The organism is Francisella marina, from assembly GCF_008369785.1.
GTDB classification, from domain to species: Bacteria; Pseudomonadota; Gammaproteobacteria; order Francisellales; family Francisellaceae; genus Francisella; species Francisella salimarina.
The window spans coordinates 1,611,894-1,842,579 of the sequence record NZ_CP043552.1 but is presented as its reverse complement, the minus strand read 5'-3'; the positions used below and the strand labels follow the sequence as shown (position 1 = coordinate 1,842,579).

Genomic DNA, 230,686 nt, shown 5'->3' with positions numbered 1-230,686 from the left:
TTCTGTAATCTTATTAGATGAGGTTGAAAAAGCTCACGCAGATGTATTTAACATCTTGCTACAAGTATTAGATGATGGGCGACTAACTGATGGTCAAGGTAGAACAGTAGACTTCAAAAATACTGTAATAGTTATGACATCTAACCTTGGTTCGCATAGAATCCAAGAAATGCAAGGTCAAGACTATGACACAGTCAAAGATGCTGTAATGGAAATGGTACTTAGCCACTTCAGACCAGAATTTGTAAATAGAGTTGATGATGCTATTGTATTTGAACCACTGAACAAAGAGATGATAACTGAAATCGCTAAGATACAAATCAAGCGTTTAGAAAAGCGCTTAACTGATTTAGAGATTGCTCTAGAGGTGTCACCAAAAGCTATGGATAAGTTAGCAGATGCTGGTTTTGATCCTGTATTTGGTGCTAGACCATTAAAACGAGCTATACAAAATAACTTAGAAAATCCTCTTGCTCTTAAGTTACTCGATGGAGAATTTAAAGCTGAAGATAAAATAGTTGTTGATACCGACGCTGACAACAATATTACTTTTTCTAAGTAAATTCTACTGTATATTCCTTTAATTTTCTCTTTTTAGTTGGTAAAAATTGATAAATAGTTATTAATTTTTACCAATTTATTATTCTTTGGTTAAATTATATAATAGTAACCTATTTTTATATAAAATTTAAAAGACCATATTTGGAGAAATTATATGAATCTAAAATATAAAAAACTCTTACTCAGTTCATTGTTGGCAACATATGGAGCTACAGGTTATGCTTCAGCTGTAGACTATAAAGCTGGGACCAGCTACTCTAAAGGTCAAGAAGTTAATAATGCAGAATCTTGCTATGTATGTAACATCCCTGGATGGTGCTCTTCTTCAGCTGCTTGGGCTTATGAGCCAGGCAAAGGTACTGCTTGGCAAGAAGCTTGGACAGAAGGATGCAAAGATCCTGGTCCATCTCCAGAACCAACTGCAGAGAAAACGGTTTCCGTTAAAATATCAGGAGATAGTTTACCTAGTGATGCAAAAATTGAATTCTCAGCAAACAATACATCTTATACAGTTGTAAATAATCAGGTAACTTTACCATACTCTGATAGTCAGCCTACCCATTACATAATTAGTGTAAGCAGTGGCTCAATTTCTCCTGACTTCTTTGATATGACTAAAGACTCCACTAATGTGCCATTAAAATACAAGAAAGCAACACCTCCATCTCCAGGTAAATGTGATGCTATACCAAGTAATGTACAAGAATATACTCCTGCAGCATCAGGCTACTCTGCCAAAGCTTTCGTTAGATTTGAAGGAAGTATTTATGAAAATATGAAATGGTGGACTGATCAGTCACCCAAAGAAGCTCCTGATTTTTGGACATTATGTGGAGACATAATTCAAGCTCAAGTAAATGTCAAAACAACAGGTATACCTCAAACTATAGATAAAATCGAGGTTAAAATTGATTCTCAAACATATACTATAAACCCTAACGACCCAACTCCTATAACAGTAGCGAAGGGTTCTCATAATGTTTCAGTTAGTAATGTCTTAAGCTCTGATGGCTCAACGAACTACGTTGCTAAAACTATTACACCTAACCCTATTGAAGTTAATGAAGAAAGTAAAAATATAAATTTAAATATAGCATTTGAAGCAGAAGATGTTAAACCTGCTAATGTTAGCTTCAATGTCAAGTTCCCTGAAGATGCTACACCAACTAAGACTGTGAATGCACAGAGAATATCTTCTACTGGAGATGTATATGGTGACTCTATAAACTTAGACAATGGTTCAAATACAACAAGCATCCCATCAAGAGGAGAGTTTATTATTAAACCTGGCACATTTAAATCAGGAGGTACTACTTATCAAGCAAATAGTATAACTATCGTAGATGGTCAAATTAAAGGTAATGACACAATTAATTACGAAGCTGCAGGTGCTTGGCCAGAGAAATCTATGGTTGGATACTGGGGTACTTGGACTTGGGGTCAAAGTCCAGAATTGGTAGAAAAATTAAGTGATTTTGCCGATTACTACAATGTAATAATCCCCGGGTTTTTGAAAGTCTCTGGGACTGATGTGCAAGGATTCTATGATCCTGTGAACCCTGAGTATCTCAGTCAAGCGATAGCAAAAGTTCATGCTAAAGGTGCTCTATTTATAGCATCTACGGGTGGACTAACAAACACATGGAATCCAACACTATCTAACGATAATACGGTATTAGCAGAGAATATTGTAAACTACCTTGCAGAAAACAACATGGATGGTTTTGATTTTGATCTTGAAGGATCTTCTATAAAAGGTACTACTACATGGCAAAATCAAATCAAAGATGTAATATCAAAAATGCGTGAGTATGCAGAAAGTGATAAAATGAAAGACAAATTCCCAAGAGGCTTCTACATCACAGCAGCTCCTCAAACATATATAGATACAGGAGTTCCTGCAAACATATACTGGACAGCAACAGGTGGCGCTTACAATATTTTCAAAGATATGCTTCCTACTGATGCTTGCGGTGGTAATGTCTGTTTTGATGCTCTTCTAATTCAAAACTACAATAATAAAGCCCCAGACTGGACAAATGAAGCACCAACGCTATCAATGAAAATAGCATCAGACTCACTGAAGACTGCTAACAATACAAAAACAAAAATAGTTATAGGTGATGACTTTGCTCCTAGTGAACATAGCTACGCTACACCAGAAGAGTTAAAGGCAGCATATACTACAGGAGATAGCGAAGGTTCTGCTCTTAATAGTTATGATAACTTCTCTGGATTTATGGTTTGGTCTTTAGGACAGAACCCTTCAACAATTGACCCTCTAGACTTTGGTAAACAGATTACTGAGTTCTATCCTCTAGCAAAGAAGTAGTCTTTTCTAAAAAAACAAAACTGTACTTATCTCTTAGCTTTTATTAGTTAGCAACTTCGACATTTTTAAATTACTTAGTTGTTAATATTTGCGATATTCGATATATTTTTAAATATAATTTGTAAGCAAATCACTAGTGAAATAAAAATCTGTTATCAAAACGATAAAATAGCCATAGTTTACTCTAACAAATACCTCATATATAATTTAAGAAACTTAAGCGTAATCATCAACACATGAGCAACTTCCAAGAAATTATTAGATCATATAGAGAGTACAAAGGCTTAAGTATAACTACTGTTGCTGATGCGATTAACATACCTGAAGAAACTATAATAATTATAGAACAAGGAGATAGTTATAAAATCACTCAACAGCCCTCAACCATATTAAAAGATAGAATAAAGCGATACTGTGAGTATCTTAACATCCCAAAAAACCATATAACTTATATATTAAACAGTATAGATATACTGTACTATAAGAGAGCCAAGTATGGGAAAATGAGGCTTTTTGACTACTTTAATCGCATAGCTATTATTAGCATATCTTTACTAATAATATACTTATCATCTAACATTATTGAGAAAAAAATAGCTAATTCCCACTCACCAAATACCCAATCAAACGATAAAAGTCTAAATACATTAGCAACAACAAACTATGAAAGCTTTATTCAAAAAAGTCAGCCACTGCTCTACAGTAGAGCAACTGATAAGCTTCCAATAACTCAAAAAAATACAGTTTCAAAGCAAGCAATTGATAATAACATAAGAGAGTCAGATAGTAACTCAGAGATTATAAAACCTCAAATAGAAAAATCTCCTGATATTACAACAAAGTCAGAGAAGCAAGATAATGAGCATAATAAAACAGTACTAGAGAGTCAGCCGTCAACAATTTTAGAGCAAAAAAACCAAGATCAAAGTAAGAATATAGAGTCTAAGAATCTATCTCCTCAAGCACAGGTAAATAATAAAACATATATAATAAAATCTGGTGACTCATTATATAAAATTGCACAGATGGTTTTAGATAAAATTGATAGTAACGATGATTATAGTAATTATGATTTAATTCTCTCAATCAAAGGGTTAAATCTAAAAGATGATCCGGATATTATTAACGATACTATCTTTGCCGGTGAAGAGCTAAATATCCCTACAACTGATGAGCAAATTAAAAACGGTATAAAGATATACAAACAGTATAGTAATAATTAAGTCCTTAAAATTAACTTCATCGTTATAATTTTTTATATAATTCTAGATATATAGTATTATTTAAATATTATTTTTATAAGAATAACTGATTATGTATAGCAAAACACCAAAGATTAAAATCATGCTACTTGGCTCAGGTGAGCTGGGTAAAGAATTTATCATAGCAGCTCAGAGACTAGGTATACATACCATAGCAGTAGATCGTTATGAAAATGCCCCTGCTATGCAAGTAGCACATGAGAGTTTCGTTATAGATATGCTGAATGCTGATGCTCTTGAACAACTAATATTAGCAAAAAAACCAACATATATAGTTCCTGAAATTGAAGCTATAAATACTGATATATTAGTAAAACTAGAGGCTTATAACTTCAATATTGTCCCATGTGCCAAAGCTACAAAGCTCACTATGGATCGCCAAGGTATAAGATCTTTAGCAGCTAATGAACTTGATCTAGCGACATCTAAATTTGCTTTTGCAAATAGTGAAAAAGAATATCTTGATGCTGTTGAGACTATAGGACTACCATTTGTAATTAAGCCAGTAATGAGCTCATCAGGTAAAGGACAATCTATAGTCAAGGAACATAACGAAGTTCAAAAAGCATGGAATTATGCCCAAAGTGGCTCTCGAGGTCATGCTAAAGGTGTAATTGTAGAGCAATTTATAGATTTTGATTATGAGATTACACTTCTAACTGTTAGACATAAAGATGGTACTTCATTTTGTGATCCTATCGGACATATCCAGAAAGATGGTGACTATAGATTCTCTTGGCAACCTCATGCAATGTCGGATATAGCTCTAACGAAGTCTCAAAAGATAGCCAAAGAGATCACAGATGCGCTAGGGGGATATGGGGTTTTTGGTGTTGAGTTATTTATAAAGGGTGATGAAGTATTTTTTAATGAAGTCTCTCCTCGTCCTCACGATACAGGCATGGTAACACTCATATCACAAAACATTAATGAGTTTGAATTACATCTGCGTGCAATATTAGGGTTACCAATACCGCAAATACAAACTCTTCAACCCTCATCATCTGCTGCTATATTACTTGAAGGAGAATCTACAGATCCAAGTATATTAGGGATTGATGAAGCTCTAGCTGACCCAAGTATAGATATTAGAATTTTTGGCAAAAAAGAAATTCATGGTAAGCGTCGCATGGGAGTAGTTTTAGCTAAGGGTCAATCAACACAACAAGCTTTGGACGTGTCTAAAAAAGCCCTAAGCAAAATTTATCTAGATTGAATTTGAAAATCTCAGACAAGTAGTCTTATTTAGACAGATAAGATCTATTCAATTTTAGTAATAGAAAATGTCCAGAACCAGAAAATAAGAGCATAAACACCCCACCATTCAACAATATTGTGATTAACTGTTGTCTGATCCATAAATACTGACCATATCGAAAAAGCTGCCGTTATGAAAATCGCAAATCTACGCAAGATAAGTGGTACTTTATTAAGTCGATCTGAATACTTATATTCGATAATTGTATACCAAACCTGACAGATACTCATTAGCACAAAAAACACAGCAACGCCCTTTAGGTGAACTTTCATGAGAGTCTGCTGACCATCAATTACTGAAGTCCCAATGATTAAGCCAATACAACCAACAGATGCTAAGAAAAGCATTATCTTACCTTGCTTAATTATTGATTTTTTATTATCACTTATTTGAACAAGTAACTGTGTGATAAAAAAGAAAATCACTGCCATAAGCGTAGCCGTCGGTATTAGTATAGCCTTAAGCATATACTTCTCATACGATGTAAACCCAGCATGAGTAATATCAGAACAGCCAGAAATAAATGGATTACATAAGGTGTTATTACCATCAGCAATAGATACAAGATATGTTACAAAAAATAAAACCGCTACAGATATCGTTGTCGCAGCGATTAATTTTCTTGGGTCAAGTTCAGCTTTCATTTTTAACCAAAACATTATTATAAATATTATGCTAATACTATCACTTGTTAATGAATATTTCTAATTTTAGCTATTTTATTTTATGCTTTAGCACCATACGAAATATTAGCTCTGGGAGAGATAATCTGCCAAAATAGATTAATATTTACCTTTTTCATATCTATGCTATAATTTGTGGGTTTCTTTTAACAAAAGTAAAATAACGAAAGGATTTAATAAAATGCCATTTGTAGTTACTGAAAATTGTATCAAATGTAAATATGGTGACTGTGTAGAAGTATGTCCTGTTGACTGTTTCTATGAAGGTCCTAATATGTTGGTAATAAACCCAGATGAGTGTATCGACTGTGCTTTATGTGAGCCTGAGTGTCCTGTTGATGCTATCAAATCTAGCGATGACCTTACAGAGAGCCAAGAGCAAATGCTTGATCTAAACAGAGAGCTTGCTGGTATTTGGCCAAATATCGTAGAGAAATGCGACCCTTGTGAGGACGCTGACAACTGGGCATCTGTTCCAGATAAGTTAAAATATTTAGAAAAATAATCTTTCATTTTTATCTAAGAATCTTATCTTATTTTCTTCATAGGCTTATTTTTTTGTCGGCAGCTATTTATAAAAAGTGTATAATGATACCAATGATTTTAAGCTTTAGTACAAACTGATAGTTAAATAAACCTACTAAAAATTTATGGAGAGTTTTTGATGAAATCTTTTTTAAAAAAGATTTGGAATATACTGATGTGGGCCAGGATGACTGCGTTCCAACTCTATTCGTTTGCTGTTATTGGTGGTAGTAGCATACTTATAAATATATTTACTTTTTTTAACCTTCCCATTTCTTGGAGAATGGCGGTTTGTAAAGTTTGGACTTATCTTTATTGGATAGGTATGCTTGTTTTTTTACAAGTATACATCCGTGTAACAGGTCGTATAAACATCGACAAAGATTATCCTTGCATATACGTGTCTAAGCATCAATCAATGTTAGAAACATTTATGTTTTATGGTTTGATTGGTAAGTGTCACTTTATCATGAAAAAAGAGCTTTTTGATGCTCCAATCTTTGGTACAGCAATGAAAAACTTAGGCAGTATCGCTATAGATAGAGACAAGCCTAGAGAGTCACTAAAAAAAGTAGTCACTGATGGTAAACAAAGCTTAGCTGATGGCATAAGTGTTGTAATTTTTCCAGAGGGTACAAGAGTTGAAGTTGGAGAGTATCCAGAGTTTCAGCGCTCTGCAATGAAGCTAGCAGCTGATGCTAACACCTATATTATTCCTGTAGCTCACAACTTTGGGAGATTTTTCCCTAAGAAGTGGGGGCAAGTTATCAAACCAGGTATTGCTAGAATGGATTTTGGTAAACGCATTGATCCTAGAGATTTTGACTCAAAGACTCTGACTACTCACTGCCATAAGGTAATAACAGAAAAAACAAAAGAGTTTAAAGGTTAAGAAGAGGTCTATCAGATGAAAAAAATTATTCATCTACTATTATTAGCAAGAATGCAGGTTTTCAAAGTTTACGGCTATATAGTATTATTATTTTCTTGTTTACTTATGAATACTGTTGGCGTATTAGGAGCATCATTAAAAGTTAGATTATTTGTTTGCTGGATATGGTCTTGTCTATATCGCTTAGGAACTCTAGTCATACTACAAATATATGTAAAAATTGAAGGTAAAGAAAATATTCCAGACTATCCCTGTATTTATGTTTCTAAACACCAGTCAATGTTAGAGACTTTTGTATTTTATGGTCTTGTTCATGATTGTTGCTTTGTGATGAAGCAAGAGTTACTAGAAAAACCAATTTTTGGTAAGACAAACATATTTGCTGAAGCTATTGGTGTAGATAGATCAAAAGGTCTTTCTGCAATCAAAAAAGTTTTAGAGGATGGCAAAGATAGAATAGAAAATAAAAATTTAAGCATTATAATCTTCCCAGAGGGTACAAGAGTGCCCGTTGGTGAATATCCGAAATTTCATCGCTCTGCAATGAAACTGGCTAAAGTATCAAATATTCCTATAATCCCTGTGGCTCATAACTTTGGAGTATATTTTGGACGTAAAAAAGGTGACTTTGTGAAGCCTGGTATCGCTAGAATGTCTTTTGGAAAACCTATTGATCCAAAAGATTACTCTGTCGCTGAGTTGACTGATCTTTGCTATGATATCATCAACGATAAAACTAAGTCTTATGGTGGTTAATCAAATATTTATTTGATACAAAACTCTGCAATAATCGGATTATGATCCGATATTTTTTTGCAATCTAAAACAGATGCTTTTTCAAGGTTTAGACCTCTATATAATACAAAATCTAAATGATTGCTCTGAAAAGATTTGACTAATTGAGGCTCATCTATAAAAGCTACTTTAAAACTAAATTCTCTACAGAAATCTTTGATTAACTTTACTCGTCTTCTATTCCAAGTATTAAAATCCCCTGCGATTATAATAGGATGCTTATACTTCTCTGGAGAGATATATTCTTTTATTTTCTCAAATTCATACTCATAAACTTTATTACTTTTGAAATTGATTGCATGAATATTCACGACAACAACTTTTGTGCCCTCTATATTTAAATGTGTAATCAAAGAAGCTTTGTGAGTATTTATTACAGACTCTCGATGAGTTGTAAGTATTTTGACGTTTTTTATCACTGGGAAATGACTAACTGTAGCTACCCCATAGTTATGTGAACGTAATACAATATTAGATGCAAAGTTTATATCAAATTTGTCGATAGGAAATTTAGTATCATGCTGATGTACTGCTTCTTGTAGACAAAAGATATCAATATTGTGATTAAAGTATGTATGTCTGATATAAGCTTTGAATGCTTCTGTATCTTTATAGTCAATTTTGTATGAGTTCCAACTCATTAAGCAGAATTTTGTAGATTGATTTTGTTGTGAGTTTCTTTCAAACATTTAATCAACTAGAGTTGAATCATCATAATTTCATTATATATTAAAAATACTTATACAGTTATATTAGTGAGGTTTTCTAGCTATAAACCTTAGAACTATATAACCACAAACTCCTGAGAGTAAAGAACCTACTATCACACCTACTTTGATTGCATTAAGAGTATGATTATCATCAAAAGCGAGAGTTCCAATAAATAAACTCATGGTAAAACCTATACCGCATAAAAGGCTTATACCATATATCTGAGAACTCGAAAAAGACTCTCCTAACTTAAATAGTTTCAGCTTCTTTGAAATAGCCAATATGGAGAAAATACCCAACTGCTTACCGACAAATAATCCCAATATAATACCTAATGTAATTGGCTCAAATATTATAGAAATACTCATCCCTGAGAAATTGATACCAGCATTAGCAAATGCAAATATAGGTAGTATAAAATAGATAACCCAAGGATGAAGAGACTCTTCCATAAAATTAGCTGGAGAATCTTTGTCATTCTCTATAAAAGGAATACACAGCGCTGTTGTAAAACCTGCCAAAGTTGCATGAACTCCAGACTTAATCGTACAAAACCAAGCAAAAAAACCAAGAACCACATATACAGAACTTCTATTAACTTTAAACACTCTATTACAAATAATCATCGCCAATATAAAAAGAGTCCCTAAAGATAGCGAAAGTAAAGACAGTGACTTGGTATAAAATATCGCAATAATTACTATTGCAGCTATATCATCAAAAATAGCGATTGTAATAACCAATAGCTTTAGCTTTGCTGGGATTCTTGAACCAAGTAGAGCTAATATACCTAGAGTAAATGCTATATCTGTCGCAGAAGGTATTGCCCAACCTGTGATATTAGCATCATAGTTAATTGATAAATATATCAAGCTTGGAACTGCCAGTCCTGCAAGAGCTGCTACGGCAGGTATTATAATATTAGAGGGCTTTGATAATGCCCCTGAGATTATCTCTCTTTTGATTTCTAAACCAATATATAAAAAATATATGGCCATCAAACCATCATTAATCCAGTGCATCAAGTTTTTGTCGATAACGAGATTTTCAATTCCTAGTTTGACATTGATTGTCTCAAGCATTCCATAGTAGATAGATAATGGTGAGTTATTTATAAGTATTGCAACAAAAGCTGCAGCAAAGAGAATTAACCCTCCGACTATCTCTTGATTATTTTGGTTTGCACTCATATTTATAGTATCTAAAAGATTTCAATAGTATTAATTATCTAATAGCTTGAGGTATAATTCTACTCATGCAAAAACTAATTTTTGTGCTCAATGATAAATAACATTCCCAAAGCTTGGTACGCTATAGCTCATATCAAAGAAATCAAATCTAAACCTATCAAGCTAGAGAGACTCGGTAAAAATCTTGTTTTATGGAAAGATGCTAAGAAAATAATAGCTATGGAAAATCGCTGTCCTCATCGTGGTGCAGAATTAAGTTTAGGCAAAGTATGTGATGGAGCTATAGCCTGTCCTTTTCATGGTTTTAGGTTTGACACACAAGGCAACTGTATATACACACCAGAGACTCAAGGCGCTATCCCAAAACTACAAGTTAAAAGCTATCCAACAAAAATTGTCGCTGACATGATTTGGATAAATGTTTTTGATGAAGAACTAGATAATAGCTACGCTTTTGAATTTGCACAAAACCTATATAATGATTTTGCTGGTAAGTACTCTCTTTTGACTGACACATGGGATAACAACATCCGCCACTGTATAGAGAACCAACTTGATTATACTCACTTAGCTACTGTGCATAAGAGATCTATCGGCAGAGGATACAAAATCCCTCAAGATATAAAGCTAAATATAAGTAATGAATATATAGAAGCACTAAAAAACCAACGTTTAATGCTAAAGTACATCTTTCCTAACTTTTGGTTACTCAATAATGCTGATAAACTTAAAATTTGTGTTTATTTTGTACCTATTAATGAGCATCAAACTGAGCTATATTTAGTAAACTACCGTAAATTTTTGACTGGAAAAATCATCAAACCTATCGCAGACATAGTATTTAGTATCACTAATAAAATCATTCTTAATGAAGACAAAAGAGTTGTTAAAACCCAGAAATATGATGAAAAATACGATACTGATGATTTTCTATTACGTCATGATCAAATCATCAAAGAATTTAGAAAGATTTGGCATACTCCAGATTAAAATATTTCTCAAAAGTTTGTAAATACTATACAATCAAAAAACACTCTATTAACTTATCTATGATTATGAAATATAGTCTACCTGTTAGGGTTCTACATAGCTTATTGGCTTTTTTGATAATAGCTCAACTTATTTTGGGCTTCGGTTATGCTTATGACTTATTTGATTCAAGATGGATTATGACCTTGCATAAATCTTTTGGTTTAGTAATTTTCTTTGTGATACCTCTTTTGGTTGTTGCTAGGTTTTTTAGTATCAAACCACCGTATAACCCACCACTACCATTACTACAATTAATCATAGCTAAAACTGTGCACCTTGGTTTATATATTTCAGCATTTGGTATGGCTTTTTCGGGAGTGGTTGGCTCGATGCTAATGGGTTATCCATGGAAGATATTCTTTGTGATACCATTTCCAGAGATCATAACTCCAAACTTTGAATTAGGTAGCAAAATCTTTAGTTATCACTATATCTTTGCCTCAGTTTTATTAGTGCTAGTGGTACTACATATAGCTGCTGCTCTACACCACCAGTTAATAGTAAAAGATAATATCTTAGCTAGAATGAAGTAATTAATATACAGAGGATCTAATAATAAATATGTTACAAAAAAATCAACGTAAAGCACTATTACTATCAAGTTTAGGCGGTATGCTTGAGTTTTATGATTTTATTATCTACGCTTTACTCGCTAGTTACATTTCTAAGCTTTTCTTTCCTATTCAATCAGCGATTACATCTTTATTAATCGCATTCAGTGCTTATGCTGTTGGCTATCTTGCTAGACCTTTTGGTGGTATTATCTTTGGTCATTTTGGTGATAAATATGGCAGGAAAAAAACTTTTACAATCTCTATTTTGATTATGGCATTATCAACATTTTTGATTGGTATATTGCCTACTTATAGTAGTATTGGGATTATGGCACCTATATTGTTAGTAATATGTAGAATAGCTCAAGGAATATCTGTCGGTGGCGAGATACCCGGTGCTATCACTTATGTTGGCGAAGCTGTCCCTGAGAAGCGTGGTTTTATGACTGCGGTGATTTTTGGATTCTTGATACTTGGTGTTGCTATAGGATTTATAGTTGAGAGTTTGCTATTGGAGTTCTTCACAAGCCAGAGCATGCTTGCCTATGGTTGGCGCATACCTTTTATATTAGGTGGTCTGTTTGGGCTTGTTGCATACTATCTTAGACGTCAGCTTATTGATATCAAAGAGTTTAATCCTTTTGTGAATGAAGAGTTTTCTCTACCGATTACAAAGATGCTTCTAACTCATCGCTGGAACTTGATCTATTCAACAATTATTGTGTCATTTGGAGCTCTTTGTTTTGTGACACTATTTTTGTTACTACCGGCATATTTTAGTACTATTCTAAATCTTCACTTAGATAACTTCACATGGATTAATAGTCTTGGTGTGATTATTATTTCTATCCTTTGTGTAGCTGTTGGTCTATTTGCTGATAAAGTTAGTAGAAATTTGATTTTGTTAATTAGCATAGTAGCCACATGTGCTTTTAGCTTTGTCATTTATACCACATACACATCACATCAAAATTTCTATTTTATCGCTATAGTTCTTAGTGCTATTTTGGTAGCTCTTTGTTGGGGCAATATACCTGCGATGTTGATTGATTTGTTTAAGCAAGATGTTCGCTATACTGGCATAGGTTTTGCTTACAATCTAGGATTTGCTGTCTTTGGTGGTCTGACACCTATGATTGTAATCAGCACTATCAGATTCTCAAATAATAATTTAGCTCCGGCATATATACTAACAGCTGGTGCGATAATCACTCTTATAGCTATGATTGCAAACCTTATTATCTCCAAAAGATAATATGATCCATATACACTTACATTGCTGATTACTCCCTTAATAACTACTTTAACCATCTTTAACGTATATACTAAAATTATTGATAAACTAGATTTTTCAAGCAATACTTAAGTTATTAACTTTTTAAAGTGACTTTATTTTTATGATTAGAATCTTTATAACATTAACTCTTTTACTGATTATTTCAAAAGTTAGTTTTGCTATTGGTCAGATAAATTATGATGAAACTAAAGTTGGAACATATAAGCTTCCTGATGCTTTAATCATGAATGACGGTAAAAAAGTCACTACAAAAGAACAATGGCAAGAGCGAAGAGCTCAAATAATAGATTTATTTAAACAAAATGTTTACGGTGATATCCCAAGAGATAATTTAGAACTTAGATATAAAGTTATTCAAGAAAATGATAATGCCTTAAATGGTAAAGCTATAGAAAAGCAAGCTGTCTTGTATATTGGTAAAACCAAAGTAAATCTACTAATATACATTCCAAATCAACAGAAAAAAAATTATCCAATATTTTTGGGATATAACTTCTGTGGTAACCAAAGCGTAACTAATGACCCTAATATCCTAATCAATAAGAACTGGGGAAATCCAGTGACCTGTCTTAAGCCTACAGATCCTAAAGGAGCCTTGATTGATAATCATTTTACAGCTCAGTCAAGAGGTTATAGATCTAGTAGGTTTGACTTGGAAGATATCATTAATAATGGTTACGGTCTAGTTACTGCTTATTATGGAGACATTGCACCGGATAATGCACAGAAACTTTATGATAATGTGTCTCAAAGTCTTAAAAACTATAAAGATTACTTGGCAATTAGCCTTTGGGCATGGGGTTTAATTAATATCTCTAATGGATTAAAAAACGAGCCTTTAATCAATCAAAATAAAATTATTGTTTTTGGACACTCAAGGCTTGGTAAAACAGCTCTTTGGGCAGCAGCACTAGATCAAAATTTTGCAATGGTAATATCTAATGACTCAGGTACCGGAGGCGCAAGTTTATCAAAACGAAACTATGGAGAAACTTTATACTCAATAAATACAGAGTTTCCATATTGGTTTTCTAAAAACTTCAAAAAATATAATAACAACACACAAGCTCTGCCAGTAGATCAACATATGTTACTCGATCTAATTGCTCCTAGACCACTATATGTTGCCAGTGCAGAAGATGATCAATGGGCTGATCCTAATGGTGCATTTCTTGCTGCTAAAGCCACATCCCCAGTATATAAGCTCTTTGGAGAAGCGCTAAATCTACCTAAAAATCAGCCAGCCGTTAATAAACCAGTAATAGGTATAGTTAGTTATCATATAAGATCCGGTGGTCACGACCTAACAACCTATGACTGGCAACAATATATAAAAGCAGCAAACTTATTTGTTAACTTTTAATTATTAAAATACGAAATGACTCAAAACTATACCAAAACAGTATAATTTATAATTCAACAAAAATTAATCCTCCTTAAGTCAGCAGATACTTACAGCTTATATTTTGGTATAATATAGGTATAGTCATGTAGTTTTGGATTTGTCCTAATGCACGAGTTTTCATTATGTCAAAGTGTCATAAATATCGTTAAGAAAGCAGCTGAAAATAACTCTAAAAAAGTATCTAAAGTGGTTGTCAAAATCGGTAATTTAGCTGGTGTGGATGTCGAATCTTTTGAGTTTTGGTTCCCAGTAGCTGCAAAAGATAGTGTATTAGAACAAGCAAAGCTAGAAATAGTACATGAACAAGCTATAGCAAAATGTAAAGCTTGTGAGCATGAATTTGAATTAACCAGACTATATGAGCAATGCCCAAATTGTGGCAGTTTTGAGAAAGATATTCTCAAAGGTAAAGATATGCTCGTAGAATCTATAGTTTTTAATTAAGGAGTAAATTATGTGTACAACTTGCGGATGTGGAACAGATAGCAATCATCATCACCATCATCATGGTCATGAAGGCGACGCTGTAAAGTTAGAAAAAGCAATCTTAGAGGCAAATGATCAATATGCTGAGCAAAATAGAGATGTATTAGCTAAGGGTAACAATATTGCCCTAAACTTTGTCTCAAGTCCTGGTTCTGGTAAGACATCTCTACTTGAGAGAACGATCAAAGAGCTTGGTGATAGCCATCCTATCGTAGTTGTTGAAGGTGATCAGCATACAGATCTTGATGCTGAGAGAATCCGTAAAGCAGGTGCAAAAGCTTATCAGATAAATACTGGTAAAGCTTGCCATCTAGATGCTCACATGGTTGGTCATGCTTTTGAACATCTAGGTGATATTAAAGATGGTTTTGTGATGATTGAAAATGTTGGTAACTTGATATGTCCAGCAATGTTTGATCTTGGTGAGAAGCATCGTGTAGCTGTTATCTCAACGACTGAGGGAGCTGATAAGCCACTTAAATATCCTGATATGTTTTATTATGCTGATGTGGTTGTTATCAATAAAATTGATCTATCGCCTTACGTAGATTTTGATATCCAAGAATGTATCGCAAATATTAAAAAGATTCGTTCAGATGTGAAAATATTTGAGCTATCCGTAAAAACTGGCGCTGGCTTTGATAGCTGGTTGGATTGGTTGAAGGGTTTGAAATAAGGTAAATTATGGATAATAAGGAAGTTACCAAACATCAAATAAAATTCACGGATGAAATTGACAACCTTAAGTCGAATAAACTAGATGCTAGCGTATCTATTTTTAAAATGTTATCTAGTTTTTGTCCTGGTCTAAGTAATGTTTCAGAAGGTATTGGATTTTTAATCAAAAATCAAAGACTTGATAGAGTATGTAACTTTATAGAAAAAATGGCTTTGCGTATAGATGAGTTATCTCTTTCATATGAGTTTATGAATAAGATAATTAATGATGAAAAGTATGAATATATCTTTAGTGAATTAATTTCCGAAGCTTCTAAACCCGCTAACTATAATAAAAAGAAGTACATTCAAAACATTATTATTAAAGGTTTAGATGATAACTTTAAAGATCAAATTTATGACTATATGTTTGATCAAATATTATCAGATTTAAACGAAAGAGAAATATTATATCTAGCTACATTTCTACACTATCCTCACTCCATAACAACGTATGCAACAAAAGAAGAAGTATTTCAAGATTTCGATTCTGAGCATGATTTTTGGTATATTGAGGATTTACAAAAAATATATACAAATAATCTTATAAATAAAGGATTATTGCATGTTGAAAAACCTAATATTTCTTCATATTTTGAAGGACATGTACAGCTAGATCACAATAACCCAGAGATTAGTAAATTTGGAGAGTTGTTTATCAAATATATTTGGGATGACTCAATAGCAAAAGATATATAAAAACAAGATAAGAAGGAAAACCAATGAAAACACTAGAACAAGGACAATTAGCTCCAAACATCAAACTAGAAAATCAAAATAATGAAGAAGTATCATTGAGTGATTTTAAAGGTAAAAAGAATGTCTTAATTTACTTCTACCCAAAAGCAATGACTCCAGGTTGTACTACTCAATCTATCGGTCTAAGTAGCATTAGTGACAAACTAGCTAAGCTTGATACTGTAGTTCTTGGTATTAGTCTAGATGCACCAAAACGCCTCAAGAAATTTGAAGAAAGAGATAACCTAACAATACAACTTCTAAGTGATGAAGATCACAAAGTCGCTGAACAATTTGGTGTCTGGGGCGAGAAGAAGTTTATGGGTAAAGTATATGATGGCATCCATAGAATTAGCTTCTTTATAGACAAAGACGGCAAGATCAATCATGTCTTTAATAAGTTTAAAACTAAAGATCACCACGAAGTTGTATTAGAGTATATTGAGAATTATAAAAATTCATAATTTTAATTCCCCTTTGGTACGAAGGGGTGGCAGTCGCAAACTGATGGGGTAGTTTTAAAAACATATTGAATACTACAGTCGTACTTCGAACTCACTTTGTGACCGAAAAGATGACAAAAAGTAAAGATTGTCATTCTATGGCTTGACCATAGAATCCAAAAACGATGAAGAAAATTTATAGTTTGACAATGGATACTACGGTCGGAGCCGTAGTATGACTAACGATTTTGGTAAACACCCACCACAAGAGGAAAAAATGCAACAAACCATAATAAAAATTCTCGTCAATGGTATAGTTCAAGGGGTTGGATTTCGCCCTTTTATCTATTGCCTTGCAAAAGATTTAGATTTGTGTGGCTCGGTGCAAAATACTCCTAATGGTGTTGAAATCCTTCTGCAATGTGATGAATCTACTACCGATAGTTTTATAACTAATATGCAAGCAAAACTGCCTCCGCTAGCTAGTATAGAAAATATTGAAAAGACAACTTACCAAACTAAAACTAAATTTACAGATTTCAGCATTCTAGAAACTCTACAAGGTAGCTCTACGACCAAAATTCCTGCTGACACAGCTATTTGTAACTTGTGCTTAGATGATATTTTCAACCCACAAAGTCGCTACTATCTATATCCATATACTAGCTGTACGCATTGTGGTCCTCGTTTTAGCACGATACAAAGCCTACCTTATGATAGAGATAAAACTACATATAAAGATTTTCCACTCTGTGATGGCTGTCACGATAGCTACACAAACCCATTAGATAGACATTATCATGCTCAAACCGTTGCATGCTCTAAATGTGGCCCAAAATTATCACACTCTTTTGCAGAGATATCCCAAGCTATCAAAGCTGGTGAAATTATCGCAATTAAAAGTCAAAATGGTTTTAAGTTAGTTGTAGATGCTACAAATACCAAAGCAGTCGAAGAACTCCGTAGAAGAAAACATCGCCCAAATAAACCATTTGCTTTAATGGCTTTAAATACCCAAAGCATACAAGAGCATTTTGCAGAAGTTACTACACAGCAAGACGAGCTTCTAAACACGACTATCAGACCTATCGTTTTACTTAAAAGACATTCTACTAGCAATATCAGCCCATCTATTGCACCACGCATAAATCAGCTTGGTTTTATGCTACCCTCAACAGGGACTGATTATATCCTTTTTTATCATCTACTAGACCAGCCTACTGGCTCTAGCTGGCTTAAAGAATCTCACAATTTAGCTTTGATAGTTACTAGTGCAAATATCTCTGGTGAAAGCATCATTGCTAATAATAATGAAGCTCACGAAAAGCTCAAAGATATAGCTGATCTTATAGTTACAGATAATCGTGATATTGCAATAAAAAGTGATGATAGTGTTTTTCATACTGTGATAGATAAAAATCTACCTATTAGAAGATCTCGAGGACTTGTACCGCAATCAATCCAACTATCAGAAACCCTACCAAATATACTAGCGACTGGTACATTTTTAAAGAATACTTTCTGTTTTATCAAAGATAATCAAGCCTTTGTATCACAACATATAGGCGATATGGATAGCCAAGCTAATATAAAGTTTTTTGAGCAGTCTCTAGAGCATTTCCAAAAAATGTTTGGACTTAAATTTGATGGTATTGCTTGTGATTTACATCCTGATATTTATACTACGCATTTTGCGCAAAACTTTAATCTACCAATTTATCAGATTCAGCATCACCAGGCCCACCTAGCAGCTGTAATAGCTGAGCATAATTTACAAGGTCACGCTATAGGTTTGGTACTAGATGGTTTTGGTTTAGGTGAGGATGGTTTAGCTAGAGGTGGCGAACTTTATGATTGTGATATTGATAATTTAGAGTTTAACCGAATTGGTGAGCTTGATCCTATCGAATATATCGGTGGTGATAAAGTTGCAAAAGAACCTTGGCGAATGGCTCTTGCAGTATGCCATAAATACGATCTTGAGATACCAAATCATCTCAAAAAATTTCCGCAAGCTGAAAGTCTAATCAAGCTTTTACAAAATGACTCTTTACCTAAAGGTAAAACTACTAGTATGGGTAGACTCTTTGATGCTGTTTCTAGCTTATTAAATATTTGCCACATCAACACTTACGAGGCTCAAGCAGCTATAGAATTAGAGTCTTTAGCTGATATTCCAAACATTCAATATGATACCAAATCAGTATCATTTAAAACTAATTTAAATTTAAAAAAACTACTAAAAAGCATAATAAAATGCGATAATATAAGTGTTGCTAGTAACTTATGGCACGGCACTTTGGCTTATGCTCTAGCGCAGTGGATTAGTAACTCAGCCCAACCTCGAAATATTAAGAATATAATACTAAGTGGCGGTTGTTTCCAAAATAAGCTACTACTAACAGAGACTTACCGTCAACTTAAAGAAATGGATTTCAATATTTATATGTCAGAGAAAGTTACTCTAAATGATGGTGGTGTAAGCCTTGGACAAGCTTGGCTTGGTGCCAAAAAATATAAAAAAGGTGAGTAAAATGTGCTTAGCAATACCCGCAGAAATTGTAGAAATCAGAGAAAATAATCAAGCAATTGTTAATGTTGGCGGTGTAAAAAAAAATATCTCTCTAGCACTACTAAGGGATGAAGTTCTTATAGGTGATTTTGTCATAATCCATGTTGGTTTTGCATTGAGTAAACTAGACAAAGAAATGGCTCATCAGACTCTAGAGGATCTAAAAAGTATAGTATAAAAGGGGTAATGTAATGGATTACATACAAGAATTTAGGGCCCCGAAAGTTGCAAAAAGTCTTTTACAACAAATCGCTAAAGAAGTTGACCCTAATAGACAATATAACCTAATGGAATTTTGTGGTGGGCATACACATGCACTACATCGTTATGGGATTCCTAGTCTTTTGCCTAACAATGTCAAAATGATACATGGTCCAGGGTGTCCAGTTTGTGTACTACCAATCAAGAGAGTCGATCAGGCAATATTTTTGGCATCACAAAAAGATGTCATATTCTGTAGCTATGCAGATATGATTCGCGTACCAGGATCTCATCAAGATAGTCTAATCAAAGCTAAAGCACGCGGTGCTGATGTACGGATGATCTACTCAGTAGAAGATGCTCTAAAACTTGCTGAAGAAAATCCTAATAAAAAGGTTATATTCTTTGCTATCGGGTTTGAGACAACTACTCCCCCAACTGCTGTGGCTATACAACTAGCTATTGCTAAGAAATTAAATAATTTTCTAGTATTTTGTAACCATGTACTTACACCTGTAGCTATGCAAGCAATATTATCTGAGGATGTTAAGATTGATGGCTTTTTAGGTCCATCTCATGTCAGTGTAATCATTGGTAGTAACGCTTATGATAAAGTAACCAAAGAATATCAAAAACCAATGGTTGTAGCAGGTTTCGAGCCTTTGGATGTACTACAATCTACACTAATGCTTATCAAGATGATTAACGCTGACAAAATAGGCGTAGAAAATCAATATACAAGGGCTGTAGTACCTGATGGCAACCAACTAGCACAAGATTTAATCTCTCAATATCTTACTATCAGAGATACCTTTGAATGGCGTGGACTTGGATATATCCCAAATAGTGCTTTAGAAATAAAAGATGAATATGCAAAGTTTGATGCTGAAAAGCATTATCAAATACCCGAAGTGCAAGGGCTAGAGCATAAGCAATGTGCTTGTCCTGATATTCTAAGAGGCTTAAAAGAGCCAAAAGACTGTAAATTATTTGGTGTAGTTTGTACTCCTGAGCAACCGATGGGAGCATGTATGGTTTCATCAGAAGGTGCTTGCGCTGCACATTATCAATACGGAGACTAGAGATGGCTGTGAAATTAAATATCAAAAATGGTGTTGTCGATCTAGCAATGGGAGCTGGTGGTAAGGCTATGCACCATTTAATCGAGCAGATGATTAAAAAAAGCTTTGATAGTCAATATCTAGCTCAAGCAGAAGACCAGGCTGTATTACCACAAATAAATGGCAAAATTGCCATGACTACAGATAGTTATGTTATTACTCCTTATTTCTTTAGAGGTGGTAATATCGGCAGTCTTGCAATTCATGGTACAGTTAATGATCTAGTAGTTGGTGGGGCTAAACCATTATATATATCTGTAGGACTTATTTTGGAAGAGGGTCTACCTCTTAGAGATTTAAAAATAATCCTCGACTCCATGGCAGAAGCTGCCAAAAAAGCTAATGTCCAAATCGTAACAGGCGATACTAAAGTTGTCGAGAAAGGTAAAGGTGATGGCATCTTTATCAATACAACTGGAGTTGGTGTAATTCGTAATGATTTTGTCACTAGAGATGCTCTTGAAGATGGTGATGAGATTATCATCAATGGCACTCTTGGAGATCATGGTGTAGCTGTAATGTCACAACGAGCAGGTCTAGATTTTGAATGTCAAATAGTGAGTGATGCAACATCTCTAGATGGTTTGGTACAGTCAATTTATGACAATAAATGTCAAATAAAAACAATGCGTGATCCTACTCGAGGCGGAGTTGGTGCAACCCTAAATGAATGGGCTAACCAATACAATATAGCTATCGAGATAGATGAGGCAAATCTTCCTGTCTCTAGAGAAGTTCAATCAGCATGTGAGCTTTTAGGTTTGGATCCATTATATATCGCCAATGAAGGCAAAATTTTAATCGCTTGTAAGCCTAGTCAGACTCAGAAGGTTTTCGACTGCTTAAGGGGTCATCCATTAGGAGAAAATGCCCAAGTGATAGCAACCGTAAGAAAAAGTGAGCAATCTCAAGTCTTTATGAAAACCACATTTGGTGGCAAAAGACGCGTAGATTGGTTAAGTGGTGAGCAATTACCAAGAATATGTTAAGGAGAGTAATATGAGTCAGTTTTATTTCTTAAAACATGATGATCTAGATAGAATGATTTCTTACTTCTCAGGGCAAGGCTATGAAGTTATGGCACCAGCAGTTAGAGATAAATCAATTGTTTATGACAATATAAACAATGCAAGTGAGCTTCCATGGGGTTATGTAGATATACAAGAGCCGGCAAAATATGAAGTCATCAAAACAGATGCCAAAAAAGCTTTTGGTTGGAGTGTACCAGTTCAGTCTGTTAAACCGATGCTTTTTGAGGAGAAAGAAACTCTCTGGAAAGTCTCTCGTGATGAGAGTGGCAAACTAACATTCAATCAAAGTTTAAATAATAAACAATATGCTGTACTAGGTGTTAGACCTTGCGATCTAAGAGCTATCGAGATTCAAGATAGAGTTTTTGTCGAAAACGCATATCAAGATGTCCGTTATAAGGCGCGTAGAGAAGCTATGTTTATCGTAGCCGCTAATTGTACTACAGCCCACAGTAACTGTTTTTGTATAGCTCTAGGTGATAAGCCTGAGGCTGATAAAGGTTTTGATCTAGCAATGACAGAGATTGATCATGGTTTTGTAATCGAGACAGGTAGTGACAAAGGTAGACAAACAATATTAGCTCTACAACTAGATCCTGCAACAGGTGCACAAACATACCAAGCTGAGCAAAAAGTAAAAGCTGTATATGCTATGCAAGAGAAAACTCTACCACCGATAGCTCAAGTAGAAAAAGCTCTAACAAGCTCTTATGACCATCCGCAATGGGATGATGTTGCAGCTCGTTGCCTATCTTGTGGTAGCTGTACTCAATCATGTCCTACCTGTTTCTGCCATACAGAAAAAGAAGAGCCAAGCTTAGACGGCAAAGAAAGTGAACATACTCGTGAATGGGATTCATGTTTTGGATTAGATCATAGTTATACTCATGGTGAGCTATACCGTGAAGAACCAAAACATAGATACCGCCAATGGCTAACACACAAGTTTGGTACTTGGAGAGAGCAGTTCAAAACTAAAGGTTGTGTTGGTTGTGGTCGTTGTATCACATGGTGCCCTGTAAAAATTGATGTTACAGAAGAAATTAACGCTATTTGTGAGGAGAAATAATTATGATATACCCACAAGATGCTTATTTACCGCATGAAGCAGAGATAGTTGAATTTATCAAAGATGCTGATGATATTTTTACCCTGCGTTTACGCTTTGTAGATGAAGAGTTACGTAAAAATTATAAATTCCATCCAGGTCAGTTTAATATGCTGTACTTATATGGTGTTGGTGAAGTTGCAATATCTATTGTTAATGATAGAAATTTTGCCGATGATATCTTTGAGCATACAATCCAAGTAGTTGGTCGTATAACTAAGGGCATGGACAAACTAAAAACTGGTGAAACTATAGGTGTTAGAGGTCCGTTTGGTAGCTCTTGGCCTGTAGAACAAGCTAAAGGTAAAGATGTTGTAATTATGACTGGCGGTCTTGGAAATGCTCCTCTAGTTGCTGCAACAGAAGAAATCCTAAAAGATAGAGATGCTTATGGCAAAGTCTATGTAGTACAAGGTATTCGCGATACTTCTGGACTTATCTATCAAGATAAATACACTCGTTGGAACAACCAACCAAATACACAAGTACTTTTAGCAGCTACAGCTGGTGAGCCTCATGGTCCATGGAAATGGTATGATGGTTTTGTAACTGCAGCAATTCCGGATCTTGATATTGATCACAAAAATACTGTGGTTATGACTGTTGGTCCTGAGATCATGATGAAAAATGTTGCTAAAGAGTTTGCTAAGGTTGGCGTACCAGAAGAGCAGATTTTTGTCAGCTTAGAGCGTAGCATGAAGTGTGCTATCGGACACTGCGGTCATTGCCAAATGGGCAAAGAGTTTGTCTGTAAAGATGGTGCCGTATATGCTTATCCAGCTGTTAAAAAACTATTAGAAATAAAAGGAGTATAGTTATGTCAGCTCAAGATAAATTAAAAAATTTAGCTCCTAGACCAAAAATTGCTGTGCATAAGTTCAGCTCATGTGATGGTTGCCAACTAGCTCTAATCAATGATGCTGTATCATTACTTACATTAGCTGAAATGGTTGATATTGTTCACTTTGCAGAAGCTGGTCCTCTAGATGAGTTTGCTGATGTTGATATTGCATTTATCGAAGGTAGTGTAAACACTCATCATGATATTCCACGCTTACAAAAAATTAGAGAAAAAGCAAAGTATGTAGTGGCTATCGGTGCTTGTGCCGTGGCTGGTGGTATTCAAGCTCTAAGAAACTATACAAATGCTGCCGAGCTCCTAGAATGGCAAAAAGCTGTATATCCTCAAGATACAGATGTGATTATCAAAGAAGATTTATCTACAGCAAAAGCTATCAAAGAGTATGTAAATGTAGATTTTGAAATCTCTGGTTGTCCTATAACTACGGAGCAAATACTCAAAGCTATCCGCCAGCTACTATTTGGTGTAGAGCCTGAGAAAGTTGTTGATCCAGTTTGTACAAGCTGTAAGCATGCTGGTGTTACTTGTGTAATGGTGGCAAAAGATGAGCCATGCTTGGGGCCTGTAACAGCAGATGGTTGCGGTGCAATCTGTCCAAAACTTGGGCGTGGTTGTTATGGTTGCTTTGGTGCATCAAAATATGCCAATCTAGATGCAATGACAACTAGATTAAAAGAACTTGGTTTATCAGACAAACAAATCCAAGATAAATATAGATTTATCAGTAGCCAAGATGAAGTATTTAAAAAGGCTGGAGTATAATTATGAGTAGAGAAACAGTTATTGAAGTGCCTATTTTAGCCCGTGTTGAAGGTGAAGGTGCTTTAGATTTAAGAATTAAAGATGGAAAAATAGATAAGTGTGAGCTAAGAATCTATGAGCCACCTCGTTATTTTGAAAAATTCCTCGAAGGTAGAGAACCAAATGCAATTATCGATGCTGTAGCTCGTATCTGCGGTATCTGCCCTCTAGCATATCAAGCAGGCTTCTCTAGAGCTTATGAGACTGCATTTAATATCACTAGAACTCAATGGATAGATGATATGCGTCTATTGATGTTTTTGGGTGAATGGATTGAGTCACATTATTTACATGTACATTTATTAGCGGCACCTGACTTCTTAGGTTATAGATCAGCTATCGAGATGGCAAAAGATTACCCTAAAGAAGTTGTCCGAGGTGTTAAATTACAGCACTTGGGTAATGATATACTTAAACTACTAGGCGGTAGATCTGTTCATCCTAATGGTATGAAAGTTGGAGGCTTCTACAAAGCTCCATTGGTAAAAGAAGTACATGCACTGATTCCTAAGCTAAAAGATGCCCTAAAAGAAGCTAAAGATGTGGTTGAGTGGGTATCTACACTATCATTCCCAGATACTACTATTCCGTTTAAGATGGTTAGCTTATCACATCCTACTGAATATCCTGTATTTGGTGATGATGTGATTACTAGTGATGGTGAGAAATTCCATATTAGTGAGTATGATGATCATTTCAGAGAGTTCCATGCTCCACAGTCTACAGCGCTACACTCTACAACTGTTGATGGTCAGCCAATACTTTTAGGTCCTCTGCCAAGAATCAACCTAAACTTTGATAAGCTACCTAAGCATATCCAAGAAATGGCACATGCTACTGGTGTTAAATGGCCAAGTAAAAACATGTTCCATTCTGTAGTTGCTAGAGCTATCGAAGGCTACTGGGCGATAGAAAGAGCGTTACAAGTATGTGAAAACTACTCATATACAGATACTCCATGTGTTGACTATACTGTCAAAGCTGCCGATGCTTGGGGTGCTGTAGAAGCTCCTCGTGGTATTCAGATAGATCATATCAAGGTTAATGATCAAGGTTTAGCTGAGAAAATAAGAATATCAGCACCTACATCACAAAACTTACCTTGTATTGAGGCTGATCTGCGTATAGCTTTAGAAAACTTTGGTTTAGATAAGCCAGAAGATGAGCTAAGACTACATGCTGAGATGGTTATTCGTAACTATGATCCTTGTATATCTTGTTCTGCACATTTCTTAACATTGAATATTGATAGAGATTAAACACAATCAATCATCCTATGACACATATTTTTTTAATTTAGCTATAAATTTCTAATTTAAGAAACAAAATTAGTTAAAATAAGTAGCGAAATATTAACTATGTTCATAATTTAAGGAACTAATATGAGAAAAAATATAACTATTTTCTCTGTACTAATCTTAGCGTTACTATTATTCCTAGCAACCCAAGATCTCAAAATGCTTAGCATGATTGGCATTGCCTTTATGCTAGGTCTTAGACATGGCTTTGATGCTGATCATATTGTAGCTATAGATAATGTAACTAGACAACTAATAACTCAAAATAGAGCGAGTTTCAAAACTGGTTTATTTTTTGCTTTAGGTCACTCTACAATAGTTTTTCTACTTACTCTACTTATAGTTATCGGCTTTAGTTTTGCAAGTATCGAGAAAACTAGTGCTTTGGATATTGGTGCATTTTTTGGAACTATTGTATCAGCTGTATTTTTGTTACTAACAGGGACTATGAGTCTTCTCTCTCTAAAGAAAATGCTCAAAAATAAAACTAGTATGGCTCACGATCATACATCAAATTCTGTATTGGCAAAACTTTTTAGACCTATAATCAAAGTTATAGATAGACCATATAAAATGTATTTTGTAGGCTTTCTATTTGGTTTAGGCTTTGATACCGCGACTGAGATAGCTCTATTGGGCATGGCTGCTGCTAATGTACTAGATGGTTTATCTATTTGGTATATTATGTTGCTACCTATCTCATTTGCTCTAGGGATGATTATAGTTGACTCTATAGATGCTGGATTAATGTCAAAAGTTCTAAGCTTTAACTCAAAAGAGCAGAGATTTTATCGTTATAACATTATAATACTATGTATTGTGATAGTAGCTGCTTATATCGTTGCTTTAGTTGAATTGTTAGGCTTATTAAATACAAATATAGCTACAATTAATCTAGTTACAGACTTTGTTGATGATTATTCATCTACTATTGGCTTAAGCTTAGTAGCTATTTTCTCTGTATTTTTTGTATTTAAGTTTGTAAATATATACTCAAAAAGAAAAATAAAATAATACCTTACCGGACAGCACAGCGTGCTATCCCTACAGAATTTTATTTATCATAAAAGGTAAAAAATGAAGCAAAAAACTCTAATTCTTGGTATAGGATCACCTTTTGCAGATGATCAATTTGGTTGGTTCGTAGCCGATAAACTAGCTGAAGTTGTAAGAGAAAAAAATATTCAAAATATCACTGTAGAAAGTGCTGATAGACCAGGTTTAAATCTACTAACATTTCTAGATAAAGGATATGTCAAAATTATCCTAATAGATGCCGTATATGCAAAAGTTACACCAGGTACAGAGTTTTATTTCAAAGCAAAAGACATACTTAGCTTTGGTGGTTTTCTATCCTCACATAGCGTTGGAGTCGCGCCATCTTTAGCATTAGCTGATGCTATAGGGATGGATATTAGCAATGTTGAGTTTTATGGTGTAGAGGGTCAAAGAATCTTTGAAAAAGATGAAATACTCTCTGATGTTGTAAAAGGTGCTATAGAGTCAATGTCTAAAAATATTATAAGTAAACTAGATCTATAGTTTAGTAAACTTATAACTAAGAGCTAATATAAATTCATATAATTACTTCTGTAATAGCTTCTCAGCAACATAAGGTGCAAAATACGTAAATATCCCACATGCACCAGCACGCTTAAACACTAGCAGAGACTCTAAAATAACTTTCTCATCTAACTCACCACAATCAACAGATTTTTTAAGCATATTATATTCGCCACTTACCTGATAAACAAAAGTTGGAAGTCTAAACTCTGACGATACTCTATAAACTATATCTAGATATGGCATACCAGGCTTGACCATAACACTATCAGCGCCTTCTGATATATCCATAGCCACTTCTCTAAGTGCTTCATCAGAGTTTGCTGGATCCATTTGATAGCCACGCTTATCGCGAAATTTTAATATTTTATCATTACCTGTTAGGTTAGTAGTACCTATAGCATCCCTAAATGGTCCATAAAATCCTGAAGCATACTTAGCTGCGTATGACATAATCTGCGTATCAACTAACCCCTCGTCTTCTAATGCTTGACGAATCATTCCAATACGCCCATCCATCATATCAGAAGGCGCAACGATATCACATCCTGCCTGCGCTTGAACTAGTGCTTGCTGTACTAGTACATCTACAGTCTGGTCATTCAATACCCTATGTTTATCGTCTAAAATCCCATCATGTCCGTGATCTGTGAAAGGATCTAAAGCTACATCACATATAATTCCGATATTCTTATTTTCATCTTTTGCAGCTTTTATAGCTCGACAAACAATATTTGATGGATTTACAGCCTCTGATGCTTGAGAGTCTTTCTTATGACTACTTATATTTGGAAAAAGTGCTATTGCTGGGATTCCTAACTCAGTTGCTTTTCTGACAATAGCTGGAACACTTTTTAGGCTATAACGAAATACTCCTGGCATAGACTCAATAGGAATATCTCCTTCATCATCACGGTCATGTATAAATACCGGCCAAATTAAATCACTTGGCGAAAGAGTATTTTCTGCAATTAACTTTCTTGACCATTCAGCCTGTCTAGTTCGACGAAGTCTGGTTTTTGGATAACTCTCAAATGACATATTATAATAATCCCTTAAGGTTTTTAACTTTAAATATTTATCTGAGCAAATTCTAACTTGTGTTAACAACACGTTATATGAAATAGATTATCAAACTTTTGATAAAAAAGAGTTTAGATAAATATTGTCAGAATAAACTCTGAGGTGATTATAATTTATTTTTTATAAAATTGTTATCTTTGATACAAAAATACATCAGGACTCTGTAGTAGCTGATAACAAAGAATCAAATAACTTTTGTATTGCCTCAGCAGGAATATTACGAGTTATAAAAACTAATCTAGTACGATGATCATTATCTGGCCATTCATCGAGCCATCTAACAGGATGAAAAAGATGTTGTACTCCGTGTATAACCACAGGCACCTCCTCTCCCACTATATTTATAATACCCTTAACTCGAAGCAAGTTTGGTCCTGATATAGCTGAAACTAGCTCTAGAAACAAATTAAATGCCATCAAACTAATAGGAGTATCACTAGTCATTGAAAAAGCTTGTATTTCACTACTATGGCGATTTATATTATGATGGTCGTGGTCATGGTCATGGTCGTGGTCGTGGTCGTGGTCGTGGTCGTGGTCGTGGTCGTGGTCGTGGTCGTGGTCGTGGTCGTGGTCGTGGTCGTGGTTATGATGCTGATCAAACTCTTCGATTGCAAGCCACTTTAAAATTTCTTCAGATTTACTATCTGAATCATAAGTATTTAAACCTATTATTGCTGATATTACAGCACCTTTATCTGCACCATCTATTATTTGAGTTGATGGATTTATTGACCTTAATACACTTATTAGATTTTCTTGTGTTTTTTTGTCAGCTATATCTGTCTTAGAAATAACAATTCGTTCAGCCATTGCGGCTTGTTTAAGAGCTTCTTGATGTATATCTAAAGTTGAAACCCCATTAACCGCATCAACAATAGTAATCACCCCTGCTAACTTATAATTTTGATGAAGCTCGAATGATCTCATTAATGTATGGATTATAGGTGCTGGATCTGCCAAACCTGTAGTTTCTATTACAACTCTATCGAACTCTTTCGTATCTTTGTTTGACAGTTTATTTGCTAAATTAAGTAATGTTTGAGTCAAATCTGCTCTAATAGTACAGCAGATACAGCCATTTTGGAGTTCAACGATATCTTCATCACTATGTTCAACTAAAGCATGATCTAGTCCAACTTCACCAAACTCATTAATTATTATAGCTGTTCTTGACATTCCTTCTTGTCTAAGAAGCTTAGATAAGAAAGTAGTCTTTCCACTACCTAGAAAACCTGTGATTACGATCACAGGAATAAGTTTTTGAGGAGCCATATCTTGCATTACTAATACCTAACCTTTATTGATTTTGTATCTAGACAATATAAATCTTATCAAATACTATTAAATGTTATAATATAACATATTAAGAGTTTTAAGTTAAATCTTCTTGTGTACTGAAGCTATGGTAAAATCTATTGGAAAAAACAGATCTCAATCAAAAGATAAATTAGTACTATCAGATATATACGATGATAATATTAATATCTCTATATGGCAGAGAAATATTAGTGAAAACTTAGCTATAGCTGCTAAAAATTACATTAGAGAAAGTAGCAGTACTCATACTCTACCTATAATAGTCAAACCCTTAGATGTCAAAGAACAACTAACTAAGCAGCTACCAAACTTTCCTCTGCGAAATTATTTAATTGAAGATATAACAGAGATCATCGATATGTTTTGTTATCTTTTTGATTTAGAACAAGCCGGTCTAAGATTAGCTATTATTGATAAAGCTATGTGCCCTCGTTTTCATATTGATCATGTACCATGTAGACTTGTAACAACTTATTCAGGTACAGGAAGCGAATGGTTATATAATGAAGAAGTTGATAGAAACTTACTAGGTAAGGTCGATAATCCTTTCTTGAATAAAAATACAAATATTCAAAAACTTAATACTGGAGATATTGCATTACTTAAAGGGGAATCTTGGATAGGCAACTCAGGCTCAGGTATAGTTCATAGATCACCAAATATTGTAGATGGAGAAAGAAGGTTACTATTAACTTTAGACTTTGCCTAAAGTAATTTGGAAACTATAGCCCCCAACTATAAGTTTTAAATATACTCCTTTTTAGTAATCTAACTTTTCACCACTTATCAGATCAGTAGGTAGTTTGACAGTCATATAAATTGCTCCACCTAATGCAAAGCCTATTGCTGCAAATGGAGCTACAAAAGCATTAACTATATCGTTATCACCTGAATGATATTCTCCATTATAGAGAATATCTTGTGTCTTTGAAGCCCCTTTGAATAAACCAAAAAAAGAACCAATTGGTGCAGTTGCCAATAAGGCTACATCTGTAACTGGTGTAACTACAAATTCATCCAAAAAACCTTTACTCTCTGCTTTTGAAGGATTAGAAGGAGCATTTATCGGATCATTACTAATACCAGTATCAGCAAAACTATAGTTTAGTAGGAAGAGAAAAAAGCATATACAAAGTAATATTTTTTTTATCATAAACCTCTCCAGCGAAGCTATTTATTAAAGAAAAATAATTAAGATTTTACTTTAATATCATTTAGATAAATAGCTGATTAGATAAATATTAATCAACCGAAATTCGTTTATATTTAATCTTAGTAATAGCATCATATTTATCGCCAAGACGGCGTTTTTTGTCTTCGATATAAGCATCGTAGTTACCTTCAAACCAAACTACTTCACTATTACCCTCAAAAGCAAGCATATGAGTCGCAATACGGTTTAGGAACCATCTATCATGCGAGATAACCATAATACAACCCGGGAAGGCTAGTATAGCTTCCTCAAGTGCTCTTAAAGTCTCGACATCAAGATCATTTGTCGGTTCATCTAGTAGAATAACATTGCCACCACTTCTAAGTAGCTTCGCAAGATGGACACGGTTTCTCTCTCCACCTGATAGCTGAGAAATATATTTCTGCTGATCTGCACCTTTGAAGTTAAATCTACCTACATATTGGCGTGATGGAATAGTGAATTTACCAACTGTAATTACATCTAGACCATCTGCAATTTCTTCCCAAACAGTTTTGTTATCATCTAGAGCATCACGAGACTGATCTACATAAGCTAAATTTACAGTTTCACCGATATTTATCTCACCAGAATCAGGAGTTTCTTTACCAGTTAGCATCTTAAAGAATGTAGATTTACCAGCACCATTGGCTCCAATAATACCAACAATCGAACCTGGATACACATCCATTTCAAGACCATCTACAAGAAGCTTATCATCAAATGATTTAACAAGATCTTTGACTTTGATGACATTGTTACCTAGTCTTTCTCCAGGTGGAATATATAGCTCTTGAGTTTCATTACGCTTTTGGAACTCTTGTGAGCTTAACTCATCGAATTTTGCTAATCTAGCTTTTGATTTAGCTTGGCGACCTTTGGCATTTTGACGTACCCACTCTAACTCTTCTTTAAGCGCTTTTTGATGTGAAGATTCACGTTTCTCTTCCATCTCTAGACGTTTTTGCTTTTGCTCAAGCCATTGTGAATAGTTACCTTTAAATGGTATACCTTCTCCTCTATCAAGCTCAAGAATCCACTCAGCAACATTATCTAAGAAATATCTATCATGAGTAATAGCTACAACTGTACCTTTATATTCTGCCAAGAATTTCTCTAACCATGCTACAGATTCAGCATCTAAATGGTTAGTAGGCTCATCTAGAAGTAGGATATCAGGAGCAGATAATAGAAGTTTACATAAAGCAACACGACGAGCTTCACCACCAGATAGCTTAGTAACATCAGCATCCCAAGGTGGAAGGCGAAGAGCTTCTGCAGCAACCTCTAGCTTACGATCAATCTCCCAAGCTCCAGCGGCATCTATAGCATTTTGTAAATTACCTTGCTCTTCTAGAAGTTTAGCCATTTCATCATCTGACATTGGCTCACAAAACTTCATACTAATTTCATCAAACCTAGTAATCATATCTTTTAAATGACTTAATGCTTCTTCAACATTACCTCTTACATCTTTTGTTTCATCAAGCTTCGGTTCTTGTGGTAGATAACCAATTTTGACACCTTTACGTGGAGCTGCTTCACCAACAATCTCAGTATCAAGACCAGCCATAATTCTAAGTAGTGTTGATTTACCAGAACCATTAAGACCTAATACACCAATCTTTGCGCCATCAAAGAATGATAGTGAAATATCTTTAAGGATATATTTGTTAGGTGGCACAACTTTGCCGACCCTATGCATTGAGTATATATATTTTTCAGCCATGCAAATTATTTTTGAAAATTTTAGATAAACAGATTATAGCAGATGATTAAAATAGTTTCTTTTATAAAGCAAAAATGACTTATTTTTTTGTTTTTTACAAAACCATATTCACTATAGTTTAGTTATTTTCATGATATTATCTTACGAACAATTTGATCTAATTATTGCATATTAGGTTCCTTTTTTAAAACTTTGAAATTAGAGATAAAAAATGAAAGACTTACAACTAAAAACTATTTTTCTTTGTTCTTTAGGCATGGTTCTAGAATATTTTGATTTTATAATATATCTGAGCTTTTCTGAAGTGATTGGAGCTCATTTACTTCATAGTTCTAACTCCCAAATTATCATACTTTTAATATTTGCTTTAGGTTTTGTTACAAGACCTATTGGCGGTATTATTTTTGGACAAATTGGTGATAGAGTTGGACGCAAAAAAGTATTGGTAGCTGCTGTACTTTTGATGACAATTGGCACATTAGGTATTGGTCTTATTCCTGATGCTTCAGTCATAGGAATATATGCTGGTTTACTATTACTTACTTTTCGTATTATGCAAGGTCTTTCTGCTGGTGGAGAGGTCAATAGTGCATTTACATACCTAAACGAAACTATCATTACTGACAAAATATATCCTATCGCAGCAATAATGATCTCTGCAGCTATAGGTGTAATGCTTGCTAAGCTACTAACGATAATACTTAATTTTATTTTCCCTGAAAACTATGCATGGAGAATTGCTTTTATACTTGGTTCCACACTAGGAATTGTTACTTTCTATATAAGAAAAGAGCTACATGAAAGTCCTCTTTTTACCCAATTATTACAAACTAATCAACTGACAAAAAATCCAATTATTGAGCTATTCAAACATTACAAAATGCCGTTATTAGGTTGTTTTTTGATGACTGCTAATGTTATGTCTTGTATTACATTGTTCTATTATGCTTTACCAAGCTATTTAACAAATCTATCTAGTTATAGCTCTAACAGTATGCTCAAGATTAGCATTATAGGCTTACTGATGATGTGTTTATTTGGCTTACTATCAGCATTACTAATAAAGAAAGATCGCATTCCAAAATTGGATAATTGGTTCTTACTTTTCTCTTCAATATTATCTATCTGGTTATGCTATGCTTTTATTCATAGCTCACATTATATGGTTGCGTATTTAGTCTATAGTATTTTATTTAGTGCTTATATTATGATTGCTCAATTTAGATGTATTAATGCACTACCTGTCAAAGTAAGATTAGTTGGTATGGGAATTGGTTATGGTTTAGGTTCTGCTGTTTTTGTTGGATTTATGCCTCTTATAACACAATCTCTTATTCTAGAGTACCACTCACTTTATGTACCTGCTTTTATTGCTATTATTACAGCAGTATTATCTTTAGTAGGTTCTCTTATTCTAAATAAAAATAGCTAAATTTTATATTCTTCTTTATTTTTCATATCCAATATATTCGACTGAATTATTAGCTACTTCAAACTTAAATATTACTAGTCTAAACCTAAACAGAAACATGCCCTCAGTGATATTATCTTCTTTGACTCTTCTAATAATCTCTTCTTCTAGAGATTCATTTGTGTATCTACATAAATCAAAAATACTTGTAAAATCAGTATATAATTTTTCAAAGTTTATAGTTTTCATTATTCTTTGTAATGTAAAATAAATCTATACAACCAAATATACATTACGGTAAAAGTTATCTCTATTAATAATTCTACTAAAAATAGTTTTTCTAATCCCCCAGGTAGCCCCATGCGCAAAGGAGGAAGTAGAGATTTTTTAAGATTTATTTTTTCTTCTATGTTTAAAAAGCATAAAGAAAGTTTTCCTAAAGACCATGTTTTAGAAAAACAACAAGCTTTAGAGCTGTTAGATAAATCAAATGATTATAGTATTACTTGGTTAGGGCATGCTGCTTTTTTGATTAAGCTTAATGAATATTTTATTGTTACAGATCCTTTTTTAAGTAAAAATGCTGGGCCTGGATTTTTAGGACCAAAACGAGAAATATTTTCTCCTTTAGATTTAAGTGAGCTTCCAAAAATTGATATGCTTATTATTAGTCATAATCATTATGATCATTTAGACTCAAAAGTTATAAAGAACTTTCCAAATAAAGAAAATATCAAAGTAATAGTACCACTAGGGCTTAGTAGTTTCTTTATCAAAAGAGGGTTTAAAAATGTAACAGAAATGAACTGGTGGCAAGAGATTAATATAAATAATATTACTATAGGCTGTTTACCATGCGTTCATTTTTCTGGGAGGGGTTTATTTGATAGAAATAAAACTCTATGGGCCAGTTTCTCAATCAAAGATAAATACAAGAAAATATGGTTCTCAGGTGATACTGCTTATGGCGATGTATTTAAAGAAATTGGTAAAAAAGAAAAGTATTTTGATCTAGCTTTGATAGGTATAGGAGCATATGAACCTCGTGATTTTATGTGTTCTGTACATGCTACTCCGGAAGAAGCAATTCAAATAGCCAAAGATATCAAAGCGACCAAAACCATAGGCATGCACTGGGGAACTATCAGACTTACACCAGAGCCTTTTTTTGAGCCACCTAAAAGATTCAAACAAGCAGCTATAAATCAAAAATATGGCGATGATAATGCTTTGATTTTAAAAATTGGTGAAACTATAAATTTAGAAATCTAATAGAGTTGATTAGAAACTAATTAGCATTCGAGTACAACTAATCGCAATAATAAACATAAGAATCCCCCTAACTCGTTCTACCCACTGCCAAACAACTAATTTTTGGATAAATTTTCTTAGTAAAAGCCAATTACAACAAATCAATGATTATTTTGATATATAAAACATATTGTATATTACGCTGATTGAATACTATTACTCCTAATTTTAAATAGATTATTTCTTTTATAAAAAATCCTAAGTCCCATGATAAAACTAATAACTGATAATACACTTATAATACTTAGCATAAAACCAATCGATGGATTCATACTTGATGCAATAATACTTATCAAGAAAATCCCACACATTTGCATAGATCCATAAAAAGCACTAGCTACTCCTTTCATATTATCAAATAAACTCAAAAGATTTGCTGCTGAAATTGGTATTACTATTCCACAAGCTAAGAAAAAAATAGCAAGAATAAATAAAAGATCAAATAGTCCTAATAGATTTAATAAATCTAAAATTATCAATATATTAGATGATAAGAACATGAGAAATAATCCAAACAGTATAACCCTATTTTTATCCATATACTTAAGCAATATCATTGATGTCAAAAAACGTGAAACAATTATCATCATTAATAAAAGTGTTGAGATCATACCAAAAGCTACTGATGTTAAATGATAATCCTTGATTAATATAAATGATCCTATTACATCAAACGAAATTCCTCCTGATAAACCAGTAATAATAAAAAGTAGATAAATCCAAAATTTCTTATTTTTTGCAACAATTAGATAGTTATTGACTAAATGACTAATATTCATTGCTTTAGGATTTTTATCTTTATTAGTTTCTGGTAATAAAAAAAGTACAGCAATAAATAAACTAACTGCAAAAATAAACATAAAAATAAAATTGCTCTGCCAACCAAAATGAAACTGTAAAAAACCTCCAATAACTGGAGAAATAGCTGGGGCTACGGCAAAAAATATACTCATCCAAGATACTGCTTTTAAAAAGTGTTCTTTTCTAAAAGAGTCCTGAACCAGTGTTCTAGCCAAAGTGATTAAAGCTCCTGCACCGAGACCCTGTATAGCTCTACTAAAAATTAGAAATATAATAGAATGAGATAGAATACATAATATTGAACCTAAAGCAAAGATTATAGATCCTATTAAGATTAAAGGTTTCCTACCGTATTTATCTGATGCTGGTCCATAGATAAGCTGAGATATAGCCATTGTTACAAAAAAACTTGAAACTGTCATTCTAGATAATGATGAACTTGTATCAAAATAATCTGTAATTGCTGGAAGAGAAGGTGTAAACATCATCGCACCAAAGAAATAACCACAACCTAAAGCTATTGTAAAAATTGTTAGCATTACAACACCTAAAGGTTTTTTTCTGACTAAAATCATAGGAAGAGTCTCTTTTCTTAAATTATTGAACACTTGATCAATAATATTATCACCTAATGATCGATCGTTCAATAGAATTTAAAACATACTATCTGCTATAATTTCTAAAAACTTATGAAACTCTTAAAATTAATGGAATCTAAAACTCATAAAACTGCTAAAAAAATTATTAAATCTGCAAAAGTGTTATTTCTTGAAAATGGTTTTAATGGCACATCTATTAGAGATATTGCTAAAAAAGCTAATGTACAAAGCTCTCTTATATATCATTATTTTTCTAATAAGACTGACTTATGGAAAGCTGTTAAAGAATCTTTAATAAATTCTGAAACATTTTCTGATATCAAAGACTGTATAAAGGAAGATACATTTGAAGAGTTCTTAAAAAAGCTAGTCAAAGCAAGGTTTAATATTCATACAAAAAATCCTGATATACTAAAAATGTTAGACTGGCAGCGCTTAGAAAAAAACTCTTCTTTATCAGGTATCAAAAATCAACAAAAATTCGCATCATTTGATCAACTTGAAGAAAAAATAAAAGATTTTCAAAATAATGGACAACTATCCAAAGATTTTTCTGCTAAATATGTCCTTCTATTTATATCATCTGCAACATTAACTCCATTTATACGCTCTTATGAGTTAGATAAAGATATATTAGAAGAAAATGACTTTATTAAAACAACCACTACGCTTTTATTAAAAGCATTCAAATAATTATAAAACTAAATATTTCTCGCAAAAACAATAAGTGTTAATCCCAAAATATAAGTTATAAACATTAGTACTATCAACTTATTTGTGCCTTTTGGTGCTTTGGCAAATTCTTTCCAAATAAATACACCCCAGAATGCCGCTATCATTGTTGCACCTTGACCCAAACCATACGAGATAGAAGGTCCAGCAATACCAGAAGCTATAAAGTTAAGACAAGATCCAATCCCCCAAATCACACCTCCTAATATACCAATAGTATGCAACCATGGCGTACCTTGAGAGAAATAGTCTTTAAACTTAAGTTTCTTGCCTGAAATAGGAAATTTAATCATCCAACCATTGATTACAAAGTTAGATACAAATATCCCTACAGCAAATATAAAACTTGCTGTATATGGTGTCATTAAGCCAGCTTGAGGAGTTACAAAATCATTTGAGATTGATTTAATAACCAATGGATAGAAAAAGCCCATTAAAATACCTGAAATAATAGAAACTATAAATCCTTTAAGCATATTTTTGCTTTTATTATCAGAAATACGCTTATATATGACAGCATCAATAATAATTGCTGCAAGTACGCTCAAAACTCCTAAAAACAAGACTACAGGCTGACCTAAAGGTGTTGCTATATAGTTTGTAATCACACCTATGACTAAAGCCAAACCAATAGCTAAAGGAAAAGCTACAGACATCCCCGCAATATCAATAGCAGCTACAAGTAGTATATTAGCTAAGTTAAAAACCACACCGCCCATAAAAGCATAAATAAAACTCTCAGATGACGCTTGAGAAATATCACTAAAGAATGATCTACCTTCTGTACCAAAACTTCCCATAGTTATAGCTAAGACAAAAGATACTATCAAAATCCCTAAAGCATAATCCCAATAATACTGTTGAAAAGGCCACTCTTTTGTCGAGAGCTTTTGTGTATTTGCCCAAGAACCCCAACATAGCATCGTAATTATGCAAAAAAATACCGCAACACCGTACGAGTGTAGTACAACCATTTTAAATCTCCATATATTATATTTTTTGTTCTAAATAAGTATTCAATTTCTCTAAAGTAGGTGCTGAATCTTCTGCTCCCTCTATAGTTACTGCTAGAGCTGCTGCTGTATTAGCTATCTCGATTGATTGTTCTATAGATAATCCTTTGTCTAGACAAAATGCCAAAACACCATTAAAAGTATCTCCTGCAGCTGTAGTGTCTACCACATCTACTTTTTTGGTAGCAAATAATTTTTGTTCTTGGCCATTATTTTTTGATAATAAAGCGCCTTGTTCGCCCAAAGTTATTATAACTGTATATACACCCTTATTATGCAGCTCTTTTGCTGCCTGCTTAGCTGTATTTACGTCTTTGACCTCTATACCTGACAAAATAGATGCCTCAGTCTCATTTGGCGTTAAAATATCTACCTTTTTGAGTAGCTCTTGAGGTAGCTCTCTAGCTGGGGCAGGGTTTAATATAAAAGTTTGTTTATCAGAGATCTTGTCTGCTAAATACTCAATAGTTTCCAAAGGAATTTCTAGTTGGGTTAATATGATTTTTGCTTGTTGGATTTTTTGGTTATGTTTATCCAAAATTTGCTGATCTAACTTGGCATTAGCACCCATTACTACATTAATAATATTTTGACCTTGGTTATCAACACAAATAAAAGCTAAACCTGTATTACTACCAGAATCTTGATTAATAGTTGAACTGTCTAAACCTTCTTTTTTATAAAACTCTAAAAGCCTATCACCAAAACTATCTTTACCAAGATTTGTGATAAAAGTTACATTTTCTCCAAGCCTTCTTGCAGCTACAGCTTGATTAGCTCCTTTACCACCACAAAACTCTTCATAATTTTGACTTATTATCGTTTGACCTTTTTGTGCAAGTTGGTCAACTTTTACAACTAAATCCCTGTTAGCACTTCCTATAACAACTACTGACATATTGATTTCTATATTTTTTATGAGTAAGTTATTATAAGGCTTTATCGATTATAGCTCTATAAAATACACGGTAATAATTATTATAGATCTGAAATACTTAGATAAATATAAAGAAAACTACAACTCTAAGCTCTTACTAACGATTTCAAAGACATTTTTACTAGGATTAGAAGCTTTGATTTTCTCAAGAGCGTCTTTCATCATAGCTTGTCTATCAGAATCATAGCGCTTCCAGCTCATCAGATTACGAGCCATTCTTGCCGCAACTTGATGATTAAATTTATCAAGCTCTAGCACAGTATCAGCCATAAAAGCATATCCTAAACCATCTTTACGATGATATTGTGAGAAATTAGCTCCAAAGCCACCAATTAGCGAATAAACTTTGTTAGGGTTTTTTGCATTATATGCAGGATGATTAACTAAGCCTTTAACTATATCTAAAGCTGACCCATCAGATATTTGAGCTTGGGATACTAGCCATTTATTTACAACTAAATCCTCATGCTTCCAATGGTTATAGAACTCATTGATAGCATTATCACGAATTTGCTTATCATTAGACTTTAACAATGCTGAAAATGCAGTTTGCTGATCTGTCATATTATCAGCATTATCAAATAGTTGTTGTGCTAGCTTTGTACCTTGACTTTGATCACTAGCATTCATCAGATAACTCAAGCAGACACCTTTTAGTTTTCTTTTAGCAATTTGCTCAGCTGATAGGCTATATAGCTTATTATCATTACATTGTTGATATACGGCCAACCAATCATCTTTTAGCTTATCTGCTAGCTGATTCATAACTTTTTTGCGAGAGTTGACAATATCATCAACCATAATTGTCGGCATTGCCTCAGCAATTGTAGACTCTGTTGGTATCATTAGAGCATCACTAATTAAGGCTTTATCTAAATCTTTATCATGTAAAATTGATTTAAAAGCATTTAAAAACTCCGTATCTACATCAGCATTGTTTAATATCATTTTAGTAGCTAATTGCTGTAAAGAGTCCCAACGATTAAAAGCATTATTATCATACCTAACGATATGTAATAGCTCTGATTCAGCACGCTCATGCTCAACCTTCACAGGTGCCGAAAAATCTCTAAATAAAGAAGCTACTGGCTTTGCAGTAATATTCTCAAAAGTATAGGTTTGCTTTTGCTCTGTTAGCTCAATAACTTGCTCGGCGATATTTTCACCTTCTGGAGTGATAAGCCCCATACTAACTGGTATATGAAGAGCTTGTTTTTCTTTTTGATCTGATGTTGGCGGAGTAGTTTGCTCTAGTGTTAGACTATAAATTTGATTTTCTGCATCGTAGTTTTCTGTAACTTTAATGCTTGGTGTACCTGATTGAGCATACCATCTTTTAAATAAGCTAAAATCACGATTATTAGCATCTGCCATAGCATTTACAAAATCATCACAAGTAACAGCTTGTCCATCATGTCTTTCAAAGTATAGTTTCATACCTTTTTGGAAGCCTTGTTCACCTAATAGGGTATGAATCATACGAATTATCTCAGCTCCTTTATGATAAACCGTTACAGTGTAGAAATTATTCATCTCAATGTACGACTCTGGGCGGATAGGGTGAGACATCGGACTAGCATCTTCAGCAAATTGAGCACTTCTAATAATACGTACATCATCAATTCTTTTAACATCTCTAGAGTTTAAATCAGAAGTAAATTCTTGATCTCTAAATACAGTCAAGCCTTCTTTTAAGCTAAGCTGGAACCAGTCTCTACAAGTAACTCTATCGCCTGTCCAATTATGAAAATACTCATGTCCCACTACACTTTGTACCAACTCAAAATCTTTATCTGTAGCTGTTTTATCACTAGCCATAATATATTTGGTATTAAAGATATTTAGACCCTTATTTTCCATTGCACCAGCATTAAAATCAGGCACAGCTACAATCATAAAAGTATCTAAATCATATTCTAAACCAAACCTATCTTCATCCCATTTCATAGAGTCTTTGACAGCTTGCATTGCATAATGACATTTATCGATATCTTGTTTGAAAGAATATATTTCTAAACTAATTTTACGCTGAGATTTTGTAATATAAGTATCTTTGATACTTGCTAAATCTCCTGCTACTAGAGCAAATAGATAACAAGGTTTTTTAAATGGATCTTTCCATACTGCAAAATGCTGAGTATCTGAAATATCTCCAGACTCAACTTTATCGCCATTTGATAAAATTACTGGATATTTTTGCTTGTCTGCTATTATTTTGACTGTATAAGAAGACATCACATCTGGTCTATCTAGATAGTAAGTAATTTTTCTAAATCCAGTTGCCTCACATTGGGTGCAAAACACCTCTCCAGATTTGTATAAACCTTCCAAAGAAGTATTAGCCTCAGGATTAATCTCTACCACTGTTTCTAATACAAACTTTTCTGGAGCATCATCTATGATTAATTGGTTTTCATTAACTATAAAATCTGTATTTGATAGCTCTTTATTATCTATTTTTATAGATAATAGTTTTAGATTATTACCATCTAAAACCAGTGTGTTATTTTCACGATTTGCTGGATTAGCTACTATATGTAAATTTGCTGTTACTCTAGTTTTTGACTCATTAAGTTCAAATTTTAGATGTGTTTCATTTATAAGATAATTACTTGGTTTGTAGTCTTTTAAATATTTAATTTCTGGTTGATTCATAGTTAGGGTGATATTAGATATTTTTATTTAGAATAGCAGTAGCTAAATATTGTTGCAATTATATACACTAACTATGAATTACTTTTAATACTTATAAGTTAAAATAAAGTGTGAAATAAGATGCTAGTAGTCTCTTATAACCTCAAAAACTTCTTTTAATTTCTGCTGATCTTTTTGTCCCGGCTCAGATTCTACACCAGAATTAATATCATAAGCAGAACATCTTAGCTCTATTGCTTTTGCTATATTTTTAGGATTCAGACCACCAGCAAGTATTATATTCTTCCTATCTTTAATAAGACTCCAATCAAAAGCTTTACCAGTACCACCTGATTTACCATCTACTTGAGCATCCAATAAGTGATAATCTACATTAGCAAAAAACTCTGGGACAGTTTTGTCAATTCCATAAGCTTTCCATATCTGACAGTTTTTATGTAGTTTTGATTTTAGTGCATCTATATATTCTTGATTTTCGTCACCATGTAACTGCACTGCACTAAGTTTCAAACCATAAGCAGTATTTACAACATCTTCAATACTAGCATTAGCAAATACACCTACATAATTTAATCTAACTTTTTTAGTTATTTGTTTTGCCATGGCAAAATCTACACAGCGAGGAGATTTCTCTACAAATATAAATCCTCCATACACCGCTCCTGCATTATATGCTTTTTGCGCATTTTCTACAGAGGTAAGACCACAAACCTTATTAAAACCATATACAAGCTTTCTAACTGCAAGTTCTAGATTGCGTTCACTCATAATAGAACTACCTATCAAAAAGCCATTAACATAATTTCTTAAATCACGGATTTCTTGATTTTTATAAATTCCTGATTCTGAAATAATAATTGTTCCTTTAGGTATTTTTGGAGCCAAAAGACGCGTAGTATTTAGATCAATAGAAAGATCTCTTAGATTACGATTGTTAATACCTATAACTTTTGCTTTGAGTTTGATAGCTCTTTGAAGTTCTTCTTCATTACTAACTTCAGTTAAGATACCCATGCCAAGACGATTAGCTACTTTTGCTAGTTTCTTATACTCATTATCATTTAATACCGAAAGCATCAGTAACACTGCATCAGCTTGATAGTATCTAGCTAATAATATTTGATACTCATCTATAATAAAATCTTTACAAAGTATAGGTTGAGTCACTTGCTTTCTAACAATCTCTAGATTTGCAAAACTACCCATAAAAAATTCTTCATCTGTAAGTACAGATATTACATTTGCATAATTTTTATATACTGCTGCTATTTCATTTAGATCAAATTTTTTACGGATAACTCCTTTAGAAGGAGATCCTTTTTTGCACTCTAGAATAAATACTGCTTTGTCTGATTCTAAAGCCTGATAAAAATCTCTATCTGTTTTGATAACTTCTTTTTTGAATACATCTAGTGGAAATAATCTTTTTTTTGCAAAAAGCCAATTTCTTTTTGCTTCAACTATCTTAGCTAATATAGTTTCCATAATACTTATTATTTATATAATTTTATGAAGTATTTTAAACGAAAAAAGAATAAAAGTTGAATTTTTCTGTACTTTGTTGATCTGAAGCTTATTTATTTTAAATATTCGACATTAACTTCAGCATAATCTTTAATAGGATTATATCTATCAAAATCTGCTTTATAAGCTCTCTTTTTAGAATTATCTGCCCAAATTTGTTGCCATTTATCAATGATAGCATCAGGTAGCTCGCCTTCAACACGGTACGTTTGATGGTTAAGCTCAATTTGCACAGAATTTAACCCTGTTGGTACCTCAAAAGACTCAGCCACCTCATAACCTATCAAAAGAGTATATGGAGCCGTATGATCGCCTTCATAGCCATAATAAACAGATATTATATCCTGAGATATATTTTGACCATTAAGATACTCTAATACCTCACTATTAAAGAAAAGCTCCCAAGCTTCTTCAAGCAAATCTTCCCTATCATTAGAAACTTTTGATGCTACACCTACTACTTTCATTTTACTATCTTGTTAAACATTCAGCATAGCTAGATGGTATATTAAAAGGTGTTATATTACTATATTTCCAATCTATATTTTGCCAAACTTTATTTACTGTTACATCACGACCACATCCTGTACGATAATAACAATATCTTTTAGGGTTTTTATGATGATAATCTTGATGATAACTTTCGGCTTTATAAAAATGTGTAGATGGTAAAATTTGGGTATATACAGGTTGATTATGCTTTTTAAATTCTGCTTTTAATTTTTTAGTAACATCTTCAGCAACCTGTTTTTGTTTATCATCGCTGTAATATATAGCTGATTGATACTGCTCGCCTTTATCACAAAACTGTCCTTTAGAATCTGTAGGATCTATACGACGATAAAAATATTCTACTAAATCTTGATAACTAATTTTAGTAGGATCATATACAACCTCTACTGATTCTTTGTAGTTTGTAATACCTGCAGATACTGTTTTGTAAGTAGGATCTTTTTGCAAACCACCATCATAACCAGAAATAATCTTTATAATACCATCATGGCTTAAATCTTGATGTTTTTGCATATATTCAAAATCTGATTCTAAACACCAAAAGCAACCACCTGCAAATACAGCTTTTTGATATTTAGTATCACTATCAGCTGAGAAACCTAAACTACAAGATAATATCGATAAACTATATATTATTTTTTTCATGGTTATTGTCCATTATAATTTTGATACATCTTATGATATTTATAATAAAATTCATCTTTATCAATAATAATATCATTATTTTTATGTTCTTCCCAAAAGCATTTATTTAGTTTTATAGTAGCTCTATTGTACGGTTGTGCTGGAGAAGTAATTTCAACAAATATATATGGAACTTCTCTTCCTGTGGTATTATCTTTAATAAAACTAACAACATATTTTGCTCTACTACTTTCTCTAGAAACAGCCATATTAGATGACATAGTATAGCCATCTAAATCATATTTACTTGGATTATATATATCATTTAAGAACATAATAGCTAACTCTCTAGAGTATCCATTTTTATCATTAACCAATTTTGATATTTGCTCTGAATTTTTGAGCAAAGTATCTAAAGAGTCATAACGAGATATAGATTCTGGGGGAACAAAATATGTATGTTTTTGTAAATCTAGAGAGGTTATAGAGTTAGTTTCAATTAGATAATCATTCGATTTTTTAATTTTATAATCGAGTTTTAAGTTATTATATGCTGTCAATTTAGCAACTTGATCTGCAAAGTAATAACTTGCCAAATTTGAATAATTATTTTTAAAGCTTGTTCTTCCAATATAACTACAGATAAATTGATTAGACATAAATACTTTATTATAAATACCTACCATGTCTTTATTAAATCCTTTACCGTACATATTATTCAAAATACTTATGCACTTCTTATTTTCCTGAAAATCTTGATAACCACTTATTTTTAATGATTTAAAGTATGTTTTTTTTACAGTATTAGGGTTTGATATTACAATCTCTACAACCTCATAAATATCTTTTTTATTTTTATTATGTTGCGCAAATGATAATAACATAGGAACAGCAAAAGGCTCTTGTTCAGTACTTTTATTATTAAAATTATAAATAGCTTGTTTAATTATTTTATTTACATCATTTAATGTAGCAGCGTTACTAATTAAATATCTATTAAACTTATCAGCCATATTTATAATAGAAGGAGTATATTCAGATAAATTGTCGCCTGTACTTCCTAACTGTGAACTATCATAGTTATAACTCATAGACAAATTTTTTTCATTTGTTCCTGTAGAGAAAATATTTGGATCTGGTTGAGATTGGCTATATTGTAAAGAAATATATTTATAACCTTTTTTTGGTACATGAAAAACTACATTTTCTTGCCTTAAGAAATAATATGTTGAATCGTATCTATTAAAAGTTACGTCTCTACTTTTAGCAAAAACATAATTATTTTTGCCATTATTTTTAATAAAAACTGTACATGTATATCCGGAGCTCATCATTAATACTCCTAATATACAAATTCCTATTATTTTGATTTTATTTATCATAATTTATAACTTGTTGTAATGTATCAAAACATTTGCCTGATTTTATAAGCTCTAATACTTCTTGAGTATTTTGTTTTAAATCATCCTTATCATAAAGCTTCATAAGCATAGCTACATTTACAGCAACCGCAGCATTATGCGCTTGTTTACCCTTACCTTGAAGTATTTGCTTTATAATCTCTCTATTTTGCTCTGGTAATCCACCTTCAAGATCTTTGATTGCATATGTATCTATACCAAAATCTACAGGAGAAACTTTATATTCCGTTATCTGATTATTTTGTATTTCAGCGACATAAGTATCATCATGTATTGCTACTTCATCTAAGCCACTACCGTATACTACAACTGCTCTATCTATCCCAAGATTAATTAGAGTTTTTGCCATTGGCAAAATTAAATCTTTTGAGTAAACTCCTATCACAACCTTATTTGGTCTAGCTGGGTTTATCAAAGGTCCTAAAATATTAAAAATAGTCCTTGCTTTTAAGATAGTTCTAGCCTCTTTTATGTGTCTAAAGCCCTCACTATAAAATGGCGCAAATAAAAATCCAAGATTATATAGTTCTAAACATTCTTTTGTTTGCTCCGGTGATAACTCAATATTGACACCAAAAGATTCTAAAAGATCAAAAGAACCTGATTTACTTGATACACTGCGACCACCATGTTTAGCAACCTTATAACCAGCTGCCGCTGCAACAATCGCAGCTGTTGTAGAAATATTAATAGTATTAAACCCATCTCCACCAGTACCAACTATTCCAGCTAAATCTCCATTTATTTTTGGGAACTCTTTTGTATTATCAAGTAGAGCTTCTACTGCGGCTGCTATTTCTATCGAAGTTTCTTGTTTTAGTTTAAGAGCTATTAATATACTAGTTTGTAAAGGTAACTCTATTTGACCTTTAATAAAATAATCAAAAAGCTGATAACTTTCTTCATAATTAAGATTTTCTGAATTAAATAATTTTTTGGCAATATCTCTTAAACTAATCATTGCTGTACCCATCTAACTATATTATCTAAGAGTTTAGAACCATGTATAGTCATTATTGATTCAGGATGAAATTGTAAACCACAGACCTTATTTTTATTATCTACTACAGCCATTACCAAATCATTAACTTCTGCCACAGTTTCTAGGCCAGTTGGTACCTTAATAGCTACTAAAGAATGATATCTAGCCACACTCAATGGTGATTCCAAACCCTCAAAAATACCATGCTTTATAAATTTAACTTTAGCAGTTTTACCATGAACAATTTCGTTAGCATGAGATACTATACCACCATAAGCTTCAACTATAGCTTGATGACCTAAACATATTCCTATAATTGGTACCTTACCTTTAATAACTGATATAAGATCAACTATACATCCTGCACTTGCAGGATTACCAGGACCAGGCGATATCACAACTATAGGATTATCAGTTGAATTAATTTTATCCAAAAGAACTTCTAGATATAAGTTATTTCTAAATACTTCGACATTATTTCCTAGAACTCTAAACTCATCTACTAAGTTATAAGAAAATGAATCAAAATTATCTATAAATATAATATTAGCCATTAACTACACTCCATGTACATTTTTAATAGCTGATATTACAGCTTGTGCTTTTGTTCTAGTTTCATCAGCTTCTGCTATAGGTATAGAATCTAACACTACACCCGCACCTGCTTGAACCTCTGCCACTTCATCTTCAACATATGCAGAACGTATAACTATGCAACTATCTAAATCACCATACCCATTAAAATAACCAATAGCTCCGCCATATCCACCTCTAGTCTGTTTTTCGACTTCTGATATTAACTGCATTGCTTTTATCTTTGGTGCACCTGTTAATGTACCCATATTCATAGAAGCCTGATAAGCATGCAAAGCATCCAAATCATCAGCAAGTTGACCTACTACTCTAGAGACCAAATGCATAACATGACTATATCTATCAACCTTTAAAAGATCAGCAACATAGCGAGTACCAGTTTTAGATATCCTTGCAACATCATTACGTGCTAAATCTACCAACATCATATGCTCTGCATTTTCTTTAGCATCTAATCTAAGCTCTAGCTCAATCCTACTATCTAAATCTGCATTAATACTACCATCTGGATTTTTTGCTCTTCTACGTGTGCCTGCTATAGGATATATTTCTACTTGATTCGTAGATTTTTGATATTTTAAGGCACTTTCTGGCGATGCTCCAAAAATAATAAAATCTTCATCTTGCATATAAAACATATACGGGCTAGGATTTGTACGTTTAAGCTCTTTATAAACTTCCAAAGAATTTTGACATGGCAAAAAGAAACTTCTTGAAGGTACAACTTGGAATATATCACCATTTATAATATGTGATTTTAGTTTATCTACTACACCACAAAAATCTCTATCACTTATTGATTCTTTAGGTTCTAAATTGCTAAATTTTTCAACTTTTAACTCTATATCATTATTTATATTTTGCTTAATTACAGCAACGCTATCCTCTAGTTCTGATATTGTTTGATGTCCAAAGCTATTAACTTGTATAAATGTATTTTTTTCTTGATGATCACTTACAAGTATTGTATCAGCTAAATAAAATACATAGTCTGGACATTTATTCTTACGTTTTACTTGACCTATTTCTTCAAAACTACCAACAACATCATAAGCAAATAAACCAGCCAAAAAAATACTAAATTCATTATCTATTTCAAAACTATCTTTTATAATTCTTAGAGCATCAAAAACTGACTGTTTTTTTAATTTTTGATGTTCATTAAATTGATAATCTTTTATTGATTTAAAAGTTAATATTAATTGTTTGTTATCATATTTATATTCAATATCATCTTTGATGTTTTTTTGTATCTCTTTTAGTGCATATTCACCATTTTTGGACAATGGTTTCATAAAAACTTTGTTTTCAATACAAGCTATACGTAAGGCACTATTTAGTACCAAAATACTTTTGAGTTTATCTTTTGTATCTATTTCTGCTGATTCTAACAATATAGTATTTTTTTTGTTAGTACATAAATTAGCAAAACATCTATTTAAATCTTCTTGATAATCTAAATTATAGATATGTGATGCTAAAAATTTTTCTGGCTTTTTAATTGACATTTAATCACCTTTTATATTATCAGAGAATATTTCTTTTACTCTTTTAGAACAATCTTTTAGAGCGTTAGAACATCTTGTAACTGTACAAATACTTATACCTACTTCCTTAGATATTTCTCTTTGTGATTTTTCTTTTTTTAATAACTCTTTTGTCAAAAGAACTCTTTTATTTAATTGCTCTTTTTCTTCTTTAGTTAATAAAAAATCACAAATAATATCAATATCTTTGGAATCTGAAGTTTCAGATAAGATATTTACTAATTGTTGCCATCCTTTATTTGAATTCATAAAAAAATATCTTTAATGTAATTGTGTAATGGTACATCATTACATTAAACATAACAACTTATATTTATATACAAATAAAAAGTAATATAGATTTTATCGAAATATTTTTTTAGATATTTAATAGTTAAAATTTATTGAGTTTTTAAGAAAATATAAAAAATTAAGGTCTAGATCAAGATATCAGAAGTAAAAAGGGGAAAACTGAGTTTTAAGAACTAGACCTTAATGAGAATATGGCGGAATGGACGGGACTCGAACCCGCGACCCCCTGCGTGACAGGCAGGTATTCTAACCAAACTGAACTACCACTCCGTATTTATGGTGCCGACTGCCGGAATCGAACTGGCGACCTACTGATTACAAGTCAGTTGCTCTACCTATTGAGCTAAGTCGGCGACTATGAGTAAGTATTATAGCTCTTTTTATTAAGCTGTCAATAATGTTTTGTATTTTTTTTTAATTTAATGGAATTATATCGTATTGATTGTATATATGACTACTTTCAGCTTTTAGATGAATGTTTTTATCGATTTCAAGTTCCAGTTCTGCTAACCATATAGATTCTTCTTTTTCTATATAGTCAATAATCTTTTTTGAAGACATAAGTAAGAAATTATTATAATTTGGATAATTTTTTGATTCTGATTTAATTTCTCTGAATATATCATAACAAATTGTCTGTAATGTTTTGACGCTTCCTTTACCTCTACAGTGATCACATGGCTGGCATAGTGTCCTTAATAAACTCTCATGTACCCTTTTACGCGTCATCTCGACCAATCCTAGCTCTGAAATATCACTGACACTAGTCTTGGCCTTATCAAGCTCTAATTCTTTCTTCAGAGCCTCTAAAACTTGATTTTTATGTGACTCATCCATCATATCAATGAAATCTATAATTATGATACCACCTAAATTTCTTAGCCTTAGCTGTCTAGCTATTTCTTTTGTAGCTTCTAAATTTGTCTTAAATATAGTTTCTTCTAGATTTTTTGTTCCTATAAAACCACCTGTATTTATATCGATAGTTATCATTGCTTCAGTCTGTTCGATAACCAGATATCCTCCTGATTTGAGATATACTGTTTTATCTAAAGCTTTATTTATTTCTGTATCAATATCATATTCTTCAAAAATATTATGTTTTTGATAAAGCTCTATTTTATCTCTTAATCCAGGAATGTATTTATCAGCAAATTGACAAATTTCTTTGTATGAATCTATATTATCAACATGAATTTTATCAGGATTGTCATTAGCAAAAATATTAATTGTTTTAATTATTAAACTAAAATCCTCATAAACAACACCTGGTTTAATTATAGTACTTGAAATATCCAAAATATCTTGCCATAGGTTATTTAAAAACTTGATGTCATTTTCTAGCTCTTCATAACTAGCACCTTCTGCAGCAGTTCTTAATATGTAACCTCTAGGATTTTCACTTTGAGTTATTTTTTTAATAGAATCTAATAATCTTTGTTTTTCTTCTTCTTTATTTATCTTAAGAGATATGCCTATATGATCTAAATCAGGCAAGAAAACTAAAAATCTTGATGATACAGATAAATGTGAAGTTAGTTTTACACCTTTATTACCTATACTTTCTTTTACAACTTGAACTAATACTTCTTGGCCTTCTCGTAACCATTTATTTATATCTTCAGTATTTAGTTTGTTTAATTTAAAATTTTCATCAGATTCTTCATCATCTTTTTCTAGAGGTATAACTTCTGATAAATGTAAGAAACCTGCTTTTTCTAATCCTATATCTACAAATGCTGCTTGCATACCAGGAAGTACTCTTATTATTTTACCCTTATAAATATTTCCTACTATTCTTTTTTGGTTATCTCTTTCAATTAAAATTTCTTTAAGAATATTATTTTCTTTTATAGCTATTCTTTGTTCATATTTATTTATGTTTAAAAATATTTCAGTATTTAATGACATTAGAAAAAGTTTTTTATCTTATTAACATCAATTATAAAGAAAAAATTTTTTTTTATATTTTTGATCATTTTTCTTTTACTTATTTATATATAACTTAATTTCTTTTTCTTTATATTATTATTTATTATGTGGATATTTTCTTGTTGATAACTCTTTAAAACATAAATGTATCAATAGATTTGGGTATTTTACAAAAGATGTATAAGTATGTAAAAAAGTGGATGAAAGAGCCTGAATAAAAATGTGGATAATTAATCATCAAATTTATCAACAAAATTATTAACATATTTGTGAATAAGTTATTTAACAACTGTTTTGACAAAAAATAAACAAATTAATTAACATAATTATCCACAGGTCTGAGTAATTATGTTTGCTTATTTTTTTTTATTGCAATAAAATCTAACACATTCAATTAATCTATTATGCCTACTATTGGTTATCCTTTATAAATTAAAGGTTATTGGGACATTTTTTTGTTATGACTACATGGAATAAGTGTTTAAAAAAAATAAAAAAAAACCTTTCTACGTTTGAATACAAAACGTGGATTAAACCTATTCATGTAGAGCAAAATAGTAACTTATTCACAATTTATTGTAATAATGAATATTTTAAAAAACATATAAAATCTAAGTATGGAGCACTTATTTTATCAACAATAGAAGAGTTCCATAGTAGTGATTTGCTTATAGAATATTCTAATAAAAAATTTTCTGGTGAAAATTCTTCTGGAGTTACTTCAGTAGGCCCTCAAGCTAATTTTTTCAATCAAAAAAGTGTTGAAATAAAAGATGATTCTGAAGAAGTTAGTTCAAACCAAGAGCTTAAGAAGAATCAAAAGAAATTATCTTCTAAAAAATCTGCCTCTCAAGAACTATTTGGTTTTGATGAAGCTATGCTTATCACAGATAAAGATGATCAAGAATATTCTTTTGGTTTACCATTAAAAGAAAAATATGTTTTTGATAGTTTTGTCGTTGGTGATGCAAACAAAATAGCTAGAGCAGCAGCTATGCAAGTATCTATTAATCCTGGTAAATTGCATAACCCATTATTTATATATGGCGGTAGTGGACTTGGTAAAACTCACTTGATGCAGGCTATTGGTAATCATGCTAGAGAGGTTAATCCAAACGCACGAATCATATATACAAACTCTGAACAATTTATTAAAGATTATGTAAATTCAATTAGATTACAAGATCAAGATGAATTTCAGCGAGTATATAGATCTGCAGATATTCTTCTTATAGATGATATTCAGTTCATAGCAGGTAAGGAAGGTACAGCACAAGAGTTTTTCCATACTTTTAATGCATTATATGAGAGTGGCAAACAGATTATTTTGACTAGTGATAAGTATCCAAATGAAATAGAAGGTTTAGAAGAAAGATTAGTTTCACGTTTTGGATATGGTCTAACAGTTTCTGTAGATATGCCAGATTTAGAAACTAGAATAGCTATTTTGCTTAAAAAAGCACATGATTTAGGTCAAAAACTACCTAATGAAACAGCAGCATTTATTGCTGAGAATGTACGTACGAATGTTAGAGAGTTAGAAGGTGCTTTAAATAGAGTGCTTACGACTTCTAAATTTAATCATAAAGATCCTACTATAGAAGTGGCACAAGCTTGCTTAAGAGATGTTATAAAAATACAAGAAAAGAAAGTAAAAATAGATAATATCCAAAAAGTGGTGGCTGATTTTTATAGAATAAGGGTAAAAGACTTAACTTCTAATCAAAGAAGTAGAAATATAGCTAGACCAAGACAAATAGCAATGAGTTTAGCACGTGAACTAACATCTCATAGTTTACCAGAAATTGGTAATGCTTTTGGAGGTAGAGATCACACTACTGTTATGCACGCTGTCAAAGCTATAACTAAATTAAGACAAAGCAATACTTCAATATCTGATGATTATGAGTTGCTTTTAGACAAGATTTCTCGTTAAATAAAAATAGGAACTATTATCAAAGGGGTTTTTAAAAATGAATTTTGTACTAAATAGAGATGACTTACTAAAGCCTTTACAGTCAATGTTATCAGTGGCTAATAGTAAAAGTACAATGCCTTTATTATCATGCATATTGTTTGATATAGATAACAATAATCTTAAAATTACTGCTTCAGATCTTGATACAGAAATATCATGTAATATAGCTGTTAGTTGTAATACAAACATAAAATTAGCGTTAAATGCTGACAAAATATACAATATTGTTAGAAGTTTAAATGATAACTCTATGATCGACTTTAGAATAGATGATAATAAAGTTACAATTATTTCTAATAATAGTACATTTAACCTTATATCACTAAATGCTGATAATTATCCTTTAATTGACAGTAATATTAATGAGCAAGCAAGCTTTGATCTTTCTCAACAAGACTTTCATCATATTATCTCAAAAGTAGATTTTTCTATGGCTAATGATGACACTAGATATTTCTTAAATGGGATGTTTTGGGAAATTAACTCAAATCTATTAAGAGCAGTGTCTACAGATGGACACAGAATGTCTATTACAGAGTCTATAATAGATAGTAAAGTTTTAGATAGTGACTCTCAATCGATAATTCCTAAAAAGGCTATTTTAGAGCTTAAAAAGATAGTTGGCAAAACAGAAGAAAATATCAAAATATGTTTAGGTAAGAACTATCTTAAAGCAGAATTTGGTAATTATGCATTTATATCAAAACTTATAGATGGTCGTTATCCAGATTATCAAAAAGTAATTCCTAAAAATAACACTAAGCTTCTTGCTGTAGATAAGCAAGTTTTGAAAAATTCATTGTTAAGAACATCTATCTTAGCTAATGATAAATACAAAGGTGTACGTTTGAATATATCTCAAGGACAAGTGCTTTTATCTGCAAATAACCCTGATAATGAAAAAGCAGAAGATAAAGTAGAAGTTCAATATAATGATAATGATATGGAAATATGCTTTAACTATAAGTATCTTCTAGATATTATAAATGTTCTAAGTGAAGAAACTATGACTATTTATCTTGATAATCCAAATATGAGTGCTTTGGTTAAGGATGAAAAAGATAATAGCTTGTTCATCATAATGCCAATGAAAATCTAGATTTTACTAACCTTCTTAATTTTTTAGTATCGTATCATCACTGAATAATTTTATTGATTAAAATCTATTTATTAAGAATAATATATTTGTTTTTGGATACAAATCTTAAAAAATAGGTGAAATAAAATTATGAAAAATACAAAAAAACCTAGCTTATTTACTGCTATAGCATTAAGCGTTGGTACTATGCTTGGTAGTGGATGGCTATATGCTTCTTATTATGCATCACAAGCAGCTGGAGCAGCATCAATTTTCTCATGGATTATCGGAGCTTTTGTAGTTCTTTTAATGGCTTTCTTATTATCAGAACTAGCTGTTAAATATCCTACAAATGGATTATTTACGCGATTAGTAACCATATCGCATAATCAGCATTTTGGCTTTGTAACAGGATTATCAAACTGGATGCTAGGGCTTATAATTGTACCGTCAGAAGCTATGGCTACAACACAATATATTTCTTCTATATATGAGCCTATTACTCCTTATGTATTTAGCAATGGTGAACTTACTTTTGTAGGTGTTTTGGTAGTTGCAGTATTTATGCTATTGTATACATTGATAAATTATTGGGGTATCAAATCTCTATCAAAAATCAATAACTCACTGACATCTCTAAAGATAATCATACCCATAGCTACATCGGTGATAATAATGATAGCAGCATTTCATTCAAGTAATTTTGGTGGTGAAAATGTTAAATTTATGCCAGATGGAGTTAGTGGTATTTTTAATGCTATTGTTACTTGTGGTATATTTTATTCATTTTTTGGATTTCAGATGGCAGCTAGTTTCTCAGCAGAGCTAGATAATCCTAGAAAAAATATTCCAATAGCATTAGTTAGTAGTGTATTGATAGTATTATTCATATATTTATTATTACAAATATCATTTATTGGTGGCGTACCTGAAAAAATGCTAGAGAATGGTTGGGGTGGCTTAAATTTTGAATCTCCTTTAGCTCAATTAACAGGAATATTAGGTTTAAATGCTTTAGCTTTGGTACTTTATGCAGATGCTCTGCTTAGCCCATCAGGAACAGGCATTATCTATCTAGGTGCTAGTACTCGTATGTTAAATGAAATGTCAAAAGCAAAACAAATGCCTGGTTATTTTGCTAGAGTAACTGAGGGTGTAAATGTTTCGCGTACTTCGTTAATTTTTTCATTTATCTGCTCGATTATTTTAATATTTTTCTTTAGAAACTGGCAGATGATAGCTTCTTTAACAACGACTTTTATACTAGTATCATGTATAGCTCTACCTATTGCATACGCAAAACTCAAAGCTAACAAAGCTGATCCTTTACCTTTGAGTTATCTACCTTTTTCTAGAACTATAGCTTTTTTAGTATATATGTTTTTGACATATTTATTGATGATTGCAGGAGTGCTTAATTTAGCGGTTGCTCTAGTTCTACATATAGTATTTTTTATAATATATGCATATATAGATAGCAAAGGAGATTTTTCTAAAATCTTAAAAGCATTTGCTTCATCATGGGTTATTTTTGCATACTTAGTATCTGAATTAGTATTTGGGTATATATATGAAAATATATCTTCTTATAACTTATTTACGCTAGTATTTGTAGTTATATCTGCTGCTTTATATGTTTTATTGATAAATCAAAAAAGTTATACGAATGTTACAAATTAAGGCTTTATAATTTTTATATTAAACTCTTTTCTAATTTCTGAAAGAGGTATATTTAGATATTCATCATAATTATACCAATCCCATTTTTTTGACATTTTAGAAGCTCTAAAAACAGTTAATAAACATATAGGAATATACCTAAGCATTACCAAATAGACAATAAGTTTATATTTATATTTTTTGAGATAACTATCTATAACAGTTTTATAATCAACAAAATTAAAAAATTTTTTGTAACCCTTGAGTGTGACATTACTACCTAATAAAGTCCAAGTATCATTTATAGCTTCACCTCTAATTTCAAAGGGAACAGTTCCAAATAAAATATGGGTGATATCATGATTTCTAAACCATTTGTTAGCTTCATCATGTCCATTGTTTGAGTTTAGAAAAGAATAATTTTTATTATATTCTTCTAGACTCTCGTGTAATGTTAATTTACAGTTTTATTCTAAATATTGCATTGAGAAATTTTAGAAAAAAGAATTTTAATATATAGATATTATAAGACATAAATATAGTAATTAGTTATGAAAAATAGATGTCCGAAGATTTATTCAGCAGAGTTTTCCTTATTTGAATCACAACATTTACTAGCTTGATTTTTGTTACAAGGACAGTCACATTTAGGACCACAGCCACAGTGGCCTTTTTTATGGTATTTAGCGGCAAATAGTACTAAAACGATAGATATAACTACAAGCCATGTATTTTCGTGCACAGAACCAGGAAATATACATAAAATCAGCGTTATAATTTTCAATGCGACAGCAACTCCCAATACCGTTAAAAAGACAGCTAACGCACAAAACCAAAACTGCTTACAGCAAGAATCATTTTCTTTAAATGGACATTTCATTTGTATTCTCCTAAGATTTTTAATGACATTTATATTTTATCAAAGAAGTAGTGATCTGGCATAGAAAATAATAAATCATAAATAATGATTAGTGTTTAGTTATATAGTTAAGGCTAACAGCAGATAGGATGATAATTAAAGATATCCAAACAGTTATGTTAGAAGGATCATGGTTGATTAATATACCAAAGATAACTCCAAACAAAGGTACTAAGTAGTTAGTAAAAGAGGTAAAAACTGGACCTGCAACCTTTATTAAAGAAGCATAAAGAAAATATACAATACCAGCACAAAATATACCTAGATATACTAAAGAAGACAGTGCAAAAGTAGAAGAATGAATACTAGCATAACTTGGCTTAAATATAATCAGTAAAATAGATAACTGTAAAGTTGAAGCAATAAGAATATTTCTTGAAACAATAATGGGATTATCGTGGAAACAAGATTTACTTAAAAGCAATAAAGCTAGCGCAAAGGATGTAGTTGCTAATAGTATTGCTAATATCCCATATATATTTATTGAATGATTGTCAGCTACTAAATTTGGATAAAATAATACTAATAAACCAATAAATCCGACTGAAATACTTAAAATATTAGCAAAAGTTATTCTAGAATTAACTACTAATGGTCCAAGTAAAACAACAAAAAAAGGCACTGTTCCAGTCAGAATAGCAGTAATGGATGGACTAGTAAATTTTTGTCCCCATGGTATTAGCATAAAAGGCATTGTAGCTTCAAGAAAAGCTATTAAGGAGTAAATAGCAAAATCTTTTTTGAATGATTTAGATTTTAAACCTAAAAAATAACAAACAATACAAAGAATCAAACAACCAATAAATGATCTAGCAAAAGCAATCAAAATTGGTGGAAAATGTTCGATAGCTTCTTTTTGAAAGATAAATTGTGAGCCCCAAATAAGTCCTATGGCAAATAGTAAAGAATATTTTTTAATCATTTTTATAAATATCTTAAATTAATAATTGATGATTATTCTATAAAATATTTTCACAAAGCATAAACTTTTTATTGTAAAAAATATCAGTTGCATGTTTATAGCTTCTTAGTTAGAGTTGTTAATTATAGTTTTATTAGAAAGGAAGAGTTATGAAAAAGTTTTTACTCGGTCTTGCAGTTGTATTATTATTTAATTCGATATACGCAAAAAACTTAGAGCTTATGCAACAAAATATCCAAAACGCAAATCAAAATACTAACCAAAATAATAATGAAAATAAGCAACAAGTATCCAAGCAATCACAACAGCTTTTTAATGCTTATAAAGACCAAAATTAATAAATATTATATTCAGAAAAGTTAAAGAAGTCTTTATTGCCTTGGGTTTTATTTGTAAGTAATGATTTGTATTGTCTTTGAACAAGAGGTGTTGTGCTAGAAGTTACATCTCCGCGATTCATTAAGGTACAGCTACTTAAGAACACAATTATAAGAGTAGTGATTAGTGTTTTTTTCATGATATATCTATACCTAAATATCTATAGCTAAATGATAACTATTTAAAAGTTATTATTCAAAAAATTTTTGAATGCAAATGGTGGAGGCGGCGGGACTTGAACCCGCGTCCACAAACTCTCCATCTTTGGATCTACATGCTTAGGCTAATCTATTTGAGTTTAGCTTAGCTATTCCCCAACTAGCCGGGGTAATAGTTAGCGAGTCTGTTAAATACAGCCTTAACTCCCAGACAAAAAGCAAAGACCGTCTTATGCGGAATATGAACGGATGTAAAGATAGTGTCATAAGAAAGACTATCATATCCGTGCGTCTCTAGGTTATTAAGCTAGACTAGGCAGCTTTAGCAACAGCAGCAAAGTTGCTGTCGTTAGCCGCTACGCGGTTTGCTTTTTTGTTGCCAGTTATTATTGGCATTTGTACTGTTATTAACGAGGTTACGGTACTTCCTCGACATGCACCTTAGATTTTGACATTCATGTCGAAACCATATTCGCCCCCATTTGGGTGGATACAATTTATACTTTATTATGATAAATGTCAAATGTTAAGCATGACTCTAAAATAAAACATAGATAGCTGACGATAGTGCAACAATACCAACAAAAAGTATGAAACCATCAGCTAGTAGATTTTTATATTGCTTTAAATATTTGATTTTATAGATACTATAGATAGGCATAATAAATAGTATTACAGCCAAAACAAGACCACCAATACTAGATATCATATCTAATATATTTGGATTTAAGTAAGCAACTAACCAACATGATAAAAATACCACTGATAAGGTAATGGGTTTTATAGCTTTTTGACTAATTGAGTTTTTTGAAATTTTGCAAACTATACCATCTATACCTTCTTTTGACCCTAAGTAATGTCCAAAAAAAGATTTACTCATAGCAACTAGAGCAACCAGAGGAGCTATATAGTCCAAAGAATAATTATCAAAATGACTTGCTAGATAAGATAATATAGAAACATTCTCTTCTTTGGCAGCCATTAAATCATCTGGAGACAGAGTTAGCATTGAGCTAAATACAAATATGACTACTGTAACAATCATTAATATATTACTAAAAGCAATAATTCTCGATGCTTTTTCATCTGCATTTTGCTTATATTTACTTTTCGTATAAACAGCTAAAGATGAAATAATTGGTGAGTGGTTAAATGAAAATATAAGTATTGGCATAATTATCCAAATAGCTAATAAAACACCAGAAAAAGTATGATTATATTCAAAGCTATTATGTAGTATATTTATGTCCCAGTATGGAATCATCCATAGTGAAAGCACTAATAATGCTATGATGAATGGGAAAACCAAAAAGCTCATCACGCGAATAATTAGTTTCTGACCAAAATTGATGATAAATACTAATGAAAGTATGGTAAAGAAGCTCAAAAGAAATCTATTATGTATGTCATAGTGAAGCTGATATTTGAAAAAACTAGCTAGAGTATTTGTAATACCAACACTATAAACCAACAGTATCGGTAATATTGCAAATAAATACAGAATATTAAAAATAATACCACCGAATTTACCAAAGTAGTCATCTGCTACGGCAGTAATATCAGAGTCAGTATTTGGGTTAGATATTACAAACCTACACAATGCACGATGAGACAAAAACACCATTGGAAAAATAAAAACTAATACTACAAGTATTGGTATAATTCCTGAAATTCCAGTTTGAATTGGTAAAAAAAGTATGCCAGCCCCAATAGCCGTACCAAACAGGCTAAGAGACCACATAAAGTCTTCATTTCTTTTCATAGTAAATATATATCTAGTTAAAAATAAAAATACTTACAGAAAGCTAATAATCAGCAATCGATAAGCCAGGTTCAAAATTAGTTAATAAAATTTAATGTAAAAAGAAGAGATTGTCAAAAAAACAAAGCTATAAATATCTAATTAAATTTAGTTTTGTGATTTTAGAAGTAATGATAGCAGAGACATTCTAATAGGAACACTATATTTGATTTGATCAAAATATTTTGCACACTCAAGCTCATCTATAGATCTATCCATCTCATCAACTCTAGGAAGAGGATGAAGGATTATGAAGTTACTAGTAGCGGAAATATGTTTTCTATCTAAGTAGCATAAATCTTTATTCTCTAAATAACTCTCTTCATTTGGAAATCTCTCTCTTTGAACACGAGTTACATATAGTACATCTAAATCTTTCAGAGCTTCAGCACTTACTTCTTCTAGTTCACTAAAAGAATTACCATTTTTCTCAACAAAATCTCTAAGTTTCTCAGGGATTTGCAGTTCTTTTGAAGATATAAATTTAAATGTAGCATTATATTTAGCTAAGATATTAGTTAATGAATGAACTGTACGACCATATTTTAGATCTCCTAAGAAACCAACTTTTAGGTTATCAAGAGAGCCTTTCTCAGAATAGATAGTATATAAATCAACCAATGATTGAGTAGGGTGTTCATTCTCACCGTCACCAGCATTTATCACAGGTGAGTAAACATATTTTGAGAACTCTTCAACACTATGTGGCTTAGGATGACGCATAACTATTATGTCAGCATATTGATCCATCATTCTACCTGTGTCATCAAGGGTTTCGCCTTTTTGAGTAGAGCTAGAAGCACCGTTTTCTAGTGATATAACCTTACCACCAAGTCTATTCATAGCAGATTCAAAAGAGAATCTTGTTCTAGTACTTGGTTCAAAGAAAAGAGATGCTAGTATTTTGCCTTCTAAATCTTTGATGGGTTCTGAATTAGCTAGTTTATTTTTATAAATATCAGCTTGATGAAATAGTTTATATAAGTCATCTCTAGTAATTTGATCGCCTCGTAGAAGCTTTTGAAATGATAGCATTTTTATACTCCAGAAGATTGTTCCCCTTTGGAACGAAGGGGCGGTAGTCGAAGACACCACACCCAGCCTATCGGCACCCCTCTCAAGAGGGGAATAGGGTATTTTTTTAAAAAAGTAATGGATCCTATGGTTTTAAGCCATAGGAAGACACACTTTAACTATTAATCCACTCTTTAACAGTTTTAACATCAAAATCATTATTGATTTTGCGCATATCTTTAGCTGCAATAACAAAAGCCTCAAAAGCACCTGCCGTCGTCACATATGGTACTCTACTCATAATAGCAGCTCTTCTAAGAGCTAAGCTGATATTTAACTCTTGTCTAATTGATGTATTAACAAGTAGATCAACTTCGCCGGCTTCGATAGCATTAACTGTACTATGAACCTGATTGTTACCAATATTGTCCGAAGCTTTATCAAATAGCTTACAAGCAATACCATGTTCTTTTAAGAAGCTCTCTGTACCCTTAGTAGCAAATATATTAAAACCTAGTTCTATCAGCTCTTTAACAGGCTCTATTATCTTAGGCTTATCAGCATTACTTACAGATATTAAAATATTTCCTTTTAGAGGTAGTTTATTAAAAGACATCTCTTGAGCCTTATAAAAAGCTACGCCAAAAGATCTATCCATACCCATTGCTTCACCTGTAGATTTCATCTCAGGGCCTAAATAGCAGTCTACATCAGCAAATCTTCCAAATGGGAATACCGCTTCTTTGACAGAGAAATGTCTAGGTATAGGGTTATTTAAGATAAACTCAGATAGCTTTTTACCAAGCATAAGTTTAGTAGCAATATTTGCGATACTATTACCAGTAGCTTTTGCTACAAATGGTACAGTTCTTGAAGCTCTTGGGTTTACCTCGATTACATATAATTGATCCTTTTGATATGCAAATTGGATATTCATTAGACCAATAACATTTAACTCTCTAGCTAGTCTGATAGTTGCTTGTTTAACCTCTTCGATTTGCTCATCAGATAGCGAACGAGTTGGTATAGAGCAAGCCGAGTCACCAGAGTGAATACCTGCTTCCTCGATATGTTCCATAATACCTGCGACAAATACACGATCACCACCATCAGCTAGAGCATCAACGTCTAGTTCTATCGCATCTTCTAGGAATTTATCAATTAGAATAGGACCTTCCAGAATACATTTAGCATTTGTTTCAATATATGTATCTAATTCTTCTTTTGAGTGAACTATTTCCATAGCTCTGCCACCTAGCACATTAGATGGCCTTACAACAACAGGGTAGCCGACATTAACAATCTTTTTCTTAAGTTCATTAATGGTATATGCAATAGTATTTAATGGTTGTTTTAACCCTACCTTATCTAATAGTTCTTTGAATCTTTCTCTATCTTCTGCTAGATCAATCTTATCAGGATCTGTACCTAGTATAGGAATATTATTCTCATGCAGGGCAGATACAAGTTTCAAAGGTGTCTGACCACCAAACTGTACAATTACTCCTAGTACTTCACCTTTACGCATTTCGTTTTTGATAATATCAAGAACATTCTCAGCGCAAAGAGGTTCAAAGTATAATTTATCAGAAGTGTCGTAATCCGTAGAAACTGTCTCAGGGTTACAGTTAATCATGATAGTTTCGATACCTTCCTCTTTGAGAGATTTAGCAGCGTGAACACAAGCATAATCAAACTCAATACCTTGACCAATTCGGTTAGGCCCACCACCTAAAATTATAACTTTTTTCTTATCAGATATTTCTGATTCACAGTCACGTACGATTTCTTCATAGCTATAGTGCTCATAAGTCGAGTATAGATAAGATGATTTAGACTCAAATTCAGCAGCACAAGTATCTACTCTCTTAAAAGTAGGGTAGATCTCTTTACCGAAACGGAAGTTTCTAATATATCTTTCAGTTCTACCAACAAGCTCAGCAATTTTCGCATCAGAAAATCCTAGATTCTTATAAATAGAGAACTCTTCTTTGCTATTTGGCAAACCTGTTTTTTTAAGCTTTTCTTCAGCATCTATTATGATAGCAATCTGCTCAATAAACCAAGGATCTATTTTACAAGCATTATGAATATCTTCTTCAGATATACCAAATCTGAGCGCTTGAGCTACTCTTAGAATTCTCATAGGAGATAGCTCTTCTAATGATTTTAGAATAGCTACTTTATTTTCTTCTGTTGAGTTTGACTCACTAACACCTGGTATTTCAACTTGATCAAGACCCTTTAAATCTGTTTCAAGTGATACTAGAGCTTTTTGTAAACTTTCTGTAAAAGATCTACCAATCGCCATAGCTTCGCCAACTGATTTCATTTGTGAAGATAAGTTTGACGGTGTAGTAGGGAATTTCTCAAATGTAAATCTAGGAATTTTAGTAACTATATAATCAATAGTTGGTTCAAATGATGCTGGAGTAACTTTTGTTATGTCATTATCAATCTCATCAAGAGTATAGCCAACAGCTAGTCTAGCAGCAACTTTTGCAATAGGGTAGCCAGTAGCTTTTGATGCTAGTGCTGATGAGCGAGATACTCTTGGATTCATCTCGATCACTACAAGCTTTCCAGTCTCTGGGTTTACTGCAAATTGTACATTTGATCCACCAGTCTCTACGCCTATCTCTCTAAGTACAGCAATCGAAGCATCACGCATGATTTGATATTCTTTGTCTGTAAGAGTTAGTGCTGGAGCTACTGTGATACTATCGCCTGTATGGATACCCATAGGATCGATATTCTCAATTGAGCATATAATAATAGAGTTATCAGCCTTATCACGGATAACCTCCATTTCATACTCTTTCCAGCCTAGGATAGACTCATCAATTAACACTTCATTTGTTGGTGATAGGCTTAGACCATTTTTGACAATTGATTCAAACTCTTCTTTTGTATAAGCGATACCACCACCACTTCCACCAAGTGTAAATGATGGTCTAACAATAGCTGGCAAACCAATATCTTCTAGTGCTTTGTGAGCTTCCTCCATAGATTGCACTACGACATTTCTTGGCACATCAAGACCAATTTTTGCCATAGCTTTGTTAAAACGCTCTCTATTCTCTGCTTTGTCGATAGAGTCAGCTTTTGCTCCTAGCATTTCAACGCTATACTTCTCTAGTATACCAGCAGCATCTAGCTCTAACGCACAGTTAAGAGCAGTTTGACCACCTACTGTAGGTAAGATTGCATCTGGTTTTTCTCTAGCAATAATTTTGCCAACACTCTCAACTGTAATTGGCTCAATGAAGATCTTATCTGCTGTTGTAGGGTCTGTCATGATAGTTGCTGGGTTTGAGTTTACAAGATAGACTGTGTAGCCATCTTCTTTCAAAACCTTACATGCTTGAGTTCCTGAGTAGTCAAACTCACATGCTTGACCGATAACAATTGGACCAGCACCTAATACTAAAATACTTTTTATATCTGTTCTTTTTGGCATCTTCTTAGTTCCCTTTCTTACTTTCTGCTATCATCTCAGCAAATTCATTAAATAAATACTTACAGTCATGTGGGCCAGGCGAGCTCTCTGGGTGATATTGTACTGCAAAAGCTGGTCTATCTTTGAATCTCAAGCCTTCAACAGTACCATCAAAAAGTGAGCTCATATGAATCTCGATATTATCTGGAACTACATCATCACATACTACAAAACCATGGTTTTGGCTTGTAATGAGAACTTTTTTAGTATCAGCATCTAGTACAGGTTGGTTTACACCACGATGACCTTGGTGCATTTTTTTAGTTTTTAAGCCAGCTGCTAGCGCTAATAGCTGGTTACCTAGACAGATACCAAATATTGGCATTTTGATTTCTAGAAGTTTTTTGATGACTGGCATAGTGTAGTCTGAAGTAGCGAATGGATCTCCAGGACCATTTGATAAGAATACTCCATCAGGATTATGCTTCATAATATCTTCATAAGTACTATCAGCTGGTACTACAGTTACTTTAAACCCTGCATCTACAAGATTTCTTAAGATGTTATATTTAACACCATAGTCGATGACTACAACATTATATTTGTATTCTTGTTGGTGGCGATATGATTGTTGTCCCAGTTCAAAGGTATGCTCATCCCACTCATATTCTCTATTAGTAGTTACACTTATTGCTAAATCTCTACCACTTAGGTTAGATTTGTTTTTGATACGTGATCTTACATAATTGGCATCTAGAAACTCACCAGGCTTCACAGATAGTATAGCAACCCTTACAGCACCTTCTTTGCGAATCTTACGCACAATTGCACGCGTGTCCACACCACATATACCAACGATATTTCTGTTTTTTAACCATGTATCTATATGTTTTTTTGATCTGAAATTTGATGGGCTAGTTAGGTTTTCTCTAACAATTAGACCTTTGGCAAATACACCAAGTGATTCATTATCTTCGTTATTGATACCGACATTACCAATATGTGGAAATGTAAATGTGATAATTTGACCAGCATAAGAAGGATCTGTTAATGTTTCTTGGTAACCAGTCATTGAAGTGTTGAAACAAATTTCGCCGTCTGTCCAACCACGAACTCCTATTGATCTACCAAGATAGTATGTACCATCTGGGAAAACCAATATAGCATTAGTCATATCGTTAGCTAATATCATAATAAAACAACCTTTTTGTGATAAATTGAATTGGAAGAAAAAAAGAGTTTGAAAGTTTTTTCTGTCATTACTTTTTACAAAGTTAATAGGCAAATTGAAAGTATTGTAGGCATTCGAGACCTATATGTAAAGACTGTTTTCCTAAGTTTTGACTAAAGTTGATTTTGGTCTAGTTTTAAAGCTATTTTTATACTACAATTAACTTTTATCTCTTCAAAAAAAAATCCATTTTTTTCTACAAAATTAATATTTAATCTTTCATGATTTATCTATGATGATATTGGTTTTAGATAAGGTATTAAATATAAGTAGAGATAAGTTTTTGGTGTATAGTATGCTGATTATGCTAATTGCATAACGGGAGGTGGAAAAGAGTTAGAACTTGTACCACCTACTTGATATAAACTAAATCCAAAATTTAGAGTTGCTAAACTAATTGTGATTACTAATATTGCTTTTTTCATTTTGACTACCTTTTTTATTATGTTCTGTATCGAGATGTGAGTATTATTGCAGAGATTGCTTATAAATAAAAATATGTTATTTTTATTTTGTATATAAGTTTCATTGATATGTGTTAGAGATTAGTGAGCATAGTAGTAATATAAGGTTATAAAATTATAGTTTTCATTTTTTAAAATGATAATATATGTGAATTATTTAGTAATATTGCTAAATCAAGTTATGAAAAAAATTATTGCGACATTTACATTACTATTTTTGCTGATACCGCTAGGATATTCTGAAGGTAAGTTAGTTTTTGTATCTATGATTACACGCCATGGCGATAGAGCACCATTTGCAAATATCAAAAATGCTGACTATGACTGGGGAACAGAATTATCTGAGCTTACTCCTATAGGTATGCATCAAGAATTTATACTAGGAAGTAAATTAAGACAAAGATATATCAAAAACTTTAAGTTACTTTCATGTAAATATAAGAATCAGAGTATTTTTGTACTATCTAGTCATACTAATCGTACTGTAGAGAGTGCACAGAGTTTATTAATGGGGCTATATCCAGCAGGTACGGGACCTGTTTTGGCTAATGGACAGCGCGCCATCAATGGAGGCTTCCAACCAATTCCTATTATGACTCTGTCAGCAGATTCTAAGCTCATACAGTTTCCTTATGAGCAGTATTTGGCTGTGTTGAGAGAATATATCTATAACTCTAAAATATGGCAAGATAAGACTAAAGAAGCAGAGCCTAACTTTGCAAAATGGCAGCAAATATTAGGTAATAAAATATCAGGGTTAAATGATGTGATCACTGTAGGCGATGTTTTGATAGTTGCTAAGGCACATGGTAAGCCTCTACCAAAAGGGCTATCTCAAGAAGATGCTGATCAGATAATAGCTCTTACAGATTGGGGCTTAGCACAACAATTCAAATCACAAAAAGTTGCCTATATTATGGGTGGCGAACTTACTAATAGAATAATCGAAGATTTAAATAATGCTGCTGAAGGTAAATCCAAATATAAAATGACTTATTACTCAGGTCATGATTTGACTCTTTTGGAAGTAATGGGGACATTAGGAGTACCTCTAGCTGAAGCACCAGGCTATGCAAGTAATATACAATTTGAGCTTTTCAAAGATATCGATACTTATAAGGTTAAGCTTAGGTATGATGGGAAGTATGTCAAATTACCAATTATGGATGATGATGACAGCTGTACACTAGATGCTCTAAATAAATATATGCAGGGTATTAATAAAAAATTTCAAAAATAAGTTCTAATTATTTTCTTAGATAAGTGGTGTAATATTGCTCAGTCATTCCCTCAGCCTTTCGGTAGTCTGGAATATTTTCTCTTTGCTTACTATCAATTAGTTCAAACTCAATATTTGGAGAGAAGTTCTTTATCAGCTCAGCTTGAGTAACACTATATGGAGGAGTCTGAGATTTTTTGTCATGCTCCATAACGAGTAGTAGTATTTGAGTATTATTAGAGCATACTTGTAGCATCATCTTTGCATATCTAGCTCTTATATCTTCTGGCAAAGCAATATAAGCTCCTCTATCATACCAAATATCAAAAGCGGGTAGGTTTTTGGCTATTTTAGGTAAGTTAAAAATATCTGTTACATATATCTCGATGTCATCGCCTTTATAGAGCCTATAGTTATTGCCATCTACAACCTCATATTTGATATTATTTTGGCTAAAAAATGATAAAACAGCTTTTTCTGAAAGCTCCACACCGACTACCTTAACGCCGTTAGATAAAAAGTACAGCATATCTATACTACTTCCACACATTGGCACTAAACATACTGAAGAGCTATTTATATTTAATTTAGAAAAGTGCTTAACTAGAAATTCATTTGGCGACTCTTGACAGAAATCGACATCATTGTTTTGCCATCTATCTAACCAATATTGGTTATGGTTTATCTCGACTTTGCTCATATTATCTTTAATTGGTAATTTATTTAATCTATTAAGAAATATTAACATGAGTGATTAGATAAATATTACTTTTAAATATGGCGATTTATATAATGGTTCTTTATAATTTCGATAGATTATAAAGGAGGAAAAAATGCAAAATCAAAGTTTACTTATCAAAAATGCTACAGTTGTAAATGAAGGTAAAACATTTAAATCTGATGTTTTGGTTGAAAATGGCAAGATTGCACAGGTTGCTGCAAATATAGACAAACCAGCAGATAAGGTCATAGATGCTACAGGGCTACACCTACTACCAGGTATGATTGATGATCAGGTGCATTTCAGAGAACCAGGTCTTATGCACAAGGGCGAAATCGAAACAGAATCAAAAGCCGCTGTAATGGGTGGTATTACCTCATATATGGAGATGCCAAATGTAAACCCAGCGACTACAGTTGTAGAGCGTTTAGCTGAGAAAAAAGAACGCGCTGCTGCTAGATCTCATGCTAACTATGCTTTTTATCTGGGAGCGACAAATGATAATGTTGAAGAGCTAAAGCGCCTGAAACCAAATGATGCTTGTGCTATCAAAATCTTTATGGGAGCATCGACTGGTAATATGCTAGTGAACAATCCTGAGACTTTAGAAGGTTTCTTTAGAGATAGTCCACTTCTTATCGTAACTCATTGCGAAGATACTCCTATGATTACAGAGCTTGAGAACAAGGCTCGTGAGAAATATGGCGAAGATGTACCATTTGACCTGCATCCAGAGATTCGCTCGCGTGAAGCTTGTTTTAAATCATCAGAGCTTGCAGTAGGTCTTGCTAAGAAGTACAACTCAAGGTTACATGTACTTCATCTGACTACGGCAGAAGAGATGGTACATTTTGATAATTCTATTCCATTAGAAGAGAAGCGAATTACAGCTGAGGTGTGTGCTCATCATTTATTCTTCTCACGCAAGGATTATGCAGAGAAAGGTGCTTTGATTAAGTGTAACCCAGCTATCAAAGAAGAATCAGATCGCTTGAAGTTGCTAGAATGTGTTGCAAATGACACTATTGATGTAATTGCTACAGATCATGCTCCACATACTTGGGAAGAAAAACAAGGCACTTACTTCAAAGCTCCAGCAGGTCTACCTCTAGTTGAAGAGGCTCTTATATCTGTGCTAGAGCATTATCACAATGGTTTCTTGACTCTAGAGCAAGTTGTCCAAAAAACTGCTCATGCTCCAGCTATAGTATATAAGGTAAAAGATCGTGGCTTCATCCGCGAAGGTTATGCTGCTGACTTAGTACTTGTAAATCTAAACGATCCACATACTCGTACTGATGAGTGCTCTCATTATAAATGTGGTTGGACTCCGTTTGCTGGTCGTACTTTTAAATCAAAAGTTCAAACAACTATTATCAATGGTGTAGTTAAGTATCACAAAGGTAAAGTAGTAAGCGATCAAAGAGGGCAATGCTTAGAGTTTAATCATGAGTTTTAAACTTAATAAAAGTAAATAAAAGGTTTTATTAGATGCTATTGATCTCAATATTTATTTTCTTAATATTATTGTTGATAGGGTCCTTTTTGTTAGCGTTTCTGTTGTATTACATCTCAAATGTGAAACGTTTTATAAGATGGATAGTTATAAGAGAATATAGGAATGAGTTGGAAGGTAGTAAAGATGATAAGGTAGATAAAATTTGTATAAAAAGGAGTTTGCATAAAAAAAGGAAAAAATTTCTTTTTTTATTAAAACCCTCATTTGTATGTAGGCTATTTTTCTACTTTGTTTCTCTTTTTAAAGAACTTATCGCTGAACATAATAATTTAGAAATAAAAATTTTTGCTGGGATAAATATTCTTATTTTATACATTGGATTTATCTACAGTTTTCTTTATCAGAGCTTATACAATGTATCAGAGTTTATTAGTTTGAATCTTTTTGATATGTATAAATTTGGGCTTGTGGCTTTTTTTCAAGTAAATATTTATAGTGATCACATATACGCATTTGTTCTATTTTTATATCTTTTGATTTTCATCTCATTAGAGATATTTGTCAGAATTTTTACTTTAGAAAGAAAAAGTAGTTTAATAATACTTCCAAAAATATATTATTTAGGTATAGTAACGACTATTTTCTTATTCTCAATCATTCTAATTAAAGCTTATTTATTAAGCAGAGAGTCTAATAGAATATACCAAATGATGTTAAATAGTAATATCACAACTGTATTTTCAGATAGTAAATATAATTATGTATCTGAGCCTAAGAAAGCATATACATATCTAGTACCATTAAATAAGAATATTCAAAATAGCAGTAATGTTGAAAAATATGGAGTTCTTAATATTAGCTATAGCGAAGCTTTAGTAAAAAGAGTGATTATTAAAATTAAAACTAATAAAAAAGAGTTAGAAAGTAAGGTAGGCGAAAAAGAATATAAGCAAATATTAAAAGCATATCAGGATGCTAATTAATAAAAAGGGTTGCTTTTCTATTAGTAAAAATGATACAAAATGCTTAGAACTACTAATCGCTAATATGCATATTCCCCTTCAAATATTGAAGGGGTGGCTTGCGCGCAAGACGGGGTAGTTTTTAGTCATCTTATGGTTTGACCATAGGATCCATTGAGAATTTAAATTGAAGTTTAAAGAATAGGTTCTACGATCGAGTCGTAGAATGACATAACAGATTACTTTATATACTTATCAAACCAAGCAATTTGCTTAGCTAATATCTTCTGTAGAGGCTCACCTTCATAACATTCATAGTGACTAATTCCTTCTAGAACCATTAGCTCTTTTGGCTCATTAGCTTTTTCATACAATATATGTGACTCTTCGACTGGGTTTACAGAGTCAGTATCAGAAGCGACTATTAGTACAGGGATTTTCAGATCGCTAATATAATTCTCAGGCTTATGCGACATAGTTTCATTAACTGTAAGAAATGGAATTTTAATATCAAAAGCATCATATTCTTTACTATATCTTTCATAGAAGCCTTTTGATTGCTCATCTGTTAGTACCTTATGTAATGGCACCATCATTTCTTTGCCAGTTTTTTCTTTTTTCGCTAACATTTTTTCAATCATGCAAAGGAATTTCTCTTTTTCTTCATCTGACATGTCGCCTGTGATTACTCTCTCACCATTAGCAAAAGTTAGCTGAACTGATAGACATTTTACAAGATCATTTTGTGCAGCTGCTGTGATAGCGTTAGCACCACCATAAGAAGTGCCCCAAAGTCCAATCTTATTAGAATCAACAAAGTCTAGACTAGCTACATAGTCAATTGCAGAGTGAATATCTTCGATTTGTAGTTTTGGCACTAGTCGGCCTCTTTCACCTTCGCTTTCGCCAAAGCCTCTATAGTCAAAGTTAAGTACAACATACCCAGCCTTTGCAAAAGCTTCAGCATATGCAGGTAGTAATACTTCCTTGAAACCGGCAAAACCATGACATAAAACTATCGCAGGATATTTGTTATTTTGATCAAAGTTTTCAGGTTTATATAGCTGTGCTGATATATTATCTCCATGAGATGTGAAGTTTACTTTTTCCATATTTCTTCTAGTTGTTAGTTTATATACTTGTGTAACTTTATTTTAGCAGAAATTAAGAGTGGTAACTTGTAGAAGAGATTTTTATATATAAACTTATTATGACAAAAGAGTATACTTGGTGTAAGTAAATCTTATTATAGACATTGAACATGGATAAACAGCAAATAATTACTGCTACACAAAACTGGGTCAAGACATTTGTTGTCGAAATGAATCTTTGTCCATTCGCTAAACGTGAAGTTGTTAAAAATAGAGTTCGTTATTTTGTCTCACAAGCAATAAATACAGAGCAATTATTAGCAGAAGTACAAGCAGAACTTGAGCTATTAGAGAGTGACATGAATATTGAGACAACTCTAGTTATTCATCCGTATATTTTACAAGACTTCTACGACTACAATGACTTTCTGTATGATACAGATAATCTTTTGATAGATCTGTCATTAGAAGGAGTTTATCAGATAGCAAGTTTTCATCCTGATTATCAGTTTGAAGGGGTAGACTTAGATGATGTTGAGAATTATACAAATCGTTCGCCTTATCCGATGTTGCACTTGATTCGAGAAGAGTCTCTTGAGAGAGCAATAGCAAACTATCCAAATCCTGATGATATTCCTCAAAGGAATATCGACTTAATGAATAAGCTTGGAATAGATAAAGTTAAAGCTTTGTTGAAATCATGTTTTGATATCTGAGGCGAAAAGTCTGCTGGCTAATTAACTTATAGTTACTGATTTTTATACCAATATTTGTCTAATAATATAATCGCCCAGTGACTCAGATATTATGTTAAGAACTCTTTCTCCAACTTCAATCAACAATAGTATAAATAGTGCGATAAAGATTCCTAAAGCTCTATATGCACCATCAGAGAAACTAAAAAACTCAAGTTTTGTTGGGAAACAGACTATCATAAATGCTCTATTTGCTTGCTCATAAGCATATCCATACAATGGATGTTGTAATGCAAAGTACGTAAAGATTGTTGAGAAAAGTATAAATAATGGAAATATAACAATTGGTAAATAGCTTGATATTACAATACAAGCAATACCGCATGATACTCCTAGTAAACATCCAAAGAATCTTCGATGAAATACAAGGACAGTTTTATTTATTTCAACTCCGGATATAATTACGATAGTTATAATCATATTGATTGAGCCACCGGGGACATTTACAAACATCCAAAACAGCACAGCCAAACTCATTGCAATAAATATTCTAGTAGTATTTAATAGAGCGTCTTGATCTGATAATGGGGTTGCTGGTGAGAAGCTTTTTCCTTTTTTAATGGGTAATATAAGTACAAATATTAAGGCGCATAAAACACCAACAATATTGGTGAGTATTCTATACTCTGTCAAATAAAAAGCATTGGTAGGCTCTACGATACAACCAGCCCCGATAAAAGATATATGTAAACCAATGAACAGTAGAAAATAGCCCTCTTGAGGATAGATTTTTGAAAAAAATAAGAATATAGCTCCTATTAGAAAAATAATAAGTATGCCTACAAATGAAAATTCAACAAAAAGTATACTTAAGTATAAACCTATAATAGAGCCAATAATTGTAGCAACAACTCTTCTCCACGACTTATAGATAGTAAGAGAGGATCCTGTTGAGAATATTACGATGGCAGCTGTAGCAGCCCAAAAAGGATAATCAAAATTTAGAGCATCATTAATGATAATTGCTACTACACCACATATAGAAATTACTATAGATATTAGCAGTATTTCTAGAGATTCTTCTTTTTTGATATCATAGAATTTAGAACCATACATGGACATCTCCACCAAGTCTAAACTCTTTTGTATCTTTAGATAAAACTTCTATGAGTACAGGAAATCTATAATCCAATCTAACCCAGTCTATATTTCTTTCAATATGGTAGAGAGCTGAGAAATTGTCATATTCCGGTCTTGTGATTCCTTTTTCGATATCAACTATTCTACCTGTATATTTCTTAAATCCTGTTAGGCTTGTAGTCATACTGACAGTCTGGCCAACAGATAAGTATCTAATATTACTTTCTTTGACGTTTGCCACAACATACCATTTATGAGTATCAACGATAGAAAATAAATCTTCCCCTTTATTAATGAAATCGCCTTTTTGTAATATAAAGTTTGAAATATATCCATTTGTTGTAGCTTTGATAGAACATCTACTCAAAGAGTACTTTTTTTGATCAATCTTTGATTGAGTTATTTTCTCATCAGATAGAAGATCATTTTGTCTGATTTTTAGGTTATCTACATTCTGACACGCTTTGACAAATTGAGACTCACTAGATATTAAGTTCTTTTCAGCTAAGTCTTTTTGCTGATCAGATACGGCACCGTCTCTTATTAGACGTTTATATCTCTCAAAATTTCTTTTCTCAACAACTAGGCTTTCTCTGGCTAAATCTCTTTGCTTTTCAGCAAGTTTTATTTTTATAACAACATCTTTAAGTTCTAGAGTTATTTTCTTTTCTTGTGATTGTAGTATATTGAGCTCTTTTGTTATGTATCTACAGTCTAGCTCAAATAATGTATCACCTTTATTTACATATGATCCTTTTTTGATGTATATCTTCTGAACCTGTCCATTTTCTACACTATTTACTCTGGTAAAATTGGCATATAAATAAGCATCTCTCTCGAAGCTAGCATCAAAGTATAGAAAAATACATATAAGAAAAATAATAATAAATAATATTATTACAGCAGCCATTAGTTTAGATATTTTCATCGTAAAACTCTTTTACTTAATTTTGATTGAATTACAGCAGCTTGAAGTGCAAATCTTATGAAGAATTATTATTTGTTATACGGCTAACCCTTCTTTAAGAGTATTTAGCAGAGCTGAAGATCTAATAGAGTCTCCGTTACTATCATATTTGATCATAATCTTTGTGACATTTTTTGAGATTCTGTAGATAATTATTTTTAGTCGATCACTAGGGTCATTATTATCTATAGCTACTATAGTTGCTTTGTCATTAGTTTGGCTATTTTCTACTAAATGGTAAGGATGACCATTCTCATTATAAGTAATACCTGTCTTGATACTATTGATTGTCATCTGATAGACTTTGTCAAAATTATAATTAAGTTCTGTAATGTAGTATCCATTTTCATACTCAGTATCATCAATCGAGACACAGCTTGTATTCATGACAGTTATGAGTATTATTAGAGTTATTCTTAGGAATGATTTGGAGTAGTTCTTCATAATGTAATTTCCTATATATCGCAGATTTTTATAAAAAATTTCTAATATATATTTTCACACTAAAATTATCTTTGAAAAACATATAAAATAATAATTATGTATTTCCAAATTGGAAATAGTGTGGATAGGTTTGATTGCATGAAAAGTTTCATTCTAGTAGCTAAGAATCGTAGTTTTACGGTAGCAGCTAGAAAACAAGGTTTTGGATTGGCAAAAGTTAGTAAACAGATTAATTTTCTTGAAGAATGGTTATCATCATCACTTTTTATACGTACTACAAGAAAAGTAGAGTTAACAGCCAAAGGAGAAGCATTTCTTGACTACGCACAAGATATTGTAAAGCGTGTCGAAGATGCACAAAATGATATTGAGAATAGAAATATACAGCCAAGAGGTGAGATAGCAGTCTCAATAACAGCAGGACTTAATGTGGCTTTTTTTATTGAGCATTTTGCTAATTTTTTATCAAAATATGATCAAGTAAAGCTCAATATACATAATATTAATTCCCCACTTACAGTATTAGAAGGTACATGTGATGTCTCCATAAGTTCTATAGATGTTGCTGACCCTAGACTGGTTAAATATGTTTTTTGTTCGTTTAAGCGTAAATTGTATGCATCACCTAGATATCTTGAGAAAAAAGGAATCCCTAGATCTTTATCAGACCTGTCTCATCATAATACTTTAATAAATACCCTCACTCACCCCAAAGGTTGGCAGTTTGGTAAATCAGCTGTAAATCTGAACTATGATTATTTATCTAGCTCAACAGATGAGTTAAAAAATGCAGCCAAGCACGGACTGGGAATTATTTGGTCAATTGATCCTTTAGTTAGACAAGAGGTTAATTCTGGAGAGCTGATAGAAATTAAGATGGATGAGGCTCAAGAAGATGTTAAGTTGTATTGTTATTTTTTACAAACATCAAAACAAGATAAGAGACGTATTCTTGCAGAATATTTGCTTGAGAATGTAGATATTTTCTAAGCTTAGTATTATTTTATCGGTATCATAACTTCATTAGTACGTAAGAATGGTATTGTCCATGGCGGATTATACCCAGCTGCCTCAGGTTGACCGTCTATCTCGTAGCTGTTGGCTTTTATCCATGTTTTAAGTTTAGTCGTATTGCTATCTATAGAGTCTTTGTCTAGGAAACCACTAAATGTAACTACCGCCATTTTAGTTTCAGGTTTCTCAACCAATTTGATTTTATCACTAGTTGGTTTTGGAGCATTTTGTAGAGTATATTGAGCCGGTAGTACAAAAGCTATAGTCCATGATTTATCGTCTCCAGCTATCATTACTGGAGCTGTCATCTGAATTTTTTGTGAAGATTGTTCTATTTTGACAGGAGCAGTCATTTGTATATCTTGTTTAGCAATGTTTGCACCAGTTATGTATCTAAACAAGTAGCCAAAACCTTTGTTGACAGCAGACTTATAGTCAGAGTCTTCGACAGTTACTTGAGCTTCAGTAAGAGGAGCATAAACTCTAACAGAGAAATTATCATCTGTCTTAATATTTGTATATTCAGCTTGAGGAGTATTATTAATTCCAACTATGCTACAAGATGATAATGCTAAAGCGGATAGTACCGATAAAGATTTTTTTAACATATCTTACACTCCTTAGAATTTGCTGTAAAAGATATCTATACTCATCATTATAAATCACAATATGGTTATTTAAGAGTTAAAGTTTTGTAAGGTTAAGTTGCTATAATTGTGCAAAACTTAAATAAAATAAGGTTTAAATATGACTAAATTACTCAAAATAATAGCGCTCCTTGCTGTTATGGTAGGAGCCTCTTACGCTTCGGTTGAAAAGCCTCTTAATCTTTTGCTCGAAAGAGCTTCTTTGATGCAAGGTGTCGGAATATGTAAGCATAAGCTTAATAGTCCTTTATATGATGCAGATCAAGAGCTTAGAGTACTACAAAATGCTCAAGCTTTAGCAAAAAAGAATCATTTAGAATCTAACTCATTTCTGATCTTTATCCAATTACAAATGGATTTATCTAAGCAAATAGAAGATTATTATGCAAAAAATGCAACTCAGCAACAGCTTGAGCAACAAAGCTCAGATTGTTTGTCTATATATCGAGATAAGATTAAAAAAGTTGATGAACAACTCTATCCGGCAATAAGTCAAAACATCAGCGAAATTAATAAAGATAAAGACTTAACTACAAAGCTTAGTGAGCTTGTGAAAAAACAAAATATTAAAGGTATCCCTCAAGATCCAAGCTATCTAGAACTATTAGCAAATGGTTTGCAAAGTATTAAAGTAGTTCAATAAGTTGACTTGAATAATTTAAAAGAAAAAACTTTAAGATATTAGTTATTTTTTATCCATTTTTGTCTTAAGTCTAAAGTAAATGGATATTCTTTGTTTTTAGGCATTTTATGGTAGTTAAACTGTTTAGAACTACCTTTTTTATCTACAATAACTCTATTGGTTTCATTATTATAGGTAGTATTGCCAGTAGCTGATACAACAGGATCATTTTCAACAAGATCGCCTTGAGAATGATTGAAATCCCAGTATCTGTTAATTCTACGTGATTCCGCTTCGTATGAGTTAACAGGGAATGTCTCATAACTTCTGCCACCCGGATGGGAAACAAAGTAGTTAAAGCCACCTATAGATCTATTATTCCATTTATCAACGATATCAAAAGTTAATGGAGTATCAACACCAATAGTTGGATGTAATGCTGACCACGGCTGCCATGCTTTGTATCGAACACCACTAACATATTCGCCTTCAATATTTGTTTTTGATAATGGGATTTGTACACCATTACATGTTACAGCATATCTTTCATCGTTAAAGTTTTGGATTTTCAGCTGTAATCTCTCTACAGAAGAGTCAACATATCTTGCAGTTCCTTGAGAGCTAGATTCTTCACCTAATACATGCCATGGTTCTATCGCAGCTCTTATCTCGCAGTGCATATTATTGATAGTAGTCATGCCATATAGAGGGAATCTAAACTCAAAGAATGGATCAAACCACTCAAGTTTGAACTCATAGCCTTCATCATTTAGGAACTGTACAACTTCTCTAATATCTTCTTTTACATAATGCTCTAATAAGAACTTATCATGTAGTCTTGTCCCCCAGCGTACTAAGTCGTGTTTATATGGTTTTTTCCAAAAACAAGATACCAATGCTCTTACCAATAGCATTTGTAATAGTGCCATCTGAGAGTGAGGAGGCATATCAAAGGCTCTAAGCTCTAAAATACCTAATCTGCCAGAGCTACTATCTGGCGAGTAAAGTTTGTCGATACAAAACTCACTTCTGTGTGTGTTACCAGTAATATCAGTCAGCATATGTCTAAACAATCTATCGACTAACCAGAATGGTACATTTGAGTCATCATCAGGTATCTGTGAGAAGGCTATTTCTAATTCGTATAGATTTTCTAATCTGCCTTCATCAACTCTTGGTGCTTGAGAAGTAGGACCAATAAAAGCACCACTAAATAAGTATGATAAACCGGGGTGATGTTGCCAAAATGTTATCAAACTTCTAAGCAAATTAGGTCTTCTTAAAAGTGGTGAATCACTTGGCTTAGCAGCTCCTAGAGTGACATGGTTACCACCACCAGTACCAGTGTGTTTGCCATCAATTGCAAATTTCTCAGTGCCAAGTCTACACTGTCTAGCATCTTCATATAAGCTAAGTATATTATCACTTAGCTCTTTCCATGAGTGTGCTGGTTGGATGTTTACTTCTATTACACCTGGATCTGGAGTTACTTTTATTCTATCTGTTCTATTATCTTGAGGTGGCTCATAACCCTCTATAATAACTGCCATATTTAGTTTCTTAGCAGTTGCTTCTATAGAGGCTATCAGATCTAAGAATGCTTCAGTATCATTTATCGGTGGTAAGAATATACATAGCTTATTATTTCTAATTTCTGTAGAAATAGCAGTTCTTACAAATGCACTATAAGTGTTATGAGGTGTCGTATTTGAATTAATCTCTTTTGCTCTTTGCTCAACTGGCGTTATATAGTCGCCAAGGTTAGGGTATGATGCAAATAAATCTGTTTCGACAGATTTTTCAATCTCGACATGTGGCTTAAGAATTAATGAGTCTAAAGGAAGTCTAAAGCCAAGCGGAGAATTACCTGCTAATAAAAACATATTTCCTCTTCTAAACTCCCATTTGGAGCTTATCCATTTTGTTTTACCAAAATCTAAGGGTAAGGCATAACCAACTTCTTCATCTAATCCAAAACTCAACTTCTCAGCTATAGTACGTCTTTCTAAAGGATCTTTGAGATTATATTTCATTGGGTCGACATCTACAGGAAGCTCAGCTTCTTTCATTATGTAGTAGATAGGATCTTCATAAGCAGCTATGATATTTTGATCGCTAACTCCCAAAATCAAAGATAGTGTAGATAGAAATTTTTTAGCATCAGCAGTTTTATATGGATATGATTTGCTCATATCTGCCAATAGTTCAGGATTTTTCCATACTGGATTGCCATCTTTTCGCCAATAAACAGTAGTTTGCCATCTTGGAAGAGGTTCTCCTGGGTACCATTTACCTTGAGCATGATGTAATAATCCACCGTTGGTTGTAGATGATAATAGTTTTCTAGATAGTTTATTCGCCAGCTCTCTTTTGTGTGGGCCATCCGCTTCTGTATTCCATTGCGCTGATTCCATATCATCTATAGATACGAAAGTTGGCTCACCTCCCATTGTTAATCGCACATCATTTTCAACCAGGTCCCTATCAACTTTGAAGCCTAAATTGTAAATATCTTGCCATTGGCTTTCTGTATATGGTTTGGTAACCCTTGGAGACTCAAATATTCTTGTGACCTTGTTCTCGTAGAAGAACTCTGTTTCACAGACATCAGTTGCCCCCTCGATAGCGTGAGCACTATTGTAGTGAGGTGTACAAGCTAGAGGGATATGGCCTTCTCCAGCAAAAAGCCCACTAGTAGAGTCTAGACCAATCCAGCCTGCTCCAGGTACATAAACTTCAGTCCAAGCATGTAAGTCTGTAAAATCTTCTTCTGGGCCATTAGGTCCATCTAATGAATCAACATCAGCTTTTAGTTGTACTAAATAGCCAGATACAAATCTTGCTGCAAGTCCAAGATGCCTTAGAACTTGTACAAATAACCAAGAGAAGTCTCGACAGCTACCTAGCTTCTTATCAAGTGTTTCTTTGGGTGTTTGTACACCTGGCTCAAGGCGGATAGTATAATCAAGAGTGTCGTATATTTTTTGATTTATTTCCACTAAGAAGTCTATTATAGGTTTCTTAGACTTATCTACTGATGCAACAAAGTCTCTTAATTCTTTTGAATCATCTTCTAACTCTAGATATGGTGCTAACTCTTTTTTCAAATCTTTTTTGTACTGGAAAGGGTAGTCCTTTGCTCCTTCTTCAACAAAGAAATCAAAAGGATTAATGGTAATCATGTCAGCAATAATCTCAACATCAATACTAAATTCATCAGTTCGTTCAGGAAAGACTAATCTTGCTAGATAGTTTCCAAAAGGGTCTTGTTGCCAATTAATAAAATGGCTATTTGGCTTAATTTTAAGCGAGTAAGATTCTATCGGTGTTCTGCTATGCGGAGCTGGTCTTAATCTTATTATATGAGGAGATAATGAAATTTTCTTATCGTACTTATATTGAGTTTTATGAGAAATAACTACTTTTAAAGCCATAATAAACCTACCTTTTATGCTTCTGTAATGAGATACATAGATAAAAATAATCATCTATATAATCTAATAATACATAATTTTAAGGATTTTATGAAAAGTAAGTTGATTTCTAGAGATAAAAAAAATAGATAGTATCAAAATAAAAAATATGAAAACCTAATTTACTATAAGCTTTCATATTCAATTGTCATGATTGGATATATGTTGAAATAACAAAGTTAAAATATGGTTTACTATCACCGTAAATTAAACTAATATATAGTTTCAACATCGATTAATCATTTGAGAAACTTAATGAAAATAATGTTCTCAGCAGATGGTATCTCTAAATCAGATTTAGAGAAAACAGCCTCTGTTTCAAAGTATGTTGACTGTGTTAAAATTGGTCATATTTTATGTTCAACTCTATCATTTAAAGAAATTCATCAATTAGTTGGCGATAAAGATATCTTTTTGGATTTTAAATTACACGATATTCCTAATACAGTTAAAACCGCAATAGAAAACTACTCAAAAGCTATCCCAAATTTTAAATACTTCACATTTCACGGTACTGCTAGTGATGAAATGGTCAAGGCAGCACTTACAGCAGATACTCAAGCAATACCATTAGCTGTGATTACTCTTAGTAGTGATGCTAATTTTGATAAGGCAGATAGTCTAGCAAAATTTCAGAGATGTGTGGATTTAGGTGTGGAAAACTTTATATGTCATCCACATTTAGTTGCAGATGTTAGAGCAAAATTTGGGGATAAAATCAAATTGTATGTACCAGGTGTGAGACTTGAAAGTGACTTAAGTGATGATCACTTTAATGCTTTGACACCTAAAAAAGCTAAAGAGCTAGGTGTTGACTACATTATCGTAGGTAGACCTCTTCTACGTGCAGATGATATTGTTGAGAAGCTAAAAGAATTTGAGTGTTAAGATGCAAAATCAAGATCTTAAAAGAATAATAATCTCGCCACCATTTGGTAAATATCTTAAATTTACCGAAACCTCTAATGTTTATGGTTCTTTTACAGTTAATAGACGCTGGGGACTTATTAAACAAGCTCTCAAAACTATCCGTAAAATAGATAAAAATGCTTGGCGTAATAAGATTGGTTTGCGTAATCCTGGGTTGGCAAATGCAAAGCCACCGAAAAGGTCGCAAGATATTATATCTTTGGCGGCATTAGAGATGTCAGACTGGCATAGTTTTGCAGAGACTTTAAAGTTACCAAAGTTTGCCAATCATAAGAATATTGAGATAAATATAGGTTGTCCTAATGCTAGTATTGTTGATTTTCCAGCTGAACTAGCTCCGATCTTTGCTGGTAGAAATATCAGTATCAAAATGCCACCAACTGTAGATCATAATGCTAAGATTAGAGAGTATCTTGCCGTAGGTATTACAACTTTTCATTTGTGTAATACTATCCCTACAGCTAAGGGTGGAGTTTCAGGTTATCCATTACATGAGTATAGTTTGCCTGCTATCAAAAAAGCTAGAGAAGAATTTGGTGATAGTATTACTATAATTGGTGGAGGCGGTATTTATACTCTTGAAGATGCTAAAAAATATATAGATGCAGGGGCAGATCACTTATCTCTAAGCTCTATAATGTTTAATCCTATTAAGGGTAAAAAATTAGTTAAAGAGATTAATAACCTTTCTTTTTAAGTAATAGTTTATCTGTATTCTTATATGATTGTGGAGCGAAATCTCCCATCCATTCTTTAACTGCTTTGAAGTTTTCGATAAATGTTTGTTTATCACCATCAGATACTTTCTCAGCATTAGAGTTTACAAATTCAGCAAATTCAGTGATAGTTTGTTGTCTTTGCTTATCTGACATAATAATATCAGCATATAATCCTCGACCTTGACTAAATAGTCTACCAACAATATTAAGTTCCATCTTATATACAGGGCTAGCTAGTTTTAACATTTTTTGAATATCAACATTTTTGTGCTTAAGAAATAGACCTAGGCAGTAGACACTAAAATGCTCAATACCTTGGATAAAAGTCATAGCTTCATCATGCTCTTCGGCAGTCATGTTCTCTATACTAAAGCCAATTCTCGCTAGATCATCGATAAAGTATTGATACTTATCTTGCTGTTTACCATCACAGACTACAATTACCTGATTGTCGGGAGAGCTAATTGTTGGACCAAAAATAGGGTGAAGCCCTACAACTGGCCCATCATAGTTGGCTAACATGCTATCTAAAGGTTCTTTTTTGATACTAGTATAGTCAGCTAATATAGTGCCTTCAGAAAGATAGGGTATTGTTTTTTTGATAATTTCATCAGTTAAATATATTGGTACAGATAATATAACAATGTCTTGATTAGCAAGTTTTTGCTTGGGGGTTTGCCAATCACTTTCATCAAAAATAGTTAGTGCATACTCAGGTAGGAATTTACTAAAGATATTTTGAGTCATTTGACCCATTTCACCATTACCACCAATTATACAAATTCTTTTTTGCATTTTAAGGTTCCTTAATCTTAATTTTTTCGCTGCTTACTCTGTAAGCTATAGCGACATACTTTTTTCATAGCAGAAAAAGTATGCAAAACTGCCTAGCACTACGCTAACGTAATTTAAAACAAACAGGAAATAAAAAACTCACATTGTTCAAGCAATTTTATTTCCTAGCTATTTGTTTTTGAAATCACTAATCCCTAATGTGCATTTATTTTCTATAATAAATGTCATATATTTTTACTAATTACTAAATCTTGAAACTAAAAGTTACAGGACCATCATTTGTCAAAGACACTTTCATATCAGCACCAAATATTCCTGTTTGGACTTTATCATATTTATTCTTGAATATATCTACAAACTCTTTGAATTTTTCTTTTGCTATTTCAGGAGGACAACCACTACTAAAGCTTGGTCTATTACCTTTCTTTGTATCAGCAGCAAGTGTAAATTGTGGTACAAGAATTATCTCTCCATTAATATCTGCTAGAGATAAGTTCATCTTGCCTGCATCATCTTCAAATATACGATACTTGATGATTTTATCAGTCATTTTTTCGAAGTTTTGGTGGGTGTCTTCTTTCTCAACACAGACTAGTGCTAAGATACCTTTATCTATATCAGCAACTTTTTGACCATCAACTACTACATTTGCGCAGTTTACTCTTTGTATGATACTAAGCATATCAATATATTGTTTTTGTTAAATCAATCCTTAAATTGTATCAAAAACATCTGTATACTCTTACAAAAATATTTGTTAAATAAAATCTCTAAATGAAAAAAATATTTCCTCTGGTTCTTTTTGTCGTTTTGTATCTTTTGATATGGGATGGGCTAACTCTCTTGATTCATTCTCCTTATAGTATTTCTCCGGATACTGCAGAAAATATTATGTGGGGTATGCATCCAAGTTTAATGTATGATAAGCATCCGTGGTTAGGAGCACTATTCCTTAGACCATTTGTATTACTTTTTTCGCCATTATTAGCGAATCTATTGGCAACATCTATTTGTATAGTCGTTACTTGGCTCTATGTATACAAGATAATGAGGCTATATTTTGAGCATAAAGAAGCTATTTTTGTTACGCTATTATCATTATTAAGCTTTTTTTATATGGGAGAGTTTTTTCTTCAATATAATCAAAATATAATATTGTTGCCATTTTGGACAGCAAGTGCTTATTACTTTATAAAAGCTGTAAATTCTAATAGAGCTATCTATTGGCTCTTAACAGCTTTAATAGTTGCTTTAGCAGTTTATGCTAAGTTTCAAATAGCGATAGTAGCAATCGCAATGCTGATGTATTTAATATTTAATTACAAGATTCATTATACTAAGAATATCTTGTTATCAGCTATATTTGGTTTTGTATTACTAATACCAGGTATGGTTTCTTTGTATGAGCTTAACTTTATCACTATACATTATGCCGCAGCTAGAGTTGCGGAACCTGATTCAGGTATGCTTTTTAATATATTTAATGGCTTATTTGATAGTATATTTCAGCTACTTAATTTTGCTGTTGCTATAGTTATCCTTGTATATTTAGCTTTTAGAAAGAATTTAGTGAGAGGTGACTCTAAATTAACCAATAACCAAAAGGCTATAGTTTATATAGGAGTTGTTCCATATATAATTTTTTGTTTATTAGAAATGTTTAATGGAACATTACCAACAGAGTGGTTAGTGTGTGCTACAGCACTATTTATTCCAGCAATATATGTGTTATTAAGGCTGAAAGTTTCTAATATTTCTATATATAAAATAGTAATGTTTGGTTTGATTGTGAATCTGATTTATTTTATTGTGTTTAATATAAATACTTTCACAAATAATAGGATAGAGCATAATAACATTGGCAATGGTATTGCCGTAGTAGCCGATAATTTAATTAAAGATAATCATTTAGCTTACCCAGAGTATGCATCAGGAAGCTGGGATTATGGACTTTATCTGACAGCATTTATGAGTAAGCATCCTAACTTTGTAAGAGAGTGGTACAAATTAAGCTCTAAAGGCTCTATGGTTATGGTTTTCCCCGGCTGTGGTGGTGAATATGGTTATATAGATAATGATATCAAAACACTCGGCTATAAGGTTATATATAAGAAGTGCCAAAATGTGCAATTAGTAGATAAAATAAAACCTCAAGAGAAACCTTTTACGTTCTATTTTGTTGAGAAGTAAGCTTTCTTATATGCACCATAAAAATTATAACTATAATAATCACACATAAAATTGGTCCAAGTATAATAGGAACCTGTTTGTCTATATGTTGACCTAAGAATCCAGAAATAAATAAGCAGATTGAAGCGCCGATTGAGCCAGACATTATCAAGAAAGAAGACACTTTAGGACTTGAGTAATTAGCATTATTTATACCATAGCCTAGAAGTGTAGGAAACATCGCCGCACATCCAAATCCTAACACTACACCACCTAATATAAATCCATAAGGACTATCAGCAATCAAGAATATTATAAATCCTATCAAAGTAATAAATGAACTTATCATAATATAAACAGCAGGCTTAATTCTTGTAAGTATGAATAGTCCTACAATCAGTCTTGAAATAGCAATAATACCCCAAAATAAGCCGATAATAAGACCGACATCGGTGACTTTAAGATGCTTAGCTTCTTGTAAATATGGCGAGAACCAATATGAAACAATATATTCGATATATACATAAATCATTATCGCTAATGCAATCAGCACTACACTAAGATTTAGAAGTTTTGGTTTAGATGATTCGAGCTTGTTATCTACGTTATCAATTTTGATAGAACTTTTATCTTCAAATTTAGTCAAAAATATAATTACTAATAACACTAAGTATAAGCATCCCATGCCTATAAATACTGCACGCCATGAGAAGTGTTCAACTATATGACCACCAATAAAGGGTACTAATGCAGATCCTGCGCCAAAGAAGAAATTTAGAACATTTAGGCGCGATTCACTTTTGCCACTTTTAGAGTATGCTGCATGAATAGTCTGACTAACAGCAGGAACTAAAAAGCCTACACAAGTACCATTTAAAAGAGCGCACAAAGCATAGATATATAAAGGAAATCCAGCTGCTATAGTAAATTGAGCGATAAGGCCTATTATCAAGGCAATTAATAAGGTATTTCTGCAACCTAAAGAGCTCATTGTTTTTGAGCTTAAGGCGTTACCTATCAAGAGACCTAATATATTCAACACATCAATATAGACAATATGTGATACATTTACATGATAATGACTAGAAATTTGAGGTGATACTAGTCCTAATATAGCTCCAAAACCACCTGTAATAAAAGCAGCTATGAAACAAATACTTACGGCTTTTATTTTTAAGTTTTCTGGGACTATAAAAGTTGATAATTGATTACTTGTATTAATTGATGCCATTACTATACTCTCTGTTTTTTTATTCCCATATTGAACTAAGCTCATGTAGCTTGACAGTTATATCATTTTTATTAGCTACACTTATCTGTAATGTATTTTCTATTATATTAGAAGGGTCAAATCGCATCGTAATAGACTCTTCACCTTTATTAACAAAAAGCTCTATACTAGTTGTATCTAAGAAAATATCTACACTTACATTTTGAGATGATATATCTACTACAGAAGCTTCTGTCATAATCTCCGAGAAGTTGTTTTTTACAGTTAATTGATTATTTTGATAGCTAATATTAAAGACATAATTTTGATCAGTTTTTAAAAGATTTAGTTGCCATTGCTCTTTAGAGCTAAAATCTAAATTTAGTTCTATTAGATTTGAAGGCAGAGTAATATCTTGATTGAAGTTTCTGATTTCTATAGTTTTATTTCTAAGGTTTTTATAATTATCTATAGGATAAGATAAAAGTTTATCTTTGTTTATTCTAAGCTGTCTCATTAAGCTCATAGCACCTGCAGAATCTTCTTTTGCTCGATTTTTAAAATCTTCCCAACAGTTCATCCAGCCTATGGTATATCTATTACCATTAGCTTCGAAAGTTTGTGGAGCATAAAATTCCTTCGCTGAGTCTATATATCTAAGAGGAGTCTTGGGTATAAAATGTTTGCCATCAAAATCACCAATATAGTAATACGATTGATAATTAAAATCTTTTTTATCTTTAGTTTCAAATATTGACAAAATAAGAACATATTTACCATCAAGGTAAAATAGATCTGGACACTCTAATGTTCTACCTGAGAGAGCTCTCTCTTGAAATAAGATACTATGATAAACCCAGCTCTCAGCATCATCAGATCTATACAGTACAACGCTTGGATATCCTTTTGCATAGGTGCCAATAATTAGGTAGTAACAGTCAAATTTTTCATCAAACCACACTTTAGTATCTCTAAAATCATAAGAACAAAAATCTGGCTTATGATTTATTACTGTTTTGGGTTTTGAGAAGTGAATAGCATCTTTGCTTTTGATGAGATTTTGTTTTTCTATAAAGACATTTGGAGTGTTGTCTAAATCCTCAAAGTGCTCTGTATAAGTCAGAAAAAGCTCATTATTGATAACTGTAGCACTTCCTGAGAAAGCACCACCAATATATCTATCATCAAGATCGTTTTGTGGGTAAATAGCAATAGGTAGATGTTGCCAATGTACCATATCTTCAGATACTGCATGTCCCCAGTGTAGCATTGGTGTATGCTTACCATAAGGATAATGTTGGTAAAACATATGATATTTACCATTGAAGTAAACTAGGCCATTTGGATCATTTAACCAAGCTTCTTTTGCAGTGAAGTGATATTGTAGACGTTCAGTATTTCTTATATTTGAATTATCATGAGAATGACATGACTGCCATTTACCATGTTTTAGGCTAAAGCAGATACCTCCCTGCTCAAGCAAAGAATCATCATACAGCCAACCGTTCTCTATACTTATATTTTGAGTATCACAAACAATTTTTAGGATATATTTCTTACTAGCTTCTAGTAACCACTCAATATGATAATACTTAGTTTTTAATGTGGTTGTTTGGATTGGATGACATTCTACAACTGTATCATTGTGATAGAGCTTAAATTGCCCATGCTGATTGGTATTATAGTCAAAAGATATTACACAGTTAGTTTTGACATTTAGGCTAAAAGAATTTTCATCGAGTTTTGTTATAAGCATTTTCAAAACAATAAAGAAGTATATAAGAAAAGTTTAAGTGACTAAATATCTATAGTCAATTTATAATCATTAAAACAAAATTAGGCTTACTATTTTGCACAATGTGTTATAGATTATATTGTTATAAATTTAGTAAAGAGAATTGATTTTGATAAAAGATATAAAGGTAAGGCAGTTTTCGGTATTGTGGTTTATAGAGTTATGGGAGAGATATGCTTTTTATAGCTTCCAAGCTTTATTTATGCTTTTTATAACAGCTAGTCATATTAGTGAGTCACAAGGGTATCTAATTTTTGGGATATTTGCTTCATTAATTTATATTACGCCAACCATAGGTGGATATATATCTGATAAAGTTATCGGCATAAAAAATGCTTTGGTTACTGGTGCAATTCTACTGTTATTAGGTTATGTTGTATTAGCAATGTCTAATGATCTTAAGCATATTAGCTTGGCGTTATCATTAATTATTGTTGGTAATGGTTTATTTAAGCCTGCTCCAACAGCATTAATTTCAAAGATTTTTAATGACAATCCTGCACAGTCACATTCAGCATTTACACTTTATTATATGGGTGTAAATATAGGGAGTTTTTTAGCAATAGCATTTACTCCTATTATTGCAAAATATACTAGTTATTCATATGCTTTTATAATTTGTGTTATTGGTATGATTTTAGCACTATCAAATTATGCTTGGCGTGCAAGATTATTAAAAGATATTGAACCAGAGAATAAAAAAATAACCAATAAAACTAAAGCTCTAGTCTCATTGGTATGTTTATTACAAATAGCTATTTGTTATGCTTTATTTCAGATGACAGATATATCTCTGTATTTAATAATAGTTGTCTGTTTATTAACTTTTTTGTACATGCTGAATGATGCAAAAAATACTTCGAGTAAAAAAGAAAAAATACTACAGATAATCGGTGTGATTTTAGTAATTGAAGCAGTTATCTATTTTATTATTTATAACCAAATGTTTTCTACATTAGTTTTGTTTGCTGACCATAATGTAAATCTTAATTTGATTGGGTTTAATGTTTCTCCAGCAACTTATGCAGCACTAGACTCTTTTTGGTTAGTGGTTCTAAGTCCTATTTTGGCAATACTGTATAAGAAGAGTGTAAGTCACTTATCAATCCCTTATAAATACTCTATAGGTACAGTGATAGCTGGGTTAGCCCCATTAACATTATACTTAGTCATTATGTTAACGCAGAAAAATGGCTTTATTGATGGTAATTGGATGATTATCTACTTCTTCTTTGGAGCATTAGCAGAATTGTTGGTTGCTGCTTTAGGTTTTTCTTTGATAGCGATTTATTTTAGAAAAGAGATAGTTACGCTAGGCATGGGCTTTTTTATGCTTGCATTAGCTTTTGGCGGCGCATTATCTGGTAAACTAGGTCAGCTTGTAGCTATGCCAGAAGGTAAGATTGATCCTATTATGAGTTTAAATATCTATCAAAATTACTTTTTATGGCTAGGTGTAATAACTATCATTTTAGGTATCGTATATGCTTTGGTAGCTAGACTAGCTACTAGTATAGCCAAGAAGAATAACATTTCTTTAGGATAAAAGAGTTTTATAGTCTATTTATAATCTCATCGGTAAACTCTATTGTTGAGGCTAGTTTAGTTCCTTGAGTGTATATATCTGAAGTTCTAAAGCCATCTTCAAGAGTCTTATTGATAGCACTTGCAATGGCTTCTGCCTCTGTTACTAAGCCAAATGAATAAGAAAGCATTAATGAAGCAGATAATATCTGCGCAATTGGGTTTGCTTTGCCCTGACCTTTGATATCATAAGCAGAACCACCAGAAGGCTCATATAACCCAAAACCATCTTTATTTAAACTTATTGATGGTACTAAGCCAATAGAACCAGGTAATACAGATGCTAAATCAGAAATAATATCACCAAAAAGGTTACCAGTAACCATTACATCAAATTGACTAGGATTAAGTACCATTTGCATTGCACAATTATCAACATACATATGATTAACATTTACATTTGGATAATTTTTAGCCACTTCATTGACAATATTTCTCCATAGCCTTGATGTATCTAAGACATTAGCCTTATCTACAGATGTAAGTCTATTTGAGCGTTGAGTGGCTCTTTCAAATGCTTGTACGACAATATTTCTAATCGTATGTTCATCATACTCAGCAATATCAGTTGCACATCTTACACCACATTCATCTGTAAAAGTTCTATGCTCACCAAAGTAGATATCTCTAGATAATTCTCTAAAGATTTCAATATCTGCACCATTTGCAATACGACTATCCTTTAGTGGACAAGCTTCTTTGAGTGCTGGAAAAATCTGGCTAGGACGGATGTTTATATTAAAACCAAAGTGTTTTCTAAGAGCTAGGATACTATTAGCCTCACAGCCTTGCCATTTTTCTTCATTTTGAGCTTCAACAGGTCCGCCAACAGAGCCAAAAAGTATTGCATCAGAGTTTTTACATATCTCTAATGTTTCTTCTGGACAGTGGCTTTTATATTTATCATAAGCAGCACCACCAACAAGAGCTTCTATATAGTTAAATTTATGATTATATTTTTTAGCAATAGAATCAAGAACTTTGATTGCTGATTCCATTACTTCAGGTCCGATTCCATCACCTGCTAATATAGCAATATTTTTTTCCATTTTAGCCTCTTTGTGATTGTTCAAATTGTTTGATTATATCTAGATGTTCAATAAGATAAGTCATGTCATCAAGTCCTCTAATCAGGCAATCTTTACGGAAAGGGTCATAATCAAAATTATAAGTATCACCATCTGCACTAACCGTTTGCTCTTGTAAGTCAATAGTTATACTAAATTTTGGATCTTCAGCCTTATCACATAATTCTTTGACAATATCTTTGTCTAATGAGATTAACAATAAGCCATTTTTTGCAGCATTATTGAAAAATATGTCAGAAAATGATGGTGCAATTATAACTTTGATACCCGCTTGAGTTAATGCCCAAACAGCATGCTCTCTTGATGAACCACAGCCAAAATTATCTCCAGCAATCAATATTTCAGAATTAGAGTAGTCAGGGTTATTAAAAACAAAACCGCTATCTTTTTCCTTTAAGTTATGAAATAAACTTTTACCATAACCATCTTTTGTTGTTTGAGTTAGAAAGTTTGCAGGAATAATCATATCTGTATCAATATCACTTAGCCATAAAGGAATTGCGCTAGATGTTAGTTTTTTAAAAGCTTGCATTCTTATAGCTCCTTATCTAATTTATCAACACTACAAATCTTACCCATAACAGCACTAGCAGCAACTGTTTGTGGTGAAGCAAGATGAGTTATACTTCCTTTACCTTGACGGCCTATAAAGTTTCTATTTGAGGTACTAATACATCTTTGACCTTCTGGAACCTTATCATCATTCATTGCTAAACACATTGAGCAACCAGGCATTCTAAATTCAGCACCAGCATCCGCAAAGATCTTATCTAAACCTTCTGCTATTGCAATATTTCGTACTTGCTCTGACCCAGGAACTATATACATAGTTACATTTTTAGCAACCTGTTTGCCTTTTAAAACATTAGCCACAGCGCGCATATCTTCTATACGACCATTAGTACAGCTACCAACAAATGCCCACTGTATTTCTTTACCAAAGATATCTTCATCGGCATTAAATTTAGTATAGTCATAAGCTTGTTGAGCCAGTTTGTGTTGATGAGTAGGTATATCCTTCAAGCTTGGAATCTTAGCTGAGATACTGATAGCATGTTGAGGGTTTATTCCCCATGTAACCATTGGCTCAAGTCCTTCAATATCGACTTTGATAGTTTTGTCATAGTGAGCGTTTTCATCACTGATAAAGCTATTCCAATATTCTACAGATTTGTCAAAATCCTTACCTTGAGGCGCATATTTTTTACCTTTTAGATAACTAAAAGTTTTCTCATCAGGAGAAACCAAACCCGCTCTTGCACCACATTCTATCGACATATTACATAACGTCATACGCTCTTCCATAGTCATATCTTTGATTGCTTGGCCAACATACTCGATGACATAACCACCAGCACCACCAATACCAATATTAGCGATTAGCTTCATGATAATATCTTTAGCAGTAGCTGACTTTGACGGCTTACCAACAAACTCTACTCTCATTGTCTTTGGTCTATATTGCAAAATACAGTTAGTAGCAAGTACATGTCCAACTTCAGATGTTCCAACACCAAATGCTAAAGCTCCAAATGCACCATGAGTTGAAGTATGAGAGTCACCACATACAAGAGTTATACCTGGTAATGTAAAGCCAAGCTCTGGACCTATGACATGGACAATCCCTTGGTGTTGGCTTTCAAAATCATAAAAATCAATACCAAATTCTTTAACATTGCTTCGTAATTTCTCAACTTGAGCTTGAGCAGTTTTATCTTTCATCTCTAATCTATTGATTGGTGATGTTGATATACTATGATCTACAGTCGCAATAATCGATTTCGGATTATTGATAGGTATATTTAACTCTCTAATTTTATCAAAAGCTTGAGCAGATGTTACTTCATGCATTAGCATTCTATCTATATATAAAATATCAGGAAAGTCAGGTATATGTTTTACAACGTGAGCATCCCAGATTTTATCAATAATATTTTTTGCCATTTTATTTCCTATAGTTTGTTTCTATATATAGCTTATTAGTCGCTGTTATTAATGCTTTAAGTGAGGATATCTCAATATCTTGATCTACAGCAATCCCTTCAACGACCGGACTATTTTCACCAGTTTTGATTATAATGGTGGTTTCAGATTTGGAATTAATCCCAGCATCTTTTAATGACCTAGAGAAGTAATCTGAAATATTTATCTCTGGTATATGCTCCTGTATACCTTTTAATAGTGCTGAAAGAGCTGAGTTATCGCCATTATCAGTAATTTTATAGTCTATATTTCCAAAGAATTTTCCTTTAAGCTCAACATAGGTTTCACCATTAGATTTACCGTAGTCTATAGCTGATACATTAATAGGAGATTTAATCTGTTTATAAGCCTGTATTAGCTCTTCATCTGTGATACCTTTTCTACGCTCATGATAAATATCTTTTATTTGCTGAGCTATAGCTGCTTTTTCTTTATCATCACAAATATAACCATTTTCTTCGATAATTTTCTTAGCATGGTTACCACCTGATAATGGACCAAAAATAAAGCTAATTTCATTACCGACAGATTCTGGGTGGAATGGCTGATATGCTAGAGGATTATTCAATATAGCATTTGTATGTCCACCAGAAGTGTGTCGTGCTGAGTTTAGACCTGTGATAGGGTGGTGAGGTTGTCTTGATAACATTCTCTTGCCAATAAAATCTGAAATAGTTTTAAAATTAGCAATATTAATATCATTATAATAATGACAATCTTTTTGTTTGCCAAAAAGGTTTATAAACATCACACATTGTTCTAATGATGCGTTACCAGCTCTTTCACCAACACCATTGATACAGCCCTCTACTTGTGTTGCAGGACCATCAAATACAGCGTTCATAGAGTTCTCTAATGCTAATCCCAAATCATTATGACAATGTGCTGACCAGATTATATTTTTATCAGGGAATTCTTTTTTGATGATTTCAGCATGTTTAGTCATATTTTTGACAAAGTAGTTATCATTTTCACGCTCACAAGCTCCACCAATAGTGTCAGGACAGTTGATAACTGTAACACCAGCAGATACTGCAGCCCTAAAAACATCAGTAACATAGTCAAAAGTATCACCTAGTCTTGAATATCCTTCTGCGCTAAACTCGACTTCAAAGCCTTGATCACTAGCTAGCTTAATTAACTCATAAACATTTTTGATATTCTGCTCGTTATCATTTTTGCTACCAAGACTAGCTTGAGCTAGATTTGGATCTACAGGCAAATACATATGAACTCTAGCTTTACCTATTGCTAATGATGGACGTAATGCATCCATTGTGATCTCTACTTGGTTTTTTCTTAACTGACATAGTCCAGCAATAACCATATTAGAGTTTTTCTCAGCCATTCTTTTTGAGATAGTATTTACTATTTCAAAATCTGTATTACTTGCTGAAGGGAAGCCTGCTTCTAGGACATCGATATTTAGCTTATCTGCAAGATCTGCATACGCAATATTATCTTCAAAAGACATCCCAGCTCCAGGAGACTGTTGTCCATCTCTAAGAGTTGTATCAAAAATATAAATTTTCTTTTTATCCATTTCACTGGCTCCTATACATAAGTTAAAGCATCTTTATAAGCTTCGCCTTTTTTAAGTTTTTCAAAGACTTCTTTTATTTGATTGGTTATTGTGTGGTCATTACTTTTTAACTTATTATCATCTATACTTGCCATAGGAGTGATTTCAGCAGCAGTTCCACAGAAGAAAGCCTCATCTGCATTTATTAGCTCATCAACTTTAAACAATCGTTCTGTAACTTTATAGCCCAAATCTTTAGCAATTTGGATTATAAGCTTACGAGTTATCCCATCTAGTATAGTTCCTAATGGAGTTGTTATAACTTCATTATCTTTGACAAAAAAGACATTCATTGCAGCACCTTCAGCCACATTGCCATCAGCATCTAGAAGCAGAGATTCATGGTAATGCGTACCAAGAGTCTCTCTAGAAGCTAGTATACTGTTGACATAGTGCCCACCAATCTTAGCATCACAGACAGTAGAGCGAGGGTGAATTCTTATATATTTACTAACTTTGATGTCTACTTTATCAGCAGCCATATATTTACCCATATCTATGCAATAGATAGTGATATCAACAGGGTGATCTTTCGCAGGTAATACACTAACTCCTCCTTCAGCAAAATATGCTAAAGGTCTTATATAGCAAGATTTTTTGCCACTAGCTCTGATAGTATCTAATACAGCTTGGCATAGTTCATCAAGGGTATATTTACACGTCATGCCTAGGACACTCATCGAGTACATAAATCTTTGCATATGCTCTTTTAGTTTTAAAACACCTACACCATTAGGAGTATCATAGGCTCTTATACCTTCAAATACAGATGACCCGTAATGCAAAGAGTGAGTATCTATACCAACTTTTGCCTTTTCATAGGAGATTATCTCGCCATTTTTCCAAATTTTATCTATCATATTGACCCTCGATATTTTGTAATTATTTAAAATATATTTTTATGCAACAATGTCTAAAATTATAGACAGAGGAGTTTTGTGCTGAGGGAGAGGAGTGCTTGAGAAGAGTTACTTTGAGATTTGATTTTTTGAGAAAACATAGCAGTGGCTGTTTTACCACTACCAACTGCTTCGACTATAGAGAAATTACTCCCTTTTTGTCTTCGTATCTGCATACATGAATCTACTTTTTTATGCATTTTCCCTTAGCTTTTGATTAAAGGATATTTTATTTAAAATACCACTATATAAAACTCAATATAGTTATTGTAGCCATATAATATTTTAGAGTAAACCTTGATTTAGCTTAACTAGTGAAATTTTTTGAAAGGGAAGAATTTAAAAGATAGTTAATTATCTGCGATCAGCATAAATTTTTGCTTGAGCAGCTGATAATCTTGCTATAGGAACTCTAAAAGGAGAGCAAGATACATAGTCAAGATCCAAATCATGACAGAAACCAACAGAGTATGGCTCACCACCATGCTCGCCACATATACCCATTTTAGCATTTGGGTTAACAGCTTTGACACCTTCTTTAGCTATTTCCATCAGTTTACCTACACCTTTAGGATCTAGTCTAGCAAATGGATCGAAGCTTAAAATACCCTTTTCAAGGTAGTCTTTAATGAATTTATTAGCATCGTCTCTGCTAAAGCCAAAAGTCATCTGAGTTAAGTCATTTGTACCGAATGAGAAGAACTCACTGCCAGCTTCAGCAAGCAGACCTGCACCAATAGCTCCACGAGGAGTTTCTAGCATTACACCAACTTTATAGTCGATATCTATTTTTTCACGTTTAAGAATTGTGTTAGCAACTTCTCTAACTATACCGCTTAGTAATTTGAACTCTCCAAGAGTACTAACTAATGGAATCATAAGCTCAGGTTTAACTTCAATTCCCATACGTTTGCTTGAAATTGCCGCATAGATGATAGCTTTAGTTTGCATCTCGATGATTTCTGGATATGTCACAGCGAGTCTACAGCCTCTATGACCCATCATAGGATTCATTTCATTTAAAGCTTCTATACGAGCTTCTAACTCACTGTAGCTAATATTAAATTCGCGGGCTAGATCATCAATCTCATCAACTTCATGAGGTAAAAATTCATGTAGAGGAGGATCTATAAATCTGATAGTTACAGCTAGATTATCCATAGCCTCAAAAAGCTCTTCAAAGTCTTGTTGCTGTACTGGAAGCAACTTATCCAAAGCCTTTTGTCTTTCTTTTTTATCTTTAGCTAAGATCATTTGTCTAACATAAGATATGCGATCTTCTTCAAAAAACATGTGTTCTGTACGGCATAGTCCGATACCTTCAGCACCATACGCTCTAGCAACAGAGGCATCTTTGAATGTATCAGCATTACATCTAACACGAAGCTTACGAACATTGTCAACAAATTTCATAAACTCTTCAAAGTCTTGAGTAACTTCAGGATCAACAGTTTTGATAATACCTCTGTATACAGTACCTTTTGTACCGTCAAGAGATAAATAATCACCCTCAGAGAAAACTTGACCTCTCTCAAAAGTAATAGTTTTTTTATCTTCATCGATTCTAGCTGCTTCTAATCCAGATACGCAACATTTACCCATTCCACGAGCTACTACAGCAGCGTGAGATGTCATACCACCACGTAGAGTTAAGATACCATTACAAGCATTCATACCTGCTATATCTTCAGGAGAAGTTTCAATTCTAACTAGGATAGTTTTTTCCTCACCACGAGCTTTAGCTGCTAGCAAAGATTCAACATCAAAATATATTCTACCACTTGCAGCACCCGGTGAAGCACCTAATGCAGAACCAAGAGGGCGCTTAGAAGCAAGAGCTTTTTCATCAAATTTAGGATGTAGTAGTTGCTCTAGCAAGTGAGGTTCAACCATCATCACAGCCTCTTCGTTTGTGATTAGGCCTTCTTTAGCCATATCAACAGCTATTTTCAAAGCTGCTTTTGCAGTTCTTTTACCATTTCTTGTTTGCAGCATGAAAAGCTTACCATCTTCGATAGTAAACTCCATATCTTGCATATCTTTGTAGACATTTTCTAAATTTTTAGCAATTTTTACAAAGTCATTAAACACTTCTGGCATTTTGTCTTTCAAAGTTGAAATATGTGCAGGAGTTCTGGTACCTGCAACTACATCTTCACCTTGAGCATTGATCAAATACTCACCAAAAAGTTCATTCTCACCAGTGGAAGGGTTTCTTGTAAAAGCAACACCTGTACCAGAGTTATTTCCAGAGTTACCATAGACCATTTCTTGGACGTTAACAGCCGTACCCCAGTTATTCGAGATATTATTGATTTCTCTATATATGATTGCTCTTTCAGCATTCCATGATCTAAATACAGCCTCTACAGCTGCTAGAAGTTGTTCAACAGGATCTGTAGGAAATTCTTTGCCAACTAGATCTTTGTAGACTTTCTTATATTCTGCAACAATATCTTTATAGTCTTGAGCACTTAGATCGCAATCATTTTTGACATTTCTCTTTTCTTTTTTATCATCAAGTATTTTATCGAAAGGTTTTTTCTCACAGTCCATAACAACATCTGCAAACATCATTATGAATCTTCTGTAGCTGTCATAAACAAACTGCTCGTTATTTGTCTTTGCTACCATAGCTCTTGCAACTTCATCATTTAGACCAAGGTTTAGAACTGTGTCCATCATACCTGGCATAGAAACTCTAGCACCAGAGCGCACGGATACAAGTAGTGGATTACTTCCTCCACCAAAAGTTTTGCCTGTTCTTTTTTCTAAATCTGCAACATTTGCAAAAATTTGTTCTTTAACCTGATCATTCAGTTTTTGACGGTCATCATAGTATTTTAGGCATGCTTCTGTAGTTACTGTAAAGCCATCTGGTACAGGCAATCCACTATTAAGCATCTCACTAAGATTAGCTCCTTTACCACCTAACAAATCACGCATAGACTTATTACCTTCGCTAAAGGCATAGACAAATTTCGACATAAAAACTCCTCTCAAGTTTTTCATAAAATTAATTTGAAACTAAGCATACTCTCAAGTATACCCAGTTGTGATCTTAGCATAATTAATAAAAATTATGGATAATAAATTTTAAAAAATATGAAAATAAATTTACTAATACAGGCAGAATATTTATTTTTGATGGATGTTGATCTTCAATATATTAGCAAACATTGGAGATTACGTTACAATAATCATTATCATCATATTAGTTCTGGAGATGATGAAGAGTTTTTGCTAAATAATGCATTTGTTATTTTTGGTAACCCAACCCTTTCCCCCTTTTTTATGACAGCAAATTGCCAGATTAGCGTTTCCACCAATCTATTGTGTCTAGTAGCGCCTCATCAAAACTCATTGATGGCTGCCAACCTAACTCATCATTTAGTCTCTTAGTATTTGCAAGTAGTAATTTAGGGTCATTTGGATTACTAGGTAAAGCTCCTAATTTAATAAGCTCAGGAGGGGTGTTAAGAAGACTAGTAATCCTAGCTAAAACATTTTTGATCATTATACCTTGGCCAGAAGCAATATTTATTGAACCTTGAAGATTTGAATCAAGTAAAGCTATAAAGGCTGAAGCAACGTCATTAACATGCATAAAATCACGGATTTGATTACCAGAAGAGCAAGGAATATCTTTCCTACTTAGTAAAGCTTTTATTACAGATGAAAATAATCTTGAAGGATGTTCTTTAGGACCAAAAAGAAAAAAAACTCTTCCCCATGCGCTACTTAATGCATTCTGTTCACTAAAAGAAGTCAGCATTGACTGCAAGGAGTTTTTACATACACCGTAAACTGTATTAGGAACCAAAGGTGTTAAATACTCTGTACATAAGCCATACTCCCAGCTATATTCAGCACAGCTTCCAGCCATAACAACACGCTCACCACCGAATTCGTAGAATGATTGAAGCATTGTTGTACTAGCACTGACCCATTTGAAATTATTATTAGAAGTCCAGTACTTCCCCGGTTCTGTATACCATGCTAAATGTAATAAATGGCTAGGACGAATTTTAGAGATTAGATAATTCATGGCATGTTGATCAAAAATATCCACCTGATGCCAAATAATATTCCTATAACTTTTTTTATAATTCCTTGATATAGCATGAACTTCAACATCCATATCGATCAACTGATCTAGGCAAGCTTGCCCTATAAAGCCATTAGCTCCTGTTAAAAGTATTTTTTTCATTAAAGTCTTAAACCTATCTGTAAAATATTATTAATTTTAAAATATTTTAAGCTCTGGTATTGCGGTAACAAACTTACATCCCCATTCTCTCACATATGATAACTGAGCAATAATTTCTTCCTTTATATTCCATGGAAATATCACAATATAATCTGGTTTCAATGCTTTTAAGCGTTCAGGGTGGACTATAGGAATCCTGCTACCCGGAGCAAATTTGTTTTGTTTAAAATGATTAAGATCGGCAATAAATGGAATAAGATCAGGCCTAACTCCTGCATAATTAAGTAAAGTGTTACCTTTTGCTGCAGCACCATATCCACAAACTAATTTATTATTTTTTTCAGCTTCTATCAAGAATAGTAAAAAATTATTTTTAAGATCATCTACTCTTTTTTGAAATTTAGTATAACTATTGAGATTTTTAACCCCGTGCTTCAGCTCCACTTCAAGCATATTTAATACATTATTCGTAGTTTTATATAACCCAGCATCATAGCGCTGAACAAATACACGTAAACTACCTCCGTGTGTTGAAATTTTTTCAACATCGAATATATTTAAACCATTAGCTTCAAAAATGTTTTTTGCAACAGTTAATGAAAGGTAAGAAAAATGCTCATGATAAATTGTGTCAAACTGATTTTCATCAATAAGATTCATTAAATGAGGAAATTCAAAAGTTGCGACACCATTGGGTTTTAGTAACTTAGTAAAGCCAGAAACAAAGTCATTAATATCTGGTACATGAGCTAAGACATTATTTGCCACTATCAAATCTGCTTGTTTATTTTCTTCAGCTAAAGATTCTGCTAGTTTCTTTGTAAAAAAGTTTTCAATGATATCAATACCTTTTTTACGAGCTTCTGAAGCAGTACTAGATGTAGGCTCAATTCCTGTACAATTTATATTTGCTTTCTTTACAAACTGTAATAAGTACCCATCATTAGCAGCAACTTCAATCACATGACTATTTTCATTTAAATCAAAACGATCAATCATATCATTTACATACTTCTCAGCATGTTTTAACCAGTTGCTTGAAAAGCTACTAAAATAAGCATAGTCGGCATTGAAAAACTCTTCAGGCTTTGCAAAATCTTGTGTCTGTACAAGCTTACAATTTTCACATACCAATACCTTTAGAGGAAACCACTTTTCTGATGCATCCATTATTTTAGTATTTAAGTATGAATTTGATGGGGGAGCGCTACCCAAATCTGCAAAAGTTAACTTAAGTTCGTTATTACAAAATCTACATTTCATATTTTTATTCCTTTAAAATTATTTTTTATAAAAGGGTGGTTTGAATCTCTAGTAGATAAAAGAGAAATCTCATGCGGCCATTTAATAGCCAATTTTGGATCTAGCGGATGAAGAGCCCCTTCAGAATTAGAGTTATATATTTCAGTATGTAAATAAATCAATTCACAGTCATCTGTTAAGGTTTGAAAACCATGAGCAAAACCTTCTGGAATAATTAATGACCTATGATTCTCTGCACTAAGTAGTTCTCCATGCCATTTTAAAAAGCTAGGAGAGCCAAAGCGCAAATCAATAGCCACATCATATACTATACCTTTAAGACATGAGATAACTTTAGTTTCTCCAAAAGGAGGGTGTTGAAAATGCATCCCTCTAACACTATGCTTCTTCTTCGTTAATGTATGATTTATTTGTCTGATTCCCTTTTCAGAGGTAAGTTTTTTAAAATAATCATCACAATACAAACGTTCTAAATAGCCTCTATCATCTTCTACAAGATTACGCTGCAATACATAGAGGTCTGAAATGCTAGTGTTGATTATCTCAAATTTATTTTTCATACCGATGTCTCATAATCACTTATTTGTTTTAAACAAACGTTGTACATATCACTATCATTTTTCCATTCATCATGCCACTCAAGTATTTTATCCAACGTATATTCCAAGTCCCATCTTGGGTGCCACTGAAGCTTTTGCCTTGCTTTGGAAGTATCTAACTTAAGTATATTGGCTTCGTGTGGCTGTTGTTTTTTGTCTAAGTCCCAGCTCGCACCACCTGCTCGAGCACATAAATGCTCTACTATAAACATTACAGGCTTCGAATCATTTTCATTTGGCCCAAAATTCCAACCTTCAGCAAACTCATTTTCTCCTAGATAGAGCTTCTCAGCTAATTTTAAATAGCCATTCAAGGGCTCTAATACATGTTGCCATGGACGTATAGCATTGGGAGAGCGTATTAATAATGTTTCTTTGCTATCAAGAGCATTTAAAAAATCAGGTATTAGCCGTTCTTTTGACCAATCTCCACCACCTATAACATTTCCTGCTCTGGCACTAGCTAATAATATGCCTTGATTATTAAAAAAAGATCTTCGATAACTTGAGGTAATTAATTCAGAACATGCTTTACTATTAGAGTAAGGATCAAAACCTCCCATTGCCTCATTCTCGCGATATGGCCAAATCCATTCTTTATTCTCATAGCATTTATCAGTAGTCACATTTATAACTGCTCTTACAGATTTAGACTCACGGATAGCTTCAAAAAGATTAATTGTTCCCATTACATTAGTTTCATAAGTTTCTAGGGGATTAACATAAGAGTATCGAACTAGAGGTTGTGCTGCCATATGTATAACAATATCGGGACTAGCTGCTTTTAATGATTTTTTTAGACTTACTATATCCCTTAGGTCAGCTATCTGACTATTTTGTATACGACTTTTTAATTGCAATATATCAAATAGATTCGGTGTTGTATATGGGTCTAGTGAATAGCCATACACTTTAGCTCCCATTTGTGTTAACCATAATGATAGCCAGCTTCCTTTAAAACCAGTATGTCCAGTTAAAAAAACTTTTTTATTTTTCCAGAATAAATTATTCATTACCAAACTTTCCATGGGGCTTTACGAGTTTTCCACAAATCTTCAAGAATATTTTTTTCTCGAAGAGTATCCATAGCCTGCCAAAAATCATTATGAAAATAAGACATTAATTGGCCATCATTTGCTAATCTTCTTAATGGCTGATCCTCCCACGTGGTTTCATCGCCATCAATATAGTCAAGACACTTCTTAGATAGAATAAAAAAACCACCATTAATATAGTTACCATCTCCACGAGGCTTTTCATAAAAGTCCGTAACTTTATTACCATCATTTTTTATAGCTCCATACCTACCTGGTGGAGTAACCGCAGTAAGAGTTGCTAATTTACCATGGTTATAATGAAATTTAATAGCATTAGAAATATCTATATTTGATAATCCATCACCATAAGTTAAACAAAATACTTCATCTTCATCTAAGTAGTCATCGATACGCTTAATTCTACCTCCAGTTAGTGTAGTTTCGCCAGTATCAACAAGCGTTACTTTCCGTGGTTCTCCTCTCTTATTGTGAACCATCATTTTATTATTTTGAATATCAAAGGTTACATCTGAAGTATGCAGAAAATAGTTAGCAAAATACTCCTTTATTACATATCCTTTATACCCGCAGCATATAATAAAATCATTTATGCCGTGTGCCGAATAGATTTTCATTATATGCCAAAGTATAGGTTTACCACCAATCTCGATCATTGGTTTTGGAACAAGGTGAGTTTCTTCAGATATTCTGGTTCCTAGTCCACCAGCAAGTATTACAGCTTTCATAAATATTTTCCTTTATTTAAATTCTTTTAAATAGTTGTATCGAGACATAATATTATTAATTTTTATATTGTTAAGCCTATGTGGATATTCCTTTTTTAAATGATAATACTCGCAATTAGCTTTTCCTACTATTAGAGGAGAAAAGGCAATCTTCCAATCTGTAAGATTAAGTGCCACAGAAATAAAATCATGTTCTGATAACAAATCAGAAAAATTAATTGAATTTCTATTACTTAATTCCAATAGTGTAGAAGATCTATAAAAAGACAAGGTTTTTCCTGTTGAAAAAACAGTCTGAGGTTTATTAGCCAGAGAGTAATCTCCTAGATAACCTTCTAGATGACCTTCCCAAGGAGACTCTATAAATCCATCTCTACTAATTGTATGACAGCTATCAACAATATAATTCTTACTATTCTTAACAATACCTCCTACAGCACCAAGCTGAGGATAAAGTTCAAATAGCCTTACGACTTCAAGTTTAGTCTTATCATCTATTGTGACACCATTTGCGATAGAAATTATAATTGACTGACTATCACTTTCCAAATCGGACTTATTAAGTTCTTGGGCCAATATAAATTTAGGTAAATGATTAGATTTTCTGGCTATATATAGCTCTTTGGATCCTCTAAATATAGGCCACTCTGCAACATAAAAGAGTTTTGGATTATCACATTGCTTAATTCTTCTATCTAAAATAAATTTAACTGAATTCAGTGAGTGAGAGCTCCCTTCGGAATTATTCGTTGTAGAGTCATCATGTTGTCTCCAATGATATAAAATTTCAGGTATATGCTCTATTCGTTTATTAGCATACATAAATTTTGTAATTGTATTCCAATCATGACACCATGTTGCATCTATATCTAAGTATATTCCAAGATCAATAGCAGTTTTTCGATTTATTGCACATAGATGCCAAATATAAGAGGATTCTCCATTAAGTACACTATCAAAATCTCCTCTTAAATAAGGAAACTTGACTCCATTATCATCAATTAAATCCTCATCTGAATAAACCAAGTCGGGATAATTATATTTTTTAATAAAAAAAGTAATAACGGCTAAGGCATCACTAGTAATTAAATCATCTGAATCAATAGGAATAAAATAATCATTTGAACAGTTATTTAATGCTATATTCATAGCCTCGATAATTTCTAATGGCTTTGATTCAATAACAAGAACAATAGCTAATTCTAGATTTTTTATATATTCTAATAGCTCTTTTGAAACGTCTCCATGAGCAACAATTATCCATTTATAATTATAGAAAGATTGCGAAGAAATAGAATTAGCAAGTTCTATAAATAATTCTAGATTTGTATTAGCATATATTGTAGTAACGATGTCAATACTTATATTAGATTTATATGAAGAATACTCTGCATGACGGTCTTTGAGTCTCAATTTTAACCATTCACGATAAATAAGTTTTTGGTTTTTCAACTCGTCCAATACTTTCTGATTACTTTCTCTGCTTACAGGAGTATATGCAGTTTCAAACCGTAATCCTAAATGCTGAGAGTAATAACGATTATCCGGGAAGTTTTTCCAAAAACGTGAAATAAAATAACTAATATCTTGTTGTAAAGTATTTTCTTCAGGAATAAAGCCTGATTCTGCTTTCATAAAAGGTGAAAAAACTATCCTCTTTTTATATTCAATAGCTAATCCACCCACCCATATACTTAGCATTTCAATAGTGACATTATGCCTAATAAGAATGGGCATGATCTTTTTTAAAAAATCAATGTCTAATATACAGTGTGCACCAGAGACACATGAAACAGACCTGGATTTAAACATTTGAGCCATATACCCAGGGTCATCTATTAATCTACCTTTGTCTGGACAAGCTACTGCTGCCTCAAATCCAAATACCATTGGTCCACCAAGAACCTTATTATCGCAATGAATAGTTCCTCCAATCATAACAGTATCAGGAAACAAATCTTTAATTACAGATGCTTCAGAAATCCAGTCATTATTATCAGGGATTACATCATCCCATAAGATATGTAAAAATTTACTATTTGACAATTTAATATGTTCAGCAAGTGTAATTAACTCAAAATTGCTATTTACATTTAAATGATCACACTTTATATTTTTATTATTGGTATTATTAACAAACTTCCAATCAATATTATGTTTAAATAATGTGCTATGAGTTACACTTAAGTGTGATAGCTTCTTATGATCTATAATCTTGTTTAAAACATTAAAATGCGATTTTTCAAGATAGTTCTTTGAATAAACATTTCCTGATGTGGAATTTTCATGCATACGCCAACTATACAAAACCTCAGAGATATGTACAGGTGTACAGTTTGCATTCATAAATCTAGTAAATGTATCCCAATCATGACAGCCTTCCGAGTTTTTATCAGAATAGCAATTTAACTCTAAAGCTAGCTCTCTATTTATAACACAAAGGTGAGCTATATAACACGAATTCGAAAATAAAACGGGGTCCCAGTCTGGTTTAAAATAATAATCTACGAAAGAGCCCATTTTAAGCTTATCTTCATCAGTATATAATAATGCTGGATAATCATTTTCAAGTATATAGCGTGTTAAAGTATTAACACAGTCAGGTTCTAGAATATCATCAGAATCCAAAGGAATAATATAACGACCTTGAGCATTATTTAATAAGTAGCTCATCCCCCCTATAATACCAAGATTTTCTTCTACTCGAATTAATTTTACATGATTCTGAGAAGATATGCTTTTTAGTGTAGAAATAGTTTCGGTATCGGTAGAACCATTATCAAGTATTAACCAATCAAAATTTACTCCTCCATCTTGTACAAAAATACTATTATTTAGTTCTAGTAAAAAGTTAGGATGGGTATTATAAGTAGAAGTTATAAATGTTATTAAACCTTTTTGTTGACGATAAATATTTTTCTCCCTACGAATTGCTCTACATTTTTTACGATATAACTCATAAGCACTAGTAGGGTATATAGGATAACCATCATAGTAAATTTCTTTCTTTGGACTATTCCGTAACTCACATATATATTCACTAAGCGTATCTATTACATTATACAAACTCTGATCCCAGTTAAGAGGAAGATTTATTTTACCACTTATATCAGGAGGTAGAAGATTAGCATTAATTTTACTAATCGCTAATGCCAAAGCATTTGTGACACTCTCAGTCTCAGGTTTTGCAACAATAAGGTTTGGAGAGTATTCGTTTAAATAGCTTTCGGTTTTTACAGAGTAACTATTTGTGATTGCAAAGTTACCAGAAGCCGCCATCTCTAGTGGAGGGTAGCTGGGATGAGGAGATAGCATTAGAGATAGGAATAAATCTGCTGTCCTCACTTTTTTTGCATACTCTGAATATTCCATCCAAGGTAAGGGATGTAGATACACTCCTCTACCTAAATATGTAGAATTTATCTTTTCACCCACAGCCCAAATGTCCCATTGATCTTTATCGAGTAACCCAGAAGATACAACGTTTATTAAAGCCTCTAAACCCATTTCAAAAAGATTTCGATGTGCAGAAGTTGGCCGAGCGTAGAACAACAGTTGTTTCCGTTTAGAAGCTTTCTCTAAATTTTTTTCTGGATAAAAGTAAGATTTATCAAGAGCGGGCTCAAATGACAATGCAGAGTTGCAAAATTTAGGATCAGCAAATTTTCCAATTTGATTAGCTATGAAATAATCAAGTAACAATTGTGTATTAACTACTGGGATATGAGAAAAATTATACGTCTCATTTGCCCTTGCCTGAAGTGTTGAAGCATTATGAAGAACAGGCTCAAAATCTTGTATAAGATATATAAATTTTTCATGTACAGTTTTTTTTATAGCATAACTTGCCATCTGAGCTGTCCACCGTGCAGTTGCAAAAAAGATATCGTTCATTCCTATGTATATTGGAACTTGTCGATCAAATCCGTTAACTAATTCAAAGAAACTTCTATCTATTTTTCTATTAACAAGCTTTTCAATATGGTCTAAAGTTTTTTCAGATTCACTTGTATCAAAATCGGCATCAGATGCTATAAGCCTTATTCTTTCTCGCTTTTCAGAGAGCATCGCAGCAAAAATCAAGGCTGTATTTGGTCCGCCAGACATGTGTTCAAGTCTCAAGCTTGGCAAAATTATATTTATGGTAGATTTTATTGATAGTGAGTCATCTATCTCTATGTTAAGAGGAGGGCTTAAGTGAAACCCATTATTTACAACATTGTCTTCTTGTAATTCTTGAGGACTTATTTGAGATTTTGGCTCTTTTGAAGTAATTTCAGTATCTTTAATACTTATATCTTTCTGTTCAGCAATATTTTTAATTGTTTCTGATGAAAATATTCTAAGTTTTACCATTAACTTAGCAATACTTTTAAAAGCTTTTATTGAACGAAAATACTTACAATATATTCTGTATGCACTTTTAAAAATGACAAGCTTAGCTGTTACACATTTTTTTTTTAAAAAACTCATAAATTATCCTATTTCAGCTCCTATTTACCTTATTTTTCCCCATGCACAAAATGCCATTGATACTTTTTTACTAAAACCATATAAGCTAAATTCATCATGTCGGTTATCACAGATCAAATAATTTTTTACAAAAATATTGCGAAAAACTCCAGATAAGTGCCATTGACTCTCAAAAAAATAATTCCCATATTTATCGACAATCACAGCTTTTTTTCCAAGAGCTTTTAATTTATTTGTCATTGAGTTATAACCACTCTCAAAACATAATGCATCTATTTTATTGGAAATATTAATATCCTCTATAATTCTTTTGAAATTAGCTCGACCTATCGCAAACCCATTCGACCTAATATGAGCATTAGGGGCTTTAGGGAAATGCTCTTCTGATATGGATGCTAAGCTTTCAAAAGACGATGTTGCTCCTACTATCCCTACATTATTTTTATAAAGAAGAGGCTTAGCCATTTTATAAACCCAGTTTTTTGCACATATTCGTGAATAAGTATTTAAAAATAGCAATAAGTCTTCTTTTAGAAGATCTGTAATTCTCATGTATGAACCGATATCATAACCATCATCGTCAAAATGAAACGCTTTATACTTAAAAGCTATTTTATGCTTTATATTATTGATAGCGGATTCATTTTCAAACCCTTTAAAAATTATATATAAACTATGATTCAATCCTGAAGAGTATTTTTCATATGATGCTATAAATTTATTTATAGCGTCCAATTCCTTCGGAGTATTTCCTCTAGCGAGATAAACTACAGCTACTTTTACATCTTTATTTTTTGCTCTTTTTGTAAAGTTTAAGGACCTAGCATTACTTAATCTTCTAATTGGTGAGTAAATAATAGCTTTAATACGATAAATAAGCTGTGAAACTAAAAACTTAAAATCAACAGACTTTAATGCCTTAATTTTTCCTACTCCTCTCCTTAATACTCTTACTCCTCTTGGAATTAGTCTAAAAACTTTTGTAATTCTCCATGAAAATGATTTATAAACATTAGATAGTAATTTATTTTTTTCTGTTATCTGCCTATTTTTTTCTGCTATTAGCTTATCTTTTTCTGCTATTAGCTTGTCTTTTTCTGCTATTAGCTTGTCTTTTTCTGTTATCTGCTTATCTTTTTCTATTATGGTATTACTAAATTTAATGCTCTCATTTATTATGACACTATCTTTATGAGTTAATTGAAAATCTTTTTCTGCTATCAGCTTGTCTTTTTCTGTTATCTGCTGATTTTTTTCTGCTATTGTACTATTAAGTTTAGCACTCTCACTTATCATAAGGTTGTCTTTATGAGCTAATTGAGAGTCTTTTTCCACAATATGATTTTTTAAATTTATTATTTGTTGATTGTAGGATATATTCCATATATTAGCTTCTTGATTTAAAGGAGTCGATTCGCTATTGTTTTTAGCCAACCTTCCCGGCACAATTAGTTCTGAATTACCGGAAACAATTTCTCGACCTAAAATATTTTCACGTTGACTTTTTTTGCTAATTACACACATAGAGTTTATAAATTCAATTGAGTGTATCCCAGCAAGATCAAACTCTTTCATATTGCAGTCATAATGATCAAAGATTTCATCTAAAACCATTTTAGGGTTTGATTTAATTCCAAAATGCTCCCTATTTATGTAGTCAGTGAGGGCTTTAAAAAAAGACATTGAGGAAAATGGATGATATATACCTCCCTCAAACTCCTCCCAATAGCTACAGTGTAAATCTTCAACAATATATATACCACCTTCATTAAGTAAAGGAAAAAAATGTGTAAAGCTCTTTACGATATCTCCTGATTTATGAGAACCGTCATCAATGATAATATTTAAACTATCTACAAGTTGAGATACCTTATTTGTAACCTCTATACTACTCGCATCCCCTATTATTATAGAAACTCTGTTATCGCTATACTTTAATGAAGCACATCTCTCATCAATATCACAGCCTATAATTTTATCTGCTAATGGAAAGTGTTTAGCTAAGACCTCTAGAGATCCTCCATTTTGAACACCTATCTCAAAAATATTAACTTTTTTATTACAATATGGTTGTAAAACTCTATCATATTCTCGGAGATAAAGTTCCCACTTATCAGAGACTTTGGCTTTAGGGCCTCTATCTCTAATATGAGCATCAAAGTAGCTTATACTATTTTTTTCAGACTTATCCATATTCAACTACCACTTTTTATTTTAATATTATCGAATTGAACTCCCACAAGCCCCCACCTTACTTTACTTGATGAAACATTAACTATTAATGCATCATGTAACCAGTGGTGCTGGACATGTTCATATAACGATCCCTCGCCAAGAGTAGCACAAACGGTGTATTTGCCATTGGGCAACATAGGTAGTGTAAATTCAAACTTAGCACAGTAGACCTTGTCTATAGAGATATTTGTTGGCACGAGATTAGTATAAGGCAAAGTATTTTCCCCAAATAAATCCTGTCCCAATTTATCTCTCCATAAAAAACCTATTATCGGTTTATTAATATGTTTGTCTGCCTTAAACTTGATTAATAGTCTAACCTTTTCTCCTCCTCTAAAGAATGTTACTTCTTCATTATCTTGCCTTTCTATAGCAACACTTATGATTTTACCATGGCCAGTCTCCCAGCCTCTTGCCATCTCAACATTATCACAGACAACGGTATGAGAGTTATAATCGACAAAAAGTTCTTCATCTAAATCCTTGGTCACATTATTAGGATTTTCTCCAGTCTCACTTATATTGCTAAGAGAAACTTTATCTCCATATTCTTTTTGTAGAGTGTATTGTAAGTAGTTTTCACTCACTATTTTAGATGGACCATACTCGCATATACTACCCTCTGAAAGCCATACTACAGATTTGCATAGATTTATAACAGATGATGTATCATGACTAACAAATAGTAAAGTTCCTCTTTTTTGGAATCTACGTATAAATCTCATACATTTTTGTGTAAAAACTGCATCACCAACAGCAAGTGCTTCATCTACAACAAGTATATCCGCATCAACATGTGCTATAACTGCAAAAGCTAATCTCACAACCATACCGCTAGAGTATGTTTTAACAGGTTGTTCAATAAAGTCTCCTATATCTGCAAACTCTATAATCTTATCAAAGCGGTCTGTAATTTCCTCTTCTGTTAGGCCCAAGATTGATGCATTCAGGTAAACATTTTCACGCCCTGTAAATTCTGGATTAAACCCTGAGCCAAGCTCAAGTAGAGCTGCTACTCGGCCATTGCTATGAGCAGTTCCCTCTGTGGGTGATAAGGTTCCACATATAATTTGAAGCAGTGTAGATTTTCCTGACCCATTAAGCCCAATAATGCCTACTGTATCACCTTTTTTTATCTCAAAAGAAATATCTTTCAAGGCCCAGAATTTTTGACAATAACTTTTAGGTTTAAGTCTCAATAACTTTCTTATGCGAGGAAATATAATTTGTTTAAGTCTGTCTATTGGCTGGCTGTAAATCTCATAAGCTTTACTTACGTTTTTAACTCTAATAGCAATATTTTCTTTTTTTTCATTAGAGAACATCTGCAAACCCTTTTCGTGTTTTTTGGAACCATATAAATCCTAGCCAACATATAGCTGAACTAATAACAAGGTATTTTGATAAGCTAAGTAAATCAGGTAAATGACCATATATGACGACGTCTCTCAATTGCTCGACAATGAGGGTTAAAGGATTCAGGGTTACAACTCCCTGAAGATTCATGGGAAGTGAAGAAAGTGGGTAAAATATCGGACAAAGGAATAATAGTACCGTAAGTATAATACCAATAAACTGATCAATATCTCGCATATAAACCCCTAAAGAAGCAATTATCCAAGCTAACCCCAAAATTAAAGGTAAGAAAGGTATTATTACTAGTGGAATAAAAATAACTGTCCAATTTATATATCCATTTAGAAGAAAAAAAACGATTAATAAAGCACATATGCTCACAAATGCATTAAAAAGTGAAACTCTCAAACTAATAATCGAAAGTATTTCTAACGGAAAAATCACCTTCTTAACATAGTTAGCATTTGAAAGAATAATTTTGGGTGCTCCAGACAAGACTTCAGAAATCAAAGAATGAATTATTAATCCGACAAATAGGTTGGTTGCGAAACTCAAGTTACTTAAATGACTATCATCATTAAAGCGAGCTTTAAACACTATCGAAAATACAAAAGTATATATGGTCAGCATTATTAAGGGATTTAAAAGTAGCCACACACACCCTAAAAATGAACCCTTAAAGCGAGCGACAATATCTCTTCTAGTCATCTGACTAATTAATTTTCTATTAATAAAAATAGATTTTATAAGTTTTATAGGTGAAATATAAGTATCATTAACATTCATTTTCTATGAATTTCACAAAATTTGTTATTCTGGTATATATTTTACAGTATGAGGACATAAATAAAAATAGCTACTTTTATATGCGTCTGAAGTTTGGTGTCATGCTGGGTTAATGTACTATCGAACATGAATGTCCAGTAGTATGTTTTTAGCACATGTGGAGCATAATCTTATGAACTATTTATATAAAAGTTTTTGTCTATAGAATTTTAATTCAGAAATAGACTCTCTAATGTCATCTAGAGCTTGGTGTGTAGATTTTTTATAGAAGCTCTCGCCATCACCCCAATATTCATTGAGAAGCTTTAAGCTTGTAACATCAAGCATTCTATAATGGCAATAGTCGTCTATATCAGGCATATACTTTGCTAAGAATCTTCTATCCTGCCATATTGAATTACCACATAGAGGAGAGCTTTGATAAGGGACATATTGTTTTATAAAATCTAAGGTTTTTCGTTCAGCTTCTTTTAATGAAGTCTTACTATCTTTTACTCTTTGAGTTAGACCTGTTTCTCCATGAACCTTTATGCACCATTCATTCATTGTATTTAGAATTTCATTTGATTGATGGATTGCTATTGGCTCTGCTTCTGCAATGATATTTAGGTCTTTATCTGTAATAATTGTAGCTATTTCAATAATTGCGCAACTATCAACATCTAACCCCGTCATTTCAAGGTCAATCCAGATCAAGTTATCTGTAGATTGCATTTGCTTAATCCTTTACTCTTGATACATAAGTTGAAGTTCTAGTATCAACTTTTATGATTTCACCAGTTTGTACAAAAAGAGGCACTCTAACTACCGCACCAGTAGATAGTGTTGCTGGTTTGCCACCTGTGCCTGCAGTATCACCTTTAAGACCAGGATCTGTCTCAATAATTTCTAAGTTGACAAAGTTCGGAGGGATGATGGAGATGGGTTGGCCATTAAAAAGAATTACTTGATATTCATCTTGATCCTTGAGCCATTTTTTTGTTTCACCAAGAGCATCTTGAGAAACCATATATTGCTCAAAAGTTTCTGGATGCATAAAGACATAGCACTCACCATCAAAGTATGAGTAAACAGCAGATAATTCTTCAACATCTGCAGCCTCAACAGATTCGCCAGATTTAAAAGTTTTTTCAACTACTCTGTCATTTAATAGATTTTTTAGTTTAACCCTATTAAATGCCTGTCCTTTACCCGGTTTTACAAATTCATTTTCAATAATAACCATTGGGTTGCCATCAATTAAAACTTTCAGGCCACCCTTAAACTCATTAGTACTATAACTAGCCATTTTTAAATCCTTATTTAGTTTAGTAAGATTCTAATTCCAACATTCTTGAGGAGTCTTATTTACAATACCCCCATCAACTTCAAGTTCTATATTTCTGCATGGAGTATCAGCTGTTTGTGAATTCTGAGCAATTGCCGTTAATACATAGCTAACTTCTGGGCACTCCGGCTCACCAGAGCAGTATGTAAGGCGATAGTAATTATTTTGAGTATTTTCATGATAAAAGCTACTTATCGTACTACCAGAAGGAAAAGACCCAAAACGGATTTCAAAATTATCAGCCGCACTAGCTGCTGAAAGCAGCTCAGAGGTTGCTTCAGTTCGGTGATTTCTCAGTATATAGTTGTTATACATTGGTATGCCAATTGATGCGAGAATTGCTATTATCGCGATTACAACCATCAACTCAACTAATGAAAATCCTTTTTTTTTATTATTTATCGGCATATCAACACTACTCTAATATATTTGAGGTTCGCCATTTGGTCTAGTTCTATAGCGACGATGTTGCCATAAGTATTGCTCTGGATATTTTCTTATAGCATCTTCCAGGAATTTATTTGTCATTTCAGCATCTTTATAGGCGTCACCTGTAAACTCTAATGGCTCACCTATGACAATTTTATACTTTTTTAGGCACTTTTTTCTAACATAATATACAGGTAGTACTACAGAGTTTGTTTTTTCAGCTAACCATGGGGTTACGGTCAAAGTTGAACACAATGTTCCAAAAAATGGAGCAAAAATAGAGTTTTCAAGTCCAGTGCTTTCTAAGCCAAAGTCTTGATCTGGAGCGTACCACATAGAGTAGCCTCTTTTTAAGCTTTTAATAACACTTATTAAGTTTTTACTATCTAGACATCTGTAGATATTTTTTTCACGATATTTTTTGATTAGCTCCTCAAGAAGGTCATTGGTATTCTTTTGGTACATAACTGTAAGAGGGGGATGATTTTCTGCTACATGGCGTCCAACTATTTCTATACAGTGAAAGTGAAAACCTAAGAATATAACATTTGTATTTGGATTTTCATGATATTTTTTGAATATACTTAATGAATCACCTTCCCATTCAAATTTTATTTTATTGAACCTTTTTTTTGATAGAAACCACGCAGCAGTAGTTTCAGCTCCTGATAAAACCATTGAGTAATAACTTTTATTAACTAGTTTATTTATTTCTTTCAAAGACTTTTCTGGGAATGCAATCTTTAGATTTTCTCGAGCAATTCGATTTCTGCTTTTTAAGAATGGTTTAATAACAATACCAATGGCAAGCACTATATACTTATGAGTAAAAAGAGGTAACTTGGAGCCAAAGTTCATTATACCTACAATAATCCAAATGCCCCAATTCTTCGGTCTAAGCTTGCTATTATTCATCAGTATCTTTAAATTAAAATCTTAAACCTATTTTAACATACACTTTTTTAATCATAAACATTAATAAATCTTTTCTTCTCCTGGAGGTCTTGTCTTATAGCGACGATGTTGCCATAGATACTGCTCAGGATGTTTTTTTATGATATCTTCAAGAATTTTATTTGTCAGTTTTGCATCTTCAAAGTCATCACCAGTAAATGTGATTGGGTCACCTGTTATAATACTGTAGCCAGAGAAATTTGGCTTTCTGATATAGTATGCAGGGATTACTGTTGAGCCAGTCTTTTTTGCTAACCACGGTGTTACAGTTAGAGTGGTGCAAAGTTTACCAAAAAATGGAGCAAAAACCACATGCTCTTTAAAGTCTTGATCTGGAGCGTACCACATTGACACTTTTCTCTTCAAACTTTTTATGACAGAAATAATATTTTTCCTTTGGAAGCATTCAGTTACATATTTCTTTCGGGATGAGGTGATTATGTGTTCCATTAGGGGATTTTTGTGATATTGATACATTACGGTAAATGGACTATAGTGTTCACCAATATATCTACCAGCTATTTCAAGACAATGGAAGTGAAACCCCAGTACTAGCAATGTTTTATCTTTATCATAATGAATTTGATCAAATGTTTTTAGGTCATTGTCAAAAGGAATTTTGTTAAAGTTTTTTTTAGACATAAACCGGGATATTAGACTTTCAAACCCTGCCATACTTGCAGATTTGTAACTCTCATTAGCCAGCTTCTCTATCTCTTGATCCGATTTGTCAGGGAATGCGATTTTAAGATTTGTTATAGCAATCTGTTGACGTTTTTTTAATAGAGGTTTTGCCAAAAAACCTATACCTAACGCAATTCGCATTAACACACTGTAAGGAAGTGTGTTTACTAAAATCTTAGCGATCCAGATTATAATCCATAAACCCCAATATTTTGGTTTAAGTAGAGATTTATCCATATTACTTTTTATGAGTAGCTTGGTAATGTCTTGTAATAATCCACTGTTGTAAGATACTAATTACGTTGTTAGTTAACCAGTACAGTACTAGACCAGATGGGAATGAAGCAAATAAGAATGTAAATATCACAGGTAAGAACATCATTATCTTAGCTTGCATAGGGTCTGCAGGAGCTGGAGATAATTTTTGCTGTAAGAACATTGATATACCCATAAGTATAGGTAATACAAAGTAAGGATCTTTCATTGATAAGTCATGAATCCAGAAGATAAAAGGAGCTTGTCTTAGCTCTACAGATTCTAGTAATACCCAGTACAGTGAAATGAAAATAGGAATCTGTATAAGCATAGGTAAACAACCACTTAGAGGGTTTACCTTCTCTTCTTTATACATTTCCATCATTTTCTTACCTAGAGCCTGACGATCATCTTTATATGTTTCTTGTAAGCGTTTGATTCTAGGTTGTAACATTCTCATTTTTGCCATAGAGCGATAACTCTTAGCAGAAAGAGGATAGAATATGAGTTTAATCAGGCAGGTTACAAGGATAATAGCTAAGCCCCAGTTACTTACTAGTGAATGTATGTGATTCATCACCCAGAAAATTATCTCTGAGAAGAATGATAACATTCCGTAATCTAGAGTTTTTTCTAGGTTAGGAGCTAAATCTACTAAGTTGGCTTTAATAATTGGTCCACTATATAGTACTGAGTTTATATTTTCTGATTGACCAGGTGCGATCGAAAGTCCAGTGTAAGCACCTGCTTCAAATACATCATTGTTTAGGTTTTTATAGTAAATTTTTGAGTCATTTGATTGTGGAATCCAAGCGCTCATAAAGTAATGCTGTATGAAAGCAACCCAACCTAGACCTTGACTACTTATAACCGTTGGCTGACCGTTAGTTTTTGAAATGTCTTTGAAAGATTCTTTTCTGAAAGAGTCATTAGCTGTTGAGTAAGCGACACCAGTAAAAGTATAGCTGTGAGCATTTAATAGGCTAAAGCTATCGCCCGCTGGATTAAAGTCTCTAGCTAATGAGTCATCAATAATAACATTTACAGGCGCTGAAGTTGTATTTTTAATATTCTGAGATACAGATATATTGTATTTAGCATCATCAAAAGTATATGTTCTAGTTATTTCTAACCCATCAACATTTCCAGTAAGAGTTAGTACCTGTTTTCCATTTTCTTTTTTGATTCCCTGGCTTTCAAAATTGACATCAATAGGCTTTTTGTTGATAACAATAGTACTTTTGGCAATATATTCTGAACCTTGCTTATTTGTAAGTAGAGACATTGGGGTTTTATCATCAAGACTAATGCTATAATCTTCTAATGATGCTGAAATAATAGCACCATCAAGTAAGCTGACCTTAAGATTTTTGAATACATCTGTGTTAATAGTTACGCTTTTAGCATCATCATATTTTGAGAAACTTGTAGTTTTCGTTAATGATGCTTTTGCATCAGATGTTGACACGTTCGTTGTGGCAGGAGTATCACTATTATAGTGACTATTGTCTTGTTGAGTTTGAGTCGTTTGTGATTGACTGCTTTTTGATGGGAAAGTTTGCTCCCATCTACCCATCAATGAGATAAGCATTATAGCTATCGTGACTAATAGTAGTATTCTTATATGATTAGCTTTCATTGTTTATTATTAACCTTTTTATTTTTACAAGGAACCGGATCGTAGTAGTCTCTTTTTGCAAACGGGTGACATCTTAAGAGCCTACGGGTACTTAAATATAATCCCTTTAGTATACCATGAGTTTTTAGAGCTTCTAGAGCATATTCTGAACAAGTAGGATAATATCTGCATCTAGCAGGTATAAAGGGGCTTATACAATAACGGTATAAATTGATTAGAGCTATAAAAGGAACTAGTGTAATTCTTTTAAAAAATTTTCGAAATTTTTTATCGAGTGCCACAATTCTTCCTTAGTCGCTTGAGCAGCTGGTTTTTTACTTAAAACTATCAAGCATTTGTGTTCTAAGATATCTTTGTGTAAACGAAAAGATTCTTTAATAAGTCTTCTACAAAGATTTCTTTTAGTAGCCTTTTTGATGCTTTTTTTTGGTAAGATTGCACAAATACCTGGGTCTTTATGAGTTCTGTGACTTAAAAGGAATGTGAAATGTAGGGTGCTGAGTTTTTTATCTACATTACCAAAGGCTTGTTTAATCTCACTTTTATCGAGTATATTTTGCTTTGTTAGGCAAAAGTTACGCTGCAAGCTTTGCTCTACCTTTAGCTCTTCTGTTTCTAATAACTTTTCTTCCGCTTAATGTTTTCATGCGAGCACGGAAGCCATGAGTTCTTTTTCTTTTTAAGTTTGAAGGTTGGAATGTTCTTTTCATTTTAATTTCCTCTTTAAAATTCTAATCTTTATTTAATACATTACAGAAATAGTTTCGGTATTCTATAGAAAAAACCTTAGTTAGTCAAATACTAATTGCTAGAGTTGGAGCATGGTATTAGATTCATCTCTGATAATTGTTTCCAAGATTTATCAGGACAGTTTTTAGGTTTTTCAGAGGGAAAGCAGTAGCCTTGCCATCCTCTATAGTTTTCAACCTCTAGACATTTTTTGAACTTTTTGACGCTGAGGTATGCAGGTGTCCAAGTTGCGGAGTTTGAGCCAACTAGTTGTTCTTGTTGCTTAGGTTGGTCTATGGCTGGTATGTTACCCTCTTTAGCTTCCTTACTTAAAGGAGATGGTGTAGCATTCATTGCCATAGGTGTTGCATGATTATTAGGTTTGACTGAGTTAGCTTCCGTTAGGGCAGGATTAACGTTAACATTAGAGCCACTACTAGCTAAGCTATTGTCTATTGTGGCATTTGCAGAAAAACCAATAGAAACATACAGCGCAGCCACAAAGAAAGTACATATTTTTTTCATTTTCTCATAATAAGTATGTCAATTTATATAACTCATATAATATTTATTTTCTTTCCAGTATTCAAGTTAATGATTCTTGCTATGATATAATTCATACAAAATTTACAAGGTTTTTTTAATTTTATGCAAGATTTGTATCATGTAATTGGTTATCCGGTTAAACATAGTTTATCTCCCAAAATTCAGATGGAATTAGCTGAGCAATATCATCAAGATATACTTTTTACAGCTGTTGAAATTAAGCCAGAGAATCTAGAAACAAAGATTCAAGAGTTCCGTGATAATTCTCAAATTAAAGGGTTAAGTGTAACTGTACCACATAAGGAAAAAGTATACGATTTGGCAGATGATGCAGATGATACTGCTAAGGCTGTTAAAGCTGCTAGTAATGTTGTTTTTACCGAAGATCGTAAAATGATAGCTCTAAACTATGATGGTTTGGGTATAGTTAATGATATTAAGAATAACTACAAAATAGGTTTTGTAGGTAAAAAGGTTCTTGTTGTAGGTGCCGGAGGAGCTGCCAAAGCAGTTATTGCAGCGGTTATCAAAGAGTCTCCATTATCTGTGAGTATTTCTAATAGAACCAAAGTAAAGGCAGATGCAGTAAAAGGTTTGTTCGGGTTAGATGATAAAATAGATGTGATTGGTTTTGATGATATCAAAGAATCTTTTGATATCGTGATTAATTCAACATCATCAAGTATTTATGGAGAAATGCTTCCTTTACAGAAAACAAATTTTAATAGAAACGCATTTGCTTATGATTTGATGTATAGTTCAGATGGTGGGACTATTTTCACAAAATGGTGCGAAGATAACGGTATTAAGGCTGCAGATGGTAAAGGAATGTTAAAAGAGCTTAGTCTTGCAGTATTTAAGTATTGGCGAGGATTATGACTAATGTGGTCATTGTGCTAAAATATTTCTATGTGGTATCTACTAGCATAACTGCTTCTGAAGGTTAAGTTGAAAAAAAAGATATTATTCCTTGGAGTTGGTGGTATTGGTGTTTCAGCGCTGGCTATTGCAGCCAAAAGGTTAGGTGCAGATGTTGCTGGTTATGATAGTGTACCGAATAAGCTAACTGCTAAGCTAGAATCTTCAGGTATTTCAATATTTTCAAGTCCCACTAGTATTGATGTTTCAGTCTATGATACTGTAGTATACTCAAGTGCAATTCTTGATAGCCATCCGTTGTTGTCAAAGGCACGTGCTTTAGGTGTACAGTGTTTACAAAGAGCTATGTTTCTGGCGTTATTAATGAAAGATTTTAGATATAGCATAGCAGTTACCGGAACTCATGGTAAGACTACAACATCAAGTATTTTAGCTACATTGCTATGTAAGCTTGATGTGACTAGTAGTTTTGTTGTTGGTGGTGTAGTTAAATATACTGACTCTAATATCCAGGTTAATGGTACCGACCGATTAGTTATAGAAGCAGATGAAAGTGATGCTTCATTTTTATATCTAAACCCAAATGTCGCAATAGTTACGAATATTGACCTTGATCATATGTCGACATATAAAAATAGCTATGACAACTTACTTGAGAACTTTGCAAATTTTTTGATGAAAGAAAGTATCGAAAATATATATTTGTGCGTTGATGATTGTGGTTGTAATGATTTGCTAGAGAAGTATCGTTCGCAAGTAGTCGGAAATATTGTATCTTATGGGTTTGCTACAAACGCAAGTGCTCAAATATATGACTACAGGGTAAATGGAAGCTTAACCTCGTTCTCTATTGAATATAAGTCTAGCAAATATGATTTTAAATTAGAGTTGCCTGGCAAATATAATGTTCAAAATGCTGCAGCATGTGTAATAACATGTCTAGACACGGGGTTTAGGTATGAGGATATTTATAAAGCATTAATTACTGTGAAAGGTGTTGTGAGAAGATTTGATATATATACTAAGCGAATATTGGGTCATGAGACTCCTATTGTTGATGATTATGGACACCATCCTGTAGAAGTTGTAAGTAGCATTGGAGCTGTGAGAGATAGGTATCCGGATAAAAAAATAATACATGTCTTTCAGCCACATAGATACACGCGCAATAGGGATTTGTTAACGGACTGGTCAAAAGCCTTATCTTTAGCCGATCAGCTAATAATACTTCCAACATATTCAGCGGGAGAGCAGGTTATACAGGGAGCTAAGAGCCAAGATCTTATCAGAAATATTCCCAAAGCGCTTATGGCTGATAGTTTTGATCATGTGCTTTCTCTCTTAGAGAAGCTTGTGGATGATAATACGGTTGTGCTAATTCAAGGAGCGGGAGATATTACAAATTTGGTGGGTATGATAGGTGAATAGTATAGAAAAAGGAACTCTTTATGTTGTATCAACGCCTATTGGTAATTTACAAGATATAACTTATAGAGCTATGAACATTCTGAGTGATGTTGATGTGATTCTAGCAGAAGATACACGAATGACAGCTAAACTATTGGCTAGCCTTAATATTCGTGGTAATCAGAAGTTAATTTCTTGCCATGATTTTAATGAAGGGTCACGAGTTGAGTATGTCAAAGAGCTTTTAGGTAATGATAATAGCATAGCTTTGGTAAGTGATGCAGGTACACCATTAATTTCAGATCCTGGTTATAAAATAGTTGCGAGCTTACGCAAGGACGGTCATAAAGTAATTCCAATACCAGGTGTTAGTGCTGTTATTACAGCACTATCTGCTGCAGGCATACCGTCTGATAGTTTTATGTTTAAAGGATTTTTGTCAGCAAAACAAGCTAAAAGGCAACAGCAAATCCGTGACTTCCAACAAGCAAATACAACAGTAGTAATATATGAGTCTGTACATAGAATTACATATCTTTTGGATGATTTGTTAGAGATAATGCCTCATAATAATATCGTTGTTGCTAAGGAACTTACCAAGCAGTTTGAAAAATTTGTTGCTGGTTCAGTAGAAGAAGTGCATAAGTTTTTTAAGGATAATCAAGATGTCGTAAGAGGTGAGTTTGTCGTTATTATTGATTGTAATAATGGCGAGGTTGACGAGCAAAGCAATTTAAAAGTTGATATTGATGACCTACTAAAAGATCTGCTTGAAGATATTCCCGTTAAAAAAGCAGTGAAGCTGGTAGTTAAACTAACTGGTGCAAAAAAGAATGATATATACGAAAGGGCATTAGCCATAAAAAAAGAAGTAACTGGTTAGTTTATTTACTAGTTTTGAAATTCTGTATTTGTACTCTTAGCATGTTGATTCTGAATATTCTTCGGAAGCTGGCTTTCAAAGCCTTTTAAAAAAGAGTCTTTATCTTGCTGGTTTTCTAGATTAGTGCTATAGAATGCGCCCATGATATAACTAAACTCAGCTACTTGCTGTTTTGAAAGAGTATATTTTTTGTTATTTAAACCTGCCTTCATGCCACTAATAAATGATTTTTCATCTAGAGTTGATGGATTATGATTTTTGGGTATTTTAAACAAATTAAAACCTAAGCTATAGCTAAATTGATCTTTGCTGATATCTTTAGGAAGAGCTTGAGTATTGCTTTTTAGTATTTCTCTGAGTTTTATGTTTTCTATAAGCTTAAATTTTGGTTTAGCGCTATTATAATGATCAGATATTCCAGCTATAACCGCTTGTGGATTGTATAGATCATTTTTCGGTTTGGGAGTAAACAGGAAGCCTTTTTTAAGGCTACTTTCACCAGTTCTATACCCCATCGAGAAACTAACTTTTTCTGTATCATAATCTTTTAAGGAAATACTATCTTGATTATTTATTCTATCTCTTAGACCTTTATAGAAGTCTTCTAAAGAGTATTTTTCATCCGTACCACAGATGTTTTTATCTTTGAGTTCTTTTGCAAGACTGACAGCGTTATTGAAATAGTTTTGAGAGCTTGTATTTTCTATTTGTGAGCTGATACCTAAGGAGACGCTTAGTATACAAATTAGATATATATATAAATTTTTAAGAATTTTGGTTAGCATAAATTCAAAAACACATTTGTGCTAATAGATTGTTTTGTTGCTATACTATAAATATAAAACTATAAAAATAAAATATTATGCTACAGCGCGTGTTTTATACTTTAGGTCAGATGTTTAAATGGCGAAAAGCTCTTAGGCTATTAGATACTAATCATTTGGAGACTATAATAAATTTAACTCCAGAGATGCTAGTTAAGAATCGAGTAAAATATCTTGCTTTAGATTTTGATGGGGTTTTAGCAAGTCACGGTAAGCCTGAAATGCATCCTGAAGTTATGGGTTGGCTTACGAAATTTGTTGCTAAATTTTCAGAAGATAGAGTTTTTATTCTTTCTAACAAGCCTACTCAAGAACGACTAAAATATTTTAACAAACATTTTCCTCAGATAAGATTTATATCTGGTGTTGCAAAAAAACCTTATCCAGATGGTCTTAATAAAATACTAGAATTGGTTGGTTGCCAGCCTGGTGAGTTAGCGCTTGTTGATGATAGGTTGTTAACAGGATGTCTTGCTTGCTTGATAGCAGGTTGTTATCCGATACTGATAACTAGTCCCTATGTTGATAGAGATAATTACACAAAAGAAGAGAGATTCTTTGGTTTTCTTCGCTATTGCGAGCAAAAAATATTTCCACCTAAACCGTAATTACTAGTATTTTGTTTGATTATTACTTAATATTATATTAGTAGCTTTAAATTAAAATTTACTTATGACAAAAAGAATTTTCTGGTTGGCTTCAATGCTCTTTTGGGGTATTGGGTTTTCTAATCCTACATTTACTCAAACTTTTTTTGATGACCATGATTACTCGACTGAAGGAAACTTTGCGGTCAAGAATCAGGGCTATCGAAATGATGCGAAAATAAAAATATATAATCATGATTTTAGTAAGGATGATTCAGAAAATTATAATTGTTCTTTTACCAGCTCTGGAGAAGTAAGATGCGGAGATTATCAGATTAAAACCCCTAAATTTAAAGACAAAGATGTGGCTAAAAAGATATCTCGACATTATAAAAAACTTCAGGATGTCAAAGGTGTGAGTAAGGGTGATGACTTTAACTGTGCCCTTGATGATAATAACGATGTCTATTGTTGGGGTGATAATAAGAGAGGACAGCTAGGAAGTGATACTGGTGCGAAAAAAGTTAAAAAGCCTCTAAGAGTAGACATAGATAATAGTATTAACTTCAAGAAGGTGTATACAAAAGCTCACTATGCGTGCGCTTTAGATGAAGAGGGTCATGCATATTGTTGGGGTGATGGAAGTAATGGTGAGGTTGGTAATGGTAAAAAAGGTCTTTTTGATAAACCACAGAAGGTCCAGACAGATATCGAATTTAGTAGATTAAGCATGGCGACTACTTATACCTGTGGTATTGAAAAAGATACAAATGATCTATATTGTTGGGGTAAAAGTCAAAATGGTCAAAAAAATCTCGATTCAACTGTACCTGTAAAAATGTAGCCACAAATGCCTCACGATACAAAGCGCTTTCTTACAAACTCTAAAAGTTCTAAGATACTTACTGAAATTATTAATCAACTTGAAGATTGTGAAGAGTTTGTTATAAGTGTTGCTTTTGTGACTTTAGGTGGAGTTATCTGTATTTTAGAGACTTTGCGTCAATTAAATGCTCAAGGTATAAAGGGCAAAATCTTAACAGGATGTTATCTAAATTTTACAGAACCTAAAGCTCTTGAGAAGCTCATGGAGTTTGATAACATCGAGCTAAAAGTTCTTAGTGATGATAACTTCCATGCCAAAGGTTTCTTTTTTCGTAATAAGGATAGTTGGCGAATAATTCTTGGTAGCTCAAACCTTACTCAGTCAGCACTTACAGTAAATAATGAATGGAATCTGCTTTTTGAAACTTCTAATAATGACTCAATAACGGAGCAAATTTTAGCAGAATTTGATTATCTTTTTGCTAAAGCAGAATATGCTAGAGATATCATTCAGGAATACAGTCAAATATATCAACAAATAAGTAGTGATATTGCTAGCTATAGATCTATCGACACTAAAATATCTCCCAATAAGGTTCAACAAGATGCACTTGAGAATCTGAATCGATTAAGACAGCAAGGCAAAAATAAAGCATTAATAATTAGTGCCACTGGGACTGGAAAAACTTTTTTAAGTGCTTTTGATGTAGCAAAAGTAAAGCCGAAAAGGTGTTTGTTTATAGTGCATCGTACTAATATTGCAATAAAGGCAAAAGAGACTTTTGAAAAAGTAATAAAAGATAAAACACTTGGTTTGTATACAGGAGAAGTTAAAGATCCTGCAGATTATCTATTTGCTACGGTACAAACGCTAAAAAACGCTAAAACATTAGCAAGCTTTGAGACAAATGAATTTGACTATATTATAGTTGATGAAGTTCATCATGCAGAAGCACAAAGTTATAAAAAAGTTTTATCACACTTTAAGCCAAAATTTTTACTTGGGATGACTGCTACTCCAGAGCGGAGTGATAATGCTGATATCTTTAAGCTTTTTGATTATAACATTGCTTATGAAATTAGGCTTCATCAGGCATTAGAATATAATTTTCTTTGTCCATTTCACTATTTTGCTATAGAGGATTTTTATTTAGAATCAGAGCAGGTTTTTGCGAAGGATTTTTCTAAATTAATTAGTGACCAACGAGTTGAGCATATTATTGATAAGGCTAATTTTTATGGTTATAGTGGCAAATCGCGATCAGTTTTAATGTTTGTTAGTAATGTTGATGAGGCAGTACAGCTTGCGACTAAGCTCAGTCAAAGAGGTATCAAAGCTAAAGCTTTATCAAGTCAAGACTCAGAGCGTGTAAGACAAGAAACTATTGGTGAACTTGAGAGTGGGTTACTTGAAATTATTATTACAGTAGATATTTTTAATGAGGGTATTGATATTCCATGTGTTAATCAGGTTATCCTTCTAAGGCCTACTCAAAGCGCTATAGTCTATATACAGCAATTAGGGCGTGGACTGCGTAAGTATAAGTCTAAAGACTTTGTTGTGATTTTGGACTTTATCGCAAATTATAACAACAATTTTCTCATTCCTGTGGCATTAAGTGGAGATAATAGTTATGACAAGGACGAGCTTAAAAAGTTTGTAGTCTCACCAAATAATTATTTAGCTGGTGAAAGCACAATTACCTTTAGTAATATTGCTAAGGAAATAATCTATAAAAATATTCAAAGGACAAACTTCTCGCAACTAAAAAATATAAAAAAAGATTATGTTCAGTTAAAGAAAGAACTAGGTAGAATTCCTAGATTAGTAGACTTTCAGGAATATAACTTTATCTCACCAGAGGTTATTTTATCGACTAAAGATACTTATTATGATATTTTGTTGGCTTTTAAAGAAAGTGTAGTGAGTTTAAATCAACGACAATACAATATTATAAAGTTTATTTCTAGAGAGTTTACCCCAGCAAAAAGGCTTTATGAAATTTTAATTTTAGAGGAGCTTTTGAAATCGAAAACTATGAGTAAGGCTTATTTAGAGAAAGTGTTACGTAATAGTTTAGGTGATTTTGATATTATAAGTTTTACAAATGCACTAGAGCATTTGTCTCTAAAAATATTTACAGTAAATGCCGGTAGAGCAGATTATGAGCCTCTAATATCTGTGGATGAACAAGAGATTAGGCTACTGATATCAGATGCTATCGATGAAAGCAGATTCTTGTATGAGCAAATTAAGGATCTAATAGAGTATAACAAGTTAGTTTATTTTCAGAAATATAATCTAAATAAGTCTCATGGATTATCGTTATATGCAAAATACTCTAAAAAAGAAATTGCCTATCTATTTAATCAAGATTATGCCAATGGAGGAGTTAATCTTGCTGGATATAGATCTTTTGAAGATAAAGTACTACTGTTTATGACATTTGATGAGAATAAAAAATTTGATACATATGATAATAAGTTTCTCTCAAAACAGACCTTTTCATATTACTCAAAAAAAGGTAAGACTCTTGGTGATCGTTTAGAAAATGCTCTTAGCCAAAATCGATATAAAAGCTATGTTTTTGCACGAGTAAATAAAGATAATAGTTATATTTATCTTGGTATAGTTGCTAAGTGTCTAGTTGCTAAAGAAATAATTGCTGAAAAAAAGTTTGTTGAGTATATCTTTGAGTTAGAGAAGCCTCTAACAAATGAGATTTGGCATTATTTTAAAGCTGTTTATAAAACCAAGATTTGATGCGTAATTAAATGATTTTTTATTTTTGTTTGTTATAATGGAAATTGAAGGAAGAACAAATTTGGAGAATCCTAATGGCATACAAAAAAGTTTTATTAGCTGTGAATGTTTATGAAAATGCAGACATCGTTATTAACTCTGCAGTAGACTTCGCTAAAAAGAATAATACAGAAGTTTTAAAGGTTGTTACAGTTATTGATTGTGTAGCTCCATTTGCACCATCTATAGTTGATTTTCAACACTCTATAGAGCAAGAAGCAAAAGAAGCTTTAGATAAGCTTGTAGCTAAGATTTCAGGTATCAAGGTTGAGCATGAAGTACTTGTTGGTAACCCTGCAGTTGAAATCGTTGATTATGCTGAAGAGAGCAGTTGCGATGTGATAGTTTTAGGTTCTCATGCAACTCATGGTATAAATTTACTTCTAGGTTCAGTAGCGAATGCTGTTCTACATAAAGCAAAATGTGATGTGCTAACGGTGAGAGTTAGTGAGAATGAAAAAGAAGCAAGTAAAGCGCATAACTATCAAAGGCTTCTTGTACCTACTGATCTTGAAAATGACTCATGTTCCGTTGTTGAAAAGGCAAAAGATGTTGCAAAGCTGTATGGTTCAAAAATTGATACTGCGTTTGTTATACCAAATGATAGTATCTCTTTGATGACATATGAAACAGAGAAGGTTGAGCATGCAATAGAGAAGTTTGCAGATAAAAATGGTATCACTGGAGAGAAGTCTGTGATGATTGGTGGTATCGCTAACAGTTTATTAGAAAAAGCAGCTGAAAATAAAAATGATTTGATAGTTGTGGGAAGTCACAGAAGAAGTGCTATTGGTAGATTTTTCTTAGGCTCTACAGCAAATAGTATCTTACATGAAGCTAATGTTGATGTCTTAGTTGTAAGACTTAAGTAATTACCGTTTTTCTCTTTTTCATAAAAATTAAATTCTAAAAAACTCATAAAAAGACTCAAAAAAGTGTATTTCTTTTGAAAAATATATTTAAATAAAAGAATCGGACAAAAAAATAAATACTTTTTATGAAAAAATTATTAGTACTTTTAGCAAGCTCAGCAGAGTGGTATGAGTTTACTGTATATTCATTTTGTGCAGGATATATTGGTGCAGCATTTTTCCCAGGTGATCATTTTATAAAATTTTTAGCTGCCTTCGGGGCATTTGCTGCAGGATTTTTAGCGAGACCTCTTGGTGGAATAATATTTGGCTATATTGGGGACAAAAAAAGTCGCTCTACAGCTTTAGCATTAGCGGCATTTTTTATGGGGGTACCTACTGTTGGGATGGCATTATTACCATCGTATGCAACTATAGGTATTTTGGCTCCTTTACTTTTAGTTGCTTTTAGAATTTTACAAGGCATAGCAATTGGTGGTCAGTATAGCGGTTCAGTTGTTATTCTTGTCGAAGCTGAATCAACTCTATTTGGTAAAGCTAAAGCTGGTGTAAATGTTATAACTAGTGCTTTTGGAGGGATATTGTTAGCGATTGTAACTTTTCAAGTTATTAGATATCTAATTCCAGATGAGACTATGGCAAATGGTGGCTGGAGAATACTTTTTGGTATAGCAATTATATTGGTTGTTCTGTCGTTTTTCATTAAGCATAGTGGCGATGAAAAAGAGCCTGAAAAATCAAATGTGAGTCTAACTAAAGTGATACTTAAAAACTATAAAAGTTTAATATATATGATTTTATTATGCTTTCCTGGTGCAGTTGTTGCTTACTTCCAGATTACAATTTTACCTAATATTATTAAGAAAATATTAGGTCATGCAGATGTTAATGTCGCAGTATTGACAACTATTAGTATTATTATGTTTATCGTTACATGTAATATTGCTGCTAGACTTACTAAGTATTTTAAAATAAAAACGATTACTGCGTTTGGTCTTGTTTTGATGCTTATATTGTCATTACCAATGTATGCGTTATATAAAGCTAATAGCGATTTATTGATAGTCTTCTTTGTGACTATGGGAGCAATATTTGGAATATTCTATGGCAATATTATGGTGTTGTTTACAGAGTGTTTGCCTAGAGAGATTCGTTATACTGGATTTGCTTTAGCTTATAATATTGGTTTTGGTGTGTTTGGTGGTTTATTGCCATTCTTATGTTTCTTTTTAGCTTACTCTATATCTGATTATATGGCTGTGGGCATGATTTGTATAAGTGCGCTTGTTGGTTTGATAACGATATATAAATTCGAGCCAGAAAATCTTAAAAAGTCTATAATAAACGATAACTAGTACTCAAAGAGTTTCTTTAAGGTAGTTGCTAATGAGTTATTATTTTTTGAGTGAAAACTGCTTTATTTACAATATCAGTAATAAATTATCTTTAGATGATAATCTCAAAATTTTAAATATCTATAAGTCTTTTATTAGAGATAGAGCATTTTGTCACAAGTTTGGTATCTATGATATTGTTCCATCTTATAATTCAATAGCGTTTCATTTTGATTATAAAAATCTTGATCGTTTGCAGGAAGCTATTCTAGCCAAAACTGAATCTATAGATTTTAGTGCCATTATTGATTCAAAAACACATTATATAGCGGTTGACTATAGTGGTGAGGATTTACCCAAAATATCTGAGATTTTAGGAATAGAAATATCTGAGATTATAAAAAGACATACTCAAGTTGAATACCATATTGCGATGTTAGGTTTTAAGCCATATTTTCCATACCTACTTGGTTTAGACAAAAGTTTAAGTGCACCTCGCTTAGCAACACCACGAAATAGAATACCTGCTGGATCTGTTGCAATTGGAGGTTCTCAAACAACTATTTTTCCTGAGCAATCGCCGAGTGGTTGGAATATTATAGGAGTATCTAAGTTTAGAGATTTCTCTAACTTTAGTGCTGGTGATAAGATAATTTTTAAGGAGAAGTGATGCTTTTGATAAACTGTGATTTAGGAGAGAGGGGTGTTGCTCATCCTATTGATGATAAGTTAGTTGAATATATAGATATTGCAAATATTGCTTGTGGTGGTCATGCAGGTAATAAAGAAAGCGTTGATTACTATGTGAATCTATGTCGAGATCACAATGTCAAAATTACAGCACATATTTCCTACCCAGATAAAGAAAACTTTGGTAGAAAGGTAATAAGCATTGATAATGATATTTTATGTTCATCTTTTGATGAGCAGTTTGCACTTTTTGATAAAGATATCAAGGCTGTTAAACCGCATGGAGCCTTATATAATGAGCTAAATGTTAATCAAGAGCTAGCAAAGGTTTTTATAGGCTGGTGTATTAAAAATGATATTCAAGAGTTGGTTGTTAGCCCTTTTGGTATGGTTGCTGAGTATGCTAAAGAAAATGGTATAAAAATTGTTAAAGAGAGTTTTGCAGAGAGAGGCTACATGCTTGATAGTGTTAATAACCCTATGCTAATACCACGAGGCCAACCAAATGCTGAAATACATAATGTAATGGAGGCAGTTGAGCAATATAATCAGCTTAAACAAGGATTTATTAAGATAGGTGATCAAGATATCTTATTTGAGTCACAAACTGTATGTATACATTCTGATAGTAAGATAGCTTTAGAGTTGGCACAGCAATTGTATAAGAGTAGAGACTAAAGTCATGGAGAATATCTTTTCGACTAAAGGAGGGTTGCTTTTTCCAATTTCATTGCGGAAATATGGTAAGCAAGATAAAGGAGTATCTCCTAAAGGGGCTCAAGATCAATTAAGCTTTATGACAGCTTATAATATTTTTAATCAGCCTGTAGATTTTCAAGCTATTGAAATGATTTATCCCAGCGAGATTGTAGCTACTGATGATATATTGGTTTATTTATGTGGGGCTAGCTATCCAAATACTTTTATTGATGAAAATACCTGTGCAAACTATAATCAAGTTTTTGAGCTTAATAGAGGTCAAAAGTTAGAGTTTAAAGGTTCAAAAAAAGGCTTTCGCACAATAGTTTTTGCCGTAAAAAAACAATCACAAACTATTGGATTGGTTGGCAAACAGAGATCGTTAGAATTAGAAGACTATATAAGTCAAAACTATCGTCATAGCTTCATAAGAGTAATCAAGGGGCCTGAGTATGATATTTTAAAAGATTGTGCTTTTTTTGAGAGTAGTTGGACTATTTCAACAAACTCAAGTCAGATGGGGCTACCTTTAGATGGAGTTTCTCTTGATACACAAAAAATTGAAATGATATCCCAGCCTGTAACAGATGGTACAATACAGCTAGCCCCAAGTGGTCCGATAGTATTGTTACGACACCGACAAACAGTAGGGGGGTATCCACGAGTTGCTAATGTTATTGAAGCAGATATTAATAAATTATCACAGTATGCTCCTGGATCTAAGGTAAGGTTTAAGTTGGTTAGTTTAGAAGAGGCTTGTGAAGTAAATAATATTCTCAAAGGCCTTATTAGTAGGGTATGAACTGATATAGTAACCTTTAAAGATTCCATATTTAAGTATATTATTCTTAGAGAAATCAAAAAAACATAAGGTATTGTGCTCGTGATAAAAAAAATATTCCCGAAGCAAATAGGTGTTTATAAAGCGACAGTTATATTAAGTCTTCTGTTTGGCTATGTATATAATATCCCACTTATTATAAAATTTTTCCAAGATGTTGCTCAAGATAGTACATTTAGCTTATGGTTTGTGATTAGCTGTTTTGCAGTTTGTTTCTTAGCTTTTTTTCTGATTTTTAACTTGATTAACTTTCGCTATATATTTAAGCCAATAATGATTATTTTGATTGCAATTGGAGCAATTGTTTTTTACTCCGAGATGTTCTTGGGAATTACTTTTACCTATGGTGTGGTAGAGAGTATTTTTGATACAAATACACATGAGGCACTATCCTATTTATCTATCGGAAGCATAGCAAGTTTTATATTTTTTGGTGTTTTACCAATTGTTATACTTCTCAGAGTTAAAATAGTATACCCAAAATTTAGTAAAAGTGCTTTGATTAGAATCGCTAATATCATAGGGACCCTAATATTAGTTGTAATGATTTTAATTACAAATGTAAAAACTATTTTCCCATTCTTTAGAAATCATAATGAATTAGGAGATTACCCTAATCCAATAATTTACGTAGGTATCACTTCAGCAATTATTGCAGAGAAGTTTATTCCACCTTTACCGTACCAGCCAATTGGTGATGGTGCAAAAGAAATTAGAAATACTGATAAGCCAAATCTAATGGTATTTGTCTTAGGCGAGACAGCGAGAATGCAGAATTATCAGTATAATGGATATGATAGAGACACAAATCCTTATACTAAAAATCTTGGAGTTATTGCGTTACAAGATGTAGCATCATGTGGTACTTATACGGCATTGTCAGTACCTTGTATGCTATCTAATATGCCAAGAGTTGACTACAATGCAAGGCAAGCTGCTGCTAGAGATAATGTCTTAGATATTATGAAAAAAGCAGGTTTAGATGTCACTTGGTATAATAATAATGGTTATGATTGTAGATATACTGGGGTATGTAAGCGAATAGAAAATATCTATATAAATACTAGTGATTGTAAGGGTAATAGTGCAGGTGGATTCTGTCATGACTCAGTATTACTAAAAGAGCTAAAAGAGAATCTTGCGAAAAATGATGATGGTAAAAGTAAGGTAATTGTTTTACATCTAGTTGGAAGTCATGGACCAACTTATTATCAGCGTTATCCTGCAGAGTTCAAGAAGTTTACACCGACATGTGACCAGGGTGATATAAATGCCTGTAGCAGAGAAAAACTAGTAAATACTTATGACAATACTATACGTTATACTGACTATATATTATCAAAAGTTATTGATACTTTAGATAGCAAAGAAGTAACTACTAAATATGATAGTGCAATGGTCTACATATCTGATCATGGAGAGTCTTTAGGAGAGGACGGCTTATACCTTCATGCTGCACCTTATGGTATAGCTCCATTATATCAAAAAAGAGTGCCGTGGATTATGTGGTTCTCTAAAGATTTTTTAAAAGATAATAAGCTTAATAAAGCTTGTTTAGTTAAAGAAGCTAAGAGGGAAGACACTTTCTCTCAAGACAATGTTTTTGACTCATTCTTAGGACTTATGAATATCAAGACAGCAGCATATAGTCCAAAACTAGATATTTTTGCAAATTGTCGAAATGGTAGGTAGATTAGATGTTAAATAAGCCTAAATATACACTTTTTAAAAATACTTCATATGCACTAAGTGGCTTAGTAGATATTTTTAAAAATGAAAAATCTTTTCGTCTGCAGTTACTCCTTTTTATAATTTTGACAGTGACTATTTGGGTACTGCCTTTTAGTATAGTTTCAAAGTTTGTTTTACAGATTGTATCAATGTTGCCAATTTATGCAGAGATTATAAATAGTGCTATTGAAAGGGTAGTTGATTTAGTGACGACTGACTATCATATATTAGCAAAGCAAGCTAAAGATGCAGGTTCAGCTTTGGTTTTTGTATCTTTTGTAATAGAACTAATTGTTTGGATTATGGTTATTTATCTGAATCTATGTTATTGAAGTTGTATAAATGCTCAGAAGTGAAGTGTTTATATTTTTGAATTTTTATTATATAATATTAGCCTTTTTATAAAAAAGCTTGGTTTTTAGAATCAAGGGATCAATATTGTATTTTAGAGTTATTGCAAAAGCAATGCTTATTTAGATATATTTTTTAAAGTGATTTCTTATTGCTATTCTTTGTTTTTTTATTGTAGACTTTGTGATGTTAAAATAGATGTTGAAACATTGTAGTTAGGGAGATCACATAAATGCTACGTAAACTGGTTAAAACTTTAATACCAAGTCAGGATAAAATTTTTTTTGATTTAATGATAGAAGCAACTGAGTCGGTAGAAGATTCGGCTAGAATTCTTGACAAACTTGTTAAAGAGGAAGATAACCTAACGATATCTGAGCTATCAGAAGAGCTGAGATTAACAAGAACTGTAACAGTTGAAGTAGCTAATAAAATGGATCATGAGTTGGCTCGTTACTTTGTAACCCCTGTTGATAGGGTAGAGTTACATAACATTACTACTTTACTTCTAAAGTTAAATAGAAGAATCGTTAAAATCCACAGATATATGCAGATACTGATGGAAGAAGAGCGTGGCAACGTAAATATATATCTAGCAACTAGTGTCGAGACTTTACGTAAAATGACAAAAGTACTTGATGATATGATGAAAGCTTTTGTCAAAGGGGATAATAAAGAACTTAAAAATTTCTATATTAGAATTACAGCGTTAGATGAGAATGTACTTGAAGAACTAGGTCATGCGCTTAAGAAATTCTCTCACTATGATGAGGGGGATGTAATATTTATCATGAAAGTTAAAGATATTTATAAGGCTATAGAGAGTGCTATCTCTACGTGTACATCTGTAGCAGAATCAATTATGAGATTGTATGTAAAAGAAGTTTAACGAACAAGGTAAATAAAGATGATTACATCAGTGCTTATAGCCATCATTGTAGTAGCGTTGTTTTTTGAGTTTACAAATGGTTTCCACGATGCTGCAAATGTAGTTGCAACACCTATCGCAACCAAATCTCTAACACCATATCAAGCTATTGGTCTGGCAGCATTTTTTAACTTTTTGGGTGCTTTCTTTGGAACAGCTGTTGCAGCAACAATATCAAAAGGCTTAGTAGATACAAGTGTTGTTACCGATATTGTTCTAATATCTGCTTTATTAGGAGCTATTAGCTGGAACTTTTTTACTTGGAGTTTTGGTATACCGTCGAGCTCATCACATGCTCTGATCGGATCATTAGTTGGTGCTGTGATTATTAGTTCTAGTTACCAAGATGTTAACTATGTGACAGTAATTCATAAGGTCATTATACCAATGATAAGCTCACCTATTATGGCATTCTTCTTAGCACTTATAATATGTATTATTCTACTTAATATTTTTATGAGGTTCTTTATGGTTAGAACTACAAATAAATACATAAGAGAAATGCAGGTGTTATCTACTAGCTTATTGTCTTTTTCTCACGGTTCTAATGATGCTCAAAAAACAATGTCAATAATAACACTTGCGCTACTAAGTGCAGGAGTTGTGCAAACTACTCAGGTTCCTAATTGGGTTATCGTTTTATGTGGTGTTGCAATGGGGCTAGGGACATTATCAGGAGGTAAAAAGATAATTAAAACTTTAAGTGCAAAGCTATCAAAACTAGAGCCGGTTAATGCTGTTTCTGCAGAATTAAGTTCAGGTATATTGGTTTTAGGAGCTTCACACATAGGTTTGCCAGTTAGTACTACTCAAGTCGCATCTGGTTCTATTATGGGAGCAGGTTATGCTGATTCTGGTGTAAACTGGAAAGTTGTTAAGAAAATGGTAACAGCATGGGTTTTGACAATTCCAGCGTGTATCATTGTTACTAGTGTTATATATACTATTCTTTTTAAAATTTTTGGTACTTTCTAAAAGTTAATTACTATAAATCTCTTTTTTTAATAAATAAAAAGCCTATAATTCAAAGCAATTAAATTTACTACCTAATACTTAAATGCAAACAAAGATCAATAAGTTTATGGTTTATCTTCATTGGACCACGGTTATCTTGATATTTCTAGCTTTTATATCAATAGAGTTTAGAAGTATATTTGGTAAACATTCTCTATTTCATGATGTAATGAAAACATCTCATTTATATATTGGTTTTTTGATTCTGTTTATTACTATTCTAAGGTTGGCTATAAGAAAGTTTGTAAGTTTTCCATTTATAGGGCAACGACTTGAGTATAATAAATTTAGGACTATAGTCGCTAATTTGGTACACATATTTTTATATTTTTGGTTAATTACTATGCCAATATTAGGTTGGTGCTTGATAAGTGCAAAAGGAACTTATGTTATTCCTTTTGGTTTGCCAGCTATTACGGATGTGCTCTCAAGAGCTAGTGTAGTCAGACTCAAAGAAATCCATGAAGTTTTTGCATATGTTGGGCTAGCTGTAATATTTATACATGCAATAGTAGCAATTACTGAGTATTATATCATTCGTAGTAGAAGAGCTTAAAAGCTACTGATATTGGACTTGTATTTTTTTGATACCTTCTCTAACAATTTTTAGAAGCTCGTCTTTATATTTAGAGTGCTTGTATATAAGTATCAAGTGAGACTCTAATGGAAAATCTATTTCAAAGCCTTCTATTTTGACAATATCCTCACATTCTTTGAGGACAGCATCATAATAAAATTTTGGCATAAATCCTATAGTATTTTCACTCATCAGTAAGTTAGCTTTTTGAATCTCGTTATCAACCGTAAATTTAATTTTATCAAGATTAAATTTGTAACTTTTATTATCGTGTTTAAACTCATTTGTGCCTTGAGAAAAGTCATATCTGTTAAATACTAGAGGAGCTTCAAGAACCTTATCTGGATTATTATGTAGATCTTTTACAAACTCTTTGTTTCCGTATAAGTATGCAGGTAGCTTAACGGCATCTACAGATGTACAAACTATCCAATCATCTAAATCAAGAAACTCAAGATGCTTGTTAAATATTTGTATGACATTGTATGAATCAAACTGGAACTGGCTGCCATTAATATTATCTACCTGGTAACTATCTAGTGCAAAATTAAATGCTTCGTTATTAATCTGTTGTATCTGTGGTAATGCTAAATCAATAATGATTTTGATAAATAGGGGAGTACCAAGTACTTTTATAGATTGGCGTTGTCTAAAGCCACTTTGTTTTACATTTTGGATAGTATTTTCCAGATCTGTCACAATTTTATTGCAAGAGTGAAAATATTTCATGCCATCACTAGTTGGAGATATACGATTTTGTACATTTCTAATAAGTTTTAGATCTAGGTATTTTTCTAGTACATCTATCTTATTTTTTATAGTATTCAGTTCTACAGAGTAGCACTTTTTAACTGAGCTATAAGACCCTAATTCCACTAACTTTAGAAAGTAGCGTGTAGCTTCAATAATATCTTTGTTAATACCACTCATCTTATTAGAAAAACTTGTCAATCCTACTATTTATAATATCATTATGAGAAGTATTACAAAAGCACTAAAAGAATGTAACAAAACTATCTATAGACTCTCTTTCGGTACGATAGTTATTTACAGCAGCGTTAGTATCTTCATAACCAATTGCTATACCACATAGCAAAGTATAGTCATCAAATCCTTGTAGCTCTTTTTTGACTATATCTGGATAGTGTCCTAGAGAGGCTTGAGGACATGTTGCAAGTCCTAAGTCTAGAGCAGCTAGCATTATTGATTGGATAAGCATACCACAGTCCATATAGCCACTAATTCCTGTATTGGGGTGCTTAAATATGAATATGGCTGAAGGTGAATTAAACGATAAATAGTTTTTTTTCCATTGCTCAATACGTCTTTCTTTATCTTCTCTCGTTATATTTAGCGCATTATATAAGTCATGACCACACTTAACAGCACGTTCTTTAAGTTCTCCATCTAATGGAATATCGCTATCATAATCATACTCCATTCTTGGAAGTTCGCGGTTATCACATGCAGATAGTATCTTACTCATCAAGGCCATCTTCTTTTCACCGCTTACTATAGCAATTTTCCATGGTTGAGTGTTTTTGCTAGAAGGTGTCCACCTTGTGGTATCAAAAAGATTTTCTAGTATTTTCTTGTCTATAGGCTTGTCAAGAAACTCTCTAACGCACTTACGATTTTTTATAGCTTCAGATATTTGCATAAGTTTTACCTATTAATTGTTATATCTATAATTTAGACCATAAGCATTGATGATACTTTATTTTTTAATACCTAAAAAGTCAAATGTTGTTAGGCAAGATACTATTGTAAACACTTGACAAAAGAAATTATTATTTGATATATTGATTGGTTCCCTATTTTCAAATCTGAAAAAGGCAATGAATATATATAAAAGGAGGGTTAGTATGAAGTTAGCGCGAGTATTTACAAAAAAAGTTTCTCTAGCGAAAACTCTTAGCTCGAAACCACAAGGTTTTCAAGCTAGTACAAAGAATGCTGAAGAAAAGAAAATTAAAAAATGATTTTTACTATCAAAGCTATATAATAGTTTCTAAACACTAGAAAAGGAGATAAAAAAGTGTTTACTAAAAAAATGGCTTTCACTTATTTTATTACAGTTATATTGATTTTTAATTCTGGCTGGATTGATAGTATAGTCTTATATAATTCTTTTGGTGCCAGTGTGGCAGTTATGTCGGGTAACTTGAGGATTTTAGGACATAGTATTGCTGGTGGTGACTGGGTATTTATGTATAAAGTAGCTGTGCTTGTTTTTGGCTTTGTTGTAGGTGCTGCTGTCAATGGAGTCATTATGAAAACAGATGCCTATGTTATCTCTGAAGATCATACTAAGACACTAGTCCTACAAAGTGCTGTAATGCTTACAGGTACTTTATTGATAGATATTTTTAGTAATCATCGTGTTATTGATGATTTATTTTTAGCTATGGCAATGGGTATGCAAAATAGTTTTACTACACTATTTTTTGGAGGTTTTGCCCGAACAACTCATATGACGGGTACAACTACTGATCTGGGAATAGAAATTGGTAGAGCCTTACGAGGCAAAACAGATAATTTATGGAAAATACCATTTTTTGCTGTATGTATGACAATGTTTGTCGTTGGTAATGCTGTAGGTGTGATTTGGGTTGAGATTACAGGAGATTACTTCACCCTGATGTTATTCCCATCAGTCATATTACCAATTTTTGTTGGTATTGTGATTCTACTAACCTATAATATGAAGGTTAAAAATCATAGTCTCTAGTTTAAAGTTGGTAGTAAGCCAAAAGAGTTTAGAATCTGGAGAGCAATAATAATAATTGCAGTAACCACAATTAGCATAGTTATTAGAGAAGAGCTAGCTAGAGCTTTTTGTTTACGGTAGTTTATAACCCATAGCATCATAACAGGTAAAGCAACCTGAAGTATCGCTACAAAAATACTTGCATAGCCAAGAGCTGTTTTAAAGCCATCTGGGTAGGCAATCGCATAAATATAAGCCGGTAAGAATGTTATTACAAAAGCAAGCGTTTTATGTTTGTGTAAGTTCTTAGCTATTTTATAAGTATTCCTATTAAAATCAAAAAGCCCTAGTGCAACACCAAGAAAAGATGTTGCTAAGGCAAAGAAGCCAAATAGAAAAGATATTGTCGAGATATATCCAGAGCTAGTACTGAAGTGATCAATAATAACTGATGTGATTTCACCAGATTGCTTACCTAAGATACCAGTGGGTGTTGCAACTGGAAGTGAACCAAGAGTTGCAAAAATCCATAATATATAAACTATCAGCGGTATTGTGCTACCAATTACAATAGCTTGGCGTAGAGATTTTCTATTCGATCCCACATAGGTTCTTAATGTGGGGATTATATGATGAAATCCAAATGAGGTTAGAAGTATGGGAAATGCTGCCCAAATAAAATTAGGATTCTTGATTTGATAATTTAGATGATCAGTAGAAATGTGTGGGATAAGAACAGCAACTAGTAGTAGAAATGCTAAAAGTTTGCCTGTAAACATAATTTTGTTAACATGATCAACTAGCCTTGTACTGATATATATAAAAACCCCTAGTATCAGTATAAAAATAATGCCTGTGAGTTTTTCTGAGATATTAAAACCAAGACTTCCTAGTGTTGTTGAAATTAAGTATCCACCACCGACAGTATATGCGGCTACTAAAGAGTAGAGTAAAAGAACATAACAAATCCAAACTATACCGACACCAACAGGACCTAAGGTCTTTTTTGTCATTTCTACAAAATTAGCACCATCTTCCATTTTTAGGTTAACTTCTGCTAATATCAGAGCTGTAAATGTCATCAAAGCCCATATACTGATAATTAAAATAGAACCTATAAAAAAGCCACAGCTCGCTACAGTTGCAGGAATTGCTAACATCCCAGCACCAATACATGTGCCAGATATAATCATTGCTGCGCCAAATTTTCTTGATAAAAACATATTAGATTGTATAAAAAACTGGAATTTTAAATCCCAACTCTACCATTTAAAGCTTATAATATATTTATTATAGCCGATAAGATTGTTATTTCTACAAAATGGATAGTATGAAGGATAAAATTAGGCAAGCTTTGGTTGAGCTTGATATTCTAGCAACAGAAGAGCAGGTTGAACAATGGCTAGAGTATTTAAAACTTCTTGAGAAATGGAATAAAGTTTATAATATGACTGCTATTAAGAAGATTGATGATATGCTAGTCAAGCACTTATTTGATAGTCTCGCTGTAGCTAAGTATATCAAAGGTAACTCAACTGTCGATGTTGGTACTGGAGGAGGTTTGCCAGGAGTGGTTTTGGCGATACTATATCCGCAACATCAGTTTACTCTGGTTGATAGTGTTGGCAAAAAAATCATGTTTCTCAAAAATGTCAAAAAAAGCTTGGGCTTGGATAATATTAATCCATTAAATATACGCATTGAAAACTTAGATGGTAGCTTTGATAATATTATCTCGCGTGCATTTAGCTCAGTTGATACATTTTATGGATTATGTAAGCATTTCTTAACTAAAGATAATCAAATGTTAGCTATGAAAGGCCCAGATCTTGAGGAGCAGAACTTAGTATCTTTGCCGTTGGATATTGAAAAGCATAGCATAAAAGTTCCTTTCTTGAATGCTGAGAGAAACCTTATTATAATGAGAAAAAATAATGATTGATAAAGAATTTATTCAAAACTCATATACTAGTATCATCAAAAATATAGACTCAAAGGCTAGGCTTCTGGCTGTCAGTAAGTATCAGTCTATCGAGAAAATAGAATATTTAGCAAGTCTTGGACAGTTAGATTTTGGTGAGAATTATTTTCAAGAATTGGAACAAAAAGCTAAGCAGTTACCAGATTTGAAGTGGCATTTTATTGGCTCACTGCAATCTCGTAAAATAAAGCATATTGTTAAGTATGCTGATTCAATTCAAAGTGTAGAGAAAATAGAGCATCTTGAGAAAATAAATAAAGCTGCTATTAATGAAAATAAGTATATAGATGTTTTCTTACAAATAAATATAGATAATGATGTCAGTAAATCTGGTTTTAAATCAACTCAGTTAGAGAGTGTTGTTGAAGCTGTAAATAAAGCGAAAAAATTCAGTAATCTAAAGGTGGTTGGACTAATGTGTATACCTGCAAAATCAGACTCTCCAGAAAAGAGCTTTGCAAAAATGAAGGTATTTTTTGACACTATTAATGCTAATTTAGCTTATGAATTAAAATTATCGAGACTGTCAATGGGAATGAGCGCTGATTATAAATTAGCTATACAGTATGGCAGTACAGATGTTAGGATAGGAAGTAGCCTTTTTGGTATTAGAGAAGCCTAGCCTATTATTTTCTTTATATATTTAGAAAGTAGTCTTTTATATATCTCATTAATTATTAAAACTATAAATACAGCTACAAATGTTTCAAAGGCTCTATCTAGTGCTATTGTGTATGGGGTCGCTGACGATAAGGTGATTATATCCCAACTAATAATCATGCATGAAATAAAAAGAGCCAATAGTAGATAATATGATATAGAACAGTTAACTAAGAAAAAAAGAACCAGAAGTAGAGCTATTTGTAAATAGTAATGATTTTTTAATGGAATCATTACTATCGCGATTATGAGAGGGCCTAGTATATTGGCAAAACCTCTTTTAAGTGCAGTTATCTTTACTTTTTCATAAGAGTAGCCAAGAACTAAAACTATAGTCATCATAATCCACCATGGATTAGTATTTGGTAGGTATATAGTCATAAATTTCGTTACCAAGTATCCTATAGCAAGTGACGCAAGAGCAATAATCATCACATGATGATACTTATCTTGAATCCTCTCGCGGTTAGAGTATGGCTGATCTCTATATAGCAGTATATTTATTAAAGCATAATAGAATACAAGTAATACAATTACTACTATTACACAAGTTAGAGTTATACCTATACTTACATGGCTATATCCGAAAGCACTTGAAACATATCCAATAAAACAAAACTTCGTAAGTATCTCTGGCATTATTCTAAACTTTGTTGGTAGATAAAAAGTCAAGCCGCCCATTATGAGTGTACAAAAAGGTACAACTATAGGTAATTGTGATACAACAGTTCCAATAATCATAGCGGCACTTATAGAGATAATAGCGATAACAATATATAGATAACTTTTTCTATATACTCCATGGATTGAAGCTGCACATAAGGCTGTAATACCTACTAGACTATTAACAAAAACTTTAGGTAGAAGAAGATAGCTTATGAGACCGACTAGTCCTAATAATATAGTTAATAAAAAAGACTCTATAATTATTTTTTCATGTACTATTAACTTTAATGTCGCTTGTGATTTCATTGTTGTTATCTCATTAGAAAAGTATTGTGAGGATAATTGATATAACAAAAGATATAAATACACATCTTCTTACATCAAGTGAAAATTTGACTATTCATAACAAGTTTTACAAACTCTTTAACTTTGGGTTGAACAAATTTATTTTTAGGATAGTAAATATAAATATCTTGATGATCTAAAAACTCGTCTTTAAGTAATTCTACAAGTTTACCATTCTGTATTTCATCTTTTACAATATATTCATGAAACTGAGCAATTCCAAGATCATTTAAGACACATTCTTTCATAAACTCCATGTTATTCGCAGATAAATCAGAAGGCGGCATTTGAGCGTTTACTTTGCTTTCTCTAATATTTACAAGAGCAGTAGCTCTAGAACTATGGGGAATATACTTATGGTTTACTAGATCAGATAGGCTAGAGGGGATACCATAAAGTTCTAGATATACAGGGCTTGCACATAATATGTATCTTGTTGTAGCTATTTTACGAGCAATAATATCTTCAGGAGGAGTCCAGTTAACTCCTAGAATTATATCTGTTTCTTGAGTTTTAAAATTAGGCATTCTCTCTTCAATATTTACTTCAATTTTAACCTTGCTAAATTTCTTGGAGTATTCTTTGATCAGACCTATCAGAACACTCTTGGCAAAAAATGAGGAAGTATTTATTTTTAGGATGCCTGATGGTTCACTATGAAAAGATTCTGCTAGATCACGAATGTTTTCAATTTCATTTTGTAATGTTTTACAATACTCAAATAAAAGCTTGCCTTCATGCGTCAATGAAAGTCTACGTGTTGTCCTAATTAGCAAGTCAACTTTGAGCTCCTTTTCTAATTGCTTAATAGTGTGACTTACAGCAGCTTTTGTTATACCAAGAGCATCTGCAGTATTTGTAAAGCTTCCATAAGTTACTAATTTATAAAAAATTTCAAAAAAATTAATAGGTATATTTTTTTTATTCTTAATTGTCAAATTTTACTAAACATAAGTTTATTAATGATGATATTGTAAAATATATTTTTTAATTTACTATAGCAATAGTTAAATTTTTTGATAAAAAAGGAATGGCTATGAAAAATTATAAAATCATACTTCTGCTCAGTTATATAAGTATAGCGAGCGCATCAGCTGTGATACTAAATCCGGCTTTACCTCATATCAGTAGTGAATTAAATCTTGCAAATGGGCAAGTAGAGTGGATTGTGAGTATTTTTCTGGTAGGGTACGTTGTTGGACAACTTATATATGGCCCAATTGCCCGTAGGTTTGGTAGTGTAAGTACATTACGAATAGGCTTAGTTATTAATTTGATAGGTATTATAGTTTGTATATTTGCTGGGATTCACTTATCTTTTGAGCTATTGCTTTTAGGTAGATTGATTACGGCTTTAGGATCATCTGTTGGATTGGTTTGTACGTTTATTATTTTGAATCACTCTGTAGAGCCATCTAGAGCAAAGACAGCACTGTCATTTGCTAGTATATCTTTTGCATTGTCTGTAACTTTAGCTATCATGATAGGTGGCTTTGTTAATTACTATTCACATTGGAACTACTGCTTTTATGTTCTATTAGCTCATGGGGTTGCGATGTATTTATTTACTTATTTATATCAAAATGAAACACCTAGTATTTCAAAGATTAATGTTGGCAATATTTTTTCAGGGTATATAAATGCATTATCAAGTCCAAAACTTTTGATTTTTGCTTTTATAATAGGTGTAATGTCAACATTTAGTTATTGCTATACGACAGCTGCGCCATTTATTACTCAGCAACTTTTTGATTTTAATAGTGCTGAATTAGGTACTTATAATGCTATGACTATAGTAGGTATTATAGCGGGCTCATTTGGTGCAGCAAAAATTATTAATAGTTATGATAATGTTCTAGTTTTGAAAATTGCAATTGCTACTTTGTTGGTTAGTTTTATGATTATAGCTTCTATGGCATATTTTGATATTATTACGCCGATTATATTTTTTGGTATTATTACGCTGATGTATTTTATTACAAGTTTTATATATCCGGCGGCATCACATATAGCATCCAATGCTTTAGCTGATGACAAAGCGAGTGCTTCTGCAATGATGAATTTTATAAACATGGCAGTTGCAGTTTTATCGGTAAGCATCATGGGCTATATAAGCTTAGATTATATATATAGTTTTGTTGTTATTTGTTTAGTGGTGTCAGTTACTGCATTTTTCTTTTTATTTCTAAAAGGTTTTGCTAAGGAATAATCTTGGTAATATCCTAGCTATAGGTTTTTATATATAGTAAAATCATAGCCATATCAATTAATTACTTTTTTGCGTTAATATGTCATCTTTAGAAAGGGTAAATGGTTTTTTTGAAGCAAGTATTCAAGCAAAGATTGAGACAGCAAATATTTTACCTCCAGCTATTGCACAGGCTGCAAAAGCGATGGTGTCTTGTTTAGAAAATGGTGGTAAAATTCTAGTATGTGGTAATGGCGGATCAGCAGCTATAGCGCAGCATTTCACCTCTAAGCTTCTAAATCATTTTGATATGGAGAGACCTCCTTTACCAGCAGTAGCCTTAACAGCGGATGTTGCAACAATTACAGCTGTTGGAGATCACTATGGATTTGCCCATATTTTCTCTAAGCAAGTAGCAGCATTAGGCAATGAAGACGATATTTTATTAGTTGTATCTGCAAATGGTGACTCACAAAATATTATCAATGCTGTTGAAGAAGCACATGACTTAGATATGAAGGTTGTTGCATTGACTGGTGCAATCAGTGGTAGATTGCAAGCTATGTACAATGTAGATGATATCGAGTTAAGGGTTCCTTCTGACAATATGGCAAATATTCAAGAGAACCATTTTCTTATAATTCATTGTTTGTGTGATATTATAGACCAGAAATTATTTGTAGGCTTAGAAGATTAATATAATGACATTTAAAACTATATTAAAGAATGTATGTATTGTTTTGTTCTTTTTAAGCTTATCAGCTTGTGGAGTTATTGAGCCTTATACGGCTCCTGTTCCTCAAGGTAAAGAGATTAAGAATAAAAAACTTTTTGATATCAAGCCTAATATGACTAAAGGCGAGGTTGTTTATATATTAGGCTCGCCAGATATTATCGATACATTTAATCCAAACCAGTATATTTATATAAATACATATAAAAAACATATGACGGATACTGATTATAGTGAGTCAAAACTAATACTAACTTTTAATAATCAAGATAGGTTGATAGGTATATCAGGTAATTATGCTCCACCAACTGATGAACCAGTTTTCTAAATTAATAAAAATATGAAAAAACAAAATATATTTAATATCCTAATTATTAGTGTTATTTCTGTGGGATTTTTATTCCTCAACTTTTGTCAACCTATCTTTGCAGATGATTTTGGTAGATTATCTGCTTCAGCTTTAACCAAAGGCAATTTGATAAGTATAGTATATAACCAATATTTGAACTGGACAGGCAGGGTATCTGCAGAGTATTTGGCTTACTTGCTTTTCAATAAAGATCACCTTGTTATAAGCCTCTTTATTATAGATATATTAAACTCTATACTTTTTAGTATATTTATCATTCTCAGTTTTAAAATTGTAAGTAAGGATCAATATGAACTTAGCTCCAAACGCTTTGTGATTTTTTTCTTTTTCTTGAGTTTTATTTTTTTATACTCTGGGGTGATAGGTAATGCTTTATGGAAAACAGCGGCAATTCAGTACTTCTGGGGAATTGTATTGTTGGTAGGGTATTATTACTTTATTTTTATAAGGCAAAAAAACTCCATAACTTTTAGTATTTTTGTAGGAATTTTTATAGGTTTATATAATGAAATATATGTAGGAGTTTTAACTATCATTTTATTAGCATATTTCCTTGACTGTAAATTGGACAATAAGAGTATCAATAGAAATGTAGTTTACTTTTTTGTCGCCCTTATAGTAGGAGGTATTATATTGGCAGTAGCTCCTGGTAATTATAAAAGACTAGATGTTTTAGCAGGTTCGAGAAATATTGATTTGTTACAGAATATAAAGTTTATGTGGCAACTATTAATTTATCATCCTTATGCGAAGCTTTTGCATTATATGCTGGCTTTTATAGGACTGCTTTTAATTTTGGATAAGGATATTAGGCTTAAAACAAAGTTTATTTATTTTGCTGCATTGATTAGTTCTTTGTTCGTTTTGACTCCGATTGTTGGCCAGTATGGGGGATTAAACCAAAGAGTTTTAATGATTTATTATGTACTATTTTTTATGATTATTTTTGGATTATTATATAATTCTAAAAATGTTTTTATTATAAAGTTTATTGAAATTCTTTGTAGGTTATCCTGGCTGCTGTTGATTTTACTTTTATTTCAGTTATGGATGCTTTTCTCAGTTTACGATTCGTTACATGATTATGAATCGCAAAGACAGCAACTAATACACTATTATCATGAGCATGCTGTCAAATCTGCATCTTTTCCGGTAGATTATAGGCCCTATTTAGATAAAAATTATAGATTTGTCTACTTTGATGATATTACTTTTAATAAAAATGATTGGAGAAATAAGGGCTTTGCTAATTACTATGGTTTTGATAGTGTTGTATTAAAAAGATAAATTATAAACCAAAATAAAACTCAGTATCGGTTTCATTTACGATTACACGATAATCTATAGAGACATCAGAGTCATTACACAAGGATTTCAAATCACTCAATAAAATATTTCCTAATAATTTCCTTAGTTTAGGACTTCTACCTGGTAGAATGTCAATCTCAAGTTGAATAAAGCCATCAAAGTTACTCGAACTGGCGCCAACTATATAAGTTTTGCATGGGTAGATAAGAGTTCTGCATGTATGAATGTCTGTTTTAATCACTTCAACAATTGTAGAGTGTAGGTTTCTACAAAAGTCATCTAATTTATTCGAGATTTTAATATTATCTGTATAGTGAATTTTAATTGTAAGCAGAAAATAACCAATCTTCTGCTAATACAGAAAATAGTAACATAAATGAAAGGAATATGTTTATAGAAGAAACTTGATAAAAAGAAATAATTAAGCAGCTGTAGAAAGAGCTTTGATCTTAGCACTTAGACGAGACTTATGTCTAGCAGCTTTGTTCTTATGGATTAGACCTTTAGAAGCGTATTTATCTAAAATAGGAACTACTTTTGCGAAGTTCTCTTTAGCAACTTCAACATCACCTTTCTCGATCGCATAAGCAGCTTTCTTTAAGAAAGTTCTCATCATAGAACGACGTGCAACGTTGTGTTGACGATTTCTTTCAGCTTGAATAATTCTCTTTTTTGCTTGTTTTGAGTTAGCCAATTTAATTCTCCAGTTTTAATTTTTTAACTTTTATAACCTTAGGCTTCTCTAGGGGGATACGTGAGAAACACAAATATATAAATTTAATAGCTAAAGTATTTTGCATACATTGTACATTTTTGTCAACAGAATTTGTAATATTATTAATGATTATTTCGTTATTTAAATATGGCAATCACTACATTTTAAAGTTATTTTATAGCATAATAGGTATCTAGATTTATTAAATAAAAAATTACTTCTTAGTAGCAACAGAGCTTAAATATTATGAAAAATATCAGAAACTTTTCGATAATTGCACATATTGATCATGGTAAGTCTACTCTTTCAGATAGATTTATACAGGTGTGTAATGGTTTGACTGAGCGTGAAATGAAAGAGCAAGTCCTAGACTCTATGGATATAGAAAGAGAGCGTGGAATCACTATCAAAGCACAATCTGTAACTTTAGATTATGTAGCTAGGGATGGTCAAACATATCAGCTTAACTTTATTGATACTCCTGGGCATGTTGATTTCTCTTATGAGGTATCGCGTTCATTAGCTGCCTGTGAAGGTGCCTTGCTGGTGGTGGATGCAGCACAAGGTGTTGAAGCTCAGACAGTAGCTAACTGCTACACAGCTATTGATCAGGATTTAGAGGTTATACCAATTTTAAATAAGATTGACTTACCATCTGCAGAGCCTGATAGAGTCGCAGAAGAGATTGAAGAAATAATAGGTATCGATGCTACTGGAGCAACTACATGTAGTGCTAAAACAGGTATAGGTGTTGAAGATGTTTTAGAGACAATTGTTGCTAAAGTCCCAGCACCAGAGGGTGATGTTAATGCAAAGCTGCAAGCTCTAATAATAGATTCATGGTTTGATAATTATCTAGGTGTTGTTTCTCTTGTGAGGATTAAAAACGGAACTCTTAAGAAAGGTGAGAAATTTAAAGTTATGTCAACGGGAGTTTCTTATCAAGCTGATAGAGTTGGGGTATTTACTCCAAAGATGAAAGATCTAGATCACTTGAAAGCTGGTGAGGTTGGTTTTATTATAGCAGGTATTAAAGATATTCATGGAGCTCCTGTAGGTGATACTCTAACTCATACGCATAATCCAACTGATAAACCTGTTCCAGGATTTAAAAAAGTCCAGCCACAAGTTTATGCAGGGATGTTTACTATAAGCTCAGATGATTATCCTGATTTTAGAGAGGCATTAGATAAGCTAAGTTTAAATGACGCTTCACTGTTTTTCGAGCCAGAAGTTTCACAAGCATTAGGATTTGGCTTTAGATGTGGCTTCCTAGGAATGCTACATATGGAAATTATTCAAGAGAGGCTTGAAAGAGAATATAATCTTGATTTAATTACTTCAGCACCAACAGTTGTCTATAAGGCAATCAAGAAAGATGGTGAAACTATAGAAGTAGATAATCCATCAAAATTGCCAGAGCCAGGTGCAATAGCAGAAATACATGAGCCAATTGTAAGAGCGAATATTCTTGTGCCAAAAGACTATGTTGGTAGCGTAATTACAATATGTGTTGAAAAAAGAGGAGTACAAGTCGATCTTAACTATGTTGGTAACCAAGTGTCTATAACTTACGATTTACCAATGATTGAGGTGGTGTCTGATTTCTTTGATACTCTCAAATCTGTTACGAAGGGTTATGGTTCATTGGATTACGAGCTAATTCGTTATGAAGCAGCAAATATGGTTAGGCTAGATGTGCTTATAAATGGAGATAAGGTTGACGCATTAGCAAGTATAGTTCATAAAGATCAAGCAAAGTACAAAGGCAGAGAACTTGTTGAGCGCCTTAAAGAGCTAATTCCAAGACAAATGTTTGAAGTAGCAATTCAAGCAGCTATAGGTGGGACTATTGTTGCCAGAAGTACAGTTAAAGCATTGCGTAAGAACGTTTTAGCAAAGTGTTATGGTGGTGATGTTTCGCGTAAGAAAAAATTACTAGAAAAGCAAAAAGAAGGTAAAAAGAGAATGAAAAATATTGGTTCTGTTGAAATTCCTCAAGAAGCTTTCTTATCAGTTTTGAAGAAATAGTCTCTATAGTTATTACTATTTGTAGTGACAGATCATTGATCTGTTAGCCTATATTAATCTATCATAAGACAGCACACTGTGCTGTCACTACAAAAGGGTATAAAATATTTAAATATGCAAAATAAAAAAATAATAGTAGGTATATCAGGAGGAGTTGATTCATCTGTTTCTGCTTTGTTGTTAAAACAGCAAGGTTATGATGTAACCGGTGTATTTATGAAAAACTGGGAAGAAGATGATACTGATGATTTTTGCTCAGCAGAACAAGATATTGCTGATGCTCAAGCAGTATGTGACTCTATTGGGATACCTTTCAAAAAGATTAATTTCGCAGCTGAATATTGGGATAATGTATTCGAGCATTTTCTAACAGAGTATAAGGCTGGTAGGACACCTAATCCAGATATTTTATGCAACAAGGAAATCAAGTTTAAAGCTTTTTTGAGCTATGTGCATTTGTTAGGAGGTGACTATATTGCTACAGGACACTATGCTCGTACTAAAGTGGCTGAAGATGGTTCGGTGCAGTTAGTCAAAGGTCTTGATGATAGTAAAGATCAAACATATTTCTTATACACACTTGGTCAAGAGCAGTTAAAGCAGACAATGTTTCCTATTGGTGATATTGAAAAATCTAAAGTACGTGAGATTGCTAAAGAGAATAAATTGGTAACATTTGATAAGAAAGATAGTACAGGGATATGTTTCATAGGTGAGCGTAAGTTTAAAGACTTTTTATCGAAGTTTTTGCCAGCTCAAAGAGGCGAGATACATGATGAAAATGGTATCAAGATTGGTATGCATGATGGGCTTATGTACTATACGATTGGGCAAAGACAGGGGCTTGGTATAGGTGGTGTAAAAAATCGCCCTGAAATACCATGGTTCGCAGCCCAAAAGGATTTAGAAAATAATGTTTTAGTTGCTGTTCAAGGTCATGATCATCCAATGCTATTTAAAGATACATTACAAGCTATAGACCTTAGTTGGGTAGCTGGATCTGCTCCAGCAGATAGTTTTAGATGTAGTGCAAAAGTTCGCTATAGGCAAAAAGATCAGTCTTGTAATGTACAAATAAATGAAGATGGTTCAGTTAATGTGGTTTTTGATGAGCCACAAAGAGCAATAACTCCGGGACAATCTGTAGTCTTTTATGATGGTGAGGTTTGTTTAGGAGGGGGGATAATTATTTAGATTTTTGTTAATATTTATATGTTAATTATTGTCACTTGCTAATGTGGTTTTCTGATTATCTGTTGAGTCAGTCTGTTTTTCTTGGGATGAGCTAGTATTAGAGCTACCGCTTGTAGCCATTTCTATAGCACTACCACTATTTGCAATAATATCATCATTATCTTGATCAGCTTTTGTAATTAACTCATGATCTAGGGTTGCCGCATCACTAGATATTTCTTGACGAGTATAACTAGACTTCTTGGTAGATGTATCAACCACATCATTCAAGTAGACACCGACTTCTTTTTTGACATCTTTTTGGCTTTTCAAAACGTCTCTTTGCATAAATTGCGCTTCATGCACTGTATCAATAGTCATATGAGTATATAAAAACTCTGGATCAATAATATATGGTCTGAGGGACGTGTTGTACTCTTTTTCTAGCTCAGGGAAATCAACAGTATAAGCCACTTTTATGCGCTTTGTACCATCCCTATCAGTTATTAACATTGCAACAAGATCTGAATCTATAGGGTACTGTTTTCTAACTAGGTGATACTGTTGTTTTCTATCTAGTACTATTTGTCTGACAGGAGTTGCGTATACACTTTCAGTCTTTATAGGCTTGTTAACAGTTGTTATTCCGGCTTTTTGAAGTTCTGCCATAGCACGATTACCATAATTGTCTTTAGCTAACTTAAGATCAATCTCAATCATCTTAGCAAGTACTTTCTCTCTAAACTCTCTAGTTTGCTTTAAAGTAAATGCAAGACAAGTTCCAGTATCATCTTTTTGGAAACAACCATTTCTTTTGTCAATTAGAACAAAAAGTTTTCTGGTTTTATCGTAGTATAGTTGGTAATCAGGAGTATTATCACCATGACCAAGATAAACAAACTGGTCATTTGATAGCATTCCGCATGAAGTAACAGTTAAAATTAGTAGTAATAGTGATATTTTGCTTAATATCTTGCGCATATTTCAAATTCCATAATTTAACAACAATTTCAAGACATAATTTTTGCTTAGTGACGCTAAAAAGTAAAGCTTTGATTACAGGAAAATACTAAAAATTAAGTTTTGGCATTTTCTTGCATCAGTTTTTTATATTTTTTCTCTATCATTTTACGTTTAAGTGAACCAAGATGGTCAAAAAAGGTAACGCCATTTAGATGATCTATTTCATGTTGGATACATCTTGCTAGGAAATCATCTTTTTCAATTTCAATCTCCTCACCGAACTCATTAAGTGCTTTTATCCTAACTCTTGTTGCTCTATTAACCTTAGCAGAAACTCCAGGAAATGATAAACAACCTTCTTCATCAATTATCTTACCACTCTGGTCGATTATCTCAGGATTGATGATTGTAATTGTTTCGGGAGTCTCACTCTCTAAGTTATCATACATGATAAAGAATCTTTTTTTGATACCAACTTGTACTGCAGCTAAGCCAACACCATTTGCTTCTATCATTAAATCGCGCATCTCTGCTATTGTTGCTCGGAAATCATCATTGATTTCTTCTGGTGTAACTTCTTGTGCCACTTCTTTGAGTATTGGGTGAGGATACTTTAGGATCTCTAAAGACATATTTTATACTCCTTGTTCTAATATATCTTTTTTCATTTTTGTCATAGTTAGGGCTGCTTGAACACAGTATTTGCCTTTGTGTCCTTTTTTGCCACCAACTCTTTCTAATGCTTGTTCTTTATTGTGTGTAGTTAATATACCAAAGATTACTGGAAGGTTATACTCATGCATAACTCTTTGCGTACCATAGCTTACTTGGTCACAAACATAATCATAGTGATCTGTCTCGCCCCTGATTACACAACCAAGAAGTACAATCGCATCAACTTGGTTAGTCTCTGCTAAAAGTTTAGCAGCATAAGGCAACTCTACTGCACCTGGAACTTTTTTGATATATATTTGACTATCTTTTAGACCTTGAGCATATGCTTCTTCTAGGGCTCCCTCAAGCATTTTATCCGTTATCAATGAGTTAAATTCACTTACGACAATAGCTAGTTTTCTCATGCTCTATATTCCTTTGATTGTATGTTTTGCTTTATTTTTCTTGGTTATTAGGTAGTTTCTGTTATGTGAGTTTACAAATGCTTCACAGTATACAGGCTCTGTATCTATATCAACATTTCTGAGGGCTGCTAATTTCTCAGGGTTATTTGAGATAAGCTTACACTTATTTACTTTATTATATTTTAGGACTTGTATAGCTAAGTCATATTTTCTTGCATCACTTGGCAAACCTAGAGCTAAATTGGCTTCTATAGTGTCCATATTTTCATGCATTTGTAAGTTATAGGCTTTGAGTTTGTTTGTTAGTCCAATGCCTCTACCTTCTTGATTAAGGTAAATAAAGAAGCCACCTTCTTGAGCAATCATCTCAATACCTTTTTGAAGTTGATCTTGGCAGTCACAGCGTAGTGATCCAAAGATATCACCAGTCAAACAAGAGGAGTGCATTCTAACAAAAGGGGTTTCACCCTGATAGGCTTTTGACAAGACCACAACTTCTTCATTAGAAAAGTTATCCCTATAAACACTCATCTCAAGCTCACCTATATTCTTAAAAGGTATAGTTGTTCCGACCAAGCGACTAACAAAAATTTCAGTTGCTAAACGGTACTGATAAAGTTCAGCAATAGTTAAAAGAGGTAAACTATACTTTTTGGCAAATGCTTCTAATTCAGGTGCTTTCATCATTGTGCCATCTTTGTTCATCAGTTCACATAGGACACCTGCACTATTGAAACCACTTAGTTTCATAAGATCAACTGTTGCTTCAGTATGACCGTTTCTACCAAGTACACCTTTATCATTTGCTATGAGTGGGAAGATATGTCCTGGTCGAGCTAGCTCCTCAGCTTTTGCATCAGCCTTTGATGCTACTTGTATTGTGTGGGCTCTGTCTTTTGCAGATACTCCTGTAGTCACACCTTCTTTGGCTTCTATAGTTATAGTAAATGGTGTTGTAAATGTACTATTATTTTGATCAGCTGCTACCATTGGTGTTAGATTTAACTGCTTTGCTTTTTTTGAATCCATTGCTAAGCAAACGATACCACTTGTGTATTCAAGCATAAAAGCAATATTAGCTTCTGTGGCTTTCTCACCGGGGAGAATTAAGTCTCCTTCATTTTCTCTATCATAATCATCGAGCACAACCACGGGTGTACCTTGCTTGAGAGCTTGTATTGCGTTTTCAATATTTTCTTTTATTTGTTTAAACATTTTCTTTAAATCCTTGTATATATTTGTAGATATACTTACCTGTTGCATCAGCTTCAAGATTTACAATAGAGCCCTTAGTATAGTTCTTTGCAATAGTGACCTCAATAGTATGCGGTATCAAAGTTACTGTAAAAGAGTCTTCAAGAGTATCGATTACAGTTATGCTCATACCATCTATAGTCACAAATCCCTTTGTGACTAGATATTTAAGTAATTCTTTGGATGCTGAAATCTCAACTAGCCATGCTCCGCTGGCATCTGTGATATTTATGATTTGTCCAGTTTCATCAATATGACCTTGTACCATGTGCCCACCGACATGATCGCCATAGCGCATAGCAAGCTCAGTATTCACTAACTGATTTTCTACTAGGCTATTTAGATTAGTTCTTTGTAGGGTTTCTGGAACTGCGTCAAAATTCGCAGTTAAATTTTGTTTATCGATTTCAGTTACTGTAAGACAAGTGCCATTGATAGCAACGCTGTCACCAATATTGCAATTTGTACTATTATTAAACTTTATACAAAAGGTTTTTATATTACTTTTATCTATTATACTTTCTATTGTTCCTAGTTCTTGGACAATGCCACTAAACATTGGTAGTTTCCTTAAAATATGAATTTATTAGTAAATCTTCGCCTAAAAAAGATACACCTTGAAATATGAGCTTCTCTTTAGGATTGCACCCTGCAATTACAACAGGCGATAAATATGTTACAAGTTCATTAATTAGTTTTTGGTTTATAAAATTTTCTAGAGTTTTTTTACCACCTTCAACCAAAAGGCTTGTTATCCCTGTTTGTCCCATTTTGTTTAGAAGGCTGTCTAAGCAAACCTGATTCTGGAATGTTGGCAGTAGCCAGTATTCAATACCAAGATTATCTAGTTCACTGGCAACTTGAGCAGAAATCTTTGAACAAACAAAAATAGTTTTTGCATGATTTTGGTCTAAAACTTTCCAACGCTTATCTATTTCTAAGAGGTTGTTGGATATAATAAATCTAGTAGGGTGTTTCTTTTTGTTTAGCTGTATTCTTACATCAAGACTTGGGTTGTCTTCAATTAGAGTTTGCTTTCCTATAAGTATTGCATCACAAATATTGCGTAGCTGGTGAGTATCTACAAATGCTTTTTTAGAGCTGATTTTTTTTGAGTCATTACCATTTACAGCTATTTTGCCATCAAGAGACATTGCCCATTTTGCATATACAAAAGGTCTTTGAGTTTTTTGGTAGTGGAAAAATATTTTATTTTGATCTTGAACTTGTTTTTCTAAGACTCCAACTTTGACTTCTATTCCAGCATCTTTGAGTTTTTGTATGCCTTTACCAGCAACTAATGGGTTAGGGTCAAGTGTCGCGACCACTACCTTTTGTATGCCTGCTTTAATTAAGGCATCTGTACATGGCGGAGTTTTTCCGTGATGGCAACATGGCTCTAAGGTTACGTATGCAGTAGCACCTTTTGCTTTGTCTCCAGCTTTTTTCAGTGCATGAATTTCTGCATGAGCCTCTCCTATAGCTTCGTGCCAACCTTCTGAAATAATGGCTCCATTTTTTACTATTATGCATCCAACCATAGGATTTGGAGATACTGATAGCTTACCTCTATTCGCTAGAGTTAGAGCTTGTTGCATATAATAGTTTTCAATATTTTTCATTTGCCCAGTTAAAATCGTTAGTTACACTTAGGGCAGGGATAGCAAAACGAATAATACACAAACAGCCAACAAAGCAGTTGCTATTACTAAGTTCTACTTATGAATTTCTTCGATCTTCTTTCATCCAGACTATACTGTCGGCTTTGGAGTTACACCAAATCTGCTTGACCTTTTTAGTATCTAAAAAGCGCTCGCGGGCTTCTGTGGTTAGACAGTTACCGCCGGTAGGGAATTTCGCCCTGCCCTGAAGATTATTTTGAAATTATAACACTTCTAAACTTTATATAGTAAGAAAGTTTTTAAATAAAATATGCAAAATCATGAATCAATATTATAATTGTAAAATAGCCGTTTATATGGAGCTGAAATGAATCAGTATTATATATTTGTAATATTATGTGTTATAGCAGCCTTCTCTAGTTACGTTAACTATAGGTATCTTAAATTACCCAAAGCTATTGGGTTAACAGTTTTGAGCGCTTTGATAGCACTTTTAATTGCACTATTACTTAAGATTGATCACAAATCTTTATTTCCTATTTATACTCTGCTATACAATGTAAATTTTAAGGAAGTGGTTTTAGAAGTCCTTCTTGGCTATCTTGTTTTTGCATCAGCGATGCACCTAAACTTTGTAGAAATAAAAAGAAACTCGTATGGTATATTTATACTTTCTAGTTTAGGGGTCGTAATATCTACTTTTACAATAGGTACATTATGCTGGATTGCTGCACCATATATACTGGGGATTCATGTTGACTATGTACGTTGTCTTATGATTGGTGCTATCTTCTCACCAACGGATCCTGTTACAGTATTTGACGTATTTAAGAAAAATACAAATGTACCAAAGAAAGTAAAAACGATCTTATCAGGAGAGGCACTATTTAATGACGTATTCTCGATTGTCTTATTTTTATTTTTTCTATCTATTGTTGTAGATGGTAAGCAAAATACAGGCTCGGTAACGCTTCTCTTTATGTTTGCACAAGATATTTTGGGCGGTGCTTTACTAGGTGCTCTTCTAGGATACTTGGCAAAAACATTAATGAGTAGATTAGATGATGGATATACACTTATTATAGTCTCTCTTGCATTTGTTAGTTTTGGCTCTTGGTTTGCGACATACTTAAATGTTTCCGAGGCTGTAGCTATGGCTATAACAGGTATTGTTATAGGGAATTCTCGACCACAAGAACGAGTGTCTGTAGAGTCAAAGGCTATCCTTACTAACTTTTGGATGGTTATCGACGAGCTTCTTAATGCTTTTTTATTCGTATTAGTTGGTATCGAGATACTTGAGATGAATCCTTCTTGGTATTTTATCGCGGCAGGAGTTGTTGTTTTCGTTATCTCTGTTATTGCTAGATACAGTAGTGTGATTATTTCTCTATTTCTCACTGAAAGGAAGAAGCGTGTAGACTTTTGGAGGAATAATCTTATTATCACATGGGCTGGGTTGAGAGGGGGAGTTTCTATAGCATTAGCCTTATCTATACCGTTAGCCCATAGAGAGACAAACTCATTCTCGATTGTTTATATTGCTGTTTTCTTATCAATATTTATACAGGGAGTGACCTTTAAAAAACTTCTTGATAGATTGTATAACAATAAGGTGGCTTACTCAAAATCTTAATATATTACCTTTTTCTAAGGGGCTTTATATTTGGGGATTAAGATACATATGAGGCTAATTAACAAGTATAATAAGTTGCAAAATTGTTAGTTGTTCAACTAGAGAGGTGCTTGATTTTGAGTTTATATTCATTGTTTGTTTTACTTTGTGTTATAGCAGCATATTCAAGTTATTTTAATTTAAGGTTTTTAGGCTTACCTAAATCTATAGGTCTTACAGCCCTTAGTGCTTTTATATCATTATCATTATTGGTGTTGATAAAACTAGAGCCAAATTTCTTTTCACCGGTATATGATATGCTTGATAGTGTTAATTTTAAGACATTGGTGTTAAAGGTACTTTTAGGCTACCTTCTTTTTGCATCAGCAATGCATTTGGACTTTTCAAAAATTAGGAAATTTTCATTACCGATAGCTGTTTTATCTAGTCTTGGTGTCGTTGTTACGGCCTTTATAATGGGTACACTTTGTTGGTTTATGGCTCCTTTAGTTGTAGGTGTTAATATTAGCTATGTGCATTGCTTGATGGTGGGGGCGGTATTGTCACCTACGGATCCTGTTACAGTGTTTGCTGTATTTAAATCAACAAAGGCTGTTCCTGAGAAGGTTAAGGCGATACTATCTGGCGAAGCTATATTCAATGATGTGTTTTCTATAGTATTATTCTTAATTTTGCTGTCGATAATCACCAACTCTAATCAAAATGTTAGTATCAGTGAGTTCGTAATAATGCTTTTTCAAGAAGGAGCTGGAGGTATTGTTTTAGGTATGATACTTGGCTTCTTTGGTGCTCGAGTGATGTCTAACTCTGATGATACCCATACGCTTATAATCATGTCATTAGCAATAGTTAGTGTAGGTTCATGGCTTGCAACTAGAATAGAAGTCTCTGAGCCTTTAGTAATGGTGGTTTGTGGTATGGTGATTGGCAACTCTAAGCCTCGAGGTAAGATTTCTGAAGAGTCAAGAAAGGGGCTCTCAAGTTTTTGGGCAATTGTTGATGAACTCTTGAATACTTTTCTGTTTGTGCTAATTGGAATAGTAGCTCTAAAAATGTCTTTTTCAGTTAATGTTTTAATAGCAGGGGCTATATTGTTTATTATAGCGCTAGTTGCTCGTTATTTGAGTGTTATTTTTTCTATGTTTTTGGTTGATAGATCTACCAAGAATCAATTTTGGAAAAATGGCTTTGTTATAACGTGGGCAGGTCTAAGAGGTGGGGTGTCCATAGCTTTAGCTTTGACAATACCTATTGAGTACAGGAGTGATCACGCATCATCAATAGTTTATATAGCAGTGTTACTATCAATATTTATACAAGGAGTTTCTTTTAGAAAAGTTTTAGATAAAGCGTATGCCAAGAAATAACTACTAATTTAGCCGTACATTTCTTTTAAGTGGCTGTTGAAGAAATCAAGTGCATTACCATAATCATACTTGCCTGTAATAATTTCTATATATACACCGCTCTTATGCTCTCTAGCTTCTTTGAGTGCTTGTGCTAGTTCTTCACCTGTTTTCACTTTGATTGTTAGCCAATCACTACAGCCAAAAGCCTTAGGTAAATCTTTATAGTTTAATTGAGCGAGATCATCATAGCTTGGATCAGGGTCTAACTCTAACGCTCTTTCGACCATAAAACCATCATTGTTTATGCATAATATAATAGGGTTTATTTTATATCTTCCCATTACTCCTATTTCATTAAGTGTTAATTGATGAGATCCCTCACCTGTAATTAATACTGTTCTAGAATCAGGATTAGCTAGTGCTACGCCAAGAGTAGCTGGTGTTGCCCAACCAATAGAGCCCCATAACGTTTGATTATGATATTTTACACCTTCAGGTAAAGGTAATTTTGGCATATTAAGAGAAGATGAGCCCGTTTCTACCACAAGATTATCTGTGTTTTTTAAGAATTTTAAAACTTGAGTGTATAGCACGCTAAGCGTTAGGTTTTCTTGTGTTATTGGAGTATCCTGTATTGTCATTCTGGAGTATTCAGGGCGATAGTTTATGCTATCAGCTTTTTCTAATAAAGCATCAAGTAGCTCTGATAAATAGATATCAGTTAGATAAGTCTTTTTATCTTCGACAAATAAAGGTCCTAAATTCAGAACCTTATCTAAGTCCAAATTATTAGTAAATCCAGCAGTGTTAAAGTCAGACCATAGTGCGTCGCCTAAATTAATTACAAGATCAGCGTCTTCAACTATCTCGGCTGTATTTGTGTCCGATAATAAACCAGCATAGAATCCTATATAGTTAGGATGTGTTTCAGATATCACGCTCTTATCATGAGGCATAATAGCAAAAGGGATGTTTAACTTTTCTATTAGTTTGATAGCTTTCTCGGTTACACCAAATCTGTCTAATTTAATAGCAGGGATAGCAACAACTTTTTTAGCCTTATTTAGGCGCTCTAACACTAGGTTTACAGCTAGCTCAAGCTGTTGAGGATTGGTCTTTAGATAACTGCAGTCTATATTATCTGGTGTTATGTCTGTGACAGGACGATTGCCACCATCTAATGAAACACTTATGTAGGCGGGTTTACGGTATTTGAATGCTTCTGCTATGACTCTATTCATTTCTCTGCGAGCGTTTTCAGGGGTGATGACCGCTGAGACACAGGCTGCAGATGCTGATAAGTCAAAGAAGTTTCCAAAAACGCCATCTCCCAATGTATGGTGAACTTGCTTTTTCTTTCCAACCGCTGCATCATTTGGACTACCAACTAAGTGAAAAACAACTAAGTTCTCTGCTTTTGAGCCCATGACACCATTTAGAGCGCTCAATTCACCAACAGCATAAGTAGTACATAAGATAGCGGCTCCATTAACTCTGGCAAAACCATCTGCAGCATAGCTAGCATTAAGCTCGTTAGCATTTACGATATTATTAAGTTTTGGATTATTGATAAGTGCGTGATCTAGTGCAAATGCAAAATCTCCGAGCACCGAAAATGAATGATCTATTCCTAAATCTACTAATCTTGATACTACATATTCAGCCACATTAGTAGCATCTTTAGCGGTATCGAAAACTTTTTTACCATTAATATTCTTGCTCATAAATCCCTCTTTTAGTTAAAATGAATTTTGAAACTACTTTCAGCATATCTTTTGCTTATATGTATAGCAATAATTTGATAACTATATTTTTTAAAAAAGATAATTTAAACCAAAGAGTCATTTTAGAGAGATTTTTGTATAATGTGTTGTCAAAAACCAAGCCTAGTACTTTAAGGCTCTCTTTTTGCAAAAGCGTATTTTTTGACAATTTTGCCACCAATTAGATGCTTTTGGATGATTTTTTCTAGAACCTCTGGAGTACAAGAGTGATACCAAACATTATCTGGTTGTACTACTGCTATTGGACCATTTTGACAAACTCTTAGGCAGTATGTTTTTGATCTATAGATATGGCCATTTTGTGATAGTTTTAGCTCTTGGAGTCTCTTTTTTAGGTACTCCCATGACTTTAATGAAACATCCCCTGCGCAACATTTTTGTCTCTCTTGATCACAACATAGGAATATATGTTTTTCAATATTGTCTAAGCCTAGTTTTTTTGCTTTGGTTTCAAGTGATACTGACATTTTAGTTACCCTTAAATTTAAACAGTATAATTTTATTACAAATAGATTTAAAATTGTTGAGAAAATATTAACAAATATGGAGATAAAATGGAAAATAACATTTCCAAAGAGACGCTAGAAAAGTTAGCTCAAGCTTATCTAAAAGATATCAAAAGTAAGAGACGTTGGAAGTTTTTTACTAGAGCTCTAATTATTCTGGTTGTTTTAGTTATGATTATACCTGGCTTATTTAGCTCATCAAAAGAGCTTACATCTCACATAGGGTTAGTCAAAGTTGATGGTGTAATAGCCGAAGATGCCGAGGCAAATGCAGAAAGGATTAATAAAAGTTTAGATGATGCCTATGCTAGTAAGGCGGTTAAAGGTGTGATCGTTGAAATAAATAGTCCTGGAGGCTCACCTGTACAATCTGACGAGATATATTCTCATATGAGATATCTGCAGAAAAAATACCCAAATATCCCTATGTATGCTGTATGTACAGATGTTTGTGCAAGTGGAGGATACTATATTGCTGCCGGTGCAAAAGATATCTATGCTAATAAAATGACAATTGTTGGTTCAATAGGTGTTATAGGTAGTGGTTTTGGCTTTACTGGGCTTATGGATAAACTAGGCATAGAACGTAGAACATACACATCAGGCTCTAATAAGGACTTTCTAGATCCTTTTTCTCCAAAAAGACCAGAGCAAACAGCACAATTTAATAAGCTTTTGGATGAAACGCATCAAGTATTTATAGGGGCTGTTGAGCAATCAAGAGGTGACAGATTGAAAGATAAAGCTATGAATACAACATTTTCAGGAGAGCCTTTTAGTGGTATTCAAGCAAAAAATATGGGGCTGATTGATGGTTTTGCGTCAGTCAGTCAAATTAAACGTGATAAGTTTAACAATATAGATATTGTTGACTATACACAGCCATTAGACTTTTTGACAGCAGTGTCAAATAAGTTAGGAAATAGTGTTTATTATAAGGCGCTTTCAGAAACAAGCTTTAGTCTAAAATAAATACATTAAGTGTTGAAACATATAATAACCATGATTATAATCGATATTATACTAAGTTTTCTAAACTAAACATAACTAAGGAATGGAAATTATGAAAAAGACTATATTAGGTGCAATGATCGCTGGTGGTCTAATGGTATCTGCAACTACTGCTATGGCTGGTGGAGTAGGTTTTGCTAATGTTCAAGATATCTTTGAGACTTCACCTTTAGGTAAAGCGAAAGTTACTGCTGATGAGAAGAAATTGAAACCACAAATGGATCAACTTAAGCAAAACATCACATCTTTACAACAAAAAGTAAATGCTTATACTGAAGAAAAAGATGATGTTCAAGCAGATGATTCTAAAGGTGATACTAAAGATGCTCAAGCAGCTGATAAGGTAGAAGGTCAAGATAAACAACAAGCTCAGGCTGATCTTGAGAAAGCAATGAGAGAATACCAAGATCTAATGAATCAAGTTCAAAAAATGGCTTCTGATGATGCTGATGCATTCAAAGATGCTTTGACTAAAGCTTCTGCGCAAGTTGCTAAAGATAAGCAATTAGATGCTATCTTACCTGCTGAGATGAGCCTATATAATGTTGATAGTATTGATGTAACTAAAGATGTTATTGCTAAAATGCAATAATTTAGTCTCTGTAATATAATTCTAATATATTTTTTCTAGTATCTCTTTTAAACTTATAACAATTAAAAGTCGCTTTTTTTTAAGTATAAAGCTATGTATAATCTTAGCTTAGATGTCAATAATATTTAAATAAAAAAGAAAATTCAAATTATGGAAAATTTAGGCTATTTTGTATCGCAAAACTTATTGTTTTGTTTGTCTTTTATACTTCTGTTAGCAATTTATATAATTTTTGAGCTGACTCAAACTAAAAAAGCTCAATATACCTTGTCTGTTGCGGATGCTGTTATTACTGTAAATAGAGGTAAAGGCGTATATCTAGATACAAGAGATCAAGAGAGTTTTGCGAGTGCTCATATAATTGGGGCTCATAATATCAAGTTAGAAGAAATTGCTCAAAAGCATAAAAAGTTAGCTAAGTACAAGTCTAAGCCTATAGTTATATATGGAGACGGTGCCGAAAAAGCAATGCATGAGTTACGCAAGGAAGGCTTTGAACAAGTTTTTGTACTTAAAGGTGGTCTATCAGCATGGCTACAGGCAAGTTACCCTGTTAAATCATTATCAAAATAAAAATATTAAGGATCATAGAATGGATCAGCAAGCACAACCACAGTTTCAAATTCAAAAAGTTTATGTAAAGGATATGTCTTTCTCTATTCCTAATTCTGATAAAATCTGGACTACAGCATGGAAGCCAGAGTTGCATACAGATCTGAAAATCGAAGCGACACAGCTACCAGAAGAAAATACTTATGAAAGTATTTTAACTCTTGAAGTGAAGGTTGAAAATGAAGGTATGGTTGCTTTTGAGGCAGAGGTTAAGCAAGCAGGTATTTTTACAGTATCAAATATGCAAGAGGCTCAAATTGAGCATGCAAAAAAAGCATTTTGCCCAAATATTTTGTACCATTATGCACGTGAAGCTATTTCTGATTTAGTCAGTAGTGGCGGTTTCCCTCAGCTTTGTTTATCAGCTGTGAATTTTGATGCTATGTATCAGGATTCATTAGAAAAGCCTGTCGATGATAAGCAACACTAAGATTACAATAGGAGTTTGAGTTAGTTATGAGTAAAGAAAAAGCTCTAGAGTCAGCGCTCTCACAGATTGAGAAGCAGTTTGGTAAAGGCTCTATTATGAGATTGGGTGATCAAGAGACAGCTCATGATATAGATGTTATCCCTTCAGGTATTATTGCTCTTGATGTTGCATTGGGCATAGGAGGATATCCTAAAGGGCGTATTATTGAAATATATGGACATGAATCATCTGGTAAGACTACGCTTACTCTCTTAGCAATTGCACAGTGCCAAAAACAAGGTGGTACAGCAGCCTTTGTTGATGCAGAACATGCTCTAGATCCTAAGTATGCTAAGCTTTTGGGTGTAAATGTAGATGATCTGATAGTTTCTCAGCCAGATACCGGTGAGCAGGCATTAGAGATTGCAGATATGTTAGTTCGTTCTGGAGGAGTTGATATTGTAGTAATAGACTCTGTTGCAGCACTTACTCCTAAGGCAGAGATTGAAGGTGATATGGGAGACTCTCACATGGGCCTTCAGGCAAGACTAATGTCTCAAGCGCTTAGAAAATTAACAGCAAATATCAAACGCTCAAACACTTTGGTAATGTTCATTAACCAAATACGTATGAAAATCGGGGTAATGTTTGGCAATCCTGAAACTACTACTGGTGGTAATGCTCTTAAGTTTTATGCTTCTGTTAGGTTAGAAGTTAGAAAGGGTGGAGCTATTAAAGATGGTGTAGATGTTAATGGTAATGAAATAAAAGTTAAAATTGTTAAAAATAAGGTTGCTCCTCCATTTAAGCAAGCTGAGTTTGAGCTCATTTATGGAGAAGGTATTTCGCTTGAAGCAGAGCTTATTGACCTTGGTGCTAAACATGGAATTGTAGAGAAGTCTGGCGCTTGGTATAGCTATAAAGGTAAAAAGATTGGTCAAGGTAAAGAAAAATCAAAAGATTACCTTAAAGAAAATACAGTAGAACGTGATGAGATAGAAAAAGCTCTTTTGGAACTTTTATTGCCACATAAATATGCTGTAGAAGAACAACCTCAAGAAGAGTCTAAACCTGCAAAGCAATCTAAGTCGAAACAAGCTACACAAGATGAGCTTATCTAAAGAGAAAAATTATCTTTTATATCTACTTGCTAAGCAAGATTATTCCCGCAAACAACTTTCTGATAAGCTTACGACTCGTGATAATATTTCATGCGATCAAATAGTAGCTCTATTAGATGAGTTTGAAAAGAATAAGTGGCTATCAGATGAGAGATTTGCGCGAGTGTTTATAATGAGTGAAATTGCTAAGTATCGAGGCAAACGAAGAATTATAAATACAGCTGTTTACCAAAAAGGTTTGTCACAAGAATTAGTAGAGGTTTTTTTACAAGAGGCTGAGGTCGACTGGATTGATATTTGTCATCAGTGTTTGCATAAGAAATATAAAGATCTAAGTAAGCTACAAAAAGATTTGAAATTAAAGCAAAAAGCGATTAATTATCTCTTATATAATGGCTTTGATTTTGATGAGATAAATTTTGTAATTAGTGGGAAAATTTAAGTAGATAAGTTTTATTCTTAAACTTTTTTACTGTAAGCTTTATTATTAGAAATATTAAAATAATATAGGAGTTAAAGATGGCCAAAGGAACAGTAAATAAGGTTATTTTGTTAGGTAGATTAGGTAATGATCCAGAAGTTAGAACTACTCAAAACGGTACTACAGTAGCTACACTAAGTATCGCAACTAATGATGGTATGGGTGAAAATATAACCACTGAGTGGCATAGAGTTGTTGTGTTTGGTAAGTCTGCAGAGGCTATCCAAAGATATGCAAATAAAGGTACACAGCTTTTTATAGAAGGTAGGCTTCGTACTAACAAGTGGCAAGATAAAAACGGTAATATGCAATATACTACAGAAGTTGTTGTTAGTAATTTCCAGTTTGTTGGTGGTGGTAATTCTCAGGGTAGTTCAAACTACCAAAACAACCCTAATCCCAACTTTAATCAACAGCCTAATAATGGTTTTGCTCAAAATAATCAGCAACCAGCACCAAAACAGGATAAAATGCCTGATTTTGCTGAGATTAATTCATCAAACTTTGATGATGATATACCATTTTAATCATATATAGAATCATATCGAAATATAGTGTACTAACTGTCACTACTCACAAGATTATTATATAATATAGTTACTTCTTATTTTATTCTTCAATTCATTTATGTCATACATATTAGTCTTAAATTGTGGGAGCTCATCAGTCAAATTTGCGCTTATGAATCCCCAAACATCAGAGTCACTTGTTACAGGTCTTGCCGAGAATATCGGGGCTAGTAATTGTAAGATAACTTTTAAAGCTCAGCAGAAAGTTCATAAGCTTATAGAAAGTGGTAAGTACAAAGATATTTTTGAGCTTTTAAAAGATTTTTTGGTAGAGAACAATTATTTAGAAAAAATTTCTGCGATTGGTCATAGAGTAGTTCATGGGGGCCAATATTTTTCAAAATCTGTAATTATAGACAAAGATTCATTACAGAAGATAAAAGATTGTATACCTTTAGCACCTCTACATAATCCAGCGCATATTGAAGGTATCACATTTTGTCAGCAGATTTTTCCGAATCTACCTCAAGTAGCAGTATTTGATACAGCATTTCACCAAACTATGCCTGAGTATGTTGCAGAGTATGCGATACCTAGAGAGCTAACGTGTGAGCATAATATACGTAAATATGGCGCCCATGGAACTTCACATAAATACGTTTCTCAACAAGCTGCGAAAATATTAAATCAAGATGCTGCTAATGTGATAGTTGCTCACTTAGGCAATGGTTGCAGTATTACAGCTGTTGTTAATGGTAAAAGCATCGATACAAGTATGGGGCTTACTCCATTAGATGGGCTTGTCATGGGAACTCGTTCTGGCTGTATAGATCCTAGTGTTTTTGCATATATCTCAGATAATCTTGGCTGGAGTATTGCAGATATCACAAATATGCTAAACAAAAAAAGTGGTCTATTAGGAATCTGTGGTCATAGTGATATGCGAGAGGTTTCTGAGCTTGCTGATAGAGGCGATAAACTAGCTAAGCTAGCTATTGAAATATTTTGTCATAGGATTGCCAAATTTATTGGTAGCTATATGATCTATTTTAAAGACTTTGATGGTTTGGTTTTCACAGGGGGGATTGGCGAGAATGCTATTAATATTCGCGAAAGTGTAGTTTCTAAGTTAGCGAATATAGGTTTTGAGATAGATGATGCTAAAAATGTGAAATCAGAAACATTTATAAGTACGGGGAATAGTCATAATATAATGGTTATTGCAACTAATGAAGAGCTTATGATAGCTCAAGAAACACAAAGTTTGGTATAAGAGTTTGCTATGAAAAAATCAATATTTATCCTTCCAACATCAAAACATACGGGTCTTAGAATTTTGGCAAGTAGCGTGGTATATGCATTACAGCAGAAAGGATTAAAAGTTGGCTCATTTCATCCTATTTACGATATGGGTATGAGCATTGAACAGATAGAATCGTATTTGCTTAATAATCGTGTAAAAGACTATGTTGAAATAGTCATAAGTAAGTTTTATGAGAAGTGTCAAGATTCGGATTTTGCTGTAATATCGGGCCTATTTAGGCAAGGTAATAACTACCATAGATTATATCCAATCAATGCGGTTGTTGATGAGTTGAATATAGAGATTATAAAAGCTCTTGGTTTGGAAGTGATAATAGCTTCATACCATGGTAATAAGCCTATAGATGATATCAATGATGAGCTTGATTATGTTATGCGAAGCCTACCCAAGCAAGTTAACATTATGGGTGCTGTAATTACAAAGTTAAATGCACCTTATGATGATGATGGAAGGGTTAGTTTTAGTTTGACTGAAGAAGATATTACATATGACAAACAACAGCATGTAAGTATAGAGGAGCTCAAAGAGTTATCAGTATTTAAACAAAAAGGGTTAGCTCTTTTGGGTGTGGTTGAGTGGGATAAAGAAAGAACTTCGCCAAGAGTATTAGACATCAAAAATATTCTTAAGCTGAAGCACATATCAGAGGTTGGCTTAGAGGCTCGAGTTGAAAGGGTAATGATGTGTTCGAGAGGAGTTGATAATTTTATAAGTGATTTGACTCCAAATTCTCTGGTTATAACTGCTGCTGATAGATCTGATATCTTAGTTACAATTTGCTTAGCTGCGAAAAATGGTATGAAAATAGCAGGAATTATCTTAACAGCTGAAGAATATCTTAATGATAAAGTCAGGGAGTTATGTGTAGAAACTGCTAAAAAAACAGGTTTAGCAATTCTGATAACAAAAAATAAAAGTGTAAATACAATTTTAAAACTTGCAAATATAGATCTAATGGGAATACCTATTGATGATAAAGAGCGTATTCAAAAAGTCAAAGAAGTAATATCTTCATCATTAGACAGAGACACAATAGTTAGATCTATTACGTCGGATATCTCTGAGCATCAAGTTATGTCGCCTCCAGCATTTAGATATCATCTTTTGAAGATGGCTCGAAAAGCCAAAAAGAGAATTATTTTACCAGAGAGTTATGAGCCAAGAACTTTGCAGGCAGCTAAAAACTGTCATGAACAAGGCTTAGCGGAGTGTGTACTTATCGGTGATAGAGAGAAAATCTTTAAAGTTGCTGAGATGAATGGATTTAGTTTACCTGAGAGTATCGAAGTTGTAACTGTTGTCGATGAAGCTGAAACAAAATACCTAAAAACATTGATGGAGCTTAGAAAGCATAAAGGTTTGTCTGAAAGTATGGCTAGAGATGCGCTAAAAGATCCAATAGTTGTAGCAACACTTATGCTTTATTTGGGTGAAGTTGATGGATTAGTGTCTGGTGCTGAGCATACTACTGCAGATGTTCTTAGACCAGCATTACAATTAGTCAAAACTAAGCCAAATTCATCACTAGTATCATCAGTGTTTTTTATGTGTATGCCTGATGAGGTGATAGTATTCGGAGATTGCGCTGTTAATCAAGATCCTACAGCAGAGCAGTTAGTTGATATTGCGATACAAAGTGCTGAATCAGCTAAGAAGTTTGGCATTGAGCCTCGTGTTGCGATGATTAGTTATAGTACAGGTTCATCAGGTTCTGGGGTTCAAGTTGAAAAGGTGCGTAAAGCAACAGAGCTGCTTAAACAAAGTGCTCCTGATTTATTGGTGGATGGACCACTTCAGTATGATGCTGCTATGATCGAGAGTGTAGCGAAGAAAAAAGCTCCAAATAGTCCAGTTGCAGGTAAAGCTACTGTACTAATATTCCCTGATTTAAACACAGGTAACACTGTCTATAAAGCAGTCCAACGAAGTGCAAATGTATTAAGTATTGGCCCTGTGCTACAAGGTATAAATAAGCCTGTTAATGATCTATCTAGAGGTGCAACTGTAGATGATATAACTTATACAATTGCGATAACAGCTATTCAAGCAATATAAACCTAGGAGGCAAATATGTCTAACAAGCTTCTAAAAAAAGTGATAGATAAATACTCTTTTTCTAGTGCAAAAAGTTTTGATGTAGTTAATCCTGCTACAAATAAGTCAATTTGTCGTTTAGAAGAGAAATCCTCAGAGTATGTTGAGGATAGTATTCTAGTAGCTAAACATGCACAAAATATATTTAAAAATATTCCTTCAAGTGAAAAATCGAAGTTATTAGAAAAATGGTTTGATTTGATAATAGAAAATTCTGATGATTTAGCAGAGATTATCACACTAGAGAGCGGTAAGCCTCTCACTGAAGCAAAAATAGAAGTTCGATATGGAGCTAGCTTTATCAAATGGTATGCAGAAAAGGCAAAAAGAATAGATTCACGTATTTTTGATCCAAATATTAGTAATTCTGAGGGAAGGGTGGATTATTATCCTGTTGGTGTGGTTGCTGCAATTACACCTTGGAATTTTCCTCTTGCGATGATTACTCGTAAGGCAGCCCCTGCAATAGCTGCTGGTTGTAGTGTTATTATCAAACCTTCTGAGTTAACGCCTTTGACAGCTTTTGCTGCGCGCGAACTTTTTGTTGAGGCTGGAGCTGATGAGAATCTTCTGCAGATAGTATGTGGGGATTCAAAGGTCATAGGTTATGAATTTCAGAAGAGTAATTTAGTCAGAAAAATCACTTTCACAGGATCAACAAGAGTTGGCAAACTCCTAATGCAGCAAGCAGCGGATACTGTTAAGAAAGTTTCTCTGGAGCTGGGAGGTAATGCACCATTTATAGTCTTCAAAAGCGCTAATATCGAAAAGGCTATCGAAGGTTTGCTAGCATCGAAAATAAGAAATGCAGGTCAAGTATGTGTAGCTCCAAATCGTGTTTTTGTTCACCAGTCTATAAAAGAAGATTTTATTGCCAGATTGAAGTCAGCAGTCCTTGATCTTAAGCAAGGAGATGGTTTAGATGAAGGTGTTAAGGTAGGACCTTTGATTAATGCTGCAGCTGTCGATAAAGTACAGTCTCATGTTGATAATGCACTGACTAATGGAGCAAAGTTAGTTTGTGGTGGAAAGGTAAATTCGGAGCTAGGAGGCAACTTTTATGAGCCTACTATCTTAGATAATATGCAAGATAGTATGGTTATCAGTTGTGAAGAGACCTTTGGACCAGTTATAGCTATTTTTAGTTTTGAATCTGAAGATGAGGTTATCCAAAGAGCCAATAATACCAAGTATGGTTTAGCAAGCTATTTTTTCAGTAGTGATATGAATCAGATTAGAAGAGTAAGAAATGCTTTAGCTTATGGAATGGTAGGTATAAATTCAGGAGTTATCTCAAATGAAAAAGCGCCATTCGGTGGGGTTAAGCAATCAGGTCTTGGTAGAGAAGGGTCTGATGATGGTATTTATGAGTTTTTGGAAGCTAAATATAGTTTACAAAGTTTTATATAAGTATGTTTATCGTTTGTTACTTATTTCCTATTATTTTTTTACTGTAAAAGGTTGTTCTTATTTTTAGAATCGTGTAACTTGGTCTTATAGCGCTGATTTAATGTATCAACTTGCGAGCGCTTTATAAATTCTGCTAAAGCGTAGTTTGTTGTCTTTGATATTCATTTATAGACCATCCGCTTTTGCAGATGGTTTTTTTGAAATAGTTTTTCTAAAACCTTTCCAAAAAAGCCTTAATTTTTAAATAAATACTACATATTTATCATTTTTTATATGTGGTTTAAAGACTAAGAGGAGTATAAAAATGAGTATTAAAGAAAAAGAAGGTTTGATAGAACGTTTAAATAAAGGTCCAGTTATCTGTGCAGAAGGTTTTATTTTTGAATTAGAAAGACGCGGATTCTTGGCATCAGGTGAATTTGTGCCAACAGTAGTTTTAGATCATCCTGAGATTGTAGAAGGTTTACATAGAGAATTTCAGCACGCAGGTTCTGATGTGGTAGAGGCATTAACCTATTATGCACATAGAGAGAAACTTAAGGTAGCGGGACAAGAGCATATTATAGAAGATTTGAATAGACAGGCTCTTAGAATCGCTAAAAAAGTTGCTGACTCTGCTCCTAAAGGAGTTCAACCAAATTTGATGGCGGGTAATATTTGTAATTCAAATATCTGGAAGCAAGGAGATAAGAGTATACAGCTAGAAGTTGAGAGAATGTTTGATGAAATGGTGACTTGGGCAGTTGAAGAAGGCGCTGATATGATAATAGGAGAAACATTCGCTTATGCTGAAGAAGCATTTAAAGCTGTTGAAGTAATCAAAAAATCTGGCTTGCCAGCAGTTTTAACAATAGCTCCCTTTGGTCAAAACGTGATGTTAGATGGGTGGTCAATTGTTGATACATGTAAAGAGCTTGAGCAATTAGGAGCAGATGTCGTAGGCTTGAACTGTTTTAGAGGACCTCAAACAATGCTTCCATATCTCAAAGATATTCGTAAAGCAGTTAAATGTCATGTTGCAGCATTACCTGTTCCATATAGAACAACAGAAAATCATCCAACATTTTTTAATTTGCCAGATAATAATGGTTGTGGTTGTCCATCGCCGCATGGTAGACCATTTCCTACTGCATTAGATCCATTATTCTGTAATCGTTACGAGATTAGAGAGTTTGCTAAAGAGGCTTATGATTTTGGGGTTAATTATTTAGGAGTGTGCTGTGGAGCAAGTCCAGCATTGATTAGAGAGGTTGCCGAAGCTGTGGGATTAACAGTACCAGCAAGTAAGTATAGAGAAAAAATGCAAAACCATAGCATGTATGGAACACATCAGCGAATAGCTAAGCATATACAAGCGTATGGAGATAAGGCTTAAATCTATATCTCTTTTTATAGTCTCTATTTCGAGGGTATTAAAATGGACAGACAAAAAACATTAGAACTTCTGTTATTAATATTAGCAGGAGGAGTTATATATCCAATAGTTTATCTTAGGCAAAACTTTCAGGATCAAATGCTTGTAACCTTTAATATAAGCATTTTTCAATTGGGTAATTTGTATTCAATACTGGGCTTATCATTTTTCTTGGGATATGTTCCTGGTGGTTGGTTAGCAGATAAGATTTCGATGAAAAAGCTAATTACATTCTCTCTAATTGGTACAGGCTGTATTGGTTTTTATTTTTCAACTGTTCCATCTTTTTACTCTTTATGCTTTGTATATTTAGGATGGGGTATAACTACAGGTTTATCCTTTTCTGCAGCTTCTTTGAAATTGATAAATATCATTGCTGGTAAAAATGCTCAAGGTAAGTTTTTTGGAGCTTTTGAGGGAGGTAGAGGTCTTGTTGAAGCTATATTAGCAACAGCTGCAGTATACATTTATTTTATAACCGCAAAGAAAACTTCTGATAAAGATCCTCAAGCTTTAATAAATGTCATATTAATGTATTCTACTATTTGTATTTTTGTAGGTATAATTTTTTGGTTCTGCTTTAAGCAAAGCCCAGAGATAAAGAAAGTTGAGAGAATAGTTAAAGGTAGTTTATTAGAGAATTTAAGGATTATATTTAGAAATAGAAGATTTAAATATGTTGTACTTATAATTTTTTGTGCATATCAAGTATTTTGGTCAACATTTAGTTTCTCAGGTTATTTAAATGAATCAGGGTTTGGATTAACGACCTATATGGTCGGAGGTATTATTGCTTTGAAACTTTGGACAAAGCCTTTTGGTGCAATGTGTGCTGGAATTTTTGCTGATAAGTTTTGTATATTAAAAACTTTGTTACTAATAATGATCTCTTTATTTTTGTTGAGTATTTTGGCTATAGCAATACCAATGTTTTTTAACAACACTTGGATAATTGTCGCCATTGTAATGTTGTTTGGAATAGTAACTTATGCAGCAAGAGGAACCTATTGGTCAACCATAGAGATGTGTGATTTTCCAAAAGAGATATTGGGTTTAGCTATAGGTGTAGCAGCAATGTTGTCTTTTTCACCAGATATATTATTACCCATACTAAATGGATACTTATTAGAAACCTATCCCGGTGTATTGGGGTATCAGCTATATTTTGTGTATATGGCTATAGTCTCTTTAATTGGAGTCTATTCATGCACTGCTTTTTATAGATTAGATAAGAAGGCTAAAATTAAGGCTTATGCAGAAAATTTAAGTGATTATCAAATATAATTAATAATTAAGATAGGAATGGTATAAATAAGTATATTTTTTACTGTAAAATGTTGTTCTTGTATTTAGAATCATGTAATTTAGTTTCATAGCGCTGATTTATTTCAACTTGCGAGCGCTTTATAAGTCCTGCTAAAACGAACATTTCTTTTAAGTTTTGTACCCCCATCGTTTTAGTAGGAGACTTTTTGCAAATAATCAAAAAGTTTGTTTATTAACTAAAAACATGGAGATTTCCAAAAATGAAAAAAGAAAATCTACTTGAGAGGCTAGATAAAGGTCCTGTAATCTGTGCAGAAGGTTTCCTATTTGAGATTGAGCGTCGTGGCTATATGTCATCAGGCGAGTTTGTACCTATGGTGTCATTGGAACATCCAGAGGTTTTAGAGAATTTACATAGAGATTTCCAGCATGCTGGATCAGATATAGTAGAAGCTTTTACATACAATGGTCATCGAGAGAAGCTCAGGGTTATAGGGAAAGAGCATCTGCTTGAGAAGCTAAATAGAGAGGCGCTTAGAATCGCTAAAAAAGTTGCTGATACAACACCTGAGGGAGTTCAGCCGAATCTATTGGCAGGTAATATCTCTAACTCAAATATTTGGAAGCAAGGTGATCAAGAGTCTCAAAAAGAAGTAACTAGAATGTTTGATGAGATGATCACTTGGGCTGCCGAAGAAGGTGCTGATATTCTGATTGGAGAAACATTCTATTATGCAGAGGAAGCTTTTAGAGCTCTAGAGATCATGAAAAAGGCAAACCTCCCAACGGTATTAACTATAGCACCAATGGCTCAAAATACTATGCGAGATGGCTGGAGTATTGTAGATACTTGTAAAGAGTTGGAGCAGTTAGGAGCTGATGTTGTTGGTCTGAATTGTTTTAGAGGTCCGCAAACAATGCTTCCTGATCTAAAGAAAATCCGTGAAGCAGTTAAGTGCCATGTCGCAGGGCTTCCTATTCCATATAGAACTACAGATAGTCATCCTACATTTTTTAATTTGCCAGATAATAATGGTTGTGGTTGTCCAGCACCTCATGGAAGAACTTTTCCAACGGCACTAGATCCTTTGTATTGTAATCGCTATGAGATTAGAGATTTCGCCAAAGAAGCTTATGACTTTGGTGTTAATTATTTAGGAGTTTGTTGTGGAGCAAGCCCTATGTTAATTAGAGAAGTTGCAGACGCTGTTGGCTTAACTGTTCCGGGTAGCAAATATAAAGAAAAAATGGAAAACCACTTTATGTATGGTACTAATAAACGTATTGCAAAACATATGCAAGAGTATGGCAATAAAGCATAAGAGAGTGACAAACTAGTCTAAAGAGCGCTGATTTATTTCAAATTGCGGGCGCTAGATAAAATCTGCTAAAGCGAAAACGTTAATAATATTGTTCTCATCGTTTTAGCAACTAAAAATTATGGGAGCAAAGAATGACCATTATAAATTCTAAAATCGATACTCTAGCTGTTCATGCAGGTAATCCAGGTGATTCAGTAACAGGTGCAGTAACCACACCTATTTATACATCCTCTGTTTATCGTCAACAAAGTCCGGGAGGTGAAAAAGCTTTTGAATATGGTAGGGTTGGTAATCCTACTAGATCTAGTTACGAGCAAGCTATAGCTGAGTTAGAGGGAGCAAAAAAAGGCTATGCTTTTTCATCAGGAGTTGCTGCAATTAATGCAGTATTAGATATTTTAGGTGTAGATAGTCATATAATAGCTACTGATGCATTATATGGTGGTACTTATAGACTATTTGAAGAAGTTAAGAAATATTCAGCAGGACTTCAAGCAACATATACGAATCTAAGTGACTTAGATAACTTGGAAGAAAATCTTAGAGAAAATACCAAGATGATATGGGTTGAAACACCATCTAATCCTTTATTAAGAGTGGTCGACTTAGAAAGATTAGGTCAGTTTTGTAAGAAACATGGTTTGATATTTGTCGTCGATAATACTTTTGCTACCCCTTATAATTTAAAACCTATATCTTTTGGTGCAGATATCGTTATACATTCAGCATCAAAGTATATAAGTGGACATTCAGATGTAATTAGTGGAATTGTTGTTGTCAACGATAATGACAAGCTGATTAAGAAGTTAGATCTTATTCATTTAGCCGGTGGAGCAGTATCAAGTCCATTTGATAGCTTTTTAGCTACTAGAGGGCTAAGAACATTAGCTTTAAGAGTAAGACAGCATAACTATAATGCTTTAACTCTAGCGAAATGGCTTGAGCAACATCGGTTAGTTAAAAGGGTGTATTACCCAGGATTAGAAAGTAGTCCAGACTATCATCTTGCAAAAGCGCAAATGAATGGTTTTGGAGGAGTTTTAAGTCTTGAGCTAAATGGTAGTGATAACTTAGCAAAAGCATTTTTAGAAGAGTTAGAGCTATTCGCGATAACAGTAAGTGCTGGTGGGGTTGAAAGCTTATCATCAATTCCTGCTTTAATGTCTCATTCATCAATTCCTAGAGAGGTTAGGCTTGAGCAAGGTTTAAGTGATGGTTTAATTAGACTCTCAATAGGTATAGAAGATGTTGAAGATCTTAGAAATGATATCGAACAAGCGCTTATAAAAGCAACTACAAAGAAAAGGGGTGTAGATGAAATCACTGACTATAGCCAAGCAGTCTAAATATCCCCAAGGAATGGCTTATCTTTTCTTAACAGGCCTGTGGGAAAGGTTTAGTTACTATGGAATCACAGCATTATTAATTCTATATTTATTAAAGTTTTTTGATATATCTGATGCTAAAACTTATCTTATTTATGGGGCATATGCTTCGATGGTATATGGTACACCAATTATTGGCGGGATTATCGCAGATAAATATATAGGTCAATATAGATCTATAATTATTGGGGCTTCACTAATAGCTTTGGGACATTTTGTGATGATTGTTCCTAATTCACAGCATATTTATTTTTTCCTAGGTTTGAGTTTTGTCATAGTCGGTACAGGTTTGTTCAAGCCTAGTATTGGCGCAATAACAGGGGCATTGTTTACAGATACTGAATACAAAAGAAATGAGGGCTTCACCTTACTCTATATAGGTATGAATATTGGAGCAATAACCGCACCTATTATTTGTTCATATATAGCTGTGACAATTAGCTGGAACCTAGCATTTGGTATTGCTGGGATAGGAATGTTAGTAGGTCTATTTATATTTATAAAAGGCTCAAGATACTATAGAGATGTCAAAGAAAATAAAAATTCGTTAGTAGAAAGATACAAGTTTACAGTAACGATAGTTATGGGTCTGTGTATCTTGACTGGTTTTATTTTTGTCTTACTTGCTTATCCTATCTGGGCAAGTAGAGTTTTATATCTAATAGGGATTACTACATTACTAATAATCCTATATTTTGTGAGAACTTCGGAAGCTAATGATAGAAGTAGGATATATATCACAGTTACACTAACTATTTTCTATATGATATTTATGGTTCTGCTTCAGCAAAGTGGCGGTATGATGAATGTTTTTACAGAAAGGAATGTTAATAGAGTTATATTTGGATTCGATATTCCTGCTAGTGCTTATCAGTCTATAGAGCCTTTCTTCATAATTCTTTTTGGCCCTTTGTATACCTATCTAAGCCGTAAATATGAAGCAAATCCATACACATACCCAACTAAATTTGCTAAGGGACTGTTTATCATGGGACTGTCATTTTTCATTTTAGTTGTAGCGATTCCTTTGACTGCTGAAAATGGTGTAATCTCATCATGGTGGATAAGTTTAAGCTATCTTTTTGAAGCTTTAGGTGAATTATTTATAGGACCAATAGGCTTGGCAATGGTTAGTGTAGTATCTCCTAAAAGAATGGTAGGATTTTTTATGGGAGTATGGGTCTTAAGCTCAGCTTTTGCTAACTTCCTGGCTGCAAGTTTTGGTATATTAATTAGTGGTGATGGTAAATCAGTTGCACTTGCTCCTGTAGAGACAATACATATTTATTCAAAAGCATTTGGTTATTTTACTTTGTTAGGATGTGGTGCGGCAATTATTTTATTTATTTTATCACCATTTCTAAATAGAAGACTTAGGCAGTTGATAGTTTAGATTTTTAATTAACCTCGACGCTTTAGTGTGTATAAATCCTTACGTCTATCTCTTAGATTCTTGACACTACCAAACTGATTCAGCTCACGAAGTAGATTGATATCAACATCTGCAATCAGGATCATCTCAGTATTTGGCGTGGTTTCGGCTTTTATACCTGTAGCTGGGAAAGCAAAGTCACAAGGTGTAAATACCATTGATTGAGCATATTGGATATCCATATTGTGAACATTAGGCAGGTTACCCACGCTACCTGCTATAGCAACATAACACTCATTTTCAATAGCTCTTGCTTGTGCACAGTTTCTGACTCTTGAGAAACCATTTTGAGTATCTGTCAAAAATGGTACAAAGAGTATATCCATACCATCTTCAGCGAGTATTCTACTTAATTCCGGGAACTCTGAATCATAGCATATCAATATACCGATTTTACCACAATCAGTATCAAACACCTCTAGTTTGTCTCCACCTTGTAGACCCCAAACCATTGCTTCATCTGGTGTTACATGCAATTTTTCATATTTCTCAACAGTACCATCTCTTCGACATAAATAGCCAACGTTGTATAGTCGCTCGTCTTTCATCTCAGGCATGCTTCCTGTGATAATGTTGATATTATAAGTTACAGCAAATTCTGAAAATTTATCAGTAATGGTTTGTGTATGTTTTGCTAATTCTCTGATAGCTTCAGGCTCTGATAAGTGGTTGTTTTCAGCCATAAGCGGAGCATTGAAAAATTCAGGGAACAGTGCGAAATCAGATCTATAGTTTGATACGGCATTTACAAAGTATTCGGCATGTTGCATTAGCTCATCTAGATTTTTGTAAGATCGCATTTGCCACTGAATTAGCCCAAGACGTACATCTTTTTTGATTGGAGCCGCTTCTTTTGCCTCCTCTTCATAGTAGATATTTGTCCATTTTAATAGTACTGCATAGTCATTAGACTCTATATCACCTTCCAAATATGATTTAACAACTCTGACAGGTTGAAAGTCATTACTCATCTGAAAGCGTAAAACAGGATCGTGTAGCTCTTGTCTTTTTAGTTTGTTGATGTATTGCTGAGGAGTCATCTTATCTGCATACTCATGGTATCCAGGTATTCTGCCTCCAATAATAATGCTTTTTAAGTTTAGTCTCTCGCACAGGTCTTTTCTATAATCGTAAAGCCTACGGCCTAGACGCATACTCCTAAATTCAGGTTTAACGAATAGATCAATACCATATAGAACATCACCCTCATCATTATGAGTATTAAAAGTATCATTACCTGTAATTTCTTTATAAGTATGCTTATGACCAAATTTTTTATAGTCAACTATGATCGACAAAGCACAGCCAGCTAGTTGATCATTAACTTTTATGACGACTTGCCCTTCAGGGAACTTCTTTATTAGAGTATCGATTTGGTGGTCTTCCCAATAAGGATTTCTAATATTGTAAACCTCTATCATAGCCTCTTTGAGTTCTTGATAGTCATCGGAGCTTAGGTAGTCAAGTTTGATATTTTCTACGTTTATCATGTTTATATTTATTTGTTTAAATTAAAAAAAGTAGTAAAAAATATAATACTATAATGCTTTATGCTGTAAAAGCTTTAATAAAATTTAATTTTATATTCTTAGATTAGTAATTTTGTATAATTATCTGACATTTTATTTGTATCAACTTAGTCTTCTTTATTATTTCTTGCTATAATATCGTGATTAAATTTTGTCTATTTATTTTTTAAAAACTTTTAAAGGGTTGATTTAAATGAGAACACATTATAGTTCAGATGTTAATGAGAAGTTACAAAATCAAAAAGTAACAATTTGTGGTTGGGTGCATAGACGTCGCGATCATGGTGGAGTTATTTTTCTAGATATTAGAGATAGAACTGGGTTGGTTCAGCTAGTTTTTAATCCTGAAAGCAAGGCTTTTAAAATAGCGGATAGCTTGAGAGGCGAGTTTGTAATTAAAGCTACTGGTACTGTCAATCTACGTCCAGAAGGTCAAGAGAACAAAAATCTTGCTAGTGGTAAAGTAGAAATCATTGGTGAAGACTTAGAGATAGTAAACAAGTCTAAAACAATTCCATTCCAGTTAGATGATTTTCAAGCAACAGGTGAAGATGTCAAGCTTAAGTATCGCTATATTGATTTACGCCGACCAGAGATGCAAAACAAACTAATTACACGTTCTAAAGCTATTAGATATGTGCGCAATTTCTTAGACGATAATGGTTTCTTAGATATCGAGACACCATTTTTGACAAAGGCTACACCAGAGGGCGCTAGAGATTATCTTGTACCAAGTCGTAATTTTAATGGTAAGTTTTATGCTCTTCCTCAGTCTCCTCAGTTGTTCAAGCAGCTACTGATGGTTTCTGGATTTGATAGATATTATCAAATTGTTAAGTGTTTCCGCGATGAAGATTTGAGAGCGGATAGACAACCAGAATTTACACAGATAGATATTGAGGCTTCATTTATCGATGAAGCTTTCATTATGTCAACTATGGAAAAAATGATTGCTGGATTATTCAAAGAAACTATTGGTGTTGAGTTTAAGACTCCTTTCCAAGTTATGAGTTTTGCTGATGCTATAGATAAGTATGGCTCAGATAAACCAGATCTTAGAATCCCACTTGAGTTTGTTAATATCAAAGAAGATATGAAGAACGAAGAGTTCAAAGTATTCTCTGGCCCAGCAAATGATCCAGAAGCTCGTGTTATTGCAATGAGAATACCTGGTGGGAACGATAAACTTAGCCGTAAGAAAATTGATGAGTATACTAAGTTTGTTGGTATTTATGGAGCAAGAGGACTTGCTTATATTAAGATTAACTCACTATCTGAAGGTAAAGAGGGATTACAGTCTCCGATCGTGAAAAATATTTCTGAAGAGACACTATTCAATGTAATTGAAAAAACTGGTGCCCAAGTTGGTGATGTATTATTCTTTGGTGCAGCTAAAGCTAAGATTGTTAATGATTCAATGGGTGCTTTGAGAGCTAAAATTGGTGAAGACCTTGGCTTGTTTGATAAAGAGTGGGCACCATTATGGGTTGTTGATTTTCCTATGTTTGAGAAAGATGAGAATCGTTTATATGCTATGCACCATCCATTTACAGCTCCCAAAGTTGAGTCTGTAGAAGAGCTATCAAGTATTAATCCTGAAGACTTAAGCTCAAGAGCATATGATATGGTTATTAATGGTTATGAAGTTGGTGGGGGATCTATCCGTATTCATAAAGAAGATATCCAAGCAAAAGTATTTAGTTTACTAGGTATCGCTGATGAAGAAGCTCGTGAGAAATTTGGCTTTATGCTTGATGCTTTATCGTATGGTACTCCTGTTCATGGAGGTATTGCATTTGGTGTTGATAGGTTGATTATGTTACTTACTAATACTACAAACATTCGTGATGTTATCGCATTTCCTAAAACTCAGACAGCTAGTTGTTTGATGACAGAAGCGCCATCTAATGTTTCTCTTGAGCAATTAAATGAGCTTGGTATAGCTGTTAAGAAAGAAGATAAATAATCTCTAAGTTAATTCTATTTTTCTCAAAATTATTATTACCTCTTGTTAGTTATCTAAGATAAAATTCTGTAAGTTAAGATTCTAAAATATCTTTATTGTCGGTTTTTGTCCAGTGAGCATTTGGTTTGTCTATATATTGAAAGTAATCACTAGTGAAAGCTCCCTGTATACAAGTTTCTCTACTATGTCTAAAAGTAGTATTCTCATTATTCATGATTGCTTCCATCACACCAGGACCTGTTAAATACCAAACACCTAAATCAGATCTGTTAGCTTCGATATTTTTAAGAATAATATCAATATATTCTTTGATTTTTGAGTTATTAGGAGCGGCTGCAAAAAAATAGTTAGTTGCGTAGTACTTTTTAGACTCATCTGTTTCTTTTCTATGCTTAGCTTTTATAAACATTTCGTTATTTTCTTTCAAAAACTTCTCAGGTCTAGCAACAAGACAGCCATCCATATCTATATATAGACCACCATTTTTGTAGATAGCCAATAGTCTCCATAAGTCTGCTTTAGCTGCTCCGACTGTTAGCTTTTTATATGCATTTAGAGCTTCTGGATGATTTTCGGTAATATACTTATCTGCAGCATCATTATCCATGAATCTATACTCATAGCGTGGAGCCATAAAACGATTAAACAGATAGTTTACATATAGCGGTAGCGTTACCTTATTAGTGAAATTTGTTTGCCAAATAATTCTAGGAACATTTGACTCTTTGTTTGTTTTTATAAGTGGTTTGCTGTAGCTTGGAAGAGTAAATCTTTTTTTTGGGAAAATCTTATGAAAAAGCTTGGATACCAGTTTGACTATATTTCCTATAATTCTGATAAATCTACTGCGTATAATATCGATATTTAGCATAAAAATATAAACTATTGAATGTTATAATCTCATCATTATAACATCCGAACTTTTTTTATGTTACTTGAAAATCAGAGCATCAAAAATGCCTTAGTAATTTTTAAATCAAAACCTGCAAAGGTTGTAGAGATATTAGATAAAAAAATAGAAATAGAAACTTTAGATAGTAAGAATATAAAATTACCTGCAAAAAATGTTCAAATACTTACAGTTGTAGACCATGATTTCGATTTGGATAAGCTTGAGAGATTAGAAATTCCTGAGTTAGAGTTAACATGGGAATTATTGCAAGAACAGCAACAAACGTCTATTGATGAATTAAGTGAGCTTCTTTTTGAATCCGTAGGAGCTAATCAAGCTTATACTGTATGGCTTTTGGTTTCAGAGGGAGAGTATTTTAGCTTTAATGATGACTTTACTATCAATATTCATACACAAGAGCAAAAAGATCAAGTAGTCAGGGATAAACATGAGAAGCTCAAAAAAGAGCAAGAACTAAATGATTTTATAGAACGTCTAAATAATAAGACTTTTAATGTCGAAGACACAAAGTTCCTTAAAGAGATAGAGGCTTTAGCAACACTTAAAAGTACAAAATGTCGTTTCTTTAAATATTTAAATATGGAAGAGTCTGAGAATAGTGCGTATAAGCTACTCTTGGATATTGGTTATTGGGATGAATTCTTTAACCCTTATCTATATCGATATGGTGCGGAATTAGAAAGTAATACTACTGATTTTAAGTATAATTCTGAGTCAGATAGTCAGCGTGCTGATCTAACACATCTGACTGCCTATGCTATAGATGATGAGGGTAGTAATGATCCTGATGATGCAATTAGTTGGGATGCTCAACAAAATAAAATGTGGGTTCATATCGCTGACCCTTCTTCTAGCATTAGTTTTGGAGATGAAGTAGATCTTGAGGCTAGAGCACGAGGTTCTAATTTATATGTGCCAGAGCATATAATTACGATGTTGCCACCTCATGCAACACAAAAGTTAGGTTTAGGCCTACAAGAAGTTTCTCCAGCTTTGTCAGTAGGATTTAGAATTGATGAGTCGGGTGATATTCATGATATTGAGATATGTTTTAGTAATATAAAAGTTACTAGATATTCTTATGAGTTCGTTGAAGAAAATATCTCTAATCTAGAACTTGGAGAAATAGAGGTTTATGCTAAATATTTCACTGATAAGCGTTTGGCAAAAGGAGCGGTAGAACTTGATTTTCCTGAGATAAAAATATTATTAGATAATGATAAGAATGTCAAACTAACTGACTTACCACGCTTAAACTCAAGAACATTGGTACGTGATACTATGCTAATGGCTGGAGTTGCGATTGGACAGTTTTGTAAAGAAAATAATATTTGTGTACCTTTTTCGACACAGCCAGAGCATGATCTTAAACAAGACGATTTAGAGAATATTGACTCAATAGCTGATATGTTTGCAACACGTAAAAAGCTCCAAAGAGGTAAATACTCTACAGAACCTGATGTTCACGCAGGTATGGGTTTAGATTCTTATGTACAAGTGACAAGTCCTCTAAGAAGATATTTAGATTTACTTGTTCATTATCAATTACGTAATTTCTTAGAAAATAAGCAAATGATTAGCATTGATGATGTTGATAATATAATTGCTCAAGTAGATATTCCTATTAAGTCAAATAGACAAACGGAGCGTTTTTCTAATTCTCATTGGAAATTAGTCTATCTAATGCAGAATCCTAATTTAGAGTTCCAAGCAGCAGTTATTGAAAAATTAGATAAAGGTCGTTTAATGGTTTCTATCGCAGATTTAGCGATGACTAAAAAACTTGCTGTTAGTGGTAAGTACGATTTAAATGATCAAATAAAATTACAAAACACCTCTGTAAACCTTGTTACACAAGAGGCTTTCTTTAAGGTTATTGAAGAGAGTTAACCGAGTTCTAACAATAAATCAACAGTTTTATCCACAGGGTGTGAAAAATAGCTGTAAATAAAAGAGTGATTACTTCTTAAGTTATTTAGCCATTGTATATCAATGGTTTTAGACCTATATCAAATCTTTACTAATTTGGTAAATTAACATTTTTAACAAAAGTTTCATATAGATATGAACAAACTTATCCACAATTGGTGTTGATATTATTCTTTCACAGCTTGAATTACTTAACGTGTAATGCTTTGAGGATTGTTTAACTTTTTAGATATTAATAAATTTTTCAAATTAATGTATCATTCTAACTAATATTAGAAGAATTAGAATTTTTATGAACTACGAGCTTATTGAATCGCCAAAGCAGTCTAAGTTTTGTGTTATTTGGTTGCATGGTCTGGGCGCAGATGGACATGATTTTGTTGATGTTATCAATTATTTTGATGTTTCATTAGATGAAATTAAATTTGTTTTTCCTCATGCTGATGTTATGTCTGTGACTATAAATATGGGGATGCAGATGCGTGCTTGGTATGATATTAAGTCACTTGATGCTAATAGTCTAAATAGAGTGGTTGATGTTGAAGGTATAAACAGTTCAATAGCAAAAGTTAACAAATTGATAGATAGTCAAATCAATCAAGGTATTGCTAGTGAAAATATCATCTTAGCAGGCTTTTCTCAAGGGGGTGTAATCGCAACTTATACCGCTATTACGTCTCAAAGAAAGCTTGGAGGTATTATGGCTTTATCTACATATTTACCAGCATGGGATGATTTTAAAGATAAGATTACATCTGTAAATAAAGGACTACCTATACTAGTTGGTCATGGTACAGATGATCAGGTATTGCCCGAAGTTCTTGGCCGTGATTTATCAGATAAGCTAAAAGCCAGTGGTTTTGCTAATGAGTATAAACACTATGTGGGTATGCAACACTCTGTATGTATGGAAGAAATAAAAGATATCTCAAACTTTATCGCAAAGACATTTAAAATATGAAACAAATAGTTGTAGCTAGTCGTGAAAGTAAACTAGCATTATGGCAGACAAATTTTGTCAAAGATCGTATCCAAAATGAGCTAAATATTCCTTGTCAAATAAGCACTATGAAAACGCAGGGCGATATTATTCTGGATAAACCACTTAATAAAATTGGTGGTAAAGCACTGTTCATGAAAGAGCTAGAAATAGCTATGCTTAATGGTAAGGCTGATATTGCTGTTCATTCTCTTAAAGATGTACCTTATCAATTACCAGATGGTTTTTGCTTAGCCAGCTTTATGCCCGGGGAAGACCCTAGAGATGCCTTTGTATCTAATAAATATAGTTCTATAGATGATTTACCGAAAGGTGCAATCGTTGGTACATCAAGTTTACGCCGTAAGGCTCAGCTTTTGAATTATAGAGATGATCTTATAATTAGAGATTTAAGAGGAAATGTTGTAACAAGGCTATCGAAACTTGATGGTGATGAATATGATGCAATTATCTTAGCGAGTGCTGGACTTATTCGTTTAGAGCTTAACGATAGAATAACACAGTATATTCCGGTAGAAATATCTTTACCAGCTGTAGGTCAGGGTATAGTAGTTGTAGAAGCTTTGAGTAAAAGTAGTAAGCTTTTAGAAAAATTACAAAATCTAAACTGTAGAGATAGCTTTTGTGTTGCTACTGCTGAAAGAGCATTCAATCAAGAGCTAAAAGGTGGTTGTCATGTTGCAATTGGTGCATATGCAGAGTTACAAGGTAATCAGATAACTCTCACAGCAGTGGTTGCAAGTAGTGATGGTAAGAACATCTTAAAAAGAAAACTTATAGGAGAGGATCCTATTAAACTTGGTAAATCACTAGCTCAAGAAATGATAGGGCTAGGAGCATATGCAATATTGGAGAAATAAGAAATGGGACTTTTATTAGTATTGGTTGGTATCGGTGGTGGCCTTGGTGCCATGTCAAGATTTGCGTTGACTCAAGCAACAGCAAATATTTCTAAGCAAATTCCTTTGGGTATATTACTATGTAACGTTATTGGTTCTCTAATTATTGGAATGATGGCAGCTTTTTTGATAGAGACTAAGCTCTTTAATGAAGATATTTCGACATACGTTCGATCTCTTTTTGTTACAGGTTTTCTTGGAGGGTTTACTACCTTTTCTAGCTTTAGTTTAGATATCCTCAACTTACTACAACGTGGGGAGGCATTATTAGCTATTGGATATATCCTTGTTAGTGTAATTGTATCTTTAATAGCCGTTATTTTAGGCTTTTATTTTATAATGGGAGTATATAGATGAAAAGGCTAGTATCTTTGGTTTTAGTAACTTTGCTTATAGCTAGTTGTATACCCTTCCTTGGTGGTGATATGGTAGTTCAAGATAATAGATTTGAATCTGATGGCGGTCGATATGGTCTTGAAATGCAACAAGGAATTTCTGTTAAACAGGTATATGCTGCAATCAAAGAGGCTATAAAACAGCATCCTAAACAGTTTGAAGTAAAGGGTGATGACTATAGTGAACAAAAATCTACAGTATGGACCTATTCTAATAAATATAAAGAACTTGTTACATTTGAAGCAACCCAAAGAAATGACAGAGTATACTTAGAAGTCAGTATGGGCGAACAAGGTCAGTCTAAGCAGGATATGCAAGCTATATATCATATTCAAGATTTGGTACTAAATAATTTACAACAGACAAAATAGTTAGAGCTATTTTTTCAGTATTTTCCAATATCTTATAGTTATATTTAATCTTATTTTTAATCAGCAATAGTAACTTTTTGTCATATATGTATCAGTAAAACTTATATGCGAAATAAAAAATATCAATTTGAAGTAAAGTAAAGTTTAGTTTTTAATATGTCAAAATTTATGGCTATCACGGGGCTTTTGCCAAATTGATAAATATGGGGTGATAAGTTATGAAGTTTATAAAAAACCTATTTGTATTAGTATTGATAGTAACTATCACATCATATGTAACTATAAGTAATAACTCAAATGCTAAAAATGGAATATTAGTAGGTAGTATCGTAGGAGCTATTTTAGGACTAATCTGGGGTGTCATAACATTAAGTATACTGTATATCCCATTATAGTAGTCGACATTTATGGCGGAATAGTAGCTAGTCAAGATATAGCGCAAAATTGGAGTTGTTATTGATCGTAATAAATAAGGAGCATCATGAAGAAGTATTCGGTAATAGTTTTGTCAATATTGTTAATAGGATGTTCAAGTAATCCAAAAATTACAGAAGTAGGACCTGGATTAATCGTTTCTGAGAAGCAGCTATTGACTAAAGAGCAAATAAAAAAACAAGACACTAAGGATGATGTTCTTACAGGTACCGGTGTTGGCGCTGGGTCTGGCGCCGTTGTTGGAGCTGGCGTTGGAGCTTTTGGTGGAGCAATGTTAGGGGGAATGCTTGGTATAATTGGTGGAGGTTTGTGTACTATTGTTACTCTTGGTCTGGGTGCGGCACCATGTTTTGCTGCAACTGTTGGTGGAGGTATCGCAGTAGGAGCAGCTGTGGGAGCTGGATCTGGTGCCGTTATTGGAGCAGGAACAGGAGGATTGGTAGGTGCGGGCGGTAGCTATATTTACGCATCTACTAAAGATGTAGATAAAATAAAAGGTAAATATCAGTTTGAGGTTTTAGAGGATGGTAAATCTTCACCGATAACATTTGAGCAGTTTACAGATGTTGAATATGCTTCAGGAGACAAGGTAGATATTTATCAAAGTGAGTATAAGGATGTAAAGACATACTTTATAAAGCAGTTAGATCAAGATAGCAATGAAGATGCAAAGATGGAAAAAGATTAATTATTTTTCTACTTTAAAAACGGTACCACAGTATGGACAAGTATTAGTTTTCTTATCTTGAAGGTCAATATAAACTCTTGGGTGTAGATTCCAATTTTCATGATATTTTGTTGGACAAGATACTCTTTCGCCAGGTTTTACTTTTATAATTTTTTGTTCTTTTTTCATTTTTGCAATTTAATAATGCTTATAGTTACCTTGATTCTAGCAAAATATTATCAAATTTATAATACAAAAACAAAGCTAAATAGCATATACTAAAAGCGTTGTTGAAAAAAACCAAAGGGTTTTGACATATGAAAAGATTATATAATTCTAATATGTCAGCAAAGGTTTCTCGCACTAAGTGGGATATTTTAGCGTTATCAATTATACTTTTAGTATTAAGTATATTTGTGTGGTCAACCTCAGGTTTAGGTGGGAATATAGACTATACAAATCAAACAAGTGTTCAACAGTATTCGGAAGTTTCTTTAAACCTTTGGCTTTTGCCCTACTATACAGCAGAAACAGTTATGCGGATGTTTATTGGTTTAGGTATTTCTTTACTGATTACATTTATATTTGGAGCATTAGCAGCAAAAAGCAAAAGAGCAGAGAGTATAATTATTCCTGCTGTAGATATTTTACAGTCTATTCCTATTTTGGGCTTCTTTGCTATTACAGTTACTGGATTTTTAGTTTTATTCCCAAGCTCACTATGGGGAGCTCAATCCGCTGTGATATTTGGGATTATAACAGCTCAAGTATGGAATATGATATTAAGTTTTTATCAGTCTCTTAAAACTGTACCTAAAGAATTGGCTGAAGCAGCTGATATGTATCAGCTTTCGGCATGGCAAAGATTCTGGAAGGTTGAGGTTCCCTTCTCAATGCCAGGACTTGTTTGGAACACTATGATGTCAATGTCAGCTTGTTGGTTTATGATAGTTGCATCAGAGACAATAATTGTTAATTTCAGTGCTTCACAATCAATACCTATTAACTTACCAGGTATAGGATCATTTATAGATGCAGCGAATAATGCTCAAGATTTTGGAGCAGTTGGTGCAGCAATAGTGATGATGTTAGTCACTATTATCTTGTATGATCAGCTACTCTTTAGACCTCTGGTTGTGTGGTCAGAGAAGTTTGTTTTGGGTGAGAATCAATCAGAAGTCTATAGTAAATCATGGTTTTTGAAGATATTGCAAAAGTCTGCGATAACAAAGCTTTTCTCGAATATGTTTGGAAGTATAACTTCAACTTTGGTAAATATAAGATTTTTTAAGAAAAATTTAAATAAAGTCTATAATCAACCAAGACATAGGAAGCAAGAAAGACAAGAAACATTGCTACAGAAAATATTGTGGACAGTATTTACCTTGATGATAGTTATTGGATTGTTCTACTTTGCTTATCAAGCTGTGTATGGTAACAACTCTGATATTGGTCTATCAGAAACTTTTAAAGTTTTTGGATATGGTTTATTAACAGGTTTTAGAGTGGTTGTGCTTATTTTTATAACTTCGATAATTTGGGTGCCGATAGGTGTATGGGTTGGTATGCGACCTAGAATAGCTCAAAAAGTACAGCCTTACGCACAGATGGCAGCAGCATTCCCAGTTAACGTTCTATATGGTATCTTTGGGACTTTAGTGATAACTCTGGGTCTTAACTTTAATATTTGGTGTATTTTATTGATGGCCCTTGGAACACAGTGGTATATCTTATTTAATGTGATTGCCGGTGCTTCAGCAATTCCAGACGAGCTGAAATTAGCGGCTAAGAATATGCAACTAAAAGGTTTTATGAAATGGCGTAAGTACTTGTTCCCAGCAGTTATGCCATACTATGTTACAGGTGCAATTACCGCAGCTGGTGGAGCATGGAATGCAAGTATCGTTTGTGAATATATCAACTGGGGGACTGGAGATCAGTCAATAATTCAAGCATCAGGTCTTGGAGATTATATTACTTATTATACAAACCTACAGGGCGATCATACAGCAAATGTATTGCTAGGTGTGATAGTAATGTGTGTATTGGTTGTAGCATCTAATAAACTGTTCTGGCGCAGATTATATAACTATGCAGAAAATCGCTTTAGTATGAATATGTAAGCATAGGAGATTTTTAGAAAATGAGTTCAAAAAAAATTTTTACAGTAGAAAAAGTTAATAAGCAATTTAACATTAAAGGTGGTCATACACTTAAAGTATTAGATAGTATTGATTTTACTTTACATGAAGGTGAGATTGTCGCACTACTTGGTAAATCTGGATCTGGTAAGTCAACATTACTTAGAATTATCGCAGGTTTGTTAAGTCCAAGTTCAGGTGAAGTAATGTATAGAGGTAAAAAAGTCTCCGCACCCGTTCCAGATATTTCTATGGTTTTTCAAAGCTTTGCGCTTATGCCATGGCTTACAGTCTTGCAAAATGTTGAGTTAGGTCTTGAAGCACGTAATATTCCGGCTAGAGAGCGTAAAAAAAGAGCATTAAAAGCGATTGATATGGTAGGTCTTGATGGATTTGAGAATGCTTATCCGAAAGAGCTCTCTGGTGGTATGAAGCAGCGTGTTGGTTTTGCTAGAGCCCTTGTATTAGAACCAGATGTTTTGTTAATGGATGAGCCTTTTTCTGCCCTTGATATTCTTACTGCTGAGAACCTTAGAGAGGATTTACTTGATCTTTGGGAAAATAATGAAGCAATGAAAGGTATTCTTTATGTTACTCATAGTATTGAAGAAGCAGTTTTAACAGCAAATAGAATTATTATATTTGGTAGTAATCCAGGATTCATACGTGGTGAATTAAAAATAGATATTCCTCATCCAAGAAGCTCTCAAGATCCTGTAGTAGCAGATTTGGTTGATCAGGTTTATCGTATGATGACTACTGCTCAAACTAAAGAGTTGTCTGAGCGTATGAACAAAAAGACTGCTATAACTATTGGGTATCGCCTACCAGATGTGGATATTTCAGAGATGAATGGTCTTTTAGATGAGATGGCTGAGATCAAGGATGTTGAAGCAGTAGATCTACCTCAATTAGCGGATGACTTGCATCTTGATATTGATGATCTATTTCCTATTATCGAGATTTTATCAATTTTGCGATTTGCAGAAGTGTCTGATGGTGATATCAAAATGACTGCGATGGGGCGTAAGTTTATTGATTCAAATATTGATGAAAGAAAGTTTATTTTTGGAAGATTATTCTTAAAGTATATTCCATTAGCTCGTCATGTTGTCAAAGTTTTGAGTGAAAGAGAGAGCCAATCTGCTCCTAGAAGTAGGTTCTTGGCAGAGTTGGATGATTATTATCCAATGGAAATCGCAGAGCGTGTATTTGATACTTTTATTGATTGGGCTCGTTATGCTGAGCTTATCTATTATGATGCAAATACTGGTATTATTTCTTTGGATGACAATGCTGCAGAATATATCAAAAAAATGTAAGAGTAAATTCTTTTTCCAATCAATAATTAATATCTGCCATTAAATATTAATATTTAGCGCCCATTAGAAATAAAGTAATCTATCTCAACTTTTATTCAAAGATTTGATTATGTGAAACTATTTTCTAAATGGATATTTATATTATTTCTTTTTACCACAATAAAAGTATATGCTGGCGAGTCTGCTGAGCAAGCAAGCCTGTCAAAACAGGAAATGCAAATAATCTCTGATCTTCAACAGCAAATATCTATACTTAAGCAAGAAATAGGTAAGGTGCAGTCTCAAAATACAGGTGTTAATAATAAGTCACAGTTTAGTACGTATCGCCAGAAAATAGCTAATGAAAATTTCAATCAACTTGGGCTAGATGGAGTAACTCCACAAGATATTGCTTCTAATATAGCAAGCGATGGTAAATCACTAGGTGATAGTACAGGTTCTCAAGGAGTCTTTGTATCAAATGGTAGAATTGATGTCGGTGGGACACCTGCAATTACGACTCAAGGTCAAATAACTTATTTGGGATCATATTCGGGTAACAACAGTATTCCGATAGGAATGATTTCAAGTAATCTTTTTGCATCGACAATATTGGGACAAAGAGATACTTTTGATGATTACTCAGTATTTTTTGGTGGGTACATAGAAGCAGATGCTCAAACATGGTTTGGAAGTCAGATAAGTAGAGCAGGTGGAGCTCCAAATTTCCCAGCTAATGGACAAAATATTTATTTAACTAATTCAAAATTATATTTTTTATCTAACTTAGGTCATTATGTAACAGCCCAATTTGATTTTGATACAGATGAGACAGGAGGTTTTGGCTTAGGGAATGCATTTGTTATCTTCGGTAATTTAGATACATCACCATTTTTTGTTACCGCTGGTAGAAGTAAACTTTCGGTAGGGTCTTATGGTGGCGGTGGACCATGGACTAGTGGTATTATCGATGAGTTTTTATCGCCTGATAAGGTTACTAATGTTTCGCTAAACTATAAGAATGATATTATAAACACTAATATAACAGTTTTTGGCTCTGATGATAAAAGAGCCAATTTTTCGGCTGGATTTTTCTATACGGATTCTTGGACTCAAGACTTATCTGTTGGTTTTAATGCTGGATATGTTTTTAATATTGCTGGTGCTGGTAATGATAGTATCTCTCAATTTTTGGATAATATAGGAGAGAGTGAAAAGAATATTGGTGTGTTAAATTTTGATGGTACTTTGGCATATTCAATGCTTGGGGGTATCTGGCAATTACAGGGTGGATGGTCAGCTACAACCAATAAGCAGGATTTCCACCAAAATGGTTCTAGCGTAAATACTGGAGCATGGTATTTAGGTGTAGCTTATGCTCTTACCTTAGGTGGGAGAGATACGAACTTTAACGTTACTTATGGGCAGTCATATAATGCTGAAAATATACCTATGCCAACATCAAATGCATCTCCAACATTTGGTCTTACATCTTCAGGAATTAAGAATCAAATTATTGCCTCTGCACAGAGGGCATACTTTGATGATAATGTTTTATTTGGTCCGGAATATTCATATCAGCGACTATATAATGGAGAGCATATGAATACATTAACTTTGGATTTATCTGTATATATATAGACTAAAAACTATAAAGTGTTTTAGCCTGTAAAGATCATAGTGTGTTTATGATAAAATACTGTTAATGTATATTTCATTATTTTTATTTTCCAAAGAGATTTATTCGATGTGTACTAAGAATTATTTAATCACGGGCGCTAGCTCGGGTATAGGCAGAACTGTTTTAAAGCAGTTAGTATCGCAAGGCGATACTGTTTACAATATTGATATTGTTACTCCAGAAGAAGTTCTTGAAAAAGAGGTATTTATTAAATTTGATTTGTCTAACTATAAGGGCATTGATGTTATTTTGCCAAGCGGTATAGACTTTGATGGGGTATTCTTTAATGCTGGAATTCATCAAAGTGGGTCGATATTTTCTCAGTCTTTGGATGAAATAAATAAGTGTATATCAATTAACTTAATGTCTAGTGTGGTCATTTTGAAATCTTTGGCTGAGAGTATTAAATCAGGAGCTTCTATAGTTTTTAATGGTTCAGATCAGTGCTTTGTTGGTAAAACGAATAATTTCGCGTATGGTTTGACTAAGGGGGCAATTGCTCAGATGACAAAATCATTGGCACTAGATTTAGCACCTAAAAATATAAGAGTAAATACTGTTTGTCCTAGTACTACAGATACTCCACTGTATAGAAAGGCAATAGAAAAACACTCTTTAGTAAGTGGAATTGATTTAGCCGATATCGAGAAAAGTGAGGCAAAAGAAATACCTATTAACAGAGTAGCCACTGCAGAAGAGGTTGCTAATGTTGTGATTTTTCTTCTGAGTGACAAAAGTTCATTTATGACTGGATCTTTAGTTCCGGTAGATGGGGGCTATACGGCGAGGTAAACTTTATGCAAAAAATAATAGACTCACACATTCATTTTTGGGATATTGATAATGGTTACAATAGATGGGTCAAGGATACCGATTTGCCTACAAAGGTATTACCGTCTGATTTTAAAATAGATAACTTTGTACATATAGAAGCTCATACTGAAGATATTGATCATTTATGTGAATATAAGTGGTTAGTTGCTAATTTTAGCAACAAAAATATAAAAGTTATTGCATTTGTGGACTTTACACAGAATGTGCAATCATTCGAACAAAAAATAATTGAATTATCCTCTTGTAAAGATATAGTAGGTGTTCGACAAATAATGTCTAAGGATTCTGGTGCTAAATATAGCCCTTTTGATAAAGAAATTCCATCAGACTTGTTTGAAAAATTAGTCATCTTAAAAAAATATAATATGATATTTGAATGTCAGATGTATCCTCAACAGTTTGTTAGTGCTGTGTCAGATATTCTTAAATCAAATGTGACTTGTTGTGTTGAGCATTTTGGGCTACCTATAAAAACAAGAAATGATAACCTTCTGTATTGGAGAGATTTGCTTAGGTATGTTGATAATAATCAAAATCTATATTTAAAGCTGTCAGGAGGAGATCTGAATAATGACGAGGACGATATTAAAGAGATCTTAAATGAGGTAAAAGATTGTGTTGCTACATTAAAACTTTGTTATGGTTCTAATTACCCTGTATCAAATAAAGATAATTATAATAAATGGTTTAATATAGTTTATAGCACATTTGCAGATGCTAAATCACAGCAAGATATATTCTTTAATACCGCTAATAAGTTGTATAGATTTAACCTTTAGTAGAGACTTTTGTTGAAGTATAGATATTTTTGAAGAAGATTAGATATATGCTTGTATAAGCTGTTATAAATATCATATTAATCGTGAAGTTTGACCAATACATAGTCCATAGAACACTTTTGTCTTTTATCATAATTGGGAGCATTACTATATTGTTTATTAGGATAACTATCGCAACACTTATTATAGTTGAGAAGAAGATATTATTTTTTAAGAGTTTCTTATAAATCCAACTAAAAATAGAGACTTCTGCTAGATTTGTCACAAAGGTGCTTAACATTCCTGATAAAAATAACAGTATCGTCGGCTCAGCGATTTGGTGTATAGCGCTTGATCTTATGTGATTATTATCTCCGATTATAGATATATCAGCCAAATGAAAAAATGATGATGAATAAACGCCAAAGGAGTATATGCCATCCATTACCATAGCTAGAATTATTAATTTATAAGTGTTTTTTAGGCCATAAATTATTGAACAAACATCTAACACGACAAAAATTCCTGCATATACCAAAGATGATTGTGTTATTACTAGGTGAATACCTAAAAAATTAATATTTATAGTGTTAAGAAAAAGTGGGTCACATAATATTTTCAATGTGATAAAAAGAGCAGCAGGAGTGATATATTTTATAAATTTATTTGACTCTAAATTATTAAGGTTAGCAACTTCCATAGTAATGATATTTGTGTTAAAACGCTATAAATTGTATATTTTTTGCATAAGAAATACGACAAAAATATTTGGTGTTTATATTTTAGAGTTGGGCATAGCGTGTTATCACATTGATAAAAAAACTAATATGGATATAATGTTTAAAACTATATTATTAAATATTCAATTAAGGCTATATTTTGGATAATAGTTTGGAGCTATTTCTGCATTCATCTAATTACATCTTATTAGCGTCTGGCTTAATATTGTTTTTTGCGATTGTATCTCAGTTTTTATCATGGAGGCTAAAACTTCCTTCAATACTATTTTTGATCCTTAGTGGTATTATTTTAGGACCTTTATCTGAAGCTGTATTTCATGGAGGCTTTAAACTTGTAGATGGTACGATTATTTTTGGAGAAGCATTATCTCCATTTGTATCAATTTGTGTGGCCATTATCCTCTTTGAGGGGAGTTTATCACTTAATTTTAGTAAGATTAAGAGTGTCAGTAGTGTTGTAATACTTTTGACTACTGTAGGATTAGGGGTTACAGTGATACTCACAGCAATGTTCTGCTATTACGTCATTGGCTTGAACTTAGAGCTATCTATGCTAATAGGCGGTATTACATGTGTTAGTGGTCCAACTGTTGTACCTCCATTAATGAGAACTGTTAGACCGAAAAGACATATTGCAAGTATCTTGAAGTGGGAATCTATACTTGTAGATCCTATAGGAGCTTTAGTAGTTGTATTCATGTTAGCATGGTTCGTTATAGGGGGGAATTATGCAAATCAGCCTAATGGAACAAGTATATTCATAGCTTATATAATCTTCGTATGTATTTTGGGAATAACTTCGGGCTTTATTTTTGGCTACTTAATAGGACTGAGTTTTAGAAAGCATTATATTCCTGAATATCTAAAAAGTTTTTTTGTGTTAGCTGTAATAGTTGTAGGTTTTATAATAACTGACGCTACTATGCATGGTGCAGGGCTTTTAATGGTAACGGTTGCTGGCCTTGTGATGGCTAATATGAAAGATATTAAGATGTCTGATATTTTGTCATTTAAAGAAAATCTAAGTATAGTTATTATTTCAGTTCTTTTTATAGTGCTGGGTGCAGAGATAGATTTTAGTTTGTTCAAAGACTATTGGCTAGATCTAATAGTGCTATTTTTATTTTTACAATTTATTTTGCGCCCAATTGTAGTTCTATTATGCTCTATTAAATCTAAAACAACTTTTGCAGAAAGAATTGTCATGGGTATTATTTATCCACGAGGTATTGTAGCAGCATCTGTAGCGGCATTGGTTGCTGTAAGAATTACTAAATCTCATCCTGAATTATACGATGAGGCTAACACTTTAGTATTCTTTGTATTTATGATAATTGTTTTTACTGTGGTTTTTCAAAGTATATTTACTCCTTATATATCAAGACTTCTTAAAGTTACTGAACCTGAAGGTAAAGGATTTTTGATAATCGGCGGGAATAGGTTTGCACGTGAACTAGCAGAAGTGTTTGTCAAAAATGATATTGAAGTGGTTGTTACTGATTCATCTTGGGTAAATGTCCAAAAATGTCGTCAGTTAGGCTTGAATACATATTATGGTAGTCCTGTATCAGCACACGCTGACTGGAGTATTAATTTGGTGGGTATTGGAGCTATGCTAGGATTATCAACTAGCGAATATGTGAATGCTGTATCAGCCATGAAATATAGGTATGAATTTGGTTCAAATAATGTTTTTGTGTTAAGAGCATCTCAGAAAGAAAGCTACAAAGGCATAGGGTCGATAGAAAATAATCTAGCAAATCTGTTGTTTGAAGAGGGTACTGATTTCAACGTTTTAATAGAAAGACTGAATCAAGGTGCTAGTATTAGGAGTACAAATATTACACCTAATTACCCACTCGAGAAATTCTTTAAAGATAATCCTAATGCTATAGCATTGTTTATAATTGATGATAATGGCTATGCTCAGCCTTTTGATAAAGATAAAAGGTTAAGATTTGATAGCTATAGTTTGGTATCATTAAGAGATGATGTTAGTAAGACTAGAGAGCAGCTATGTCTAGATGTGTAAGAGTTTTTAATGATAAAATACCAAATATTGATGCTTCAGCTTATGTTGATGAATCAGCCGCAGTGATAGGAGATGTAATTCTAAGTCAAGATGCATCTATATGGCCTCAAGTTAGTGTAAGAGGTGATCTCTTAACAATAACTATTGGAAAAGGGACCAATATTCAAGATTGTAGTACATTACATACTACAGAGTACCCAAAGGATTCGGGTCAAGGATATCCTCTAACTATTGGAGATGATGTGACTGTAGGACATGGTGTGATATTGCACGGCTGTGAGATCAAAAATAATTGTCTAATAGGTATGGGGTCTATAATTCTTGATGGAGCTGTTGTTGAACCTTGGGTCTTCTTAGGCGCTGGAAGTTTGGTTCCTCCAGGTAAAGTTCTAGAGTCTGGTTATATGTATTTAGGGTCGCCGGTCAAAAAGATTAGGCCAATTAGCGATCATGAAAGACAAATTATTAAAGAAAATGCTGAGCATTATGTTAAAGTCAAAAATAGATATAAAGCACAAAATTAGATTAGTATTAACTCTGATTTTCGTATCGTTATTAGTATCGTGCACTAGCGTGCAATCTAGTATTGCTCCAATAAATGATAATATGAAATTTGATCAGAAAACAACATCTGAACAACTTTTGCAGTTAAACAAGTGGCAAGCAAAAGGGATTATAGGAATTATCTATAATAATCAGGCGGAATCTGCTAACTATATATACACTCAAGATGGTGATAAATTTAGTATTAGCTTATATGGTCCTTTGGGTATAGGTAGTGTTGAGATAAAAGGAGATACTGATGAGGTATCGCTTGAAAATAGCAAAGGACAAAAAATAGTAGCTAAAGATGCCAAAACTTTAATGCTGGAGCAATTAGGCTGGTATGTTCCTGTTGATGGACTTAAGTACTGGATCAAAGCTATAGCTATACCAAATATTAAACATAATACAGAGCTAAACTCAAAAGGGTTGCTAAGTAAATTATCTCAAAATGGCTGGGATATTTCTTATCAAAATTATGAGTTAGTTGATTCTAAGTATCCGTTGCCGGCTAAAATTAGAATGACTAGAGAGAATCTAATATTAAAGATCATTATAAAATCATGGCAAATATAAAACTTAAGAATTATCAAAGTTATGCAAAAATTAATTTGTTTTTGCATATATTGAATAAGCGAGATGATGGCTATCATAATTTACAAACTTGGTTTACTTTTTTGGATCTAAAAGATCATATTAGCTTTAGATTTAATAACTCTAATAAAATTGAAATTACAAGTAATATACAAATAGCTTCAAAAGAAGATAATCTAATTTATAAAGCTGTCAAAGAGTTTCAGAAAGTCTATAAAATAGAGAGTATAGGTGTTGAGATTGATATTATCAAAAATATACCAATGGGTGCTGGTCTCGGTGGCGGAAGTTCAAATGCCGCAACCACTTTAATAGCATTACGAGATTATTACTTACCTGAACTATCAAATGACCAGATGATACCTTTAGCTAAAAAACTTGGAGCAGATGTGCCGATATTTCTGTATGGCAGATCAGCATGGGCTGAAGGGATTGGAGATATTTTATACCCTAAGGAATTTGAGCAACAATATGTACTATTAATTAAGCCTAATATTCATATTAGTACCAAAGAGTTTTTTGAAAGTAAGAATTTAGCTAAGACAAAGGATATATTATCAAAAGATCTGAGCTTTGATACTAACACTATGCATAATGATTTTGAAAATGTATTCTTTACAAAGTATCCTGAGTTTAAGCAATATTTGTATAGTATTGATGATGGTTTTAGAATGACAGGAACTGGATCATGCTTTTATCTACTTTCTAATAATATTAATAAACTACAGCAACTTGCAAGAAAATTTGATAAACCTCTTGACAAATGGGTGGTCAAAACATTAAACTATGCCTACTAACTTTCGTTAGTGTTTATGTTGGGCTATCGCCAAGCGGTAAGGCAACGGGTTTTGATCCCGTCATGCGCAGGTTCGAATCCTGCTAGCCCAGCCATAAAAATTCAATATTGTATACTTTAATTGTTCTAGTAAAAAATATCAGTACTATATATTGATCTAATAAATAATATATAAAAATTTTGCAGAGATGGCCTATTAATCGTTATACTATTTGCATAGATAAAATTATTATACGGAATTAATATGTCTACACAGTATCATATCGGAACGCCTGGTAGAAAATGGGGCTCTGAAGAAAAAAAACAATGGTTATCTGAGCAAAGCAAAAAAAGATCGTATCAAGAAGAAGTTGAAAAAAAGATTTTAGCATTATCAAATGATTTTGATATCGATGTCTATGGAGAATTAGATTATTTAGTAGGCGGCTATAAGTTGTATGCACTTAAAACTAAAAACTGGGATGCTAGTAAGCCTTATGTTTTAGTTACAGGTGGAGTGCATGGCTATGAAACAAGTGGTGTACAAGGAGCTATTAGTTTTGCTGCAAATAGAGCTAGAGAGTTTGCAAGTAATTATAATATCTTGATCCTGCCTTGCTTAAGTCCTTGGGGATATGAAACAATTAACCGTTGGAATCCTAATGCTATGGATCCTAATAGATCATTCTATCTGGAGAGTGGTTGTGATGAGTCGGTTCTTGCAATGAAATATATTAACTCATTGAATATTGAACTTCTGATGCATATAGATTTGCATGAGACAACAGATACTGATGATAGTGAATTCAGACCAGCATTAGCAGCTCGTGAGGGTATAACTATAGATAAGTGGGGTATTCCAGATGGATTTTATTTAGTTGCTAATAATAGAAATCCACACTATGACTTCCAGAAATATATAATTGATGCAGTAGCTAAAGTTACTCATATTGCTTCTACTGATCCTAGCATAAATATATTAGGTGATGATATTATCAGAGATGGAATTATGGCTTGTGATTCAGACAAAGAAAAATTATGCATGTCTTTATCAAATGCTGAGTATACAACTACGACTGAGGTTTATCCAGATAGTCCAAGAACAAATCCTCAAGAATGTATACTTGCTCAAGTAGAGGCGATAGCTGCAGGTTTGAACTTTATTAGCCAGCAAAAATAAAAGGAAAATATAAATGTTAAATGGTTTGATTAATGTAGCGACTTTTTTGATAGATATTGTCTTTGGCATTTATGCTTTTATACTACTGTTTAGATTTTTCTTACAGTGGGTAAAAGCAGATTTTTATAATCCAATTTGTCAGATGATTATGCGTGCGACAAATGCTGCTATATTACCTCTAAGAAAATTTATACCAGGATTTTTGAATCTAGATTGGTCATGTATAGTAGCTGTGTATATTGTATTTGTGGTGCAGGACTTACTTGTAGGCTTATTAAATGGGATAGGTCTTAGTTTGATGTTTATTTTCTTTAAACCGCTGATTGATATAGTTTTTGCAGTTATTAATATGTATGTATATTTGATAATAATAAGAGCAATATCTAGTTGGTTTGTTCAAGGAGGCTATAATCCAATTATTATGGTTATATATCAAGTTACGGAGCCATTATTATCAAGAGCTAGAAATATAATCAAACCAACTAATTCAGGATTTGATTTTTCTCCAATTATTGTATTAATTGGTCTATTTTGTATTCAGATATTCATACAAAGCATTATTGCACAGTTTTTTCATTACTGATTAATAGCATGTAGAGTCGAGCTAATATCTTTAATAACTATTCTAGTTGAATCACATTCGAGATCACGAGGATAGTTAAGCTCTATAGTTTTTTCTGATGCTATACGTCCCGGATTACTATCGAGAATTATTACTCTATCTGCCATATTTACAGCTTCTTCAATATTGTGTGTAACAAGAACAATGGCTTTTGTCTTAGCCTGACCAGTATGCCATAGACGCATAATGTCATCTCTTAAAGTTTTGGCAGTGACTATATCAAGTGATGAGAAAGGCTCATCAAGAAATAGAATCTCTGGCTCAATCATTAGTGCTCTAGCAAATCCTACGCGTTGTTTCATGCCTCCAGAGAGTTCGCTTACATAGGCATCCTCAAAACCATTTAAGCCAATCTTTTTGATAATCTCAAGAGCTTTAGGTTTGCTTTGTGATCTAGGTATACCAAGAGAGTCTGCACCAAAAAGAACATTTTCTAAAACATTTAGCCATGGTAGAAGGGCAAAGTTTTGAAAAACCATACCGATGTTTTCTAAAGGACCATCAATAGCTGAACCCTTATAAAAAAGTTTTCCAGAAGTTGGTTTTAATAGTCCGCTTAATATTCTTACAAGACTAGATTTTCCTGCTCCTGATTTGCCAACTATAGCGATTATCTCATTTTCTCTTACTTTTAAAGTTAGATTTTCAATTACTCTTTTTATATTCTTTTTATCTTGCTTATAATCTAGGCAAATATCGTAGCAATTTATTAACGTGTTATTTTTAAATTCGGTCATGTTCATTCTCCTTTTAGATATTTATGGATTAGTTACATTTGTATTTTGTTTCAGCAAGTTTATATAATGGCTTCCAGATAAATATCACACACAAAGCCACTAATGAGCACAATGCAACTACTGCTAGGGCTGCTTCATGAAGTTGGTTATTGCCTGTTGTGGTAGATACCAGTGCGCCAATTCCATCTACCTTAATAGTATTTGAGCCCCATATTACCAATTCAGCTGCAATTGCCGAGTTCCAAGCGCCACCTGCAGCACTAATAATTCCGCAGACTATATATGGAAATACAGCAGGTATTGCAAACTTAAACCACCATTTCCAACCTTTTAGATGGAAAGATTTTGTCATTTCTATTATTTCTGTAGGCAAGCTAGAGACACCAGCTATGACATTAAATAGGACATACCAAGAGGTTCCTGTCATTATTAATGGAATACACCAAACATTTAGCGAGCCACCACCGCCTAATATGAGTACAGCAACAATCGGAAAAAATATTGGTTGTGGTATTGCTGCACCTATTTGTATTATTGGTTGAATAGCTTTTGTACGTTTGCTCGACATACCTATCCATATACCTAATGGTGTACATATAGCGACACTTATCATCATGGCGACAGTCACACGAACAGTTGTCTCTATCATTAGTGGTATTAAATAACTCATATCACCATTTGGGAAGAAGTGCCACAGAGCATTACCTGCCCATACACATGCTGAGATAATTACTATATACCAAGCAATACAGCTAAGCTTTTTCAATATCTTTATATCTCTAATCGGTGATTTGAGATTAATTTTTTTATTTAAAAAGCTAGCACCATTAATTAACCAAAATACAATAGTACTGAAAATAGGCTTTATAGTATTTACAAATTGAGATTTTTTATATGAGCGATAAAGCCAAGGACTATCTGTAGTTTTATTGTTGATAGATTCGTATTTGAACTTCTCTGACCATTTGACTAAAGGTCTAAAAAGTAGCTGATCAAATAGAGCTATATTAATGATAATGGCTACAAGAGCATATAAGATAGCTGTTATATTTGAGTCAGTTAATGCCAGCGCTATATACGAGCCTATACCAGGTAAGCTAACATCGCCTGTGATAGTCGGGATAGCTTCACTAGCTGTGATAGCGAACCAAGCAGCTGATTGAGAAACCATAATATTCCAAAGTAAACCAGGTACCGAATAAGGTAGTTCAATCTTCCAAAATTTTTGCCATGCGTTGAGTTTGAAAGCAGTTGCAGCTTCTGTTAGCTCTGCAGGGACTATTCGTATAGTTTGGTATAAGATTAGTGCCATATTCCAAGCTTGAGATGTGAATATCCCAAAGATTGCTGCAGCTTCTAAACCCATAATTGAGTGTGGAAATAGAAAAATAAAAAACGCGGTGGTAAATGTCAAAAATCCTAATAAAGGTGCAGATTCTAGGAAATTTATGATTGGCAAACATACTCTAGCGAAGTGTTTATTCTTAGCGCATGCATATCCAGCTATCAATGCAAAAGCAAATGAAAATATCATACCTATAATCAATCGCATAGTAGTACGCAACATATAGTATGGTAAGTGGCTTGGATCAAGTGATATTGCTGAAACTGATGAAGCATCAATAAATGATTGATGCATATCATTCCAAGCATAATAAGCTAGTGCGCTAACAACTAATATTAAAGCTACTATAATCACATCAGCTTTATTTGGTAGAAATCTCTTTTTTGTTATTGTATAACTTGCGAACATTATTATTCTCCTTAGTAATCGAGTCAAGTTATCTTAGAGTTACTAATTTTGTGATTATATGAACTTATAGGGCTTATATATCTTAATGGCTATAAAAGTATTACAAGTCTATATTTAATTCATTATCTTGAATTAAATATAGACTATTTTTAAGTAATTTAGCTTTAGATACAACTATCCCTATACAGGCAACCTAAGGATATATTTGGTTAAAAATAGACCTTAAACTGATTACACAAAATTAGTTATATGAAGTTAGTTGTGACTAACAACTCGGAGGTTGTAGTGTGTGAGTTATAAACATTTGATGCCTCCTTGTGAGAGGTTGCTACTACAGCAGCGCTTATTTTGCGGAGATTCTAGCGCTATAAATCATGTTTTGCAATATGTTTTAGCAGATTTTATAGTAATTATCTTAGAAAGAGTCGATTAACTTGAGTTTTTTTATAAGAATCATTTTAAGCAGCATCACTATCATGATAAATTCTTATCAGTACTATGATTTTTAATGGTTTTTATTAACAGTAAGAGAGTATATTCTAATAGCTTTTTTATATTCAAAACATAGAATATAACTAGTTAAAAAAATTGTATCTTGGTAGTAAAGAAATATTTTTGTTTATTGATGTATAAGTAAGTTGTTTTTTTGAAATTTTATCATGACTAAGTTTGGTATTTTTTCAGCTATTAGTTATCGTTGAATTAAGCTAATATAAAAGCAGGAGAAGAGTCGTTTAGTTGTTGTATGTTATACAAAAAATGTTTACTCATAATGCTTTTGTTTGTAAGTGTTTGCTCTTGCTATTCATATGATAGGATTGAGGATTTTAAATATAACCAAAATATTCTTCTCACTGGTGTTATCAGTAGTATTCCCAGACTAGAAGGTAACGATTATAAGTTTATTTTTCATAGCTATAAATACGGAGATGTCTTACTAAAGGTTAACAGATCATATCGCCATTATTTAGTACCAGCAAATAAGTTAGAGTTAGAAGCAAAAGTATATAAGCCTCATGAGTATGATAATGTAGAAGCTTTTAACTATTCTGAATATTTAGATCATAATGATATCGTTGCCATAGGGCGGATGGTGGATAATACGGATATTATCTACAAAGGTACTGCAAGCTTATACTTGCCCGAAAGGATAAGGTATTACTTATTTAATAAACTAGAAAAAGATTTGCAAGGAAATGAACTTAAACCTTATATTCTAGCATTACTTATTGGCGATAAAGAATTTAGTCAATCTCAGCAAAATCTATTGATAAGCTCTGGTACATCACATCTAATGGTAATTTCAGGATTACACATAGGACTTTTGGCTTTTATTACTTTTGTTATTTTTAGAGGCTTATGGTCATTATCACCACGCTTATGTCGCAAGCTGCCAGCACAAATATACAGGTGTTATTAGCTCTGTCATAGTAGCTTTTATATATAGTTTATTAGCGGGCTTTAGTTTGCCAACACAACGAGCATTGATAATGCTTCTAGTGGTAGCATTATTTTGGCTTTTGGGTAGGCGTATTTCGATAGTTAAATCACTGATTGTTGCTTTAGGCATTATAATGTTGGTTAATTTTGAATCAATATATAGTGTGAGCCTATGGTTGAGTTTTTCAGCTGTTGTGCTCTTGGTTATTATTTCTATAGTGTTACAACAATATAAATCAACATTAGCAAAAACATTACTTGCACAAATTTATCTAGCAATCTTTTTAGTACCAATTTCAGTTTATTATTTTGGCGGTTTCTCAGTTATTTCGATTTTAGCAAATATCGTTGCAATTCCTTTGGTTAGTTTTGTTATAGTGCCATTACTGTTAGTGTGTTTACTACTATCTTATGTTGGACTAAGTTTGTGGATCATTCCTAGCTTAATTATTAAATTATTAATTTATTATTTAAGCTTTTTGACGGGTTATGCTGGCTTTATTGAGTATTGGAGTTATTTTTCATTTTTTAGTCTTATAATTATTATTTTTGGGACTGTTCTAGTTATTTTCCCATTCAGTAATTCAATCAGACTGCTTGGATTAGCTTTATGCTTAGTGTTTTTGCAATCTTCAGAAAATACTTCAGAGAAATATCAATACTTTAGGATACATATTTTTGATACTAAAAATTTAATGATATTAGTTGAAGAAAATGGTAAAAGTCTTCTATATATTTCAGCTGAAAACTTAGAGAATGAATATGTGTTGGCAAATATTTTAGGTAACTACATTAAGCTAGTAGGTATTAAACAAATTAATTATTTAGTAGTGGTTGGTTCAAGTGATAATGATTTGGTTTTTAATTTTATTAAACAAATAGTCTCTGTTAAAAAAGTTGTTACAAATTTAGAAACTAACAGAAAACATCAAAGCTGTAGCTATAAAAATAATTTTAACTTAACTGGGGATACAAAAGTAAAGTTTCTTTCTAATGATGAAAGTTGCTTTATAACTATTGGACACGGAAATAAAGAATTCTTAATTGTAGATAACTCAAGTACTAAAGATCAGCAACAAATTTACACTTTATACAATAGAATTATTAATCCAAATATAGTGATTAGTCCTTTAATCCTTAGTACTAAATTTTTAAAATCAAATACTGATTACCTAGTATACATATCTGATAAGCTATTCAATAAACAGGTTTATAAAAGTAGTCGGATAAGGGTATTTGACACATATAATAATGGAGCTATAACCGTTATGATAGATAGTGATAGTCACTTAATAATAAAGTCTTTACTTAAGCAATATTAGTTAAAAACGATTAATATCTTTTATAGTCTTTCAAAAAAGTTTTTATTAATGATAATATTTAAGCTAACAATCAGTAATTTTTAATAATCTTTGATGATAAATGTTATTAGGTATGCTTACTATGGACTATTCTCGATAGTATGTTTGATGTCTACTGCTATAATTACTTTTATACCAGTATTTATTTTTTCATTAATTAAGCTTTTGGTGCCGATAAAGGGTATAAGGTATTTTTGTACTTCAGCAGTTCAATATTTTGTGAGTGTATGGGTAAGTGTTGTTATTTTTATTGCTCGATTTTTATCACCTACTGAAATTGATGTTGATCAGAATAAAGAGTTGGATAAAAATGGCTCTTATTTAATTATATGCAATCACAAGAGCTGGCTTGATACTTTTATATTAATGATGATTTTTCATAAGAAAATAGCCTTTCCTAAATTCTTTATGAAGTTTCAGGTATTCTTTATACCTGTATTAGGGTTGATTGCATGGGCTTTAGAGTTTCCAGCGATGAGACGCTATAAAAAAGAATATCTCAAGCAGCATCCAGAGAAAAAAGGCGAAGATATTAAAAAAACTGTTGAGTACTGTAAAAAGCTATCCTCTAGACCAACGACTATAGTTAACTTTGTTGAGGGTACTAGATATACCTCACAAAAGGCTGTTAAGAGTAACTATAAGAATTTACTTAATCCAAAAGCTGGAGGTATAGCAGTTATTCTAAAAAGCCTCTCAGATAGGGTGGTAGGGGTTCTAAATACGACTATAGTTTATGATAATCCTAAACAGACTTTATGGGATTATATGACTAGAAGAACTAAGCAGATCAAAGTGAAAGTAGACTTAATCCCTATATCTGAAGTACCTATGGGAGATTATTTTAGTAGCGAAGCTGATAAGGAGCACTTCCAGACTTGGTTAAATCAACTTTGGCAAACTAATGATGAATATATTTCTAAGGAGGCAAAGAAAATTACTTGCTAGCTATCAATCCCCATTTTTATTAAATTCTATATGATCACAACTATAAAATACTACGCTAAGTTTACTTCAGTAACTTTTACATGATTGTACTAGTTTTAAGTTATTTTGTTACTATGAATATAGTTAGCTGACTAAAAGAAACGACAGGCAATCTAATAGAGTAGTTTATTTTGAGAAAAGTTTTTAGAAATAAAATTAGTTTAATGTATGAGGAAGCCAGTTAAGCTCAACAAATAAGAATAGTGCTGAATAAATACCCATAAAAATGAAAGGCATATATATTTCGAGTATTCTGATAGGTTTGAAAGATCCTTTTTGTTCAGCAATATGCTCCTCAGTCAACCATACTTTTGAAGGAAGACGCTTCTCAAGAGATGGAACAATACTGTTTTTTATTTGTATATGATGTCTAAAGAATCTTATAATTTTCCACCAAGCATAGCAGAATACTAATCCCGCAAAATAAGGTATAGTAACAAGTATGCCTGATGGTGGGTTCTCAACATTAATGTTATTACTAATTGCCAAAGCAACAGTACCTACAAGAACAAGGTTGAAAACTAAGAAGAATAAATTAATTACAATTCTTCTATAGCTAGTTCTGTCGGTTAGCTCAACATATATTCTATATTGCTCAATTAGCAGTTGATTATACTGCTCGTTAGATAAATTACTTTCATCTTCATTGCTCCATAATTTATCTTGTATATCTTTATGATTAATCTTTTCCATTTTATTCCTTTTTTATCTATAAGCTTAAAAGAATTCAGCAGTCTTAATGCTATTATATTTTGAGATAATTAGCAAATTTTTAGTACCTGTGCTTACCTATATCTATCTCTAGTGATTATATCAATAATTCTTGACGGTTGTGAAGAGTTAACTTCTCTTTCTAAGATATAAATACTGTTAAAAGTTTTATTAATTGAATGAGAATTGTTGATGAAATCTTGTCCAGATATATTTGCACTAGTTGAAATAATAGCATCATCAATTTTAGTACAAATATTTGTTATGATATCTGTTGTTACTAAGCGTATAGCAATAGTTGGTTTCCCTCCTGCTAGCCATTGTATGCTTTCTTTGCCTGGTACGATCCATGTCGTGGGCTGTTCCTGTACTGAACATATTTCTTTGATTTGCTTTGCTGATAGCACAGCAGTATCTGTGTATTTTAATAAATGCTTGTAGTTATGTGAGATTATTATAAACCCTTTGCTTGAGTCTCTTTTTTTTAAGCTGATAATTTTTGCAACAGCATCTTTGGATATCCTGCAGCTTAGACCATATACCGTATCAGTTGGAATGCTAACAGCCTGGTTATCAGATATTTTCGATATGATTTCATTCAAATCTTTTGTGAGCATACTATTTTTATCAGATTTATAAATTAGGGATATTTTATTATATTTTATGAATAAAAAAACCCCATAAGCTATAAATAGTTTATGGGGTTTAGTTAGATCTAGATTTTAAAAGATTGAAGAAGTATTACTTCTTATTTAGTTGCTCTTTGATTAAGTCACCAAGAGTTGTAGGAGTCATTTGCTCTACTTTGTAATTAGACTTAGCTCCAGCCGTAGTATCTTCATCAACAGCCTTGATAGAAAGAGCAATACTTCTTTTCTTAGTGTCGATGTTTATGATTCTAGCCTCAACTTCTTGTCCTTCACTTAACTCATCACTAACATTTTTAGTATGCTCAGCAGAAATCTCAGAAATTCTGATGAAACCATCAATGTTATTGTCAGCGTCAAGCATAACTACAGCGCCGTTATCTTGTAGTTTAGTAACGTTACCTTTCACTAAAGATCCTTTAGGGTGGATATTTATGAAGTTCTTGAACGGATCTTCAGAAAGTTGCTTCATGCTAAGGGCAATTCTCTCAAGATCAGTGTTTACAGAAACTAATACTGCTTCAACTTCATCACCTTTCTTAAGCTCTTTAATTGCTTTAGCTGGGTTATCCCATGCAACATCTGAGATGTGTACAAGACCGTCGATACCACCTTCTAGTCCGATAAATACACCAAATTCAGTAATTGATCTGATTTTACCAGTTACTTTATCGCCAGGCTTATAGTTTTTCTCAAATTCATCCCAAGGGTTAGCTCTACATTGCTTGATACCTAGAGAAATTCTGTGATTATCAGCATCTAGTTCAAGTACTATAACTTCAACTTCTTGACCGATAGATACAGCTTTATGAGGATTAACATTTTTGTTAGTCCAATCCATTTCAGATGTGTGAACTAGACCCTCGATACCTTCTTTTAACTTAACAAAACAACCGTAGTCAGTTATGTTAGTTACTGTACCCATAAGCTTAGCACCTACAGGAAGCTCATTAGCGATGTTTAACCAAGGATCTTCACCAAGCTGCTTGATACCTAGAGAAATTCTTTGCTTCTCTTTGTCGAACTTGATTACTTTAACATCGATTTCTTGACCTATAGATAATACATCTGTAGGGTGGCTAATTCTGCTCCAAGAGATATCTGTGATGTGTAGTAGACCATCAACTCCACCAAGATCGATAAATGCACCGAAGTCGGTGATGTTTTTAACGATACCTTGAAGTACGCTACCTTCAGAGATTTTCTCTAACATAGCATCTCTATCACCAGAGTTATTTTCTTCGATTACAGCTTTTCTAGAAACAACGATGTTATTTCTTTTAGTATCGATTTTAACAACTTTTAACTCGATATCCTTGTCTTCTAAATGAGCAACATCTTTGACAGGTCTTGTATCAACTAGTGAACCAGGTAAGAATGCTCTTAGACCCTCAACATCCATAGTGTAACCACCACGAACATGATTAGTGATTCTACCAAGAACAGTTTCATTGTTTTCGAAGGCATTTTCAATTCTATCCCATAGCTCGATTTTTTTAGCTTTATCTCTAGATAATCTAGTTTCACCACAGCTATTGTCCAGTGCTTCTAATACAACGTTGATTTTATCACCAGCAGCTACTTCTAGTTCACCGTTATTATTTTTCAAAGAAGATACAGGTATGAAAGATTCTGATTTAAGACCAGCATCAATCATAGCAAATTCTTTGTCTATGCTTACTACAGTTGCTTCGATGATTTTACCTATTCTCATCTCTGTTTGTTTCAGAGACTGCTCAAATAGTTCTTTGAAATTTTCTGACATTTTTTGATTTCCATTTCCAGTGTGGTTGGTTATACATAGTTTGACAAGTACCCACTGGTTTATATATAAAAAGTACTAGCAAACAATTATGTAATGTATTATCTTATCTAAGAGATGTAAATTCTTCAAGAAGAAAATTCTAAAACTTTATGCCTAATTGTCCAGATGAAAATATTTTCTATATGCGAAAGGCTTATGAGCAAGCACTGTTGGCTTATGATGCCGGTGAAGTTCCTATAGGAGCAGTGCTTGTCAAAGATGATCAGATAGTCGCACAAAATTTTAATAAAACGATAATGATGAACGACCCAACAGCACACGCTGAGATTTTAGTTTTACGTGAGGCTGCTAAAAAACTTCAAAATTATAGATTAGTTAATACAAAATTGTATGTTACTTTAGAGCCATGTATAATGTGCTTGGGTGGTTTAGTTCAGGCTAGAGTATCTGAGTTGATTTATGCTTGTTATGATACTCGTGTTGGGGCTTTTTCTCATGAAAAGCTGCATCAAAACAAGAACATCAATCATAGCCTTAAAGTAACATCTGGTGTGATGACTGAAGAGTGTAGTACGCTCTTAAGAGATTTTTTTAAACAAAAAAGAAATTAGGTACTTATGCAAAAAGAAAAAATTGTCGTTCTATATGGTGGGGACTCTCCAGAAAGAGAAGTATCTCTGAAATCTGGTAAAGCAGTTTTGGATTCTTTACTAAATCAAGGCTATGATGCGTCTGGCTTAGATGCAAGCTCAAAAGATTTAGTTACTAAACTTATAGAGCTAAATCCTGATAAGTGTTTTATTGCATTGCACGGTGAAGATGGCGAAAATGGTAGGGTAGCAGCATTGCTTGAAATGCTAGGCATTAAGCATACTGGCTCAACTATGAAATCATGTGTCATAACTATGGACAAAATGATCTCGAAAGAAATATGGATGCACCATCGTATGCCTACACCCATGGCAAAGTTCCTTACAGATAAATTAGTGGAATCTGATGAGATTAGTTTTCCTGTTGCAGTTAAACCAAGTAATGGTGGATCTAGTATAGCTACTTTCAAAGTAAAAAACTTTAAAGAGCTTGAGGATGCATATAAACAAGCTTCAGAGTATGGTGAAGTAATGGTTGAACAATGGATTACTGGTAAAGAAATAACTGTAGCTATTGTTAATAATGATGTTTACTCATCTGTCTGGATCGAGCCATTGAATGAGTTCTATGACTATGAGTCAAAATATAGCGGTAAGTCAATATATCATGCACCTAGTGGATTATGCGAGCAAAAAGAGCTAGAAGTTCGTCAGTTAGCCAAAAAAGCCTATGACCTATTGGGATGTAAAGGACATGCTCGAGTCGATTTTATATATGATGATAGAGGAGATTTTTATATTATGGAAATTAACTCATCACCAGGTATGACAGAGAATAGTTTATCTCCAAAGTCAGCGGCAGCTGAGGGGATTGATTTTGATAGCTTTGTTAAATCAATATTAGAACAGGCACAATGCTAAAGATTTTTAAAAAATTTTCTATACTAAGCTTTATTTTCGTAATAATTTTTGGTGCTGTGATTTTTATTGCTAGTAAGACAGATAAAAAAATCTCAAGGGTAGATGTGGTCTCTAATGATGGTTTGGTATACATTTCAAAGCAGGACTTAATTAATAAAATAATAGGTTTAAACGATAAAGAGTGGTTTGATCTTAATATTGACACTGTTGAGAAGTATTTTTATGATATGAAAGGGGTTGACTATACCCTTGTAAAGAAAGTTTGGCCTTCAACCTTAGTTGTATATGTCTATGATCATAAGCCTGTCGCGTATTGGAATAATAACCAAATTCTGCTTGATAATATGGATATTATCACTCCAGTTGTTTTTAATTATGATCAAAATTTACCATACATAGATAGTAATGATGATGCTAGTAAGGACTATATCTATGAGACTCTACAAGAGTTAAATAAGGTAGCTGAAAATAATAATATACAAATAGTCAAAATATCCTACAGAGGTAATCAGTTTAGTGTCTTACTTACAGATGATATTGAAGTTGTCCTAGGTTCTATAAAATTAAAAAAACGACTAAATCTGTTTTTTAAATCATATAAAGATGTTAAAAACTACAAATCTGTGAAATATTTTGATATGAGATACAGTGATGGTTTTGCAGTAAAGTATAACTAGAAAAAGATTTATTTTATTGGTTTTCTATGATAATAAGCATATAATGTAATGTAAGTGTATGAAAGTAAGAAAATATCTGTCTTAGATTGGGGCTATAATAAATGGGTTTTGGGAATAATAATTTTTGTGCGGTAGATTTGGGATCTCACAAGATAACCGTTGCGATTGGACAACTTGCTGAAAACAACAGTATAAAAATATTAGGTGTAAGCCAAAAGCAGTCAAAGGGCATTAAACAAGGTTCTGTTATTAATCTTGAAATGGCTATAGAAACATTAAATGCAGCCTTAGATGAAGCAAAAAGCATAGCAGGAGTCGATATTAAAGAAGTCACGTTGGGTGTCAGTGCGCCTAGTATTAATGGCTTTAATTCTTATGGTTTAGCAGCTGTCGAAAATGGAGAGGTGAGCTTAGAAGATTTGGCTATGGCTATTAAGACAGCAAAAGCTGTGCCGATGTCTGCTGATACAGAAATGCTTCATGTTCTTCAGAGAGACTACATAGTTGATGGTCAGCCCGGAGTCACTGAACCAATAGGAATGTTTGCAGTAAGACTAGAGTCTAATGTACATATTATTGTTGCGTCATCTAGGATGTTACAGAATGTACGTAAATGCGTTTCAAATTGTGGTTATGCTATAGAAAACTTAGTAGTAGAGCATTTAGCAGCAAGTAGTGCGACTCTTACTGACAATGAGAAAGAAATGGGCGTTTGCCTTGTGAATATTGGTGCTGACTCGACAAGCTTTTCTGTCTTTGCTGATGGCGGTATATGTTATACATCAAGTGTTAAAACTGGTGGTAGTAGTATCTCCTCTGATATATCGAAAGTGTTTAGATTACCTATCGAGGCTGCTGAAAGCTTAAAGCTTCAATTTGGCTATGCAGCAAGTAAATATCTTAAAAATCCGGATGAAAAGATAGATATACCGAATTCATTAGGGAATGCTAAAAAGAGAATATCATTACAAGATTTATCACTTGTAATAGAGGCAAGAGTAGAAGAGATATTTGAGTCTCTATATCGTGAGTTGGATCAGAACCGTTTATTAGAGGTTATTTCTTCAGGTATTGTCTTTACAGGCGGTGGTGCTAAGCTAAAAGGATTAGCAAGACTTGCAGAGGATATGTTTAAGCTTCCTGTAAGGGTTGGTGGTCCTATAGAGGTTTCTGGTGCAAGTGAAGTTGTCCATAATCCATCATACTCCACAGTAGTTGGGTTATTGAAGTATGCTGCAGAAAATAGTGATGTAAGTAATGATCAAAATATTGATGATGATGTTATGGAGATTGATGAAAATACCACTAAGTCGAAGAAGAAAATAATATCATCAGTTAAAGGTTGGTTTTCAAATAATTTTTAAGTTAAGCAATAATGAATCGAAAGTAAAGGAGTAAATATATGTTTGATTTTAATGATTCAATGGTCTCAAATGCCATAATTAAAGTTGTTGGAGTTGGTGGCGGTGGCGGTAACGCTGTTCAGCACATGTGTGAAGATGTTACTGATGTTGAGTTTTTTGCATTAAATACAGATGGTCAAGCATTATCAAAGTCGAAAGTACAAAATGTATTACAAATTGGTACTAATCTTACAAAAGGTCTAGGCGCTGGTGCAAATCCTGAAATTGGTAAAAGAGCAGCAACTGAAGATAGAGCAAAAATTGAGCAACTTCTAGAAGGTGCTGATATGGTTTTCATCACAGCTGGTATGGGTGGTGGAACAGGTACTGGTGGTGCTCCTGTAGTAGCTGAAGTGGCAAAAGAAATGGGTATACTGACTGTAGCAGTAGTTACTAAGCCTTTCCCATTTGAGGGTCCTAGAAGGATGAAAGCTGCTGAGTATGGTATAGATGAATTAACTCAACATGTTGACTCAATTATTACAGTACCAAATGAAAAGCTTTTAAGTGTTCTTGGCAAAGGAGCATCTCTTTTGGATGCATTTAATGCAGCAAATGATGTATTAGGAAATGCTGTTAAAGGTGTTTCTGAACTTATTACTAAGCCAGGTCTTATTAACGTTGACTTCGCTGATGTTAGAGCTGTGATGACTGATATGGGTCTAGCTATGATGGGTATGGGTGAAGCTAATGGTGAGAATAGAGCAAGAGAAGCTGCAGAGGCTGCTATTTCTAGCCCGTTATTAGAAGATATTAATCTTGATGGTGCAAAAGGTGTTATTGTAAACATAACGGCCGGTATGGATATGTCAATTGGTGAGTTTGAAGAAGTTGGTGAAGTAATTAGATCATTCATTTCAGATGAAGCTATTGTGATTGCTGGTACAGTTATCGATCCTGATATGACAGACTCTATGAAAGTAACAGTTGTAGTTACTGGTATTGAAAAAGTTGCTATGAAAAGAGGCTTTGGTGTAGAAAAGACAACTTCTAGTCAACCTCAAAGTTTCTCAAGTAAACCATCACCATCTTTCTCTAGGAATGATGATGTATCTAGCTCTTCTGCTAGTACTCCAAAAACAGAATCTGAAGATGTTAATAAATCAGATATTCCAAGTTTCCTTAGAAGAAGATAATTTTTCTTTATAACTCTAGTAATTTAAATATATTGATATAGCCTTAAAATCTCAGTGATTCTATATCAATATGATTTTTTGATATATATAATTTAATTTATCGATTACAGTAATTATATTTTTGTAGTATATGATAATCTGCAAGGTTGCTACTGTCATTGCTATATTATGTTAGCTAAATTGAAGTGTTAAAATTTAATAATAGAGAGTAAATATGAAGCAAAAAACTATAACAAAAGAATTTTCGGTTACGGGTATCGGTCTGCATTCCGGTATTGATGTTTCTATGGTTGTTAAACCTGCAAATGTCGATACTGGCATAGTATTTCGTAGAGCTGATCTTAGCCCTGTAGTTGATATCAAAGTAACTCCATCTAATATTAAAGAAGCTATAATGTGTACTTTATTAACAAAGGATGGTGATCAGAGCTTATCGGTATCGACTATTGAACATTTAATGTCTGCATTTGCGATGTTTGAGGTTGATAATGTTCTTATTGAAGTTAATGCACCAGAGTTACCAGTGATGGATGGAAGCTCTTATGAGTTCACTCAGCTATTAAAAGAAGCTGGTATCGTTGAGCAAGAATCTAATCGTAAAGGTATAAAGATATTAAAGCCTGTTAGAGTTGAGCATGAAGATAAATTTGCAGAAGTTTTACCTAGTGATAATCTTAAGTATGAGTTTAAGATTGAGTGGGATCATCCTGTAATTGCTGCGACAAATGATCATATACTATTTGAGTATAACCTAGATGAGTATATTAAGATGGTTTCAAAGGCTAGAACTTTTGGCTTCTACGAGCAGCTTGCATACTTACACCAAAACAATCTTGCAAAAGGAGCCTCACTTGATAATGCTGTTGGTATTTCAAATGATGGTGTACTTAATGATGGTGGTTTGAGATATGCAGATGAATTTGTAAGACATAAGCTGTTAGATGCAATTGGCGACTTTTATGTTGGTGGTTATATACTAGGACATTTTAATTGCTTTAAATCTGGTCATACCCTTAATAATAAACTCTTACATGCTATTCTTGCTGATAAAGATGCGTGGGAATATATCTAACCCTTATAAGATTTTCTTATTATTGTTATCAATAGTATATATTTAGTCTTATTGATTCATTTTTGTATAATTCCTGAATATTTATAAAAATAAGGAAATACAAAAATATGAAAAAAATAATAGTATTGCTTTCTTTTGTTTGTGCGACTATAGCTTTCGCAGCAGGGGATGGCTTTTTATCTAAGGATGAGTTACCAAATAGTTTAGCAATTTTACCTCCACCACCTGTTATGACTCCGATGGCAGGTTCAAATGTGTCATACCCAGCATTTGCAGAAGATCAAGAGATATCTAAATCCATATTTATAGAAAAGACCTTTTTCAATGGCGAGCAAATTTCGCAAACTCGATTAGATCAAGCTGTAAGTGATGCTGATACTGAAGTAGAGACTTTTGTTAATGCATTTATAGACCCTTTGGATATTCCAAATAAGCAAAGTATTAAACAACTATTAATAAATAATCCAGATCTAATCAAAAAAGTAACTTATGATGGTAAAAATTCAACAGAAGCTGCAAAAAATGCTTATGCTAGAGAGCGCCCTTATTCATTTTATAATGAAGCAGTTTGTACGGGCGATCCAGACCCTCATCATTCATATCCATCTGCACACTCCACGAGAGGTATGGTAGTGGCATATACTATAGCTGATCTTTTACCATCTCAATATAGAGCTCAAATTTTAGTACGAGGTATGGATTATGGAGATAGTAGAGTTATTTGTGGAGCTCATTGGAGAAGTGATGTGCAGGCTGGGAGAGTGATGGGTAATGTTGTATATAGTGCATTGAAACAAAATAGTGACTTTAAAGCTAATTTTGATGCAATAAAACAACAGGTTGATGCTTTGATATAACTTCTTTTAATCAGTTAAAATTATATCTTCATTTTTAATATCTATATTAAGGGCTTCCTTAACAAGTTTGACATTTTCATCATTATGAATTTTTTTAATAGCTCTTTGAGTTTTTATTTCAGCTGGAGACTTGCTATTAGAGTTAGCGTTAATGCTTGGTAGGTTTTTAATATCTAATCTAAAGCTTGGATTATTCAAATATTGGCTAATAGCTGATTGAAGTTTAGCTAAACTTTGAGGGTCAAGCTCAAGAATTTTTTTTGCATCATCATTTAGCTGAATTTCATAAGATTCATCAGACTCGTTAAGTAAGTGGCTATTGTATGCCAATGTTTTAGTGAATCCTTTTAGCTTAATTCTTGTAAGTTGATTAAACCATTTCTTATCTAAAGATTCTTCTTGTACATTCTCCATATATGGTTGTTCAGAAGAGTTGTTTTTACTAGTTGGTATGCTATGCTGCCTTTGTGGCTGTGGCTGTGGCTGTGGCTGTGGCTGTGGCTGTGGCTGTGGCTGTGGCTGTGGCTGTGGCTGTGGCTGTGGCTGTGGCTGTGGCTGTGGCTGTGGCTGTGGCTGTGGCTGTGGCTGTGGCTGCAAAGCATTCTTTAGGGCTTTGATGTCATTTTTAGTCTCTGAAGAGATATTTGAGCTAGTTGTTAATGAGTGGTTACTAGTTAAGTTTTTTTTTTGGAAAGCTATTAGTCTAAGTACAGCCATTGTCACTCCAGTCTCAAAGCTAGGTGCAAGGGAGATATCCTTTTTGGCTGTGATAGTCAGTTGATATAAGAAGTGTGCTTGTTCTACTGATATTTTGCCAAGAACCTTATTGATGATATCAACATCAATATCATTTATGGCATCTAGCGACTGTGTAAAACTATAAATACAGCAAGCAAACCATATCTCAGCGATTCTATCTAGCACTGCATCAGCATTGCTTTCTGTAAGAGTTAAATTTTTTACAGCAGGTAATACCGCACTTGGGTTGTTGTCTATAATGGCTTCGATAATATTATAGACCTCTTCACTATCTATAATCCCAAGCATTTGTTTAATTTGAGCTTGCTTAAGTTCACCACTACAAAAGCTTATAGCTTGGTCAAGTAAACTTAGAGCATCTCTTAGGCTACCTTTTGCATGATAAGCAATGTAGTCTAGTGATTGCTCATCTGAGCTTATATTTTCTTTATTAAGAACTACTTTTAGCTGATCCTTGATGTCTGATTGTGAGATATGCTTTAGATGTAGTTGAATACAACGTGAAAGTATTGTGACTGGTATTTTATGATAATCTGTGGTTGCCAATATAAATTTGACATATTCAGGTGGCTCTTCTAATGTTTTTAGTAGTGCGTTAAAGCTCTGTTTGGATAACATGTGAACTTCATCTATCAGATATACTTTATAGCGACCTTGAGATGGCATGTATTGGATATTATCTAGAATCTCTTTTGTCTCTTCGACTCCTGTACGCGATGCAGCATCAATCTCAATCAAATCTATAAAACTATTATTATTAATTGCTAGACAGTTTTCACATTTGTTACATGGCTCTGCTGTAACACCAGTTTTGCAGTTTAGACATTTTGCTAGTAATCTACCAAGTGTTGTTTTACCTACACCACGAGTGCCTGTAAATAAATAGGCATGATGGACTTTTTGTGTTTCTAGAGCATGTACTAGACTATTAAGCGCATGCTGTTGTCCTGCAACTTCTGAGAATGATTGTGGTCTATATTTACGAGCTAATGCTTGATATGACATCTGTAAAATTTTTATTAGAAATCTTATACTAAATGATAGCAGAGTTAGGTTAAAAGAATAAGAGAGTATTTAAATAACTTTGAATACTCTTTGTTTGTAAAATTCAGCACAAAAATATAAAATCTATACACAAATTCTAATCAATAAAAATCAATAAAATGGAATCTATAAATTACAAGATTGTATTAAAAGATCTAACGGCCCGTATTGAATCTTTACGGGACTATCTTTGACTATGATGTCAAAAAAGAAAAGCTAACAGAAGTTCTTATGGAGTTAGAAGATGGCTCTATATGGGATAATCCTGAATATGCACAAAACCTAGGTAGACAAAAAGTAGAACTTGAGAATGTTGTAAATGGTTGTGAACATATTTATGAAACTCTAGAAACTTTAACAGAGCTACTTGAGCTTGCTGAAGAAGATGAATCTTTGATGCAAGAGATTGCAAAAGATACTCAAGATGTAACTAGCGAGATAGAAAAGTTAGAATTTCGAAGAATGTTCTCTGGAGAGATGGATTCTAATAATGCTTTTTTGGATATTCAATCAGGTTCAGGTGGTACAGAAGCACAGGATTGGGCAGAGATGCTAATGCGTATGTATATGCGTTGGGCAGATAGTCACGGTTTCAAGATCACTGTTGATGATGTATCAGATGGTGATGTTGCAGGTATTAAGGGCTGTACTCTAAAAATAGAAGGTGAATATGCTTATGGCTGGCTGAGAACTGAGACAGGGATTCATCGACTAGTAAGAAAATCGCCATTTGACTCAAATAGCAAACGTCATACATCTTTTGCATCGGTATTTATATCACCTGAAGTTGATGACGATATTGATATAGAGATTAACCCAGCAGATCTTCGTGTTGATACATATAGAGCATCAGGAGCTGGTGGACAGCATGTCAACAAAACGGATTCTGCGGTGAGAATAACTCATATTCCTACAAATATTGTTGTACAAAGCCAAAGCGATAGGTCACAGCATAAAAACCGTGATAGTGCGATGAAACAACTAAAGTCAAAGTTATATGAAATGGAGCTACAAAAGCGTAGTGCTGAGAAAAATGCTCTCGAAGACACAAAGGCTGATATTGGCTGGGGAAGTCAGATTCGTTCTTACGTTTTAGACCAGTCTCGAATCAAAGATTTAAGAACGGGTGTTGAGAATACAAATACACAAGCAGTTTTAGATGGTGATTTAGATAAGTTTATTGAGGCTAGCCTAAAAAGTGGGTTATAATAAATAGTTTGATAAATAAAGTTTCGCTACTTACTACATAGGTTGTAGCGACATGTTTTTTCATCGCAGAGATATATACAAAACCGTAGAGAATGTAATAAGGTTTAAAATGAGTAGTAAATTAAAAGATTTAATAAAAAATTCGATTAAAGAGTATTTGGATGCTAATGATATTACAGTTAAAGACGCTGTAAGAGGTAAGCTTAGAGAGCAAGTTAGCAAATCTCTAGAAGGCATTAGTGAGATAAATGAAAGCGTAAAAGAGAAGATATCTGTACTTGTTAAAAAACATGTAACAGATATGCAAGAAAGTTCGCAAATGGGGCTTAGGAAAGAAAAGCTTCAAACACTAGCAGATCAAAATAATGGTATCAGTCATCCAAATGGTTTTAGAAGAAATGTAGTTGCTCATGATTTACAGAATCAATATGCACATTACTCAAAACAAGAGCTAGAAGAGTTAGAAAATAAAAAAACTTACAATGTAACAGGAAGAGTTGTACTTCGTCGTGTGATGGGTAAGGCTTCTTTTATTACGTTACAGGATTATTCAGGTAGAATACAGATTTATCTTAAAAAAAGTGATTTACCAGAAGGGCAGTACAATACTTTCAAAAACCTATGTGATCTAGGTGATATTGTGGGCATTACAGGTACTATGTTTAAGACAAATACTGGCGAACTTTCTGTTGAGGCAAATCATTTTGAAATCCTAACAAAAGCAATTAGACCATTACCTGATAAATTCCACGGTTTAGCAGATCAAGAGATGAGATATCGTCAAAGATATGTTGACTTAATCACAAATGAAAAAGCTCGAGAAGTTTTTAAAGTTCGTTCAAAAGTTGTGAGTTTTATTCGTAACTATTTTGATAAATTGGATTTTATGGAAGTAGAGACGCCTATGATGCATGTTTTGCAAGGTGGTGCAGCAGCTAAGCCATTTAAAACACATCATAATGCTTTGGATATGCCATTATACTTGCGTATAGCTCCAGAGCTATATCTAAAAAGACTTGTTGTTGGTGGTTTTGAGCGTGTTTATGAGATAAACCGCAACTTCAGAAATGAAGGTGTATCTTCACGTCATAATCCAGAATTTACAATGCTAGAGTTCTATATGGCGTATGCTGATTATAATGATCTTATGGATCTAACAGAAGATATGTTGTCTAAACTTGTACAAGAGGTTATAGGTAGTGAAATACTTGAGTATGGTGAGTATAAGATTAACTTTGGTGGTAAGTATGAGCGTATTTCAATGGTTGATTCAATTGTTAAATATAATGATGATATTACTAAAGAAGATTTAGCAACATTTGAATCTGCAAAAGTTGTTGCTGAGAAGTTGAAGATAAAAGTAGAAGCCTATCATGAGCTTGGTCACCTAATAAATGAAATATTCGAAGAAACAGTTGAGCATCAACTAATTCAACCTACATTTATCACAGATTATCCAGCTGTAGTTTCACCTTTAGCGCGTAGACAAGATGGTAATCCTGAGTTTACAGATAGATTTGAGTTCTTTGTTGGTGCACGTGAGATTGCCAATGGCTTCTCCGAGCTAAATGATGCGGAAGATCAGGCGGAACGTTTCAGAAAGCAGGTTGAAGCAGCAGCATCTGGTGATGATGAAGCTATGCCTTATGACAAAGATTATATCCGAGCATTAGAGTATGGTATGCCTCCTACAGCAGGTCAAGGTATCGGTATTGATAGATTAGTAATGTATCTGACAAATTCGCAATCTATCAGAGATGTAATATTGTTCCCACATATGAAGCCTGAGTAAAAAGTGTCGAAAAAAAGCTTATTAAAATCTTTATTTGAAAATATCTACAATCCAGATATTGATCCCGAAAATTTTATTCAAAAATTTGTACGTTTAGATTATAAACAAGTTGTTGATGGCTATGCGATTGATTACGAGGGCTTTATTGAGCACATCAAAAAACAACGTGAAGTTGTTGAAAGTGTTAGATTTGAGTTTGTTCATCTAGTAGAAGAGGGTGATATGGTAGCCTCTTTACATAGAGTATATGCTAATATCAAGCTGGATAATCGTAAACTAATAGCTGAAGTTCATGCTTTCTTTAAATTTGATGAAAATATGTTAGTTTCTTGTGATGAGCGTACTAGAATTATTCAGGGTAGGCCTGAAGATGAAGATCTAGGACGTAGGAAATAAAATATTTAGGTGAGAAAAACTAGTTAGTGGTCATCATCATAACTAGCTTTGTGAGATTTACCTTCTATAAATGAAGTAAATGCGATTAGTAGTGCAGATATTACAAATACTAAGTGGATAGCTGCTGACCATGCTAAATCTCTATCAGATGAATGAGATACTTCTAGAAACTTCTTCAAAAGAGATATTGAAGAAATACCTATAATAGAGCCTGCAATCTTTAATTTAACTGCATTTGGAGATAGCTTTTTAATCCAAACAGGTTGACCACCACCTTTTTTATCAAGGTTCATTTTACTTACGAAGTTTTCATAGCCACTTATTACTACAATTACTACAAGATTTGCTACTAGTACAACGTCACATAGTGTCAAAGCTAGTATGATAAGTTGATCTTCATCAATGCTACTATAAGCAGTAAATAAATGGTGAAGTTCATGATATATTTCGTAGATAAAGCCAAATAAAACTAGTGATAAAAGCAAATAGATTGGCGCTTGAAGCCAGCGAATTCCAAATATGAACATTTCTATTACTGATAGTATTTTATTAATGAATTTACTCATGAATCAAATCCTCATTTGTAGATTTTAAATTAATTAATCTGTAGTAAAGATATATGAGTTAAAAAATAAAAGCAACCAGCCATTATCAGATAATTTGATAAGATATAAGCAAAGATGATATTAAGTATAAGAGTTTACCTGTTTCTATGATGAAACTTTTTCTAATAATCTTATAATATGACTGTGGCTATTAGCTCTAGCATCATCAAGAGGAGTTTTACCCCATCTGTCTTTAATAGTAGGGTTTGCTCCTTTGCGGATGAGGTACTTGACAACATCTTCATGACCTTCAGCAGCAGCCAAGTGAAGAGCTGTTCTTTTATCATAATCTCCTTTGCTAATATCAACTCCTAATGCTACAGCTCTTTTTATTTCTGATAGATCTCCATTACTGGCAGCCCAGATTAGTTCAAGAGTTAGGTTTGACTCTATAGTTACTCTACTCTCAATAGGATTAATTTTGTCACAATGAGTGATATGGTCATAGTTGTGGAAACTAAATTTTTCTACTAATCTTTTGCTAAACTCTACACCCCTAACAGAGTTGTGATTATTGTCCAAGCGTGGGGAAAATATTGCAAAACCACCAACATTTGGTATGGCTATGACTAATGCACCTGATACGCCTGATTTTGCTGGCAGTCCAACAGAAAATGCGTATTCACCTGAGAAGTCATACATTCCACAAGAGTACATCATAGATAAACAGTTACGAACTGTTGTCGGAGAAAAGATCTTTTTGTGAGTAAAAGGACATATACCACCATTAGCAATTGATCCCATGATTTTAGCCATTTTTTTTGCATTGATCTGAATCGAGCATGTTTGAAAGTAGAAATCTAATGATGTATGAATATTAGTACCTTCTGGAAATGCTCCAACCTCTTTCATAAAGTGAGCTAGGGCATAGTTCCTATCGGCAGTTTCTTTTTCAGAATGATATACCGCATTATCAAAACCAATAGATTCACCACCTGCTAAATTTTTCCAAACATTTGTTATGTATTCAAATCTATCTGCTAAATTCCATTCGGGTTTAATCAGTGAGCAGGTCATAATTGCGCCGGAGTTTATCATTGGGTTATGAGGTAAATCATACTTATTTAATGCGATTGCGTTAAACGTAATACCACTTGGTTCCCTGCCTACATGTTTGTGAACCTTATCCTCGCCATTTTCTTCTGTTGCAATACAGTATGTAATAGCTTTTGCAGTGGATTGTACACAATATGGATGTAAGAAATCGCCCAAAGTAATCATTTGGCCATCAACACTACAAAAGGCAACTGCAAAAAGCTCAGAATCTACTCGCGCTAATTGGGGGATGTAGTCTGCATTTTTACCAGATACATTCTTTTTGGTTTCTTCATAGATTTCTTTAATCTCTTTTTGGAAATCCTTAAAGTTAGGTATCATAAAGCCTTTATTGACAGATTTTTCAATGATACTACTACTCTCTAAGGTCATTTCCTTGAATTTGTTAAAGTCAATTTTATCTATGACCGTTAAACCATCTAGTTCAGCTCTCAGTTTTTTGGTGCGTGGATCATCGCTAGCTATACCAGCATCATCTAAAATGGCTAATACATCAGTTTTTGTCAAAAAACCATCTTTATCACTAATAGCATTAAAGATATTTGCATAGTAGTTTTCACTAGTAGCTCCAGCTCTAATCATTTTTGTTTTCATTTAGATATGTTTTGAAGATTGTATGGATTTTATTTTACATAAAAAAAGAGAGATTTAATATATAGAAACGCTTAGGCTAGTTAATAGCAGCGTTTGCTAAAGCCATAGCAACTACATATGGATCAGAGTTTGCACCAGGCCTTCTATCTTCAAGGTAGCCATAACCCTTAAGAGCAACAGGTCTAGGGATTCTAATAGAACAGCCTCTGTCAGCATCTCCAACACTAAAAGTACTCATATCAGATGTTTCTAATTCGCCTGTTAATCTTTCATGAAGATTGTGTCCATAATTTAGTATGTCTATTTTATGATTTTTTTCTAATGAAGCGCAAATTTTCTTAATCGCTTCTCTACCTGTTTCTGGATCTCTTGTTTTACTTGTAGAGAAATTTGTATGAAGACCTGCACCATTCCAGTCACCTTTGATAGGCTTATTATCAAATGAAATATCTATACCATACTCTTCACCAAGTCTTTCTAAAAGCCATCTTGCTAAATGTGTATGATCAGATATGTTAAGTATTCCGGCATCTTCGCCTTCGACACCTCTGTAACCAATTTGGAACTCCCACTGTCCAGGCATAACTTCAGCATTGATACCATAAAATAGTATTCCAGCATCTAAGCAAGCTTGCATATGAGCTTCTACTAAATCACGACCATAGGCTTTGCTATTACCAGCACTACAGTAATACGGTCCCTGAGGTCCAGGGAAGCCATTAGCAGGCCAACCTAATGGACGACCATTCTTGAACATTGTATACTCTTGCTCAAAGCCTGCCCACATATCTTGACAGTCTGTACTAGCTAGTAAATTTCTTAGCTTAGCTCTATTATTAGTGGCATGTGGAGTCTCTCCATCTGGATTATAAACTTCGCACATAACAAGGTATCCACATTCTCTCAGTGGATCGATTACAAAGTTAACAGGCTTTAAAATACAGTCCGAATTATCACCAGTAGCTTGATTTGTAGAGGAGCCATCAAAACTCCACTCAGGGAAATCGTCAGCTGTCTCAAAATCTTTAAATGGTAAAACTCTTCCTTTAGACCTAAGACCAGGTACAGGATCTGAACCATCAATCCATATATATTCAGCGGTCACTACTTTCATATCTTTAACATATTCCTTAACATTGATTGATTAATCCTGATTAATAATATCAACTGTCTAAAAAAAGTAAATAATACTTATAGCTTAACAATAAAAAAACTCAAAACTGAACTAGAAAATTTCAAAAATTATTTCATTGAGTTTAAGCCGGATATTACCTTTTTTTGCGCCTTTGATGTATAGGTCAACTTCTAGGCATTTTTCAAAACCTGTAGATATTTTGTCGATACTAACTCTATTAGCTAAACTGATGTAGAATTTCTGCTTTGAGGGCCAAATATTATTATCCTTGAATATCTTTTGATGATATGTCGGTTGAGTGTTTTTAAGTTGAGAGATTATTCTAAGCTCTCTTTTGATAGCCCATAGTATTAAGGGAGGTTTATCATTTTCAGCTAAAATGCTATTTAGAATTTTTAGGGCTTTAGTTTTTTGTTGGGATAAAATAGCCTCAGATAAATCAAATATATCGAAACTAGCATGTTCATGTATAAATGGACGAATTGTATTTTCATCAAAGTTTTGGACTTCTTGACGAGACAATAGTTTGATAATTTGTTTAGAGGCAATTAGATTACCTTCTGTTTTTTGGACTAGTAGTTGAATAGCACTTTTTGTAAGAGTTAGCCCCAGTTGTTTAGCTTCATAGTCTATTATGTTTATAGCATTATCTATGTTGGGTTGAAAAATACGTATGTGTACAGCACGATGCTCTAAGCTCTGAAACCATTTAGCTGAGATATTTTGTTTTTTCATGCCATTGAAAACTAACAGATAAATATCATCATCTTCATTTGATAGTTTATCAACTAAAGCCTGTTGGAGCTTTTTTTGAGGAGGTTTATCAAAGCTAAATTGAATAAGCCTATCCATAGCAAACAAGCTTAAACTATCAACTTCACCATACAAGACATCTAAGTTTTGCTCATTTAAATCATGATATGAAATTTCATAACTTTTTGCTTTAAACTGATCTGTTATTTTTTCTATAATATTATGCTTTTGTAAAGGTTCATCACCTGTAATTATAAAAAGTTTATATTCTGTTAAATCGTTTTTTTTGAGTAGATCAAAATAACTTAGTTGCATAATATTAAAAAAGTTTAATTATAGTTAAATATCATGATTAGTTTACTATACTGGGTAATGGATAAAAAATTAAAAGTGAATAATATGAGAAAAATGTTATCAATAGCTGTGGTTTTGCTTGCAGTGTTATTAACTGGCTGTGTAACAAAACCTGATAATATTAAGCCTGTGGAGAACTTTCAGGCAGATAAATATTTAGGTAAATGGTATGAGATAGCTAGATTTGATAATAATTTTGAAAAGGGTATGACAGAAGTATACGCTGAGTATAGCCTAAACCCAGATGGTTCGATAAAAGTGGTAAATAGTGGAGTTACACCGTCAACTGGTAAGAGAAGTTATGCAACAGGTATCGCTAAATTTGTAGATGAAGATGATAAGGGATATCTTAAAGTATCTTTCTTTAGACCATTTTATGGAGCTTATGTAGTATTCAAGCTTGACGATGATTATAAGTATGCCTACGTTGCAGGTGCTAATAAGAATTATTTATGGCTATTATCAAGAACTAAAACTGTGCCACAAAGTGTCAAAAATGATTTCGTTAAAAAAGCTAAGGCACTAGGTTTTGATACTAATAATTTAGTGTGGGTGAAACAATAGTTGTTTCTTAGAAAAATAGTCTTGTAATCTTTTATTTCTTCATTTTTAATCACCGCCAAAAAAGCTAGAATATAATTACGTGTATCCAAGTTATTTGAAAATGAGAAGTTTAGCAAATTTTGATAAATTTGATTTTGGTTGGTTAGTTGTCAGTATTGGCATGGCAGTAGGTGCAGGTATTGTATTGGTGCCTGTGAGTGTTGGGGTTGTAGGTTTTGTAGTTTTTGTTGTCTCAATACTAATAGCTTATCCTGGTATTTATCTATTTCAAAAGCTATACATAGAGACTTTGTTTGCTACAAAACAACCAAAAACATATAAGGACACTGTAGCTGAATTACTAGGTAGTAAATGGGCAGTTTTTTTAGGAGCTGTATATTTATTGATGATGTTAACATGGACTATTATATATGCTGAGGTTGTTGCAAAATCATTAGCAGCATATCTATATATGTTTCATCTCAGCTCAAATCCACATTTAGAACAAAATGCACTATATAGTGCTTTACTGATGATTGTACTGATATTCACTGGAATGAAAAGTCAGAAACTATTTGTACGAGTATCAACTTTTTTGGTGTTTATATTAATTGTAGCGATTATCTTGGTGTCTATATCTTTGATTCCACTGTGGTCACTTAAGAATGTTGTCGAAATGCCAACAGATACTGGCGAGTTCGTTGCTAAGAGTATTATTATGTTACCATTTTCTTTGACATCGATATTATTTATTCAATCTCTAAGCCCTATGGTAATTGGCTATCGCAAGTATTATGGTAATAAAGATAAGGATTTTGTTTTATCTAAAACTTTAAAAACCATGACTTTAGCATTTGTGATCTTGGTTATTATTATCGGTTTTTATGTTTTATCATTTTCGCTAGTTATTCCTAGAGCTGATGCATTAGAGGCAACACAAAATAATCAATCAGCATTTATACTTTTAGAGAAACAGCACATATCAAATATGCTGATATATACATGTGGAATTATTATTAGCTTATGTGCTATTTTGACATCTTTTTTGAGTGTGCTAGCAGGTATGGAGGAGTCTCTAAAAGGCTTGCTGAGAAATAGTGCTATCAAATTAGGGCTAAAAGAGGACTCAAAGGGTATTTTTAGTCTAAATACGCTTGTGATAGGAATAATTTTTTTAATGACATGGCTTTCAATAGTTTTTGATGCTCCTGTATATAAATTAGTACCTTTGTCTGGACCTGTCTTTGGTATATTGGGTTGCTTGGTGCCTGCGTATATTGTTTTTAAAATACCTAGTCTTGAGAAATATCGAACTAAAAGTATCTATTTTGTTATTTTTGTTGGAATAATATTAGTGATATCGCCATTGTTGACATCAGCATTATCTTAAAAATAGTGACTATACAATTAGAAGATTTAAATAAGATATATGTTTTTAAAAGATTAATGTCTAAAATGTCTCATACCTGTGAAGACCATAGTGATACCTGCTTTGTTAGCAGCATCAATAACTTCCTGGTCATTCTTTGAACCACCTGGTTGGATTACAGCAGTTGCACCAGCTTTGATACATTCCTCTAAACCATCAGCAAATGGAAAAAAGGCATCTGAAGCCACAGCAGAACCTTTAGCACCTTCATGAGCTTGTGCTTTTTCTGCTCCAATTCTAGCAGAGTCAACACGAGACATTTGTCCAGCACCAATACCAACTGTCTGAGTATCTCTAGCATAGACGATAGCATTAGATTTGACATATTTAACAGCTTTCCAAGCAAACATCATGTCAGCCCACTCTTTGTCAGTTGGAGCTCTGTCAGTTACAACTTTGCAATCAGTAATGTCAACACCACCGTTGTCATAAGATTGAGATAAAATCCCACCATGAATATTTTTGCTAATCATACGCGATGATTTTGTATCAAAAGCTTTGCCAGTCTCTAGAACTCTAAGGTTCTTTTTAGCAGCTAAGATATCAAGTGCTTCTTGAGTATAGCTTGGAGCAATTATTACTTCTAGGAACATCTTGCCTAGAGATTCTGCAAATTTTTTATCAACCTCGCAGTTAAATGCAACAATACCACCAAAAGCTGAAATTGGATCACAAGCTAGGGCTTTTGTCCAAGCTTCAAAAGCATTTTCACCAGATGCGATGCCACAAGGGTTTGCATGTTTGATAATCGCACATGAGGGTTCTGAGTATTCACAAACCATTTCAAAAGCACCATCAGCATCGTTTAGGTTGTTGTATGATAGTTCTTTACCTTGTAGTTGCTTAGCATTTGTAATGCTGACACAATCAGTATCAGTAGAGTATACAGCTGCTTTCTGATGAGGATTTTCACCATATCTTAGAACTTGCTTTAGAGTACCTACTGGGAATAGTTTTTCTGGGTATTCTTCATCTAACTCTTTGCTGAACCAGTTTGCAATATGACTATCATACTCAGCAGTATGAGCAAATGCTTCTTTAGCAAAACTACGTCTAGTAGCTAGAGTTGTTTGGCCACCATTATTTGCCATTTCTTTTGCAACTATTTTATACTGGTTAGGATTTGTTACGATAGTTGTGTGCTTATGATTTTTTGCACACGAACGCACCATTGATGGGCCACCTATATCGATATTTTCGATACAAGTGTCAAAGTCAGCGCCTGATTTAACAGTATTAACAAAAGGGTATAGATTAACTACAACCATGTCAATTTGACCAATATTGTTGTCTGTCATTGCTTGTAGGTGTTCAGAGTTATCTCTATCTGCTAAAATACCACCGTGAACTAGTGGGTGTAGAGTCTTTACGCGACCATTCATAATTTCTGGGAACTGAGTGTGATCAGATACATCCTTTACATTTAAACCAGCTTCTTTAAGGGTTTTTGATGTTCCACCTGTTGAAAGTATTTCGACATTATGTTTGCTTAACTCTTTGGCAAATTCAACAATACCCGTTTTATCAGATACAGATATTAGAACCCTTTTTATTTTTGACATGATTTTTCCTTGTTATTGGCGTGTTAAAGCTTAAAATTAAAATCTTATTATAACAATTTTAATCATAAAATCTCAGTCAAAACGCTTTTGTTTATCAGATATTTTACTAGTAAAATACTCACTAATATATTAGTATATTTAGTATCAAAACTTTAATCTTTAGATATTCAATTTAATATGTCAAATATTGTAATCGTTGGTGCACAGTGGGGCGATGAAGGCAAAG

215 protein-coding genes, 3 tRNA genes, 1 other RNA gene, 1 pseudogene and 1 riboswitch (2 of these 221 only partly in view) are annotated in these 230,686 nt (G+C 33.1%); of the genes and pseudogenes, 121 read left to right on the top strand and 99 right to left on the bottom strand.

Translation table 11 applies throughout. The features are described 5' to 3' along the window. The 4 genes from clpB to purT form a co-directional block, all read left to right on the top strand. Positions 1-562, top strand: partial view of an ATP-dependent chaperone ClpB gene (gene clpB, locus F0R75_RS09120; protein WP_149368945.1) — the 3' portion only. It extends 2,018 nt beyond the left edge of the window; only the last 562 of its 2,580 coding nucleotides appear in the window; the start codon falls outside the window, past its left edge; its stop codon occupies positions 560-562. A 153-nt stretch (positions 563-715) separates the two neighbouring features. After that, positions 716-2,893, top strand: a complete 2,178-nt coding sequence (locus F0R75_RS09110) for a glycosyl hydrolase family 18 protein (protein WP_188030135.1) — start codon at positions 716-718, stop codon at positions 2,891-2,893. Between the two features lie 236 nt (positions 2,894-3,129). After that, the gene (locus tag F0R75_RS09105; RefSeq protein WP_149368947.1) at positions 3,130-4,116 is read left to right on the top strand and encodes a helix-turn-helix domain-containing protein; all 987 of its coding nucleotides are present in this window, start codon (positions 3,130-3,132) and stop codon (positions 4,114-4,116) included. A 91-nt stretch (positions 4,117-4,207) separates the two neighbouring features. After that, entirely contained in the window at positions 4,208-5,371 is a 1,164-nt protein-coding gene (gene purT, locus F0R75_RS09100; protein WP_149368948.1) for a formate-dependent phosphoribosylglycinamide formyltransferase, read from the top strand. Positions 5,372-5,415: 44 nt separating this feature from the next. Here the strand turns inward: purT and F0R75_RS09095 are convergent, their stop codons facing one another. Continuing rightward, complete coding sequence (locus tag F0R75_RS09095; RefSeq protein ID WP_149369216.1) at positions 5,416-6,057, bottom strand: Frag1/DRAM/Sfk1 family protein; 642 nt, start codon at positions 6,055-6,057, stop codon at positions 5,416-5,418. Positions 6,058-6,277: 220 nt separating this feature from the next. Between F0R75_RS09095 and fdxA the strand changes: the two genes are divergently transcribed. The 3 genes from fdxA to F0R75_RS09080 all read left to right on the top strand — a co-directional run bounded on the left by fdxA (position 6,278) and on the right by F0R75_RS09080 (position 8,269). Continuing rightward, positions 6,278-6,601, top strand: coding sequence for a ferredoxin FdxA (gene fdxA / locus F0R75_RS09090; RefSeq protein WP_013923683.1), 324 nt, complete (start codon positions 6,278-6,280; stop codon positions 6,599-6,601). A gap of 159 nt (positions 6,602-6,760) precedes the next feature. Then, positions 6,761-7,513, top strand: a complete 753-nt coding sequence (locus F0R75_RS09085) for a lysophospholipid acyltransferase family protein (protein WP_149368949.1) — start codon at positions 6,761-6,763, stop codon at positions 7,511-7,513. A gap of 15 nt (positions 7,514-7,528) precedes the next feature. Beyond that, positions 7,529-8,269: a lysophospholipid acyltransferase family protein gene (locus F0R75_RS09080; protein WP_146421514.1), complete on the top strand. Its 741-nt coding sequence runs from the start codon at positions 7,529-7,531 to the stop codon at positions 8,267-8,269. 8 nt (positions 8,270-8,277) lie between these two features. Here F0R75_RS09080 and F0R75_RS09075 read toward each other — a convergent pair whose 3' ends face one another. Together F0R75_RS09075 and nhaA are read right to left on the bottom strand one after the other, a co-directional pair. After that, positions 8,278-8,997, bottom strand: coding sequence for an endonuclease/exonuclease/phosphatase family protein (locus F0R75_RS09075; RefSeq protein ID WP_149368950.1), 720 nt, complete (start codon positions 8,995-8,997; stop codon positions 8,278-8,280). Between the two features lie 63 nt (positions 8,998-9,060). Further along, entirely contained in the window at positions 9,061-10,209 is a 1,149-nt protein-coding gene (gene nhaA / locus F0R75_RS09070; RefSeq protein WP_149368951.1) for a Na+/H+ antiporter NhaA, read from the bottom strand. Positions 10,210-10,302: 93 nt separating this feature from the next. Here nhaA and F0R75_RS09065 point away from each other — a divergent pair, with 93 nt between their 5' ends. The 18 genes from F0R75_RS09065 (at position 10,303) to F0R75_RS08980 (ending at position 27,417) form a co-directional block, all read left to right on the top strand. Continuing rightward, positions 10,303-11,199: an aromatic ring-hydroxylating oxygenase subunit alpha gene (locus F0R75_RS09065; RefSeq protein ID WP_149369217.1), complete on the top strand. Its 897-nt coding sequence runs from the start codon at positions 10,303-10,305 to the stop codon at positions 11,197-11,199. A 59-nt stretch (positions 11,200-11,258) separates the two neighbouring features. Next, a complete protein-coding gene (locus F0R75_RS09060; RefSeq protein WP_187985981.1) occupies positions 11,259-11,774 on the top strand; it encodes a cytochrome b in 516 nt (171 codons plus the stop codon). A 28-nt stretch (positions 11,775-11,802) separates the two neighbouring features. Beyond that, positions 11,803-13,050 (top strand): MFS transporter, encoded by a 1,248-nt coding sequence (locus tag F0R75_RS09055; protein ID WP_149368953.1) that lies wholly within the window; start codon positions 11,803-11,805, stop codon positions 13,048-13,050. A gap of 142 nt (positions 13,051-13,192) precedes the next feature. Then, complete coding sequence (locus tag F0R75_RS09050) at positions 13,193-14,455, top strand: glucuronyl esterase domain-containing protein (protein WP_223144628.1); 1,263 nt, start codon at positions 13,193-13,195, stop codon at positions 14,453-14,455. 147 nt (positions 14,456-14,602) lie between these two features. Continuing rightward, on the top strand, positions 14,603-14,941 hold the full coding sequence (gene hypA, locus F0R75_RS09045; RefSeq protein ID WP_149368954.1) for a hydrogenase maturation nickel metallochaperone HypA: 339 nt from the start codon (positions 14,603-14,605) through the stop codon (positions 14,939-14,941). Between the two features lie 10 nt (positions 14,942-14,951). Continuing rightward, positions 14,952-15,659: a hydrogenase nickel incorporation protein HypB gene (gene hypB / locus F0R75_RS09040; protein ID WP_149368955.1), complete on the top strand. Its 708-nt coding sequence runs from the start codon at positions 14,952-14,954 to the stop codon at positions 15,657-15,659. An 8-nt stretch (positions 15,660-15,667) separates the two neighbouring features. Further along, positions 15,668-16,399, top strand: a complete 732-nt coding sequence (locus F0R75_RS09035) for a hypothetical protein (protein WP_149368956.1) — start codon at positions 15,668-15,670, stop codon at positions 16,397-16,399. A gap of 23 nt (positions 16,400-16,422) precedes the next feature. Next, positions 16,423-16,902 carry a thioredoxin-dependent thiol peroxidase gene (gene bcp, locus F0R75_RS09030; protein WP_149368957.1) on the top strand — a complete coding sequence of 160 codons (480 nt, stop codon included), beginning with the start codon at positions 16,423-16,425 and terminating at the stop codon, positions 16,900-16,902. Positions 16,903-17,116: 214 nt separating this feature from the next. Then, on the top strand, positions 17,117-19,414 hold the full coding sequence (gene hypF / locus F0R75_RS09025; protein ID WP_246145950.1) for a carbamoyltransferase HypF: 2,298 nt from the start codon (positions 17,117-17,119) through the stop codon (positions 19,412-19,414). A gap of 1 nt (position 19,415) precedes the next feature. Further along, complete coding sequence (locus tag F0R75_RS09020) at positions 19,416-19,631, top strand: HypC/HybG/HupF family hydrogenase formation chaperone (protein ID WP_149368958.1); 216 nt, start codon at positions 19,416-19,418, stop codon at positions 19,629-19,631. A gap of 13 nt (positions 19,632-19,644) precedes the next feature. Then, a complete protein-coding gene (hypD, locus tag F0R75_RS09015; protein WP_149368959.1) occupies positions 19,645-20,736 on the top strand; it encodes a hydrogenase formation protein HypD in 1,092 nt (363 codons plus the stop codon). 2 nt (positions 20,737-20,738) lie between these two features. Beyond that, entirely contained in the window at positions 20,739-21,764 is a 1,026-nt protein-coding gene (gene hypE, locus F0R75_RS09010; RefSeq protein WP_149368960.1) for a hydrogenase expression/formation protein HypE, read from the top strand. A gap of 10 nt (positions 21,765-21,774) precedes the next feature. Further along, positions 21,775-22,875: a 4Fe-4S dicluster domain-containing protein gene (locus tag F0R75_RS09005; RefSeq protein ID WP_149368961.1), complete on the top strand. Its 1,101-nt coding sequence runs from the start codon at positions 21,775-21,777 to the stop codon at positions 22,873-22,875. 2 nt (positions 22,876-22,877) lie between these two features. Further along, positions 22,878-23,729, top strand: a complete 852-nt coding sequence (locus F0R75_RS09000; RefSeq protein WP_149368962.1) for an FAD/NAD(P)-binding protein — start codon at positions 22,878-22,880, stop codon at positions 23,727-23,729. A 2-nt stretch (positions 23,730-23,731) separates the two neighbouring features. After that, the gene (locus F0R75_RS08995; RefSeq protein ID WP_013923701.1) at positions 23,732-24,538 is read left to right on the top strand and encodes an NADH-quinone oxidoreductase subunit B family protein; all 807 of its coding nucleotides are present in this window, start codon (positions 23,732-23,734) and stop codon (positions 24,536-24,538) included. A 2-nt stretch (positions 24,539-24,540) separates the two neighbouring features. Then, the gene (locus F0R75_RS08990) at positions 24,541-25,836 is read left to right on the top strand and encodes a Ni/Fe hydrogenase subunit alpha (RefSeq protein WP_149368963.1); all 1,296 of its coding nucleotides are present in this window, start codon (positions 24,541-24,543) and stop codon (positions 25,834-25,836) included. A 123-nt stretch (positions 25,837-25,959) separates the two neighbouring features. Then, positions 25,960-26,889 carry a HoxN/HupN/NixA family nickel/cobalt transporter gene (locus tag F0R75_RS08985; RefSeq protein ID WP_149368964.1) on the top strand — a complete coding sequence of 310 codons (930 nt, stop codon included), beginning with the start codon at positions 25,960-25,962 and terminating at the stop codon, positions 26,887-26,889. Between the two features lie 63 nt (positions 26,890-26,952). Then, complete coding sequence (locus F0R75_RS08980; RefSeq protein ID WP_149368965.1) at positions 26,953-27,417, top strand: hydrogenase maturation protease; 465 nt, start codon at positions 26,953-26,955, stop codon at positions 27,415-27,417. 42 nt (positions 27,418-27,459) lie between these two features. Here F0R75_RS08980 and hemB read toward each other — a convergent pair whose 3' ends face one another. Further along, positions 27,460-28,479: a porphobilinogen synthase gene (gene hemB / locus F0R75_RS08975; protein WP_149368966.1), complete on the bottom strand. Its 1,020-nt coding sequence runs from the start codon at positions 28,477-28,479 to the stop codon at positions 27,460-27,462. Positions 28,480-28,674: 195 nt separating this feature from the next. Further along, entirely contained in the window at positions 28,675-29,796 is a 1,122-nt protein-coding gene (locus F0R75_RS08970; RefSeq protein ID WP_223144629.1) for a CobW family GTP-binding protein, read from the bottom strand. Between the two features lie 130 nt (positions 29,797-29,926). Between F0R75_RS08970 and F0R75_RS08965 the strand changes: the two genes are divergently transcribed. Continuing rightward, positions 29,927-30,550 (top strand): DUF1826 domain-containing protein, encoded by a 624-nt coding sequence (locus F0R75_RS08965; protein ID WP_149368968.1) that lies wholly within the window; start codon positions 29,927-29,929, stop codon positions 30,548-30,550. 51 nt (positions 30,551-30,601) lie between these two features. Here F0R75_RS08965 and F0R75_RS08960 read toward each other — a convergent pair whose 3' ends face one another. After that, positions 30,602-30,994, bottom strand: coding sequence for a hypothetical protein (locus tag F0R75_RS08960; protein WP_149368969.1), 393 nt, complete (start codon positions 30,992-30,994; stop codon positions 30,602-30,604). A gap of 88 nt (positions 30,995-31,082) precedes the next feature. Next, positions 31,083-32,762, bottom strand: a complete 1,680-nt coding sequence (gene ettA, locus F0R75_RS08955; protein WP_149368970.1) for an energy-dependent translational throttle protein EttA — start codon at positions 32,760-32,762, stop codon at positions 31,083-31,085. A gap of 211 nt (positions 32,763-32,973) precedes the next feature. Here ettA and F0R75_RS08950 point away from each other — a divergent pair, with 211 nt between their 5' ends. Then, the gene (locus tag F0R75_RS08950; RefSeq protein WP_149368971.1) at positions 32,974-34,194 is read left to right on the top strand and encodes an MFS transporter; all 1,221 of its coding nucleotides are present in this window, start codon (positions 32,974-32,976) and stop codon (positions 34,192-34,194) included. A gap of 15 nt (positions 34,195-34,209) precedes the next feature. Here F0R75_RS08950 and F0R75_RS08945 read toward each other — a convergent pair whose 3' ends face one another. Continuing rightward, positions 34,210-34,422: a hypothetical protein gene (locus F0R75_RS08945; protein WP_149368972.1), complete on the bottom strand. Its 213-nt coding sequence runs from the start codon at positions 34,420-34,422 to the stop codon at positions 34,210-34,212. 111 nt (positions 34,423-34,533) lie between these two features. Here F0R75_RS08945 and F0R75_RS08940 point away from each other — a divergent pair, with 111 nt between their 5' ends. After that, positions 34,534-35,445 carry an MBL fold metallo-hydrolase gene (locus tag F0R75_RS08940; RefSeq protein ID WP_149368973.1) on the top strand — a complete coding sequence of 304 codons (912 nt, stop codon included), beginning with the start codon at positions 34,534-34,536 and terminating at the stop codon, positions 35,443-35,445. A 176-nt stretch (positions 35,446-35,621) separates the two neighbouring features. On the opposite strand, the gene F0R75_RS08930 is transcribed toward F0R75_RS08940, so the two are convergent. After that, positions 35,622-36,860, bottom strand: a complete 1,239-nt coding sequence (locus tag F0R75_RS08930; RefSeq protein WP_149368974.1) for a multidrug effflux MFS transporter — start codon at positions 36,858-36,860, stop codon at positions 35,622-35,624. A 114-nt stretch (positions 36,861-36,974) separates the two neighbouring features. Here F0R75_RS08930 and F0R75_RS08925 point away from each other — a divergent pair, with 114 nt between their 5' ends. After that, positions 36,975-37,577: a TetR/AcrR family transcriptional regulator gene (locus F0R75_RS08925; protein WP_080775371.1), complete on the top strand. Its 603-nt coding sequence runs from the start codon at positions 36,975-36,977 to the stop codon at positions 37,575-37,577. Between the two features lie 8 nt (positions 37,578-37,585). On the opposite strand, the gene F0R75_RS08920 is transcribed toward F0R75_RS08925, so the two are convergent. The 14 genes from F0R75_RS08920 to F0R75_RS08855 form a co-directional block, all read right to left on the bottom strand. Next, positions 37,586-38,590 (bottom strand): GRP family sugar transporter, encoded by a 1,005-nt coding sequence (locus tag F0R75_RS08920; protein ID WP_149368976.1) that lies wholly within the window; start codon positions 38,588-38,590, stop codon positions 37,586-37,588. Between the two features lie 16 nt (positions 38,591-38,606). Continuing rightward, positions 38,607-39,527 carry a ribokinase gene (rbsK, locus tag F0R75_RS08915; protein ID WP_149368977.1) on the bottom strand — a complete coding sequence of 307 codons (921 nt, stop codon included), beginning with the start codon at positions 39,525-39,527 and terminating at the stop codon, positions 38,607-38,609. Positions 39,528-39,644: 117 nt separating this feature from the next. Then, on the bottom strand, positions 39,645-42,221 hold the full coding sequence (gene pepN / locus F0R75_RS08910; RefSeq protein ID WP_149368978.1) for an aminopeptidase N: 2,577 nt from the start codon (positions 42,219-42,221) through the stop codon (positions 39,645-39,647). Between the two features lie 123 nt (positions 42,222-42,344). Next, complete coding sequence (gene trpCF, locus F0R75_RS08905) at positions 42,345-43,706, bottom strand: bifunctional indole-3-glycerol-phosphate synthase TrpC/phosphoribosylanthranilate isomerase TrpF (protein ID WP_149368979.1); 1,362 nt, start codon at positions 43,704-43,706, stop codon at positions 42,345-42,347. Positions 43,707-43,798: 92 nt separating this feature from the next. Continuing rightward, a complete protein-coding gene (locus F0R75_RS08900; RefSeq protein ID WP_012280261.1) occupies positions 43,799-44,212 on the bottom strand; it encodes a GyrI-like domain-containing protein in 414 nt (137 codons plus the stop codon). A 4-nt stretch (positions 44,213-44,216) separates the two neighbouring features. After that, positions 44,217-44,903, bottom strand: a complete 687-nt coding sequence (gene msrA, locus F0R75_RS08895) for a peptide-methionine (S)-S-oxide reductase MsrA (RefSeq protein ID WP_149368980.1) — start codon at positions 44,901-44,903, stop codon at positions 44,217-44,219. Positions 44,904-44,905: 2 nt separating this feature from the next. Beyond that, complete coding sequence (locus F0R75_RS08890; protein ID WP_149368981.1) at positions 44,906-46,264, bottom strand: hypothetical protein; 1,359 nt, start codon at positions 46,262-46,264, stop codon at positions 44,906-44,908. Next, positions 46,254-47,264, bottom strand: a complete 1,011-nt coding sequence (gene trpD / locus F0R75_RS08885) for an anthranilate phosphoribosyltransferase (RefSeq protein WP_187985983.1) — start codon at positions 47,262-47,264, stop codon at positions 46,254-46,256. The genes F0R75_RS08890 and trpD overlap by 11 nt, the downstream gene beginning before the upstream one ends. After that, a complete protein-coding gene (locus F0R75_RS08880) occupies positions 47,261-47,839 on the bottom strand; it encodes an aminodeoxychorismate/anthranilate synthase component II (RefSeq protein ID WP_149377288.1) in 579 nt (192 codons plus the stop codon). Before F0R75_RS08880 ends, trpD begins: the two co-directional genes overlap by 4 nt. Positions 47,840-47,842: 3 nt before the next feature. After that, on the bottom strand, positions 47,843-49,387 hold the full coding sequence (locus F0R75_RS08875; RefSeq protein ID WP_146421546.1) for an anthranilate synthase component 1: 1,545 nt from the start codon (positions 49,385-49,387) through the stop codon (positions 47,843-47,845). Further along, complete coding sequence (gene trpR, locus F0R75_RS08870) at positions 49,388-49,675, bottom strand: trp operon repressor (protein ID WP_146421547.1); 288 nt, start codon at positions 49,673-49,675, stop codon at positions 49,388-49,390. A 234-nt stretch (positions 49,676-49,909) separates the two neighbouring features. Continuing rightward, positions 49,910-49,987, bottom strand: a tRNA-Asp gene (locus F0R75_RS08865). Positions 49,988-49,994: 7 nt separating this feature from the next. Then, positions 49,995-50,070: transfer RNA gene (locus tag F0R75_RS08860), tRNA-Thr, on the bottom strand. A 61-nt stretch (positions 50,071-50,131) separates the two neighbouring features. Next, positions 50,132-51,628, bottom strand: a complete 1,497-nt coding sequence (locus F0R75_RS08855) for an Rne/Rng family ribonuclease (protein ID WP_013923729.1) — start codon at positions 51,626-51,628, stop codon at positions 50,132-50,134. Positions 51,629-52,109: 481 nt separating this feature from the next. Between F0R75_RS08855 and dnaA the strand changes: the two genes are divergently transcribed. The 3 genes from dnaA to F0R75_RS08840 all read left to right on the top strand — a co-directional run bounded on the left by dnaA (position 52,110) and on the right by F0R75_RS08840 (position 56,385). Beyond that, positions 52,110-53,585: a chromosomal replication initiator protein DnaA gene (gene dnaA, locus F0R75_RS08850; RefSeq protein WP_149377287.1), complete on the top strand. Its 1,476-nt coding sequence runs from the start codon at positions 52,110-52,112 to the stop codon at positions 53,583-53,585. 37 nt (positions 53,586-53,622) lie between these two features. Beyond that, on the top strand, positions 53,623-54,726 hold the full coding sequence (gene dnaN, locus F0R75_RS08845) for a DNA polymerase III subunit beta (RefSeq protein ID WP_149368984.1): 1,104 nt from the start codon (positions 53,623-53,625) through the stop codon (positions 54,724-54,726). A gap of 129 nt (positions 54,727-54,855) precedes the next feature. Further along, on the top strand, positions 54,856-56,385 hold the full coding sequence (locus F0R75_RS08840) for an APC family permease (protein ID WP_149368985.1): 1,530 nt from the start codon (positions 54,856-54,858) through the stop codon (positions 56,383-56,385). Between the two features lie 553 nt (positions 56,386-56,938). On the opposite strand, the gene F0R75_RS08830 is transcribed toward F0R75_RS08840, so the two are convergent. Both F0R75_RS08830 and F0R75_RS08825 read right to left on the bottom strand, forming a co-directional pair. Further along, on the bottom strand, positions 56,939-57,244 hold the full coding sequence (locus tag F0R75_RS08830; protein ID WP_004286827.1) for a hypothetical protein: 306 nt from the start codon (positions 57,242-57,244) through the stop codon (positions 56,939-56,941). 88 nt (positions 57,245-57,332) lie between these two features. After that, positions 57,333-58,205: a DMT family transporter gene (locus F0R75_RS08825; protein WP_149368986.1), complete on the bottom strand. Its 873-nt coding sequence runs from the start codon at positions 58,203-58,205 to the stop codon at positions 57,333-57,335. Positions 58,206-58,354: 149 nt separating this feature from the next. On the opposite strand from F0R75_RS08825, the gene F0R75_RS08820 reads away from it, so the two are divergent. Then, the gene (locus F0R75_RS08820) at positions 58,355-58,543 is read left to right on the top strand and encodes a hypothetical protein (protein WP_149368987.1); all 189 of its coding nucleotides are present in this window, start codon (positions 58,355-58,357) and stop codon (positions 58,541-58,543) included. On the opposite strand, the gene F0R75_RS08815 is transcribed toward F0R75_RS08820, so the two are convergent. From F0R75_RS08815 to F0R75_RS10305, 7 genes are all read right to left on the bottom strand, one after another. Next, positions 58,540-58,722 carry a hypothetical protein gene (locus tag F0R75_RS08815; protein WP_146421553.1) on the bottom strand — a complete coding sequence of 61 codons (183 nt, stop codon included), beginning with the start codon at positions 58,720-58,722 and terminating at the stop codon, positions 58,540-58,542. The two genes, F0R75_RS08820 and F0R75_RS08815, sit on opposite strands and share 4 nt — an antisense overlap. 78 nt (positions 58,723-58,800) lie before the next feature. Beyond that, positions 58,801-59,221, bottom strand: a transfer-messenger RNA (tmRNA) gene (gene ssrA / locus F0R75_RS08810). 58 nt (positions 59,222-59,279) lie between these two features. Beyond that, positions 59,280-60,503, bottom strand: coding sequence for an aromatic amino acid transport family protein (locus tag F0R75_RS08805; protein ID WP_146421554.1), 1,224 nt, complete (start codon positions 60,501-60,503; stop codon positions 59,280-59,282). A gap of 147 nt (positions 60,504-60,650) precedes the next feature. Beyond that, entirely contained in the window at positions 60,651-61,577 is a 927-nt protein-coding gene (gene pyrB, locus F0R75_RS08800) for an aspartate carbamoyltransferase (RefSeq protein WP_146421555.1), read from the bottom strand. Positions 61,578-61,731: 154 nt separating this feature from the next. Then, complete coding sequence (carB, locus tag F0R75_RS08795; protein WP_149368988.1) at positions 61,732-65,016, bottom strand: carbamoyl-phosphate synthase large subunit; 3,285 nt, start codon at positions 65,014-65,016, stop codon at positions 61,732-61,734. Between the two features lie 4 nt (positions 65,017-65,020). Then, positions 65,021-66,187, bottom strand: coding sequence for a glutamine-hydrolyzing carbamoyl-phosphate synthase small subunit (gene carA / locus F0R75_RS08790; RefSeq protein ID WP_013921813.1), 1,167 nt, complete (start codon positions 66,185-66,187; stop codon positions 65,021-65,023). Between the two features lie 341 nt (positions 66,188-66,528). Further along, the gene (locus F0R75_RS10305) at positions 66,529-66,651 is read right to left on the bottom strand and encodes a hypothetical protein (RefSeq protein WP_013921814.1); all 123 of its coding nucleotides are present in this window, start codon (positions 66,649-66,651) and stop codon (positions 66,529-66,531) included. Positions 66,652-66,871: 220 nt separating this feature from the next. On the opposite strand from F0R75_RS10305, the gene F0R75_RS08785 reads away from it, so the two are divergent. Beyond that, a complete protein-coding gene (locus tag F0R75_RS08785; RefSeq protein WP_187985984.1) occupies positions 66,872-67,930 on the top strand; it encodes a histidine phosphatase family protein in 1,059 nt (352 codons plus the stop codon). Positions 67,931-67,937: 7 nt separating this feature from the next. Here F0R75_RS08785 and F0R75_RS08780 read toward each other — a convergent pair whose 3' ends face one another. Beyond that, complete coding sequence (locus tag F0R75_RS08780; protein ID WP_149368990.1) at positions 67,938-68,609, bottom strand: thiopurine S-methyltransferase; 672 nt, start codon at positions 68,607-68,609, stop codon at positions 67,938-67,940. 133 nt (positions 68,610-68,742) lie between these two features. Between F0R75_RS08780 and F0R75_RS08775 the strand changes: the two genes are divergently transcribed. After that, positions 68,743-70,089, top strand: a complete 1,347-nt coding sequence (locus F0R75_RS08775; protein ID WP_149368991.1) for a dihydroorotase — start codon at positions 68,743-68,745, stop codon at positions 70,087-70,089. A 119-nt stretch (positions 70,090-70,208) separates the two neighbouring features. Then, entirely contained in the window at positions 70,209-71,072 is an 864-nt protein-coding gene (locus F0R75_RS08770) for a hypothetical protein (protein ID WP_149377286.1), read from the top strand. Positions 71,073-71,290: 218 nt separating this feature from the next. Here F0R75_RS08770 and uilS read toward each other — a convergent pair whose 3' ends face one another. Then, on the bottom strand, positions 71,291-72,163 hold the full coding sequence (gene uilS / locus F0R75_RS08765) for a UilS family quorum-quenching N-acyl-homoserine lactonase (RefSeq protein WP_149368993.1): 873 nt from the start codon (positions 72,161-72,163) through the stop codon (positions 71,291-71,293). Between the two features lie 149 nt (positions 72,164-72,312). Here uilS and F0R75_RS08760 point away from each other — a divergent pair, with 149 nt between their 5' ends. Beyond that, positions 72,313-72,858, top strand: a complete 546-nt coding sequence (locus tag F0R75_RS08760; protein ID WP_149368994.1) for a DUF1415 domain-containing protein — start codon at positions 72,313-72,315, stop codon at positions 72,856-72,858. A gap of 42 nt (positions 72,859-72,900) precedes the next feature. On the opposite strand, the gene F0R75_RS08755 is transcribed toward F0R75_RS08760, so the two are convergent. The 3 genes from F0R75_RS08755 to F0R75_RS08745 all read right to left on the bottom strand — a co-directional run bounded on the left by F0R75_RS08755 (position 72,901) and on the right by F0R75_RS08745 (position 75,388). Further along, on the bottom strand, positions 72,901-73,953 hold the full coding sequence (locus tag F0R75_RS08755; RefSeq protein WP_187985985.1) for an FUSC family protein: 1,053 nt from the start codon (positions 73,951-73,953) through the stop codon (positions 72,901-72,903). Beyond that, positions 73,940-74,905 carry an HlyD family secretion protein gene (locus tag F0R75_RS08750; protein WP_149368995.1) on the bottom strand — a complete coding sequence of 322 codons (966 nt, stop codon included), beginning with the start codon at positions 74,903-74,905 and terminating at the stop codon, positions 73,940-73,942. Before F0R75_RS08750 ends, F0R75_RS08755 begins: the two co-directional genes overlap by 14 nt. A 75-nt stretch (positions 74,906-74,980) precedes the next feature. After that, positions 74,981-75,388, bottom strand: coding sequence for a DUF3568 family protein (locus F0R75_RS08745; RefSeq protein ID WP_149368996.1), 408 nt, complete (start codon positions 75,386-75,388; stop codon positions 74,981-74,983). 120 nt (positions 75,389-75,508) lie between these two features. Between F0R75_RS08745 and F0R75_RS08740 the strand changes: the two genes are divergently transcribed. After that, complete coding sequence (locus tag F0R75_RS08740) at positions 75,509-76,378, top strand: LysR family transcriptional regulator (protein ID WP_149368997.1); 870 nt, start codon at positions 75,509-75,511, stop codon at positions 76,376-76,378. Between the two features lie 8 nt (positions 76,379-76,386). Here the strand turns inward: F0R75_RS08740 and F0R75_RS08735 are convergent, their stop codons facing one another. After that, positions 76,387-77,010, bottom strand: a complete 624-nt coding sequence (locus F0R75_RS08735; RefSeq protein WP_149368998.1) for an SOUL family heme-binding protein — start codon at positions 77,008-77,010, stop codon at positions 76,387-76,389. A 139-nt stretch (positions 77,011-77,149) separates the two neighbouring features. On the opposite strand from F0R75_RS08735, the gene F0R75_RS08730 reads away from it, so the two are divergent. Next, complete coding sequence (locus tag F0R75_RS08730; RefSeq protein WP_149368999.1) at positions 77,150-77,692, top strand: chorismate mutase; 543 nt, start codon at positions 77,150-77,152, stop codon at positions 77,690-77,692. A 38-nt stretch (positions 77,693-77,730) separates the two neighbouring features. Here the strand turns inward: F0R75_RS08730 and F0R75_RS08725 are convergent, their stop codons facing one another. Further along, positions 77,731-81,105 (bottom strand): transglutaminase family protein, encoded by a 3,375-nt coding sequence (locus tag F0R75_RS08725; RefSeq protein WP_149369000.1) that lies wholly within the window; start codon positions 81,103-81,105, stop codon positions 77,731-77,733. 294 nt (positions 81,106-81,399) lie between these two features. Between F0R75_RS08725 and pyrF the strand changes: the two genes are divergently transcribed. Both pyrF and F0R75_RS08715 read left to right on the top strand, forming a co-directional pair. Next, the gene (pyrF, locus tag F0R75_RS08720; RefSeq protein ID WP_187985986.1) at positions 81,400-82,032 is read left to right on the top strand and encodes an orotidine-5'-phosphate decarboxylase; all 633 of its coding nucleotides are present in this window, start codon (positions 81,400-81,402) and stop codon (positions 82,030-82,032) included. Position 82,033: 1 nt separating this feature from the next. Then, positions 82,034-82,771, top strand: a complete 738-nt coding sequence (locus F0R75_RS08715; RefSeq protein WP_149369002.1) for a diguanylate cyclase — start codon at positions 82,034-82,036, stop codon at positions 82,769-82,771. Here F0R75_RS08715 and tyrA read toward each other — a convergent pair. Continuing rightward, positions 82,752-83,588: a bifunctional chorismate mutase/prephenate dehydrogenase gene (gene tyrA / locus F0R75_RS08710; protein ID WP_149377285.1), complete on the bottom strand. Its 837-nt coding sequence runs from the start codon at positions 83,586-83,588 to the stop codon at positions 82,752-82,754. The genes F0R75_RS08715 and tyrA overlap by 20 nt on opposite strands. 244 nt (positions 83,589-83,832) lie before the next feature. After that, positions 83,833-84,270: a D-aminoacyl-tRNA deacylase gene (dtd, locus tag F0R75_RS08705; protein ID WP_149369004.1), complete on the bottom strand. Its 438-nt coding sequence runs from the start codon at positions 84,268-84,270 to the stop codon at positions 83,833-83,835. A gap of 92 nt (positions 84,271-84,362) precedes the next feature. Between dtd and F0R75_RS08700 the strand changes: the two genes are divergently transcribed. Then, the gene (locus tag F0R75_RS08700) at positions 84,363-85,778 is read left to right on the top strand and encodes a glycosyltransferase family 39 protein (protein ID WP_149377284.1); all 1,416 of its coding nucleotides are present in this window, start codon (positions 84,363-84,365) and stop codon (positions 85,776-85,778) included. Here F0R75_RS08700 and F0R75_RS08695 read toward each other — a convergent pair. Both F0R75_RS08695 and F0R75_RS08690 read right to left on the bottom strand, forming a co-directional pair. Beyond that, positions 85,753-86,988 (bottom strand): MFS transporter, encoded by a 1,236-nt coding sequence (locus F0R75_RS08695; RefSeq protein ID WP_149369006.1) that lies wholly within the window; start codon positions 86,986-86,988, stop codon positions 85,753-85,755. The genes F0R75_RS08700 and F0R75_RS08695 overlap by 26 nt on opposite strands. A 19-nt stretch (positions 86,989-87,007) precedes the next feature. Next, positions 87,008-88,723 (bottom strand): glycoside hydrolase family 32 protein, encoded by a 1,716-nt coding sequence (locus tag F0R75_RS08690; RefSeq protein ID WP_187985987.1) that lies wholly within the window; start codon positions 88,721-88,723, stop codon positions 87,008-87,010. Positions 88,724-88,871: 148 nt separating this feature from the next. On the opposite strand from F0R75_RS08690, the gene F0R75_RS08685 reads away from it, so the two are divergent. Next, on the top strand, positions 88,872-90,308 hold the full coding sequence (locus F0R75_RS08685; RefSeq protein WP_187985988.1) for a peptide MFS transporter: 1,437 nt from the start codon (positions 88,872-88,874) through the stop codon (positions 90,306-90,308). Positions 90,309-90,315: 7 nt separating this feature from the next. Here F0R75_RS08685 and leuB read toward each other — a convergent pair whose 3' ends face one another. The 25 genes from leuB to F0R75_RS08560 form a co-directional block, all read right to left on the bottom strand. Beyond that, positions 90,316-91,395, bottom strand: coding sequence for a 3-isopropylmalate dehydrogenase (gene leuB / locus F0R75_RS08680; RefSeq protein WP_146421585.1), 1,080 nt, complete (start codon positions 91,393-91,395; stop codon positions 90,316-90,318). Position 91,396: 1 nt separating this feature from the next. Next, on the bottom strand, positions 91,397-91,966 hold the full coding sequence (gene leuD / locus F0R75_RS08675; RefSeq protein ID WP_146421586.1) for a 3-isopropylmalate dehydratase small subunit: 570 nt from the start codon (positions 91,964-91,966) through the stop codon (positions 91,397-91,399). 2 nt (positions 91,967-91,968) lie between these two features. Then, on the bottom strand, positions 91,969-93,378 hold the full coding sequence (leuC, locus tag F0R75_RS08670) for a 3-isopropylmalate dehydratase large subunit (RefSeq protein ID WP_149369008.1): 1,410 nt from the start codon (positions 93,376-93,378) through the stop codon (positions 91,969-91,971). A 1-nt stretch (position 93,379) separates the two neighbouring features. Continuing rightward, complete coding sequence (locus F0R75_RS08665; protein ID WP_149369009.1) at positions 93,380-94,960, bottom strand: homocitrate synthase/isopropylmalate synthase family protein; 1,581 nt, start codon at positions 94,958-94,960, stop codon at positions 93,380-93,382. A gap of 11 nt (positions 94,961-94,971) precedes the next feature. Next, positions 94,972-95,859, bottom strand: a complete 888-nt coding sequence (locus F0R75_RS08660; RefSeq protein WP_149369010.1) for a branched-chain amino acid transaminase — start codon at positions 95,857-95,859, stop codon at positions 94,972-94,974. 393 nt (positions 95,860-96,252) lie between these two features. After that, a complete protein-coding gene (gene ppdK / locus F0R75_RS08655) occupies positions 96,253-98,886 on the bottom strand; it encodes a pyruvate, phosphate dikinase (RefSeq protein WP_013921843.1) in 2,634 nt (877 codons plus the stop codon). A gap of 325 nt (positions 98,887-99,211) precedes the next feature. Further along, on the bottom strand, positions 99,212-100,108 hold the full coding sequence (locus F0R75_RS08650) for an NAD-dependent epimerase/dehydratase family protein (RefSeq protein ID WP_149369011.1): 897 nt from the start codon (positions 100,106-100,108) through the stop codon (positions 99,212-99,214). Positions 100,109-100,144: 36 nt separating this feature from the next. Further along, a complete protein-coding gene (locus F0R75_RS08645) occupies positions 100,145-101,371 on the bottom strand; it encodes a class I SAM-dependent methyltransferase (protein ID WP_149369012.1) in 1,227 nt (408 codons plus the stop codon). After that, entirely contained in the window at positions 101,368-101,931 is a 564-nt protein-coding gene (locus F0R75_RS08640; RefSeq protein WP_149369013.1) for a dTDP-4-dehydrorhamnose 3,5-epimerase family protein, read from the bottom strand. The genes F0R75_RS08645 and F0R75_RS08640 overlap by 4 nt, the downstream gene beginning before the upstream one ends. Further along, entirely contained in the window at positions 101,928-102,983 is a 1,056-nt protein-coding gene (gene rfbG / locus F0R75_RS08635; RefSeq protein ID WP_149369014.1) for a CDP-glucose 4,6-dehydratase, read from the bottom strand. The genes F0R75_RS08640 and rfbG overlap by 4 nt, the downstream gene beginning before the upstream one ends. After that, positions 102,983-103,753 (bottom strand): glucose-1-phosphate cytidylyltransferase, encoded by a 771-nt coding sequence (gene rfbF, locus F0R75_RS08630; protein WP_149377283.1) that lies wholly within the window; start codon positions 103,751-103,753, stop codon positions 102,983-102,985. The genes rfbG and rfbF overlap by 1 nt, the downstream gene beginning before the upstream one ends. A 12-nt stretch (positions 103,754-103,765) precedes the next feature. Continuing rightward, on the bottom strand, positions 103,766-108,226 hold the full coding sequence (locus F0R75_RS08625) for a rhamnosyltransferase WsaF family glycosyltransferase (RefSeq protein ID WP_149377282.1): 4,461 nt from the start codon (positions 108,224-108,226) through the stop codon (positions 103,766-103,768). A gap of 24 nt (positions 108,227-108,250) precedes the next feature. Further along, positions 108,251-110,419 (bottom strand): class I SAM-dependent methyltransferase, encoded by a 2,169-nt coding sequence (locus F0R75_RS08620; RefSeq protein ID WP_149369017.1) that lies wholly within the window; start codon positions 110,417-110,419, stop codon positions 108,251-108,253. Positions 110,420-110,421: 2 nt separating this feature from the next. Next, positions 110,422-111,786, bottom strand: a complete 1,365-nt coding sequence (locus tag F0R75_RS08615; protein WP_149369018.1) for an ABC transporter ATP-binding protein — start codon at positions 111,784-111,786, stop codon at positions 110,422-110,424. Beyond that, entirely contained in the window at positions 111,776-112,603 is an 828-nt protein-coding gene (locus F0R75_RS08610; RefSeq protein WP_149369019.1) for an ABC transporter permease, read from the bottom strand. Before F0R75_RS08610 ends, F0R75_RS08615 begins: the two co-directional genes overlap by 11 nt. Before the next feature lie 177 nt (positions 112,604-112,780). After that, positions 112,781-113,317, bottom strand: coding sequence for an oligoribonuclease (gene orn, locus F0R75_RS08605; RefSeq protein ID WP_149369020.1), 537 nt, complete (start codon positions 113,315-113,317; stop codon positions 112,781-112,783). Between the two features lie 4 nt (positions 113,318-113,321). Continuing rightward, the gene (gene efp / locus F0R75_RS08600; RefSeq protein WP_013921845.1) at positions 113,322-113,891 is read right to left on the bottom strand and encodes an elongation factor P; all 570 of its coding nucleotides are present in this window, start codon (positions 113,889-113,891) and stop codon (positions 113,322-113,324) included. Between the two features lie 30 nt (positions 113,892-113,921). Further along, complete coding sequence (locus tag F0R75_RS08595) at positions 113,922-114,338, bottom strand: type IV pilin protein (RefSeq protein WP_013921846.1); 417 nt, start codon at positions 114,336-114,338, stop codon at positions 113,922-113,924. A gap of 12 nt (positions 114,339-114,350) precedes the next feature. Then, positions 114,351-115,274: a lysophospholipid acyltransferase family protein gene (locus tag F0R75_RS08590; RefSeq protein WP_149369021.1), complete on the bottom strand. Its 924-nt coding sequence runs from the start codon at positions 115,272-115,274 to the stop codon at positions 114,351-114,353. Between the two features lie 60 nt (positions 115,275-115,334). Then, on the bottom strand, positions 115,335-116,234 hold the full coding sequence (locus F0R75_RS08585; RefSeq protein WP_149377281.1) for a lysophospholipid acyltransferase family protein: 900 nt from the start codon (positions 116,232-116,234) through the stop codon (positions 115,335-115,337). A gap of 1 nt (position 116,235) precedes the next feature. Next, positions 116,236-117,891 carry a membrane protein insertase YidC gene (yidC, locus tag F0R75_RS08580; protein ID WP_149369023.1) on the bottom strand — a complete coding sequence of 552 codons (1,656 nt, stop codon included), beginning with the start codon at positions 117,889-117,891 and terminating at the stop codon, positions 116,236-116,238. Beyond that, positions 117,888-118,172 carry a membrane protein insertion efficiency factor YidD gene (gene yidD, locus F0R75_RS08575; RefSeq protein ID WP_013921850.1) on the bottom strand — a complete coding sequence of 95 codons (285 nt, stop codon included), beginning with the start codon at positions 118,170-118,172 and terminating at the stop codon, positions 117,888-117,890. Before yidD ends, yidC begins: the two co-directional genes overlap by 4 nt. Further along, positions 118,124-118,477 (bottom strand): ribonuclease P protein component, encoded by a 354-nt coding sequence (gene rnpA / locus F0R75_RS08570; RefSeq protein WP_149369024.1) that lies wholly within the window; start codon positions 118,475-118,477, stop codon positions 118,124-118,126. The genes yidD and rnpA overlap by 49 nt, the downstream gene beginning before the upstream one ends. Continuing rightward, positions 118,467-118,601, bottom strand: a complete 135-nt coding sequence (rpmH, locus tag F0R75_RS08565; protein ID WP_003014180.1) for a 50S ribosomal protein L34 — start codon at positions 118,599-118,601, stop codon at positions 118,467-118,469. Before rpmH ends, rnpA begins: the two co-directional genes overlap by 11 nt. Before the next feature lie 91 nt (positions 118,602-118,692). Further along, complete coding sequence (locus F0R75_RS08560) at positions 118,693-119,145, bottom strand: hypothetical protein (RefSeq protein ID WP_149369025.1); 453 nt, start codon at positions 119,143-119,145, stop codon at positions 118,693-118,695. A 123-nt stretch (positions 119,146-119,268) separates the two neighbouring features. Here F0R75_RS08560 and F0R75_RS08555 point away from each other — a divergent pair, with 123 nt between their 5' ends. The 3 genes from F0R75_RS08555 to rsmI all read left to right on the top strand — a co-directional run bounded on the left by F0R75_RS08555 (position 119,269) and on the right by rsmI (position 122,335). Beyond that, positions 119,269-120,045: a shikimate dehydrogenase family protein gene (locus F0R75_RS08555; RefSeq protein ID WP_149369026.1), complete on the top strand. Its 777-nt coding sequence runs from the start codon at positions 119,269-119,271 to the stop codon at positions 120,043-120,045. Positions 120,046-120,114: 69 nt separating this feature from the next. Continuing rightward, the gene (murC, locus tag F0R75_RS08550; protein WP_149377280.1) at positions 120,115-121,473 is read left to right on the top strand and encodes a UDP-N-acetylmuramate--L-alanine ligase; all 1,359 of its coding nucleotides are present in this window, start codon (positions 120,115-120,117) and stop codon (positions 121,471-121,473) included. Then, positions 121,466-122,335, top strand: coding sequence for a 16S rRNA (cytidine(1402)-2'-O)-methyltransferase (gene rsmI / locus F0R75_RS08545; protein WP_149369028.1), 870 nt, complete (start codon positions 121,466-121,468; stop codon positions 122,333-122,335). Before murC ends, rsmI begins: the two co-directional genes overlap by 8 nt. A gap of 8 nt (positions 122,336-122,343) precedes the next feature. Here rsmI and F0R75_RS08540 read toward each other — a convergent pair whose 3' ends face one another. Beyond that, a complete protein-coding gene (locus F0R75_RS08540) occupies positions 122,344-123,120 on the bottom strand; it encodes a hypothetical protein (protein ID WP_149369029.1) in 777 nt (258 codons plus the stop codon). A gap of 77 nt (positions 123,121-123,197) precedes the next feature. Between F0R75_RS08540 and F0R75_RS08535 the strand changes: the two genes are divergently transcribed. The 13 genes from F0R75_RS08535 to F0R75_RS08475 all read left to right on the top strand — a co-directional run bounded on the left by F0R75_RS08535 (position 123,198) and on the right by F0R75_RS08475 (position 136,390). Beyond that, a complete protein-coding gene (locus F0R75_RS08535) occupies positions 123,198-123,767 on the top strand; it encodes a YqeG family HAD IIIA-type phosphatase (RefSeq protein WP_149369030.1) in 570 nt (189 codons plus the stop codon). 64 nt (positions 123,768-123,831) lie between these two features. Beyond that, a complete protein-coding gene (locus tag F0R75_RS08530; RefSeq protein WP_149369031.1) occupies positions 123,832-124,590 on the top strand; it encodes an RCC1 domain-containing protein in 759 nt (252 codons plus the stop codon). Between the two features lie 6 nt (positions 124,591-124,596). Continuing rightward, entirely contained in the window at positions 124,597-127,335 is a 2,739-nt protein-coding gene (locus F0R75_RS08525) for a DUF3427 domain-containing protein (protein WP_149369032.1), read from the top strand. Positions 127,336-127,409: 74 nt separating this feature from the next. After that, positions 127,410-128,246 (top strand): universal stress protein, encoded by an 837-nt coding sequence (locus F0R75_RS08520; RefSeq protein WP_146421605.1) that lies wholly within the window; start codon positions 127,410-127,412, stop codon positions 128,244-128,246. 125 nt (positions 128,247-128,371) lie between these two features. Continuing rightward, positions 128,372-129,601: an MFS transporter gene (locus F0R75_RS08515; RefSeq protein ID WP_149377279.1), complete on the top strand. Its 1,230-nt coding sequence runs from the start codon at positions 128,372-128,374 to the stop codon at positions 129,599-129,601. Positions 129,602-129,632: 31 nt separating this feature from the next. Beyond that, positions 129,633-130,250 (top strand): 5-oxoprolinase subunit B family protein, encoded by a 618-nt coding sequence (locus F0R75_RS08510; protein WP_149369034.1) that lies wholly within the window; start codon positions 129,633-129,635, stop codon positions 130,248-130,250. Next, on the top strand, positions 130,250-130,948 hold the full coding sequence (locus F0R75_RS08505) for a 5-oxoprolinase subunit PxpA (RefSeq protein WP_149369035.1): 699 nt from the start codon (positions 130,250-130,252) through the stop codon (positions 130,946-130,948). Before F0R75_RS08510 ends, F0R75_RS08505 begins: the two co-directional genes overlap by 1 nt. A gap of 4 nt (positions 130,949-130,952) precedes the next feature. Beyond that, on the top strand, positions 130,953-131,771 hold the full coding sequence (locus F0R75_RS08500; protein ID WP_149369036.1) for a 5-oxoprolinase subunit C family protein: 819 nt from the start codon (positions 130,953-130,955) through the stop codon (positions 131,769-131,771). An 81-nt stretch (positions 131,772-131,852) separates the two neighbouring features. Next, positions 131,853-133,502, top strand: coding sequence for a phosphoethanolamine transferase (locus F0R75_RS08495; RefSeq protein ID WP_149369037.1), 1,650 nt, complete (start codon positions 131,853-131,855; stop codon positions 133,500-133,502). A gap of 5 nt (positions 133,503-133,507) precedes the next feature. Beyond that, positions 133,508-133,873 (top strand): diacylglycerol kinase, encoded by a 366-nt coding sequence (locus tag F0R75_RS08490; RefSeq protein WP_149369038.1) that lies wholly within the window; start codon positions 133,508-133,510, stop codon positions 133,871-133,873. A 251-nt stretch (positions 133,874-134,124) separates the two neighbouring features. After that, positions 134,125-134,781, top strand: coding sequence for a hypothetical protein (locus tag F0R75_RS08485; protein WP_013921870.1), 657 nt, complete (start codon positions 134,125-134,127; stop codon positions 134,779-134,781). An 18-nt stretch (positions 134,782-134,799) separates the two neighbouring features. After that, positions 134,800-135,795 (top strand): inorganic phosphate transporter, encoded by a 996-nt coding sequence (locus tag F0R75_RS08480; protein WP_149369039.1) that lies wholly within the window; start codon positions 134,800-134,802, stop codon positions 135,793-135,795. An 82-nt stretch (positions 135,796-135,877) separates the two neighbouring features. Beyond that, on the top strand, positions 135,878-136,390 hold the full coding sequence (locus tag F0R75_RS08475) for a cytochrome b (RefSeq protein WP_149369040.1): 513 nt from the start codon (positions 135,878-135,880) through the stop codon (positions 136,388-136,390). 3 nt (positions 136,391-136,393) lie between these two features. Here the strand turns inward: F0R75_RS08475 and F0R75_RS08470 are convergent, their stop codons facing one another. After that, entirely contained in the window at positions 136,394-137,341 is a 948-nt protein-coding gene (locus F0R75_RS08470; protein ID WP_149377278.1) for a LysR family transcriptional regulator, read from the bottom strand. A gap of 64 nt (positions 137,342-137,405) precedes the next feature. Then, a complete protein-coding gene (locus F0R75_RS08465; protein ID WP_149369042.1) occupies positions 137,406-138,071 on the bottom strand; it encodes a nitroreductase in 666 nt (221 codons plus the stop codon). Between the two features lie 378 nt (positions 138,072-138,449). Between F0R75_RS08465 and F0R75_RS08460 the strand changes: the two genes are divergently transcribed. Beyond that, the gene (locus F0R75_RS08460) at positions 138,450-139,142 is read left to right on the top strand and encodes a YoaK family protein (protein WP_146421616.1); all 693 of its coding nucleotides are present in this window, start codon (positions 138,450-138,452) and stop codon (positions 139,140-139,142) included. Here the strand turns inward: F0R75_RS08460 and F0R75_RS08455 are convergent. Further along, positions 139,139-140,344 carry an amino acid permease gene (locus F0R75_RS08455; RefSeq protein WP_149369043.1) on the bottom strand — a complete coding sequence of 402 codons (1,206 nt, stop codon included), beginning with the start codon at positions 140,342-140,344 and terminating at the stop codon, positions 139,139-139,141. The two genes, F0R75_RS08460 and F0R75_RS08455, sit on opposite strands and share 4 nt — an antisense overlap. A gap of 98 nt (positions 140,345-140,442) precedes the next feature. On the opposite strand from F0R75_RS08455, the gene rsmG reads away from it, so the two are divergent. Both rsmG and F0R75_RS08445 read left to right on the top strand, forming a co-directional pair. Then, complete coding sequence (rsmG, locus tag F0R75_RS08450) at positions 140,443-141,063, top strand: 16S rRNA (guanine(527)-N(7))-methyltransferase RsmG (RefSeq protein WP_149369044.1); 621 nt, start codon at positions 140,443-140,445, stop codon at positions 141,061-141,063. Then, a complete protein-coding gene (locus tag F0R75_RS08445; RefSeq protein ID WP_149369045.1) occupies positions 141,056-141,724 on the top strand; it encodes a YggS family pyridoxal phosphate-dependent enzyme in 669 nt (222 codons plus the stop codon). Before rsmG ends, F0R75_RS08445 begins: the two co-directional genes overlap by 8 nt. Here F0R75_RS08445 and F0R75_RS08440 read toward each other — a convergent pair. Beyond that, positions 141,721-142,734 (bottom strand): FUSC family protein, encoded by a 1,014-nt coding sequence (locus F0R75_RS08440; RefSeq protein WP_149369046.1) that lies wholly within the window; start codon positions 142,732-142,734, stop codon positions 141,721-141,723. The genes F0R75_RS08445 and F0R75_RS08440 overlap by 4 nt on opposite strands. Positions 142,735-142,808: 74 nt before the next feature. Beyond that, a complete protein-coding gene (locus F0R75_RS08435; RefSeq protein WP_187986024.1) occupies positions 142,809-143,705 on the bottom strand; it encodes a LysR family transcriptional regulator in 897 nt (298 codons plus the stop codon). 104 nt (positions 143,706-143,809) lie between these two features. Between F0R75_RS08435 and F0R75_RS08430 the strand changes: the two genes are divergently transcribed. The 4 genes from F0R75_RS08430 to F0R75_RS08415 all read left to right on the top strand — a co-directional run bounded on the left by F0R75_RS08430 (position 143,810) and on the right by F0R75_RS08415 (position 147,351). Next, complete coding sequence (locus F0R75_RS08430; protein WP_149369048.1) at positions 143,810-144,982, top strand: MFS transporter; 1,173 nt, start codon at positions 143,810-143,812, stop codon at positions 144,980-144,982. A 79-nt stretch (positions 144,983-145,061) separates the two neighbouring features. After that, positions 145,062-145,658 (top strand): SIS domain-containing protein, encoded by a 597-nt coding sequence (locus F0R75_RS08425; protein ID WP_149369049.1) that lies wholly within the window; start codon positions 145,062-145,064, stop codon positions 145,656-145,658. Positions 145,659-145,662: 4 nt separating this feature from the next. After that, positions 145,663-146,022 (top strand): outer membrane protein assembly factor BamE, encoded by a 360-nt coding sequence (locus tag F0R75_RS08420; RefSeq protein WP_146421624.1) that lies wholly within the window; start codon positions 145,663-145,665, stop codon positions 146,020-146,022. A gap of 12 nt (positions 146,023-146,034) precedes the next feature. Continuing rightward, entirely contained in the window at positions 146,035-147,351 is a 1,317-nt protein-coding gene (locus F0R75_RS08415) for a DUF6056 family protein (RefSeq protein WP_149369050.1), read from the top strand. A 1-nt stretch (position 147,352) separates the two neighbouring features. Here F0R75_RS08415 and F0R75_RS08410 read toward each other — a convergent pair whose 3' ends face one another. Beyond that, entirely contained in the window at positions 147,353-147,667 is a 315-nt protein-coding gene (locus F0R75_RS08410) for a tautomerase family protein (RefSeq protein WP_246145991.1), read from the bottom strand. 126 nt (positions 147,668-147,793) lie between these two features. Beyond that, on the bottom strand, positions 147,794-148,066 hold the full coding sequence (rpsT, locus tag F0R75_RS08405) for a 30S ribosomal protein S20 (protein ID WP_149369051.1): 273 nt from the start codon (positions 148,064-148,066) through the stop codon (positions 147,794-147,796). A gap of 267 nt (positions 148,067-148,333) precedes the next feature. Between rpsT and lepA the strand changes: the two genes are divergently transcribed. Together lepA and mnmA are read left to right on the top strand one after the other, a co-directional pair. Further along, on the top strand, positions 148,334-150,118 hold the full coding sequence (lepA, locus tag F0R75_RS08400) for a translation elongation factor 4 (RefSeq protein ID WP_013921886.1): 1,785 nt from the start codon (positions 148,334-148,336) through the stop codon (positions 150,116-150,118). 114 nt (positions 150,119-150,232) lie between these two features. Further along, positions 150,233-151,312, top strand: coding sequence for a tRNA 2-thiouridine(34) synthase MnmA (mnmA, locus tag F0R75_RS08395; protein WP_149369052.1), 1,080 nt, complete (start codon positions 150,233-150,235; stop codon positions 151,310-151,312). A 21-nt stretch (positions 151,313-151,333) separates the two neighbouring features. Here the strand turns inward: mnmA and F0R75_RS08390 are convergent, their stop codons facing one another. From F0R75_RS08390 to ribD, 6 genes are all read right to left on the bottom strand, one after another. Next, a complete protein-coding gene (locus tag F0R75_RS08390; protein ID WP_149369053.1) occupies positions 151,334-152,272 on the bottom strand; it encodes an FTN_0109 family protein in 939 nt (312 codons plus the stop codon). Between the two features lie 95 nt (positions 152,273-152,367). Beyond that, the gene (def, locus tag F0R75_RS08385) at positions 152,368-152,886 is read right to left on the bottom strand and encodes a peptide deformylase (protein ID WP_146421629.1); all 519 of its coding nucleotides are present in this window, start codon (positions 152,884-152,886) and stop codon (positions 152,368-152,370) included. Positions 152,887-152,889: 3 nt separating this feature from the next. Then, positions 152,890-153,333 (bottom strand): 6,7-dimethyl-8-ribityllumazine synthase, encoded by a 444-nt coding sequence (ribH, locus tag F0R75_RS08380; RefSeq protein ID WP_013921890.1) that lies wholly within the window; start codon positions 153,331-153,333, stop codon positions 152,890-152,892. 3 nt (positions 153,334-153,336) lie between these two features. Beyond that, positions 153,337-154,548 (bottom strand): 3,4-dihydroxy-2-butanone-4-phosphate synthase, encoded by a 1,212-nt coding sequence (ribB, locus tag F0R75_RS08375; protein WP_149369054.1) that lies wholly within the window; start codon positions 154,546-154,548, stop codon positions 153,337-153,339. Then, positions 154,541-155,146, bottom strand: coding sequence for a riboflavin synthase (locus F0R75_RS08370; RefSeq protein ID WP_149369055.1), 606 nt, complete (start codon positions 155,144-155,146; stop codon positions 154,541-154,543). Before F0R75_RS08370 ends, ribB begins: the two co-directional genes overlap by 8 nt. Further along, positions 155,139-156,209, bottom strand: coding sequence for a bifunctional diaminohydroxyphosphoribosylaminopyrimidine deaminase/5-amino-6-(5-phosphoribosylamino)uracil reductase RibD (gene ribD, locus F0R75_RS08365; protein WP_149369056.1), 1,071 nt, complete (start codon positions 156,207-156,209; stop codon positions 155,139-155,141). The genes F0R75_RS08370 and ribD overlap by 8 nt, the downstream gene beginning before the upstream one ends. Before the next feature lie 108 nt (positions 156,210-156,317). Beyond that, a riboswitch (FMN riboswitch) is annotated at positions 156,318-156,465 on the bottom strand. Positions 156,466-156,576: 111 nt separating this feature from the next. Here ribD and F0R75_RS08360 point away from each other — a divergent pair. Both F0R75_RS08360 and F0R75_RS08355 read left to right on the top strand, forming a co-directional pair. Next, a complete protein-coding gene (locus F0R75_RS08360) occupies positions 156,577-157,845 on the top strand; it encodes a cation:proton antiporter (RefSeq protein WP_149369057.1) in 1,269 nt (422 codons plus the stop codon). Between the two features lie 116 nt (positions 157,846-157,961). Further along, positions 157,962-159,212, top strand: coding sequence for a cation:proton antiporter (locus F0R75_RS08355; protein WP_149369058.1), 1,251 nt, complete (start codon positions 157,962-157,964; stop codon positions 159,210-159,212). Between the two features lie 8 nt (positions 159,213-159,220). Here the strand turns inward: F0R75_RS08355 and F0R75_RS08350 are convergent, their stop codons facing one another. Further along, the gene (locus F0R75_RS08350; RefSeq protein WP_149377277.1) at positions 159,221-160,918 is read right to left on the bottom strand and encodes an alpha-keto acid decarboxylase family protein; all 1,698 of its coding nucleotides are present in this window, start codon (positions 160,916-160,918) and stop codon (positions 159,221-159,223) included. A gap of 170 nt (positions 160,919-161,088) precedes the next feature. Beyond that, positions 161,089-161,445 carry a (2Fe-2S) ferredoxin domain-containing protein gene (locus F0R75_RS08345; protein WP_149369059.1) on the bottom strand — a complete coding sequence of 119 codons (357 nt, stop codon included), beginning with the start codon at positions 161,443-161,445 and terminating at the stop codon, positions 161,089-161,091. 87 nt (positions 161,446-161,532) lie between these two features. Here F0R75_RS08345 and F0R75_RS08340 point away from each other — a divergent pair, with 87 nt between their 5' ends. The 15 genes from F0R75_RS08340 (at position 161,533) to F0R75_RS08270 (ending at position 177,827) form a co-directional block, all read left to right on the top strand. Further along, on the top strand, positions 161,533-162,456 hold the full coding sequence (locus tag F0R75_RS08340) for a S49 family peptidase (protein ID WP_149369060.1): 924 nt from the start codon (positions 161,533-161,535) through the stop codon (positions 162,454-162,456). A 91-nt stretch (positions 162,457-162,547) separates the two neighbouring features. Beyond that, the gene (locus F0R75_RS08335) at positions 162,548-163,087 is read left to right on the top strand and encodes an OmpH family outer membrane protein (RefSeq protein ID WP_013921898.1); all 540 of its coding nucleotides are present in this window, start codon (positions 162,548-162,550) and stop codon (positions 163,085-163,087) included. A 150-nt stretch (positions 163,088-163,237) separates the two neighbouring features. Further along, complete coding sequence (locus tag F0R75_RS08330; RefSeq protein ID WP_149369061.1) at positions 163,238-163,660, top strand: rhodanese-like domain-containing protein; 423 nt, start codon at positions 163,238-163,240, stop codon at positions 163,658-163,660. Between the two features lie 19 nt (positions 163,661-163,679). Continuing rightward, positions 163,680-164,129 (top strand): protein-export chaperone SecB, encoded by a 450-nt coding sequence (secB, locus tag F0R75_RS08325; protein ID WP_013921900.1) that lies wholly within the window; start codon positions 163,680-163,682, stop codon positions 164,127-164,129. Positions 164,130-164,155: 26 nt separating this feature from the next. Beyond that, the gene (gene recA / locus F0R75_RS08320; RefSeq protein WP_013921901.1) at positions 164,156-165,229 is read left to right on the top strand and encodes a recombinase RecA; all 1,074 of its coding nucleotides are present in this window, start codon (positions 164,156-164,158) and stop codon (positions 165,227-165,229) included. Further along, complete coding sequence (locus F0R75_RS08315; protein ID WP_013921902.1) at positions 165,216-165,671, top strand: regulatory protein RecX; 456 nt, start codon at positions 165,216-165,218, stop codon at positions 165,669-165,671. The genes recA and F0R75_RS08315 overlap by 14 nt, the downstream gene beginning before the upstream one ends. Before the next feature lie 77 nt (positions 165,672-165,748). Next, on the top strand, positions 165,749-166,237 hold the full coding sequence (locus tag F0R75_RS08310; protein ID WP_149369062.1) for a single-stranded DNA-binding protein: 489 nt from the start codon (positions 165,749-165,751) through the stop codon (positions 166,235-166,237). Positions 166,238-166,337: 100 nt separating this feature from the next. Then, positions 166,338-167,492: an acetate/propionate family kinase gene (locus F0R75_RS08305; RefSeq protein WP_149369063.1), complete on the top strand. Its 1,155-nt coding sequence runs from the start codon at positions 166,338-166,340 to the stop codon at positions 167,490-167,492. A 9-nt stretch (positions 167,493-167,501) separates the two neighbouring features. Further along, positions 167,502-169,598, top strand: a complete 2,097-nt coding sequence (gene pta / locus F0R75_RS08300; RefSeq protein WP_149369064.1) for a phosphate acetyltransferase — start codon at positions 167,502-167,504, stop codon at positions 169,596-169,598. 15 nt (positions 169,599-169,613) lie between these two features. Continuing rightward, positions 169,614-171,047 (top strand): NAD-dependent succinate-semialdehyde dehydrogenase, encoded by a 1,434-nt coding sequence (locus F0R75_RS08295; RefSeq protein ID WP_149369065.1) that lies wholly within the window; start codon positions 169,614-169,616, stop codon positions 171,045-171,047. Between the two features lie 304 nt (positions 171,048-171,351). Beyond that, positions 171,352-172,422: a homocysteine S-methyltransferase family protein gene (locus F0R75_RS08290; protein ID WP_149369066.1), complete on the top strand. Its 1,071-nt coding sequence runs from the start codon at positions 171,352-171,354 to the stop codon at positions 172,420-172,422. Positions 172,423-172,464: 42 nt separating this feature from the next. Continuing rightward, the gene (locus tag F0R75_RS08285) at positions 172,465-173,745 is read left to right on the top strand and encodes an MFS transporter (RefSeq protein ID WP_149369067.1); all 1,281 of its coding nucleotides are present in this window, start codon (positions 172,465-172,467) and stop codon (positions 173,743-173,745) included. A gap of 242 nt (positions 173,746-173,987) precedes the next feature. Then, complete coding sequence (locus tag F0R75_RS08280) at positions 173,988-175,049, top strand: homocysteine S-methyltransferase family protein (RefSeq protein WP_149369068.1); 1,062 nt, start codon at positions 173,988-173,990, stop codon at positions 175,047-175,049. Positions 175,050-175,180: 131 nt separating this feature from the next. Continuing rightward, positions 175,181-176,395: a trans-sulfuration enzyme family protein gene (locus F0R75_RS08275; protein WP_149369069.1), complete on the top strand. Its 1,215-nt coding sequence runs from the start codon at positions 175,181-175,183 to the stop codon at positions 176,393-176,395. Next, complete coding sequence (locus F0R75_RS08270; protein WP_149377276.1) at positions 176,364-177,827, top strand: peptide MFS transporter; 1,464 nt, start codon at positions 176,364-176,366, stop codon at positions 177,825-177,827. Before F0R75_RS08275 ends, F0R75_RS08270 begins: the two co-directional genes overlap by 32 nt. A gap of 8 nt (positions 177,828-177,835) precedes the next feature. On the opposite strand, the gene F0R75_RS08265 is transcribed toward F0R75_RS08270, so the two are convergent. Then, positions 177,836-179,356: a carbon-nitrogen hydrolase family protein gene (locus F0R75_RS08265; protein ID WP_149369071.1), complete on the bottom strand. Its 1,521-nt coding sequence runs from the start codon at positions 179,354-179,356 to the stop codon at positions 177,836-177,838. A gap of 232 nt (positions 179,357-179,588) precedes the next feature. Between F0R75_RS08265 and aspS the strand changes: the two genes are divergently transcribed. Next, the gene (gene aspS, locus F0R75_RS08260; RefSeq protein ID WP_149369072.1) at positions 179,589-181,361 is read left to right on the top strand and encodes an aspartate--tRNA ligase; all 1,773 of its coding nucleotides are present in this window, start codon (positions 179,589-179,591) and stop codon (positions 181,359-181,361) included. 73 nt (positions 181,362-181,434) lie between these two features. Here aspS and F0R75_RS08255 read toward each other — a convergent pair whose 3' ends face one another. Beyond that, the gene (locus tag F0R75_RS08255; RefSeq protein ID WP_149369073.1) at positions 181,435-182,232 is read right to left on the bottom strand and encodes a glycosyltransferase family 32 protein; all 798 of its coding nucleotides are present in this window, start codon (positions 182,230-182,232) and stop codon (positions 181,435-181,437) included. A gap of 57 nt (positions 182,233-182,289) precedes the next feature. Between F0R75_RS08255 and F0R75_RS08250 the strand changes: the two genes are divergently transcribed. The 7 genes from F0R75_RS08250 (at position 182,290) to F0R75_RS08225 (ending at position 187,992) form a co-directional block, all read left to right on the top strand. Continuing rightward, a complete protein-coding gene (locus F0R75_RS08250) occupies positions 182,290-184,164 on the top strand; it encodes a ribonuclease catalytic domain-containing protein (protein WP_149369074.1) in 1,875 nt (624 codons plus the stop codon). A 331-nt stretch (positions 184,165-184,495) separates the two neighbouring features. After that, on the top strand, positions 184,496-185,164 hold the full coding sequence (locus F0R75_RS08245; protein WP_149369075.1) for an alpha/beta hydrolase: 669 nt from the start codon (positions 184,496-184,498) through the stop codon (positions 185,162-185,164). Continuing rightward, positions 185,161-186,063, top strand: a complete 903-nt coding sequence (gene hemC / locus F0R75_RS08240; protein ID WP_149369076.1) for a hydroxymethylbilane synthase — start codon at positions 185,161-185,163, stop codon at positions 186,061-186,063. Before F0R75_RS08245 ends, hemC begins: the two co-directional genes overlap by 4 nt. A gap of 3 nt (positions 186,064-186,066) precedes the next feature. Next, positions 186,067-186,459, top strand: coding sequence for a fluoride efflux transporter CrcB (gene crcB, locus F0R75_RS08235; protein WP_146421652.1), 393 nt, complete (start codon positions 186,067-186,069; stop codon positions 186,457-186,459). Then, on the top strand, positions 186,456-186,869 hold the full coding sequence (locus F0R75_RS08230; protein ID WP_146421653.1) for a hypothetical protein: 414 nt from the start codon (positions 186,456-186,458) through the stop codon (positions 186,867-186,869). Before crcB ends, F0R75_RS08230 begins: the two co-directional genes overlap by 4 nt. 218 nt (positions 186,870-187,087) lie before the next feature. Next, entirely contained in the window at positions 187,088-187,264 is a 177-nt protein-coding gene (locus F0R75_RS10175; protein WP_179951680.1) for a hypothetical protein, read from the top strand. Positions 187,265-187,350: 86 nt separating this feature from the next. Continuing rightward, the gene (locus F0R75_RS08225; RefSeq protein WP_149369077.1) at positions 187,351-187,992 is read left to right on the top strand and encodes a hypothetical protein; all 642 of its coding nucleotides are present in this window, start codon (positions 187,351-187,353) and stop codon (positions 187,990-187,992) included. Here the strand turns inward: F0R75_RS08225 and F0R75_RS08220 are convergent, their stop codons facing one another. After that, positions 187,993-188,160, bottom strand: coding sequence for a zinc-finger domain-containing protein (locus F0R75_RS08220; protein WP_013921922.1), 168 nt, complete (start codon positions 188,158-188,160; stop codon positions 187,993-187,995). Between the two features lie 128 nt (positions 188,161-188,288). Between F0R75_RS08220 and F0R75_RS08215 the strand changes: the two genes are divergently transcribed. The 5 genes from F0R75_RS08215 to F0R75_RS08195 all read left to right on the top strand — a co-directional run bounded on the left by F0R75_RS08215 (position 188,289) and on the right by F0R75_RS08195 (position 194,707). Next, positions 188,289-190,094: an ABC transporter permease gene (locus F0R75_RS08215; RefSeq protein ID WP_149369079.1), complete on the top strand. Its 1,806-nt coding sequence runs from the start codon at positions 188,289-188,291 to the stop codon at positions 190,092-190,094. A gap of 20 nt (positions 190,095-190,114) precedes the next feature. Beyond that, complete coding sequence (locus F0R75_RS08210; protein WP_013921924.1) at positions 190,115-191,434, top strand: ABC transporter ATP-binding protein; 1,320 nt, start codon at positions 190,115-190,117, stop codon at positions 191,432-191,434. A gap of 111 nt (positions 191,435-191,545) precedes the next feature. After that, positions 191,546-193,054 carry a DUF3573 domain-containing protein gene (locus tag F0R75_RS08205; RefSeq protein ID WP_149369080.1) on the top strand — a complete coding sequence of 503 codons (1,509 nt, stop codon included), beginning with the start codon at positions 191,546-191,548 and terminating at the stop codon, positions 193,052-193,054. Between the two features lie 106 nt (positions 193,055-193,160). Continuing rightward, positions 193,161-193,886 (top strand): SDR family NAD(P)-dependent oxidoreductase, encoded by a 726-nt coding sequence (locus F0R75_RS08200; RefSeq protein WP_149369081.1) that lies wholly within the window; start codon positions 193,161-193,163, stop codon positions 193,884-193,886. Positions 193,887-193,891: 5 nt separating this feature from the next. Next, on the top strand, positions 193,892-194,707 hold the full coding sequence (locus tag F0R75_RS08195; RefSeq protein WP_149369082.1) for an amidohydrolase family protein: 816 nt from the start codon (positions 193,892-193,894) through the stop codon (positions 194,705-194,707). On the opposite strand, the gene F0R75_RS08190 is transcribed toward F0R75_RS08195, so the two are convergent. Beyond that, a complete protein-coding gene (locus tag F0R75_RS08190; protein ID WP_013921928.1) occupies positions 194,697-195,386 on the bottom strand; it encodes a VUT family protein in 690 nt (229 codons plus the stop codon). The two genes, F0R75_RS08195 and F0R75_RS08190, sit on opposite strands and share 11 nt — an antisense overlap. A gap of 179 nt (positions 195,387-195,565) precedes the next feature. Here F0R75_RS08190 and F0R75_RS08185 point away from each other — a divergent pair, with 179 nt between their 5' ends. From F0R75_RS08185 to F0R75_RS08155, 7 genes are all read left to right on the top strand, one after another. Then, positions 195,566-197,458 carry a cation:proton antiporter gene (locus F0R75_RS08185; RefSeq protein WP_149369083.1) on the top strand — a complete coding sequence of 631 codons (1,893 nt, stop codon included), beginning with the start codon at positions 195,566-195,568 and terminating at the stop codon, positions 197,456-197,458. Further along, positions 197,443-197,982, top strand: coding sequence for a gamma carbonic anhydrase family protein (locus F0R75_RS08180; RefSeq protein ID WP_149369084.1), 540 nt, complete (start codon positions 197,443-197,445; stop codon positions 197,980-197,982). Before F0R75_RS08185 ends, F0R75_RS08180 begins: the two co-directional genes overlap by 16 nt. Then, positions 197,945-198,577, top strand: coding sequence for a lipoprotein insertase outer membrane protein LolB (gene lolB / locus F0R75_RS08175; protein WP_394367473.1), 633 nt, complete (start codon positions 197,945-197,947; stop codon positions 198,575-198,577). The genes F0R75_RS08180 and lolB overlap by 38 nt, the downstream gene beginning before the upstream one ends. Continuing rightward, positions 198,565-199,392 carry a 4-(cytidine 5'-diphospho)-2-C-methyl-D-erythritol kinase gene (ispE, locus tag F0R75_RS08170; RefSeq protein ID WP_149369086.1) on the top strand — a complete coding sequence of 276 codons (828 nt, stop codon included), beginning with the start codon at positions 198,565-198,567 and terminating at the stop codon, positions 199,390-199,392. Before lolB ends, ispE begins: the two co-directional genes overlap by 13 nt. 19 nt (positions 199,393-199,411) lie before the next feature. Next, positions 199,412-199,486: transfer RNA gene (locus F0R75_RS08165), tRNA-Gln, on the top strand. A gap of 149 nt (positions 199,487-199,635) precedes the next feature. Next, a complete protein-coding gene (locus F0R75_RS08160; protein ID WP_149369087.1) occupies positions 199,636-200,550 on the top strand; it encodes a M14 family metallopeptidase in 915 nt (304 codons plus the stop codon). Positions 200,551-200,563: 13 nt separating this feature from the next. Continuing rightward, the gene (locus tag F0R75_RS08155; protein WP_013921934.1) at positions 200,564-201,133 is read left to right on the top strand and encodes a YggT family protein; all 570 of its coding nucleotides are present in this window, start codon (positions 200,564-200,566) and stop codon (positions 201,131-201,133) included. Here the strand turns inward: F0R75_RS08155 and F0R75_RS08150 are convergent. Together F0R75_RS08150 and F0R75_RS08145 are read right to left on the bottom strand one after the other, a co-directional pair. Further along, positions 201,127-201,909 (bottom strand): ABC transporter ATP-binding protein, encoded by a 783-nt coding sequence (locus F0R75_RS08150; RefSeq protein WP_004286705.1) that lies wholly within the window; start codon positions 201,907-201,909, stop codon positions 201,127-201,129. The genes F0R75_RS08155 and F0R75_RS08150 overlap by 7 nt on opposite strands. A 28-nt stretch (positions 201,910-201,937) precedes the next feature. Next, on the bottom strand, positions 201,938-203,662 hold the full coding sequence (locus F0R75_RS08145) for an ABC transporter permease subunit (protein ID WP_149369088.1): 1,725 nt from the start codon (positions 203,660-203,662) through the stop codon (positions 201,938-201,940). Positions 203,663-203,951: 289 nt separating this feature from the next. Between F0R75_RS08145 and F0R75_RS10170 the strand changes: the two genes are divergently transcribed. The 3 genes and pseudogenes from F0R75_RS10170 to F0R75_RS08125 all read left to right on the top strand — a co-directional run bounded on the left by F0R75_RS10170 (position 203,952) and on the right by F0R75_RS08125 (position 207,411). Further along, positions 203,952-204,095 carry a hypothetical protein gene (locus F0R75_RS10170; RefSeq protein WP_187985989.1) on the top strand — a complete coding sequence of 48 codons (144 nt, stop codon included), beginning with the start codon at positions 203,952-203,954 and terminating at the stop codon, positions 204,093-204,095. Between the two features lie 312 nt (positions 204,096-204,407). Continuing rightward, positions 204,408-206,424 (top strand): annotated as a pseudogene (locus F0R75_RS08130) (ComEC/Rec2 family competence protein). Between the two features lie 93 nt (positions 206,425-206,517). Beyond that, the gene (locus F0R75_RS08125; RefSeq protein ID WP_146421667.1) at positions 206,518-207,411 is read left to right on the top strand and encodes an acyltransferase; all 894 of its coding nucleotides are present in this window, start codon (positions 206,518-206,520) and stop codon (positions 207,409-207,411) included. A gap of 195 nt (positions 207,412-207,606) precedes the next feature. On the opposite strand, the gene F0R75_RS08120 is transcribed toward F0R75_RS08125, so the two are convergent. The 3 genes from F0R75_RS08120 to rpsA form a co-directional block, all read right to left on the bottom strand. Next, entirely contained in the window at positions 207,607-208,143 is a 537-nt protein-coding gene (locus F0R75_RS08120) for an intracellular proliferation membrane protein RipA (protein ID WP_146421668.1), read from the bottom strand. A gap of 92 nt (positions 208,144-208,235) precedes the next feature. Beyond that, complete coding sequence (locus F0R75_RS08115; RefSeq protein WP_149369091.1) at positions 208,236-208,778, bottom strand: L-threonylcarbamoyladenylate synthase; 543 nt, start codon at positions 208,776-208,778, stop codon at positions 208,236-208,238. A gap of 124 nt (positions 208,779-208,902) precedes the next feature. Next, positions 208,903-210,573 carry a 30S ribosomal protein S1 gene (rpsA, locus tag F0R75_RS08110; RefSeq protein ID WP_146421670.1) on the bottom strand — a complete coding sequence of 557 codons (1,671 nt, stop codon included), beginning with the start codon at positions 210,571-210,573 and terminating at the stop codon, positions 208,903-208,905. A gap of 149 nt (positions 210,574-210,722) precedes the next feature. Here rpsA and tadA point away from each other — a divergent pair, with 149 nt between their 5' ends. The 7 genes from tadA (at position 210,723) to F0R75_RS08075 (ending at position 217,229) form a co-directional block, all read left to right on the top strand. Beyond that, positions 210,723-211,184, top strand: coding sequence for a tRNA adenosine(34) deaminase TadA (gene tadA, locus F0R75_RS08105; RefSeq protein ID WP_149369092.1), 462 nt, complete (start codon positions 210,723-210,725; stop codon positions 211,182-211,184). A gap of 6 nt (positions 211,185-211,190) precedes the next feature. Beyond that, a complete protein-coding gene (locus tag F0R75_RS08100; RefSeq protein ID WP_149369093.1) occupies positions 211,191-212,084 on the top strand; it encodes a D-alanine--D-alanine ligase in 894 nt (297 codons plus the stop codon). Then, a complete protein-coding gene (locus tag F0R75_RS08095) occupies positions 212,078-212,761 on the top strand; it encodes a cell division protein FtsQ/DivIB (protein WP_149369094.1) in 684 nt (227 codons plus the stop codon). Before F0R75_RS08100 ends, F0R75_RS08095 begins: the two co-directional genes overlap by 7 nt. A 101-nt stretch (positions 212,762-212,862) precedes the next feature. Continuing rightward, a complete protein-coding gene (gene ftsA / locus F0R75_RS08090; RefSeq protein WP_146421674.1) occupies positions 212,863-214,125 on the top strand; it encodes a cell division protein FtsA in 1,263 nt (420 codons plus the stop codon). A 38-nt stretch (positions 214,126-214,163) separates the two neighbouring features. Continuing rightward, a complete protein-coding gene (ftsZ, locus tag F0R75_RS08085; protein WP_013921946.1) occupies positions 214,164-215,300 on the top strand; it encodes a cell division protein FtsZ in 1,137 nt (378 codons plus the stop codon). 214 nt (positions 215,301-215,514) lie between these two features. After that, positions 215,515-216,372 (top strand): UDP-3-O-acyl-N-acetylglucosamine deacetylase, encoded by an 858-nt coding sequence (lpxC, locus tag F0R75_RS08080; protein ID WP_146421675.1) that lies wholly within the window; start codon positions 215,515-215,517, stop codon positions 216,370-216,372. A gap of 107 nt (positions 216,373-216,479) precedes the next feature. Further along, positions 216,480-217,229, top strand: coding sequence for an acid phosphatase (locus F0R75_RS08075; RefSeq protein WP_149369095.1), 750 nt, complete (start codon positions 216,480-216,482; stop codon positions 217,227-217,229). Positions 217,230-217,235: 6 nt separating this feature from the next. On the opposite strand, the gene dnaX is transcribed toward F0R75_RS08075, so the two are convergent. Further along, entirely contained in the window at positions 217,236-218,993 is a 1,758-nt protein-coding gene (gene dnaX, locus F0R75_RS08070) for a DNA polymerase III subunit gamma/tau (protein WP_149377275.1), read from the bottom strand. 158 nt (positions 218,994-219,151) lie between these two features. Here dnaX and prfB point away from each other — a divergent pair. The 3 genes from prfB to F0R75_RS08055 all read left to right on the top strand — a co-directional run bounded on the left by prfB (position 219,152) and on the right by F0R75_RS08055 (position 222,429). Beyond that, positions 219,152-220,241 (top strand): peptide chain release factor 2 gene (gene prfB, locus F0R75_RS08065; RefSeq protein WP_223144631.1). Its coding sequence is split into 2 segments (ribosomal slippage): positions 219,152-219,223 and positions 219,225-220,241, totalling 1,089 coding nucleotides; the frame shifts between segments, so codons are not numbered across the junction. A gap of 109 nt (positions 220,242-220,350) precedes the next feature. After that, positions 220,351-222,033, top strand: coding sequence for a lysine--tRNA ligase (lysS, locus tag F0R75_RS08060; RefSeq protein ID WP_149369098.1), 1,683 nt, complete (start codon positions 220,351-220,353; stop codon positions 222,031-222,033). Between the two features lie 3 nt (positions 222,034-222,036). Then, positions 222,037-222,429, top strand: coding sequence for a nuclear transport factor 2 family protein (locus F0R75_RS08055; RefSeq protein ID WP_146421679.1), 393 nt, complete (start codon positions 222,037-222,039; stop codon positions 222,427-222,429). 23 nt (positions 222,430-222,452) lie between these two features. Here the strand turns inward: F0R75_RS08055 and F0R75_RS08050 are convergent, their stop codons facing one another. From F0R75_RS08050 to holA, 4 genes are all read right to left on the bottom strand, one after another. Continuing rightward, positions 222,453-222,995, bottom strand: a complete 543-nt coding sequence (locus F0R75_RS08050) for a TIGR00645 family protein (protein ID WP_146421680.1) — start codon at positions 222,993-222,995, stop codon at positions 222,453-222,455. Positions 222,996-223,139: 144 nt separating this feature from the next. After that, the gene (gene glsA, locus F0R75_RS08045; protein ID WP_146421681.1) at positions 223,140-224,684 is read right to left on the bottom strand and encodes a glutaminase A; all 1,545 of its coding nucleotides are present in this window, start codon (positions 224,682-224,684) and stop codon (positions 223,140-223,142) included. Between the two features lie 76 nt (positions 224,685-224,760). Next, entirely contained in the window at positions 224,761-225,798 is a 1,038-nt protein-coding gene (locus F0R75_RS08040) for a glutamine synthetase beta-grasp domain-containing protein (protein WP_149369099.1), read from the bottom strand. A 111-nt stretch (positions 225,799-225,909) separates the two neighbouring features. Continuing rightward, positions 225,910-226,887, bottom strand: a complete 978-nt coding sequence (holA, locus tag F0R75_RS08035) for a DNA polymerase III subunit delta (protein WP_149369100.1) — start codon at positions 226,885-226,887, stop codon at positions 225,910-225,912. Positions 226,888-226,971: 84 nt separating this feature from the next. On the opposite strand from holA, the gene F0R75_RS08030 reads away from it, so the two are divergent. Both F0R75_RS08030 and F0R75_RS08025 read left to right on the top strand, forming a co-directional pair. Beyond that, a complete protein-coding gene (locus tag F0R75_RS08030; protein ID WP_013921957.1) occupies positions 226,972-227,490 on the top strand; it encodes a lipocalin family protein in 519 nt (172 codons plus the stop codon). 100 nt (positions 227,491-227,590) lie between these two features. Beyond that, positions 227,591-228,859 (top strand): aromatic amino acid transport family protein, encoded by a 1,269-nt coding sequence (locus F0R75_RS08025; protein WP_149369101.1) that lies wholly within the window; start codon positions 227,591-227,593, stop codon positions 228,857-228,859. 53 nt (positions 228,860-228,912) lie between these two features. Here the strand turns inward: F0R75_RS08025 and purH are convergent, their stop codons facing one another. Then, positions 228,913-230,460 (bottom strand): bifunctional phosphoribosylaminoimidazolecarboxamide formyltransferase/IMP cyclohydrolase, encoded by a 1,548-nt coding sequence (purH, locus tag F0R75_RS08020; protein WP_149369102.1) that lies wholly within the window; start codon positions 230,458-230,460, stop codon positions 228,913-228,915. Between the two features lie 177 nt (positions 230,461-230,637). Here purH and F0R75_RS08015 point away from each other — a divergent pair, with 177 nt between their 5' ends. Beyond that, positions 230,638-230,686: the start of an adenylosuccinate synthase gene (locus F0R75_RS08015; protein WP_149369103.1), read on the top strand. 1,238 nt of this gene lie beyond the right edge of the window; 49 of the gene's 1,287 nt are visible here — the first part of the coding sequence; its start codon is at positions 230,638-230,640; the stop codon falls past the right edge of the window.

What these genes read in the sequence shown, in the direction of transcription:
- F0R75_RS09110 (WP_188030135.1), top strand. Translation starts at nt 716, where the DNA reads ATGAATCTAAAATATAAAAAACTCTTACTCAGTTCATTGTTGGCAACA.
- F0R75_RS09105 (WP_149368947.1), top strand. Translation starts at nt 3,130, where the DNA reads ATGAGCAACTTCCAAGAAATTATTAGATCATATAGAGAGTACAAAGGC.
- purT (WP_149368948.1), top strand. Translation starts at nt 4,208, where the DNA reads ATGTATAGCAAAACACCAAAGATTAAAATCATGCTACTTGGCTCAGGT.
- F0R75_RS09095 (WP_149369216.1), bottom strand. Translation starts at nt 6,057, where the DNA reads ATGAAAGCTGAACTTGACCCAAGAAAATTAATCGCTGCGACAACGATA.
- fdxA (WP_013923683.1), top strand. Translation starts at nt 6,278, where the DNA reads ATGCCATTTGTAGTTACTGAAAATTGTATCAAATGTAAATATGGTGAC.
- F0R75_RS09085 (WP_149368949.1), top strand. Translation starts at nt 6,761, where the DNA reads ATGAAATCTTTTTTAAAAAAGATTTGGAATATACTGATGTGGGCCAGG.
- F0R75_RS09080 (WP_146421514.1), top strand. Translation starts at nt 7,529, where the DNA reads ATGAAAAAAATTATTCATCTACTATTATTAGCAAGAATGCAGGTTTTC.
- F0R75_RS09075 (WP_149368950.1), bottom strand. Translation starts at nt 8,997, where the DNA reads ATGTTTGAAAGAAACTCACAACAAAATCAATCTACAAAATTCTGCTTA.
- nhaA (WP_149368951.1), bottom strand. Translation starts at nt 10,209, where the DNA reads ATGAGTGCAAACCAAAATAATCAAGAGATAGTCGGAGGGTTAATTCTC.
- F0R75_RS09060 (WP_187985981.1), top strand. Translation starts at nt 11,259, where the DNA reads ATGATTATGAAATATAGTCTACCTGTTAGGGTTCTACATAGCTTATTG.
- F0R75_RS09055 (WP_149368953.1), top strand. Translation starts at nt 11,803, where the DNA reads ATGTTACAAAAAAATCAACGTAAAGCACTATTACTATCAAGTTTAGGC.
- F0R75_RS09050 (WP_223144628.1), top strand. Translation starts at nt 13,193, where the DNA reads ATGATTAGAATCTTTATAACATTAACTCTTTTACTGATTATTTCAAAA.
- hypA (WP_149368954.1), top strand. Translation starts at nt 14,603, where the DNA reads ATGCACGAGTTTTCATTATGTCAAAGTGTCATAAATATCGTTAAGAAA.
- hypB (WP_149368955.1), top strand. Translation starts at nt 14,952, where the DNA reads ATGTGTACAACTTGCGGATGTGGAACAGATAGCAATCATCATCACCAT.
- F0R75_RS09035 (WP_149368956.1), top strand. Translation starts at nt 15,668, where the DNA reads ATGGATAATAAGGAAGTTACCAAACATCAAATAAAATTCACGGATGAA.
- bcp (WP_149368957.1), top strand. Translation starts at nt 16,423, where the DNA reads ATGAAAACACTAGAACAAGGACAATTAGCTCCAAACATCAAACTAGAA.
- hypF (WP_246145950.1), top strand. Translation starts at nt 17,117, where the DNA reads ATGACTAACGATTTTGGTAAACACCCACCACAAGAGGAAAAAATGCAA.
- F0R75_RS09020 (WP_149368958.1), top strand. Translation starts at nt 19,416, where the DNA reads ATGTGCTTAGCAATACCCGCAGAAATTGTAGAAATCAGAGAAAATAAT.
- hypD (WP_149368959.1), top strand. Translation starts at nt 19,645, where the DNA reads ATGGATTACATACAAGAATTTAGGGCCCCGAAAGTTGCAAAAAGTCTT.
- hypE (WP_149368960.1), top strand. Translation starts at nt 20,739, where the DNA reads ATGGCTGTGAAATTAAATATCAAAAATGGTGTTGTCGATCTAGCAATG.
- F0R75_RS09005 (WP_149368961.1), top strand. Translation starts at nt 21,775, where the DNA reads ATGAGTCAGTTTTATTTCTTAAAACATGATGATCTAGATAGAATGATT.
- F0R75_RS09000 (WP_149368962.1), top strand. Translation starts at nt 22,878, where the DNA reads ATGATATACCCACAAGATGCTTATTTACCGCATGAAGCAGAGATAGTT.
- F0R75_RS08995 (WP_013923701.1), top strand. Translation starts at nt 23,732, where the DNA reads ATGTCAGCTCAAGATAAATTAAAAAATTTAGCTCCTAGACCAAAAATT.
- F0R75_RS08990 (WP_149368963.1), top strand. Translation starts at nt 24,541, where the DNA reads ATGAGTAGAGAAACAGTTATTGAAGTGCCTATTTTAGCCCGTGTTGAA.
- F0R75_RS08985 (WP_149368964.1), top strand. Translation starts at nt 25,960, where the DNA reads ATGAGAAAAAATATAACTATTTTCTCTGTACTAATCTTAGCGTTACTA.
- F0R75_RS08980 (WP_149368965.1), top strand. Translation starts at nt 26,953, where the DNA reads ATGAAGCAAAAAACTCTAATTCTTGGTATAGGATCACCTTTTGCAGAT.
- hemB (WP_149368966.1), bottom strand. Translation starts at nt 28,479, where the DNA reads ATGTCATTTGAGAGTTATCCAAAAACCAGACTTCGTCGAACTAGACAG.
- F0R75_RS08970 (WP_223144629.1), bottom strand. Translation starts at nt 29,796, where the DNA reads ATGGCTCCTCAAAAACTTATTCCTGTGATCGTAATCACAGGTTTTCTA.
- F0R75_RS08965 (WP_149368968.1), top strand. Translation starts at nt 29,927, where the DNA reads ATGGTAAAATCTATTGGAAAAAACAGATCTCAATCAAAAGATAAATTA.
- F0R75_RS08960 (WP_149368969.1), bottom strand. Translation starts at nt 30,994, where the DNA reads ATGATAAAAAAAATATTACTTTGTATATGCTTTTTTCTCTTCCTACTA.
- ettA (WP_149368970.1), bottom strand. Translation starts at nt 32,762, where the DNA reads ATGGCTGAAAAATATATATACTCAATGCATAGGGTCGGCAAAGTTGTG.
- F0R75_RS08950 (WP_149368971.1), top strand. Translation starts at nt 32,974, where the DNA reads ATGAAAGACTTACAACTAAAAACTATTTTTCTTTGTTCTTTAGGCATG.
- F0R75_RS08945 (WP_149368972.1), bottom strand. Translation starts at nt 34,422, where the DNA reads ATGAAAACTATAAACTTTGAAAAATTATATACTGATTTTACAAGTATT.
- F0R75_RS08940 (WP_149368973.1), top strand. Translation starts at nt 34,534, where the DNA reads ATGCGCAAAGGAGGAAGTAGAGATTTTTTAAGATTTATTTTTTCTTCT.
- F0R75_RS08930 (WP_149368974.1), bottom strand. Translation starts at nt 36,860, where the DNA reads ATGATTTTAGTCAGAAAAAAACCTTTAGGTGTTGTAATGCTAACAATT.
- F0R75_RS08925 (WP_080775371.1), top strand. Translation starts at nt 36,975, where the DNA reads ATGAAACTCTTAAAATTAATGGAATCTAAAACTCATAAAACTGCTAAA.
- F0R75_RS08920 (WP_149368976.1), bottom strand. Translation starts at nt 38,590, where the DNA reads ATGGTTGTACTACACTCGTACGGTGTTGCGGTATTTTTTTGCATAATT.
- rbsK (WP_149368977.1), bottom strand. Translation starts at nt 39,527, where the DNA reads ATGTCAGTAGTTGTTATAGGAAGTGCTAACAGGGATTTAGTTGTAAAA.
- pepN (WP_149368978.1), bottom strand. Translation starts at nt 42,221, where the DNA reads ATGAATCAACCAGAAATTAAATATTTAAAAGACTACAAACCAAGTAAT.
- trpCF (WP_149368979.1), bottom strand. Translation starts at nt 43,706, where the DNA reads ATGGAAACTATATTAGCTAAGATAGTTGAAGCAAAAAGAAATTGGCTT.
- F0R75_RS08900 (WP_012280261.1), bottom strand. Translation starts at nt 44,212, where the DNA reads ATGAAAGTAGTAGGTGTAGCATCAAAAGTTTCTAATGATAGGGAAGAT.
- msrA (WP_149368980.1), bottom strand. Translation starts at nt 44,903, where the DNA reads ATGAAAAAAATAATATATAGTTTATCGATATTATCTTGTAGTTTAGGT.
- F0R75_RS08890 (WP_149368981.1), bottom strand. Translation starts at nt 46,264, where the DNA reads ATGATAAATAAAATCAAAATAATAGGAATTTGTATATTAGGAGTATTA.
- trpD (WP_187985983.1), bottom strand. Translation starts at nt 47,264, where the DNA reads ATGATTAGTTTAAGAGATATTGCCAAAAAATTATTTAATTCAGAAAAT.
- F0R75_RS08880 (WP_149377288.1), bottom strand. Translation starts at nt 47,839, where the DNA reads ATGGCTAATATTATATTTATAGATAATTTTGATTCATTTTCTTATAAC.
- F0R75_RS08875 (WP_146421546.1), bottom strand. Translation starts at nt 49,387, where the DNA reads ATGTCAATTAAAAAGCCAGAAAAATTTTTAGCATCACATATCTATAAT.
- trpR (WP_146421547.1), bottom strand. Translation starts at nt 49,675, where the DNA reads ATGAATTCAAATAAAGGATGGCAACAATTAGTAAATATCTTATCTGAA.
- F0R75_RS08855 (WP_013923729.1), bottom strand. Translation starts at nt 51,628, where the DNA reads ATGTCATTAAATACTGAAATATTTTTAAACATAAATAAATATGAACAA.
- dnaA (WP_149377287.1), top strand. Translation starts at nt 52,110, where the DNA reads ATGACTACATGGAATAAGTGTTTAAAAAAAATAAAAAAAAACCTTTCT.
- dnaN (WP_149368984.1), top strand. Translation starts at nt 53,623, where the DNA reads ATGAATTTTGTACTAAATAGAGATGACTTACTAAAGCCTTTACAGTCA.
- F0R75_RS08840 (WP_149368985.1), top strand. Translation starts at nt 54,856, where the DNA reads ATGAAAAATACAAAAAAACCTAGCTTATTTACTGCTATAGCATTAAGC.
- F0R75_RS08830 (WP_004286827.1), bottom strand. Translation starts at nt 57,244, where the DNA reads ATGAAATGTCCATTTAAAGAAAATGATTCTTGCTGTAAGCAGTTTTGG.
- F0R75_RS08825 (WP_149368986.1), bottom strand. Translation starts at nt 58,205, where the DNA reads ATGATTAAAAAATATTCTTTACTATTTGCCATAGGACTTATTTGGGGC.
- F0R75_RS08820 (WP_149368987.1), top strand. Translation starts at nt 58,355, where the DNA reads ATGAAAAAGTTTTTACTCGGTCTTGCAGTTGTATTATTATTTAATTCG.
- F0R75_RS08815 (WP_146421553.1), bottom strand. Translation starts at nt 58,722, where the DNA reads ATGAAAAAAACACTAATCACTACTCTTATAATTGTGTTCTTAAGTAGC.
- F0R75_RS08805 (WP_146421554.1), bottom strand. Translation starts at nt 60,503, where the DNA reads ATGAAAAGAAATGAAGACTTTATGTGGTCTCTTAGCCTGTTTGGTACG.
- pyrB (WP_146421555.1), bottom strand. Translation starts at nt 61,577, where the DNA reads ATGCTATCATTTCAAAAGCTTCTACGAGGCGATCAAATTACTAGAGAT.
- carB (WP_149368988.1), bottom strand. Translation starts at nt 65,016, where the DNA reads ATGCCAAAAAGAACAGATATAAAAAGTATTTTAGTATTAGGTGCTGGT.
- carA (WP_013921813.1), bottom strand. Translation starts at nt 66,187, where the DNA reads ATGATATTAGCTAACGATATGACTAATGCTATATTGGTTTTCCCAGAT.
- F0R75_RS10305 (WP_013921814.1), bottom strand. Translation starts at nt 66,651, where the DNA reads ATGAAAAAAGCAATATTAGTAATCACAATTAGTTTAGCAACTCTAAAT.
- F0R75_RS08785 (WP_187985984.1), top strand. Translation starts at nt 66,872, where the DNA reads ATGAAAAAAATTATTGCGACATTTACATTACTATTTTTGCTGATACCG.
- F0R75_RS08780 (WP_149368990.1), bottom strand. Translation starts at nt 68,609, where the DNA reads ATGAGCAAAGTCGAGATAAACCATAACCAATATTGGTTAGATAGATGG.
- F0R75_RS08775 (WP_149368991.1), top strand. Translation starts at nt 68,743, where the DNA reads ATGCAAAATCAAAGTTTACTTATCAAAAATGCTACAGTTGTAAATGAA.
- uilS (WP_149368993.1), bottom strand. Translation starts at nt 72,163, where the DNA reads ATGGAAAAAGTAAACTTCACATCTCATGGAGATAATATATCAGCACAG.
- F0R75_RS08760 (WP_149368994.1), top strand. Translation starts at nt 72,313, where the DNA reads ATGGATAAACAGCAAATAATTACTGCTACACAAAACTGGGTCAAGACA.
- F0R75_RS08755 (WP_187985985.1), bottom strand. Translation starts at nt 73,953, where the DNA reads ATGTATGGTTCTAAATTCTATGATATCAAAAAAGAAGAATCTCTAGAA.
- F0R75_RS08750 (WP_149368995.1), bottom strand. Translation starts at nt 74,905, where the DNA reads ATGAAAATATCTAAACTAATGGCTGCTGTAATAATATTATTTATTATT.
- F0R75_RS08745 (WP_149368996.1), bottom strand. Translation starts at nt 75,388, where the DNA reads ATGAAGAACTACTCCAAATCATTCCTAAGAATAACTCTAATAATACTC.
- F0R75_RS08735 (WP_149368998.1), bottom strand. Translation starts at nt 77,010, where the DNA reads ATGTTAAAAAAATCTTTATCGGTACTATCCGCTTTAGCATTATCATCT.
- F0R75_RS08730 (WP_149368999.1), top strand. Translation starts at nt 77,150, where the DNA reads ATGACTAAATTACTCAAAATAATAGCGCTCCTTGCTGTTATGGTAGGA.
- F0R75_RS08725 (WP_149369000.1), bottom strand. Translation starts at nt 81,105, where the DNA reads ATGGCTTTAAAAGTAGTTATTTCTCATAAAACTCAATATAAGTACGAT.
- pyrF (WP_187985986.1), top strand. Translation starts at nt 81,400, where the DNA reads ATGAAAATAATGTTCTCAGCAGATGGTATCTCTAAATCAGATTTAGAG.
- F0R75_RS08715 (WP_149369002.1), top strand. Translation starts at nt 82,034, where the DNA reads ATGCAAAATCAAGATCTTAAAAGAATAATAATCTCGCCACCATTTGGT.
- tyrA (WP_149377285.1), bottom strand. Translation starts at nt 83,588, where the DNA reads ATGCAAAAAAGAATTTGTATAATTGGTGGTAATGGTGAAATGGGTCAA.
- dtd (WP_149369004.1), bottom strand. Translation starts at nt 84,270, where the DNA reads ATGCTTAGTATCATACAAAGAGTAAACTGCGCAAATGTAGTAGTTGAT.
- F0R75_RS08700 (WP_149377284.1), top strand. Translation starts at nt 84,363, where the DNA reads ATGAAAAAAATATTTCCTCTGGTTCTTTTTGTCGTTTTGTATCTTTTG.
- F0R75_RS08695 (WP_149369006.1), bottom strand. Translation starts at nt 86,988, where the DNA reads ATGGCATCAATTAATACAAGTAATCAATTATCAACTTTTATAGTCCCA.
- F0R75_RS08690 (WP_187985987.1), bottom strand. Translation starts at nt 88,723, where the DNA reads ATGCTTATAACAAAACTCGATGAAAATTCTTTTAGCCTAAATGTCAAA.
- leuB (WP_146421585.1), bottom strand. Translation starts at nt 91,395, where the DNA reads ATGGAAAAAAATATTGCTATATTAGCAGGTGATGGAATCGGACCTGAA.
- leuD (WP_146421586.1), bottom strand. Translation starts at nt 91,966, where the DNA reads ATGCAAGCTTTTAAAAAACTAACATCTAGCGCAATTCCTTTATGGCTA.
- leuC (WP_149369008.1), bottom strand. Translation starts at nt 93,378, where the DNA reads ATGGCAAAAAATATTATTGATAAAATCTGGGATGCTCACGTTGTAAAA.
- F0R75_RS08665 (WP_149369009.1), bottom strand. Translation starts at nt 94,960, where the DNA reads ATGGATAAAAAGAAAATTTATATTTTTGATACAACTCTTAGAGATGGA.
- F0R75_RS08660 (WP_149369010.1), bottom strand. Translation starts at nt 95,859, where the DNA reads ATGATAGATAAAATTTGGAAAAATGGCGAGATAATCTCCTATGAAAAG.
- ppdK (WP_013921843.1), bottom strand. Translation starts at nt 98,886, where the DNA reads ATGTCGAAATTTGTCTATGCCTTTAGCGAAGGTAATAAGTCTATGCGT.
- F0R75_RS08650 (WP_149369011.1), bottom strand. Translation starts at nt 100,108, where the DNA reads ATGAAAAAAATACTTTTAACAGGAGCTAATGGCTTTATAGGGCAAGCT.
- F0R75_RS08645 (WP_149369012.1), bottom strand. Translation starts at nt 101,371, where the DNA reads ATGAAATGTAGATTTTGTAATAACGAACTTAAGTTAACTTTTGCAGAT.
- F0R75_RS08640 (WP_149369013.1), bottom strand. Translation starts at nt 101,931, where the DNA reads ATGAAAAATAAATTTGAGATAATCAACACTAGCATTTCAGACCTCTAT.
- rfbG (WP_149369014.1), bottom strand. Translation starts at nt 102,983, where the DNA reads ATGAATAATTTATTCTGGAAAAATAAAAAAGTTTTTTTAACTGGACAT.
- rfbF (WP_149377283.1), bottom strand. Translation starts at nt 103,753, where the DNA reads ATGAAAGCTGTAATACTTGCTGGTGGACTAGGAACCAGAATATCTGAA.
- F0R75_RS08625 (WP_149377282.1), bottom strand. Translation starts at nt 108,226, where the DNA reads ATGAGTTTTTTAAAAAAAAAATGTGTAACAGCTAAGCTTGTCATTTTT.
- F0R75_RS08620 (WP_149369017.1), bottom strand. Translation starts at nt 110,419, where the DNA reads ATGGATAAGTCTGAAAAAAATAGTATAAGCTACTTTGATGCTCATATT.
- F0R75_RS08615 (WP_149369018.1), bottom strand. Translation starts at nt 111,786, where the DNA reads ATGTTCTCTAATGAAAAAAAAGAAAATATTGCTATTAGAGTTAAAAAC.
- F0R75_RS08610 (WP_149369019.1), bottom strand. Translation starts at nt 112,603, where the DNA reads ATGAATGTTAATGATACTTATATTTCACCTATAAAACTTATAAAATCT.
- orn (WP_149369020.1), bottom strand. Translation starts at nt 113,317, where the DNA reads ATGCAATCTACAGATAACTTGATCTGGATTGACCTTGAAATGACGGGG.
- efp (WP_013921845.1), bottom strand. Translation starts at nt 113,891, where the DNA reads ATGGCTAGTTATAGTACTAATGAGTTTAAGGGTGGCCTGAAAGTTTTA.
- F0R75_RS08595 (WP_013921846.1), bottom strand. Translation starts at nt 114,338, where the DNA reads ATGCCGATAAATAATAAAAAAAAAGGATTTTCATTAGTTGAGTTGATG.
- F0R75_RS08590 (WP_149369021.1), bottom strand. Translation starts at nt 115,274, where the DNA reads ATGAATAATAGCAAGCTTAGACCGAAGAATTGGGGCATTTGGATTATT.
- F0R75_RS08585 (WP_149377281.1), bottom strand. Translation starts at nt 116,234, where the DNA reads ATGGATAAATCTCTACTTAAACCAAAATATTGGGGTTTATGGATTATA.
- yidC (WP_149369023.1), bottom strand. Translation starts at nt 117,891, where the DNA reads ATGAAAGCTAATCATATAAGAATACTACTATTAGTCACGATAGCTATA.
- rpmH (WP_003014180.1), bottom strand. Translation starts at nt 118,601, where the DNA reads ATGAAAAGAACATTCCAACCTTCAAACTTAAAAAGAAAAAGAACTCAT.
- F0R75_RS08560 (WP_149369025.1), bottom strand. Translation starts at nt 119,145, where the DNA reads ATGAAAAAAATATGTACTTTCTTTGTGGCTGCGCTGTATGTTTCTATT.
- F0R75_RS08555 (WP_149369026.1), top strand. Translation starts at nt 119,269, where the DNA reads ATGCAAGATTTGTATCATGTAATTGGTTATCCGGTTAAACATAGTTTA.
- F0R75_RS08540 (WP_149369029.1), bottom strand. Translation starts at nt 123,120, where the DNA reads ATGCTAACCAAAATTCTTAAAAATTTATATATATATCTAATTTGTATA.
- F0R75_RS08535 (WP_149369030.1), top strand. Translation starts at nt 123,198, where the DNA reads ATGCTACAGCGCGTGTTTTATACTTTAGGTCAGATGTTTAAATGGCGA.
- F0R75_RS08530 (WP_149369031.1), top strand. Translation starts at nt 123,832, where the DNA reads ATGACAAAAAGAATTTTCTGGTTGGCTTCAATGCTCTTTTGGGGTATT.
- F0R75_RS08525 (WP_149369032.1), top strand. Translation starts at nt 124,597, where the DNA reads ATGCCTCACGATACAAAGCGCTTTCTTACAAACTCTAAAAGTTCTAAG.
- F0R75_RS08520 (WP_146421605.1), top strand. Translation starts at nt 127,410, where the DNA reads ATGGCATACAAAAAAGTTTTATTAGCTGTGAATGTTTATGAAAATGCA.
- F0R75_RS08515 (WP_149377279.1), top strand. Translation starts at nt 128,372, where the DNA reads ATGAAAAAATTATTAGTACTTTTAGCAAGCTCAGCAGAGTGGTATGAG.
- F0R75_RS08510 (WP_149369034.1), top strand. Translation starts at nt 129,633, where the DNA reads ATGAGTTATTATTTTTTGAGTGAAAACTGCTTTATTTACAATATCAGT.
- F0R75_RS08505 (WP_149369035.1), top strand. Translation starts at nt 130,250, where the DNA reads ATGCTTTTGATAAACTGTGATTTAGGAGAGAGGGGTGTTGCTCATCCT.
- F0R75_RS08500 (WP_149369036.1), top strand. Translation starts at nt 130,953, where the DNA reads ATGGAGAATATCTTTTCGACTAAAGGAGGGTTGCTTTTTCCAATTTCA.
- F0R75_RS08490 (WP_149369038.1), top strand. Translation starts at nt 133,508, where the DNA reads ATGTTAAATAAGCCTAAATATACACTTTTTAAAAATACTTCATATGCA.
- F0R75_RS08485 (WP_013921870.1), top strand. Translation starts at nt 134,125, where the DNA reads ATGCTACGTAAACTGGTTAAAACTTTAATACCAAGTCAGGATAAAATT.
- F0R75_RS08480 (WP_149369039.1), top strand. Translation starts at nt 134,800, where the DNA reads ATGATTACATCAGTGCTTATAGCCATCATTGTAGTAGCGTTGTTTTTT.
- F0R75_RS08475 (WP_149369040.1), top strand. Translation starts at nt 135,878, where the DNA reads ATGCAAACAAAGATCAATAAGTTTATGGTTTATCTTCATTGGACCACG.
- F0R75_RS08470 (WP_149377278.1), bottom strand. Translation starts at nt 137,341, where the DNA reads ATGAGTGGTATTAACAAAGATATTATTGAAGCTACACGCTACTTTCTA.
- F0R75_RS08465 (WP_149369042.1), bottom strand. Translation starts at nt 138,071, where the DNA reads ATGCAAATATCTGAAGCTATAAAAAATCGTAAGTGCGTTAGAGAGTTT.
- F0R75_RS08455 (WP_149369043.1), bottom strand. Translation starts at nt 140,344, where the DNA reads ATGTTTTTATCAAGAAAATTTGGCGCAGCAATGATTATATCTGGCACA.
- rsmG (WP_149369044.1), top strand. Translation starts at nt 140,443, where the DNA reads ATGGATAGTATGAAGGATAAAATTAGGCAAGCTTTGGTTGAGCTTGAT.
- F0R75_RS08445 (WP_149369045.1), top strand. Translation starts at nt 141,056, where the DNA reads ATGATTGATAAAGAATTTATTCAAAACTCATATACTAGTATCATCAAA.
- F0R75_RS08440 (WP_149369046.1), bottom strand. Translation starts at nt 142,734, where the DNA reads ATGAAATCACAAGCGACATTAAAGTTAATAGTACATGAAAAAATAATT.
- F0R75_RS08430 (WP_149369048.1), top strand. Translation starts at nt 143,810, where the DNA reads ATGAAAAATTATAAAATCATACTTCTGCTCAGTTATATAAGTATAGCG.
- F0R75_RS08425 (WP_149369049.1), top strand. Translation starts at nt 145,062, where the DNA reads ATGTCATCTTTAGAAAGGGTAAATGGTTTTTTTGAAGCAAGTATTCAA.
- F0R75_RS08420 (WP_146421624.1), top strand. Translation starts at nt 145,663, where the DNA reads ATGACATTTAAAACTATATTAAAGAATGTATGTATTGTTTTGTTCTTT.
- F0R75_RS08415 (WP_149369050.1), top strand. Translation starts at nt 146,035, where the DNA reads ATGAAAAAACAAAATATATTTAATATCCTAATTATTAGTGTTATTTCT.
- lepA (WP_013921886.1), top strand. Translation starts at nt 148,334, where the DNA reads ATGAAAAATATCAGAAACTTTTCGATAATTGCACATATTGATCATGGT.
- mnmA (WP_149369052.1), top strand. Translation starts at nt 150,233, where the DNA reads ATGCAAAATAAAAAAATAATAGTAGGTATATCAGGAGGAGTTGATTCA.
- F0R75_RS08390 (WP_149369053.1), bottom strand. Translation starts at nt 152,272, where the DNA reads ATGCGCAAGATATTAAGCAAAATATCACTATTACTACTAATTTTAACT.
- def (WP_146421629.1), bottom strand. Translation starts at nt 152,886, where the DNA reads ATGTCTTTAGAGATCCTAAAGTATCCTCACCCAATACTCAAAGAAGTG.
- ribH (WP_013921890.1), bottom strand. Translation starts at nt 153,333, where the DNA reads ATGAGAAAACTAGCTATTGTCGTAAGTGAATTTAACTCATTGATAACG.
- ribB (WP_149369054.1), bottom strand. Translation starts at nt 154,548, where the DNA reads ATGTTTAAACAAATAAAAGAAAATATTGAAAACGCAATACAAGCTCTC.
- F0R75_RS08370 (WP_149369055.1), bottom strand. Translation starts at nt 155,146, where the DNA reads ATGTTTAGTGGCATTGTCCAAGAACTAGGAACAATAGAAAGTATAATA.
- ribD (WP_149369056.1), bottom strand. Translation starts at nt 156,209, where the DNA reads ATGAAAAATATTGAAAACTATTATATGCAACAAGCTCTAACTCTAGCG.
- F0R75_RS08360 (WP_149369057.1), top strand. Translation starts at nt 156,577, where the DNA reads ATGAATCAGTATTATATATTTGTAATATTATGTGTTATAGCAGCCTTC.
- F0R75_RS08350 (WP_149377277.1), bottom strand. Translation starts at nt 160,918, where the DNA reads ATGAGCAAGAATATTAATGGTAAAAAAGTTTTCGATACCGCTAAAGAT.
- F0R75_RS08345 (WP_149369059.1), bottom strand. Translation starts at nt 161,445, where the DNA reads ATGTCAGTATCACTTGAAACCAAAGCAAAAAAACTAGGCTTAGACAAT.
- F0R75_RS08340 (WP_149369060.1), top strand. Translation starts at nt 161,533, where the DNA reads ATGGAAAATAACATTTCCAAAGAGACGCTAGAAAAGTTAGCTCAAGCT.
- F0R75_RS08335 (WP_013921898.1), top strand. Translation starts at nt 162,548, where the DNA reads ATGAAAAAGACTATATTAGGTGCAATGATCGCTGGTGGTCTAATGGTA.
- F0R75_RS08330 (WP_149369061.1), top strand. Translation starts at nt 163,238, where the DNA reads ATGGAAAATTTAGGCTATTTTGTATCGCAAAACTTATTGTTTTGTTTG.
- secB (WP_013921900.1), top strand. Translation starts at nt 163,680, where the DNA reads ATGGATCAGCAAGCACAACCACAGTTTCAAATTCAAAAAGTTTATGTA.
- recA (WP_013921901.1), top strand. Translation starts at nt 164,156, where the DNA reads ATGAGTAAAGAAAAAGCTCTAGAGTCAGCGCTCTCACAGATTGAGAAG.
- F0R75_RS08315 (WP_013921902.1), top strand. Translation starts at nt 165,216, where the DNA reads ATGAGCTTATCTAAAGAGAAAAATTATCTTTTATATCTACTTGCTAAG.
- F0R75_RS08310 (WP_149369062.1), top strand. Translation starts at nt 165,749, where the DNA reads ATGGCCAAAGGAACAGTAAATAAGGTTATTTTGTTAGGTAGATTAGGT.
- F0R75_RS08305 (WP_149369063.1), top strand. Translation starts at nt 166,338, where the DNA reads ATGTCATACATATTAGTCTTAAATTGTGGGAGCTCATCAGTCAAATTT.
- pta (WP_149369064.1), top strand. Translation starts at nt 167,502, where the DNA reads ATGAAAAAATCAATATTTATCCTTCCAACATCAAAACATACGGGTCTT.
- F0R75_RS08295 (WP_149369065.1), top strand. Translation starts at nt 169,614, where the DNA reads ATGTCTAACAAGCTTCTAAAAAAAGTGATAGATAAATACTCTTTTTCT.
- F0R75_RS08290 (WP_149369066.1), top strand. Translation starts at nt 171,352, where the DNA reads ATGAGTATTAAAGAAAAAGAAGGTTTGATAGAACGTTTAAATAAAGGT.
- F0R75_RS08285 (WP_149369067.1), top strand. Translation starts at nt 172,465, where the DNA reads ATGGACAGACAAAAAACATTAGAACTTCTGTTATTAATATTAGCAGGA.
- F0R75_RS08280 (WP_149369068.1), top strand. Translation starts at nt 173,988, where the DNA reads ATGAAAAAAGAAAATCTACTTGAGAGGCTAGATAAAGGTCCTGTAATC.
- F0R75_RS08275 (WP_149369069.1), top strand. Translation starts at nt 175,181, where the DNA reads ATGACCATTATAAATTCTAAAATCGATACTCTAGCTGTTCATGCAGGT.
- F0R75_RS08270 (WP_149377276.1), top strand. Translation starts at nt 176,364, where the DNA reads ATGAAATCACTGACTATAGCCAAGCAGTCTAAATATCCCCAAGGAATG.
- F0R75_RS08265 (WP_149369071.1), bottom strand. Translation starts at nt 179,356, where the DNA reads ATGATAAACGTAGAAAATATCAAACTTGACTACCTAAGCTCCGATGAC.
- aspS (WP_149369072.1), top strand. Translation starts at nt 179,589, where the DNA reads ATGAGAACACATTATAGTTCAGATGTTAATGAGAAGTTACAAAATCAA.
- F0R75_RS08255 (WP_149369073.1), bottom strand. Translation starts at nt 182,232, where the DNA reads ATGCTAAATATCGATATTATACGCAGTAGATTTATCAGAATTATAGGA.
- F0R75_RS08250 (WP_149369074.1), top strand. Translation starts at nt 182,290, where the DNA reads ATGTTACTTGAAAATCAGAGCATCAAAAATGCCTTAGTAATTTTTAAA.
- F0R75_RS08245 (WP_149369075.1), top strand. Translation starts at nt 184,496, where the DNA reads ATGAACTACGAGCTTATTGAATCGCCAAAGCAGTCTAAGTTTTGTGTT.
- hemC (WP_149369076.1), top strand. Translation starts at nt 185,161, where the DNA reads ATGAAACAAATAGTTGTAGCTAGTCGTGAAAGTAAACTAGCATTATGG.
- crcB (WP_146421652.1), top strand. Translation starts at nt 186,067, where the DNA reads ATGGGACTTTTATTAGTATTGGTTGGTATCGGTGGTGGCCTTGGTGCC.
- F0R75_RS08230 (WP_146421653.1), top strand. Translation starts at nt 186,456, where the DNA reads ATGAAAAGGCTAGTATCTTTGGTTTTAGTAACTTTGCTTATAGCTAGT.
- F0R75_RS10175 (WP_179951680.1), top strand. Translation starts at nt 187,088, where the DNA reads ATGAAGTTTATAAAAAACCTATTTGTATTAGTATTGATAGTAACTATC.
- F0R75_RS08225 (WP_149369077.1), top strand. Translation starts at nt 187,351, where the DNA reads ATGAAGAAGTATTCGGTAATAGTTTTGTCAATATTGTTAATAGGATGT.
- F0R75_RS08220 (WP_013921922.1), bottom strand. Translation starts at nt 188,160, where the DNA reads ATGAAAAAAGAACAAAAAATTATAAAAGTAAAACCTGGCGAAAGAGTA.
- F0R75_RS08215 (WP_149369079.1), top strand. Translation starts at nt 188,289, where the DNA reads ATGAAAAGATTATATAATTCTAATATGTCAGCAAAGGTTTCTCGCACT.
- F0R75_RS08210 (WP_013921924.1), top strand. Translation starts at nt 190,115, where the DNA reads ATGAGTTCAAAAAAAATTTTTACAGTAGAAAAAGTTAATAAGCAATTT.
- F0R75_RS08200 (WP_149369081.1), top strand. Translation starts at nt 193,161, where the DNA reads ATGTGTACTAAGAATTATTTAATCACGGGCGCTAGCTCGGGTATAGGC.
- F0R75_RS08195 (WP_149369082.1), top strand. Translation starts at nt 193,892, where the DNA reads ATGCAAAAAATAATAGACTCACACATTCATTTTTGGGATATTGATAAT.
- F0R75_RS08190 (WP_013921928.1), bottom strand. Translation starts at nt 195,386, where the DNA reads ATGGAAGTTGCTAACCTTAATAATTTAGAGTCAAATAAATTTATAAAA.
- F0R75_RS08180 (WP_149369084.1), top strand. Translation starts at nt 197,443, where the DNA reads ATGTCTAGATGTGTAAGAGTTTTTAATGATAAAATACCAAATATTGAT.
- lolB (WP_394367473.1), top strand. Translation starts at nt 197,945, where the DNA reads ATGTTAAAGTCAAAAATAGATATAAAGCACAAAATTAGATTAGTATTA.
- ispE (WP_149369086.1), top strand. Translation starts at nt 198,565, where the DNA reads ATGGCAAATATAAAACTTAAGAATTATCAAAGTTATGCAAAAATTAAT.
- F0R75_RS08160 (WP_149369087.1), top strand. Translation starts at nt 199,636, where the DNA reads ATGTCTACACAGTATCATATCGGAACGCCTGGTAGAAAATGGGGCTCT.
- F0R75_RS08155 (WP_013921934.1), top strand. Translation starts at nt 200,564, where the DNA reads ATGTTAAATGGTTTGATTAATGTAGCGACTTTTTTGATAGATATTGTC.
- F0R75_RS08150 (WP_004286705.1), bottom strand. Translation starts at nt 201,909, where the DNA reads ATGACCGAATTTAAAAATAACACGTTAATAAATTGCTACGATATTTGC.
- F0R75_RS08145 (WP_149369088.1), bottom strand. Translation starts at nt 203,662, where the DNA reads ATGTTCGCAAGTTATACAATAACAAAAAAGAGATTTCTACCAAATAAA.
- F0R75_RS08125 (WP_146421667.1), top strand. Translation starts at nt 206,518, where the DNA reads ATGATAAATGTTATTAGGTATGCTTACTATGGACTATTCTCGATAGTA.
- F0R75_RS08120 (WP_146421668.1), bottom strand. Translation starts at nt 208,143, where the DNA reads ATGGAAAAGATTAATCATAAAGATATACAAGATAAATTATGGAGCAAT.
- F0R75_RS08115 (WP_149369091.1), bottom strand. Translation starts at nt 208,778, where the DNA reads ATGCTCACAAAAGATTTGAATGAAATCATATCGAAAATATCTGATAAC.
- rpsA (WP_146421670.1), bottom strand. Translation starts at nt 210,573, where the DNA reads ATGTCAGAAAATTTCAAAGAACTATTTGAGCAGTCTCTGAAACAAACA.
- tadA (WP_149369092.1), top strand. Translation starts at nt 210,723, where the DNA reads ATGCCTAATTGTCCAGATGAAAATATTTTCTATATGCGAAAGGCTTAT.
- F0R75_RS08100 (WP_149369093.1), top strand. Translation starts at nt 211,191, where the DNA reads ATGCAAAAAGAAAAAATTGTCGTTCTATATGGTGGGGACTCTCCAGAA.
- F0R75_RS08095 (WP_149369094.1), top strand. Translation starts at nt 212,078, where the DNA reads ATGCTAAAGATTTTTAAAAAATTTTCTATACTAAGCTTTATTTTCGTA.
- ftsA (WP_146421674.1), top strand. Translation starts at nt 212,863, where the DNA reads ATGGGTTTTGGGAATAATAATTTTTGTGCGGTAGATTTGGGATCTCAC.
- ftsZ (WP_013921946.1), top strand. Translation starts at nt 214,164, where the DNA reads ATGTTTGATTTTAATGATTCAATGGTCTCAAATGCCATAATTAAAGTT.
- lpxC (WP_146421675.1), top strand. Translation starts at nt 215,515, where the DNA reads ATGAAGCAAAAAACTATAACAAAAGAATTTTCGGTTACGGGTATCGGT.
- F0R75_RS08075 (WP_149369095.1), top strand. Translation starts at nt 216,480, where the DNA reads ATGAAAAAAATAATAGTATTGCTTTCTTTTGTTTGTGCGACTATAGCT.
- dnaX (WP_149377275.1), bottom strand. Translation starts at nt 218,993, where the DNA reads ATGTCATATCAAGCATTAGCTCGTAAATATAGACCACAATCATTCTCA.
- lysS (WP_149369098.1), top strand. Translation starts at nt 220,351, where the DNA reads ATGAGTAGTAAATTAAAAGATTTAATAAAAAATTCGATTAAAGAGTAT.
- F0R75_RS08050 (WP_146421680.1), bottom strand. Translation starts at nt 222,995, where the DNA reads ATGAGTAAATTCATTAATAAAATACTATCAGTAATAGAAATGTTCATA.
- glsA (WP_146421681.1), bottom strand. Translation starts at nt 224,684, where the DNA reads ATGAAAACAAAAATGATTAGAGCTGGAGCTACTAGTGAAAACTACTAT.
- F0R75_RS08040 (WP_149369099.1), bottom strand. Translation starts at nt 225,798, where the DNA reads ATGAAAGTAGTGACCGCTGAATATATATGGATTGATGGTTCAGATCCT.
- holA (WP_149369100.1), bottom strand. Translation starts at nt 226,887, where the DNA reads ATGCAACTAAGTTATTTTGATCTACTCAAAAAAAACGATTTAACAGAA.
- F0R75_RS08030 (WP_013921957.1), top strand. Translation starts at nt 226,972, where the DNA reads ATGAGAAAAATGTTATCAATAGCTGTGGTTTTGCTTGCAGTGTTATTA.
- F0R75_RS08025 (WP_149369101.1), top strand. Translation starts at nt 227,591, where the DNA reads ATGAGAAGTTTAGCAAATTTTGATAAATTTGATTTTGGTTGGTTAGTT.
- purH (WP_149369102.1), bottom strand. Translation starts at nt 230,460, where the DNA reads ATGTCAAAAATAAAAAGGGTTCTAATATCTGTATCTGATAAAACGGGT.